Source organism: Streptomyces sp. NBC_01689, from assembly GCF_036250675.1.
Taxonomy (GTDB): Bacteria; Actinomycetota; Actinomycetes; order Streptomycetales; family Streptomycetaceae; genus Streptomyces.
In genome coordinates this window covers 4,085,519-4,313,359 of the sequence record NZ_CP109592.1, presented here as the reverse complement: position 1 = coordinate 4,313,359, position 227,841 = coordinate 4,085,519, and the positions used below count along the sequence as shown (strand labels likewise).

The window sequence follows — 227,841 nt, the reverse complement described above, 5'->3', positions numbered from 1 at the left end:
GGTTCGGGCGGGTGGTTCCGGAAGGTTTGCCCTACGGTCCGTGCCGCGGCGGCGGCCGGACCGATTCACCCCAGAGTCGGTCGGGTCCCCGGCTCCGGTCGCCGCACGGGCGCGCCGGACTCGGCGGAGGCCGCCCGGCCCGGCGACGTTCGCCGGTGGCTGTCGAGCGGCCTGTCCCGCACGCTAGCCAACCCGTAAGTGCTCTGTGAAGGTTGATGTGCGATATGCCCGATACATTTTCGTGACCTCGGCCGTGAGGGTCGTCCGGGGTGGCCGAACGTAGCGGGGCGGCGCCGGAAGGTGAGGGCGGGCGCGCGCCGGTCCCGGCAGGCCGCCGTACGCACCCGGTATCCGCTCCGGTGTCCGCCCCGCACTCGCCCCGCACCCGCCCCGGCTCCGGCCGGGAATTTCGGCCCGGTTTCCGGGGTGGCGGCGGGTTGTCGGTGGGGCCGCCTAGACTCGGAGAGCGATGAGCAGCCTCTTTGATGACAGCTTCCTGGCGGACCTCAAGCCTTCCGGGGCCCATGAGGAAGAGCCCCCGCCGCCGCCCGAGGACGAGGCGGCGGAGCCGCTTCCGGACGACCTGTTCGGCGGCCGCTTCGACGTGCCCCCGGACCGCGACGCGTACTACCGCGACGGCGCCCACCGGCCCGCCGTCGACCCGGCGGCCCTGCTGGACGGACTGAACGAGAACCAGCGCGCGGCCGTGGTGCACTCCGGCTCCCCGCTGCTCATCGTGGCCGGCGCCGGTTCCGGCAAGACCCGGGTGCTGACGCACCGGATCGCCCACCTGCTGGGCGAGCGCCATGTCCACCCCGGCCAGATCCTCGCGATCACCTTCACGAACAAGGCCGCGGGCGAGATGAAGGAGCGCGTCGAGCAGCTCGTGGGCCCGCGCGCCAACGCCATGTGGGTGATGACCTTCCACAGCGCGTGCGTGCGCATCCTGCGCCGCGAGTCGAAGCGGCTCGGCTTCACGTCCTCCTTCTCGATCTACGACGCCGCCGACAGCAAGCGCCTGATGGCCCTGGTCTGCCGGGACCTGGACCTCGACCCGAAGCGTTTCCCGCCGAAGTCGTTCAGCGCGAAGATCTCCAACCTGAAGAACGAGCTGATCGACGAGGAGGACTTCGCCGGCCAGGCCGCGGACGGTTTCGAGAAGACCCTCGCCCAGGCCTACGCGATGTACCAGTCGCGGCTGCGCGAGGCCAACGCCCTCGACTTCGACGACCTGATCATGACGACGGTCAACCTGCTCCGCGCCTTCCCGGACGTCGCCGAGCACTACCGCCGCCGCTTCCGCCATGTCCTGGTCGACGAGTACCAGGACACGAACCACGCGCAGTACGCCCTGGTCAGGGAACTCGTGGGGCCGGCGAGCGGAGACCGCCCCGCGGACGTGCCGCCGGCCGAGGGCGATCTCGGACCCGCCGAGCTGTGCGTGGTGGGTGACGCCGACCAGTCGATCTACGCCTTCCGCGGCGCGACCATCCGCAACATCCTCCAGTTCGAGGAGGACTACCCGGACGCGACGACCATCCTCCTGGAGCAGAACTACCGCTCCACCCAGACGATCCTCAGCGCGGCCAACGCGGTCATCGAGCGCAACGAGTCGCGCCGCCCCAAGAACCTGTGGACCAACGCGGGCGCGGGGTCGAACATCACGGGCTACGTCGCCGACACCGAGCACGACGAGGCGCAGTTCGTCGCCGACGAGATAGACCGTCTCACCGACGCGGGCGAGGCGAAGGCGGGCGACGTCGCGGTCTTCTACCGGACGAACGCCCAGTCCCGTGTCTTCGAGGAGATCTTCATCCGCGTCGGCTTGCCCTACAAGGTCGTCGGCGGTGTCCGCTTCTACGAGCGCAAGGAGGTCCGGGACGTCCTGGCCTACCTGCGTGTCCTGTCCAACCCCGAGGACTCCGTCCCGCTGCGCCGGATCCTGAACGTCCCCAAGCGCGGGATCGGCGACCGCGCCGAGGCGATGATCGACGCCCTCGCGCAGCGGGAGCGGATCAGCTTCCCGCAGGCTCTGCGCCGTGTCGACGAGGCGTACGGCATGGCGGCGCGCTCGACGAACGCCGTGAAGCGCTTCAACACGCTCATGGAGGACCTCCGCACGATCGTCGAGTCCGGCGCCGGCCCGGCCACGGTCCTGGAGGCGGTCCTGGAGCGCACCGGCTATCTCGCGGAGCTCCAGGCCTCGACCGACCCACAGGACGAGACCCGGATCGAGAACCTCCAGGAACTCGCGGCCGTGGCGCTGGAGTTCGAGCAGGAGTCGGGTGCGGGTGCGGGCGAGGACGGCGCCGGTGACGCCGGTGCGGCCGGTGGTGCCGGTACGGCGGGCGGGCTCTCCGAGTTCCTGGAGCGGGTCGCGCTCGTCGCCGACTCCGACCAGATCCCGGACGAGGACGACGGCAACGGCGTCATCACCCTGATGACCTTGCACACCGCCAAGGGCCTGGAGTTCCCGGTCGTGTTCCTGACCGGCATGGAGGACGGCGTCTTCCCGCACATGCGTGCGCTGGGACAGGTCAAGGAGCTGGAGGAGGAGCGGCGGCTCGCGTACGTCGGCATCACGCGCGCGCGGGAGCGGCTCTACCTCACCCGTTCGTCCATGCGCAGCGCGTGGGGCCAGCCCTCGTACAACCCGCCGTCCCGCTTCCTGGAGGAGATCCCGGACGCGCATCTGGAGTGGAAGCGCACGGGCGCGACCGCTCCGGTGCCCTCGGGGCCCGTCTCCGGTGTCGCGGCCTCGCTGTCGTCCTCGCGCTCGCGGTCCGCGGCGTCCGGGGCCTCCGGTTTCGCGACGCGCCGTGGGGCCTCCGAGAAGCCCGTCGTCTCGCTCGCGGTGGGCGACCGGGTCACCCACGACCAGTTCGGGCTGGGCACGGTGGTCGGCGTGAAGGGCACGGGCGCGAACGCGGAGGCCACGGTCGACTTCGGAGAGCCCAAGCCGAAGCGGCTGCTGCTGCGGTACGCGCCGGTGGAGAAGCTCTGACCCGCTGAACCCGGTGACCGGGCGGGACTCCGCGGAGGACCGTCCGGTCCCGGAGCGCCCGTCCGGCCGGGTGGAGCCCGTCCGGCCAGGAAGCCCGCCGGTCCCCGCGGTTCAAGCTGCGTAAGTGGAGTGGGACGAGCGCGTCACGACGAGCGGGTGCCGCCCGCGCTCACGTCGGGTCGAGACCGTGGCTGCGCAGCCACGGCAGGGGGTCGATCGCCGCACCGCCCGCGGGCCTGACCTCGAAGTGCAGATGCGGCCCGGTCGAGTTGCCCGAGTTCCCGGAGAACGCGATCTGGTCGCCGGCCTTCACCACGGTGCCCGACGGCACCTTGTAGCTGGAGAGGTGGCAGTACCAGGTCTCCGTGCCGTCCTTCGCGGTGAGGATCGCCATGTTCCCGTACGCGCTGTTCCACTGCGTCCGTAGGGTCCCGTCCGTCGCGGCCATCACCGTCGTGCCGTACGACACGGGGAAGTCGATGCCCGTGTGCACGGACATCCAGTTGACGCCGGCCTGGCCGAAGTAGGCGCTGAGTCCTTTCTGCGTGACCGGCAGGACGAACTTGGGCCGCAGCCGCTCCTTGCGGGCCGCCTCGGCCGCCGCCTTCTGCTGCTCGGCGGCCTGCTGGGCCTTGAGGTCGATGCGTTCCTGGGTCCGGCTGGCGCGGTCGGCGAAGTCGTCGGCACCCGCGGACAGGCTCTGGAGCTGGGTGTCCAGCTTGTTGTTGGCGGTGGACGGCTTCACCGCGGTCGCGTCGGGCGCGCTGGCCGTCGTGTTCTTCGCGTCGTTCCCGCCCATGGTGCCCACGGAGGCGGCCGCGATCCCCGCGACGCCCATCACGCAGGCCGAGGGAACGGCGACGGTGAGCAGCGCGGAACGCTTGGCCGGGGAGCGGCGACGGGAGCGGGACGCCGGACGGTTCGCGGCACGGGGGGCCGGAACGACCTCTTCCATGTCGTCGAGCAGGGGCGTCTCGTGCCCCGGATCGGCGTCCTCGAAGTCGTACCCGTCGTGCCCGTCGTCGGACCGCTCGTACGGGAGTTCCTCGAAGGTGGCGGTCGCCTGCTGATCGAAGGGTTCGGGTTCACCCGGCTGGTCGTACGGGTCGGCGGAGGTCTGGGGCTCGTACGGGTCGGCGGGGGCGTGCGACTCGTAGGGGTCCGCCGCGAGCTGCTGCTCGTAGACGTCCGCGTGCTGGTGCTCGGGCGACTCGCCGTGCCGGGACCGCTCGTACGCCTCGTACGGGTCCTGCTCGCCGGCGGTGTTCCACTGCGTGGCGTCGTACGCACCCGTCTCCTGGGTGGTCGCGGTCCACTGCTGGGTCTGGCCGGACGGCTCGGCCTGGAGCCAGGCGGACGCGTCCCACTGGCCCGAGGTGTCGGGGCCCGGATGCTGGGCGGGGATGTCGGCCGCCTGCTGGTAGCCGGTCGCCCAGGCGGTGGTGTCGTAGCCGCCCGTGTCGTACGCGGTCTGGTGCTGCGCGGCGTACGGGTCGTAGGCCGGCATCTGATGACCGCCGGTGTTCCACTGCGTCGCGTCGTACGAACCCGTGCCGTCGCCGCCCGACATGTCGCCGAAGAGGGGATCGGTCGCGAAACTCGCGGTCGCGTAGGTGCCGGTTCCGTTGTAGCCGTCGTACGGGGTGAAGTCGCCGTACTGGACTTCCTGTCCGCCGTACGAGGCGTAGTGCGCCGCGGCGGCGTCGGAAGCCGGAGCCGGGGGAGTCACGGTCCCCGACGGGTGACGGTCGTTCACCAACTTCTCTTTCGCCTCGACAACAGGGGCTGGCAGAGCAGTGCGGCGACTGTACCCGGCGGTACGCGGGCGCGACAATCTTCCGCAGGTTTCCTCCGCTCAGGAAACGGGCATTCGGCTGTCTTTCGGGGGAGTGCGGGCACGGGCTTGGCCTGGCGTTCGATGAGTGTTCGAAATTGAGGCGCCGTCCGGCGCCTGTCCGAGCCCTGCCCCACGCCTGTCCGAGCCCTGTCCGGAGCCTCTTCGACGGCTGTCCCGACCCGGTCCGGGCCGCGTCCGGCGGCCTTCCGGGTCCCTTTTCGCGTCGGCCGGAGGGACCCGGAAGGGTGCTGTCCGGCGGACGTCACGCCACGGTGAGGCCCCCGGCCTCGGCCACGGTCTCCGCGCCGGTGCCGCGGACGTCGGTGTCCTCGCTGTCGAGCGCCTGGCGTATCCCGGTGGCGACGGCGGGGTGGACCGGCAGGGCGAGGTGCCCGATGCCGGTCACCTGGACGCTCTGCGCGAGCAGGTCGGGGTGGTCGATGGCGGCCGTCTCCAGCGGGTCCATCAGATGGTCGAGGTCGCTCCAGAAACTCACGAAGCGCGTACGGCAGTCGGGGGCCGGCTCGCGCAGCTCCTCGATCACTTCGGAGTCCGGGCGCATCTGGCGGACGATCGGGTGCGCGTTCATCAGCGGGACGACCCGGGTGCCCGAGTGCGGTGTGCCGAGCGTGACGAGGGTGCGGACCCGCAGATCGCCGCCGAGCCGCTGCACGTAGTACCGGGCGATCAGTCCGCCGAGGCTGTGTCCGACGATGTCCACCTGGTCGCGCCCCGTGCGCTCGCAGATGTCCTCTACGTGCCGGCCCAGCAGCTCCGCCGCGGTGCGGATGTCGTACGTCAGCGGCGAGTAGTTGAGCGACTCGACGTGGTGCCTGCCGTGCTGGGCGAGACTGCGGCGCAGGAGGACGAAGACCGAGCGGTTGTCGATGAAGCCGTGCAGCAGGACGACCGGCGGTTTGGTCCCGGTGGGCAGCCGGGTGGTGTCGGACGCCGGGAGGGCGGGGGCGGCGCGCCGCTCCTGCACGATGCCGGAGGGATAGAGGAGGAGGTGCCCGGCGAGGATCGCGATCTCCAGGGCCGTCGCCTTCAGCAGGGCCACCGAGATCCCGGTCAGCCTGCCCGGCAACAGGCGCCGGTGGAACGGGAGAACGGGCGGCTCTGTCCCGGTGACCTTCATGGCCGACCTCCAGTCGACACGCGAAGGGACCGCTCCGTCCCCCGTGTGCCCTTGGGGAGTGCCGTGGTGGCGGAGGCCGACGGTGCGTTCGCGGCGCGTGGTGCGCCGGTGGCGCGGCGGGAGTCCCTGCCGTCGTGCTCCCGCCGGTGTGCCGCACCGCCGCCACGCCTCGTCGGCGCGGTACCGGTGCCGCCACCTGCTGGCGGCTCTCCTTGCGCAGGCTCCGGTCGCGGCCCGCGCGCCACGGGTGACTGTGGCGCGGGTGCCGCTGAAGCGTGGAGCGATGCGCGGCGAATGTGTCCCACCGTGTGATTTCCCCCTCGCTCTTCAGCGGGAAACTGGGGTTTACACGGATCTGACGATAACGTTCGTTCACTTGCCCGGCCGGTGCGGTGCGGGGCGCCTGTACCGGGGAAGTGCGTCCGGCGCGGTGAGCGGCGGAATGTTGAATATGTGTCGGTACGGGTCGTTGTAGTCGGTTCATGGAGGCAGTGATGGGTGTGGCAGCCGGTCCGATCCGCGTGGTGGTGGCCAAGCCGGGGCTCGACGGCCACGATCGCGGGGCCAAGGTGATCGCGCGGGCGCTGCGCGACGCCGGTATGGAGGTCATCTACACCGGGCTCCACCAGACCCCCGAGCAGATCGTCGACACGGCGATCCAGGAGGACGCCGACGCGATCGGTCTCTCCATCCTCTCCGGTGCGCACAACACGCTGTTCGCCGCCGTGATCGATCTCCTCAAGGAGCGCGACGCGGAGGACATCAAGGTCTTCGGCGGCGGGATCATCCCGGAGGACGACATCGCTCCGCTCAAGGAGAAGGGTGTCGCCGAGATCTTCACGCCGGGTGCGACGACCGGGTCGATCGTGGAGTGGGTACGGGCCAACGTGCGGCAGCCCGCGGGAGCGTAGCGCCCGGTTCGCGGCGGGCGGCGGGTACGGGGTCCGGCCCCGGTCGCGCCCGGCCGGTCCCGGACGAGGACCCGTCCGCGGCGGGAGCGAGTGCCGGGGTCGGTGCCGGTTCGGGTGAGCGGTGGCCGGTCGCGCTGTTCCCCGCGCGCCCGGCGGGATGCCGCGGCCCCGCCGGTGCACGGGGGTGAGGGCGCGGTGTGGAGCGCCGCCCCCGGGGGTCATGGCGTCGTGGATGCCCGCCCGGATTCCGGCGGCGACAGTTCCGCGGTCATGTCCGCGCGCAGCCGCAAGGTGGTGACGAGGCGCTGGAAGGCCTCCGCCCAGTAGCCGCCGGCGCCCGGTGCCGCGTGCTCCGTCTCGTCGGGTATCGCCGTGAGCGCTTCGAGCCGCCCCGCCTCCAGAGGGTCCAGGCACCGTTCGGCCAGCCCCATCACCCCGCTGAAACTCCACGGGTAACTTCCCGCGTTGCGCGCGATGTCGAGCGCGTCGACCACCGCCCGGCCCAGCGGCCCCGCCCACGGCACCGCGCAGACCCCCAGCAGCTGGAACGCCTCGGACAGGCCGTGCGTGGCGATGAACCCCGCCACCCAGTCGGCCCGTTCGGTCGGGGCGAGTGTGGCGAGCAGCTTCGACCGCTCCGCCAGCGACACCGCTCCCGGCCCGCCGGCCTCCGGGGCGGAGGGCGCGCCGAGCAGCGCCCGTGACCATCCGGGGTCCCGCTGCCGCACCGCGGCCCGGCACCACGCGGCGTGCAGCTCGTCCCGCCAGTCGTCCGTCACGGGAAGCGCGACGATCTCCTCCGGTGTACGTCCGCCCAGCCGCCGCGGCCATGTCCCGAGCGGCGCTGCTTCGACCAACTGGCCCAGCCACCACGACCGTTCCCCTCGTCCCGCCGGAGCTTTCGGGACAACACCGTCCCGCTCCATGCTCGCGTCGCACTCGTGCGGCGCCTCGACGACGATCGAGGGCGTCTCCCGGGTGCGGTCGACCGCCACGCACGACCCGGCCCGGGCCGCCATCCGGGCGGCCAGCGCCGAACCGGGCAGCGCGGACAGCAGCTCCGCGGCCGTGGCCCGTACGTTGCGGCTCCGGTCGGTGAGCGCCCGCTCCAGGAACGGCTCGTCGGACGCACCGAGTCCCGAGCGCAGCGAGTCGAGGAACATCAGCCGGTCCTCGGCCCGCTCCGTCCCCCAGGTGGTCGCGAGCAGCTCGCGCGCGGCCGCCGGGCGACGGGCGCGCAGCGCCGTGAGCAGCGCGACCCGCTCGGCGAACAGCCCCTCCTCCCAGACCTGTCGGGTGCGTTCGGGCTCGTCGGGGCCGGGCAGCGCGGCACCGCCGCCCGGCACGGAGCGCAACGCGAACCGCCAGTCCGGGTTCAGACGGGCCAGCCACAGGGCGCGCGGTCCGGCGAAGGCCAGCGCGGCCGGCCGCAGATCCGTGCGGCCGCGGGCCGCGTCGAGGAGCGCGGGGAGTGTCTCGGCGGGGGCGGCGAAACCGCGCGCGCCGGCCAGCGCGAGCCACTGGGGCAGCAGCTCCATCAGGTCGGGGGCGGCGCCCCGGCGGCCGCCTCCGCTGCCCGGCCGGTCGGCCAGCAGCGCGGCGAGCCGGCGGGCCGCGGCGGGCGGCAGCGGGCTTCGGGGGTCCGGCGCCGCGGGCTCGGGCCGGGCGGCCGCCCGGCCCGGCCGCATCCCGGCCCGCCGCCGCAGGGTCGCGACGGCGGCCGCGTCCAGGACTGCCACGGGCACCTCGCGTCCGGCCGCCCAGGCGGGCGGTGTGCGCCGTCCGGTCCCGAGCAGCGCCAGTGTGACGAGCTCTTCCCAGGAGCCCTCGGCGGGCAGGTCCGCCGTGGCGGGGGTCGCGTTCATGAACGTCCTTCCTTTCCGTCTCTCCGTGCGGCGGGGCGGGGGAGCGGGCGGCGTCGGGCGGGAGGGGAAGGGGAGACGGAGGAAATGGAGAGAGGTGAGAGAGGTGAGAGAGGTGAGAGAGGTGAGGCTGCCTGCGGTGTGCGGAGAAGGCAGCCGGCGGAGGGCGCTGTGTCGTCGGTCAGCACAGCGGTACCGCTTCGCCCGCCCCTTCCGGCCAGGCCGTCAGCGGGGTGAAGCCTCGGTGGCCGCACTCGCCGAAGACCGTCACGGGGGCGCCGCCGGAAACGGCGGCCAGCCGCCACAGCCCGGGACCGGCGAGCGCCGCGGCCGTGAGCGGGAGGGCGAAGTCCCCCTCCGCGTCCGCCAGTTGCCACGAATCCCCGTCGGGGGTGGGTATGACGCGGGACAGCGTGACCGGGAAGGAGTCGAGCCAGGGATCGTCGCGCAGCGCCTCGCCGTAGCGCGCCGCCGCGACGGGTGTGCTCACTCCCGGCGGGCGGGTGCGCGTGGGTGCCGGGAGGGTGAACCGCTCGCCGAGGGCCGCCCGGAGCCGGCCCGTGCCCGGATACACCGACATCTCCGCCTCGAAGGCCAGACCCACCGGCAGGGCCAGCTCCGGCGCGCGGCCGGCCGGTCCGTAGGAGAGGAGCCGGACCGTGCGGCCGGATCCCGTGCCGTACAGCCAGATCCTGCGGGTGGTGAGACGGCTGTCCGCCGTGTCGTGCTGGGCGAGGACCAGCCAGCTGTCCCGCAGCGCGGGGCCGCTCGCCGAGCCGGGCAGACCGACCCGGGAGCGGACCGTCGCGGCCAGCCCGTCCGGCAGCGACTCCCGGCGCAGCCAGCCCTGGTCCAGGAGATGGAGCAGCGCGCACTCCTCCAGCAGCCGTACGGGCCAGCCCGCACCGGAGGCCGGAATGGCCCCCAACTCCCGCACCCGCGCGGCCAGTCCGGGCGCCTGGGCGTCGACCATGCGGGCCGCCGTCTCCTCCCACATCCCGTACCCCGCCTGCTCGGCCGCGGCGAGACCGCCCCGCAGCAGATCGGCCAGCCGCCGCTCCAACTCCCCCGCCCCGGCGGTGATCCGCGCGGCCCGGCGCTCCGCCCTGCGCCGGGCCGCCTCGGGATCAGCCGGTGACGCCGTCCCAGATGCCGCGCCCGTCGTCCGACTCGCCGCCGCTCGCTCCCTTCTCCCCTCCCGCCATCGCTCCGCCCAGTCCGGCAGGGGCCCCCGCGGCACCGCGCCGTCCTCGCCCGCCCAGAGCAGCAGCAGTCCCAGCGCGTGCTTGCACGGGAACTTCCGGCTCGGACAACTGCAGGTGCAGGCGGGCCCGGTGGGGTCCGCGATGTCGACGACCGTCTGATAAGGCGTGCTGCCGCTTCCTCTGCACAGTCCCCATAACGTCCCCTCGTCAGAACTGCCTGTGTGCGACCACGAACCGGCGGTGCCGAGCTTGCTGCCCGCTCTGCCTGACGCCGGGTCGGGCGCCAGTGCCAGCACCTGATCCGCCGTCCAGCGCACCCCCTGCTGAGTCATGTCACCGAAGGTAGATCCCCCCACTGACAATCGGCCGTCACACACAAGTCCGCCCAGGTCAGAGCCGATTGTCAGTGGTGTGGTGCACGGTGGGACCAGATCCGAACCGGCCGAGCCGGAGGGGGGACCGAGCCATGACCGTGTCCATCGAGTCCGTGGAACCGACGCCCGCAGTCACACCCGCGGGACAGGCCGGGGCAGCCGCCCCGGCCGACAGCGCCGTCAGCGCCGGTGGTGGCGCCGCGGGCAGCGGGGCGCGCCCCGGCGAGGTGCTGCGGCCGCACGCCGAGCACGCCTTCGCCGCCGAACTCGCCGCACTGGCCGCGCAGGACGACCGGCCCCGCCCCGCCCGCTGGCGGATGTCGCCGTGGGCGGTGGCGACCTATCTGCTGGGCGGCACCCTGCCGGACGGCACGCGGATCACACCGAAGTACGTGGGCCCGCGCCGCGTCGTCGAGGTCGCGGTCACCACCCTCGCCACCGACCGCGCCCTGCTGCTCCTCGGCGTACCCGGCACCGCGAAGACCTGGGTGTCCGAGCATCTGGCCGCGGCGGTCAGCGGCGACTCGACCCTGCTGGTGCAGGGCACCGCCGGCACACCGGAGGAGGCGATCCGGTACGGCTGGAACTACGCCAGGCTGCTCGCGCACGGCCCCAGCCGGGACGCCCTCGTGCCGAGCCCGGTCATGCGTGCCATGGCCGAGGGCATGACGGTCCGCGTCGAGGAGCTGACGCGGGTTCCGGCGGACGTCCAGGACACGCTGATCACGATCCTGTCCGAGAAGACGCTGCCCATACCGGAGTTGGGCGAGGAGACGCAGGCCGTCCGCGGCTTCAACCTGATCGCCACCGCCAACGACCGGGACCGCGGGGTGAACGAGCTGTCCAGCGCCCTGCGCCGCCGCTTCAACACGGTGGTGCTGCCCCTGCCGGAGACCGCCGAGGCCGAGGTGGACATCGTCTCGCGCCGCGTCGACCAGATCGGCCGCTCCCTCGACCTCCCGTCGGTCCCGGACGGCGTCGACGAGATCCGACGCGTCGTCACCGTCTTCCGTGAGCTGCGCGACGGGGTGACCGCCGACGGGCGTACGAAGCTCAAGTCGCCCAGCGGCACGCTGTCCACCGCCGAGGCCATCTCCGTCGTCACCGGCGGCCTCGCGCTGGCCGCCCACTTCGGCGACGGGGTGCTGCGCGCCTCGGACGTGGCAGCGGGCGTGCTCGGCGCGGTCGTCCGCGACCCGGCGGCCGACCGGGTGATCTGGCAGGAGTATCTGGAGGCGGTCGTCCGTGAGCGCGAGGGCTGGAAGGACTTCTACCGGGCCTGCCGGGAGGTGAGCGCGTGACCGGACCGGGGGAGGGCGGACCGCGAGGGGCCGGGCCGCTCCTGCTGGGGGTGCGGCACCACGGGCCCGGCTCGGCGCGTGCCGTGCGCGCCGCACTGGACGCGGCGGCGCCCCGGACCGTCCTGATCGAGGGGCCCCCGGAGGCCGACGCCCTCCTCCCGCTCGCCGCCGACCCGGACATGCGCCCTCCGGTCGCGCTCCTGGCCCATGTGGTGGACGAGCCCGGCCGCTCCGCCTTCTGGCCGCTGGCCGGGTTCTCCCCGGAGTGGGTGGCGATCCGGTGGTCGCTGGACCACGGGGTCCCGGCCCGCTTCATCGACCTGCCCGCGGCGCACACGCTGGCGTGGGAGAAGGAGGAACCGCCGCTCCCGCCCACCGAGCCCGCGGGCGACGCCGTGCGGATCGACCCGCTCGCCGTGCTCGCGCGGACGGCCGGTCACGACGACCCCGAGCGCTGGTGGGAGGACGCGGTCGAGCACCGTGGCGGGACCGGCACCGACCCGTTCGCGCCGTTCACCGTGCTGGAGGAGGCGATGGGAGCACTGCGGGAGACCTACGGGGACGGCGGACACCACCGTGACCCGGAGCGTGAGGCGTACATGCGCCTCCAGGTGCGCGCGGCCCAGCGGGAGTTCGGGGACGACGTCGCCGTGGTGTGCGGGGCCTGGCACGTGCCCGCGCTGCGCCGCAGGACCACGGTCGCCGCCGACCGGGCGCTGCTCAAGGGACTGCCCAGGGCCCGGGCGGACATGACGTGGGTGCCATGGACACACCGCAGACTGTCCCGGGCCGGCGGGTACGGCGCGGGCATCGACTCGCCCGGCTGGTACGGGCACCTCTTCGACGCCCCGGACCGCCCGGTCGAGCGGTGGATGACCAAGGTGGCCCGGCTGCTGCGGGACGAGGACCGGACGGTCTCGCCCGCGCACGTCATCGAGGCGGTGCGGCTGGCGGACACGCTCGCCGCGGTACGAGGCCGCCCGCTGCCCGGACTGACCGAGACCACCGACGCCGTCCGGGCCGTGATGTGCGAGGGCTCCGACGTGCCGCTGCGGCTCGTGCACGACCGGCTGGTGGTCGGCGACGTGCTGGGCGAGGTGCCGCCGTCCGCTCCCGCGGTGCCGCTCCAGCGCGACCTCACCCGGCTCCAGAAGCGGCTGCGGATCAAACCGGAGCCCGCGGAAAGGGAGATGGAGCTCGATCTGCGCGGCGAGACCGACGCGGAGCGCAGCCGGCTCCTGCACCGGCTGCGGCTGCTCGGCGTCGGCTGGGGCGAGCCCGCCGCGTCCCGCGGCAGCACCGGCACCTTCCGGGAGACCTGGCGCCTGCGCTGGGAGCCGGAGCTGTCCGTACGGGTCGCCGAGGCCGGGGTGTGGGGCACGACCGTGCTGTCCGCCGCGACCGCCAGGGCGGAGGCGGACGCCGTCGCCCCGTCCGCGCTGGCCGACGTCACGGCACTGGCCGAACACTGCCTGCTCGCCGGGCTCACCGACGCGCTGCCCGTGGTGATGCGGGCCCTCGCCGACCGGGCGGCACTGGACACGGACGTCGGCCACCTCGCCCAGGCGCTGCCCGCGCTGGTCCGCTCCCTGCGCTACGGCGACGTGCGCGGCACGGACACCCTCGCCCTCACCGGCGTCGCCGCGGGCCTCGCCGAGCGGATCTTCGTCGGTCTCCCGCCGGCCTGCGCGGCACTCGACGCCGAGGCGGCCGAGGAGATGCGCGGCCATGTGGACGCGGTGCACGGCGCGGTGGGCCTGTTGGGAGAGACGGGACCGTCCGGGGGGACGGCCCCGGCCGCCCGGTCCGATGGGCCGCCGCCCGGCCCGGGGATGCGCGGTCGCTGGCACTCCGTGCTGCGGGTACTGACCGGCCGCGACACGGTGCCCGGCCTTCTGCGGGGACGGGCCGTGCGGCTGCTGCTGGACGACGGCGAGCTGGGACAGGAGGAGGCCGCCCGGCTCATGGGCCTCGTGCTGTCACCGGGCACGGAGCCGGGAGACGCGGCCGGGTGGATCGAAGGGTTCGTCGGCGGCGGCGCGGGGGGAGGCATGCTGCTCGTGCACGACGAGCGGCTGCTCGGACTGGTCGACGCGTGGCTGACGGGGGTGCCCGCGGAAGCGTTCACCGACGTGCTCCCGCTGCTGCGGCGCACGTTCTCGGCGTACGAGGCCGGTGTGCGCAGGACGCTGGGGGAGCTGGTCCGGCGCGGCCCGGGGGCGCGGGGGAGCGCCGCGGCCGCCGCCTCCGGCCCACCCGGGTTCGCCCCGGAACCGGACCCCGGACGCGCCGACGCCGTCCTGCCGGTGCTGCGCCTGCTGCTCGGCCCCGGACCGGAGGACCACGACGCGGGCGACCACGACCACGGCACCGGCGACGACCACGGCACCGGCGACGGCACTGGCGACGGGGGTGCGCCCGCCGACACCGCTGCCGACCGGACCGGTCATGTCGGCCGGAGTGCCGGCGTCGGCCGGAGTACCGGCGTCGATCGGGACACCGGCGTCGATCGGCCTGCCGGCGTCGATCGGGGCGCCGACGTCGATCGACGTACCGACGCGGGCGAGACCACCGGCGGGGACGGCACCGCCGACGCCGGCGGGAGCACCGGCACCGACGACCTCGTGGGGGCGGACCGATGACCGCAGGACCGTGGGACCAGGCCGCCGCACCGGGACACGGCGCCGCACCTGGACAGGGCGCCGCGGCGGGGCCGGTCGCCGCGCGCCGTGCGGGAGCCCCGGCCGACGAGCGGCTGCGGCGCTGGCGGCTGGTGCTCGGCGGCGACGACGCGGACGGCACGGGCTATGCGCTCGCCGGGCACGACGCGGCGATGGACGGCGCGCTCACCTCGTTGTACGGGAAGGGGAGCGGGACACGTCCCGGGCGGGACCGCGCGGCGGGGCTCGGGGCGTCCGCGCCGTCGGTCGCGCGCTGGCTCGGGGACATCCGCACGTACTTCCCCTCGTCCGTCGTGCAGATCATGCAGCGGGACGCGATCGAGCGGCTCGGGCTGGCCGCCCTGCTGCTGGAGCCCGAGATGCTGGCGGCGGTGGAGCCCGACGTGCACCTGGTCGGCACCCTCCTCTCCCTCGGCAAGGCCATGCCGGAGACGACGAAGGAGACCGCGCGGGCCGTCGTCCGCACGGTCGTCGAGGATCTGGAGAGGCGGCTCTCCACCCGCACCCGGGCCGCGCTCTCCGGCGCCCTGGACCGCAGCGCCCGCGTCACCCGCCCCCGTCACCACGACATCGACTGGAACCGCACGATCGCGGCCAACCTGAAGCACTACCTCCCCGAACACCGCACGGTCGTTCCCGAACGGCTGATCGGTCACGGGCGCGCCTCGCGGTCCCTGCGGAAGGAGGTCGTCCTCTGCGTCGACCAGTCGGGTTCGATGGCGGCGTCCGTCGTCCACGCGTCCGTCTTCGGAGCCGTCCTCGCGTCCATGCGTTCCATCGCCACCCGGCTCGTCGTCTTCGACACGGCCGTCGTGGACCTCACCGACCAGCTCGACGACCCGGTGGACGTCCTCTTCGGCACCCAGCTCGGCGGCGGTACGGACATCAACCGGGCGCTCGCGTACTGCCAGTCCCGGATCACCCGGCCCGCCGACACGGTGGTCGTCCTCATCAGCGACCTCTACGAAGGGGGCATACGCGACGAGATGCTCAGGCGGGTGGCCGCGATGAAGGCGTCGGGGGTGCAGTTCGTGGCGCTGCTCGCGCTGTCCGACGAGGGGACACCGGCCTACGACCGTGAGCACGCCGCGGCCCTCGCGGCGCTGGGCGCCCCGGCGTTCGCCTGCACACCCGACCTGTTTCCGGACGTGATGGCGGCGGCGATCGAGAAACGTCCGCTTCCCGTGCCCGACACCATGTGAGGGGACACGAAAAAGCGGACATGAGTACCCATCGGTAACAGGGGGCTTGCGCAACCTCGGGAGGTCCGTGCGAGGATCAGCGCCTCCTCGAATCGAACGGTGTGCCGGGTTGTGTCCCGTACCGTCCGGTCCCGTCGCACGGAAGCTCTCCCCGTCTTGATCCCGACCGCCGCACCGCCTCTCGCCGGTGCCGCCCTGCGCCTGCTGCGCACGGCGGCGGGGCGGCGTGCGCTGCAGGCGTCGTTGCTGGTGGGCGGATTGCTCGCGCTCGGCTTCCTCTGCGGGGAGCGGGCGTACGCGTCGGACGGCCGGACCGCCACGGTGACATCGGCACCGGTCGCCTCGACGCCGGCGCGGGCGGCGCGACCGGTGCTCGCCGGTGCCACCAGGGCCTCGGCGGGGCGGTTCACGGGCAACCCGGCCGGGCCCCAGGAGAGTTCGCCGGGGGACCGGAAGCCGCAGCGGCCGCCGGAGCCGGCGCGGAAGCCGGAGCCGCAGCAGTCGTCGGAGCAGCAGCAGCCGCCGGAGCAGCGGCGGCAGCCGAGGCCTCAGCCGTTCCGGGAACCGCGGGAGCCCGGGACAGCGGCCGAGCCGGGGAAGCCGTCGCGGGCGCACCCCACGGCGCCGGCGGGGACGTCCCGGGTGCGGGCGTCGGCCGACCGAACCGTCTCCCTCGTCACCGGGACCGTCGGGGACGTCGTACGACCGGTCGTCGACACCGTCGTACGGCCGGCCACCGGTCTCGTCGAGACGCTCACCGGCGGACTGACCGCGGCCCTCCCGGAGGCACTCCCCTCTCTTCCGGCGATCCCGGCGATCCCGGCGATCCCGGTGGTGCCGGTGGTGCCGGACGGAGCGCCGACCGCCGCCGCACCGTCGCTCCCGGGCCCGCTCACGCCTCCGGGCACACCTCCGGCCACGGGGGACGGCCGCCGGGTGCCGTCAGTGCCGTCCGCGCGGCCGGTTCACCCGCACCGTACGGACCCGGTGGGCGCAGCCGCCCCGGACCCGGTGACGTCCCCCACCGCCGGCCGTGAGCGGGGCACCGCGACCGCGCTCACGTACGGTCCGGCGGGCTCCTCGGCGCTCCGGCCGGCTGTCACCCACCGGGGCCACGACCGCCGGGACCTCCGCGGTCCGGTGGCGGGACCGGCTCCCGCGCGTCAGGGGCCGGCCGGGGACGCGTCGGGCGCGCTGGGCGACCGCTCGGCCGTGGACGGCGCCGGGGCACGGCACGGCGACACGTACGCCGTCGCCCCGGAGCACCGCGTGCCGCCACGGCTCGTGCCCGTGACGTCCGAGGCCGCGACGGCGGGCAGGACCAGGGACCGATACCGGGACGTGCCGCTCTTCCCCGCCTAGGAAGGTCCCTCCGCACCCGTGCAGGCGACCTGCCCGTGCGAGGACGGCGCGCGCGCCCACCGCGGTCCCGGCGAGCGGTGCCCCCGGGACCTGAACGAACCGGTGTGCCCGTCCACCGCGGTCCGCCTCACCCGTACGCGTGCGACTCGTCCGCACCCACCCGAGACTCCGCGGGGCCCAGCCCCGGACGGCCGAAACCCGTCGGATCCGTCCGGCTGTGCCCCGCGGGCGGGACAGGTGGTCCCCATTGGGGTGGGGAACACCGGTCCCCGGGCCCTTCGAGGGCCTGTGCAAGGGGCCTCACCGGGCCAACCCCAGCCCGGTGAGGCCCTGCCCCGCCAAGGCGCCGGCCGGATCTGTGACAGGTATCACCGCTGAGGTGTGATCTGCGATTTAGGGACCCGTGCCCCACGGCGATAACCTGCGAGACGGACATGCCGCGCGCTCGGACATCGTGTGCGCCACCCTTGTGACAAGCGGACGTCACGTTGCCCTTCGCGGCACGCCCACGCATCCAACGAACCGCGAGATCACTGATAGGGACGGACGCGCGTGGACCTGTTCGAGTACCAGGCGAGGGACCTCTTCGCCAAGCACGGTGTACCGGTGCTGGCCGGTGAAGTCATCGACACGCCTGAGGCAGCCCGCGAGGCGACCGAGCGTCTTGGCGGCAAGTCCGTCGTCAAGGCCCAGGTGAAGGTCGGTGGCCGCGGCAAGGCCGGCGGCGTCAAGCTCGCCGCCACCCCGGACGAGGCCGTCGCCCGCGCGACGGACATCCTCGGCATGGATATCAAGGGCCACACGGTCCACAAGGTGATGATCGCCGAGACCGCGCCCGAGATCGTCGAGGAGTACTACGTCTCCTACCTCCTCGACCGCACCAACCGCACCTTCCTCGCCATGGCGTCCGTCCAGGGCGGCGTGGAGATCGAGGTCGTCGCGGAGGAGAACCCCGAGGCCCTCGCGAAGGTCCCGGTCGACGCCAACGAGGGCGTCTCGATCGAGAAGGCCCGCGAGATCGTCGCCCAGGCGAAATTCCCGGCCGAGGTCGCGGAGCAGGTCGCCGAGATCCTGGTGACGCTGTGGGACACCTTCATCAAGGAGGACGCTCTCCTCGTCGAGGTGAACCCGCTCGCCAAGGTCGCCTCCGGCAAGGTCATCGCGCTCGACGGCAAGGTGTCGCTGGACGAGAACGCCGAGTTCCGCCAGCCCGACCACGAGGCGCTCGTCGACCACGCCGCGGCCAACCCGCTCGAGGCCGCCGCGAAGGCGAAGAACCTCAACTACGTCAAGCTCGACGGCGAGGTCGGCATCATCGGCAACGGCGCGGGTCTCGTCATGAGCACCCTGGACGTCGTCGCGTACGCCGGTGAGAACCACGGTGGCGTGAAGCCCGCCAACTTCCTCGACATCGGCGGCGGCGCCTCCGCCGCGGTCATGGCGAACGGCCTGGAGATCATCCTCGGCGACCCGGACGTCAAGTCCGTCTTCGTCAACGTCTTCGGTGGCATCACCGCCTGTGACGAGGTCGCCAACGGCATCGTCCAGGCGCTGCAGCTGCTCGCCGACAAGGGCGAGGAAGTCACCAAGCCGCTGGTCGTGCGTCTCGACGGCAACAACGCCGAACTGGGCCGCAAGATCCTGTCGGACGCCAACCACCCGCTGGTCCAGCGCGTGGACACCATGGACGGCGCGGCCGACAAGGCCGCCGAGCTCGCGGCTGCGAAGTAAGGGACGAGGGACTAAACAGCCATGGCTATCTTCCTCAACAAGGACAGCAAGGTCATCGTCCAGGGCATGACCGGTGCCACGGGCATGAAGCACACCAAGCTCATGCTCGCGGACGGGACGAACATCGTCGGCGGCGTGAACCCGCGCAAGGCGGGCACCTCCGTCGACATCGACGGCACCGAGATCCCCGTATTCGGCACGGTCGCCGAGGCCATGGAGAAGACCGGCGCCAACGTGTCCGTCCTCTTCGTGCCGCCGGCCTTCGCCAAGGCCGCCGTCGTCGAGGCGATCGACGCGGAGATCCCCCTCGCGGTCGTCATCACCGAGGGCATCGCGGTCCACGACTCCGCCGCCTTCTGGGCGTACGCGAAGGCCAAGGGCAACAAGACCCGCATCATCGGCCCGAACTGCCCCGGTCTCATCACCCCGGGCCAGTCCAACGCCGGCATCATCCCGGGCGACATCACGAAGCCGGGCCGTATCGGCCTGGTCTCGAAGTCCGGCACGCTGACGTACCAGATGATGTACGAGCTCCGTGACATCGGCTTCTCGTCCGCCGTCGGCATCGGTGGCGACCCGGTCATCGGCACGACGCACATCGACGCGCTCGCCGCGTTCGAGGCCGACCCCGACACCGACCTGATCGTCATGATCGGCGAGATCGGCGGCGACGCCGAGGAGCGGGCCGCGGACTTCATCGCGAAGAACGTGACCAAGCCGGTCGTCGGTTACGTCGCGGGCTTCACCGCGCCCGAGGGCAAGACCATGGGCCACGCCGGCGCCATCGTCTCCGGCTCCTCCGGCACGGCCGCCGCGAAGAAGGAGGCCCTTGAGGCCGCCGGCGTCAAGGTCGGCAAGACGCCGACCGAGACGGCGAAGCTGGCGCGCGAGCTGCTCGCGGGCTGACGCGGAACAGCGAGACGGGCCCGCACCCTCCGGGGGTGCGGGCCCGTCCGCGTGCTCAGCGCGGGTCCGGGACCAGCCGCTCCGGACCGCTCGCCGTCGCCGCTCTCAGCCGGGCGCGCAGGGCCAGTTCCTCGTGGGACAGCGGCCCGGGAGCGACCTTCGGCGGCAGACCGCTCACCGTCGCTCCCGGGGCGAGCGGTGGTTCGTAGTGGTCGGGCGCGGCCTTGAGCGTCAGTGAGGTGATGCCGATGAAGACGGCGGTGAACGCCATCGCCGCACGGGTCCAGTGCAGGGCGCGGCGCTCGCTGGCCCAGCGGATCAGGAAGGGCTTTCCGGCCCGCAACCGCTCCGTCCCGGCGATCTCGGCGAGCCGCCGGTGCAGCTCCTCGGGCGCCGCGAGCTCCGGAAGCCGCGTGGCCACGGTCTCGCGCGCGTGCAGCAGCCGGTTGGCCGCCGCGGGCGTGCTCGCCTCCGTCTCGGCGGCGGTCTCCGGCAGGTCGAGTCCGACGCCGTCGTAGAGCAGCAGGGTCCGCCGGTGCATCGGCGGCAGGTCCAGCAGTACGGAGAGCAGCGCCCGGTCGGCGGCGTCCGCGGGCGGTGGCTCCGCGTGCCGGTACCGCGGGCGGACGCGGTGCCAGGGCGAGAGCGCGTACTCGTACGCCACCGCCCGCACCCACCCCGCCGGGTCACGGTCCACGGCCACCTCGGGCCACCGCTGCCAGGCCGTCTGGAAGGCCCGCTCCACCGACTCGCGCGCCAGTTCACGGCGCCCGGTCAGCAGATAGGTCTGCCGCAGGAGGGCGGGGGCGCAGAACCCGTAGAGCTCGTCGAAGGCCTCCGCGGGCGTCAGACCGACGGTGGCCGGCTCGTACCCGGGGCCCCACCCGGGGCCGGCCGCCGGCCTCGCCCCGGAACCGGTGGATGTCGCCGGCGGACGCGCCGGCCTGGGCGGCGGCTGTACGGGACCGGTGGCGACGCCGGCCAGGACGGGGGCGGCCTCGTCCCGCGGTCCGCGCGAGCGGGTGTCCCGTCCGGGGGTGCCACGACGTCCGGGGCCCCAGCCTTTCGCGCGCCCGCTCCGGCGGTCGCGGCCCTCCCGGAGGCCAGGGCGGCCCTCATGGTTCTCCCGGTCGGCGGAGGCGCCGGTGGCGCGCTGATCGCCGGGACCGTCAGGACCGGCCGTGCGGTCCGTGCGGTCCGTGGGGTCCGTGCGGTCCGTGGGGTCCGTGCGGCCGGAGTCGGCCAGGTCGGCGGTGCGGCCGGCGCGGCCGGTGCCGGCCGCGGCCGCGGGGGTGTCCTCCCGCTGATCGCCGGGCGACCCTGCGGGGGCCAGCAGCGCCGCGTACGCCTCCCGTTCGCGGCCGTGCGGTGCCGTACGGCCGGACTCCCACGCGCGCACGGTCGCGGCGGTGACGCCCACCCGGGCCGCGATGTCCGCGTGACTCAGCGACTTGGCCTCACGCAGCCGGCGGCGCTCCTCGCGGCCGGGCAGGGGAAGGACGGGGTCCCAGGAGTCCCGTGTCATCGCGAACCCCACAGAACGCCCCTCCGTACGAAAAAGTGCATAGCTGCATATTGGGCGACACATCCGAGCTTTGCCCGTTACGACGAGAAAGCGCGTGTCGTTGGGAGCATGGCGGGGTGACACAAATGACCGACCACAGGCTTTCGTTGTCGCTGCTGATCACCCGGATGCGTCGCCGATCACCCGGACTGGCCGCCGGATTCCTGGGTGGTGCGCTCGCGGCCGGGCTGGGGCTCGGCTCGCTCGCCGTCCTCGTGATGATGCTGTGGATCAGCTCGCCGTACCCGGACAGCGGGCCCGGTGGCGCGCTGCACGTCGCCGCCGCGCTGTGGCTGCTCGCCCACGGGGTCGAACTGGCCCGCACCGACACCCTGTCGGGACTGCCCATGCCGGTGGGGCTCACCCCGCTGCTCCTGTCGGTCTTCCCGGCGTGGCTGCTGCACCGCGCGGCACGTGACGCCGCGGACGCGGACGCGGGGGCCTCGGGGCACGCCGTGTGGGGCGGGACCGTCGCCGGCTATCTGACCCTGAGCGCGGCGGCCGTGCTGTACACCGCGGGTGGCGAGCTGCGGCCGTCCTGGTCGTGGCCGGTGCTGTGCCTTCCCCTGCTGACCGCGAGCGCGGCGGCCGCCGGGGTGTGGACGGCGTACGGACATCCGCGGGGGCCGCTGCCGTTCCGGGTGGGCCGGGCTCTCGCCCGCCGGCCGCTGCCCGCCGGGGTGCGCCGCTGGGCCCTCACCGGTGAGCCGCCGGCGCCGTGGGCCGGCCGGTGGCTCGGTGCCTCGGTGCGGGCGGCGCTCGCCGGGACGGCGGTGCTCGTCGGGGGCGGCGCGCTGCTGGTGGGGGCGTCGCTGGTGTGGCACGGGGATCTGGCGCGGGAGTCCTTCCAGCAGCTCACGGCGGTGTGGTCGGGACGGTTCGCCGTGCTCCTGCTCTGTCTGGCGCTGGTGCCGAACGCGGCGGTGTGGGGGGCCGCGTACGGACTCGGGCCCGGCGTCGTCCTGGGGGCCGGGCAGGTCGCGGGACCGCTCTCCGCGGCGGGGCAGGCACCCGTGCTGCCGCCGTTCCCGCTGCTGGCCGCGGTGCCGGAGGGCGGGGGGCCGTGGAGCTGGGCGGGCGCGGCGGTGCCGGTGGCGGCCGGGGTGACGGTGGTGTGGTTCCTGCGGAAGGCGGCGGGGGCCGCGGAAGGGGGCGAGGACTGGTCGCGGGGGCGGGTCGTCGCCGGGGTGGGGGTCGCCGGTGTGGTGTGCGGGCTGCTGATGGCGCTGCTCGCCGGGCTGGCGGGCGGACCGCTGGGGGTGGGCGCGCTGGCCCACTTCGGGCCGGTGTGGTGGCAGGTGGGGGGCGCGGTGACGGTGTGGACGGTGGGCGTCGGCGTTCCGGTGGGAGCGGCCGTGCCGGGCGTCGGGGGAAGGGGACGGCGCCGGATGTCCTGGGCGTCGGTGGTGTCGGTCCTGTCAGGGCTGCCGGTGTCGGCGGCGTCGGCGGTGTCGGCGGTGTCCGGGTCGAGGTGGTGGTCGTGGTCCTGGTGGCGGGAGCGGAAGGGTGCGGGCGGGTTCGGGAGCGGGGGACGGGTGTCGGCGTCGGTGGCGTCGCCGGGGGTGCTCGTGTCCCAGGGGGGCGGGGAGCCGGACCTCGCGGGGGCGCCGGGGCTCGGGCCGGTGGGGATGGGCGAGGAGGAGTGGGACGACGACCTGGTGCCGTACGACCTGCTGCCGTCCGACGACCTGGGGGTGGCGTGGGACGAGGACGTGGTGCGGGAGGCCCGGTGGGCGGCGTTGCGGGAGGCGGCGGCGTCGGGGGATGCGGGGGAGGTGGATCCGGAGTGAGGTGACGCGCGGGTGTTCTCGCCCCCGCCGCCCCTACCCGACCCATCCCGTACCTGGGGGCTCCGCCACCAGACCCCCACTCAGGGGCGCTGCGCCCCCTGGACCCCCGCCGTCGCCCGAAGGGCTCGTCCTCAAACGCCGGACGGGCTGGAGATGTGCGCCTGCGCCAGCATGGTTCCGGTCGGGGCGCCGCCCCTGGACCCCCGCCGTCGCCCGAAGCTCGTCCTCAAGCGCCGGACGGGCTGATCATGCGCGCCCCCGCTCACAGGTCGCGGACGGGCTGGTGGTGCGGGCCCGCGTCAGGACGGTTCCCCTCAGTTCTGCGTCCCCAGCAGCCCCCGCAGATCCTTCGGCAGAAGCTCGTTGCAGGACTGCTTCGCCGCGTTGGTGAGCGCGTCGTGCGTGCAGGAGTAGTAGTCGCTGTAGACGAGCTGCGCGGAGAACGTCGCGGCGACCATGAGGATGGCGAGGGACGCGGTGACGAGACCGCTGACGGCCGCCGTCGTCTGCGGGCGGCCGCTCGGCTCGGGCGCCGCGGGTGCGTCCGGGGCGGGCTTGCGCGGCTTCGCGCGCAGGGCGCTGACACCCCAGTACAGCGCGAGCGCGCCGAGCAGCAGGGCCACGTACGGCCAGCTGAACAGGGCGAAGAAGAAGGCCCACATGCCGGAGAGCAGCGCGTAGCGCGCCCGGCGCTGGGCGGGGTCCGTCGGGTCCCAGCGCATTCCCGAGCCGGGACCGCCGCCGGGTCCCTCCGGGCCGCCCTGGCCCTGTGGGGCGCCGGGCCGCTCGCCGAAGCCGCCGCCCGACGAACGGCCTGGCTGCCGGTCGCTCCACTGACTGCCCCACGGGGAGTGCTGCCCCGAGCCGCCGTTCTCGTCCGGGCCCTGTCCGCCGGCGGGCCGTCTGGGCTGCCACGGCCGGTCGGGTGTGCCCTCCGGCGGGGGCGCGAACGGGTTGTGGTCGTCGGAGTCGGGGCCGGACCCCGGGCCGCTCCCGTCCGACGAGCCGCCGGAGCCCGAGGAGCCGCGCCCGCCCGAGGAGCCGCCCCTGCCCGAGGGCGCGTCCCCGTTCTCCTGCGGCGGGGTGGGCGAAGGGCGCCGCTCGCGCAGCAGGAGCGGAGGGAGTCGGAGACTGCGGTCCGGCATCAGGTGTGCGTCTTCCCCTTGGTGGTTCTGGCGGGCGGCGTGTCCGCACGGCATCGTGCTCGCTACGCGCACCCCGGGTTTCCTGTCCATGACTCGTACCCGGGGGCTCACGCCCGGGGCCGTGCCCCGGACGTCGGTCCCCGGGGCGTGCCCCGGATGTTCCTGTCCGTCCCTGGTCAACGTCCCGCGGACACGGGGCGTTCCCCGTGCCGAACGGTGTTCCCGGGAGGTTCCTCCCCAGACGCTACCTTCCGGCCACGCCCCCGTCCCGTGGGGGCTGCCCGGTGTGCCGGTATCGTTGCTGACGGTCGGCCGGTTCGTAGACTTCCCCGTATCCCGGGGCGCGAAGCATTCGTACGACCGTACAAACGCTCCCCCGAGAAAGGGCCCCGTCGTGGCCAAGGCCAAGCGCCTCGTCGTGCTGGTCTCCGGATCAGGCACGAATCTGCAGGCACTGCTGGACGCCGTGGCGGAGGCCGGCCCCGAGGGCTACGGGGCCCGGGTCGTGGCGGTCGGCGCCGACCGTGACGGCATCGAGGGGCTCGCGCGCGGCGAGCGGGCGGAGCTGCCCACCTTCGTCCGGCGGGTGAAGGACTACGGCACCCGGGACGAGTGGGACGCGGCGCTCACCGAGGCGGTCGCCGCCCATGAGCCCGACCTCGTGGTCTCCGCCGGGTTCATGAAGATCGTGGGGAAGCGGTTCCTGGCCAGGTTCGGCGGGCGGATCGTCAACACGCACCCCGCCCTGCTGCCGAGTTTCCCGGGGGCCCACGGCGTGCGCGACGCGCTCGCGTACGGCGCGAAGGTCACCGGGTGCACCGTCCACTTCGTCGACGACGGCGTCGACACCGGGCCGATCATCGCCCAGGGCGTGGTCGAGGTCCGGGACGAGGACGACGAGAGCGCTCTGCACGAGCGCATCAAGGAAGTCGAGCGAGAACTGCTCGTCGATGTCGTGGGGCGGCTCGCCCGCAACGGCTATCGCATTGAGGGACGAAAGGTAGTTATCCAGTGACCGCCGACAGCACAGTCACGGCCGAGGGCACCGCGGGCACCAGGCGGGCCGTCCGGCGCGCGCTCGTCAGTGTCTACGACAAGACCGGGCTCGAAGAGCTCGCGCGCGGGCTGCACGCGGCCGGTGTCGAGCTGGTGTCCACCGGCTCCACCGCCGCCCGCATCGCCGCGTCGGGTGTCCCCGTCACCAAGGTCGAGGAACTCACCGGCTTCCCGGAGTGCCTCGACGGCCGCGTCAAGACGCTGCACCCCAGGGTCCACGCGGGCATCCTCGCCGACCTGCGGCTCGAGAGCCACCGCGAGCAGCTCGCCGAGCTCGGCGTCGAGCCGTTCGACCTCGTCGTGGTGAACCTGTACCCGTTCCGTGAGACGGTCGCCTCGGGCGCGACGCCCGACGAGTGCGTCGAGCAGATCGACATCGGCGGCCCCTCGATGGTGCGGGCGGCCGCCAAGAACCACCCGTCCGTCGCCGTCGTCACCAGCCCGGACCGGTACGCCGCCGTCCTGGCCGCCGTCGAGGAGGGCGGCTTCGACCTCACCGCCCGCAAGCGGCTGGCGGCAGAGGCCTTCCAGCACACCGCCTCGTACGACGTCGCCGTCGCCTCCTGGTTCGCCGACGAGTACGCCGCCGCCGACACCAGCGGCTTCCCCGATTTCCTCGGGCACACCTACGAGCGGAAGAACACCCTGCGCTACGGGGAGAACCCGCACCAGGGGGCCGCGCTGTACGTCGACGGCACCGGTGGTCTCGCCGAGGCCGAGCAGCTGCACGGCAAGGAGATGTCGTACAACAACTACACGGACACGGACGCCGCGCGCCGTGCCGCGTACGACCACGAGGACCCCTGCGTCGCGATCATCAAGCACGCCAACCCGTGCGGTATCGCGGTCGCCGCGAACGTCGCCGAGGCGCACCGCAAGGCGCACGCCTGCGACCCGCTGTCCGCGTTCGGCGGCGTGATCGCGGTCAACCGGCCGGTGACGAAGGAGATGGCTGAGCAGGTCGCGGACATCTTCACCGAGGTCATCGTGGCGCCGGAGTACGAGGACGGCGCGCTCGAAGCCCTCACCAAGAAGAAGAACATCCGGGTCCTGCGCGCGCACCGGGCGCCCGCGAACCCGGTCGAGGTCAAGCAGATCGACGGTGGCGCGCTGCTCCAGGTCACCGACCGGCTCCAGGCCGACGGCGACAACCCGGCGAGCTGGACCCTGGCCACCGGCGACGCGCTCGGCCAGGGCGAGCTGGACGAACTGGCCTTCGCCTGGCGGGCCTGCCGCGCGGTGAAGTCCAACGCGATCCTGCTCGCCAAGGACGGCGCCTCGGTCGGCGTCGGCATGGGTCAGGTCAACCGCGTCGACTCCGCGAAGCTCGCGGTCGAGCGGGCGGGCGCCGAGCGGGCCCGTGGTGCGTACGCCGCCTCGGACGCGTTCTTCCCGTTCCCCGACGGCCTGGAGATCCTCGCCGAGGCGGGTGTCAGGGCCGTGGTCCAGCCGGGTGGTTCGGTCCGTGACGAGCTGGTGGTCGAGGCCGCGAAGAAGGCCGGCATCACGATGTACTTCACGGGGACGCGTCACTTCTTCCACTGAGGAGTTCCCCTGGGGACCGGGCCGGACGCCGGTCCCCGGCCGCGGGTCCCGACGGCGGTTTCCGTCCCCCTCCCGGAGGGGGACCGGAAGCCGCCGTCATGTCGTCGGAGCGGCGCAACCGGCCGGACCCGCGGCCGCCACGCGTCGCGCGGGGCTCAGTACTTGGGCCGGCCGAACCAGGCCTCGCCGTCGGACTTGCCGACGAACACCGCGATGAGGATGGCGAGCACGGTGTGCGCCAGGCCGATGACGACGAACGGGTAGATGCCGAGGATCGCCGTCAGGATGCCGAACACCATCGCCGTGATGCGTACGCCGTTGCCGCCGTTCGCGCACTTCACGCCGAGCCAGATCGCGAGGACACCCCAGGCCAGCACGGCGACGGTCACGGCCCACAGGGCGCCCGCCGAGTAGTCGGCGAGCTGCTGGAACCGGACGTCGTCCTTGAGCTCCGCGTTGTTCTTCGCGGCAGCGACGGCCACCGCGGAGAGTCCGATCAGGATGGCGCCCAAGACCTGGAGACCGCCGATGACGAACAGCATCACCCGCGCGGACTTCACCCCGCTGGGCATCACCATCGGGCCGCCGGGATATCCGCCGTACGGCGACTGCTGGACGGGCGGGGCCTGCGGGTAGCCGTAGCCGGGCTGTTGAGGGGCGCCCTGGGGGTAGCCGTAACCGGGCTGGCCCTGGGGCGGATGACCGGACGGCTGACCCTGCGGGGGACCGTACGGGTTGTTCGGGTCGCCGAAACTCATGGCGGGTGTTCCTCCGTTGCCTGGTGCGGGGACGAGGCGCGGCACGGTGCGGAGGAGAGTTCTGCAGAGCGGTCGGTTCCCCCCGGTACTGCCCGCGGCACTGTGTCGTTCATGGTTCTCAATGCCCGGTCAATTTGTCCAGAGCGCTTCCGGTTGCGTTGTGCATGTGTTGCGCAAGTGCAACATCGCTGATCACGGCGTGATCGAGGGAGACGGGAGCGGGCGGGAGGCGCCCGGATTGGTACCGGGAGCGGGTCATCCGCGAGGATGGGTCCATGACCGCCCAGATTCTCGATGGCAAGGCCACCGCAGCCGCGATCAAGTCCGATCTGACCGTCCGCGTGGCGGCCCTGAAGGAGAAGGGCGTCACGCCCGGCCTGGGGACCGTCCTGGTGGGCGACGACCCCGGAAGCCAGAAGTACGTCGCGGGCAAGCACCGCGACTGCGCGCAGGTGGGCATCGCCTCCATCCAGCGTGAACTGCCCGCGACCGCCACGCAGGAGGAGATCGAGGCGGTGGTGCGGGAACTCAACGAGGACCCCTCCTGCACCGGCTACATCGTTCAGCTCCCGCTTCCCAAGGGCATCGACGAGAACCGCATCCTGGAACTGATGGACCCGGACAAGGACGCGGACGGACTGCACCCGATGAACCTCGGCCGCCTGGTGCTGAACGAGCCGGCCCCGCTGCCCTGCACCCCGAACGGTGTCCTCACCCTCCTGCGCCGGTACGGCGTGGAGATCAAGGGCGCGGAGGTCGTGGTCGTCGGCCGCGGGGTGACCATCGGCCGGCCGATGCCGCTGCTGCTGACGCGGCGCAGCGAGAACGCGACGGTGACCCAGTGCCACACCGGTACCCGGGACCTGTCCGCGCACCTGAAGCGCGCCGACATCATCATCGCCGCGGCCGGCTCCGCGCACCTCGTCCGCGCCGAGGACGTGAAGCCGGGCGCCGCCGTCCTCGACGTCGGCGTCTCGCGCAGCGCCGAGGGCAAGATCGTCGGCGATGTCCACCCGGATGTCGCCGAGGTCGCGGCGTGGATCTCCCCGAACCCGGGCGGCGTCGGCCCGATGACCCGTGCCCAGCTGCTCGTCAACGTGGTGGAAGCGGCGGAGCGCAGTGTCGGCTGAGCGCGGCTCGGACACCTCGGACACGGCGGGCAAGGCCGACCCCGCGGTGAACGGGCGGGAACCGGCCTCCGCCGTAGGGGAATCCGCGACGGACGGACGGGAGTCGGTGACGGGCGGAGGCGCATCGGCCTCCGCCGTGGCGAAGTCCGCCGCGGGCGGACGTGAGCCGGCCCTCCGGGTGCGGACGTCCGGCGCGGCCGTGCGGGAGGCCGGGGCGGAGACCGAGGAGGCCGTACGGTCCGGGGGCGAGGTCCCGGAGGGCGCCGGACCCGCGGACGACACCGACGCGGCCGGCGCGGAGGCCGGTGCCGTCTCCGGTGGCGGGGAGGCCGGTGCCGGGGACGGGATCGACGACCCCGTCACGGTCGACGCGGTGAGCGCCCCGGACGCCGAGGGGCGGCCACGGCGTACCACCCGCCGCTTCCCGCTGTTCACCAGGGACACCGCACGGCCCGAGGGGGGCGGCCGGGCCGCCTCGGGCGACGCCCCGGCCCCGGCCCGCCAATGGCCCATCCTGGCCGTGCTGGCGGCCGTCGGACTGGGCCTGCTGCTGGTCGCGCTGGACGCGTTCCGGTTCGGCACGATCCTGATCGGCGCCGCGCTGCTGGCCGGTGCCGTGATGCGCTGGATGCTGCCCGACGTGGGCATGCTCGCGGTCCGTTCCCGCTTCACCGACATGGTCACGTACGGCGTGCTGGGCCTCGCCATCGTGCTGCTCGCGCTGATGGCACAGCCCAGTCCGTGGCTGGTGATCCCGTTCCTGGACGACACGCTGCACTTCACGGTCCGCTGAGGATCCCGCGCCGTCCGCGTACGGCGCCGCGACCCGTCCTCTCCCCCGAGCAAGGACGGGCCGCGGCCCGGGGACAACCCTTCTGCACGGGAGCGGCCCGGACAACAGCGGGCGGTGGGCTGTGGCACGGAAGTGACCGTTCCGCCACCGTGTCCGCGCCGTGTGACGGGAACCGTCCCCCCGCCCGCCGCCGTCCCTCGCTCACAGGGACCGGAGGAGGCGGGTGAACGCCTCCCGGACGCCGCGGGAGGTGGGTGAGCGATGGGTGCCTGGCAGCCACTGCCGGACGAACTTCCCGCGGAGGTACGGCACTTCGTCGAACAGTTGCGCCTCCTCAAGGACGGCACCGGACTGAGCCTGGCCGCGCTGGGCGCGCGCACCGCGTACAGCAAGTCGTCCTGGCAGCGCTATCTCAACGCGACCCAGCCGCCGCCCCGGCAGGCGGTCGCGGCCCTGTGCCGGGTCGCGGGGCTCACCGGCGTCGACGCCGAACGCTTCGGGGTGCGCTGGGAGTTGGCGGTCCGGGTCTGGCCCCGCGAGCCCGCGCCCCCACGTCTTCCGGTGGGCGGCCCCGCCGCTGACGGAGCCGCCGACGCGCACGGCGCGCGCGCCGGACACGGGGCGGCGCCGCGCGGCGCGGGCGGGTACGAGGAGGCGCCCACGCTTCCCTGGTGGGACCTGCTCGACGAGGAACCCCCGTCCGGTCCGCGCTCGGGACGTCTCCTCCTCTGCGCGGCCCTGCTCGTCCTCGCGCTCCTCCTCGCCGCTGTCGCGGGGGCCGTCGCCCTGGGATGACCCGGGGGCTCCACCGGCCGGTGACGGGGTGGGGACATACGTTCCCGCCCGGGCGACGGCCCAGCGGGGCCCCGGGGAGGCGGCCGGGGGCGGGAGGCCGGGGCCTGTCGCGTCCGGCCAGGTCGTCCTGCCGGCGCGCGCGTCCGGGGCCGCCCCGCGGGGCCGGTGCGGCGGCCGTAAGCACATCCGTGCGGAGGTCGCCAGTCCGTTTGTCCGGCGCGGGGGAAATGGGACACTGGGACCCCGGCTCGAAGGGCGCGCGAGCAGTGCGTGCCCCGGCCCGGACGCCTCCGTGCGCCCCCGTCCCGGGAAACCGGGGTCCCGGCCGGACGCATCCCTGTGGGTGACCCGAACGACGATCCGGCGGGCGGCGGTTCGCTCCCTCGCCCGCACCCGACGCGCGTTCGGGGAAGCCCGGGGCCGGGGGCCGCGTGGCGGAGAGCCGGACACGCACCGGGGGAAGGAAGCAGGGGGGAAGAGCAATGCCTCGTTGGAAGGCCTTGCCGGATGAACTCGATCCGCAGGTCAAGGAGTTCGCGGTTCAACTGCGCCGGCTGGTCGACCGGAGCGGGCTCGGCGTCGCCGCCGTGGCCGACCGCACGGGCTACAGCAGGACGTCCTGGGAGCGGTATCTCAACGGACGGCTGCTGGCGCCCAAGGGCGCGGTCGTCGCACTGGCCGAGGTGACCGGGACCAGTCCCGTCCATCTGGCCACCATGTGGGAGCTCGCCGAACGTGCCTGGAGCCGTTCGGAGATGCGCCACGACATGACCATGGAGGCGATCCGGATCTCCCAGGCGCGGGCCGCGCTCGGGGAGTTCGGGCCGCCGCCGGTGAACGGGAGCGACCGCGGACGGGGCCGCGGGGGCCGCGGCGCGACCGCGACGCCAGGGGCGGCCGGGACCGCGGGAGGGGTGCCGTCGGTTCCGCGGCAGCCGACCGCGGCGGACGTCGAGGACTCGGGGTCCGGGGCGTCCGTGGCGTCGTCGCCGGGCTCTCCCTCCGGAGGGGCTTCGCGGCGCGGTGGCGGCCGGGGGACCGCCGCCACGCCGTCGTCCGGTGGCGCGGGACGGTTCGGGGCGGTGACGGCCGGGCCCGCGGCGACCGGGCCCGCGGCGACCGGGCCGGCGCGGCCGGCCCCGGCCGAGGGGAGCGGGGCGGGCGGTTCGGCGGGGAGCCCGGCGGGGGATGCCCGGCCGGCCGCCGGGGTGCCCGATGCGGGCGTGCGGCGCCGGCGGCGGCTGACGACGTTGCTCGCGGGTGTCGGGGGTGTGCTCGTCGTCGCGGCCGCGGCCGTTCTCCTGCTGGGCGGCGGCGGTGACCAGAGGAAACGGGCCACGCCCGAGGCGGCGAAGGGGTCCGCCTCCGTCCGTCCCGACCTGCCGGCCGGGGTGAAGTGCGGCGGCGAGGACTGCACGGGCAAGGACCCGGAGAAGACGGGCTGCGGGGGGCGGTCGGCGACCACTCCCACCAGCATCACGGTCGGTACGACGCTGGTCGAGGTCCGCTACAGCGGGACCTGCGGGGCCGCGTGGGCCCGCATCACGCGGGCCGTGGCCGGGGACTCGGTCGTGGTGTCGGCGGGGGCCGCGGATCAGCGGGCGGGAGTGAAGGGGGACGACACCGACGCGTACACGCCGATGGTCGCCGTCGGGGACGGTGCGGGGGCGAAGGCGTGTGTGACGTTGGGGTCGGGGCAGCGGGGGTGCACACGGTGAGGTGACGCGCGGGTGTGCTCGCCCCCGCCGCCCTTACCCGTCCCGTCCCCGGGGGCTCTGTCCCCGGACCCCCCGCCAGGGGCGCTGCGCCCCCTGGACCCCCGCCTTCGCCCGAAGGGCTCGTCCTCAAGTGCCGGACGGGCTGGGTATGTCAGCCCGTCCGGCACTTGAGGACGAGCCCTTCGGGCCGATACGGGGGTCTGGGGGCGGAGCCCCCGGAACAGGGGCGGGGATTCGGGGGAATGAACGCCCCGCGGCGGGGCAGGCGGACAGACGACCCCCACGGGATCCGGCGACGTCCGGGAGGAACGGGACGTACCCCCGCCCCGGACAAGAACCCGGCACCCCTCGGCGGCCGCCGCCCTCCGGGGTGAGCGGCCGCCCGTTCGGGCCCCCGGACATCTCTGTGGGGTGGGCCACACGGGACCCGGCCGTCGGGGGTGTCGGATGCGCGATAGCCTGACGGCGGATCTCTCTTGACGCCGAGAGATCGATCATCGGCACCTTTGATCGATCATTGCGGTGGACGCAGGGGACGATCCTGCACCCCGGGGCAGGGACGCCCCACCGCCAGCTGTCATACGGAGAACGCCATGACCCGCACTCCCGTGAACGTCACCGTCACCGGCGCGGCCGGCCAGATCGGTTACGCCCTGCTCTTCCGCATCGCCTCCGGCCAGCTGCTCGGCGCGGACGTGCCGGTCAAGCTGCGCCTCCTGGAGATCACGCCCGCGCTGAAGGCCGCCGAGGGCACCGCCATGGAGCTCGACGACTGCGCCTTCCCGCTCCTCGCGGGGATCGACATCACGGACGACCCGTCCGTGGCCTTCGACGGCACGAACGTCGCCCTGCTCGTCGGCGCCCGCCCCCGCACCAAGGGCATGGAGCGCGGCGACCTGCTGTCCGCCAACGGCGGCATCTTCAAGCCGCAGGGCAAGGCCATCAACGACCACGCCGCGGACGACATCAAGGTCCTCGTCGTCGGCAACCCGGCCAACACCAACGCCCTCATCGCCCAGGCCGCCGCCCCGGACGTACCGGCCGAGCGCTTCACCGCGATGACCCGCCTCGACCACAACCGCGCGCTGACCCAGCTCGCGAAGAAGACCGGCTCGACGGTCGCGGACATCAAGCGCCTCACCATCTGGGGCAACCACTCCGCCACCCAGTACCCGGACATCTTCCACGCCACGGTCGCCGGCAAGAACGCCGCCGAGGTCGTGAGCGACGAGAAGTGGCTCGCCGAGGACTTCATCCCGACCGTCGCCAAGCGCGGTGCCGCGATCATCGAGGCCCGTGGCGCCTCCTCCGCGGCCTCCGCCGCCAACGCCGCCATCGACCACGTGCACACCTGGGTCAACGGCACCGCGGACGGCGACTGGACCTCGATGGGCATCCCGTCCGACGGTTCGTACGGCGTCCCGGAGGGGCTCATCTCCTCCTTCCCCGTCACCACCAAGGACGGGCAGTACGAGATCGTCCAGGGCCTGGACATCAACGAGTTCTCCCGCGCCCGTATCGACGCCTCCGTCAAGGAGCTCGAGGAGGAGCGCGACGCGGTCCGCGGTCTCGGCCTCATCTGAGCCCCGTACCCCGCCGTACCTCGGCGTACCCGACGCAGGCCCCGTCCGGAACTCCCGGGCGGGGCCTGCGCCGTCGTGTGCGATAAATGCGGCGGCGCGGACGCGCGCCCCCTATGCTGTGACGCCGGACACACCAACGCGTGTGCGTAACACGGCAGTTCACGCCTCGGGGGAGCAGCGTTGACGCAGACATTCCAGTTACCTCAGCAGCCTCGGCCGCCACGGACCGTGGTGCCCGGTGAACCGGGTGTGCCGCCCGGGGCGAGCGAGGCGACCCGGCTGCTCTGCGCGGGCGCCTATCTGGACGCGGGCTACCGCGACGCGGTGATCGAAGAGCTGTACGTCCACGAGGAGCGGCTCGCGGCCCCCTCGCTCGGACACGACGCGGCACGCGTCCTGGCCCACGCGCTGCGCGCACGCCGGATCGAGCTGGGCTGGGCGGCCCTGATCCTGGGACTGTGGGTGGTGGGTCTCCCGCTCTCCGGCTATCTGCTGATCGCGCTCCTGTTCCCGTGTCTGTCCCTCGCCGCCGCCACCTGGATCCGGGGGTCGCAGGAACGTCCCCCGTGGTACCGGCGGTTCCCCGCGTGGTGGGTGCGGTGGACGGGGCGGATCCTCATGGTCTACGCCTCGATCACGACGGTGCGCGCGGCCTTTGGTTCCGTGGACCAGCAGGAGCTGTACGAGTTCTTCGACCTCATCCTCCCGACCCCGCTGGTGACGGCGCTCTTCGAGAACGGCGGGGTGCACATCCGGCCGGTCAACGCCTGGTGCGCGCTGCTCGTCCTGGCGCTCGTCGCGGTGTGCGTCGCCCTGCAGCGCGGTCAGTTCGCGCGGGCGCTGGCGCACGAGCTGCACCCGGCCCGCTTCGGCGACATGGCCGCCGACCCCGCCGAACTCGCCGAGGGGCGACGGTTCCAGCGGCTGCGGCAGCGCATCCGCGTCGAGCAGCACTCACCCCTGGTGATGTACCACGCGGCACACCCCTTCTGCGGTGCCGGGCGGGCGTACGACACCTGGAGCCTCGCCGTCGAACTGCGGCCGGACCCGGCGCGCGAGACGCCGCCGCTGCCCATCAACAACCGGGTGATCCTCGACCGGATCCACGAGCTGCTGGCGCGGTTGCGGCTGCCCTCGCCGCACGCCGGGGGCGCGGTCCGGGACCGGCTGCGCCGCCTGGAGATCGACGAGTGCGTGTTCCTGCCGGTGGCGGGGCTGCCGCGCCGGGATCTCGCGCCGTACCACCAGGACGCGTTCGTCGCGCACAGCGCCGAGTCGGTCGAGGAGGGCGGGGAGACCCGCCGGCACTTCCTGCGGGTGCGGGTGGGGGGCTGGGAGGAGGAGGTCGTCACCACCGTCTTCGTCCGGGTCCACACCCAGGGCGGCATGCTGATGCTGGAGATCGCCCCGCACGTCCTGCTGCCGGTCCGCGCCGACTTCGAGAACGCGGACCGCGTCGCCCACCAGCACCGTCACAACAGCCCCCTGGGCAAGGCGGTGTGGGCGCTCGTGCGCACCCCTCGCTCGGCGCCCCTGGCCGTCGTGACGGTGGCCCGGGGAGTGGCGCTGAGCTGGCGGATCCTCACCGCCGGCTACGGCGCGGCGATGCCGGACGGACCCGCGCGGTCGGTGCGCGAGCTGGGCTCGGGGGAGGCCGTCTCGCTCTTCCAGGACATGGACGTCGCCCGCTATCTCAAGTCGGTCCAGGACCGGGTCGCGCAGGGCGTGCGCCAGGTACTGAAGGACTCGGGCTACCGGACGGACGAGTTCGCGCAGAAGGTCGTCAACGTGAGCGGCGGCAGCACCCTGATCGAGAACGCGCGGGGGGCGTTCGCCGTGGGGGACAACAACGTCGTCACGAACCGGGCGCCGGATCCGGCGGGTCCGTCGGGCGCGCCCGGCACACCGGACGCGTCGAACGCACCGAGCACACCGAGCACACCGAGCACACCGAGCACACCGAGCACGTCGAACGGGGCGGGAGGGGACGGCAATGGCTGACGAGCAGGCCGCCGGAAGAGGATCCATCCACATCAGCGGTGTCAGCGGGGCCTTCGCGATCGGCGACGGGAACAACGTCGTCAATCAGCCGGGCGCCGGAGCGCCGGAACGCGACCAGGCACACGAGGAGTTGCTGCGCCAGGTGCGTGAACTCCGCGCCGACCTGGGGCGGCTGGTCGCCAGCAGTCAGACGGCCGGGCTGGAGCGTGAACTCGCCGTGGCCCAGGCCGAGATCGAGGAGTCGGGCCGGGCGGGGCAGAGCCGGCTCACCCGGCTCCGGCAGGCCCTCACGGACGCCGGAGCGCTGACCGGGCTGCTGGCCTCGGCGGGCGCGGTGGCCGAGTCCGTCTCCGCGCTGCTGGGGAACTGACCGTGGCGGGCAGGGACGAGGTCCACTGGAACGCCGAGACGCAGAGCTGGGACACGGGCGGCGCGCCGCCGGGCCGCTACACCCCGCCGCCTCCGCCGCGCCCGGGGTTCGAGCCGGTCCACCCGCCGGGCCCCGCGCCCGCCCCCGCCCCCGCCACCCCGCCCGGTCAGGGGCCGGGCGAAGGCCCCGCTGCCGACGCCGGAGCGGGCGCCGGTTCCACCGGCGAGGCCGGCCCCGCCGATGCCGGTCCCGGCGGGGCCGGGTCCGCGGTGGACTCCGGTCCCGGCCGAGGCTCCGGCTCGGCCCCCGCCGCCGCCCACGATCCGGGCGCCGGTCAGCCGAGCGCGTACCCGGCCCCCGTTCTCCACCCCGGCCCCGCCCCGTACTACCCGGGCTACGCGACGCCCGTGCCGCTTCCCGCCCCGGGACCCGGCTCGCGGCCCTCGGTGCGGCGGGTGGTGGCGGTGCTGACCGTGGCCCTCCTGGTCGGCGGGGCCGCGGGGTTCGGCGGCTGGTACGTGTGGAGCCGGGACGGCGGCGGCACGCACAAGGACGACGCCCGTACCAAGGTGTCCACCGCGCCCACGGGTCCGAGCGCCCAGGACACGTCCCTCTCCGGCCCGACCCCCGCGCCGAGCCTGGACGCCACCTCCGCGTCCCCGTCGGTGAGCGCCCTCCCCACCGGATACCACCGGGTGTCCAACGCGGAGTTCGGCACGGCCGTACCGGACGGCTGGCAGGCGGAGACGCAGGGCGGCAAGAACGGCGTCACGATCTACTTCTTCCGGGAATCCGGCGGAGGTCCCCGCTATCTGCAGGTCTTCCGGGTCAGTGAGGACGCCCCCACCCCGCGCGGCACGCTCACGGCGGCCGAGAAGGACCTCAGGAAACAGGTGCCCGGCTACCACCGCAACAGCCTCACCTCCGTGCCCGACGCCCGGGGCGAGGCCGCCGAGCTGGACTACTCCCACCCCAGCCGGAAGTGGGGGGTCGACGTGCGCACGCTGGACCGGGTCATCCCGGCAGGCGGCGGTCAGCTGTACGTCGTCCTCACCTCGGGACCTGCCGGGTCGTGGCCCGAGCAGCGGCAGATCCAGGAGGCCGCGGTGACCTCCTTCTGCCTGGCCGGCGCCTGCTGAACCGAGGTCCCGGCCGGAACCGCGGCGGCTCCGGCGAGCCCGGAGCCGCTTCCCGTCCGGTGAGCGGCCCGGCCGGGCGGTCGTGGCCCGGTGAGCGGCCCCGGCGAGTGATCGCCGTCCGGTGAGCGGCCCGGGAGCCCGGCCTCGCCGACACCCCCGTCCGTGGGGACGGGGGCGGCCGCGCCGCGTCCGGGCGGCCCTTCCGCTCCGGACCTTGTCCCGTCTGGTGGTCTTTCTGTCGATTTTTCAGTGACACGGCGCACTTCCGGTCACCGATCGTGCATGCATCCCGGGTCGGGGGGCATGCGCTCACGGTCCCCGAGAGTGACACGTCTGTGACACAGGGGAATGGATCAGGAACGGAAGGCAGCACCGACCATGGCCGGACACCAGGCTCAGCAGGCAGAACAGACGCTCCATGTGGGCGGGGAGTGGCGCGCGGCCGCGTCCCGCGCGACCCGCGAGATCCTCGATCCCGCCGATGCCAAGCCGTTCGCCGTGGTCGCGGAGGGTGACGAGAGGGACACCGACGCGGCCGTGGCGGCCGCCCGCGCAGCCTTCGACGGGGGTCCGTGGCCGCACACCCCCGTCGCCGAGCGGGCCGCGCTGCTGCGCCGGGTCGCCGACCTCCTGGTCCGCGACCGCGAGGAGCTCGGGCTGCTGGAGAGCCGGGACGCGGGCAAGACGGTCGAGGAGGGGCGCGTCGACATCGACTGTGTCGCGGACGCCTTCCGGTACTTCGCCGATCTGGTCGTGGGGGAGGGCGGCGGCCGGGTCGTCGACGCCGGGTCGAAGGACGTCCACAGTGTCGTCGTGCACGAGCCGGTGGGTGTCTGCGCGCTCATCACCCCCTGGAACTATCCGCTGCTGCAGGCCAGTTGGAAGGTCGCACCGGCGCTGGCCGCCGGGAACACCTTCGTGCTCAAGCCGAGTGAGATCACGCCGCTGACCACGGTCGCGCTGCTGCGGCTGCTCGTCGAGGCCGGTCTGCCCGCCGGGGTCGCCAATCTCGTCACCGGGCCCGGACACACGGTCGGCGCGCGGCTCGCCGAGCACCCGGACGTCGACCTCGTCTCCTTCACCGGTGGCCTGGTCAGCGGGGCGAAGGTGGCCAGGGCCGCGGCCGACACCGTCAAGAAGGTCGCCCTCGAACTCGGCGGCAAGAACCCCAACGTCGTCTTCGCGGACGCCTGCGCGACGGACGAGGACTTCGACACCGCCGTCGACCAGGCGCTCAACGCCGCCTTCATCCACAGCGGCCAGGTCTGCTCGGCGGGCTCCCGCCTCATCGTCGAAGAGTCGGTGCGTGAGCGCTTCGTCGCCGAACTCGCCCGCCGGGCCGGGCGGATCAGGCTGGGACGTGGCACCGAGGAAGGTGTCGAGTGCGGCCCGCTCGTCTCCGAGCAGCAGCGGGAGAAGACCGAGGCGTACGTCGCCTCCGCGCTGGCGGAGGGGGCCGTGCTGCGGGCCGGCGGGCAGCGTCCCGAACCGTCCGACGGCAGGCCCGCCACCGGCTACTTCTACGAGCCGACCGTCCTCGACCAGTGCCACCGCGGGATGAAGGTGGTCCGTGAGGAGGTCTTCGGGCCCGTCCTGACGGTGGAGACCTTCCGCACCGAGGAGGAGGCCGTCGCGCTCGCCAACGACACCGAGTACGGGCTCGCGGGGGCCGTGTGGACCACCGACGCGGGCCGCGCCCGCCGGGTCGCCGGACGGCTGCGGCACGGCACCGTCTGGATCAACGACTTCCACCCCTACCTCCCGCAGGCGGAGTGGGGCGGCTTCGGCAGGAGCGGTGTGGGGCGCGAACTGGGCCCGGCGGGCCTCGCCGAGTACCGCGAGACGAAGCACGTCTACCAGAACCTCGCGCCCAGGCCGGTCCGCTGGTTCGCGGGCTGACCCGCCGAAGCACCCCCCACCGCACACAGCACCTTGGAGCACGACCACATGCACGAGAACACGTACGACTACGTCGTCATCGGAGGCGGGACGGCCGGCTCCGTGATCGCCTCCAGGCTCACCGAGAACCCGGACGTCACCGTCGCCGTCGTCGAGGGCGGTCCCAGCGACGTCGGCCGTGAGGACGTCCTCACCCTGCGCCGCTGGATGGGCCTGCTCGGGGGTGAGCTCGACTACGACTACCCGACCACCGAACAGCCCCGCGGCAACTCGCACATCCGGCACAGCCGTGCCCGGGTGCTGGGCGGCTGCTCCTCGCACAACACGCTCATCGCGTTCAAGCCGCTGCCCTCCGACTGGGACGAGTGGGAGGCGGCGGGCGCCGAGGGCTGGGGCGCGGTGCCGATGGAGGCGTACTTCGCGCGGCTCCTCAACAACATCGTCCCGGTCGACGAGAAGGACCGGAACGCCATCGCCCGCGACTTCGTGGACGCCGCCCGGTCCGCGCTGGGCGTCCCCCGCGTCGAGGGCTTCAACAAGCAGCCGTTCACCGAGGGCGCGGGCTTCTTCGATCTCGCCTACCACCCCGAGAACAACAAGCGGTCCAGCGCGTCCGTCGCCTATCTGCACCCGGTGATGGACGAACGGCCCAACCTCACGCTGATGCTGGAGACCTGGGCGCACCGGCTGGAGCTGGCCGGGACCCGCGCGACGGGCGTGCACGTGCGCACCAAGGACGGCGAGGAGATCCTCGTACGGGCGAAGCGCGAGGTCGTGCTGTGCGCGGGCGCCGTGGACTCGCCGCGGCTGCTGCTGCACTCCGGCATCGGACCCGCCGCCGACCTGGAGGCGCTCGGCATACCCGTCGCCCACGACCTGCCTGGCGTGGGCGAGAACCTGCTCGACCATCCCGAGTCGGTGATCGTGTGGGAGACGGACGGTCCCATCCCCGAGAACTCCGCGATGGACTCCGACGCGGGCCTCTTCGTGCGCCGCGACCCCGGACACGCGGGCCCCGACCTGATGTTCCACTTCTACCAGGTCCCGTTCACCGACAACCCGGAGCGGATCGGGTACGAACGCCCCGCGCACGGCGTCTCGATGACGCCGAACATCCCCAAGCCGCGCAGCCGCGGGCGGCTCTATCTGACGAGCGCCGACCCGGCGGTCAAACCCGCCCTCGACTTCCGCTACTTCACGGACGAGGACGACTACGACGGCCGCACCCTCGTCGACGGGATCCGGATCGCCCGTGAGATCGCCGCGACCGAGCCGCTCGCCGGCTGGCTCAAGCGCGAGGTGTGCCCCGGTCCGGAGGTCACGGACGACGAGGAGCTGAGCGCGTACGCGCGCCAGGTCGCGCACACCGTGTACCACCCGGCGGGCACCTGCCGGATGGGGGCGGCCGCGGACTCCGACGCGGTGGTGGACCCCGAACTCAGGGTGCGCGGACTCGACGGTCTCCGGGTCGCCGACGCGTCCGTCTTCCCGACCATGCCCGCCGTGAACCCGATGATCGGGGTGCTCATGGTCGGCGAGAAATGTGCCGAGCTGATCGGGGGCGGTGCGTGATGAGTACCAGTGCCGGCAGTGCCAGTAACGCCAGCAGTGCCAGTGACGCCAGTGGTGCCGGGAGCGCCGGCGAGTCCGGTGGCGCCGGTACCGCGCACGGCTCCGGTGCGCCCGTCTTCTCCGTGGACGGGCTGTGGAAGGTCTTCGGGCCCCGGCCCGAGCGGGTCCCCGCCGACCCCGGACTGGCCGCCCTCACCCCCGCCGAGCTCCGCTCCCGCACCGGCTGCACGGCGGCCGTCCGGGACGTCGGCTTCGACGTGCGCAAGGGCGAGGTGTTCGTCGTCATGGGCCTGTCCGGCTCGGGCAAGTCCACCCTCGTACGGTGCCTGACCCGGCTCATCGAGCCGACCGCGGGCACGATCGCCATCGACGGCGAGGACGTGCGCGCCATGGACCGGGCCCGGCTGCGCGAACTGCGCCGCCGCCGTGCGGCGATGGTCTTCCAGCACTTCGGCCTGCTCCCGCACCGCTCGGTCCTCGACAACGTCGCCTACGGCCTGGAGATCCAGGGCGTCGGCAAGGCGGAGCGCCGCGAGCGGGCGGCCGCCGTCGTCGCCAAGGTCGGCCTCGAAGGCATGGAGCACCGGAGGCCCGGTCAGCTCTCCGGCGGTCAGCAGCAGCGCGTCGGGCTCGCCCGCGCCCTCGCCGTCGACCCCGAAGTGCTGCTCTTCGACGAGCCGTTCAGCGCGCTCGACCCCCTCATCCGGCGCGACATGCAGGAGGAGGTCGTCCGCCTCCACCACGACGAGGGCCGCACCATGGTCTTCATCACCCACGACCTGAACGAGGCCCTGCGCCTGGGCGACCGCATCGCCCTGATGCGCGACGGCCGTATCGTCCAGCTCGGCACACCCGAGGAGATCGTCGGCTCACCCGCCGACGACTACGTCCGCGAGTTCGTCCGCGACGTGCCCCGCGAACAGGTCATGACGGTCCGTACGGCGATGCGGCCCGCCTCCGCGGCCGAGGCCGTCCGGGGTCCGGCGGTGGCACCCGGGACGACCGTGTCGCAGGCCATCGAGGCGGTGGCCCGCTCCGGCGACACGGCACGGGTCATGGAGAACGGACGCTGCCTCGGCGTCGTGGACCCGGCCGCGCTGCTCGGGGTGGTGGCGGGGACGGACTCCGCGCCCCGCGGCGAGGAGGTGGCCTGATGGCCGCCGTCACCGCGACCGTCGGACACACCGGCGTCTCCGCCCTGCTCAGGAGCGCCGGCCGGCACCGCGCCCTGGCCAAGATCCTGCTGCTCGCCGTCGCCGCGGCCGTCCTCGTCCCGGTTCTCGACTCCCGCTGGGCCAGCGGTACCTGGCCGCACGCGCTCACCGTCGACCTCGCAGGCCCCCTCGGCAGAACCAGCGACTGGATCATCGACAACCGGGACAGCCACCCGCTGTTCCTGTACTTCTTCGGCTACGTCAGCAACGCCGTCGTCCTCTGCGTGCGCGCCGTCTACCTGGCGCTGCTCGCCGCGGGCTGGGCCGGCGTCACGGTGGCCGCGGCTCTGGTCGCCTGGCGGGCCGCCGGCATCCGGCTCGCGCTCGGAACGGCCGCCGCCTTCCTCGCCTGCGGGCTGCTCGGCATGTGGGTGCCCACCCTCCAGACGCTCGCGCTCATGGTGGTCGCCGTCCTCGCGTCCGTCGCCCTCGGCGCGCTGCTCGGCCTCGCCGCCGGTCTCTCCGACCGCACCTACCGCGCGCTGCGTCCGGTCCTCGACACCATGCAGGTGCTCCCGGCGTTCGCGTACCTGCTGCCGGTCGTCCTGGTCTTCGGGATCGGGGTCCCCGCCGCCGTCCTCGCCACCGTCGTGTACGCGGCGCCGCCCATGGCCCGGCTGACCGCGCTCGGCCTGCGCGAGGCCGACACCGGGGTGATGGAGGCCGTCACCTCGCTCGGCGCCACGGCCCGGCAGCGGCTGCTGACCGCCCGTCTCCCGCTGGCCCGCAAGGAACTCCTGCTGGGCCTCAACCAGACCATCATGATGGCGCTGTCGATGGCGGTCATCGCCTCCGTCATCGGGGCGGGCGGCCTCGGCGACCGTGTCTACCAGGCCCTCGCCTCCGTCGACGTCGGTGCCGCGCTCGCTGCCGGCATCCCGATCGTGCTGCTCGCGGTGGTCCTGGACCGGGTGACCGGCGCCGCGGGCGAGCGGCTCGGCACCCGCGCCGGAGGAACCGCCCTCACCTGGGTGTACGCCCTAGCCGCGGCCGTCGCCGCGGCGGTCGCCGGACGCCTCACCGACCGGCTCGACTGGCCCGGCACCTGGACCCTGCACATCGCCGAGCCGGTGAACCGCGTGGTCGGCTGGATGACCGACCACCTCTACTCCGGAGTCCCCTACCTCGGCGGCACCGCCGACTGGGCCGGCCGTTTCACCACCTGGGTCCTGGACCCCCTGCGGGACGGCCTCCAGGCGCTGCCCTGGTGGTCGGTCCTGCTGATCGTCGCCGCCCTCGCCTGGCTGATCGGCACCTGGCGCACCGCGCTCACCGCCGTCCTCGCGATGGCCGCGATCGGGGTGCTGGGCGTGTGGAAGCCCTCCCTCGACACGCTCTCGCAGGTGCTCGCCGCCGTTGCCGTGACCCTCGTGCTCGGCTTCGCGACCGGTGTGGCGGCCGCGCGCAGCGAGCGTGTCGAGCGGCTGCTGCGGCCCGTCCTCGACGTCTTCCAGACGATGCCGCAGTTCGTGTACCTCATCCCCGTGGTGGCGCTGTTCGGCGTCGGCCGCGCGCCCGCCGTCGCCGCGGCCGTCGTCTACGCCCTGCCCGCCGTGGTCCGTATCACCACGCAGGGACTGCGCGCCGTCGACCCGGCCGCGCTGGAGGCGGCCCGTTCGCTCGGCGCCACCGGCGCCCAGCAACTGCGCCAGGTCCAGCTCCCGCTGGCCCGCCCGGCCCTGCTCCTCGCCGTCAACCAGGGGGTCGTGCTGGTCCTCGCGGTCGTCATCATCGGCGGTCTGGTCGGCGGCGGCGCGCTCGGCTACGACGTCGTGTTCGGCCTCGCCCAGGGCGACCTGGCGACCGGCCTGGTGGCCGGAGCGGCGATCGTCTGCCTCGGCCTGATGCTCGACCGGGTGACCCAGCCGACCCGGCGGTCCACGAAGAAGGGAGCGTGACATGCGCGTCCGTACGATTCCGGTGACGGCCGGTGTGTCCGCGCTGCTGCTGCTGACCGGCTGCGGCGCGGCCGACATGACCAAGCAGGCCTCGCCCTTCGCGGGCGCCCAGGGCGCCGGCACGGTCACCCTGTCCGTGCAGTCCTGGGTGGGCGCGCAGGCCAACGTGGGTGTCGCCCAGTACCTCCTGGAGCACGAGCTCGGCTATCGCGTCGACACCGTGCAGGTCGACGAGGTCCCCGCCTGGGACGCGCTCAGCCAGGGCCGGGTCGACGCCATCCTGGAGGACTGGGGCCACCCCGACCAGGAGAAGCGGTACGTCCGGGACAAGAAGACGATCGTCGCGGGCGGCGGGCTGGGGGTCACCGGGCACATCGGCTGGTACGTGCCCACGTACTTCGCCCGGCAGCACCCGGACGTCACCGACTGGAAGAACCTGAACAAGTACGCCGGCCGGCTGCGCACCGCGGAGAGCGGCGGCAAGGGCCAGCTGCTGGACGGCTCCCCGTCGTACGTGACCAACGACAAGGCGCTGGTCGGCAACCTGAAGCTGGACTACCAGGTCGTCTTCGCCGGTTCGGAAGCCGCGCAGATCACCCAGATGAAGCAGTTCGCGAAGGAGCGGAAGCCCTTCCTCACGTACTGGTACTCACCCCAGTGGCTGTTCAAGAAGGTCCCGATGACGGAGGTGAAGCTGCCCGCCTACAAGGAGGGCTGCGACGCGGACACGGCCAAGGTCGCCTGCGCCTATCCGCACACCCCGCTCCAGAAGTACCTCAACACGGACTTCGCGAAGAACGGCGGCAGGGCGGCCGCCTTCCTGAAGAAGTTCAGGTGGACGACCGAGGACCAGAACGAGGTCTCCCTGATGATCGCCAACGACAAGATGTCGGCGCAGGACGCGGCGAAGAAGTGGGTGGACAGCCACCCGTCGACCTGGCGGGCGTGGCTGTCGTGAGCCGGGCCGCCCCGGCACGCCGGGGCGGCACCGCCGTCCTTACTTGTACTGGCCCGGTGTGTAGTGGCCGGGCACGAGCCGGCAGGTCACGCCGAACCGGTTCCACGCGTTGATCACCGCGATGGAGGCGATCAGCTGGGCCAGTTCGGCCTCCTCGAAGTGCCGGGCGGCGCGCGCGTAGACGTCGTCGGGCACGAAGCCGTCGGTCAGCACGGTGACCGCCTCCGTCAGCTCGATCGCCGCGAGCTCCTTCTCGGTGTAGAAGTGCCGGGACTCGTCCCACGCGTCGAGCTGCACGATCCGCTCGACGCTCTCGCCCGCGGCGAGCGCGTCCTTGCTGTGCATGTCGAGACAGAACGCGCAGTGGTTGAGCTGTGACGCGCGGATCCGCACCAGCTCGCCGAGCTTCGGGTCGAGCCCCTGCTGGGCGGCCGTGTCGAGCCGGACCATGGCCTTGTAGACGTCGGGGGCCAGCTTGGCCCAGGCCAGACGGGGGCTGTGCTCGGGGGCGTACTCCTCGGTGGTGGTGCCGGTCGGGAGGTCGGTGGGGGTGTCGTTCGTCGTCATGTCTCGAACCCTACGAAGCAGGCAGCCCAGGAGTATGGTCCATTTCCATGGCGGAATCTTGGGCCACTTTCGGGATCGACCTCCATGTGGAGCCAACCGGCTCCGGTGTGCGCAAGGGGCTGACGGACGCCCTGCGGGAGGCGGTCCGCGGCGGCCGGCTGGCGCCCGGCACCCGGCTGCCCTCCTCACGCTCCCTCGCCGCCGACCTGGGCATCGCCCGCAACACGGTCGCGGACGCGTACACCGACCTGGTGGCCGAGGGCTGGCTCACCGCCCGCCAGGGCTCGGGCACGAGCGTCGCCGAACGTCCGGTGCCCGTGCCGTCGGCCGTCCCGGAACCGGACCGCACCCGCTCCCGGCCCGCGTACGACCTGTCGCCCGGCACCCCCGACCTGTCCTTCTTCCCGCGCGCGGCCTGGCTGAAGGCCTCCCGCCGGGCGCTCGCGGCGGCACCGCACGAAGCCCTCGGCTACGGCGACCCGCGGGGCCGGGTGGAACTGCGCACCGCCCTGGCGGGCTATCTGGCGCGGGCCCGCGGAGTCCGCGCCGACCCGGAACACATCGTGATCTGCTCCGGGTTCGCGCACGGGCTGAGGCTGCTCGGCCAGGTGCTGCGCGCGCGGGGAGCCCGGACGCTGGCCGTCGAGCCGTACGGGCTGGACGTGCACAGGGACCTGGTGGAACGCGCCGGCCTGCGGACGCTGCCGCTCGGCTTCGACGAACGGGGCGTGCGCACCGAGGAGTTGACGGCCGGTGACCTCGCCGGGACACGGGCGGTGCTGCTGACCCCCGCCCACCAGTTCCCGATGGGGCTGCCCCTGGACCCCGAACGGCGGGCCGCGGTGGTGGACTGGGCGCGGCGCCGCGACGGGCTGATCCTGGAGGACGACTACGACGGGGAGTTCCGCTACGACCGCCAGCCGGTCGGCGCGCTCCAGGGCCTCGACCCCGACCACGTGGTCCATCTGGGCACGGTCAGCAAGTCCCTGGCACCGGGGCTGCGGCTGGGCTGGCTGGTGCTGCCGCCGTCGATCGCGCCGGAGGTGGTCGCGGCGAAGGGCGAGGCGGAGTGGTCCTGCGGGGTGCTGGACCAGCTGACCCTGGCCGAGTTCCTCACCTCGGGCGCCTACGACCGGCAGGTCCGCGCGGCCCGTCTGCGGTACCGCCGTCGCCGGGACGCGCTGGTGGCGGAGGTCGCGACGCGGGCCCCGGAGGTCCGGGCGACCGGGATCGCGGCCGGTCTGCACGTGGTGCTGCGGCTCCCGCCGGGCACGGAGCGGGCCGCGCTGCGGGCGGCGGCCTGGCACGGTCTCGCCGTCCACGGACTGGACCGCTACCGCCACCCGGACTGGACGGAGCGGCGGACGGACGCGCTGGTGGTGGGGTACGGGACACCCCCTGACCACGCCTGGTCCGGCGCCCTGGACGCGCTCTGCGCGGCCCTGGCCTCCGTCGGCGGATGATCCATGGGGCTCTCCGGGGCGCCCGCCGCCGGCCTCCCGGAGCCGCGCGCGGGACGGTGTCCCGCGCGGCCACGGCCGGGTGAGGGGGCACGGCTTCCGGGATACGCCGGAGGGGGAGGAGCGCCTTCGAGCGCCTTCGGTGACGCGGCGGTCGTGGTCGCGCCGCCGGTCGTGCCGGGGCGGTGACGCGTCGGTCGTCATCGCTCCGCCGGCCGTGTCGACGCCGGTCGTGTCGACTCCGGTCGTGTCGGCCCGGACCGTCAGGCCCGCTGCCGCGTCGGCGTCCGCGTCTCCACCGGGGCCTCGCCGAACCGGGCCAGGGCCAGTGCTCCGGCGACCGCCACCAGGAAGCCGAGCACGGCCAGCCACTCCAGGCCCTCCCGGGTACGGTCCCCCAGCCAGACCACCCCCACCAGGGCCGGCCCGATGGTCTCGCCGATCACCAGGCCCGCGGTCGCCGTCGTCACCGAGCCGCGCTGCAGTGCCGTGGTCAGCAGCAGGAACGCGGCGCCGCCCCCGACCAGCAGCGCGTACACCGCCGGATTGCGCAGCAGCGTCCCCGGCGCGAGGCCGTCGATCAGCCGCACGGACACCTCGACCACCCCGAACCCGCACCCCGCCCCGAGCCCGAGCACCAGCGCGCGCCCGCGCCCCGACAGCCGGCCGCCCACCAGCCCCAGCAGCAGCACCAGCACCGCCGTCCCCAGCATCGCGTACTTCAGTGTGAGGGAGCCCGCCCGGCCGCCCTCGGCCCCGGACGCCAGCCCGAGCATCCCCAGCCCCGCACACACCACCCCCACCGCGGCCCACTCCGTCCCGCTGAGCCGGGCCCGCAGCAGCCGCGCCGCCACCACCGCGGTCACCGCGAGGCTCGACGCCAGCGCCGCGCCGACCGCGTAGATGGGAAGCGACCGCAGCGCCGCGATCTGGAACACGAACCCGAGGCCGTCCAGCGCCAGCCCGGCGAGATACCGCCACTGCCGCAGCGCCCGCAGCAGCAGCGCCGCGTCCCCGCCCGGCCCTCCGGCGCCGCCGCCGGTGGCCGCCGCCGTCCGCGCGGCGATCGCCTGCAGCACCGTCGCCGTACCGAAACAGACCGCCGCGCCAAGGGCGCACATCATTCCAAAGAGCACGAAGTGACTGTAGGGGAAGGCGAATCGACGGGGGTCACTGCGTAGCGGGCGGAGCCGGTCTCTACGCTGATCGCCGGCACTGAGCCGGACGGACACGATCGGGACCACGGGGGACGGAACATGGCGGACACACGACGGCGACTGCGCTCCGGCACGGTCGTGCTCGGCGGTGTGGGACTGCTCGCGGCGACCCTCACCGCCTGCTCCTCCGAACCCGACAAGCGCTGTGTCGACCGTGACAGCTACCAGGCGCACAAGGGCTACAAGGTCGTCGCCGACAAGAACTGCGCCTCCTCGAAGTCCGCCGTGCCCGGCTCCTGGTACTACGGCGGCACGAAGAAGAGCAGCTGGGTCGACGGCGGTTCGTTCACCAAGCCGGCCAAGGGGTCCGGCGGCAGCCACGGCCACGGCGTGGACCGCGGCGGCATCGGCGGCAAGGGCGGCGGCAAGGGCGGCTCCGGCGGCTGAGCCCACGCCGCCACCGGCCGCGTACCCCGCGGTACCTGACGACCCGGACCCACCCACCTCGCACCGCTCCACCCCGTACCCGATCGGACCCGTCACGCCGTGGAACGCCATTCCCTCGAACCCCGTGCCGACTGGCAGCGGACCGTCGAGCGGCAGGGGCTCGTCTACCCCCTGACCCGCCACCCGGACGGCTCGCTGCGCCCCTACTGGGACGAGAGCGCGTACTACTCCTTCTCGCTGCCCGAGGTCGAGGCCCTGGAGGACACCGTCGGGGAACTGCACCGCATGTGCCTCGCCGCGGCCGCGCACATCGTCGCGGAGAACCGCTTCGCCGATCTCGGCATCACCGACCCGCGGGTCGCCCGGGCGGTCGCCGAGGCCTGGCACCGCCGCGCCGAACTCCCCTCCGTCTACGGCCGCTTCGACCTTCGCTACGACGGCACGGGGCCCGCCAGACTGCTGGAGTACAACGCCGACACCCCGACCTCGCTCGTCGAGGCCGCGAGCCCCCAGTGGTTCTGGATGGAGGAGCGTTTCCCCGGCGCCGACCAGTGGAACTCCCTGCACGAACGCCTCGTCGCCGCCTGGCGCAGGCAGGCCTCCCTCCTCCCGCCGGGCAGCCCCCTCCACTTCGCGCACTCCGCGGAGGACGAGCTCGGCGAGGACCTGATGACCGTCGCCTATCTGAAGGAGACCGCCGAACAGGCGGGCCTCGACACCGACTGGATCACGGTCGAGGAGATCGGCTGGGACTCCCTGTCCGGCCGCTTCGTCGACAACCGGCTCCGGTTCATCCGCAGCTGCTTCAAGCTGTACCCCTGGGAGTGGCTCACCAGCGACCGCTTCGCCGGCCACGTCCTGGACACCCTAGACAACGGCGGCGGTACGGGCTCGACGATGTGGATCGAGCCCGCCTGGAAGATGCTTCTCAGCAACAAGGCGCTTCTGGCGGTCCTCTGGGAGCTGTACCCGGGCCACCCCAACCTGCTGGCCGCCCACCTCGACGGCCCGCGCGAGCTGGCCACGACCACCGGGTACGTCGCCAAGCCCCTGCTCGGCCGCGAGGGCGCCGGCGTCACCGTCCACCCGCCCGGCACGGACCCCGCCGCCCCGGACGAACCCTGCTGCTACCAGGAGCTGGCCCCGCTGCCCGCCTTCGACGGCAACCACGTCGTGCTCGGCGCCTGGGTGGTGGAGGACGAGCCCGCGGGACTCGGCATCCGCGAGTCCACCGGCCTGATCACCGACGAGTACGCCCGGTTCCTGCCCCACGTGATCCTCTGAGGCTCCTCCCCGTCACGAGGAACGCTTCGTGACATCCGGCACGCCACGCGGCCGCGCCGCCCCGCCACTCCGCGTGGCCCGTGATCGGGCCCGGCCGGTAGGCTGGCGCCCGGAGCCGTGACTGGCGCGCTGGGATGGGACCGACCATCGGGGAGCGGCTCCGTGAACTGTGTGCCGTGCGCCTGGGCCGACCCGTGAACGCCGAACGCCACGTCCGGAGGCCGTCATGTCCGAGCCCCTGTCCACCGAGTCCACCGCCTTCCGCAGCGCCCTCGACGTGATCCGGGCCGTGGAGCCCCGCGTCGCGGACGCCATCGGCCAGGAAGTCGCCGACCAGCGCGACATGCTCAAGCTGATCGCGTCGGAGAACTACGCCTCCCCGGCCACCCTGCTGGCCATGGGCAACTGGTTCAGCGACAAGTACGCCGAGGGCACCGTCGGCCGCCGCTTCTACGCCGGCTGCCGCAACGTGGACACCGTCGAGGCCCTCGCCGCCGAGCACGCCCGGGAACTCTTCGGCGCCGAGCACGCCTACGCCCAGCCGCACTCCGGTATCGACGCCAACCTCGTCGCCTTCTGGGCCGTCCTCGCCGCCCGGGTGGAGGCCCCGGCTCTCGCCGAGGCCGGAGTCCGCAACGTCAACGACCTCTCCGAGGCGGACTGGGCCGAACTGCGCCGTGCCTTCGGCAACCAGCGGATGCTCGGCATGTCCCTCGACGCCGGAGGTCACCTCACCCACGGCTTCCGCCCGAACATCTCCGGCAAGATGTTCGACCAGCGTTCCTACGGCACCGACCCCGCCACCGGGCTCATCGACTACGAGGCCCTGCGCGTCTCCGCCCGCGAGTTCAAGCCGCTGATCATCGTCGCCGGCTACTCCGCCTACCCCCGCCTGGTGAACTTCCGGATCATGCGGGAGATCGCCGACGAGGTCGGCGCCACCCTCATGGTCGACATGGCGCACTTCGCCGGCCTGGTCGCGGGCAAGGTCCTCACCGGCGACTTCGACCCGGTCCCGCACGCCCAGATCGTCACCACCACCACCCACAAGTCGTTGCGGGGCCCGCGCGGCGGCATGGTCCTGTGCGACGAGACCCTCGCCGAGCAGGTCGACCGCGGCTGCCCGATGGTCCTCGGCGGCCCGCTCCCGCACGTCATGGCCGCCAAGGCCGTCGCACTCGCCGAGGCCCGCCGCCCCGAGTTCCGCGACTACGCCCAGGCCGTCGTCGACAACTCCCGTGCCCTCGCCGAGGGCCTGATGCGTCGCGGCGCCACCCTGGTCACCGGTGGCACCGACAACCACCTGAACCTGATCGACGTCGCCTCCTCCTACGGCCTCACCGGCCGTCAGGCCGAGTCGGCGCTGCTCGACTCGGGCATCGTCACCAACCGCAACGCCATCCCCGCCGACCCGAACGGCGCCTGGTACACCTCGGGTATCCGCATCGGCACGCCCGCTCTGACCACCCGTGGTCTGGGGACCGGCGAGATGGACGAGATCGCCGGTCTGATCGACCGCGTCCTCACCGCCGCCGAGCCGGGCACCACGGCCAAGGGCAGCCCGTCCAAGGCCCAGCACGTCCTGGACCCGAAGATCTCCGACGAGATCTCGCACCGTGCCACGGACCTGCTGGCCCCCTTCCCGCTCTACCCGGAGATCGACCTCGGCTGAGCCGCCGCGAAGGCCCGAGCCCCGACCCTCCAGGTCCCGAGGCCCGACCGAGCCCCGGCCCTCCAGGTCCCGAGGCCCGACCGAGCCCCCGGACCCCGGCCGGAGGGCAGGGCACGGGCCCGGGACCCGTCGGCCCTACAGATCGATCAGCTCCTGTCGTGGTTCCCGCGGCGGCCCGGCCACCTCGTGCCGGGCCGCCGCGCGGCGTATCAGCACACGGGTACCCGCCGCACCGCCGAGCAGCCCGACCGCCAGTCCGGCCACCGCCCATCTCGCGCGCACGGCCGGACCGGCGGCCTTCGCCGCCGCGCGCACCGCCGTGGTCCCCGGTCCGAACGGTCCCCCGGGCTCCACCAGCCGGTCGAAGACCGAGCGCGGTGCCCGGTGCCAGCGGATGTCGTCGTCCGCCACGTCCGGCGACGGGTCCGACCGCACCCAGGGCGTGCCGTCACGCGCCAGGAACACCTGGTCCTCCCGCTCGACGGCGACGTCCCCGCCGGGTGCCCGGCTGGTCTGCGGCCAGCCTCCGATGCCCGTCATCCCCCAGATCACGGTGGCGCGCGCCGCCGGATAGTCGCCTGCCGCCCAGGCGTCGGGCACTCTCTCCGTGCCCGTGAACCGGGGGGTCAGCAGGCGCCAGAGGAGTGCGAAGTCCCCGTCCCCGGGACGCAGAAGAGTGGTGTGCCCGGTGCCTCCGGCCACGACCAGGGCCAGGTCCGGTGTGTCGGCCCGCGCCCCCGCGCCGGGAGCCGCGGCCAGGGCCACGGGCGCGCCGAGCAGGGCCGTCGCCAGCGACACCAGGACCGGCAGCCACCACCGTGCACCCCCGGCCGACCACCACGTCCGGTCCCGCCGCCCCCATGGCGCCCGGTGCCCGCGCCACCCGGGTGCCGTGCCGCCGTGCCGCCGTCCGCGCCCCTCTCGGCTCTCCCCGTGCAGGACCCGCCACCTCATCCGTCCCCCCGACGCTCGTAGACCCGAACCGCCCCTCATCCCTTCCCCGGACCCGGGCCGATGCGCGCGCCCACCGGCCGGTCCTGGTACTTCTTCCACCGTCACCCGCCCGGCCGGGCCGCCTCTCGGTCCCGGGCCGCGGCACGCCGGCCGTCATCCGGCCGACCGACCCGGCCCCGAGGCGGCGGCGTCACCGCGCACCGCAGGCCATGGGTCACTTCTGGTACACCGCCCGAGCCGCCGGGGTTCCCCTTCCCGGCCGTCTTCCCGGCCGCTCATGTCCGCCGCGCCGGTGACCGCGCGATCCCCACCGCGCGCGCCTTCGACGGGACGCCCTCCAGGCGGAGGGTCACCTCGCCCCCGCGCGTCCACAGCAGCGTGGGGCCCGCGGTCCGCTCCGAGCGGGTGACGCGGTCGCCGGACCCGTCGATCAGCCAGAAGCTGAGCAGATGCGGCCGCGGGAACCACAGCGCCGGACCACCGAAGCCCGCGTCCCCCGGCCCGCTCCCGCCGCCGTCCCCGCCACCTTCGTCCCCGTCCAGCGACACCCACTCCGGCGGTTCCCGCACCGTCTTCGTGAAGCCGATGTCGAGGCCCGCCGGATACTCGTCCAGCCGGACCGTGCGTCCCCGCTCGCGCCAGCACAGGGTCACCAGGAATCCCACCCTCGGCTCCCGCGTGACCGTCACCGCGTCCGGCACCCCCAGGGCCTCCGGCACGAGCGGCGCGAACCCGGCCCGCCGACCCGCCTCGGCCAGCGTCAGCGACGGGCCGCAGCCCGGCACCCCGGCCCCCGGGGACGGCACCGCCGACGGGTCGTACCGCACCTCGACACCGCCGAAGCCGAACCAGTCGACGACCGCGGCCCGCACCGGCGGCGTGAGCACGAGCACCGCCAGCAGGCCGCACAGGCCCGCGGCCAGCACGCGGCCCCGCGCCCGCAGCCGGCGACGCACCGCGCGGACCCGCTCGCCGGGCCCCGGCGGGACCGCCACCGGGACCGGGACGCGCTCGGCGAGCATCCGCTCCAGCACCCGCTCGGCCATCGACTCGCCCCCGGTCCCGCCCGGCCCGTCCAGCGACCGTCCGAGCGCGCGCAGCTCCTCCGCGAGCCGCGGGGTGTCCCCGCGAGCCGCCCGCTCCCGGTCACCCGGGGGCCCCGGGCGCCGCCCCTGCGGCTCAGCCACGTGCGTCACCCCCTTCCCGGGGATCGCCCGGCCCGAAGCCGGGCAGCAGCCGGCCGAGCTTGCGCAGGGCGCGGTTCAGACGGGACTTCACGGTTCCCCGCGGCCAGCCCAGGGCCTGGGCCGTCTCGGGTTCGTCCATCTCCAGGAGATAGCGGTAGGTCACGACGAGCCGGTGCTCCTCGCTCAGCTGATCGAGGGCCGCCAGCAGTGCCGCCCGCCGCTCCGCCCCGAGCGCGGCCGCCGCCGGGTCCACCGATTCCGGTATCCGCGGGTCCGCTTCGGCGAGCGCCGCCTCCCGGCCGGCCAGCGTGCGCTGGCGCACCGCCGTGCGCACCGTGTTCCGCGTCTCATTGGCGACGATCGAGAGCAGCCACGGCTTGAAGGCCGAGCCGTCCCGGAACCGCCCCAGCGCGCAGTACGCCTTGAGGAAGGCCTGCTGGACCACGTCCTCCGCGTCCGCGCCTGCCCCGAGCGCCCGGGCCGCCCTGATCGCGATGCCCGTGTGGGCGCGGACCAGCTGCGCGTACGCCTCCGCCTCCCCGGCGCGTACGCGAGCGATCACCGCGGCCTCGTCGACGACGATGCGGCCCCCCTCCCGCGTCCTCACACTCCTGCTACACCGCCCGGCACGGATCGGTTCCCACCCGCGCCTCCTCAATTCCCCCCGCTCCCCGCCCCTCCCCCCGCTCTCCGCCCCTCCCCCCGTTCCCCTCGCTCTCCTTCCTCCGGCCTCCCCTCCCTCTTCCCTTCCGTCCCCCTCCGTCGCCCTCCGTTCCGCGCCAGTTCCGGACCGGGCGCGGATACCTGAGAGAATGGTCGGCATGGCCTCTGATCGTCCCCGCGTGCTCTCCGGAATCCAGCCCACGGCAGGCTCGTTCCACCTCGGCAACTACCTCGGCGCCGTGCGCCAGTGGGTGGCCCTGCAGGAGTCCCACGACGCGTTCTACATGGTCGTCGACCTGCACGCGATCACCGTCCCGCAGGAGCCGGCGGACCTGCGCGCCAACACCCGGCTCGCCACCGCCCAGCTGCTGGCCGCGGGCCTGGACCCGGAGCGCTGCACGCTCTTCGTCCAGAGCCATGTGCCCGAGCACGCCCAGCTGGCCTGGATCATGAACTGCCTCACCGGTTTCGGCGAGGCGTCCCGCATGACCCAGTTCAAGGACAAGTCCGCCCGGCAGGGGTCCGACCGCGCCTCCGTCGGCCTCTTCACGTACCCGATCCTGCAGGTCGCGGACATCCTGCTGTACCAGGCCAACGAGGTCCCGGTGGGCGAGGACCAGCGCCAGCACATCGAGCTGACCCGCGACCTCGCCGAGCGCTTCAACGGCCGCTTCGGCGAGACCTTCACGGTCCCGAAGCCGTACATCCTCAAGGAGACGGCGAAGATCTTCGATCTCCAGGACCCGTCGATCAAGATGAGCAAGTCGGCCTCCACGCCCAAGGGCCTCATCAACCTTCTCGACGACCCGAAGGCGACCGCCAAGAAGGTCAAGAGCGCGGTCACCGACACGGACACCGTCATCCGGTACGACACCGAGCTCAAGCCGGGCGTCAGCAACCTGCTGACCATCTACTCGACCCTCACCGGAACCGGTATCGCGGAACTGGAGGAGAAGTACGCGGGCAAGGGCTACGGTGCGCTGAAGACGGACCTCGCCGAGGTCATGGTCGACTTCGTGACGCCGTTCCGGGAGCGCACCCAGCAGTATCTGGACGACCCGGAGACGCTCGACTCGATCCTGGCCAAGGGAGCCGAGAAGGCCCGCGCCGTGGCCGCGGAGACGCTCGCGCAGGCGTACGACCGGGTGGGTTTCCTGCCCGCCAAGCACTGAGAGCGCCCGCGCGACACCGTTCGAGAGCCCGTACGAGACGAGAACAACACCGGTACGACGGCCGGTATCGGGCCGTATCGCCGTACAGTCGATAGCCGAGCCGGTAGTCGTTCCCGCGCGCGGGAACACCGGACATCGACCCAACGACAGGAGACGACGTGGGGACCGTAACGATCGGAGTGTCGATCGCGGTCCCGGAGCCTCACGGCAGCCTGCTCCAGGAGCGGCGCGCGGGCTTCGGTGACCCCGCGGCTTGTGGCATTCCCACACACGTCACCCTGCTGCCTCCGACGGAGGTGGACGCCTCGGCGCTGCCGGCGGTCGAGGCGCACCTCCTGGAGGTCGCCGCCGCCGGGCGCCCCTTCCCGATGCGGCTGTGCGGCACGGGCACCTTCCGCCCGCTGTCGCCCGTCGTCTACGTCCGGGTCGTGGAGGGCACCGAGGCGTGCACCTGGCTGCAGAAGCAGGTCAGGGATGCCTCCGGTCCCGTGGCACGCGAACTGAACTTCCCGTACCACCCGCACGTCACCGTGGCGCACGCCATCGACGACGCGGCGATGGACCGGGCCTACGAGGAGCTCGCCGGGTACGAGGCCCAGTGGCCGTGCACCGGCTTCGCCCTCTACGAGCAGGGCCCCGACAGCGTCTGGCGCAAGCTGCGCGAGTACGCGTTCGGGGGCGCGATCGTGCCGCCGCAGGCGAGCGCGCCCGCGGACCAGGACACCACGACGCTGCCGGCCCGCTAGGGCCTTTCTTCCGGATCATGCCGGAGTCGCGGGGTCCGGCGCGTCCGTCCTCCCGCCGTCCGCCGCCCCCGCACGACGGATCCGGCCGGGTCGGGGCGGCGTCCGTCAGATCGGCAGCCGCCGGAACACCGCCCGCGGCACGTGCCGCAGCACCGACATCACCGGCCGCAGCGCCCCCGGTACCCACACCGTCTCCGAGCGCCTCCGCAGCCCCACCTCGATGGCGGTCGCGACGGCCTCCGGAGTGGTGGACAGGGGGACGTCGTCGAGGCCGGCCGTCATCTTCGTACGGACGAAGCCGGGGCGTACGACCATGACGTGGACCCCGGTCCCGTAGAGCGCGTCGCCCAGGCCCTGGGTGAAGGCGTCCAGGCCCGCCTTGCTGGACCCGTAGATGAAGTTGGAGCGCCGGGCGCGTTCGCCCGCCACCGAGGAGAGCACCACCAGCGAACCGTGCCCCTGCGTCTGGAGGGACCGCGCGCACACCAGCCCCGCGGAGACCGCGCCCGTGTAGTTGGTCTGCGCGATCCGCGCCGCGGCCAGCGGCTCCCGCTCGTCGCGCGCCTGGTCGCCGAGGATGCCGAAGGCGAGCAGCACCATGTCGAGGTCGCCCTCGGCGAAGACCTTGCCGAGCACCGTCTCGTGGGACTCGCAGTCGAGGGCGTCGAAGGCGACGGTACGGACGTCCGCGCCGAGTCCGCGCAGCTGCTCGGCCTCGCGTTCCAGAGCCGGCGAGGGGCGTCCGGCGAGCCACACCGTGCGGGTGCGGCGCGCGATCAGACGGCGGGCCGTGGCGAGCGCGATCTCGGAGGTGCCGCCGAGGATCAGCAGGGACTGGGGGGCGCCGAAGGCGTCCTTCATGTCAGCTCCTAGGGGGTGGGGGCGTGGGCGACGTGCCGGTTCTCAGAGTCGGAGCCGGCGGGAGAGGTCCGAGGTGAACACGCCGCGGGGGTCCAACTCGGCGCGCAGGCGCCGGAACTCGTCCAGCCGCGGGTACATCCGGCCGAGCAGTTCGGGCCGCAGCCGCGCGTCCTTGGCGAGGTAGACGCGCCCGTCGGCCCCGGCCACCTCCTCGTCCAGTCCGTCGAGGAAGGTGTCGAGTCCGGGCAGGTCCGCCGGGAGGTCCAGGGCGAGGGTCCAGCCGGGCACCGGGAAGGACAGCCAGCCGGGGTCGGCCGTTCCGAAGCGCTTGAGGACGGCGAGGAAGGAGGGGCAGTGGCGCTCCGAGACGCGCCGCACGATCCGGCGCAGGGTCTCCTCCCGGCCGTGTCCGACGACGAACTGGTACTGCACGAAGCCGGCGCGCCCGTAGATCCGGTTCCAGTGCGGCACCCCGTCGAGGGGGTGGAAGAAGGCAGGGAGGGTCCGCAGTTCACCCGTGCGCGCGCGGGGTGCCCTGCGGTACCAGAGTTCGTTGAAGAGGCCGACCGTGGTCCGGCCGAGCAGCCCCTTCGGCATGAGGGCGGGCGGGGCCGGGAGGCGGCCGGGGCGGAACGCGAGGGGCTGTCGGCGTGCGCGGGCGGGCAGGGCGTCGAGCGGTGCGTGCTCGCCGCGGGTCAGCACCGCGCGTCCTGTCGACCGGCCGCGTGCGAGCAGGTCGATCCAGGCGACCGAGTAGCGGTGGCGGTGGTCGGTGGCGGTGAGACGGGCCATCAGGTCGTCGAGGTCGCTCGCGCGTTCGGTGTCGACGGACATCAGGGAGGTCTCCACCGGCAGGAGCCGGACGGTGGCCGACAGGATCACCCCGGTCAGGCCCATGCCGCCGGTGGTGGCGTCGAAGAGGGGGCTGCCGCGGTCCACGGTCCGGATCGTGCCGTCCGCGGTCAGCAGGTCGAAGGAGAGCACATGGCGGGAGAAGGAGCCCGCGCCGTGGTGGTTCTTGCCGTGGATGTCCGCGCCGATCGCTCCGCCGACCGTGACCCAGCGGGTGCCGGGTGTGACCGGTACGAACCAGCCGAGCGGGAGCAGGACCTCCATCAGGCGGTGCAGGCTCACCCCGGCGTCGCACAGCACGGTGCCGCAGACCGCGTCGACGGTGTGGACGCGGTCCAGGCCGGTCATGTCGAGCACGGCGCCGCCCGCGTTCTGCGCCGCGTCGCCGTAGGCCCTGCCCAGCCCGCGCGCGATGCCTCCGCGTGGCCCGCACATCCGGACCGCGGCCGCCGCCTCCGCGTGGCTGCGCGGGCGCACCAGCTGCGCGGCGCTGGGGGCGGTACGGCCCCAGCCCGAGACGGAGACGGTCTCGGTCGTGACGGCGACGGAGACACGCCGGGGCGCGGGCGGGGGAGCGGAGCCGGTCTGGGAGCCGGAGTTGGAGGCGGTGTCGGCAGGCATGACCGTGACCGTATCGCCGAAAAAGGGGCATAACACCCCGCTCTCGCGGACGCCAACAGCGCCTCACCGAAATAGGTGATTAATGAGATGTCATCACTGATTGCCCGAATTCCGGGGTCGCTCTCCAGGAGAGTGGGACCACATGGACGACCTTGACGACCTGGACCGCCGGCTGCCGTGCGCGTCGGGCGCGTGCGGTACGGATCCACGGGTGGCGGCGGCCGCGCGCGCCCTGTCCCCGTGCGAGGAGCGCGCGGCGCCGGGGCCGGCGGCCGGACTCACCGGCGCGGCCGCCGCCGTGTGCGTCTCGGGGCCGGTCGTCGGCGTCCACCACCCCGCCGGCGCCCTCGGTGGTGTCGCCCTCGGAGCCCTGACGGCCCGGGCCGGCGTCCGGTGCGCGGAGGCCGGTCATGGCTGAGCGCACGGTGCTCCTGGAGCACCACGGCACCCCGTCCCCGCCCGCGCGCACCGGCGGTCTCGCGATCGGTCTGCTGAAGACCGCCCGCCCCCGTCAGTGGGTGAAGAACCTCCTCGTGGCGGCGGCCCCGGCGGCCGCGGGCCGGCTCTTCACCCCGCACGCGCTGACCCGGCTCGCCCTCGTCTTCGTCCTGTTCACCGCGTGCGCCGCCGCCGTCTACCTGATCAACGACGCCCGGGACGCCGTCGCCGACCGCGCCCACCCCGTCAAGCGCCACCGCCCCGTCGCCGCCGGCCAGGTCCCCGTCCGGGTCGCCTACACCGCCGGGGGCGTCCTCGCCGTGCTCGGCCCCGCCCTGGCCGCCTGGCTGTCCTCGCCGGTCACCGCGGCGCTGCTGACCGCCTACCTCGGCATGCAACTGGCCTACTGCGTCAGCCTCAAGCACGTCCTGGTCGTCGACCTCGTCGTCGTGACCACCGGGTTCCTGATGCGCGCGATGATCGGCGGCCTCGCCCTCGGCATCCCGCTCTCCCGCTGGTTCCTGATCACCACGGGCTTCGGCGCGCTCTTCATGGTGGCGGCGAAACGGTACTCCGAGGCCGTCCAGCCGGCCGGGAGGGCCGGGGCCACCCGCGGACTGCTCACCGAGTACACCACCGGCTACCTGCGCTTCGTCTGGCAGCTGGCAGCCGGGGTCGCCGTCCTCGGCTACTGCCTGTGGGCCCTGGAGGGCGGCGGCGCGCCCGGCGCCGGTCTGCTGCCCTGGCGCCAGCTGTCGATGATCGCCTTCATCCTCGCCGTCCTGCGGTACGCGGTCTTCGCCGACCGGGGGACCGCGGGCGAGCCCGAGGATGTCGTCCTGCGCGACCGGCCGCTCGCCCTGATCGCCCTGGTGTGGCTGGCGATGTACGGCCTCGCGGTCGTGAACCGGTGACTCCTGATCCGCTCGCCACGGCCCGCCGGCTCCGCACCGGAGAGCTCCTCGCCCCCGCCACCGCCGGCCTCCCCGCCCGCACCGCCGCACCAGGGCCCTCCGCCCGGACCGTGCGGCGGGACACGGGAACCGGCAGGACGGTCGCCACTGTTCCGCGATTTCGGGGTACCCGGACATCGGTCGTCCGAGGCGAGGGCAGATTCGGATCATGGACTGGCTGAGAAAACTCCCGGGCGTGGGACCTCTGGTCACCCGCCTCATGGCCACGCACGCATGGCGGTCGTACGAGCGGCTCGACCGGGTGAAGTGGACGCGGCTCGCCGCCGCGATGACCTTCGTGAGCTTCGTCGCGCTGTTCCCGCTGCTGACGGTCGCCGCCGCGATCGGCGCCGCCACGCTCAGCGTCCGGCAGCAGAGACAGCTCCAGGACAAGATCGCCGAACAGGTGCCGGGGATCTCCGACCAGCTGGACATCAACACCCTGGTGCAGAACGCGGGCACGATCGGTGTCATCGCCGGCGCCGTCCTGCTGCTCACCGGCATCGGCTGGGTCGGCCAGATGCGGGACTGCCTGCGCGCGGTCTGGGAACTGCCCGACAGCGAGGAGAACCCCCTGCTGCGCAAGCTCGTGGACGGCGGCGTCCTCGTGGGCCTCGGGGGCGCGGTGCTCGTCACCATCGGCGCCTCGGCCGCGGCCTCCACCACGGTCGGCTGGACGGCCCGGCTGTTCAGCGTCGACCAGGACGCGTGGGGCGGGGGGCTGCTGCGGACCGCCGCGTTCGGCGTCGCCGTGCTCGCCGACTTCCTGCTGCTCCTGTACCTGCTCACCCTGCTGCCAGGCGTACAGCCGTCCCGTCACCGGCTCGTCGTCGCCGCCCTCATCGGCGCCGCCGGCTTCGAACTGCTCAAGCTGCTGCTCAGCAGCTATATGCGGGGCATCGCGTCGAAGAGCATGTACGGGGCCTTCGGGGTGCCCGTCGCCCTGCTGCTGTGGATCAACTTCACCGCGAAACTGCTGCTGTTCTGCGCGTCCTGGACGGCGACGGAGCACGAGGACCCGGAGGCCGGGACCGACACGCGGGACGGTCCCGCGCCCGGGACCGACACGCCGTCCGGCCCCGGGCCCGGAGAGGTCAGCGGCGCCGGCGCACCAGGTCCGGCAGCGGCCACCGGCGGTTGACCAGGAAGGCGCCGCCGGCCAGCAGCACGAGGAGCCCGCCGACGACGGCCAGCGCGGTCCCGACCCCGCTCGTACCGTCCTTGGCGCCCGCGGAGGCGGCCACCGGCGACGTCGACCCCTTGCCGGCGGCGGAGGCGGCGGACGAGGGGCCGCCCGACGGGTCCGAACCCGCCTGCGTACTGGTGTCCGCGCTCTTCGGCGGGACCAGTTCACCCACCGGGGTGACCTTGCCCGCGGCCTTGAAGCCCCAGTCGAGCAGCTGCGCGGCCTCCTTGTAGACCTCGTTGTGCTCGTGCTTCTCCGGGTTCATCACGGTGACGAGCAGCACTTTGCCGTTCCGCTCGGCGACACCGGTGAAGGTCGCCCCCGCGTTGGTGGTGTTGCCGTTCTTCACCCCCGCGATGCCCTGGTACGTCGAGATGTCGCTGTCGCCGGTCAGCAGCCGGTTGGTGTTCTGGATCTCGAAGGACTCCCGGCTCACCTTGCCCTTCTTGTCCTTCTTCGTCTCGCCGGGGAACTTGGCCCGCACCGTCGAGCAGTACTCCCGGAAGTCCTTCTTCTGCAGCCCGGACCGGGCGAACAGCGTCAGGTCGTACGCCGAGGACACCTGGCCCTTCTCGTCGTAGCCGTCGGGGGTGACCACGTGCGTGTCCAGGGCCTGCAGGTCCTCGGCGTGCGCCTGCATCTGCCCGACCGTCTGCGCGACGCCGCCGTTCATCGCGGACAGCACGTGCACGGCGTCGTTGCCCGAGCGCAGGAACACCCCGAGCCACAGGTCGTGCACCGTGTAGGTCTCGTCCTCCTTTATCCCCACCAGGCTGGAGCCCTCGCCGAGGTCCGCGAGGTCGGCGACGGCGACCTTGTGCCGTTCGGTGCGCGGGAACTTGGGCAGCAGGGTGTCGGCGAAGAGCATCTTCAGGGTGCTCGCCGGAGGCAGCCGCCAGTGCGCGTTGTGCGCGGCCAGGACGTCACCGGACTCGGCGTCGGTGACGATCCAGGAGCGCGCGGTGACGTCCTTCGGCAGCACCGGGGCGCCGCTGCCCAGGTCGGCCTGGGTCCCGGGCAGACCGAGCCGGGCGCCGCCCACCGTCGACATGTCCGTCGGCGGAGTGGCACTCGGCGTCGTGGACGGGGACGGCTCGTCGTCGGCCACGACCGGCGCGGCCGTCAGCGAAAGGGACAACAAGGCGGCTGAGGTGACCAACAACGATCGCTTGGTGGTCTTCTTGATGGCGGGCACGGTCGAGAAAGTACAGGGCTCCGGCGGTGAAGTCCTCTCACCCTGCCCACCCCGGCGCCGGGTGACGGCCGATGGCGGCGATACTGGACCCATGAAGCTCAGCCGCCCCGTCTCCTGGTTCCTGCTCGCCTTCGGGGTGTGGAGCTGGATCATCTGGATCACTTTCGTCAAGAACCTGTGGAAGGACGGCAGCGGGCTCGCGTTCGACGACGCGGGGGATCCGACGGCGTACTTCTGGGTCCACCTGACGCTCGCCGTGGTCTCCTTTGTCTTGGGGACGGTCGTCGGGGCCATCGGGTTCCGCGGTCTGCGCGCCTTGCGACAGACGTCATAGCGACGGGGGACACCGGGTCGTGGTCATCGTCTTCCTGCTGGTGGGCCTCGCGGCCCTGACCGTCTTCGCGGGCCTGCACCACTATCTGTGGCGCCGTCTGGTGCGCGACACGACGACCGGTCCGGGGCCCGCGCGCCGGGCCGGCACCGCGCTCTTCGTCGCCGGTCCCGTGCTGATGGCCGGCGCGGTCGCCGCGGAGCGCGGGGGCGCGCCCTTCTGGCTCCAGCGGACACTGGCCTGGCCCGGCTTCCTGTGGATGGCGCTGGCCCTCTACCTGCTGCTCGCGGCCGTGGCGGGCGAGGCCGTACGGCCGCTCGTGGCGCGGCTCGTGCGGCGCCGGACCGCCGGCGGCCCGGCGGAGTCCCGTGTCCCCGTGGGCGCGGCGGCGGGCCCCGCCGCCGCTTCCCGCCCGGCCACCGAACCGGTCGTCCCGGTCGTCCCGGGGGAATCCGGTGCCGGCGCCCCCGCCACGGCGTCCGCAGGGTCCGGCGCCCCCGCGCGGCCCGCCGCGGACACGGCCACCGGCACGGGCACTGACACGGACACGGACACGGACACGAGTACGAACCCGGACGGGAACGCGGGGCGCGACGGCGGCCTCGCGGTGGGACCGTCCCGGCGGCTCTTCGTCGCACGGGCCGTGGGCGGTGCCGCGGCCGCCGTCGCCGTGGGAACCGTCGGGTACGGCACGTACGGCGTCCTGCGCGGGCCCCGGGTGAAGCGGGTGACCGTGCCGCTGGCCAGACTGCCCCGGTCCGCGCACGGCTTCCGGATCGCCGTCGTCAGCGACATCCACCTCGGGCCGGTCCTCGGCCGGGACTTCTGCCGACGCGTGGTCGACACGGTCAACTCGACGCAGCCCGACCTGATCGCGGTGGTGGGGGACCTCGTGGACGGCAGCGTGAAGGACCTGGGACCGGCCGCCGCGCCGCTCGCCGGGCTGCGGGCGCGGCACGGCTCGTACTTCGTCACCGGTAACCACGAGTACTACTCGGGCGCCGCCCAGTGGGTCGCGGAGGTACGCGAACTGGGGCTGCGTCCGCTGGAGAACGCCCGGACGGAACTGGCCGGATTCGACCTCGCCGGTGTCAACGACGTGGCCGGCGAGAGCGAGGGACAGGGCCCCGACTTCGGCAGGGCGCTGGGCGGCCGGGACACCTCGCGGGCCGTGGTGCTGCTCGCGCACCAGCCGGTCCAGATCCACGACGCCGTACGCCACGGTGTGGACCTCCAGCTCTCCGGGCACACCCACGGCGGCCAGCTATGGCCGGGCAACTACGTCGCCGAGCTCGCCAATCCCACGGTCGCGGGTCTCGAACGGTACGGGGACACCCAGTTGTACGTCTCCCGGGGTGCCGGAGCCTGGGGGCCGCCGACCCGGGTGGGCGCGCCGTCGGACATCACGGTCGTGGAACTGGCCTCCCGGCAGGCCTGAGCGACGGCGTCCCGGCGACGGAGGAGCTCCGGCGCCGGAGGAGCTCCGGCGCGCCGGGAAGGTCACGAGTCCGGGCGGGTCACGGCGCCGGTGTCGAGCCGTACGCCGTCATGAAGCGGTCGCGGAAGGAACTCATCTTCCAGACCGGGGCGTTGTGCTCCGGCTGCAGACCGTCCGTCCACCCCCAGTCCGCGATCCTGTCCAGGACCTTCGGGTCCTTGGCCACGATCGAGACCGGTACGTCACGGCTGGCGTGGTTGCCGCTGACCCGGGCGATGGGCTGGTGGTCGCCGAGGAAGATCAGCACGGTGTCCTTGTCGCCGTACTTCACCAGGTAGTTGACGAGGCTCGACACCGAGTACTGGATGGACTTGCCGTACTCCTGCTTCGACTGGGTGGAGTCGGTGATGATGTCGGCGGGCTTCTTGCCGGCCTTCTCGATCGAGTCGTAGATCGAGCCGTCGCCGACCTGGTCCTGCGGGACCAGCTTGGGGATCGGAGCCCAGGGCTGGTGGCTGGAGGTCAGGATGATCTCCGACATCAGGGGCTTGTCGTGCTTCTTGCCGTGCACCAGGCGCTCGAACGCGGTCAGGGCGTACTGGTCGGGCATCGTCGACCAGCTGAACTTCGGTCCCTTGTACTGGAGTTTGTGGGAGTCGTAGACCTTGTCGAGTCCGTAGAACTTGGACTCGGGCCAGGCCTTCTGGACGCCCGGCATGACACCGACGGTGTCCCAGCCGCCCGACTTCTTGAAGGCCTTGGTGAGGGTCAGGTGGTCGCCCGCGGTGACGGTGCGGTACCGCTGCTGGTTGCTGATCCACAGGCCCGACAGGAACGTCGAGTGCCCCAGCCAGCTGCTGCCGCCGTACGTCGCCGAGGTCAGCCAGCCGCTCTTCGCCGCGAACCCGGCCTTGACCAGCTTCTGGTTCTCGGCGGTGAGGGTCGCGTCCACCCCCGGCGCCATGACCGGGTCCTCGATCGCGCTGCGGCCGTAGCTCTCGATGAAGGTGATCATCATGTCCTTGCCGCGCAGGTCCGTCAGGAGCTGGTCCGGCGGGGTGTTGGCGAACGCGTCCTTCTTCGCGAACTTCGCGAACGCCGCCTCGTCCCGCAGGGTCGCCTGCACCCGCTTGGTGCGGTCCTCCACGGACTTGGCCGTCGAGGCGGAGGCGACCGGCACGCCGGTGAACTGGACGCCGAGCGCGGAGCAGGCGATCCAGACGGTGCCGACCACCAGGGTCGAGCGGGTGGCCGTCGCGGTGTGCCGGGACATCAGGTCGGCCAGCCGGACGACCGCCAGCGCCATCACGGCGAGCAGGACGACCACGAGCACGACGAGGGCGACGGCGATGCCCAGGGTGGCCTGCTTGCCCATCGTGTCCTGGAGGTAGGAGTACGCGTCCGAGAAGAGCGACCAGTCGAGGACGAGGTTGAACCCCCGTCCGAGGTACTCGGTGAAGCCGATGTCGAGAAGGTTCAGCACGGTCAGCACGCCGAGGACCAGGCCGCCGAGGGCCGCCACCACCAGCCGGGGCCTGCGGGGCAGGACGATCAGCACGGCGGCGCCGAAGACCGCCTCCACCGGGATGCGCACGAACTCGCCGGGGCGGAAACCGGCGCTGCTGTTCGGCATGAGCAGCGCGAACAGTACGAGCGCGGCGGCGAGGACGGTGGTGGTCCAGGTCAGCACCCGGGCGGCGGCCGGGTGCTTCGCCCGCCACCGCCGCCACCGCCCCTTGACCGGCGCCACCCCGGGAGCGCCGTCGCCCCCGGAGCCACCGGGTTCCGCGGGGACACCCGGTCCGCTGGAGGCATCGGGTTCGGCGGAGACCCCGGACTCGGCGGATGCATCGGGTGCGATGGTGGCGTCTGGTTCGGCCGAGACACCCGGTCCGCTGGAGGCATCGGGTTCGGCGGAGGCCTCGGGCCCGGCGGGTGCGCCGGGCTCCGCGGCTTCGGCGGGTCCGGCCGGTTCGGCGGGCCGCGGGGACCCGGCGTCCGCGGGCAGGCCGGCGGCCTCCGTCGCCTCGGAGGAGGAGGCGGGCTCGGAGGCGTCGGTGTCGGCCTTCGCGGACTCGGCGGAGTCCGTGGGGACAGGGGGTCCGGCGGAGGCCTGGGAATCGGTGGGAGCGGCCGGTCCAGCGGAGTCGGCGGCCGCCGCGGCCTTCGCGGGTTCCGGGGAGCCGGGGATCCCGGAGCCGTCGGCGGATTCCGTCGACGTCGGGGACCCGGCCGGCGCCTCGGCTCCGGCGGGTGTCGCGGGGGCCGCGGACTCCGGGGACGTCGGCTCCGCGGGCGCGTCCGGCGTCCGGGTCTCCTGCGGGCGCGCCTCGTCGGGCGTCTCGTCCGTGTCCGGCAGCTGTCGAGAGCTCGTGTTGAACGACAACCCGAAGGTCCTTCCGTGCGAAACCCGGTGATGGCGCGGCGGACCCGGCCGGAAGGGCCGTACCGCCGCTTCTGTGTACGGCACCACGGCGGGACGTGTTCAATGCCCCGGGTCTGCTTATGTTCAAGGGCACCACCGCATATGTTCAAGCAGGTCAGCGCGCGGGCAGCGTCACGGTCACGGCCAGCCCCTCGCCCGGTGACGTCCGTACCGCCACAGCACCCCCGTGAGCCGTCACCACCCCCTGCACGATCGCCATCCCCAGCCCGCTGCCCGCACCGCCGCCCGCCCGGAAGAAGCGGTCGAATATGCGTGCCGCGTCCTCCTCGGTGAGCCCCGGACCCTGGTCCGCGACACACAGCCGTACGACGCCGTCCGCGCGCTCCAGACCCAGCCGCACCGGCACCTCCACGGGCGTGTGCGTACGGACGTTGGCCACCAGGTTGCCCAGCACCTGCCGCAGCCCCGATTCGTCGGCGTGCACCAGCAGGGTGCCGTCGGCGCCCACCGTCACCGGCCGTCCGGGCTGCTGGGCACGGAGGTCCTCGGCGGCGTCCCGTACGAGCCGGCTCAGGTCGACGTTCCTGAAACGCAGTTCGGGCCGCTGGTCGAGCCGGGCCAGCGTGAGCAGCTCGTCCACCAGCCGTCCCATCCGGTCGGCCTCGGCGTTCATCCGGTCCCAGGCCCGCCGGCGTTCGGCCGGCTCGCTCAGCATCCCCTTGTCGTACAGCTGGAGGTAGCCGCGGATCGCGGAGAGCGGGGTGCGCAGTTCGTGCGAGGCGTCCCCGACGAACCGCCGGAGCTGGGCGGCGCTGTGCTCACGCGTCCGGTAGGCCGACTCCACCTGTTGCAGCATCGAGTTGAGGGCCAGCCGCAGCTGCTCGACCTCCTGGGTCGGATGCTGACTGGACGGCACGCGGCGCGTCAGGTCGCCCTCGGCGATCGCCGACGACGTCTCCACCATGTCCTCCAGCGGCCGCAGCCTCCGGCTCACGCTGAGCATGGTCAGTACCGCGAGCAGTGTCAGCAGCAGCGTCCCCACGGCGAGATCGAGCCGGAGGGCCTTGGCTATGCCCTTGTGGAGCGCGTCGGTGGACGCGGCGAGCAGCACACAGGTGCCGTCGCCGAGCCGGGCCCCGGTCGTGCGGTAGGCGGCGCCGTGCACGGTGACGTCGTGCAGCGCCCGGTCGCGGACGAGGGCGCGCGGGTCGTCCACCGCGGAGATCAGCGCGCGCTGGGTGCCGGTCGGCTTGAACCCGCCGATGCTGACCGCCCGCCCCCGGTCGTCCAGCGCCGCGAAGATCGAACCGGGCTGCGGCGAACCGTCCGTGGCGGGCGTCAGATGGTTGCGGACGAAGGCCAGCGTGGTCAGCGAGTCGATCTGGTGGAGCGTGAGCTGTGAACCGTTCAGCGAGTCACGGGTCTTGACGAGCTGTGCGTCGACCTGGTCGAGGAGATAGTGCCGCATGCCCATCAGGCTGACGGCGGTCGCGACGACGATGCCCAGGGCCAGCAGCGCCACGTTGGCGAGCGCCAGCTGGCCGCGCAGCGAGTGGATGCCGTGATGGCGGCGCGGACGCCGGATGCCCACGCGGGAGGGAAGGAGGCGGCCGGGGACCCTCATGCGAGCCCGTACCCGACGCCGCGCCGGGTCTGGATGACCGGCGGTCCGAGCGGTTCGAGCTTGCGCCGCAGATAGCTGATGTAGGTCTCCACGACGGTCGACTCGGCCGGGTGCTCGTACTGCCAGACGTGCCGCAGGAGCTGCTCCTTGGGCACGATCCGGCCGCCGTTGCGCACCAGGAAGCGCAGCAGCGCGTACTCGGTCGGGGTGAGTTCCACGGTCCGCTCGCCGCGGTGCACGGAGTACGTCGTCTCGTCCAGCTCCAGTTCGCCGTAGCGCAGCGGCGGGCGCTGCGGCAGCACGTCCGCGGGCCGGGTGCGGCGCAGCACGGCGGTGATCCGGGCGACGACCTCGTCGATGTTGAACGGCTTGGTGATGTAGTCGTCACCGAAGCCGAGCGCGCCCACGATCTCCGCGGGCGCGTCCCGGGCGGTGAGGAAGACGACCGCGAGATCGGGCTGCCGTACGCGCAGTTCACGGCCGAGGGCCCGGCCGTCGCCGTCCGGCAGCATCACGTCGAGCAGGACCGCGTCGGGCCGGGTGCGCTCGGCGAGCGTGAGCGCCCGGCGGACGGTGCCCGCGGTCATGACCTCGAAGCGGTGGTAGCGCAGGGCGATGGCCAGGACGTCCGCGATGCTCGGCTCGTCCTCGACGACGAGGACGGTGGCCCCCTCATGAGCGGTCATGCCCCCAGTATCGGCACGCCCGTCCCGCCGGGGTGCCGCTTCCCGCCTTGGAGTTCCTTGAGAGTCATGGGCAGGTCGTTCATCGCGCGAGCACGCCGGTCGATGGTTCTCGAAGGACCTGGGGGACCGACCGATCGACTAAGGAGCGTTGAGCGTGGCGACATTGGCACGGTGGTGCTATCGGCATCGGCTGGTGGTCCTGTTGCTGTGGGTGGGGGCACTGCTCGGACTGGGGACCGCGGCGTCCACCGCGGGCACGGACTACGCGAACGTGTTCTCCCTGCCCGACACGGACTCCAAGCGCGCGTACAACCTGCTGGAGAAGGCCTTCCCGGACCGGGCGGGCGACACGGACACGGTGGTGTGGAAGGTCGACACGGGGACGGTCCGCGACCAGGCCGTACGGTCCCGGATGGAGCCGGTGATCGAGCGGATCGCCGGGATGAAGGGGGTCGGCGGCGTCACGAGCCCGTACACGGGCGCGCAGGGCGCGGCGCAGATCAGCGCGGACGGGCGGATCGCCTACGCGCAGGTCACCTTCGGCGAGCAGGCCAACGCCGTGCCCAAGGAGCTGGTGCAGAACGTCGTCGACACGGCGCAGGGCGCGGAACGCGCCGGTCTGCGGGTGGCCCTGGGCGGCCAGGCGATCCAGCGGGTCCAGGAACCGCCCACCGGACTCGCGGAGATGGTCGGCATCCTGGCGGCCGCGATCGTCCTGTTCCTCGCCTTCGGCTCGCTCTTCGCGATGCTGCTCCCGATCGGCATCGCGGTCTTCGGGGTGGGCACCGGACTGTTCTCCACCCAGCTGATCAGCCATGTCGCGGACGTGCCCGACCTGGCTCCGCTGCTCGCCACCCTGATCGGACTGGGCGTCGGCATCGACTACGCGCTGTTCATCGTCACCCGGCACCGGCGCGGCATCCTGCGCGGTGCGGACCCCGAGGAGTCCGCGGTCACCGCGCTCAACACCTCGGGCCGGGCGGTGCTGTTCGCGGGCGGCACGGTGTGCATCGCGCTCGCCGGGATGCTCGTGACCAACCTGCGTTTCCTGGACGGCGTGGTCATCGGCACCTCGCTGACGGTTGTGTTCAGCGTGCTCGCGGCGGTCACGCTGCTGCCCGCGCTGCTCGGCTTCCTCGGCCCCCGGGTGCTCAGCCGCAGGCAGCGGCGCAGGCTGGCCGCCGAGGGAGGACGTGAGCCGGAGTCGGCGAGCGGCCTGGCCGCCCGCTGGTCGGCGGGCGTGCAGAGGCGTCCGCGCACGGTCGCGGCGGTGGCCGTGGTCGTCATGGCGGTGCTCGCGCTGCCCGTGCTGTCGCTGCGGCTCGGTGCCACCGACCAGGGCAACGACGACGCGAGCACGACGACCAGGCAGGCGTACGACCTGCTCGCGGAGGGCTTCGGACCCGGCTTCAACGGCCCCCTGCAGGTGGTCTCGTCCGGCGGCGACACGGACGCGCTCGTGCGGAACATCCGCGCGACCGACGGTGTCGCCCGGGTCGCCGCGCTGCCGCCCTCCGGGGGCGTCACGGTCATCCAGGTCGTACCGGCCACCTCGCCGCAGTCCGAGAAGACCGACCGGCTCATCGACGACCTGCGCGACAAGGCGATCCCGGACGCGGGCGCCCAGGCGCACGTGGGCGGAGTGACGGCGATCTCCAAGGACTTCTCGACCGTGACCGGGGACCGGCTCCCGCTCTTCATCGCCACCATCATCGGCCTCGGCTTCCTGCTCCTGATGGTCGCCTTCCGTTCCGTGGTGGTGCCGCTGACGGCCGCCGTGATGAACCTGATCGCGGCCGCCGCGTCCTTCGGCGTCCTCGTCGCGGTGTTCCAGTGGGGCTGGGGACTGGACCTGCTGGGCCTCGGCAAGGAAGGACCGATCAACGCCTTCCTGCCGGTCATCATGCTCTCGCTGCTCTTCGGCCTGTCGATGGACTACCAGGTGTTCCTGGTGAGCCGGATGCACGAGGAGTGGGTGCACACCAGGGACAACGCGCGGGCGGTCCGGGTCGGCCTCGCGGAGACCAGCCGGGTCATCAACTCGGCCGCCCTGATCATGGTCTGCGTCTTCCTGGCCTTCGTCCTGAGCGGCGACTCGGGGGCGGCGATGGCGGGCGTCGGGCTGGCGGCGGCGGTCGCGCTCGACGCGTTCATCCTCCGTACGGCGCTGGTGCCGGCCGCGATGCATCTGCTCGGCAACTCCAACTGGTGGCTGCCCGCCGGGCTCGACAAGCGGCTGCCGCACCTGGCGGTGGAGCCGGCCGAGGAGACGGGGCCGGTGCCGCTGCCGGTGCCCGCGCAGGCAGGAGGGGCGACGGCCGTCCACGGCTTCGTCCGCGACGCGACGGGCGAACCCCTCGACGGGGCGGTCGTGACGCTGCTCTCGAAGGGCGGGCGCCAGCTGGACCGGGTGACGTCACTGGCCGACGGTTCGTACATCGTGTCGGTCCCGGCCCCGGGCACCTATCTGCTCGCGGCCACCGCGCCCTCGTACACCGCCCGTGCCGGTCATGTGGTCGTGAGCGACGAACCGCTGGTGCACGACGTGGAGTTGACGGAGGACGAGGTCGACGCGGTCAACTAGCCGCGGACGGCCCGGCCTTCAGGATCTCGTCGGCGTCCGGGGGTGTCCTGGGCGCCGGTCGGGCCGGCAGCGCGGCGAGCTCCCCGGGGGGGGCGTGGACGCGGCCACTCGCGTACGCGTTCCCCGCGGGGCTCTTCCCCGCCCCCGGCCGTCGAGGCCGACTCCGCCTTGGAGGCCGACGCGGGCTTCGGGGAGCACCTCGCCGCGCCGCGGTGCGGGACCCCCGGTGTCCGGTCCGGGCCGCCTCACCCGGCGGTCATCAGCCGGTCCGCTCCTTGACCGCCGGATCGGGCAGCAGTCTCGTCATCCCCGGCAGGAAGTCGGTGAACAGCTCGTGCACCTCGTGGACGAGCGGTCGCAGCACCCGGAAGCGGGCCAGCGCGACCCCGCGGGCGGTGAGCCGGGCGCCGCGCTCGGCGAGCCGGTAACTGCGCTCGCGTCCCTCCGTGCGGTCGAAGACCCAGTAGAGGACGAGCCCCATCTGCGACAGCCACATCAGTTCGGGCAGGGCGTCCCGCAGCTCCTCCGGGACCTTCGCCTTCGACCCGGCGAGCACCTTGCGGTGCAGGGCGATCGACTCCTCGCGCGGTCCCGCCGACTCGGGTGAGAAGGGGCTGAGCGGACTCTCGGGATCGGCGGCGTTCTTGAAGAACTGCGCGGCGAACTCGTGATACGGCTCCGCCACGTCGAGCCATGCCTTCAGCACGCCCGCGATCCGCGCCTCCAGATCCTTCTCGCGTTCCAGCACCTGCCGGACCGCCACCTGGTGCTCGGCGCCGATCCGGTCGTAGAAGCCCTGGATCAGGTGCTCCTTGCCGGCGAAGTAGTAGTAGGCGTTGCCGACGGAGACCCCGGCCTCCTGAGCGATGGCCCGCATGGTCGTCTTGTCGTACCCCCGTTCCTGGAACAGCCGGAGGGCCGTCTCCAGGATCAGGGCGCGGGTCTGCTCGCTCTTGGCGGGGCCCTTGTCCGGGCTCCTGTCCGAGCTGGGGTCCGGGCTGGTGTCCGGGCTCTTGTCCGGGAACTCGGGGTCGTCGCCGGGGCCGGGGGAGTCTGTCGGTGCTGGCACGGTCATGAGCCTAACGAGTCGGACAGGTGCCGCCGTCACAGCCGGGAGCGTGGTAGAGCCATCCCGCGGTCGGCTCGTACACCCATCCTTCGCTCGGCGGGCGGGCGTCCGCGTCCCACCGCCCCGAGCGCCGCCGGCCCGCGCGCCACTTGGCGGCGGCCAGCATCGCGCCCCTCGCGAACAGGGCGCCCGCCGGGGTGCTCAGCCGGTGCGCGAGCGCCCGGTACTCGCGCAGCGCCCACAGACAGACGACCCAGGCGGCGGCGCCCCGGTAGACCTGACCGGCGTCGCCCACCACGGTGATCTCGTCGAGGGTGGCCCGGTGGTCGAGCCCGGGAAAGAGCTTCCGGGCCTCGTCGGAGGCGGCCGGCACCAGTGTCAGCGGCACCAGCTGGGACTGCTCGACCAGCCAGTCGCGCAGGAAGGCGCAGAGCGAGCACCGCGCGTCGTAGAGGACGGTGAGCCCGCGGACCGGGACGCGTGCGGCGTCCCGGTGCCGGGTGCCCGTGGGGGCGGCCATCGGGGTCACACCCCGGCCGAGGGCGCGACCCAGTCGGTCGGCCCCACGGGCGGCAGCTGCTCCCGCTCCATCACGCCCCGCCGGCGGATCCGGTTGAGCACGTACACGTTGCCGAGGTGCATGACCCCGAGCACGAGCAGGACGACGCCGAGCTTCGTCGACAGGGCCTCGAAGATCCCGCGGGCGTCGCCGATCTCGTCGTCCCCGTTCAGGTAGAGCGCGACGAAGCCCAGGTTGACCAGGTAGAAGCCCACCACCAGCAGATGGTTGACGGCCTCGGCGAGCTGCTCGTTCCCGTGCAGCACATCGGCGAGGAAGATCCGTCCGTTGTGGCTCAGCGTGCGCGCCACCCAGACCGTCAGCGCGATGCTGACCAGCAGATAGATGACGTACGCGACGACCGTGAGGTCCATGTCCCCACCCCTTCTTGAACGCGTTCAAAACGCTGTCGAACAGGAATGTAGACCTGCTTTTGAACATGTTCAAGTCGAGGGGGAAGATGTGCCGGGCCTCACGTCCCGCGGTGTCGCGCGCTGTCGGAGTTACGGGAGCCGGGCGAGTTCGGGCCGCTTGGTGTAGTCCGTGAAGCCGACGACGTTGCCCCAGGGGTCGGCGATCTCGACGGTCCTGCCGGTGGCGACCGTGAACACGGGGGCGAGCGGCCGGATGCCGGCCGCGGTCAGCGCCTCGGCCGTGGCCCGCGCGTCCCGGACCTCCAGCCACACCCGGGCGGGCGCCCAGACCGGTGGCCGCGGACCGAGCCCGTCCTCCAGCCGCAGCAGCAGTCCCGGGGTCTCCTTGCCCACCTTCAGCAGGGCGATCCCGGCCTCGTCGAGCCGGAACGCCACCGGGAACCCGGCCCGTTCGTAGAAGCTCACCGCCGCGCCGAGGTCACCCACCGGCAGCAGTACGTTGTCGAGGCCGAGCAGCTCATGTGACACGTCATCTGACATGCCGTCAGATTAGGTGTTCGTCCGCCTTCGCCCGCGGGGGCTGACCGCGGGGTCACTCGTTGGGCCGAGACCCGGCCTGCCGTCGGCGGAGCCGCGCCTTCCCTGCGACGGGGGAACGGCGCTCGCGAGAGGGAGGACGACAAGGGCCCCGCTCCCCCCAGGGGGAACGGGGCCCGAGGCGCCGTACGGCCGGCGGCGGGGCCGGCCGGAAGGGACGGAGGCGGATCAGAAGCGACGCGTGATGAGCGCGCGCTTGACCTCCTGGATCGCCTTGGTGACCTCGATACCGCGCGGGCAGGCGTCCGTGCAGTTGAACGTGGTGCGGCAACGCCACACGCCGTCCTTGTCGTTGAGGATCTCCAGGCGCTGCTCGCCCGCTTCGTCACGGCTGTCGAAGATGAAGCGGTGCGCGTTCACGATCGCCGCCGGGCCGAAGTACTGCCCGTCGTTCCAGAACACCGGGCAGGACGACGTGCACGCCGCGCAGAGGATGCACTTGGTGGTGTCGTCGAAGCGCTCGCGGTCCTCGGCGCTCTGCAGACGCTCGCGCGTCGGCTCGTTGGTGTCCTTCGTGATGAGGAAGGGCATCACGTCGCGGTACGCCTGGAAGAACGGGTCCATGTCGACCACGAGGTCCTTCAGCACCGTAAGGCCCTTGATGGCCTCGACCGTGATCGGCTTCTCGGGGTTGATGTCCTTGATCAGCGTCTTGCAGGCGAGACGGTTCTTGCCGTTGATCCGCATGGCGTCCGAGCCACAGATCCCGTGCGCGCAGGAACGGCGGAACGTGAGGGTGCCGTCCTGGTCCCACTTGATCTTGTGCAGCGCGTCAAGGACACGCTCCTTCGGGTCGATCTCCAGCTGGAAGTCTTCCCAGACCGCGTCGGCCGAGACCTCGGGGTTGAAGCGGCGGATGCGGAACGTGGCGGTGATGTACGGCGAGTCGGCGAAGCCCGCCTCGGGCCGGCCGGCGTTGTCCGCCTTGTCGAGAGTCGGGGTAGCCATCAGTACTTTCGCTCCATCGGCTGGTAGCGGGTCTGGACGACCGGCTTGTAGTCGAGACGGATCGACTCGGTGCCGTCGTCGCCGACCTCGCGGTACGCCATGGTGTGGCGCATGAAGTTGACGTCGTCGCGGTTCGGGTAGTCCTCGCGGTAGTGACCGCCGCGGGACTCCTTGCGGGCGAGCGCGGACACGGCCATGACCTCGGCCAGGTCGAGCAGGTTGCCCAGCTCGATGGCCTCCAGGAGGTCCGTGTTGAACCGCTTGCCCTTGTCCTGGATCGCGACGTGCTTGTAGCGCTCGCGCAGCTCCGCGATCTTCTCGACCGCCGTCTTGATCGTCTGCTCGGTGCGGAACACCATCACGTTGGCGTCCATGCACTCCTGCAGTTCGAGGCGGAGAGCCGCGACCCGCTCGGTGCCGGTCGAGTCGCGCAGGTGCTCGACCTGCGCGACGACCTGCGAGGCAGGGTTCTCGGGCAGCTCGACGTGGTCGGCCTTCGCCGCGTACTCGGCCGCGGCGATGCCCGCGCGGCGCCCGAACACGTTGATGTCCAGGAGCGAGTTGGTGCCCAGGCGGTTGGCGCCGTGCACGGACACGCAGGCGACCTCGCCGGCCGCGTAGAGGCCCGGGACGACCGTGGTGTTGTCGCTCAGCACCTCGCCCTGGACGTTCGTCGGGATGCCGCCCATCGCGTAGTGCGCGGTGGGCTGGATCGGGATCGGGTCCGTGTAGGGCTCGATGCCGAGGTACGTCCGGGCGAACTCGGTGATGTCCGGGAGCTTCGCGTCGAGCTGCTCCGGCGGGAGGTGCGTGAGGTCGAGGTAGACGTGGTCGCCCTCGGGACCGCAGCCGCGGCCCTCACGGATCTCCGTGTAGATCGAGCGGGACACGACGTCACGGGACGCGAGGTCCTTCATGACCGGCGCGTACTTCTCCATGAAGCGCTCGCCGTCCTTGTTGCGGAGGATGCCGCCCTCACCGCGGGCGCCCTCCGTCAGCAGGATGCCCATGCGCCAGATGCCGGTCGGGTGGAACTGGAAGAACTCCATGTCCTCCAGCGGCAGCCCGCGACGGTAGACGGCGGCCTGGCCGTCACCCGTCAGGGTGTGCGCGTTGGAGGTCACCTTGAAGAACTTGCCGGTGCCGCCCGAGGCGTAGATCACGGACTTCGCCTGGAAGACGTGGATCTCGCCGGTCGCGAGCTCGTAGGCGACGACGCCCGCCGAGCGCTTGACGCCGTCGACCTCGGTGATGAGCTGGTCGAGGACGTAGAACTCGTTGAAGAACTCCACGCCCTCCTTGACGCAGTTCTGGTACAGCGTCTGGAGGATCATGTGGCCGGTGCGGTCCGCGGCGTAGCAGGACCGGCGGACCGGGGCCTCGCCGTGGTTGCGGGAGTGACCGCCGAACCGGCGCTGGTCGATCCGGCCCTCGGGCGTCCGGTTGAACGGCAGGCCCATCTTCTCCAGGTCGAGGACCGAGTCGATGGCCTCCTTCGCCAGGATCTCGGCGGCGTCCTGGTCGACCAGGTAGTCACCGCCCTTGACGGTGTCGAAGGTGTGCCACTCCCAGTTGTCCTCCTCCACGTTGGCGAGCGCGGCGGCCATGCCGCCCTGCGCCGCGCCCGTGTGGGAGCGGGTGGGGTAGAGCTTCGTCAGCACGGCGGTGCGGCTGCGCTTCGTCGCCTCGATGGCGGCGCGCATGCCGGCGCCGCCGGCGCCGACGATGACGGTGTCGTACTTGTGGATCTGCATGAGTCGGTTACCTCAGCCCCGTGCCTAGCGGATGTTCGGGTCGAAGGTGAAGATCACCAGCGTGCCCAGCAGGATGGTGAACACCGTCGCGGTGTAGAGCAGGCCCTTGAGCCACAGGCGGGTGTTCGCGCGCTCGGCGTAGTCGTTGATGACCGTGCGCAGGCCGTTGGCGCCGTGCAGCATGGCCAGCCACAGCATCGCGAGGTCCCAGGCCTGCCACCAGGGGGACGCCCAGCGGCCCGCGACGAACGCGAAGCCGATCTTGGAGACACCGCCGTCGAGGACGAGCTGGATGAGCAGGTGGCCGAGGACCAGGACGACGAGGACGATGCCGGACAGGCGCATGAAGAGCCAGCCGTACATCTCGAAATTGCCGCGCGTGGACTTCGGGGTCTTCTTGGTGCGCTTGCGGGGGGCCTCGATGAGGGGCGCCGGGTTGTCGACGCCGTACGCCGAGAAGGCGCCCGCGCCCTCGACGGGGCCGATACCGGAAGCGGCGGTCTCTGTGGTGGACATCTGCGTCAGCTCCCGAAGACTTCGCGGAATGCGTGCCCGAGGACGGGGTACAGCGCCCCGGCCATCAGCACGACCCAGATACCGACGACGGACCAGAGCATCTGCTTCTGGTAGCGCGGGCCCTTCGACCAGAAGTCGACGGCGATGACACGCAGGCCGTTGAGCGCGTGGAAGAGGATGGCGGCGACGAGGCCGTACTCCAGCAGCGCGACGATCGGCGTCTTGTACGTGGACACGACCCTGTCGTAGTCCTCGGGGGAGACACGGACGAGAGCGGTGTCCAGCACGTGTACGAACAGGAAGAAGAAGATGAGGACGCCGGTGACTCGATGAGCCACCCAGGACCACATTCCTTCCCGGCCGCGGTACAGCGTTCCAGCCGGCACGGAAGAACCCTCCGGGAGCGGGGATTGGGGCCTGCCGGCTTCTGTGTCGGTCGGCCCGGCCGGGTACGGTCCACCGGCCCCGGCCATCGTAGCGACGACTTGTCGGAACGTTTACAGCGGCCCTATCTATGTGATCAAACTGGCAGACAATCAGGCACGGACGGGCTACTGCGGACGCGGTTCGCATCCGAGGGGCTGCTCCGGGACGGGCGCCGCGCGGAAGGTCCGCACCAGGCGGGCGAGGCGCCCCCGGGCGAGGCGGCGCAGTTCCTCCGCCGTCGTCACCCGCTCCTCCTCCCGATCGTTCGTCAATCGTGACCGGATGGCGCCGAGCACCTGGTCGAGGCTCTCCTCGGGGGCTATGTCGTCCAGACAGATGACGAACACGTGCCCGAAGCGGCTCTCGTAGGCGGCGTGCGCGGCGCTCAGCGCCGTGTGGGCGGCGGAGTAGCCGCCGTCCGGGAGCGGCGTGAGGGACTCGCCGGCGAGCGCCTCGGCGAGATCGCCGGGCGTGAGGTCGTACGCCGCCTCGTCGGCCGCGGCCAGCAGGGCGTCCAGGTCCGGGTAGGGCCGGTGGGCGGCGAGCCGGCGGGCCCAGCGCGGAGTGCGGCAGCAGGTGAGCAGGGCGCGCTCGACCTCGTCGGCGGGCGCGTCGTTGAAGTGCTGCAGGCGCGCCGGGGACGGCGGCACGCTCTTCTGTTCAGGGACGGCGACCTGGCCGGGGAACTGGGGGAGACGGTGCGCGGGCAGCGTGGGTCCTCGGCGATGGGAGGGCGACGGGTGCGTGCCGTGGCGTCCTGTGGACGTCACGTGTGGTGCGGCAGGGGATGAAGTGAGAAGTGTGCCGCCACGGTATCGACGATTGACGAGAGCTGTCCGTCCGATGCCTGAATTTCACCCGGACGGGAGAGTTTCGGAGCCTGCGGTGGACGGTTGTGACACGGAAGGGGACCGTGGTTCACGCGAGGGGTGTACGACGTGAGGTGTACGGGGTGCGGGACGCGTACGGGAAGGTGCGGGCCCCGACGGCCGGGGCGCGAACGTGAGGTGAAAGGCGTGGTGCGGTGAGCACGGGCAGACGGCGGCGGGCGCCGGTACGGAGCGGCAGGCGGCCGGCGCTGATGGCGGCCGGAGCGGTGGCGGCGACGGGCGCGGTGGTCGCGGCCGTGCTGCTGTGGCCCTCCGGCGGCGACGGCCGGACCGGGGCGAACGTGTCCTCGGCGAGTGGGTCGGCCGACGCGGACCGGTCGGCCGCGTCCCCCCCTCCCACCCGGAACTACCCCCTTTCCAAGGCTCCCCTCACGATCCCGGCCGTACGGGAGCACACACCCGCCCGGGGCCCCGGCTGGCGCCCCGCCGCGGGCGGCCGCGTCGTCGTGGACGACCAGGGCCTCGCCGACGAGGGGAAGCTGATAGCGGGGGAACTGAAGCTGTCCTACGCGGGACGGACCGAGGCCCGGGACGGTGACGTCGAGCTCACCCTGGACCACACGGCCGCCGACCCGGAGTCGTACACCCTGACGGTCAGGAACCGCCGGGTCACCATCTCCGCGCCCGGCCAGGCGGGTGTCTTCTACGGCACGCGCACCCTGAAGCAGGAGGTGCACGGCGGCGGCACCGCGCCGGAGGGCGTCGTGCGCGACCGGCCCGCCAAGCCGCGCCGCGGATTCATGCTCGACATCGCCCGCAAGCACTTCACGGCGTCCTGGATCGAGGACCGCGTCCGCGAACTGGGCGACCTGAAGTTCAACGAACTGGGTCTGCACTTCTCCGACGACCAGGGCTTCCGCATCCAGTCGGACACCCATCCGGAGATCGTGTCCAAGCAGCACCTGACCAAGACCGAGGTCAAGGACATCATCGACCTCGCCGAGAGCCGGCACATCCACGTCGTGCCCGAGATCGACTCACCGGGCCACCTCGGCGCGGTGATCGCCGCCCACCCCGACCTCCAGCTCCGCAACGCCTCGGGGGTCCCCACCCGCGGGGCCGTCGACATCTCCAAGCCCGCCTCGGCGGCCATCGTCGACGACCTGCTCAACGAGTACGCGGGACTCTTCCCCGGCCCCTACTGGCACCTCGGGGGCGACGAGTACCAGGCGCTGACCGTGGCGAACCCGGCGTCCTCCTACCCGCAGCTGGCCGCCGCGGCCAGGAAGCTCTTCGGGTCCGGCGGAACCGTCGCCGACCTCGCCACCGGCTGGCTCAACGACCGCGCCGCCGTGGTGCGCGGCCACGACCGGACCGCGCGGGCCTGGAACGACGGGTTCTTCCGCGGGGGCGGTGTCCAGGCGGCCAAGGACATCGAGGTCGCCTACTGGACCGGCAAGGAGATCGGCGCGCGCCCGCCCGCCGAGTACCTGAGCGCCGGACGCGAACTCATCAACTACAACGACGAGTTCCTCTATTACGTGCTCGGCGAACCGCAGACCTTCGTCTATCCCACCGGGCAGCGCATCTACGAGCGGTGGACGCCTCTCGTGCTGCGCGGCACCACACCCGTCCCGTCCCGGTACGACCGTCAGATCCTCGGCGGGACCTTCGCCGTCTGGTGCGATCTGTCGGCCTCGCAGACCCAGGACCAGGTGGCGGCGGGCATCAGGATGCCGCTGCGCGCGACCGTCCAGAAGCTGTGGGACCCGGGCCGCCCGGCGCTGTCCTGGACCGCCTTCAAGAGCCTGGCCGACCGGCTGGGCTGAACCGGCCGGACGGCCGGTGCGCCGGGTTCGGCGCGCCGGCGTCCGACCGGCGGAGGTCACGGTGTTGGCCGAAAATCCGCTGTTCCGCCTCCTGGAGGGGCTGGACGTGGTACCCCTGTGACACTCCAGCTGCTGAACACGCAGTAAGGGAAAGTGCGGGCTCCGTAAGGGGGAGCGCCCTGTCGAGGGGAGGCGTGATGAGTCTGGTGGACCTGATCGCTCAGGCCGACGAGCGTGGTCTGGCAGCCAGCGGGCTGGCTTGTTTGGATCGGTGCGTACCGCTGCTGGGGGGCGACGACGAGGTCCTGCGGCCGCTGTGGTCGAGCCTCGTGGACGGGGGCACCTGGGGCGAGTGTCTCGAACGGGCGCGGACCGAACTGGACGTGCCCGAACCGGAACCGTCGGCCGCCGACGAGGACGAGGCGGCCGTCCTGGTCCGCGGCATGCTCGCCGCCGCTCCCGACGACCCCTCCGCGACCGGCCTGCGGGAGTGGGCCGACACCTGCTCGGTGGCGGCCCTGCGCATCCACCTGCTGCTCGACGCGGCCGCCGGCGACACCGGTACGTATCCGGTCTCGGCGCACCGGGAGGGCCTCACGGACGGCATCTCCCCCCTCGTCGCGGCCGAACTGCGCCGCCAGGTCGCCGTCCTGGAACTGCTGGCGGGCCGCGGCGCGGGCGGGCTGCGCCCCGCGCTGGAGGTGTCCACGGAGGGGCGGCGCGTGCTGCGCGCGGTGGTGTCGCGACGGGCCCGCGGACGTGCGTGAGGCGGGGCTCGGAGACAGGACGCGTGACGGCGGGCGGGAGCCTCCTGGCCGGCCGTAAACCTGATTCCTGCGGGGTTCCTGTGACTGTCCTGCGCGGGTGCATGGGGGTCCTGGGCCGGTGTCGCGGATGTGTCCGGAACCCGTGACGAAACCCGTGCGCCGAGCGCTCCTTGGAGTGTGAACGCACAGCGAGCAACCAGGTCCCAGGCCGCGACGAAGCCCGTGCGCTGGGCGGCGGACGCCGTCGCCACGATGCGCGAGGGCGCCCGGCTGCGGCTCGACTACTCGGCGCAGAGTCTGTGGCGCGTCGACCGGCTGATCGACGAGATACGCCGTGAACGGGCGCCGTACGCCGCCGTGGAGAGCGCGCTGCGCGGCTTCGGCGCGTACGCCGGTGAGGTCGTCGCCCGGTACACCGGCGCGGAGTGGTGGGAGACCGGCGGCGAGCACTGGCTGCGGACCCCGGACGGACGGCTCTGGGACCCGATCGACGAGGCCCGCCGCTGCTACGGCGGCGACGGTTCGCTGCGGCTGCTGTGCCGGGAGGCCGCCGGGGAAGGGGCACGGCGCTGACGGCCCCGCGAGGGCGGGCCCGGCGGCATTACCACCTCTTAAGGTACGCGACCGTTCCCAAACGGTGGCCGCCGGAGGGAACATGAGGACAACCGCCGGACCCGGGAGGCCTCGTGGCCGCGAACCGCCGCTGGTGGGCGCTGGTTGTCATCGCCCTCGCCCAGCTGATGGTCGTCCTCGACATGACCATCGTGAACATCGCCCTGCCGTCCGCCCAGACGGCCCTGCACATGTCGGACGGCAACCGGCAGTGGGTCATCACCGCCTACACGCTGGCCTTCGGGGGGCTGTTGCTGCTCGGCGGCCGGATCGCCGACCTCGCCGGACGCAGACTCGCCTTCATGACCGGCCTGTTGGGCTTCGCCGCCGCGTCCGCGCTGGGCGGCGCCGCGACCGGCTCCGGGATGCTGTTCGGGGCGCGGGCGCTGCAGGGCGTGTTCGCCGCGCTGCTCGCGCCCGCCGCCCTCTCGCTGCTCACCACGACGTTCACGGACCCCAGGGAACGCGGCAAGGCCTTCGGTGTGTTCGGCGCGATCGTCGGCGCGGGCGCGGCGCTCGGACTGCTCGCGGGCGGTCTCCTCACGCAGTACCTCGACTGGCGCTGGTGTCTGTACGTCAACGTGCCCATCGCCCTCGTCGCGTGCGCGGGCGCCCTGGTGCTGCTCGACGGCGGCGGACGCTACGAGGACGCGCGCCTCGACGTGCCGGGCGCGCTGCTCGGCTCCGCCGGCATGCTCTCGCTGGTGTACGGCTTCTCCGAGGCGGAGTCGCGGAGCTGGGGTGACGGACGGGTCCTCGGGCTGCTGGCCGCCGGGGTCGTCCTGCTCGGCCTGTTCGCGCTGTGGCAGACCCGCGCCCGGGTGCCGCTGCTGCCGGTGTCGGTGGTGAAGGACCGGCAGCGGATGGGCGCGTTCCTCACCATTCTGATGGTCACCATCGGGATGTTCGGCGTCTTCCTGTTCCTGACGTACTACTTCCAGCGCGTCCTCGGGTACTCGCCGCTGAAGACCGGGCTCGCCTACCTCCCCATCACCGTCGGCATGATCACCGGCTCCACCCAGGTCGCGGCCAGGCTGCTGAACCGGGTCCCGCCACGCGTCCTGATCGTCCCCGGACTGCTGCTGGCCGCAGGCGCGTTGGCGGTCATCGCGCAGGTCGGAGTGGAGCCCGCGTACGCCTCGCACGTGCTGCCCGGCATGCTGATGCTCGGCCTCGGCATGGGCACGGCGATGATGACCTGTGTCTCGCTGGCCACGTCGAGCGTCGCGCCGCGGGACGCGGGCGCCGCCTCCGCCACCTTCAACACCGCCCAGCAGGTGGGCGGTTCCATCGGTACGGCGCTGCTCAACACGATCGCGGCGAGCGTCACGACCCGCTACGCGGCCGCTCACGCGGGGCCCGGCACCGACCGCCGCGCCCTCGCCTCCCGGGCCGCCGTGCACGGCTTCAACGTCGCGACCTGGTGGGCGATGGGCGCGCTGCTGCTGGCCGCGCTGATCGCCGCGATCGTGGTGGACGCGGACCGGATGCCCGCCTCGCAGGGGCGGCCGGCCCCGGTGCCCGAACCGGTCGACACCGTCGGCTGACGTCACTGGGCACCCGAGCCGCGCCCCGGCCGCGCCGTCGCCCGGGGCGGCGGCACTCCCCGGGCGTAGGGGAGGGCCTGACGGCCTGTGACATTTCCGTGGAGGGCGACGCTGATGACCACGGGGACGTCGACACGGCCGGCCGTGTCGCACGCCGCGCATTCAGGCGAACTCGGTGCGAACGAGGACAGTGTTGGGCCAGGGAGGGGAACCCCGCCGCGTACAGGCGTACGACGGTGAGCTCGGTGCGGCCGTGGCGCGGGCGCAGGAGGGGGACGAGGCCGCCTTCGCGGTCGCCTACCGGATGGTGCAGCCCGGCCTGCTCGGCTATCTGCGGGGGATCGTCGGGGACGACGCCGAGGACGTGGCGTCCGACGCCTGGCTGGAGATCGCCCGTGACCTCGGACGGTTCCGGGGGGACGGTGCCGGGTTCCGGGGCTGGACCGCGACCATCGCCCGGCACCGCGCGCTCGACCATCTGCGGCGTCAGAAGGTACGGCCCCGGGCCACTCCGCTGGAGAACGAGGCGCTGGAGCTGCCCGGCCGTCACAGCACCCACGACCAGGCGTTGGAGACGCTCGGCACCGCGCGCGCCCTGGAACTGGTCGCGCGACTGCCCCGCGACCAGGCCGAGGCCGTGCTGCTGCGCGTCGTCGTGGGCCTGGACGGGCCGGCCGCCGCACGTGTGCTCGGCAAGCGTCCGGGCGCGGTACGCACGGCGGCGCATCGCGGCCTGAGACGGCTGGCCCAGGAGATCGGCGCGGAGGGAGCGGACGGCAGCCTGGACGACTTCCCGGGCGACGGCTCCGACGACGGCGCGACGGGCGGCGGGAGCGGCAGGGACGGAAGGGGCGACAGGGGTGGCAGGGACGGCGGAAGAGGCGACCGTGCGGCGGGTGGCGCGGCGGGCGGTGTGACGCCCGAAGGCCCGCGGACGCTGGGGGAGACGCCGGGGGATGCGGGATGAGCGCCGGGCGCGGTCGGTGAGGGGCGGGCGGGGACATGGGTGAACGGCAGGCGGACGCCGATCTCTTCCTCGGGCGGTGCCCCGGACCGTCCCTCGGCGCGCTGCTCGCCGCCGCACGGACCGTGCCGGTCGATCCCGACGCGGAGAGGCGGGCCCTCGCCGCGTACCGGGCGGCACGCGAGCGCGGGGCGCACGGGGCACGGCCCCGCCGGCGGGACGACTGGACCGACCGGGCCCACGTGTCCGACCGGACCGCCCGGGGTGCCGTGCCCGACCCGACCGACCCGACCGACCCGACCGACGGGTCCGACCTGGACGGGCGGACGGACCGGGCCGGCCTGACCTGACCGGTGGGACCCGGAAACCGGGCGGGAGCCGGGGAGGCCGGGGAGAGCCGCGGCGGGGCCGGAGAGCGTGAAGGTGCGGAAGGACGCGAGAGGCCCCGGAGGGTTCGGGAGCGAGGCGTCCGAGAGGCAGGGGACGTGAACGAGGGACGCGTTCCGGTCCGCGGCGGAGCCGGGCCGTCCCGGGAGCCGATGGCAACGGCCGGGGCCGCCACCCCCCACAGGAGAGGCCCCGGCCGTCGCGCGGCACGGGCCGCGCGGCGGCCCGTACTCTCTACAGCGCCGCGACTGCGTTTTGTGTCACACCTCGCTCCGTCACGACATAGTTGCGAGTTGTACGGACGTGGACGGGGAGCTGTTTCAGGCCGTAACGTGCCATTCGCGCCGGGGCGCGGAGGACAGGCAACCACAACGGCGAGAGCCCGGTCCGCGAGAGCGGCGCCGGTTCAGGCGCAAAGAGGGGCGCGCGGGTGCTGGGGGACGACGCGGAGCTGACCACCGCGGTGCTTGCGGCGCAGGACGGGGACGAGACCGCGTTCCGGACTGTGTACCGCGCGGTGCACCCACGGCTGCTCGGATACGTACGGACGCTGGTCGGCGATCCGGACGCGGAGGACGTGACCTCCGAGGCCTGGCTGCAGATCGCCCGGGACCTGGAGAGGTTCAGCGGCGACGCCGACCGCTTCCGCGGCTGGGCGGCCCGGATCGCCCGCAACCGCGCCCTCGACCACATCCGGATGCGCGGGCGCCGCCCCGCCATCGGTGGTGACGAGACCGAACTGACCGGCAGGGCCGCCGAGTCGGACACCGCCGGCGAGGCCATCGAGGCGCTGAGCACCGGCAGCACCCTCTCGCTGATAGCGCAACTCCCGCAGGACCAGGCGGAGGCCGTCGTGCTGCGGGTCGTCGTCGGCCTCGACGCCAAGTCCGCGGCCGAGACCCTCGGCAAGCGGCCCGGAGCCGTCCGCACCGCGGCGCACCGGGGTCTGAAGCGGCTCGCGGAGCTGATCGGCGGCGATCCGGAATCCGCCGTCGCGCTCGGCGCGGTCCCCCCACCGAGACAGTCGCGCACACGCGCGGTGACGTCCGCCGGTGTGACGCATACGCGTTCGCGGACGCAGAAGGACATGTGATGGCCGACGAGGACTACAGGTGGCTGGACGGCGAGGCCGCGGAGCGTCTGCTGCGCGGTGAGCCGCTGGAGGCCGTCGACGCCGACACCAAGGAACGTGTGGAGCGGCTCGCCGAGGCGCTCGCCTCGCTGGCCGAGGAACCCGCGCCGGACGGTGCCGAACTCCCCGGCGAGGATGCCGCGTTGGCCGCTTTCCGGGCCGCACGCGCCGGTCGCGGCGGAGTCCCGGCCGGGCGGGCGGCGGGCCCGGACGTACGGGCCGCCGCCCGCCCGGCCGACGCCGGTCTGGTCCGGCTGGGCGGCCCCGGAGCGGGTGGTCACCGGGCCCGCTGGGGCCGTCCGGTGCGCTTCGGACTGGCCGCCGCGCTGGCCGTCGGCATGGTCGGCGGGGTCGCCGTCGCGGCCGGTACCGGAGTGCTGCCGACTCCGTTCCGTGACGACAGGCCGCATCCGGCCGCCACGGTCTCCGCGGCGCAGACACCGCGACCGCTGGACTCGCCGTCGCCGGGGGTGTCGCAGGCCGACGGCTCCGAGGTGCCGCTGCCCGGTGCCACGACGAGCGGGCCGGCCGGTTCCGGCTCCTCCGACGATCTGTCGGCCGGCGGCTCCGCGAGCGGCGGGCCCGGCTCGTCCGGGCCGGACCGGCCCTTGCGGTCCCACGAGTGGTGGACCAGGACGCGTTCGTCGTGCCAGGACGTCCTCGGCGGCAAGAACCTGGAAGCCGGACGCAGACGTGTCCTGACGGACGCGGCGGGCGGCGGCGGGCGGGTGAAGACGTTCTGCAGGCGCGTCCTGGGCTGGACGGGAACCCGTTCCGGCCAGGGCGGTGACGACCGGGGCGGCCAGGCGGGCCAGGGTGACGGCCGGAACGGGTCCGGCTCCGGGCACGGTTCCGGACACGGCTCCGGCGGCGGCAACCAGGGTGACGACGGCGGGCACCCGGTCCCGGGCGGCAACGGCCACCACCACAGCGGGGTGTTCGCCCCGGCGGCGCCCTCGGCCCTGGCGACGCTGTCGCCGCGGACGTCGGCTCTGTCGTCGGCGGTGCGGGACGCCGCGCGGGCGGACGGCCCGGGGCCACGACTGTCGGCCGTCTGAGCCGTTTCCCGCCGTCCGGGCCGCTTCCGTACCCGGTGGCGGCCCGTCCGAGCCGCGTACGGTGCCCGGCCGCCCGTGGCCGGTTACCGGCCACACCCGGCGTTCCGCGGTCGGCCCGCGCGCGGCGGGATCTCCGCACGCACCCACTCTGAGCTGCGGTTCCCTGTCTCCTGGAACTTTTTCCCGGGCCGGTGTGACGTTTTCGGCCGCGCCGGCGCAGTACTGGGTGAGCCGACTGGTCATCGGCCGTCGCACCGAGCCGGGGTTCCCCCCGTACCCAGGCTCCGTGCACATCGGCGCGGGCGGGACACGTTCCCCCGGTCCCGCCCGCGCCCCGCATCCGTCGAGCGCCCCGCGCCCGCGGGTCACCAGGAGACGACGACCTTGTCCCCCGTGCGGACCTGCGCGAACAGCGCCGCGATCTTCGCCTCGTCCCGTACGTTGACGCAGCCGTGCGAGGCGCCCGCGTAGCCGCGGGCCGCGAAGTCGGCGGAGTAGTGCACCGCCTGGCCGCCGCTGAAGAACATCGCGTACGGCATGGACGTGTGATAGATCGTCGAGACGTGGTGGCGGGACTTGAAGGCCACGCTGAACACGCCCTCGCGGGTCGGGGTGTACTGGGAGCCGAACCGCACCTCCATCACCGAGACGGTCCGCCCGTCGACCATCCAGCGCAGGGTGCGGCTCGTCTTGCTGACGCACATCACCCGTCCGGTCATGCAGCGCGGGTCGGGCCGCGCGGCGGGCTGGCCGCCGAACGCGTACAGCTCCCACCGGGTCGGCTCGCGCGTCATCGACAGCAGCCGCCGCCAGGTCACGGCGTCCACCTCGCCGGTGCGCGCGAGCCCCCGCTTGCCCTGGAAGCCCCGTACGGCGGCGGCCGTCGCGATGTCGTACGTCCCCGTCGGGCCTTCGAACAGCCACGCGGCCTGGCGCAGCCGGGCCTGGATCTCGCGGACGTCCCGGCCGCGGTCGCCGCGCGACCACAGCACCCGGGGAGGCGGTGTCGTGGAGACGGCCGGGTCCGGTTCCGGTTCCGGAGACGCGGAACCCGGCGCGGGGCTGCCCGTCCCCTCCTTGGCGTCGTCCGGCGCCCTCGTGGAACCGGCCGTCGTCCGCGCCGGTGTCGGCGTCCCGTGCGCGTCGACGACCTGGGCACGGCAGCCGCTCACCGCGACGAGCGCCAGCAGAGCGGCCAGCGATCCTCCCCTGACTGTGGTGCGCATTCCAACCCCCGTCGTCTCACCCGTCCACCGCATGCCGATGTGCCAGGTATACCCCCGCGGGACACCCTGGGGATGTTCCCCGCGCGTGACGGGCCCTGAACCACACGGCAAGGTGGAGAACGAGAGTGTGTGCGAACAGCAGAGGAGCGGGACCGTGCGCCGGTCTGTGAGCAAGGTCCCAGCCCGGTCCACCCCACCGGGCCCGCGGCCACCACTACAGTCCGTCGCGAGGACCGTACCTACCAGTCAGTAACCCAGCGGGAGGCGGAGCGATGTCGCGCGAGTCGGAGTCCGGACTGCCCATCGAAGCGGTCTACGGGCCGGGGGCCCTGAAGGACTGGGACCCGGTGGAGAAACTGGGTGAGCCCGGCGCCTACCCCTTCACCCGCGGGGTGTACCCGTCCATGTACACCGGCCGTCCCTGGACGATGCGTCAGTACGCCGGCTTCGGCACGGCCGTGGAGTCGAACGCGCGGTACAAGCAGCTGATCGCGAACGGCACGACGGGCCTCTCGGTCGCCTTCGACCTGCCCACCCAGATGGGCCACGACTCGGACGCCCCCCTCGCGCACGGCGAGGTCGGCAAGGTCGGCGTCGCGATCGACTCGGTGGAGGACATGCGGGTCCTGTTCGACGGCATCCCGCTCGACAAGGTCTCCACCTCGATGACGATCAACGCGCCCGCGGCGCTGCTGCTGCTCATGTACCAGCTGGTGGGCGAGGAACAGGGCGTCCCGGCCTCCCGGTTGACGGGCACGGTCCAGAACGACGTGCTGAAGGAGTACATCGCGCGCGGCACGTACATCTTCCCGCCCAAGCCCTCCCTGCGTCTGATCGCGGACATCTTCAAGTACTGCGGGACCGAGATCCCGAAGTGGAACACGATCTCGATCTCCGGCTACCACATGGCCGAGGCGGGAGCCACCCCCGCGCAGGAGATCGCGTTCACGCTCGCGGACGGCATCGAGTACGTCCGTACGGCGGTCGCGGCCGGCATGGACGTCGACGACTTCGCCCCCCGTCTGTCCTTCTTCTTCGTCGCCCGTACCACGATCCTGGAGGAGGTCGCCAAGTTCCGCGCCGCGCGCCGCATCTGGGCCCGCGTGATGCGCGAGGAGTTCGGCGCGAGGAACCCCAAGTCGCTGATGCTGCGCTTCCACACGCAGACCGCGGGGGTGCAGCTGACGGCCCAGCAGCCGGAGGTGAACCTGGTCCGGGTCGCCGTCCAGGGGCTGGGCGCGGTCCTCGGCGGGACCCAGTCGCTGCACACCAACTCCTTCGACGAGGCGATCGCGCTGCCGACCGACAAGTCGGCTCGGCTGGCCCTGCGTACACAGCAGGTACTGGCCTACGAGACCGACGTCACGGCGACCGTCGACCCCTTCGCGGGGTCGTACGTCATCGAGAGCATGACCGACGGCGTCGAGGCGGCCGCTGTCGGCCTCATGGAGCGGGTCGAGGAGCTGGGCGGTGCGGTCGAGGCCATCGAGCGCGGCTTCCAGAAGAGCGAGATCGAGCGCAGCGCGTACCGCGTCGCCCAGCAGACCGACTCCGGCGAGCGGGTCGTCGTCGGTGTCAACCGCTTCCGCCTCGACGAGGAGGAGCCCTACGAGCCGCTCCGGGTCGACCCGGCCATCGAGGCCCAGCAGGCCGAACGTCTGGCCAGGCTCCGCGCCGAGCGCGACGGGGCGGCGGTCGAGGCGGCCCTCGCCGCCCTGAAGGAGGCGGCCGGGGGCACGGCCAACGTCCTCCACCCCATGAAGGAAGCCCTGCGCGCCCGTGCCACGGTCGGCGAGGTGTGCGACGCGCTGCGCGAGGTGTGGGGGACCTATGTGCCGACGGACGCCTTCTGAGTTCGGCGACTTCTTGCTCGGTGATTCCGTGCCCGGCGGTTCCTTCGCGCGGGTGAGAACGCCTGGCCCCCGGGAGCTCCGGACGGGGTCCGCGGGTCCCGGTCCCGGAGTCCGGCGGCGTCACCCTCGAACGCCCCGTGGGCACGCTCCTCTGCGGTGACTGAACCGCGAGACGGGGACGCGGAGTGTCGTACCCCCGTGCGAGACTCCTCCTCATGCTTGGTGTCATCGACCTTCCCACCTACCTGGCGGGCCTCGTCCTGATCGTCCTGCTCCCCGGGCCCAACTCGCTCTACGTGCTGTCCGTCGCCGCCCGGCGCGGTGTGCGCGCCGGGTACACGGCCGCCGCGGGCGTGTGGTGCGGGGACACGGTGCTGATGACGCTGTCGGCGGCCGGTGTCGCCTCGCTGCTGCAGGGCAACGCCGTGCTCTTCGGGATCGTGAAGTACGCCGGGGCGGGATACCTGACGTGGCTGGCGTTCGGGATGCTGCGGTCCGCGCGGGCGATGTGGCGCACCCGGCGGCAGCGGGTCGAGGAGGAGGTCCCCGAGGCGTCGGCCGCCGAGGAGCGGCCCTACCGTCGGGCGCTGGTCATCAGCCTCTTCAACCCGAAGGCGATCCTGTTCTTCATCGCCTTCTTCGTGCAGTTCGTGGATCCCGGGTACGCCTACCCGGCCCTGTCCTTCATCGTGCTGGGAGCCTTCGCCCAGCTCGCGAGCTTCCTCTACCTCACGGCGCTGATCTTCAGCGGGACGCGGCTCGCGGAGGCCTTCCGGCGGCGCCGGCGGCTGTCCGCGGGCGCCACCACCGCGGCGGGCGCCCTCTTCCTCGGCTTCGCCGTCAAGCTGACGCTCGCCAGCGCGTAGTGCCGCGGGGCGGCCCCGGCCTCGCCGGGCCGCCACCGCCGTGCCCGCGTCGCGCCGGGGACACGGGAGTGGCGCGCACGTGGCGCACGCCGCTCAGCGGGCGAGGAACGGGACGAGCAGCGCGGTGAGTTCGGCGGGTGCGTCCAGCGCGATGAGGTGAGCCGCGGTGGCGAACTCGACGAGGGTGGCGTCGGGGATCTCGGCCGCGTAGCGGCGGGCGATGTCCTGGAAGTCCTCGATGTCGAGCTTGCCGACGCCGACGAGTGTGGGGACCGGGACGGCCGCGAGGTCGCCGGCGGCGGGGCCCTGGGAGTGCGTTCCCACGACGTCCTGGTTCTCCAGTGACGTCCGGAGCGGGCCGCGGAGGCGGTCGGCCAGTCCGGCGGCGACGTCCTCCCAGGTCCGGGACGGTCCGCGCAGCCACATGTCCAGGTTGACCTGGACGGCGGCGTCGAGGTCACCGGCGGCCAGGGCCGCGGTCTCCTTCTCGTCGTACGCGATCATGTCGGCGGACCAGTCGTACCCGCGCCACGGAGGGGAGAACACCGCCAGCGAGTGCACCCGGTCCGGGTGGGCGAGGACGAAGTCCAGGGCCACCCGGCCGCCCCAGGAGGCGCCGACGAGCCGGACCCGTTCGTGACCGAGGTGGTCGAGGAGGCGGCGGAGGTCGTCCGTCTCCCGGAACGGGCCGGACGGTGGCGCGGACTCGCCGAAGCCGCGCAGGTCGTACCGGATGACGGTGTGCCGTTCCGCCAGGCCGGGCCACACCTCGTCCCACATGCGGTGGTCGGCGACACCGGCGTGCACGAGCACGACGGGTGGTCCGTCTCCGGTGACGAGGTAGGAAAGGCGGCCGAGATCGTCCTCAAGTGTGAGCATCGGTCCGATGATCGCAGCGCGACCACGCGAGAGCCACTGATTTTTGCGGGGGAGGCGGACGGGTACGGAGGAGGACTCCGCGACCCGGCACCGCCACCGTCACCGCCCCCACCGCCCCAGTGCCCCCACCGTCCGCACCGTCTCCGCCGTCACCGCTCCCGGCCGGCCGTCAGCCCCACCCGGTCCGTGTACCGGGACAGGTCCCGCGCGCCGGTGCCCGCCCATCCCACGTAGCCGTCGGGGCGGACGAGGAAGACGCCGGACCCGTACCTGTCGTACGGCGCGATCCTGGCCGTACGGACGCCGGGGAGGGAGGGCGGCCCGTCCGCCGTGCCGACGGCGAGCAGCGTCCAGTGCGGTCCCCTGAACAGGTCGAAGAGCCGGACGCCCGCCACGGTTCCGTCGGGGGCGCGGTCGCCCGCCCGCAGGGCCTTCCCCGGCAGGTCCGCACGGGTCTCCACCGCGAGGGAGGAACCGCGGTAGCCGAGGCCCAGTTGGCGGGTCGCCTCGCCGCGCCGGACCTCGCCGCGGTGCACCCGGGTGGACAGGCCCAGCATGCCGGCGGCGACCGGCAGCCGTTCCTCCTCGTAGGTGTCGAGAAGGGACTCCGGAGCGTCGCCGCCCAGCACGGCGCCGAGCTTCCAGCCCAGGTTGTAGGCGTCCTGGACGCTGGTGTTGAGGCCCTGGCCGCCGGCCGGTGAGTGGACGTGCGCCGCGTCCCCGGCGAGGAAGACCCGTCCGGCGCGGAAGCGGTCCGCCAGCGCGGCGCGCGGCCGGAAGTCGGAGGCCCAGCGCACCTCGGTCACGGCCTCGGCGGGGAGATGGGAGCGCTCGGCGACGGTCCGGCGGACGCCGTCGGGGGAGAGGTCGACGGCGGTGCCCTCCGGGAACTGCGCCGTGAGCTGGAAGTCCTCCGTGCCGGCCAGCGGGCAGATCGCCAGGAAGCCGCCGGTGTCCTCGCGCGGCGGGAAGACGTGCCAGTTGTCGCGGTCGAGCCCGGTGATCCGTACGTCCGCGACCAGCATCGGAGAGGGGTCGACGGTCTCTCCGGTCATGGGGATGCCGAGCGCCCGCCGCACCGCGGAGCGGCCGCCGTCCGCGGCGACGGCGTACCGGGCTCGGACCGGTGCGCCCGAGGCGAACTCCACGGTCACCCCGTCCTCGTCCTGCGCGACCCCGACGACCTCCCGGCCGAAGGCGACCCGCCCCCCGGACTCCTCCAGCCGCGCGAACAGGATCTCCTGCGTACGCCACTGCGGCACCATCCACGGCGCGGTGTACGGCGAGTCCTCCGTCGTCCCGGCCGGGTCGAACATCACGTGTTCACCGGCCCGGCGGCCGTCCTGCCAGATCATGCCCACCGGGTAGTCGCCGCCCGCCGCGCGGATCGCGTCGAGGACGCCGAGGTCGTCGAAGACCTCCATCGTGCGCGGCTGGATGCCCTTGCCGCGCGAGCCGGGGAACAGGCCGTCGGCCCGCTCGACGATCAGCGCGTCCACTCCGCGCCGGGCCAGGTCGATGCCGAGGGCGAGGCCGGTCGGTCCGGCGCCGACGACGAGTACGTCCACCTCGGTCCCGCTGTCCGTGGCCATGTCCCCCGACGTCTCCTTAACGTTGTTAAGTTCCATGCCGCGAGCATGCCCTTAACGGCGTTAAACTGTCAAGCGTGGCTACTCAGAGACCCCAGCGCTCCCCCAAGCTGGACAAGAGGCAGGTCGTCGGGACCGCCCTGCGGCTGCTCAACGAGACGGGCCTGGACGGCCTCACCCTCCGGGCCATCGCCAAGGAGCTGGACGTCCAGGCGCCCGCGCTGTACTGGCACTTCAAGAACAAGCAGGAACTGCTCGACGAGATGGCCACCGAGATGTACCGGCGGATGGCCGAGGACGCGGCGGTGGCTCCGGGCGACGGCTGGCGGGAGCGGCTGCTCGCCACCGGCCGCGGGCTGCGCGCGGCGCTGCTGAGCTACCGCGACGGCGCGAAGGTCTTCTCCGGCTCACGGTTCACCGGCACGCTGCACGCCGTCGAGATGGAGCGGACGCTGACGCTCTTCACCGAGGAGGGATTCACCCTCGCCCAGGCGGTCCGCGCGACGTCCACCACGTACCTCTACACGATCGGCTTCGTCACCGAGGAGCAGGGCGTCCAGCCGCTGCCGGGCGAGCGACGCGAGGGCTACGACGTGCAGGAACGCGCCCGCCGCATGGCCGACTTCCCCCTGTCGGCAGCGGCGGGCGCGGAGATCTTCGAGGACTACGGGCGGCACTTCGAGGAGGGCCTGGCCCTGTTGATCACGGGCATCGCGGCGCGGTACGGCGTCGACTGAGCGGTGCGGGGACCGGCCGCCCCTCGCGGCGGACGGCCGGCGCGGGCCGCGTCAGCCGCGTCAGCGTGCCGCCGCGCGCCGGGCGGTGCGGGCGTTGCGGAGGGCGCGGGTGAGGACGGGCGGCAGCAGGTCGGCGGCGATCCGCCGGGTGCGGGTGCGGGTGCGGGTGCGGCGCGGGCCCGGCCGGGAGTGCGCGGAGGCCGCTCCGGACGGACGCCCCGCGGACTCCTCGGTGTCCGCCGCGCCGAGGTCCTCCCCGGCGTGCCGGGACGGCGGGAAGGGCGGGGCCTGCATGTTCTTGGACTTGAGCCGGACGATGCGGTGGCCGGCCGCGTACTGCACGCTGAGGTGGCAGTCGTCCCGCTCCCGCACCGAGGCCAGCAGCGCCTCCTGGACCTCCTCGGGGTCGTCCCAGGTCCCGTACAGCTTCTGGGTGCTGAGACAGACGGGGCGCAGGCCGCGGTTGAGCACGGCCTCCCAGGCGGCTATCGAGACACCGGGCGTGTGCTCCGAGCGGAAGTCGTCCAGGACGACGACGCCGCCGGGCAGCAGGGCGTCGCGGGCCGCGCCGATGTCCCCGTGGACGTGCTCGTAGAGATGGGAGGCGTCGATGTGGACGAACCGGCAGGACCGGGGGGCCACCTCGGCCGGGACCAGCGAGCTCGGGCCCGGCAGGACGCGCGGCAGCTCGTCGTGGAAGGCGAGGTAGTTCTCCTCGAAGGCCTTCCGTGTGAGCCTGCTGTAGGACTTCGTCGACTCCGCGCGGTTGGCACCGTCCGGGGCGTCGCCCTCGAAGAGGTCGCACACCGTGTACCGCTCGCCCTCGCCCAGGTGGTTCCCGAGGAAGATCGCGCTCTTGCCCATGTACACGCCGACCTCCAGCAGGTCGCCCCGGGTGCCGGCGGACTCCTGCCGGTCCAGGAACCACTCGAAGAGCATCTGGTCGAGAACGGGGAACCACCCGGGGACGTCCTCGAGACGGCGGGGCGGCCTGGTCGTGTTCGGTGCGGCGGTCATGAGAGAAGGCGCTCCCTTGCGCGGACGGGGCGAGCGGGCGCCCCGGAACCTATGAGACGCCCATGACTCGGTCAATGCCTCTGCGGCGCCTGCCCGCGGCCTTTCCGCCGAACCCGCGGGGAGATGAACAGCGGGCGAACTCCCACTGTTCAGGGGGTTCTTTCCGGGGGTCCGGGACGTATTCCTACGGCCGCGGCTTCGCCAGCACCGCGCGGAGCTTCGGGGTGAGCCGGTTCTCCACGTAGCGGTTGAGCAGCCAGGCCAGCAGCAGCATCGTCACGACGGTCAGCGGGAGGGCGCCGTACGCGGGGATGTGCAGGGTGCGGTGGTAGGCCTTGATGACGACCCATCCCAGGTGCTCGTGGACCAGGTAGAAGGGGTACGTCAGGGCGCCGGCGACCGTCAGCCAGCGCCAGTTCGCCCAGTTCAGGTAGCCCAGCGCGATCGCGCCGACGGCGAGGAAGCCGAGGGTGACGACCAGGATGATGCCGAACGAGGTGCGGTAGGAGAAGAACTCGGGGTTGGGCGCGTGCCACAGGCGGTCCACCGCGTAGTGCTGGCCGATCAGCCAGCTCACGCCGACGATGCCCCAGGCGTACGCGTCACGCCGGTCGCGGTGCAGGAGGTACAGGCCGACGCCGCCGATGAAGAACGGGGCGTACTCCGGCATCAGGACGGTGTTGAGGAGCGGTTCGTTCGCCGTCTGGGCGATCGCCGCGGCCAGGGTCCATCCCGCGCAGAAGAGGATGACCCGCCGCCGGTTGGCGCCGGGCAGGACTATGCAGAGCGCGAAGAGCGCGTAGAACCGGACCTCCGCCCACAGCGTCCAGCAGACGCCCAGCACCCGGTCGACCCCCAGCGGCTGCTGGAGCATCGTCATGTTCAGCAGGGCGTCGCTCGGCCCGACCGTCTGGTACGCGACCACCGGCAGCGCGAACACGGCCGTCACGATGATCACCGCGGCCCAGTAGGCGGGCAGCAGCCGGGACGCGCGGGAGGCGAAGAACGACCTGAGCGGCCGGCCCCAGCCGCTCATGCAGATCACGAAGCCACTGATCACGAAGAAGATCTGGACGCCGAGACAGCCGTACGCGAAGTACGAGTGCAGGCTGGGGAACTGGTGCCGCGGGGAGGTGCCCCAGGCCTCGGTGACCTCGCCGTCGCGGCCCCCGTAGTGGTACGCCGCCACCATCAGCGCGGCGATCAGCCGCAGTCCGTCCAGGGCCCGCAGACGGGATTCCCGGGGCTTCGTGCGCGCGGGCGGCCGGGTGTCGGGCGCCGGGAGGACGGCACGGATCGCCGGGCCCTCGGACGTCACGCGCGTGTCCTGGGGGGTGTTGGTCACGGAATTCCTCTTCGCGGGCTTTTCACGCTGGCGGCTTACACACAGCACGCTAGTCCGATTCACAGGATGCATCCGATTGCCCAGGTGACGATTCCCCGTCCGGACTCCATGAGTTCACCCTCCCGTCGCTTCCGGTTCCCCGATTCCCCGGCGGTTCCCGAATTCACCGACAAGGGCCGATACGGGAACGGGGCCGTGGAAGGAGGCGACGGACGCATTCCTCCGGCGCGGGAACGCGGAACGGGCGTGGGGGCCGGTTCGTCGTGAACCGGCCCCCACGCCCGCGGGCACGCTGGAAAGGCGGAGGCTCAGCGCCGTACGGCCCGGCGCAGACTGCGCGCCCTGCGCGCGACCCGGCGGACCGTGGCGTTGCGCGGCAGGAAGGCCAGCTGGGCCGGGACCGCGCCGGGCAGCGCCAGCGAGGTCAGCCGCTTGCGCTTGAAGTACCGCCAGGTGTGGGTGTCCAGGTGCTGCGTCAGATAGCGCTCGGCGGCCGGGCGCAGGTCAGGCAGGATCTTCGGCTGCATCGCGTAGCCCACGGCCCGTACGAGCCCGGACAGGGTCTCCGTGGTCATGCCGACGCGCTGCTCGGTGACCGCCGCCCGGTCGGTCAGCTCCGGCACCAGGGCGTCCACGATCGTGACCGGGACGCGGTTGCTGTTCTCGTAGGGCACCAGGCGGTCCAGCAGCGTGTCGGTGCCGACCCGGGCGACGGGCAGACCGTAGAGCGCGGACGCGGTGAACAGCGCGGTGGAGAAGCAGCCGACGACGAGCGCGGGCCGCATGCGCTGGTACAGCACCTCGGCGAGGACGGGGGTGTCGAGCACCGTCAGCTCGACGTCGAGCTTTCCGGCCTCCTTCTCCAGGACGCGCGACCAGCGGGCCGGCGCCGTGGGGTGCGGCTTGAACACGACCCGGGTGTGACCGAGCGCGACGGCGCCCTTGAGCATCCGTACGTGCAGGTCCTCCTCCTGCTCGGGGGTGAGGATGCCGAGCGCGGAGAGGTACTGGCCGAGCAGCAGCGCCGGCTCGTCCACCGACGGCAGGTCGTCGCCGGTGTCGACGAGTTCGGCGAGCACCTTCGTGAAGGCGTCCGTCGGCACGATCTCGGGTTCGACACCGAACTCGGTCAGCAGCAGCGGGGTCAGACCGGGGACCAGGTCCAGGTGGAGCAGGCGGGTCACCCGGGTGCCGACCAGCGGGTCGATCTTGTTGCGGGTGGGGCCGTAGCTCATCAGGCCGTCCGCGTACACGGTGACGGGCGCGCCGGTGAAGATCTGGGCCAGCCCGAGAGCCGGGTTGACCTGGATCGATTCGACGGCCAGCTCGATATCGTCGTCGCCGAGGTTCCAGGCCAGCCGCAGATGCCGCTCCCACAGGGGGGTGTCGTCGAGGCGCGGGGCCCAGCCCCCGGGGTGGAACGGCGTGATCGTCCCGTTCCACGACAGGACCTCGTCGAAGCGGCCGCGCAGCCGGCCGAAGCCGGGCATCTCGTCCACGGCGGGGGTCGTCTCCGGCGTCGCCGCGTTGTTGGAGACGAGCAGGATGCGCCGGTCGGCGGGGCCGAAGCAGTCGGCGTCCAGGGCCGCGGCGAGCGTCGCGGTCCCGTACAGCGTGGACGCCATGAAGATCTGGGTCGTCACGCCGCCACCCCGGCGCCCGCGGTGGGACGGCGGCGCAGCCGGCGCAGCCTGGTCGCCCGCTCGATGTCCATCGAGTCGAGCGCCTCGTCGAGCACGTCCTGAGGCATGCGCTGCAACGCCGCCGCACTCATCGACTTCAGTTTCCGCGCCACGGGTGGCTCGAACCTTTCCATGGATCCCAGATGGTGGGAAATGATCGCGCAGTACGTGCGCACGGCCTTGGGAAGCAGTCTCGACGCGTCGGGATCCTCGGCGGTCTCCGCGACGACCTGATCGAACGCCCGGATGAAGTCGAGCTGGCGGACGTCCCCGATCTGGGTGAGGGAGGAGGCGACACCACGTCGGTAGAACACGCCCAGCAGGCTCACCGCGGCGAAGGACTCGGCCTCGCGGTGCAGCTTCCAGATCCACGGACGGTCCTCGGCCGTCCGCAGACCGTGGGTGAAGTGCAGCAGCCCGCGGTCGACCAGACGACGGTGGTAGATGCCCGCCCAGGCGTACGCGTAGTCGACGGAGGTGGACCGGTCGGAGGGGAGTATGGCGTCCCGGGGGTTCATCACGACGCCCCGGCGGCCGTGCGGGACCCGGTGGATGGTGCGGGCCCGGGCGGTGCACTGGACATGGTCCGTACGGACGAAGTCGCAGCCCAGATCCTCGATCGCGGTGACGAGTTGCTCGTAGTAGCCGGGGGCGAGCCAGTCGTCCCCGTCGAGGAACGTGAGGTATTCGCCGCGCGCGGCGTCGATGCCCGTGTTGCGCGCGGTCGCCAGCCCTCCGTTCTTCTCATGTCTGACATGCACCGCGCCCGGGAGCTCGCGCTCCGCGCGCGCGAGAATCTCCGGTGTCTCGTCTCTCGAACAGTCGTCGACGAGAATGAATTCGAAGTCCTCGCGCACGTTCGCACGCAGGCTCTTCAGGGTGTCGGGTGCGTATTGCTGCACGTTGTAGAACGGCACGATGACGGAGAGCTTGACCACCCACGTGACGTTAGGGGGCGGTCCGGCATTCGTCTTGGCCGTTGGTGAGATGTCAGGTGAACGACGCGTGGCGAAGCCGTGAACCAGGCTGATTTCTGGATGGTTCACGGCCTGATTCGCCATTCGTCGATGTGCTGTTAACCGTTTGTTGCATTCGGGTTGGGCCGCTACTCGGAATGGCTTCCTAGCGTCTTGGACGTGCCAGCAAGTACCAGGAAGTCCCTACGGGTCGCCGTCCTCGCGGATTCCGATACGCGGTGGAAATGGGGTTCGCTCACCGCGAACCGCATATCGCCGTCCGAATCGTCCAATACGGACATTCGGGAATCGGGTCTCCGCCTCGACGGTTATCTCCTGCGCGGCCGTGCCACCCCCACCGCCCGCCAGCTCGAAGAGGTCGGCGTCCGCGCGGACTCCCTCCGCGAAGTGACCGCCGTCGAATTCCTGCGCGCCATGGAGCGGGAGCGGTACGACGTCCTGGTGCTCGCCCTGGTCGGCGGTGCCGTCCAGGCGGTCCTGCACGGTCTGGCCCGCCTCTGGGACGGGCAGGCGGAGCGGCCCGTGGTCGTCACCGGCTATGTCGGCGTCGTCTACGAGAAGCTCGCCGACGGCCTGCTGCTGCGGCACGGCGCGGACCTGGTTCTCGCCAACTCCCGCCAGGACGCGGACCGTTTCCGGGACGTGTACGAGGGGGTGGGCGCCGACGCCTCGTCCGTGACGGAGGTGGCGCTGCCCTTCCTCGGCGGGGACACCTACCGCAAGAACGACGACCCCTACACCGTCGTGTTCGCCGCCCAGCCCTCCGTACCGGAGAGCCGCAAGGACCGCACGTACCTGCTGGACCGGCTGATCGCCCACGCGCGTCTGCACCCCGACCGCGAGGTACTGCTGAAGCTGCGCTCCAAGCCGGGCGAGCACACCACGCACATCGAGGAACTGCCGTACCAGAAGCTGGCGCAGAAGGCCGATCTGCCCGCCAACTTCCGCCTGGTGTACGGACACATGGGCGAGGTGCTCGACCGCACCGACCTGCTGGTCACCATCAGTTCCACGGCGGCCCTGGAGTCCCTCCACCGCCGGATCCCCACCGTCGTCCTCAGCGACCTCGGGGTGCGCGAGTCGCTCGGCAACCACCACTTCGTGGGCTCCGGCTGCCTCGCCTCCTGGGACCAGCTCGACGCGGGACACCAGCCGGCGCCCGACCCCGCGTGGGTGGCCCGGCAGGGCGTGGCCGCCGACGGCTCCTACGAGACGGCCTTCGACGAGGCACGCGCCCGCATCGCCGGACTGCTCGCGGGCCCCGGGCTGCCGCCCCTGACCCCCTACTACACACCCGTCACCGCGCCCGGCTACCTGCCCGGGATCCTCGCCCGGCACCACCTGGCCCCGGACGGCAGCCCCCTGCCCGGCGCCCCCGCGGCCGACCGGGAGCCCAGCCCCGTACGGCAGATCGTGCGCCGGGCGGCCCGCGGCGCCTACCGCCACGGAGTGCAGCGCGTGGCCCCGGTGATCCGGCGGATGGGGGAGCTGTGACCGCCGCCGACCCCTCCAGCCTTCCTCGTCAAGGAGAACAGCGCATGACCAACTCGGAAGCGGGCCGACCGGCGCCGGTGCCCCGCGTGCTCGCGGTGATCCCCGCGCGTGGCGGCTCCAAGGGCGTCCCCGCGAAGAACCTGCTCCCGGTCGGCGGCATACCGCTGGTGGCCCGCGCGGTCCGCGAGTGCCGCGCCGCCCGTCTCGTGACGGACGTCGTCGTCTCCACGGACGACCAGGCCATCGCGGCCGCCGCCCGCCAGGCCGGCGCCGAGGTCGTGCTGCGGCCCGCCGCCATCGCCGGTGACACCGCCACCTCCGAGGCCGCCGTCCTGCACGCCATGGACGCCCACGAGGCGCTGCACGGCTCCCCGGTCGACGTGGTGCTGCTCGTCCAGTGCACCAGCCCGTTCATCGTCCGCGAGGACGTGGACGGCGTCGTGGACGCGATCATCACGAACGGCGCGGACACCGCGCTGACCGTGGCCGCCTTCCACGGCTTCGTGTGGCGCGACGGGGACGACGAGCCGGCCGTCCCGGTCGCCGCCGACGCGGGGCGCGCCGCCGTCGCGGGCGGCACCGACACCCTGGTCACGGACACCGGCACCAGCGGCGGCTACGGCGTCAACCACGACAAGTCCTTCCGCCCGCGCCGGCAGGACCGTCCCCAGGACCTCCTGGAGACCGGTGCCGTCTACGCGATGGAGGCGGCCGGCTTCCGCGACGCGAAGCACCGCTTCTTCGGCCGCACCGAACTCGTGCGCACCGACCCCGCCCGCGTGCTGGAGATCGACGACCCGCACGACCTCGCCCGCGCCCGTGCCCTCGCGACGCTCTTCGACGCGAACCGGCCCGGCGCCCTCCCGACCGCCGAAGACATCGACGCGGTCGTCCTCGACTTCGACGGCACCCAGACCGACGACAGGGTGCTGATCGACTCCGATGGACGGGAGTTCGTCTCCGTGCACCGCGGGGACGGCCTCGGTATCGCCGCCCTCCGCAAGAGCGGGCTGACGATGCTGATCCTGTCCACGGAACAGAACCCGGTCGTCGCCGCCCGGGCCCGGAAACTCAAGATCCCGGTCCTCCACGGCATCGACCGCAAGGACCTCGCACTGAAGCAGTGGTGCGAGGAGCAGGGCATCGCGCCTGAGCGCGTGCTCTACGTCGGCAACGACGTCAACGACCTCCCGTGCTTCGCCCTCGTGGGCTGGCCCGTGGCGGTCGCGAGCGCCCACGACGTCGTGCGCGGCGCCGCACGCGCGGTCACCACCGTCCCCGGCGGCGACGGCGCGATCCGAGAGATCGCCAGCTGGATCCTCGGCCCTTCTCTCGACTCCCTCGACAAGTAAGGAACGTCTCACCATGAGCAACTCCCGTCTGCGCAGCTTCGGTTCGAAGACCGCCGGCCCCGGCCACCCCGTCTACGTCGTCGGCGAGATCGGCATCAACCACAACGGTGAGCTGGAGAACGCCTTCAAGCTGATCGACGCCGCCGCCGAGGCCGGCTGCGACGCCGTCAAGTTCCAGAAGCGCACCCCGGAGATCTGCACCCCGCGCGACCAGTGGGACATCGAGCGCGACACCCCCTGGGGCCGCATGACCTACATCGACTACCGCCACCGCGTGGAGTTCGGTGAGGACGAGTACCGCCAGATCGACGAGTACGCCAAGAGCAAGAACATCGACTGGTTCGCCTCCCCGTGGGACACCGAGGCCGTCGCCTTCCTGGAGAAGTTCGACGTCCCGGCCCACAAGGTCGCCTCCGCCTCGCTGACCGACGACGAGCTGCTGCGCGCCCTGCGCGCCACCGGCCGCACGGTCATCCTCTCCACCGGCATGTCGACCCCGAAGCAGATCCGCCACGCGGTCGAGGTCCTCGGCAGCGACAACATCCTGATGTGCCACGCCACGTCGACCTACCCGGCGCAGGCCGAGGAGCTCAACCTGCGGGTCATCAACACCCTCCAGGCCGAGTACCCGAACGTGCCGATCGGCTACTCCGGTCACGAGACGGGCCTGCAGACCACGCTCGCCGCGGTCGCCCTCGGCGCCACCTTCGTCGAGCGTCACATCACCCTCGACCGCGCGATGTGGGGCTCCGACCAGGCCGCCTCCGTCGAGCCGCAGGGCCTGACCCGCCTCGTCCGTGACATCCGCACCATCGAGGCCTCCCTCGGTGACGGTGTCAAGAAGGTCTACGAGTCGGAGCTCGGCCCGATGAAGAAGCTGCGCCGCGTCACCGGCGTCGTCGCCGAGGCGGAGATCGCCGCCGCCGCCGGCGAGCCCGTCGCGGTCTGAACTCCCTGATCTCCTTACGACGGGACGGTCGTACGCCGATGAGCCCCCGCGCCGGTACCTCCGGCCCCCACACGCTGGCCTTCGTCGAGAGCCCGGTACAGCTCCTGAACGTGCTGGAGTGGGCGCATGCCCACGTCCCGCACGCGACGGAGGCCGGCGAGCGGGCACCCGGCGCGGGACCGGACGGCGCGTCCGTCCGGTCCGCCGGCGCGGGGCTCACCCTCGTCGTCCTCTCGCCCAACGACCCGATGACCCGCGGCCAGCTGCGCCGCATGGCCGAGCTGGCCCGCGACGAGGGTCACGAGGTCCGCTGGGAGGAGGCGCGCGGCGGCACCACGGCCCCCTTCCACACCATCGGCGGTCTGGCACCACTGCTGCGCAGGGCCCACCGCATCGTCATGGGGGACCCGTTCTCCCGTTACGTGCAGCTCCTGCTGACGATCACCAAGGCCCGCGACCTGGTGGTCGTGGACGACGGCACGGCCACCATGGAGTTCGTCGCGCAGCTGGCCCGCGGTGAACGCCTGGTGCGGTGGCACCGGCGCGGGGGCCGTCCCGGCGCCCGTGACGTGCTCTTCGCCCCGGTGTCGTCCTCGGCCCGCCGCCGGCTCACGCCGAGCGCGGGACGGCGGGTGGAGGTCTTCTCCTCCATGCCGATCGACTCGGCGCCGGACGGTGTCACCATCACCGCCAACGACTTCTCCTGGACCCGCGCCCGGTTCGGGCCGCCCCGGATCACCAAGGGGGCCGACCTGGTCGGCACCTCGCTGGTGGAGACGGGTGTGGTGGACCCGGACCGCTATCTGGAGGCGGTCCGTTCGCTCGCCAAGGCGCACGGCGCGACCCGCTACTTCGCCCACCGCAGGGAGAGCAGCGACAAGCTCCACCGGCTGGCCGTCGAGACGGGGCTGGAGATCGTCCGCCCCGACCTCCCCCTCGAACTCATCGCCCGGCGCGGACCCATCGGCCGCACGATCCTGAGTTTCCCCTCCACCGTCGTGCACACGCTGCCGTTGGCGCTGGTGGGGACCGAGGTCCGGGTCGCCGTCTGTGACATCGACCCGGCGTGGCTGACGGAGACGGCCTCTCCGCGCGCCCAGGGTTTCCTGTCGGGCGTCACCGGCACGGCCCGGGACGTGCACCGGCTGTCCTCCGTCGCGACGGCGTAGGAACCCGCGCCGCCGCGCGCCCGCGACATCCCGCGGACGGCGACGGCCGCCCCCCTTTCACCGACACCCGGCCACTCGCGGCGCAGACCGGATTCCGCCCCGAACGCCCCGCCCAGATCCTGGGCGGGGCGTTTCCGCGTGGGGCGGACGACCGCTTCGACGGCGAGGACATCTACGCCCCCGAGCGCCGCCTGACCGACGCCCGCCGCCGGATCGGCACGGTCTTCCAGAAGCCCAACCCGTTCCCCGCCATGTCGATCTACGACAACGTGGTGGCGGGCCTGCGTCTGACGGGCACCCGCGCCGGCCGCCGCGAGAAGGACGAACTGGTCGAGGAGAGCCTGACCGGGGCAGGCCTGTGGAAGGAGGTACGGGACCGGCTCCGCCAGCCCGGCGGGGCGCTCTCGGGCGGCCGGCAACAGCGACTGTGCATCGCCCGGGCCCTCGCCGTACGCCCCCAGGTGCTGCTGATGGAGGAACCGTGCTCCGCGCTCGATCCCACGTCCACCCGCCGGGTCGAGGAGACCATCCACGAACTCGCGGGCCAGGTGACCGTGGTGATCGTCACCCCCACCATGCAGCAGGCGGCCCGCGTCTCCCAGCAGTGCGCGTTATTCCTCGCCGAGCAGGGCACCCCCGGCGGCATCGTCGAACACGGTGACACCGAACACATCTTCGGCACCCCTGAGGTCCAGCGCGCGGCCGACTATGTGGCGGGCCGCTTCGGCTGACATCCTCGGTCGGCATGGAGACCGGACGCCGAACCGCTCGCACCGCGCCCGCGGTGACCCCCGCACCGAACACGGTGACGGCCGCCGCGGGCGCGACGCCGGCCACGGCACCCCCGCCGACCGCCGAACCGGCCTCGAACACGGCCCTGTACGCCGACCCCGCCTGGACGGAGGGCGTGCACTGGGTCCGCCGCGCCGGACGCCACCCGGCCGACGCCACGGGCCCGACCGGCCGCGCCCCCTCCTTCCGCACCACGGTCATCGCCCCGCACGGCGGCGGCATAGAAGGGGGCACGTCGGAACTCTGCCTGGCGACGGCCGGCTACGACCCCGCCGATCTCCGGCCCACCCCACCCGCCGGACCGCTGTACGACTTCTGGATGTTCGAAGGGCTGATGAGCAGCGGAAACAGCCGCCTGCACGTCACCTCCACCCACTGCGACGACCCGGTCGCCCGCTCGCTGTGCGCGGACAGTCTCACCGTCCTCTCCCTGCACGGCTGCGGGCCGGAGCAGGCGGGCCTGGAGCCGGGCGCCGCGGCCGTCCTCGTGGGCGGCCTCGACCCCGTCTTCCGCCGGTACCTCATGGAGGAGTTCACCGCGGCCGGCATCCGCGCGGTGACGGCCTCGGGCGACGAGGAGATCGCGGGCGTCTTCCCGGACAACATCTGCAACCGCACCCTCCTCGGCATGGGCGCCCAGCTGGAGATCACCACGGCCCTGCGCGCCGCGATGTTCGCCGAGGGCCGCAACACCCTCGCCACCCGCGCGACCAGCCTCCTCCCGCCCTTCTGGACGTTCGTCGGCGCGACCCGCAGGGCGATCGAGCGGGTCCGGACCGTGCGGGCGGGACGGGCGGGGTGGTGAGTCGGGTGGGTCGGGTGGGTCGGAGGGGAGTCGCCAGGGTCACGAGGGCGCACCCGGCCGCCTCCCGCGGCACAGGCGCCTGGCTCGCCCTCGTCGCGGAACGGCCCTGATCGACAGAGCACTCGCGCCCTGGTCGACAAAGAGTGGTGTCCCGGCATCCATGTGCATGATCTCGGTCAGGTCTGTGGGACCGTGGGGTACGGGAATGGGCTCGGACACCCCGAGCGTTCTCCTATGAGTGTCCGCGAGCAGCCCCCCGCGGACTGGATCGAGAGAGGGTCGGCGGCCCGGATCAAGGGTTCGCGCCGTCCCGTGGTCACGGACCGTCACCGCAGTCGGTCACCCGCCCGGACGCGGCAGCGGCCGGGCATCGTCCCGCAGGCGCCGGTCGGCCCTCGGCCGGGATGCGGCCCGCGCAGGGCGCGCATACCGTCTGGCTCACGATCCCCTCGTCCGTAAAGACGGGCGAGCGTACCCATCCCACCTGAAACCTATGCGTCGCGCGGCCAAGTTTCTTCCCCTGACGGGCTGAAGTTTTGTTGATCGTGGGTCAGTCGGCCGCCCCGTCGCCCTACCCTTCAGAGGGTGAACCAATTGATGTCCCGAGAGTACGAGGCCGATGTCCCCGGGGGAGCGGTGCTCCCCGGCACCCTGCCCGACGCCCTGCGTGACGAGCTGATCGCGTTCCGGCGCGACCTGCACATGCACCCGGAACTCGGCAACCAGGAGTTCCGCACCACCGCGGCGCTCAAGGCACGCCTGGAGCAGGCGGGCCTCAGGCCCCGCGTGCTCGACATCGGGACCGGGCTCATCTGTGACATCGGTATCGACGACGAGAGCACCGGAACGGACGAGCGCGGCGGGGCGCTCGACGGCGCACAGGACGGTGTGGTGGACGGCGGACGCGGCATGCTCGCGCTGCGCGCCGACATCGACGCGCTGCCCATCCCGGACGCGAAGAGTGACTGCGCGTACCGCTCGACCGTGCCCGACCGCGCGCACGCCTGCGGCCACGACGTGCACACGACCGTCGTCCTCGGCGCCGGGCTCGTCCTCGCCGACCTGCACCGCCAGGGGCTGCTGCCCCATCCCGTACGGCTGATCTTCCAGCCCGCCGAGGAGGTGCTGCCCGGGGGAGCGCCCGACGCCATCGAGTCCGGTGTGCTGGACGGCGTGGGGCGGATCATCGGCGTGCACTGCGACCCGAAGGTCGACGCCGGGCGGATCGGACTGCGTCACGGTCCCATCACCTCGGCCTGCGACCGGCTGGAGATCGCGCTCGACGGCGCGGGCGGCCACACCGCGCGCCCCCACCTCACCACCGACCTCGTGACCGCCGCCGCGCGGGTCGTGACCGACGTGCCGTCGCTCGTCGCGCGGCGCGTGGACGCCCGCAGCGGCCTCGCGGTGACCTGGGGGCGGATCGAGTCGGGGCACGCCTGCAACGTCATCCCGCAGCACGCCGAGCTCTCCGGAACCGTGCGCTGCCTGGATCTGGAGGCGTGGCGGCAGGCGCCCGACCTGGTGCACGAGGCCATCGACGAGATCGCGAACCTCTACCGCGCCAAGTCCGAGATCAACTACATCCGGGGCGTCCCGCCGGTCGTCAACGACCCGGCGGTCACGGAACTCCTGCACGACGCCATGACCTCGCGGCGCGGCCCGTACTCCGTAGAGGACACCGAGCAGAGCCTCGGTGGCGAGGACTTCTCCTGGTACCTGGAGCACGTGCCCGGCGCCATGGCCCGCCTCGGAGTCCGTACGCCGGGCGAGCGCACCACCCGTGACCTGCACCGCGGCGACTTCGACGCGGACGAGTCGGCCATCACGGTCGGGGTCGAGCTCTTCACCGCGGCCGCTCTGCTGGACGCGATCCGCTAACCGGCGCGACGCCTGTGGGCCCGCCTTCGGTTCACCCGGGGCCCACAGGCCCTTTCACGCCAACTCCGCGCGAGCGCCACCGCGGACGCGCGGTGGCGCGTCCGGTCCGGACATCCGTACCCGCGTTCCGTCCGATGCCCCGATCGGTGCCCCTTCGTCCCCTTGCGTCACCCCGCCGTAACCGGCGACGCGTCCCCGTGACCCGGTGGCGGCACGGTTCGATAACGGCCAGGAGGAATTCCGTTCCCCTGCCCTTCTACGCGCGTTACTGTGCGCCGAAACCGCTGCGGTGCGGCGTGTTGGGGAAGCGGACCGGTGACGGCCGTGGGGATGAAGGGTGCTTGCTGTGCGTCTGATGTCTCGGAGGACCAGGTTCTCCCAAGCAGCGGTGGCCGTCTCGGTCATCGCCCTCGCGGCCGTGGGTTGCGGCAAGTCCAGCACCGACTCGTCCGGTGGTGGCGGTTCGGACAAGAGCTCGTCCGGCTACTCGGGCAAGGGCATAGGCCTCGCCTATGACATCGGCGGCAAGGGCGACCAGTCGTTCAACGACGCCGCCTTCGCCGGTTTCCAGAAGGCCGAGGCCGAGTTCAAGATCGGTGGCCGGGACATCGAACCGCAGGACGGCGAGTCCGACGCCGACAAGGTGCAGCGTCTGGAGCAGCTGGCCAAGTCCGGCTACAACCCGGTGATCGGCGTCGGCTTCGTCTACGCGCCGGCCATCAAGGAAGTCGCCGCCAAGTACCCGAAGACCACCTTCGGCATCATCGACGACGAGCAGGACAAGGCCGCCAACATCGCGGACCTGGTCTTCCACGAGGAGCAGTCCTCCTACCTCGCGGGTGTCGCCGCCGCGAAGGCCACGAAGAAGAACCACATCGGCTTCATCGGCGGCGTGGACATCCCGCTGATCCACAAGTTCGAGGCGGGCTTCGACCAGGGCGCCAAGTCGGTCAACCCGAACATCAAGATCGAGTCGCAGTACCTGACGCAGACGCCCCAGGAGGGTGGCTTCGCCAGCCCCGACAAGGGCAAGGACGCGGCGGCCGGCCAGATCGAGAAGGGCGCCGACGTGCTGTACCACGCGGCCGGCCTGTCCGGTCAGGGCGTGATCTCCCAGGCCGCCGCCAAGAAGGTGTGGGCCATCGGCGTCGACTCCGACCAGTACGCGCAGAGCTCCCTGTCCAAGTACAAGGACTGGATCCTCGGCTCGGCGCTGAAGAACGTCGGCGGCGCCGTGTACGACCTGGCCAAGTCCGTCGTGGACGGCAAGCCGCTGAGCGGCGTCGTCCGCGGTGACCTGAAGTCGGGCGGCGTGGGCTTCGCCGACTCCAACCCGAAGTACAAGGCCCTGCCGGACGTCGTCGCGGCGGTCGACAAGGCCAAGCAGGACATCATCGACGGCAAGGTCACGGTCAAGACGACCCCGTGAGCCGTGTCCGTGGTCGCTGACCACGGTCCGTCTCGAAGGAGCCCCCGGCCCGAGCGCGGCCCGGGGGCTCCTTCGCGCGTGCGGGACGTTCAGGGCGTGCGGGGAGTGCCGGGCGGGTCCGGGCACCCGGGGGTTCCCGTCCTCCGGCCCCGGTCACCGTCCCCGTCCTCCGGCCCCGGCAGGTCCCGCGACGCCCGCCACGCCCGCCGGGCATCCGGCTTCATCGCCGCGTGCGGAGCACCCGCCCGGACTTCACCGCTCCACCCGGGGGCGCGACGCCGTCCGCCGGTTCCGCCGGTCACGTCCGCGACGCTCGAGTCGGTCTCCACGGCCCCGGTGAGGGCTGTCACGCACTCGCAGGGGCTCCATGACCCGTGTCCACCGGCCTCTACAGGCCGCGAGCCGGCACGACCCGCACAGGGGCGCCCTGCACGGCAACGCGCCCCGCGCTTCCTCCCGCGCACACGCCGAAGCCCCCCACCCCACCGACCTCGTTCCGGCGGTTACCTCACGAAAAGGCCACCGCTGCGAAGAATCCTGGTGTGTATGCCGGTCTGGCGCACCGCGTCGGAGGGCCCGCGGCCGGCCCCGGAGACCCCACGGCTTTGCCGAGCGGACGCGTCCCACGTGTTCGGCAGCCGTTCGCCGAGGGTTCAAAACGGTCGCATAACACTCTGGCAAGGTGGGTTCTCTGCTATGTCTACGCGCGTTACGCTGCGGCGGAATCAGCGCCTGGTCTGGGCGCCTGCACAAAAGGAGTCACGTTCATGCGCCGGGTGTCCCGAATCGCGGTTGCGGGCGTTGCAACCGCATCCCTCGCCGTTGCTCTCTCCGCCTGTGGCGGCTCGTCCACCGATGCCTCCAGCGGCGGCTCGGCCAAGGGTAAGGGAATCGGTCTCGCGTACGACATCGGCGGCAAGGGCGACCAGTCGTTCAACGACGCCGCGTACGCCGGTTTCCAGAAGGCCGAGACGGACCTCAAGATCGGCGGCCGGGACATCGAGCCGCAGGACGGCGAGTCCGACGCCGACAAGGTGCAGCGCCTGGAGCAGCTGGCCAAGTCCGGCTACAACCCGGTGATCGGCGTCGGCTTCGTCTACGCCCCCGCGATCAAGGAAGTCGCCGCCAAGTACCCGAAGACCACCTTCGGCATCATCGACGACGAGCAGGACAAGGCCGCCAACGTCGCGGACCTGGTCTTCCACGAGGAGCAGGCCTCCTACCTGGCCGGCGTCGCCGCGGCGAAGGCCACGAAGAAGGACCACATCGGCTTCATCGGTGGCGTGGACGTCCCGCTGATCCACAAGTTCCAGGCTGGTTACGTCCAGGGCGCGAAGTCGGTCAAGCCGAACATCAAGATCGAGTCGCAGTACCTGACGCAGACCGCCCAGGAGGGTGGCTTCGCCAGCCCCGACAAGGGCAAGGACGCCGCCGAGGGCCAGATCGACGCGGGCGCCGACGTGCTGTACGCCGCCGCGGGCCTGTCCGGCCAGGGCGTCATCCAGTCCGCCGCCTCGCACAAGGTGTGGGCGATCGGCGTCGACTCCGACCAGTACAAGCAGGACGCGCTGGCCAAGTACAAGGACTACATCCTGACCTCGGCCACCAAGGACGTCGCGGGCGCGGTCTACAACCTCGCGAAGTCGGTCCAGGACGGCAAGCCCGCCACCGGCGTCGTCCGCGCCAGCCTCGCCACCGGCGGTGTCGGCCTCGCCGACTCGAACCCGGCGTTCAAGAACAACGCCGACCTGCAGGCCGCGCTGAAGAAGGCCGAGGCCGGTATCAAGGACGGCTCGATCAAGGTCAAGACCTCCTGACCCGAGTCCCGATCCCCGCCAGGTCACGACGTCATCACCAGGCGTCGAAACCATGGCCATGGCGACGCTGAAATGGCAGCGTTACGGCCACGGAACGGGGTGTGGGGAGGATGACTCCCCGCGCCCCGTTCGCGCGGCAGAATGCTCGGACCGCATCGGAACTGATCGAAAAAGATCAACTTCGGTCCGTCCGGGCACTATTTAAAGCAGGGGCGCTACGCGCGTAGATGGCCCCTTTTCCAAGGAGAGTGCGCCATCGACGCGTCCAGCAGCCCTCCCCTCACCGCGCAGTCGACCGCGGTCGAGCTGGCGGGGATCACCAAGCGGTTCCCGGGTGTGGTGGCCAACCACGACATCCATCTGAGTGTCCGCAAAGGCACGGTCCACGCCCTCGTCGGCGAGAACGGTGCCGGCAAGTCCACGCTGATGAAGATCCTCTACGGCATGCAGAAGCCGGACGAGGGCACCATCGCCGTCGACGGCGAGCAGGTCAGCTTCTCGTCGCCCGCCGACGCCATCACGCGCGGCATCGGCATGGTCCACCAGCACTTCATGCTCGCCGACAACCTCACCGTCCTGGAGAACGTCGTCCTGGGCAGCGAGAAGCTGTACGGCATCGGCGGCGGCGCCCGCCGGAAGATCAAGGAGATCTCGGACCGGTACGGGCTGAACGTCCGCCCGGACGTGCTCGTCGAGAGCCTCGGCGTCGCCGAGCGCCAGCGCGTCGAGATCCTGAAGGTCCTCTTCCGCGGCGCCCGCACCCTGATCCTGGACGAGCCGACCGCCGTACTCGTGCCCCAGGAGGTCGACGCACTCTTCGACAACCTGCGCGAGCTCAAGTCCGAGGGCCTGGCCGTCATCTTCATCTCGCACAAGCTGGGCGAGGTCCTGTCGGTCGCCGACGAGATCACGGTCATCCGGCGCGGGACGACGGTCGGCACCGCCGTGCCGGCCGAGACCACCCCCCGCCAGCTCGCCGAGATGATGGTCGGCAGCGAGCTGCCGACCCCGGAGACCGCCGAGTCGACCGTCACCGACAAGCCGGTGATCCAGGTCGAGGGCCTCACCGCCTACGCCGAGGGCGGCGCCTCCCTCGGCGAGCTCGCCGAGCCGACGGGCGCCGGTCTGGTCACGGGCGACAAGGCCGAGACCGCCGCCGCGGTGCGCCGCGTGCTGGACGACGTCACCTTCACCATCCACGCGGGCGAGGTCATGGGCATCGCCGGTGTCGAGGGCAACGGCCAGACCGAGCTCATCGACGCGCTGATCGGCCTCAAGCACGCCGACTCCGGCTCCGTCTCCTTCCTCGGCGAGGAGATCACCGGCTGGCCCACCCGCAAGCGCCGCGAGCAGGGCATCGGCTACATCCCCGAGGACCGCCACCGGCACGGCCTCCTGCTGGAGTCGCCGCTCTGGGAGAACCGCATCCTCGGCCATGTCACCGAGCGCCCGAACGCGAAGGGCGTCTGGCTCGACATCAAGGGCGCCCAGGCGGACACCCGGCGGATCGTCGAGGAGTACGACGTCCGTACCCCCGGCATCGACGTCACCGCCGCCTCGCTCTCCGGCGGCAACCAGCAGAAGCTGATCGTCGGCCGCGAGATGAGCCACAAGCCGCGCTTCCTGATCGCCGCCCACCCCACCCGCGGTGTGGACGTCGGCGCGCAGGCCGCGATCTGGGACCAGATCCGCGAGGCGCGCCGCGAAGGCCTGGCCGTACTGCTGATCTCGGCCGACCTGGACGAGCTGATCGGCCTGTCCGACACCCTGAGGGTGATCTACAACGGCAGGCTCGTGGCGGACGCCGACCCGGCGACCATCACCCCGGAGGAACTCGGCTCGGCCATGACCGGCGCCGCCTCCGGACACCTGGAGCACGTAGCGGAAAGCGCCGCCCCGGAGGACGAGGCCCGATGAAGAAGTTCGACAAGGAGCGCGTGCTCCTCGCGGTGGCCGGCCCGGTCATCGCGCTCGTCACGGCGATCGCGCTGACCTCGGTCGTGCTGCTCGCCTCGGGCAAGAGCGCGTTCGAGCCGTACTCCCTGATGCTGCAGCAGGCGACGTACTCCGACACCCAGGTACTGATCGTCAACCAGGCGTCGCTGTACTACATCGCCGCACTCGGCGTGGCCATCGGCTTCCGCATGAACCTGTTCAACATCGGTGTGGACGGCCAGTACCGCCTCGGCGCGATGATGACCGCGGTCGTCGGTGCCCACCTGGCACTGCCGTCCTTCCTGCAGATCCCCGTGCTGATGATCGTCGCCATGTGCACCGGCGCGTTCTGGGCCGGTATCGCGGGCGTCCTGAAGGTCACCCGCGGAGTGAGCGAGGTCGTCGCGACGATCATGCTCAACGCGATCGCCACCAGCCTCATCGGCTACCTCACCGCGGAGAACATCTGGGGTGTGCAGGTCGGCAACAACAACACGACCGGCGTCATGAAGAAGTCCGGCTGGTTCCCCGGCATCGACCTGGGCTCGAATGTCGGCGAGATCTACGGCATGGTCTTCCTCGCCGTCCTCCTGGGCGTCGTGTACTGGCTCGTCCTCAACCGCACCCGCTTCGGCTTCGACCTGCGCGCCACCGGCGCCTCCGAGGAGGCCGCCGCCGCCTCCGGCGTCGACGCCAAGCGCATGGTGCTCACCGCGATGCTGATCTCCGGCGCGGTCGCCGGCATCTCCGGGCTGCCGCTCCTCCTCGGCGACGCCCACACCTACAGCCTGAGCTTCCCCGCCGGCCTCGGCTTCACCGCCATCGGCATCGCGCTGCTCGGCCGCAACAACCCGGGCGGCATCGCCCTCGCCGCACTCCTGTGGGCCTTCCTCGACAAGGCGTCCCCGGCTCTCGACTACGCGACCCCGGTGGCGTACGAGAAGGAGATCGCCACGATCATGCAGGGCCTGATCGTCTTCGCGGTCGTCATCTCGTACGAGGCCGTCCGTGTCTGGGGCCTGCGCCGCCAGCAGAAGCGGGTCGGCGAGGAACTGGCCGCCGCGGCCGCCGCCAACAACAACTCCCCGAAGGAGGTGGCTGCCCGATGAGCACCGCGACCGCCGCCAAGCCGCAGGCGCAGCAGCCCGGCAAGGGCAGCCGCCGTATGTCCCTACCGGTACTCCTGCTCGTCATCGCGGGTGTCCTGATCCTGACCTCCGTCGTGCGTCTGATCACCGGCGCCGACGGCATCACCTCCACCGGACAGATGTCCACGGCGCTGCGGCTCGCGGTGCCGATCGGTCTCGCGGGTCTCGGCGGTCTGTGGGCCGAGCGCGCGGGCGTCGTCAACATCGGCCTCGAAGGCATGATGATCCTCGGCACCTGGTTCGGTGCCTGGGCGGGCTACCAGTGGGGCCCGTGGACCGGTGTCGCCTTCGGCATCATCGGCGGCTGCCTCGGCGGCATCCTGCACGCCATCGCCACCGTGACCTTCAACGTGAACCACATCGTCTCCGGTGTGGCCATCAACATCCTGGCGCTGGGCACCACCCGCTACCTCTCCAAGTTCACCTTCGAGAACGCGCCGCAGGGCTCCTCCAAGCAGTCCCCGCCGATCGACTCGCTCGGCACCTTCGACATCCCGGGGCTGTCCGACTGGCTGTCCACGCTCAACGGGAAGCACTGGTTCCTGGTCTCGGACATCGCCGGCCTGCTCGGCGGCCTGGTCACCGACCTCTCGCCGCTCACCCTGGTCGCGGTCGCCCTCGTCCCCGCCACCTGGTGGGTGCTGTGGCGCACGGCCTTCGGCCTGCGCCTGCGCTCCTGCGGCGAGAACCCGGTGGCCGCCGAGTCCCTGGGCGTCAACGTCTACAAGTACAAGTACATCGCCGTGATCATCTCGGGCGGCTTCGCCGGCCTCGGCGGCGCGTTCCTGTCCATCGTGGCGTCCAACGTCTACCTGGACGGTCAGACGGCCGGCCGCGGCTACATCGGTCTCGCCGCGATGATCTTCGGCAACTGGATGCCGGGCGGGCTCGCCCTCGGCGCGGGCCTGTTCGGCTACACCGACAGCCTCAACCTGCGCGGCGGCGGCACCAACGTGCACGCGCTGATCCTGCTGCTCGCGATCCTGCTGGTGTTCGCCGTGGCCTACCTGGCCTGGAAGAAGCGGGTGGTGCCGGCGGTCGCGACCGCCGCGGTCGCGGTGCTGATGTTCGTCTGGTACCTCGCCACCGACGTGGTCCCGCAGCAGTTCGTGAGCGCCACTCCGTACGTCGTGACCCTGCTCGTGCTCTCGCTGTCCGCGCAGCATCTGCGGATGCCGAAGGCGGACGGCATGCCGTACCGGAGAGGACAGGGCAAGTGACCTCCCCGCGGGGCGGAACCGCGGAGGCCGACTGGGAGGCTCTGCGGGAGCTCGCGCGGGACGCCATGTCCCGGGCCTACGCCCCCTACTCGGGGTTCCCGGTGGGCGCCGCGGCGCTCGTCGACGACGGCCGGACCGTCACCGGCTGCAACGTCGAGAACGCGTCGTACGGACTCGGGCTGTGCGCCGAGTGCGGTCTCGTCTCCCAGCTGCAGAACGGCGGGGGCGGCCGGCTGACGCACTTCACCTGCGTCGACGGGCGGGGCGAGATCCTCGTGCCGTGCGGGCGCTGCCGTCAGCTGCTGTACGAGTTCGGCGGCCCCGGCCTGCTCGTGGAGACGCCGGCCGGGATCCTGCCGCTCTCCGAGATGCTGCCTCAGGCCTTCGGGCCGGAGAATCTCACCAAGTAACGCCTCCACGGCCCCTCCCGACGATCGGACGACCGTCGGGAGGGGCCGTGGATGTTCGGAAGTCTTCGGAAGGAAAGTCATGGCCATGGACGCCGTCTCCGTCATCCGCACCAAGCGGGACCGCGGTGAACTCAGCGACCCGCAGATCGACTGGGTCATCGACGCGTACACCCGCGGCGAGGTCGCGGACTACCAGATGGCCGCCCTCAACATGGCGATCCTGCTCAACGGGATGAACCGCCGCGAGATCGCCCGCTGGACCGCCGCGATGATCGCGTCGGGCGAGCGCATGGAGTTCTCGTCGTTGTCCCGCCCGACCGCCGACAAGCACTCCACGGGCGGCGTCGGCGACAAGATCACGCTGCCGCTCGCCCCGCTGGTCGCGGCCTGCGGTGCCGCGGTGCCGCAGCTGTCCGGCCGCGGCCTCGGCCACACCGGCGGAACGCTCGACAAGCTGGAGTCGATCCCCGGCTGGCGGGCCCTGCTCTCCAACGAGGAGATGCTGCACGTCCTCGACACGACGGGCGCGGTGATCTGTGCGGCGGGTGACGGACTGGCCCCCGCCGACAAGAAGCTGTACGCCCTCCGTGATGTCACCGGCACGGTGGAGGCGATCCCGCTGATCGCGTCCTCGATCATGTCGAAGAAGATCGCCGAGGGTACGGGCTCGCTGGTGCTGGACGTGAAGGTGGGCACCGGCGCCTTCATGAAGACCATCGAGGACGCCCGCGAGCTGGCCTCCACGATGGTCGGCCTGGGTACCGACCACGGCGTGCGCACGGTCGCGCTGCTGACCGACATGTCGACTCCGCTGGGCCTGACGGCGGGCAACGCGCTCGAGGTGCGGGAGTCCGTCGAGGTGCTGGCCGGCGGCGGCCCCGCGGACGTCGTCGAGCTCACCGTCGCCCTGGCCCGCGAGATGCTGGACGCCGCGGGCGTGAAGGACGCGGACCCGGCGAAGGCACTCGCCGACGGTTCCGCGATGGACGTCTGGCGCCGCATGATCGCCGCGCAGGGCGGTGACCCGGACGCGGCGCTCCCCACCTCGCGCGAGCAGCACGTGGTGACGGCGGCGTCCTCGGGCGTGCTGACGCGGCTCGACGCGTACGACATCGGCATCGCCGCCTGGCGGCTGGGTGCGGGGCGTGCGCGCAAGGAGGACCCGGTGCAGGCCGCCGCCGGCGTCGAGCTGCACGCCAAGCCGGGGGACACCGTCACGGCGGGGCAGCCGCTGCTGACCCTTCACACCGACACGCCCGAGCGCTTCGCGTACGCGCTGGAGTCGGTCGAGGGGTCGTACGACATCGCTGCCGCGGGTACGGCGTTCGAGCCGACGCCTATCGTGCTGGACCGGATCGCCTGATTTCACGGGGCGGGTACGGGGAGGGGCCGGGCGCGGGGCGCCCGGCCCCTCTTCGTGTGCGTACGTCGTGGTGCGGGGCGGTGCGTCGGGTGCGGTGCAGGGCGGGGCGGTGCGGTGGGTGCCGGTGCGGTGCGGTGCGGTGCGGTGTGGTGCGGTGCGGGTGGTGGTGGTGGGGCGGGGGTGGGCCGGTACGTCGAGCCTGTCGCCTCTGGATCAGACGTGGGGTGCTCGGGGAGCCGCTGCTCGATCCGGGCGTAAGCGACGGGCTCGACGCACCGACCCGCCCCCTCGCGTGCATCGCCGGGTGCGGGAGGCGGCCGGCCCCTCGCGTGCATCGCCGGGGCGGGGGGCCTCGTGTCAGCCGAGTGTGGCTGCTATGACCACCAGGGCGGGGACGGACAGGATGGTCGACAGGAGGATCGACTCGCGGGCGAGGGTCTCGGCGACGCGGTACCGCGAGGCGTAGGTGAAGAGGTTCTGGGCCGCCGGCAGCGCCGAGGTGACGACGACGTCCAGCAGTGGTGCGCCGTGCAGGCCGAACACGCCCGCCGCCAGCGCCCAGGCCACCGCGGGCTGGCCCACCGCCTTCAGCGCTACGGACAGCAGGACCGGGTGCCGGTCCGCGCCGCGGCCGGGCAGTGTGCTGCCGCACAGCGAGATGCCGAACGCCAGCAGCACGGCGGGCACCGACATGTTGCCGATCAGGGTGAGCGGGTCCACGACCGGGCCCGGCACCCTCAGGCCGCTGGCCGACACGGCGACCCCGGCGAGCGAGCCGACCGCGATGGGGTTGCGCAGGGGGGTGACGAGCCGCAGCCACACGGAACCCTTCTCGCCGGGGCCCGAGAGGTCGAGGACCGTCAGTGCGATCGGGGTGACCACGATCTGCTGGAACAGCAGCACGGGGGCGACGAGCGAGGCGTCACCGAGGACGTAGACCGCGATCGGGATGCCGAGGTTGCCGGAGTTGACGTAGCTGGAGCACAGGGCGCCGATCGTCGTCCGGCCCACGCCCCAGCCGCGGACGGCGCCCACCGCGACGAAGACGCCCGCCGCCGCGGCCGTGCTCATCGCGGTGACCAGCAGCCGGCTGGAGAAGATCACCGACAGGTCGGCGCGGGCGAGCGTGGTGAACAGCAGCGCGGGGGAGGCGACATGGAAGGCGAGCTTGGTCAGCACCTCCCGGCCGTTCTCCCCGAGGTAGCCGCGGCGTCCGATCAGCCAGCCGACGCCGATGACGACGGCGATCACCGCGAACCCCGTCAACACCCCCTGCACGGCACCTCCTTGCGGGACGGGAGGCGGCCTGGCGGGCGGTCGGGCACGGGTTCGTGGGGCATACACCCAACCCTCCGGGGAAGGCCGGGCGACGGTCAATGTGATCCTCACGGCACACGGACATGCGCCGGCGTGCGAGGCCGGGCTCCGGGGGCCGATGAGTTAGGGTCCCCGGCTCGGTCTACTGACCGTGGACGCCATCACACCCGCCGTACTCGTGCTGCCCGGCCCCGTCACCCGCGACGAGGTGCCGCGGCTCTGCGCGGACGTGCGCGCGCGACTGGCGGCGACGGGCGGCGGAGTGGTCGTCTGTGACGTGGCCCGGCTCGGGCAGCCCGGGCTCGCCACCGTCGACGCCCTCGCCCGGATGGAACTCGCCGCCCGCCGGATGGGCGGACGCATACGCCTTCGCGGACCGGCCCCGCCGCTGCGGGCCCTCCTCGATCTAGTGGGCCTCCACTTCGAGCTGGAGGGGCAGTCCGAAGAGCGGGAACCAGCGCGCGGTGTCGAGGAAGCAGTGGAACCCGGTGATCCGGCCGTCTGAGATCTCCAGCGCCTGGATCGCCCAGGCGCTGAAGCCGCCCTTCTCCGGGTCCGGCTTGTAGTGGGCGAAGCCGGGCAGGCCGTTCACCGAGACCGGGAGCAGGCGTGAACCGGCGCAGGAGGCGCCGAGCGTCGTCATGAAGCCCGTGATGTCGCCGGGGCCGCGCAGCCACAGGTCGAACGGCGGCATCGTCATGATGGCGTCCTCGTGGAGCAGCGCGGTCAGGGCCGTCATGTCGTACCCCTCGAACGCGGCGACGTAGCGCTCCAGGAGCTTCTTCTGCTCCTCGTCGAGAGGGTCGGAGACGGCGCCCGGGTCGCTCTCCCGCTCCGCGAGGGTGGCGCGGGCGCGCTGCAGCGCGCTGTTGACGGAGGCGACCGTGGTGCCGAGCAGCTCGGCCACCTCGCTCGCCTTCCAGGCGAGGACCTCGCGCAGGATGAGCACGGCGCGCTGCTTGGGCGGCAGTTGCTGGAGGGCGGCCATGAAGGCGAGCCGCACCGACTCCTTGGCCACCGCCGCCTCGGCCGGGTCGCTGATGGCGGGCAGCACCCGGGCGTCGGGCACCGGCTCCAGCCAGGTGTTGTCCGGGCGCGGGGTGAGGGCCGCCTGGGCGAGCGGGGACGGGCCGGAGAGGTCCATGGGCCGGGCCCTTCTGTTGCCGGCGTTCAGCATGTCCAGGCACACGTTCGTGGCGATCCGGTACAGCCAGGAGCGTATCGACGAGCGGCCCTCGAACTTGTCGAAGCTCCGCCAGGCGCGGACCATGGTGTCCTGCACCGCGTCCTCCGCCTCGAAGGAGGAGCCGAGCATCCGGTAGCAGTAACCGGTCAGCTCGACCCGGTGCTTCTCCAGCCGGACGTCCAGGTCTGTCGTCGTCGCCGTGCCCTCGCTCATGGCCAACCCACCCCTGTGGCTGTTGCCGTCGTGCCGTCGCTTCGCTGCGCCGGCACCTCGGAAGCTACCGCAGCCCACTGACAATGGCCCGCGAAGTGGGGAAAGGTGCAGGTCGGAGGCGTCTTTACGGAGGGGCTTCCGGCGGGAGCGGGTCAGTGGGCGAGGACCGGCTCGCGGGCCGCCCGGGTCCGTGCCGCGTGCGTCCCGAAGAGGGTGATCGTCACGACGCCGAACACCGCGAGCAGGCCGAGCACCACCGTGCCGGCCCAGCCGCCGGCGTGGAAGGCGACGGCGCCGAGGGTGCTGCCGGCGCTGGAGCCGATGTAGTAGGCGGACTGGTAGAGGGCGGACGCCTGGGCCCGGCCCTCCTTGGCGGTGTGGCTCACCGACGAGGAGGCCACCGCGTGGCCCGCGAAGAAGCCCGCGGTGATCAGGACGAGGCCGAGCAGGACCAGTGGCAGGGAGTCGGCCAGCGAGAGGAGCAGCCCGGCGGTGGTGGTGCCGCCCGCCAGGTAGAGCGAGCCGCGCCGGCCCACCCGGTCGACCAGCCTGCCCGCGGTGGAAGCGGACACCGTACCGACCAGGTAGACGAGGAAGACCGAGCCGATGACGCCCTGGGGGAGCAAGAACGGCGCCTCGGTCAGGCGGTAGCCGATCACGGTGTAGACCCCGCCGAAGACCGTCATGAACAGCGCGCCGATCGCGTACAGCCGGCACAGCAGCGGGTTGGAGAGGTGGTCGCGGACCGTGCGGACCAGCGCCCGGGGGCGCGGCGAGCCCGGCGTGAAGTGGCGGGGCGCGGGCAGCAGCGACCGGAAGGCGACCGCGCAGGCCACCGCGATCACGCCGATCGTGGCGACGGCGATCCGCCAGCCCCACTCCTGCGCGACCCAGCCGGTGATGATCCGGCCGCTCATCCCGCCGACGCTGTTGCCCGCCACGAAGAGACCGATCGCCGTGATCAGCGCCTTGGGGCGGACCTCCTCCGCGAGGTAGGCGGTCGCCGACGCGGGCAGTCCCGCCAGTGCCGCGCCCTGCACCGCGCGCAGCGCCACCAGCGCGCCGATGGACGGTGCGAAGGGCACGAGCAGTCCGACCGCCACCGCGACCGCCAGCGACGCCGTCATCAACGTACGCCGTCCGTAGCGCTCCGAGAGCGCGCTCATCGGGATGACGAACAGGGCCAGTCCGCCCGTCGCGGCCGACACCGTCCAGCTCGCCCGGCTCGCGGTCACACCGAGGTCCGTGGAGATGAGCGGGAGGAGTGCCTGCGTGGAGTAGAGGAGCGCGAAGGTCGCGACACCGGCGAGGAAGAGGGCGAAGCTCATCCGGCGGTAGCCGGGACCGCCCGGTGCCAGTCGGGAGTCGGCGGAATCGGGGACGGAGGGCGCGGAGGCGTCCACGGCGGACGCCCCGGTACTGGCGGAAGGCATGCTTCGAAACTAAGGTCCCGCCATTCATCCGTCCAATGCATGGAATCGCCATAATCGTTCCCATGGCGCATCAGCAGAGGTCACAGGGGCACCTGTCACCGTCCAGTGACACAGAAGACATCGTCGCGGTCCTGGCCCCGAGGCTCGCGCACTTCGCCGGGGTGGCCCGCACCGAGCATGTGACGCGGGCGGCGCAGGAGATGCGGGTCCCGCAGTCGACCCTGTCGCGGGCCATGGTCCGGCTCGAACAGGACCTGGGCGTCGACCTGTTCGCGCGCCGCGGCCGGACGGTCTCCCTCACCCCCGCCGGGCGCGCGTTCCTCGCCTCCGTCGAGCGTGCCCTCGCCGAGATCGGGCGCGCCGCCGACGAGGTGCGGGCCGACGCCGACCCGGCCACCGGCAAGGTCGCCTTCGGCTTCCTGCACACGATGGGGTCGGAGACCGTGCCCGGCCTCATCCGCGCGTTCCGCGCCGACCACCCCGGAGTCCGTTTCAGTCTCGTCCAGAACTACGGCGAGGCGATGCTGGAGCGGCTGCGCTCGGGCGAACTGGACCTGTGCCTCACCTCGCCGGTGCCGGACGCGCCGGACCTGGTGGGCCGCCTCCTCGACGAGCAGAAGCTGCGGCTCGTGGTCCCGGCGGACCACCGGCTCGCCTCCCGCAGGCGGGTCCGGCTGGCCGAGGCCGCCGACGAGACCTTCGTGACCCTGGAGCCCGGTTACGGCATGCGGCGCCTGACGGACGACCTCTGCCGGGAGGCGGGATTCCGGCCGCGGATCGCCTTCGAGGGCGAGGAGGCCGAGACGCTGCGCGGGCTCGTCGCCGCCGGTCTGGGCGTCGCCCTGCTGCCCCCGCCGGCCGTGGCCCGCCCGGGAGTCGTCGAGCTGACGGTCACCGCTCCGCGCGCGGTCCGGGAGATCGGGGTGGCGTGGCTGGACGGCCACCCCGACACCCCGCCCGTGGCGGCCTTCAAGAAGTTCCTGCTGTCACGGCGGGGCCGGCTGCTCCCGGACCAGACGGGACCGTCCGCCTCCTGAACGAAGGCCCGGGGAGTTCCTGGAAGGAGGCAACGGGAGGGTCTCTCGCCGAGCTGAGGTGCCGGAGGGGCTCAGTGGCGCAGCGCCTTCCCGAAGCCCGAGGCGAGCGGCATCCGCAGCCCCAGCGGCGGGGGCGCCGCGAGCGCGTCCTCCAACGGGCGGGACAGGCCCCGTCCGAACAGCGCCCCCATCACGAAGTCCTCGGCCAGCGCGTGGACTTCGGCGCGGTGCTGGTGCAACGCATGCCCGTCGGAGTGGACTTCGAAGCGGCACACCTCACGGTTGGACTTCTTGGCGCGCGCCGCGAGCCGGAAGGACAGTTCCGGGTCGGTCCGCTCGTCGTTGGTGCCGTGCACGATGAGCACCCGCCGCCCGGTGAGCTGCTTCACCGGTTCGGGTGGTGCCGCCACATCGTCCTCGGGCAGCCAGGGTGCCAGCGCCAGCACGGAGTTGACGGCGGTGTGACCGGCCGCGCGCAGCGCCGCCCGGCCTCCCATGTCGACCCCGGCGAGGCAGACGGGGACGTCGCCGTACCTGCGTACGACCTCGTCCGCGGCCCAGGACGCGTCCCCCGCGAGATGGGCCTCGCCGCCGTTCCAGCCGCGGAAGCGGTAGTGCACGACATGGGCCGCCAGTCCCAGCGGTCGGCCCGCGCGCGTGAGGCGGCGGCCCAACGCGCGTACGGAGGCGGCCGCCCACATGGGGGAGGGTCTGCGGCCGGAGGTCTCGTCGCCGCCCGGGAGCAGCAGGACCACTCCGCTGACCGCGGTCGGCTCCGGGCCCAGTGCCCTCCCCAGCCGGGCGCTGCGCACCGGCGTCGCTTGCTGTGCCATGACAGAACAGTGTCAGAAGTGACGGTGTACGCCACCCGTCCGCCGGGTCACCGTTACATATCGACGGATCGGGACGCCGACGGATCTACGCGCGTAGGGGCTACAGTGCGCGAATGACGAGCCAGATCCGGAACACCCCGAGCTCGGAACAGATCCGCCGGGCGCCCAAGGTCCTGCTGCACGATCACCTCGACGGAGGCCTGCGCCCCGGGACGATCGTCGAACTCGCCCGCGAGACCGGCTACTCGGGGCTTCCCGAGACCGATCCCGGCAAGCTCGGCGTGTGGTTCAGGGAGGCCGCCGACTCCGGTTCCCTGGAGCGGTACCTGGAGACCTTCGCGCACACCTGTGCCGTCATGCAGACCCGTGAGGCGCTGGTGCGGGTGGCCCGCGAGTGCGCCGAGGACCTCGCCGAGGACGGGGTCGTCTACGCCGAGGTGCGCTACGCCCCCGAGCAGCACCTGGAGCGCGGCCTCACCCTCGAAGAGGTCGTGGAAGCGGTCAACGAGGGCTTCCGGGAGGGCGAGCGGCTGGCGCGGGAGAACGGTCACCGCATCCGGGTGGGCGCCCTGCTCACCGCGATGCGGCACGCGGCCCGTGCCCTGGAGATCGCCGAACTGGCCAACGCCTACCGGGATCTCGGGGTCGTCGGCTTCGACATCGCGGGGGCCGAGGCCGGCTTCCCGCCCACCCGGCACCTGGACGCCTTCGAGTACCTCAAGCGCGAGAACAACCACTTCACCATCCACGCGGGCGAGGCCTTCGGGCTGCCGTCCATCTGGCAGGCGCTCCAGTGGTGCGGCGCCGACCGGCTCGGTCACGGGGTCCGGATCATCGACGACATCGAGGTCGCGCAGGACGGCTCCGTGACGCTGGGGCGCCTCGCGTCGTACGTCCGCGACAAGCGGATCCCGTTGGAGCTGTGCCCCAGCTCCAACCTGCAGACGGGTGCCGCCGACTCCTACGCCGAGCACCCGATCGGGCTGCTGCGACGGCTGCACTTCCGGGCCACGGTGAACACGGACAACCGGCTCATGTCCGGGACGAGCATGAGCCGCGAATTCGAGCACCTTGTCGACGCGTTCGGTTATTCACTCGACGATCTGCAGTGGTTCTCGGTCAATGCTATGAAGTCAGCATTCATTCCTTTCGATGAACGACTCGCGATGATCAATGACGTGATCAAGCCCGGATATGCGGAATTGAAGTCCGAATGGCTGTTCCAGCAGACCGCTTCCACCAGCGGATACGCGGAGAACCAGGTCTGACCGGTGCGACGGGGGACGGTCGGGCCTTCACGTGTTCTCCATGACTCGACCGATGGTCGATGTTTGCGGAGTGCCGCTTCGCGTGTTTACGGTTTTGGACCGCTCACCTCCCCGTCACACGGATCCAAGGACGCATTCCATATGAAGCAGTCTGCTGCCAAGACCCTCGGTGTCGCCGCTCTCGGTGCCGCTTTCGCCGCCGTCGGCGCGGGCGCCGCGAACGCCGCACCGGCCGCGCCGGACGCCTCGTCGGCGCTGGACACGGTCACCCAGGCGCTGCCCGCCCAGAACGTGGCCGGCATGCTGCCGGGCGCGGGCCAGGCGCTGGCCCAGGGGCAGAGCGCGCTCGGTGCGGGTCTGACGGCCGCCCAGCCTGCCGCCGCGAACGTGCTCGCGAGCGGTCCGACCGCGCCGGTGGCCGGTCTGCTCGGCGGTCTGCCGCTGCAGGGTCTGCCGACGCACGGCCTGCCGCTGAACGGTCTGCCGATCGGCTGACGCACGGCGTCCGGGCCCCGGCCCGCACACGTGACAACGCCGGTGGGGCGCACCCGAGTCGGGTGCGCCCCACCGGCGCGCCGTGCCGCACGGCGAGCCTCGTCGCCGGCGGCTGCGTGGCTACCAGGCGGTGCGGACCTTGTCCTCGGACGGGAACAGGATCCACAGCGCTATGTAGAGCAGGAACTGCGGGCCGGGCAGCAGACAGGACAGGACGAACAGGACGCGCATCGTCGTCGCGGAGGTGCCGAAGCGCCGTGCCAGCGCTGCGCACACTCCGCCGATCACGCGGCCGTCGGTGGGGCGGGCAAGGGCGCTCATGGGGACTCCTTCGTGAACCGTGGCTGAGTCTGTGCCGGAGGTCCGGCCTCGATGTCTTCAACGCTACGGTGACGAAGCGGACGAAGCGTCGCTCTACGGTGCGATGCCGACCCTGGGAATCGTCGGGGTCCGACCCTGAGCGGTGTCCTCCCGTGGGAGGGCCGCGCGGCGCCGGTTCTCGGCCCGGCGGCGGAGACCCGCCCGGGCGGCGGGCACGACCGCGGCGTGGGCCAGCGCCACCCCGACGGTGTTGAGCAGCAGCGAGTCGATGTCCACGACCTGCCCGGGAACCCCGGTCTGCAGCAGTTCGATGCCCAGCGAGAGCAGGGCGCCGGCGGCGACCGTGCGGACCAGGGACCCGAGGGGGGAGGCGGACAGCCGGCCGCCCGCCATCGGGAGCAGCACACCGAGCGGGGCGAGCAGCCCCAGCCCCGCGCCGATGCGGCGGGCGGCCAGGGCGGGGCTCAGCGCGAGATCGGCCCTGATGCCGGCGAACGGGCGCAGGTTCGCGGGGCTCACCCAGGGGACGTCCAGCGGGCGCAGCGTGATCCAGGCGACGAGCGCGAGGTGCGCGACGAGGAGGAGACCTCCTGCCGCACGGACGCGGATCACGGCGCTGCCGCCGCCTTGGCCTTGACGTTGCACGCATCCCAAGACGCGGCGGCCGGTCGGATCGGTTCCGGCTCGGCGGCGGGCTCGGCGCGCGGAGGTGAGGCGTGCGCCATACGAGCGGGTCGCCCGGTGCGCCGCGGCGGCCGGGACGCGCCCCGGCGCACCGGTCAGGCGCCGTCGACGACCGTGGACGGCGGCGCCTTCGTGCCGGGATCGGAGCGGACGTCCGACGTGCACTGGTAGCGGCGCAGCGGAGCCGTGTCGGGGCCGCCGAGGATCACCGAGCCGTCGTCCTCCGCCGCCGCGGAGTCGGAGAAGGTGCAGACGATCTGGGCCAGGGCCGCCGGGGTCAGCTCCCGGGGCGGGGCGCTCAGCCGGAGGGCGTCCTCGGGTTCCTTGGGACCCCGCAGGCGGGGGCCGCTCACGGTCATGCCGCCGCGTACGTCCGTCGTGTACCCCGCCTGCTGTTCGGGAGTGGCGGGCGCCTCGGCGAGCTGGTCGAGGAGCCCCTGCGCCACCAGTACGCGCCGCGCGCTCTCCGTCGCGCCGTCGGGCAGCCGCACGGACCGGTCGACCGTCACCAGTTGCCCGGAGCACAGCAGGAACACCTGGACCGGGATGCCGCGGGAGGCCTGGGCGGAGACGTCGGGGCCGGACAGGGTGCACGGGACCCGGGAGGGCGCCGGGCCGAAGTCCGTGGGGACCTGGGTGGAGCGGATGCCACATCCCGCGAGCAGCAGCGCGAGGAGCGGGACGGCCGGCCACCGGCGCGCTCCCCGACGTCGTGCGGTCGTCATCCTGCGCTGCCCTCCGTGCCGTTCGCGCTCCCGGTCCGGGCCCGCTCGCGCTCGTCGTCGGCGAGCAGTTCCGAGGCGTCCTGCGGGAGCCGGAGCGTGAAGACGGCGCCGCCCTCGGGGGCGTTCGCGGCGGTGATCTCGCCGCCGTGGATGTGCGCGTTCTCCAGGGCGATCGACAGCCCCAGGCCGCTGCCCTCGGAGCGCGGGCGGGACGCGCTCGCCTTGTAGAAGCGGTCGAAGACGTGCGGCAGGACGTCCTCGGGGATGCCCGGTCCGTGGTCCTGGACCTCGATCAGCAGGTCGTCCGCCTCCTCCCGGACCGAGACCCGTACCGGACTGCCGCCGTGCTTGAGGGCGTTGCCGATCAGGTTGGCCAGGATCACGTCCAGGCGGCGCGGGTCGAGGCGCGCCATGATGCCGCGTTCGGCGTCCAGGTCCACGGCGTCCAGCCAGGCGCGGGCGTCGATGCAGGCGGTGATCTGGTCGGCGATGTCCACGTCGTCCAGGACGAGCCGGGCGGTGCCCGCGTCGAAGCGGGTGACCTCCATGAGGTTCTCGACCAGGTCGTTCAGCCGGCGGGTCTCACTGACGACCAGACGCACGGCGGGCTCGATCATCGGATCGACGCTGCCGGTCTCCGCGTCCAGCTCCTCCTCCAGGATCTCCGTCACGGCGGTGATCGCGGTCAGCGGCGTACGGAGTTCGTGGGACATGTCCGCCACGAACCGGCGGGACGCCTCGTCACGGGCGCTCATGTCCTCGACACGCTTTTCGAGCGCCTCCGCAGTGTGGTTGAACGTCCTTGACAGATCGGCGAGTTCGTCGGTGCCCGACACGCGCAGCCGGGTGTCGAGCTTGCCCTCGCCGAGGCGGCGGGCGGCGATGCCGAGACGGTGCACCGGCTTGAGGACGGTCGTCGCGGCGGCCTGGGCGAGCAGTGCCGAGCCGACCAGGGCGAGACCGGTGGCGATGCCGAGCGACCAGGCGAGCGAGTTGAGGTCCTTGGCCTCCGGCTCCAGCGACTTGAGCATGTATCCGGTCGTGGTCCCGCCGATCACCCGCGCGCCGGCCACCAGGTACGGCTTGTCGTGGTCGGTGACGCGCTGCCAGTACAGGTGGTAGGCCGCCTTGTTGTTCGAGGAGAGCGACTGTTCCTTGCCGACCGCCTTCTGGAGCGATGCGGGCACGTCCTCCAGGGTGAAGGTGTCCAGTTCCGAATTGCCCATCACGGTACGGCCGGTGCTGTCCCGGGCCACCAGCAGCACGCTGAAGCGCTGGCTGCTGTTCGCCATCTGCCCAGCGGCGCGCTGCAGTTCGTCCTGCGCCGGACGCACCGGCAGCAGGCTCGCGTGGTTGCGCATCTCCTGCTGGAAGTCGCGCAGCACCGCGTCCTGGGTGCGCGTCAGCACGGCCTCACGGTTGAGCCAGTACGCGATGCCGGACGCGGACACGGCGGCGGTGAGCGCGACCAGTCCGAACACGACGACCAGCCGCAGCCGCAGACTGGTGAAGCGCAGACCCGCGAGGATCGCGCGGCGCGCCGCGGCCCAGCCGCGGAGCGCGTCCTGCGGTGGGGTCACTGAGGGTTGTCCAGCCGGTAGCCGACGCCGCGGACGGTACGGATGAGCGTGGGGGAGGACGGGACGTCCTCGACCTTCGCGCGCAGCCGCTGCACACACGCGTCCACCAGACGCGAGTCGCCCAGGTAGTCGTGCTCCCAGACCAGCCGCAGCAACTGCTGGCGGGACAGCGCCTGTCCGGGACGGCGGCTCAGCTCCAGCAGCAGCCGCAGCTCGGTGGGCGTCAGCTGCAGGTCCTCGCCGTTCTTGGTGACCGTCATCGCCGCCCGGTCGATGACGAGCGAGCCGAACGTCGCCGAGTCGTTGGCCTCGCGCTCACCGCGCCGCAGCACCGCCCTGATCCGGGCGTCGAGCACCCGCCCCTGCACCGGCTTGACGACATAGTCGTCGGCGCCGGACTCCAGCCCGACCACCACGTCGATGTCGTCGCTGCGCGCGGTCAGCAGAATGATGGGCAACTGGTCCGTGCGCCGGATGCGCCGGCACACCTCGAACCCGTCGATGCCGGGCAGCATCACATCCAGCACGATCAGGTCCGGCCGCTGCTCACGCAGCAGCTTCAGACCGTCCTCGCCGGTGGCAGCGGTGGCCACACGGTGTCCCTGGCGCGTCAAAGAGAGCTCCAGGGCCGTACGGATGGCGTCGTCGTCCTCGATCAGCAACAGGGAAGGCACAGACGTCATTCTGGCCCATGGTGAGGGGGTCTTTCGACAGTTGGAGCGCTCCCACCCATCTCTCGCACAGAAGGGACGCATCGGAGGCCGTCCGGGCGGCCCCTACCGCTCTTCTCCGTGATCGCGCCGTGACGCGCCCGGGAGGGACCCCTGTGACAGGTCTGTGACAGTCGGCGGACACGGCCATGAAGTGGCCCGGGCAAGCTTTTCGACACGAGCAGGGAAGCACGGAGCGGGCTCGGGGCCGAGGCACGACGGGCACCGGGCGCGCTGAGAAGAAACCGGGACTCCACGACGGGGGGCGCGAGATGAACACGCTGCACAGCACCAGCACGAGCGCAGTTGTCACGCGGCTCCACGACGTCACCAGGAGCACGGAGAAGTCCGGTGCCGTGAGCCCGCGGGGGTGCGCTCGCGGCACCGGGCGTCAGCACACCGCGTACATGACGGTGGTTGACGGTTTCACGGGGGAGAACACCGCGGCGGCCACCGCCGCGGGCACGGCCGGCGGAGCTCACGGGGGAGCCGCGTACGGGGAGGCCACGGGGGAGCGTCGCTCGCTGTCGGAGGCGGAGTTCACCGCCTACGTCCAGGAGCGCCGCGCCTCCCTGTACGCAACCGCCTACCACCTGACGGGGGACCGTTTCGAGGCCGAGGACCTGCTGCAGAGCGCGCTGTTCTCGACGTACCGGGCCTGGGAGCGGATCAGTGACAAGGCCGCGGTCGGGGGCTACCTCCGGCGCACCATGACCAACCTGCACATCAGCGCGTGGCGCCGCCGCAAGCTGAACGAGTACCCGACCGAGGAACTGCCGGAGACCGTCGGTGACACGGACGCGATGCGCGGCACCGAGCTCCGCGCCGTGCTGTGGCAGGCGCTCGCCCGGCTGCCCGAACTCCAGCGCACCATGCTGGTCCTGCGCTACTACGAGGGCCGCACGGACCCGGAGATCGCGGAGATCCTCGACATCAGTGTCGGCACGGTGAAGTCGAGCATCTGGCGGTCGCTGCGCCGGATGCGCGAGGACGAGGTCCTCAGCTTCGGACGTGACGAGGAGGAGTCCTTCGGGGAGCTCGTCGCCTGAAGGTCTACGGGGGAAGCGGTTCGCGCGGTCGACGGTTCCGGGGGGAGCCACGGGGGATCGCGCGCGACCACGGGGGAAGCGGAAAAGGTCCGGGCGGACGGGGGGTCCGCCTGGACCTCTTTTCGTGTGCGGGCTCGGCGTGTCGCCGTGGCCCGCGGTGTATCGCGGCGGCCCGCGGTCACGCCGCCGTCGTGCAGCTCTCCGTGGTTCCGGCCGCCGAGGCCAGCCGGCCCAGGGCCTCGTCCTTGTCGCAGGGGTGCGCGCCCAGCGCGGTCTGGCGCGCCACGATCGAGCGTTCGGCGCGCATCAGGCGCCAGCCCCGGCGGAGCAGGAAGGGGACCGACTTGCGGCCCTCCTTGAGGTCCCGCAGGAAGCGCCGGCGGAACGTCGTCACCGGACCGCGGGACAGGCACAGCGCGTCGCCCAGCAGGCCCAGTTCACGGCAGTGCTCGACGATCTCGGCGGCGAAGATGCCCTCCGCGATGAACAGCGGGGTCCGTTCGATGCGCAGCGCCTCCGTGCCCGTGCGGGCGCTCAGCGAGATGTCGTACACGGGAACGGTCGTACGCCCGGTACGGCACAGTTCCTCGATCGCGTCGACCGCCTTCCGCGCGTCCCACGACCCCGGGTGGTCCCAGTCGATGTCGGAACTCCCGTCCACCAGCGGCAGTGTCGGGTCGTCGCCCTCCTTGTAGAAGTCGTCCAGGCGCAGCACGGGCAGGCCGGAGCGGGCGGCGACGAGGGACTTGCCCGAGCCGGAGGGGCCACAGAGCAGCGCGACACGGGTCGGTATCGGGGGAGGAAGACTCACGAGACACCAGTCTGAGGCATGACGCGAGCGGTGCCGACCCTGCGGGTCGCCGTTGGAGCGCACATCACACCTCAACTACCCTTCGCATCGGAACGATTACTTTGCGCGGCAGAAGGTGGCACCCGTCATGGCACGACACGCTTCAGGCAAGAACCCGACCGTGCGGCGCGCGCTCGTCGCCCTCGCGACCGCGGGCGCGGCACTCGGGGCGGGTGCGGCCACGGCGGCGGCGGACACGGCTCCGGCCGCCGAAGGGGCCCGCACCCGGCCCGAGTCGGCGGGCAGCCTCGACGCGCAGGCGGGCGCGCAGGCGCTGAGCGGCACGCTCGGCTACATCACGGGCCCGCTCGCCGGCCTCAAGCCGAACCCGCTCGCGGGCACCGGCGTCGACCCGCTCGACAACGGGATCGGCGCCCAGCTGGCCGACTTCAAGCCGCTGAGCTCGCAGTCCCTGACGCGACCGCTGGCGCAGGCGCCGTCACTGGGCAGCATGCCGGTGGTGGGGCAGGCGCTGGGCGTGCTCGGCAGCGCGTGAGCCTCCCCGCGCCCCTCGGGGGACGCGGGGAGGTCAGCTCAGTACGACGAGCCCGACGCGCCCAGCGAACCGGTCGGGTGCCAGACGGTCTTGGTCTCCAGGAAGGCCGTCAGGCGCTCGGTGCCGGGAGTCCTGGCGTAGTCCACAGGCTGTGGACGCAGGACCCGCTTCAGGTTGTCGGCCGCGGCGATCTCCAGCTCCTTCGCCAGGACGTCGTCCGCGCCCGCGAGGTCGATCGCGTTGACGTCCTGGTGCGCGGCGAGGGGAGCGGCGATCTCCGCCGTCCTGCCGGAGAGGATGTTGACGACACCGCCCGGGAGGTCGGAGGTCGCCAGCACCTCGCCGAGCGACAGCGCCGGCAGCGGGGACTTCTCGCTCGCGATCACCACGGCCGTGTTGCCGGTCGCGATCACCGGGGCGATCACCGAGACCAGGCCCAGGAACGAGGACTCCTGGGGCGCGAGGACGGTGACGACACCGGTCGGCTCCGGGGTCGACAGGTTGAAGAACGGGCCCGCGACCGGGTTGGCCCCGCCCACGACCTGGGCGATCTTGTCGGTCCAGCCCGCGTACCAGACCCAGCGGTCGACGGCGGCGTCGACCTGGGCGGCGGCCTTCGACTTCGACAGGCCCTCCGCGTCGGCGACCTCGCGCGTGAACTGGTCCCGGCGGCCCTCCAGCATCTCGGCGACGCGGTAGAGGATCTGGCCGCGGTTGTACGCGGTCGCGCCGGACCAGCCGCCGAACGCCTTGCGCGCGGCGACCACCGCGTCGCGGGCGTCCTTGCGGCTCGACTGCGGGGCGTTCGCCAGCCACTTGCCCTTCGAGTCCGTCACCTCGTACACCCGGCCGCTCTCGGAACGCGGGAACTTCCCGCCCACGTACAGCTTGTAGGTCTTGAAGACACTCAGACGCTGCTCTTCGGACTTGTCAGACATCGAGGTACGCCTCCAGGCCGTGGCGACCGCCCTCGCGGCCGAAGCCCGACTCCTTGTATCCGCCGAACGGCGAGGTCGGGTCGAACTTGTTGAACGTGTTGGACCAGATGACGCCCGCGCGCAGCTTGCCCGCGACGGCCAGGATCCGGGACCCCTTCTCCGTCCAGATGCCCGCGGAGAGGCCGTACTGGGAGTTGTTGGCCTTGGCGACGGCCTCGTCCGGGGTGCGGAAGGTGAGAACGGACAGCACCGGGCCGAAGATCTCGTCGCGGGCGATGGTGTGCGCCTGGGTGACGTTGGTGAACAGCGTCGGGGCGAACCAGTATCCGGAGGCCGGCAGTTCGCACGCCGGGGACCAGCGCTCGGCGCCCTCGGCCGCGCCCTGCTCGACGAGCGAGGTGATACGGGCCAGCTGCTCGGCGGAGTTGATCGCGCCGATGTCGGTGTTCTTGTCGAGCGGGTCGCCCAGCCGGAGCGTGGAGAGCCTGCGCTTCAGGGAGTCGAGCAGCTCGTCCTGGACCGACTCCTGGACGAGGAGCCGGCTGCCCGCGCAGCAGACCTGGCCCTGGTTGAAGAAGATCCCGGTGACGATCCCCTCCACCGCCTGGTCGATCGGCGCGTCGTCGAAGACGATGTTCGCGCCCTTGCCGCCCAGTTCGAGGGTGACCTTCTTGTCGGTGCCGGCCACCTGACGGGCGATCGCCTTGCCGACGGCGGTGGAGCCGGTGAACGCGACCTTGTTCACGTCGGGGTGCTCGACGAGCGCGGCGCCCGCGTCGCCGTACCCCGGAAGGATGTTGACGACGCCCTTGGGCAGACCCGCCTGACGGCAGATGTCCGCGAAGAACAGCGCCGACAGGGGGGTGGTCTCGGCGGGCTTGAGGACGACCGTGTTGCCGGTCGCCAGCGCCGGGGCGATCTTCCACGCCAGCATCAGCAGCGGGAAGTTCCAGGGGATGACCTGGCCGGCCACGCCCAGCGGGCGGGGGTTCGCGCCGAAGCCGGCGTGGTCGAGCTTGTCGGCCCAGCCCGCGTAGTAGAAGAAGTGCGCGGCGACCAGCGGGAGGTCGGCGTCGCGGGTCTCCTTGATGGGCTTGCCGTTGTCCAGCGTCTCTAGGACGGCGAGCTCGCGGGAGCGCTCCTGGATGATCCGGGCGATGCGGAAGAGGTACTTGGCGCGCTCGGAGCCGGGCAGCGCCGACCACTTCTCGAAGGCCCTGCGGGCCGCCCGTACGGCACGGTCCACGTCCTCGGCGCCGGCCCGGGCGACCTCGGAGAGGACCTCCTCGGTGCTGGGGCTGACGGTCTTGAAGACCTTGCCGTCCGCCGCCTCGGTGAACTCGCCGTCGATGAAGAGGCCGTACGACGGGGCGATGTCGACGACCGAGCGGGACTCGGGCGCCGGTGCGTACTCGAATGCAGATGCCATGGTGATCAGTCCACCGTCACGTAGTCGGGGCCGGAGTAGCGGCCGGTGGCCAGCTTCTGACGCTGCATCAGCAGGTCGTTCAGGAGCGAGGACGCGCCGAAGCGGAACCAGTGGTTGTCCAGCCAGTCCGCGCCGGCGGTCTCGTTCACCAGGACCAGGAACTTGACGGCGTCCTTGGTGGTGCGGATGCCGCCGGCCGGCTTCACGCCGACCTGGACGCCGGTCTGCGCGCGGAAGTCGCGGACCGCCTCCAGCATGAGCAGGGTGTTCGACGGCGTCGCGTTGACGGCCACCTTGCCGGTGGAGGTCTTGATGAAGTCCGCGCCGGCCAGCATGCCGAGCCACGAGGCCCGCCGGATGTTGTCGTACGTCGACAGCTCGCCGGTCTCGAAGATGACCTTCAGACGGGCGGCGCCCGAGGCCTCCTTCACCGCGACGATCTCGTCGTACACCTTCAGGTAGTGACCCGCGAGGAACGCCCCGCGGTCGATGACCATGTCGATCTCGTCGGCGCCCGCGGCGACGGCGTCCCGCACGTCGGCCAGCTTCACGTCGAGTGCGGCGCGGCCCGCCGGGAAGGCGGTGGCCACCGAGGCGACCTTCACGCCGGAACCGGCCACGGCCTCCTTGGCGGTGGCCACCATGTCGGGATAGACGCAGACCGCGGCCGTGGCGGGCGTCGTGCGGTCGGTCGGGTCCGGGTGGACCGCCTTGACGCCGAGCGCCCGGACCTTGCCCGGGGTGTCCGCGCCTTCCAGCGTCGTCAGGTCGACCATCGAGATGGCGAGGTCGATCGCGTACGCCTTCGCGGTCGTCTTGATGGAACGGGTGCCGAGCGAGGCGGCGCGCGCCTCCAGGCCGACCGCGTCGACGCCGGGCAGCCCGTGCAGGAAGCGGCGCAGGGTGCTGTCGGACGCGGTCACGTCGCCGAGTGCGTGGGTGGGGGCACCACCCTGCTCGAGCGCAGTCGAGTGCTTGGGGGAGGATGCAGTGGTGGGCATGGTCACCACCCGAGCATATCTACGCGCGTAGCGGCTGTACAGCCCCGGGACCGCCTGCGGAAGCGGTGGGGGTGGCGGGAGCGACGGGGCGGCGGGGGCGGAGGAGGCCGCCGCTGACCGTCGGGCAGAATCGGGGGCATGACGACGCCCGATCACCAGCCACCCCCGCCGGACGCCCCGCGCCCCGAGTCGCGGGACCGGATCTACCGGTCGTCCGCCGGCATCGCGGGCGGCGTGCTGCTGCTCGCCATCATGGGCTGGCTCGGCATCGACGCGCTGGTCTCGGGACACGGACGCACGCCGTGGCTGGCGCTCGCCACGATGATCCTGCTGGTCCCGTTGGTGACCGCGTTCACGCTGCGGCCGGCCGTGTACGCGAACGAGGAGCGGTTGCGCATCCGCAACCCGTTCCGTGTCGTCGTGCTGCCCTGGACCACGATCGCGACGCTGCGCTCCGGTTACTCCAACGAGGCCGTCACCGCTGACGGCACCCGCTACCAGCTGTGGGCGATCCCCGTCTCGCTGCGCTCCCGCAAGCGCGCGGCCAAGCGGCAGTCGCGGGGTGCCACGGCCGACAGCAGCGGGCGTGTCTCCCCGGCGGCGCCGGCGCGCGCCCAGACCGACCGGGCGATGGACGACCTCCGCGAACTCGCCGAGGCGCACCCGCACGTCGAAGGGACGCAGGACGCGGTCAGCGTGCGCTGGGCGTACGAGGTGATCGGTCCCGCGGTCGCGGGGGCCGTGGTGCTGGCGATCCTGCTCGCGGTGGGGTGACGACACCGCCGCACGGGTGCGCCGGCCTCTGTCCGTGATCGGGGAGGACCCAGGCGCGGTCGTAGGCCGGGGCCCCGCGGGCGCGATGCTCGCGGCCGGCGGACGACTGACCCGGTGAACGGGGGTTCCGGACAGGGCCGGCGGCCGGGTGCTCCCGCCGCGGCCCCCGGGCGGCCCGGCGCCGTGCTGCCGCCGTGCCCGGGGCCCGGGCGGACGTCAGATGCCGGCCGCCGCCGACAGGTCGCGCTTGATGGCCGTGAGCAGCTCGGCGGCCTCGGCGTGGGCCGCGGCGAGTCCGGCGTGCGAGCCGACCGGGACCACGACCTCCAGGTAGCACTTCAGCTTCGGCTCGGTGCCGCTGGGGCGGACGATGACGCGGGCACCGTCCAGGGTGTAGCGCAGACCGTCCGTGGGCGGGAGCGTGTCCGTGCCGAGGGTGAGGTCCTCGGCCCTGGTGACGGGCAGGCCCCCCAGCGTCGTGGGCGGCCGCTCACGCAGGCTGCGCATGGCGTTCGCGATCACCGAGAGGTCCTCGACCCGGACGGAGAGCTGGTCCGTGGCGTGCAGGCCGTGCTCCACGGCGATGTCGTCGAGCAGGTCCAGCAGGGTGCGGCCGTCCTCCTTGAGGCGGGAGGCGAGCTCCGTGATCAGGAGGGCCGCGGTGATGCCGTCCTTGTCGCGCACGCCCTCGGGGTCGACGCAGTAGCCGAGCGCCTCCTCGTAGCCGTAGCGCAGGCCGTCCACCCGGGCGATCCACTTGAAGCCGGTCAGGGTCTCCTCGTACGGCAGACCCGCCTTCTCCGCGATCCGGCCGAGGAGGGAGGAGGAGACGATGGACTCGGCGAAGGTGCCGCGCGCGCCGCGGTCGACCAGGTGCCGGGCGAGCAGCGCGCCGACCTCGTCGCCGCGCAGCATCCGCCAGTCGGCCCCCTCGCGGCCCTTCACGGCCACCGCGCAGCGGTCCGCGTCGGGGTCGTTCGCGATGATCAGATCGGGACCGGTCTCACGGGCCTTCGCGAAGGCGAGGTCCATCGCGCCGGGCTCCTCCGGATTGGGGAAGGCGACGGTGGGGAAGTCCGGGTCGGGCTCGGCCTGCTCGGCGACCAGTGCGGGGGCGGGGAAGCCTGCGCGGGCGAACGCGGCGAGCAGGACGTCCTTGCCGACGCCGTGCATCGCCGTGTAGACGGTCCGGGCCGTGCGGGGGGAGCCATCGGAGAGCACGGCGTCCGTACGGGCCAGATAGGCGTCCAGGACGCCCTCGTCGAGGATCTCCCAGCCGCCGTCGGGGCGGGGGACGGTGTCGAGGCGGGTGACCGCGTCGATCTCGGCCGCGATCCCGGCGTCCGCCGGGGGGACGATCTGGGAGCCGTCGCCGAGGTACACCTTGTAGCCGTTGTCGCGGGGCGGGTTGTGGCTGGCGGTGACCTCGACGCCCGCCACGGCACCGAGGTGACGGATGGCGTACGCCAGGACGGGCGTGGGCAGGGGGCGGGGGAGCACGGCGGCCCGCAGGCCCGCGCCCGTCATCACCGCGGCGGTGTCGCGGGCGAAGTCGGCGGACTTGTGGCGGGCGTCGTACCCGATGACGACGAGACCGCCGGCCTCGCCCCGGGCCTTGAGGTACGCGGCCAGTCCGGCGGCGGCACGGATGACCACCGCGCGGTTCATGCGCATCGGGCCCGCGCCGAGCTCGCCCCGCAGGCCCGCGGTGCCGAACTGGAGGGTGCCGCTGAAGCGTGCGGTGAGCTCGGCGACGTCCCGGGCCTCGATGAGCTTGGCGAGTTCCTCACGGGTCTCCGCGTCGGGGTCCTCGGCCAGCCACGCCTCGGCCCGTGCGATGAGTTCGTCCTGCACGTCGGGTGTACCTCTCTGTCTGTGGTGCCTTGCTGTGTACCCGGCCACGGAGGGCTTGCCCGCCCCGGCCGCGCCTACCCGTCCCGATCCCCGGGAGTACCGCCTCGTCCCCCGCCCCGGACGCGCCGGACGCGCGCCGCACGGGCCGGTCCGCCGGGAGAGCCGGGCATCGCGTGGCCGCCTCGGCCCGTGCGTCGGTCCCGCTACAGCCGGTCGAGGACCCGCGTGAGCAGCGCGCCCATGCGGGTCGCGGAGTCGCGGCCCGCCTGGAGGACCTCCTCGTGGTTCAGCGGCTCGCCCGTCATGCCGGCGGCGAGGTTGGTGACCAGGGAGATGCCCAGCACCTCCGCACCGGCCTCGCGCGCGGCGATGGCCTCCAGGACCGTCGACATGCCGACGAGGTCGGCGCCGATGGTGCGGGCCATCCGGATCTCGGCGGGCGTCTCGTAGTGCGGTCCGGTGAACTGCGCGTAGACGCCCTCCTCCAGGGTGGGGTCCACCTCCTTGCAGAGGGCGCGCAGCCGCGGGGAGTAGAGGTCGGTGAGGTCGACGAAGTTCGCCCCGACGATCGGGGAGGTCGCCGTCAGGTTGATGTGGTCGCTGATCAGCACCGGCTGGCCGGGGCGCATGTCGCCGCGCAGGCCGCCGCAGCCGTTGGTGAGCACGAGGGTCTTGCAGCCCGCAGCGACCGCCGTACGGACACCGTGCGCGACGGCGGCGACCCCGCGGCCCTCGTAGTAGTGGGTGCGGCCCAGGAAGACCAGGGCCCGCTTGTCGCCGATCAGGTACGAGCGGACCTTGCCGCCGTGCCCCTCGACCGCGGGCGGCGGGAACCCGGGCAGCTCGGTGACCTGGAACTCGGCCTCGGGGGTGCCGAGGGCGTCCGCGGCCGGAGCCCAGCCGGAGCCCATCACGAGCGCGACGTCGTGGGTCTCGGCGCCCGTGAGCTCCCGCAGGCGGGTGGCGGCGGCGTCGGCAGCGGCGTAGGGATCGCCCTGGATGTCGTCCGGAAGAAGAGATGCGTTCACGCGCATGAGGGTAGCCGGTCCGGGCCTACGCGCGTAGATGATGGAGCTCACGGTCTTGCGATCGTTGTCTTGTCGTTTCCGACGAACAGGCGGGAGCTCCTCAGCAGGGGCGCTTGCGCAGCTCCATCACATAGTCGTGCGGCGCTCCGGCGGACTCCGCCGCGTCGGCGATCTCGCCGAGGTAGCGCGCGGAGGGGAGCCCGCCCTCGTACCCGTTCAGCACGTACACCCACGCGGGCTCCTCGCCCTCCAGGGTGTGCACCCGTACCCGCATCCTGCGGTAGATGTCGAGGCCCACGCCCTCCCAGCGGTCCATGGAGTCCTCGTCCAGGGGGGCGATGTCGTACAGCGCCACGAAGACCTGCGAACGGGGCGCCTCGACGAGGGTCACGAGCGCACCCTCCCACCCCATGTGCTCGCCCCCGAAGGTCAGCCGCCAGCCGTTCAGCCAGCCGGTGGCGCGCAGCGGCGAGTGCGGGGCGCGGCGCGTCATGAGCCGCGGGTCGAGATTGCCGGCGTACGCGGCGTAGAGCGACATGTGGTCGAGGGTACGGCAGTGGACACGTGCGCCTCCCGCGTAACAGAAGCGGCTCGAATACGCGCCCGGCGGCCCCCGGGGCGCCGGCACCTTGAAGCGTGCGGGACAATGGAGTACGTGACTCGGATCGTGATCATCGGTGGCGGACCCGGCGGATACGAGGCGGCCCTGGTGGCCGCCCAGCTCGGCGCGGAGGTGACCGTCGTCGACTGCGACGGTCTCGGCGGGGCGTCGGTGCTCACCGACTGCGTGCCGTCGAAGACCCTCATCGCCACCGCCGAGGTGATGACGACCTTCGATTCCTCGTACGAGGAACTCGGGATCATCGTCGCCGACGACACCCCGCCGTCGGAGCGGTCCGCGCGGGTGGTCGGGGTCGACCTGGGCAAGGTCAACCGACGGGTGAAGCGGCTGGCGCTGGCCCAGTCGCACGACATCACGGCCTCCGTCACCCGGGCGGGGGCGCGCGTGCTGCGCGGCCGCGGCCGGCTGGAGGGCATGCAGTCCCTGGACGGCTCGCGCAAGGTCGTGGTGCGCGCGGCGGACGGCACGGAGGAGACGCTCGTCGCCGACGCCGTCCTCATCGCCACCGGCGGACACCCCCGTGAGCTGCCCGACGCCCAGCCGGACGGCGAGCGGATCCTGAACTGGACGCAGGTGTACGACCTGGACGAGCTTCCCGAGGAGCTCATCGTGGTCGGGTCCGGCGTCACCGGCGCCGAGTTCGCCGGCGCGTACCAGGCGCTCGGCTCGCGGGTCACCCTCGTCTCCAGCCGGGACCGCGTGCTGCCGGGCGAGGACCCGGACGCGGCGGCGGTGCTGGAGGACGTCTTCCGGCGCCGCGGCATGAACGTGATGGCCCGTTCGCGCGCCGAGTCCGCCAAGCGGGTCGGTGACCGGGTGGAGGTCACCCTCTCCGACGGCCGTGTGATCAGCGGCTCGCACTGCCTGATGGCCGTCGGCGCCATCCCGAACAGCAGCGGCATGGGCCTGGAGGAGGCCGGGGTCAAGGTCAGGGACTCCGGGCACATCTGGACCGACAAGGTGTCCAGGACCACGGCCCCGGGCGTGTACGCGGCCGGTGACGTGACCGGCATCTTCGCCCTGGCCTCGGTGGCGGCGATGCAGGGACGCATCGCCATGTACCACTTCCTGGGCGACGCGGTCACGCCGCTGAACCTGAAGACGGTCTCCTCCAACGTCTTCACCGACCCCGAGATCGCCACCGTGGGCTACTCGCAGGCGGACGTCGACGCGGGCAAGATCGACGCCCGGGTCGTGAAGCTGCCCCTGCTGCGCAACCCGCGCGCCAAGATGCAGGGCATCCGGGACGGCTTCGTGAAGATCTTCTGCCGTCCGGGCACCGGGATCGTGGTCGGCGGTGTGGTCGTCGCCCCGCGCGCCTCGGAACTGATCCACCCCATCTCGATCGCGGTCGACAACAATCTGACGGTCGAACAGATCGCGAACGCCTTCACCGTCTATCCCTCTCTCTCGGGCTCGATCGCCGAGGTGGCACGGCAGCTGCACACCCGAAAGCTGACCGACGAGGGCTGACAGGAGAAAGCGATTTCCCGCTGGTCACGGGGAGTTGTCGCCCATTCCCGCGGCATAGGCGCCGTGAGTAGACGCGTATACCACTTCGTACCCTGCCATGCGAACAACTTCTGTTATTCGGCGCAAACTGCTGAAAGCAGACGGTCGTTGGGGTTACTGTCAGTTTCGTGTTCGCTGCAGAACGTCGCCAATTGATCCTCGAAATGGTGCGAGCGAACGGGGCCGTGTCGCTCCGTGAGCTCGCCCGCGTCGTCCAGACCTCCGAAGTGACCGTACGGCGGGACGTGCGCGCACTGGAGGCAGAAGGACTCCTCGACCGCCGGCATGGCGGTGCGGTATTGCCGGGCGGGTTCACGCGGGAGTCCGGCTTTCCGCAGAAATCGCATCTCGCGACCGCCGAGAAGACGGCCATCGCCGATCTCGCCGCGGGTCTCGTCGAAGAGGGCGAGGCCATCGTGGTGGGGGCGGGTACCACCACACAGGAGCTGGCCCGCCGGCTCGCACGGGTGCCCGGTCTGACCGTCGTCACCAACTCCCTTCTGGTGGCCCAGGCGTTGGCCCACGCCAACCGTGTCGAGGTCGTCATGACGGGCGGCACCTTGCGCGGCTCCAACTACGCGCTGGTGGGCAGCGGTGCCGAGCAGTCCCTCCAGGGGCTGCGGGTCTCCCGGGCCTTCCTGTCGGGCAGCGGTCTCACCGCCGAGCGCGGCCTGTCCACCTCCAACATGCTGTCGGCGTCCGTCGACCGCGCGCTGGTGCAGGCCGCCGCGGAGGTCGTGGTCCTCGCCGACCACACCAAGCTCGGTACCGACACCATGTTCCAGACGGTGCCGACCGATCTGATCACCCGTCTGGTCACCGACGAGCCACCCGCACACGACGATCGCGCGGTCACCGAACTGCAGGCGCTGGCGGACCAGGGCGTGCAGATCGCGGTGGCGGGCCAGTCGGGTGGTGGTACGGGAGGCGATACGGCCCCGGCGGGGCGTCAGCCGCGCCGGGACGTGCCTGTCCCCGGGCCGCGGCGCGGTCAGGTCCCGGGCACCGGGCCCCAGTTGCGCAGCGCGGTGCCCCTCGGGGAACAGTCCCCCGGGGAGCGGGCGCGGGTGGCGGATTTACGCCGCCGCTGACCGCTACGGAGACCGCCGGACAGCCCCGGGCACGGACCGACGGGCAACCCGGCACACCGACCGGCGGACGGTTCGAGCCGCCGTCCGGGATGTCGTCCGACGCGCACGCCGCGCCACCGCCGCCCGACATCGGGCGCGACACCGGCCACGGTGACCCTGACGATGTGTGACGGACGGTCGGTGACCGACGGTGGTGACCCCTTCGGCGGCATCCGACGGCCAAGTGCTCGGGCGCAGATGACCGCTCAGCCCCGACCGCCGACGAGGCCGCTCGCCCCGTCCGACTTCACCCGAACGGGCGACCACCTTCGTCGCCCACCCGGTCACCCGCACGTCGCCCACCCGGTCACCCGCACGACACCCGTCCACGCGGGGCACACCGGACCGGGACCTTCCTCAGTCACGGGCCGTCTCAGGCGCGGTCTCCCTCAGAGGGCGATCCCCGTACCGAACCCCGTTCCTGCCGCGGGCCTCTCCCCGGATCTGGTCCTGTCCCCGGTCCCGAGCCCTTCCCGGACCCGCCCGCCCCGGGCCGCACCCGCCCCGGGCCGCACCCGCCCTCGTACCGGCACCGGCACGATCACGGGCACCCGTACCCGTCCCGTCCCCGTCCGTACCCGTACGCGTACCCGCATCGGCTCTCGGCCCCGAGCGCGGCGAAGCGCCCGGCGGACCGTTCCGGTCCGCCGGGCGCTTCGTGGGTCGTGCGGACCGGACCCGGTCCGCACGACGGTGTCTCAGTCCTTGATCTCGCAGATCGCGGCGCCCGACGTGATCGACGCGCCGACCTCGGCGGTGAGGCCCTTGACGGTGCCGGAGCGGTGGGCGTTGAGGGGCTGTTCCATCTTCATGGCCTCCAGGACGACGATGAGGTCGCCTTCCTGGACTTCCTGGCCCTCCTCGACCGCGATCTTGACGATCGTGCCCTGCATGGGCGAGGCGAGGGTGTCGCCGGAGGCGACGGGCCCGGACTTCTTGGCGGCGCGGCGCTTGGGCCTGGCGCCCGCGGCGAGTCCGGTGCGGGCCAGTGACATGCCGAGCGAGGACGGCAGCGACACCTCGAGACGCTTGCCGCCCACCTCGACGACCACGGTCTCGCGGCCCGGCTCGTCGTCGGTCTCGCCGTCGGCGGGGGCGGTGAAGGCGGGGATCTCGTTGACGAACTCGGTCTCGATCCACCGGGTGTGGACCGTGAACGGGTCCGCGGAGCCGGTCAGCTCGGGGGCGAACGCGGGGTCGCGGACGACCGCGCGGTGGAACGGGATCGCGGTCGCCATGCCCTCGACGGTGAACTCCTCCAGGGCGCGGGCGGCGCGCTGGAGGGCCTGCTCGCGGGTGGCGCCCGTGACGATCAGCTTGGCGAGCAGGGAGTCCCAGGCGGGGCCGATGACCGAACCGGACTCGACGCCGGCGTCGAGGCGGACGCCGGGGCCGGAGGGCGGGGCGAAGGTGGTGACGGTGCCGGGGGCGGGCAGGAAGCCCCGGCCGGGGTCCTCGCCGTTGATCCGGAACTCGAAGGAGTGACCGCGCAGTTCGGGATCGCCGTAGCCGAGTTCCTCACCGTCCGCGATCCGGAACATCTCCCGGACCAGGTCGATCCCGGCGACCTCCTCGGTGACCGGGTGCTCGACCTGCAGACGGGTGTTGACCTCCAGGAAGGAGATCGTGCCGTCCATCCCGACGAGGAACTCCACGGTGCCCGCGCCGACGTAACCGGCCTCCTTGAGGATGGCCTTCGACGACGCGTACAGCTCCTCGACCTGCGCCCGGGACAGGAACGGCGCGGGCGCCTCCTCCACCAGCTTCTGGTGACGGCGCTGCAGCGAGCAGTCCCGGGTGGAGACCACGACCACGTTGCCGTGCGTGTCGGCCAGGCACTGGGTCTCCACGTGCCGGGGCTTGTCGAGGTAACGCTCGACGAAGCACTCACCACGGCCGAACGCGGCGACCGCCTCACGGACCGCGGAGTCGTACAGCTCCGGGACCTCCTCCAGCGTCCGGGCCACCTTCAGCCCGCGGCCGCCGCCGCCGAACGCCGCCTTGATCGCGATCGGCAGACCGTGTTCCTTCGCGAAGGCCACGACCTCCTCCGCGCCGGAGACCGGGTCCGGGGTGCCCGCGACCAGCGGGGCACCGGCACGCTGCGCGATGTGCCGGGCGGCGACCTTGTCACCCAGGTCCCGGATCGCCTGCGGGGGCGGACCGATCCAGATCAGCCCCGCGTCGAGCACGGCCTGCGCGAACTCGGCGTTCTCGGACAGGAAGCCGTACCCCGGGTGGACCGCGTCCGCTCCCGAGTCCCCGGCGGCCTTCAGGACCTTCGCGATGTCCAGATAACTGGTGACCGGGGTGTCACCGCCCAACGCGAACGCCTCGTCCGCCGCTCGGACATGCACAGCGTCCCGGTCCGGTTCCGCATACACGGCAACGCTCGCGATCCCGGCATCCCGGCACGCCCGGGCCACGCGGACAGCGATTTCGCCACGGTTGGCGATGAGCACCTTGCGCACGATGGCTCCCTCCTTGAAACAAGCCGAGTTTAGGGACTGCCGACACGGCCTTTCGACCCGTCCCCAATGGTGAGCTTGCCCACACGGAGCGTGATTCGAGGCTCGCTCGACCCGCGAGATCCCTTGTCACACCGCGGTACGCAGGAATCCTTGGTTGAACCCTAGCCCTCCTGTGTGGTCAAGGTCTCTGTGCGGCTGTGCCGCGCCGCACATCGTTTCTTTGTGGAGTCCCTACGAATGGCCCAACGATTCTTTGCCCGTGGCAGAACCCTTGTCCCGAGGTTTACCCGTTAGTAGCGTTCGGGATGTCTCGAACGTACTTGGGGTAACAGCACTCGGAAGTGGGTGGGAACCGGTGGTACGCAGACCGGTGGCGTGGGTGGCGGCGATCGTGCTCTTCGTGGAGGCGGTCGGGATCGCGCTGCTGAACTGGTTCCTCGGCGTGGTCGTCGACCGGCAGGACATGTCCCTGGCGGGGCTCGACTCGGACACGATGTCCGTCTCGTCGAAGGTCGGGGGGCTGGTCTTCGGGCTCTACTTCGCGCTGTGCGGGGTCGCCGCGCTGCTCGTCGCGGTGCGCAACCGCGCTCCGGGGGTCTTCGGACGCGTTCTGCTGATCAGCGCCGCCGTGGTGCACGGTCTGCTCGGCGCGTTCACGGTGGGTCTCGCGGGCTGGGGCGCGTTCGCCTTCATGATGGTGGTGCTCGGACTGATCGTCTTCACGCTGCTGGCGTTCGGCCCCGCGACGGGTCCCGCGGGCACCGCGACCGAGGACGGCGACGGCGGCGCGGACGGGGCGAACGGCGGCACCGGGGGAGCCCCGGTCGCGGCCCCTCCGGCACCCAGCGCCTCCTGACCGCGTCCGCGGCCGTCACTTCTCCCGTGGGGTCCACAACTCCGTGATCCCGACGCCCAGTTCGCCCAGCAGCCGGCGGACCAGGGGCAGGGAGATCCCGATGACGTTGCCGTGGTCGCCGTCGATGCCCTCGATGAACGGGGCCGAACGGCCGTCGAGCGTGAAGGCGCCCGCGACGTGGAGCGGCTCGCCCGAGGCGACGTACGCGGCGATCTCGGCGTCGGTCGGCTCACCGAAGCGGACCAGGGTGGACGCGGTCGCCGACGCGTAGCGCTTGGTCGCCGTGTCGTGGACGCAGTGACCCGTCTGGAGGGTCCCGGTCCGGCCGCGCATCGCCTTCCAGCGCGCGGTGGCCTCCGTGGCGTCCGCGGGCTTGCCGAGTGCCTGGCCGTCCAGGTCGAGGACCGAGTCGCAGCCGATCACCAGGGCGCCCTGCACCTCGGGCCGGGCCGCCACGACGGAGGCCTTGGCCTCGGCCAGTGCGAGCGCGAGTTCGGCGGGCGTCGGGGCGGAGACGGCGTCCTCGTCGACCCCGCTCACGATCACCTCGGGAGCGAGTCCGGCCTGGCGCAGCAGGTTGAGCCGGGCGGGGGACTGTGAGGCCAGCACGAGGCGGCGGCGCGGCTGATCGGTCATGCGGTCAGGGTATCGGCGCGGGCGTGTCGCCCGCCGCTCACATCACACCGAGGACGATCATCGCCAGCACCATGGCCAGGGCCATGAGAACGCCGAGCCGCCGCAACATGTCCTGCATGTCGCGCAACTCCTTGGGCGGCTCGTTCTCGGGGTCGGACCACAGCATGTCCCCGATCGTGCGGCGAGCCGGGTGGCGGGCGCCTGAGTACGCGTACTCAACTTGCCCGCGCCCTCGCTAAACGGGTCTGAGGTTTCTTTAACGTCTCCGAGCCTGCTACGGTTCTGCCCACTGTTAATGGGACTATGGTTCCCTTTGAGTGAGGAACTGCCGTGTTCGTCAGCGCCTGGACCGCCTCGCCCCAGCCTCCCAGCGAGGGCTTCACCCCCAACTGGTCGCGGGAGGGTTTCTGGCGTCAGTCCCTGCGTCAGGTCGTCCGGATCGGCGCGGGCGGCGGCCGGGTCCGCATACGGCTCTCGCACGCCTACGGGACCTCACCGCTGCGGATCGCCGGGGCCACGGTGGCGCGCGCGGGCGAGGGTGCCGCCGTCCGGCCCGGCTCGCTGCGCCGCCTCACCTTCGCGGGCGCGGCCGGAGCCCGGATACCGGCGCGCGGACAGATCGTCAGTGACCCGGCCGAACTCGCCCTGGAAGCAATGGAGTCGGTCACGGTCACCCTTCATCTCCACGACGTCACCGGCCCCGCGACCTTCCACGCGCAGGCCTTCACGACGAGCTACCGGGGGGCGGGCGACCGCCTCGGCGACCTCGGCGGGGACGGATTCGGTGAGACGACCGAGTCCTGGTACTTCCTGTCGGCCGTGGAGGTCGGCGCGGACCGCGAGGACGGCGTCGCGCTCTTCGGGGACTCCGTCACCGACGGCTTCGGCTCGACACCGGGCGCGGACCGCCGCTGGTCGGACGCGCTCGCCGAGCGCACGGGACGCAGCGTCCTCAACGCGGGCATCGGGGGAAACCTGCTGCTGAACGACTCGGCCTGGTACGGCGAGAAGGGGATCGCCCGGCTCCGGCGTGACGTCCTCGAACAGCCGGGCGTGCGCACGCTCGTCGTGCTCCACGGTCTCAACGACATCGGGTTCAGCGAGGCCGCCGGACAGCCGACGTGCCGGCCCGCACCGGTACTGGCGGCCGACGACCTGGTCGCCGGACACCGCGAGCTGATCCGGCAGGCGCGCGGCCGGGGGCTGCGGGTGATCGGTGCGACGCTGCTCCCGTTCGCCGGGTCCGACCACTGGGGGGAGCGCGCGGCGAGGGTGAGTCACGAGGTGAACGACTGGATCCGGGGCTCGGGGGAGTGGGACGCGGTGGTGGATCTGCACCGCGCCCTCGCCGGTCCGGCGGACCCCGACCGGCTGCGGGGGGCCTACGACTTCGGTGACCACCTGCATCCGAACGACGCCGGGATCGCGGTGATGGCCGACGAGGTCGCGGACCGTCTGCGGGGCCACGCGTAGGCGCGGCCCCGCAGACGGTCCGGACCGCCGCTCGGGCGGCGGCCCGCGTCCGGGCGTCCTCCCGTCACCCGGGCCAGTAGGTCCGGGCCCAGGTCGACGCTCCGGGCTGCGGCAGCCGACGGGTGGCGATGCGGGACGGGTCCGCCCACGCGTCCCTGGTTCCGGCCGCGCCGGACGGCGTGCCGGCCGCCGCCGCGGCGCGGACCCGGACCACCGCCAGTGCGGCGGCCAGCTCCTCGGGGGTCGGATTGCCCCGTACGACCTTGATGTTCATGTCCGCTCCCAGGGGTCGGGGATCAGGGGCCCAGGGCCTACAGGGGGATGTTGCCGTGCTTCTTCGGAGGGAGTGATTCCCGCTTCGTGCGCAGCTGACGCAGACCCCGTACGAGGTGGGAGCGGGTGTCGGAGGGCATGACGACCGCGTCGATGTAGCCGCGCTCGGCCGCGGTGTAGGGGTTGAGGAGCGCGTCCTCGTACTCCTGGATCAGGCGGGCCCGGGTGGCCTCCGCCTCGGCGGGGTCCGTGACGGCGGCGATGGTGCGGCGGTGCAGGATGTTCACCGCGCCCTGGGCGCCCATGACCGCGATCTGGGCGGTCGGCCAGGCGAGGTTGAGGTCGGCCCCGAGGTGCTTGGAGCCCATGACGTCGTACGCCCCGCCGAAGGCCTTGCGGGTGATGACCGTGATCAGCGGGACGGTGGCCTCGGCGTACGCGTAGATCAGCTTGGCGCCGCGCCGGATGATGCCGGTGTGCTCCTGGCCGACGCCCGGGAGGAAGCCGGGGACGTCCACGAAGGTGATGACCGGGACGTTGAAGGCGTCGCAGGTACGGACGAAGCGGGCCGCCTTCTCCGAGGCGTCGATGTCCAGACAGCCGGCGAACTGCATCGGCTGGTTGGCGACGATGCCCACCGGCCGGCCCTCGATCCGGCCGAAGCCGGTGAGGATGTTCGGCGCGAACAGCGGCTGCGTCTCGAAGAACTCGGCGTCGTCCAGGACGTGTTCGATCACCGTATGCATGTCGTACGGCTGGTTCGCGCTGTCCGGCACGATGGTGTCCAGCTCGCGGTCCTCGTCGGTGATCGCGAGGTCCGCCTCCTCCGCGAACACCGGGGGCTCGCTGAGGTTGTTGGACGGCAGGTACGACAGCAACTGCTTGACGTACTCGATGGCGTCCTTCTCGTCGCCGGCCATGTGATGGGCGACGCCCGAGACGGCGTTGTGCGTGCGGGCGCCGCCGAGCTCCTCGAAGCCGACATCCTCGCCGGTCACCGTCTTGATGACGTCGGGACCCGTGATGAACATGTGCGAGGTCTGGTCGACCATGATCGTGAAGTCGGTGATCGCGGGGGAGTAGACCGCGCCGCCCGCGCAGGGGCCGACGACCAGGCTGATCTGCGGGATCACGCCCGAGGCATGGGTGTTGCGGCGGAAGATCTCGCCGTACATCCCGAGGGCGGACACACCCTCCTGGATGCGGGCGCCGCCGGAGTCGTTGATGCCGATGACCGGACAGCCGGTCTTCAGCGCGAAGTCCATCACCTTCATGATCTTCTGCCCGAACACCTCGCCGAGAGCGCCCCCGAAGACCGTGAAGTCCTGGGAGAAGACGGCGACCGGACGGCCGTCGACCATGCCGTACCCGGTGACGACGCCGTCGCCGTAGGGCCGGTTCTGCTCCATGCCGAAGTCGGTCGAGCGGTGCTGCGCGAACTCGTCGAGCTCCACGAAGGAGCCCTCGTCGATGAGCAGCTCGATGCGCTCACGGGCCGTCAGTTTGCCTTTGGCGTGCTGCTTCTCGACGGCACGCGCCGAGCCGGCGTGCGTCGCCTCCTGGACGCGGCGCCGCAGATCCGCGAGTTTGCCCGCGGTCGTGTGGATGTCGGGGTGGTGCAGCTCTTCCGGCTCGGACATCGGGATGCGGCTCCCTGCCTGCTCAGTGGGACATGAGGGTGATGTGCTCAGGGGGTTGCTACTGACTCGTAGGGTAGTGGTGCCCCTACGGTTCGGCAGTGCGGCGTTTACCACACCTAGGGTGGGTTGCATGACGCCGCGAGATGCCTCAGACGCGAACGACAACCGATGGTCCGACCTCGGCCGCCCACCTCTCAACGCCACCACCCTGCGCCGGGCGCTGGTGCGGGACGGCGCGGACGGCGGGCTCTGGAGCGACCTCCAGGTCGTGGCCGCCACCGGGTCCACCAACAGCGACCTGGTCGAGCTGGCCGTCTCCGGGAAGGCGGACGAGGGCGCCGTCCTGGTCGCCGAGGAGCAGAACTCCGGGCGCGGCCGCCTGGACCGGCGGTGGACGGCACCCGCCCGCTCCGGCCTGTTCTTCTCGGTGCTGCTCAGGCCGGCCGGGATCCCCGTCGAGCGCTGGGGCTGGCTGCCGCTGCTGACCGGGGTCGCGGCGGCGACGGCGCTGTCCCGGGTCGCGGGTGTCGACACGGCACTCAAGTGGCCCAACGACCTGCTGGTGACGGTGGACGGCGAGGAACGCAAGGCGGGCGGCATCCTCGCCGAGCGCGCCGGGACCGACGGGGTCGTGGTCGGCATCGGCATCAACGTCACCCTGCGCGCGGACGAGCTCCCGGTGCCGGGCGCGGGGTCGCTCGCCCTCGCCGGAGCGACGACCACGGACCGCGACACCGTGCTGCGGGCCGTGCTGCGCTCGCTGGAGCAGTGGTACGGGAAGTGGCGCGCCGCGGACGGGGACCCCGCTGCCTCGGGTCTCCAGGAGACATATGCCGCCGGGTGCGCGACGCTCGGACGAGTGGTGCGGGCCGAACTTCCGGGCGGCAGGTCGATCACCGGGGAGGCGGTGGCCGTCGACGGGGACGGCCGTCTGGTCCTGGCCACGGAGGAGGGGGTGCAGCAGCCGGTGGGCGCGGGAGACATCGTCCACCTGCGGCCGGCCTGAGCGATGCAGGCCGGCGGGCCGTACTCAGCGGTGGGCGAGGAGCCGATCGTGGTTCCGCGTCCCGGTCAGGTGTACGAGTCAGGAGTGAGCCAGCGCACACCTGCCGTAGAGTTGAGCGCGGTCGATACCTGACCGTGGCAGATCGGAAAGGCAGCAGGCGTGACCGTCGACGACACGGGCTCCGGCACGGGTGCGCACCCCGCTCCCGGCGGTGAGCCGGGGCGTACCGCCGGGTCGGCCACCGACCCGGCGCCCGCTGCCGGCGAAGCCGGCCTGCGGGGCGACGAGGACGCCGGGGATCCACAGGGCCGGTCGAACGCGAACGCGCGTTCGGATGTGCGTCCGGACAGTACGTTGTCGGCCACGCCCAGCCCGCCGTCGGAGCCGCCTGAGCGGCTGGACGGCCAGAGCCGCCTGGACGCGCAGAACCGGCTGGACGAGCAGATGGCGGACTCCGGGGAGGATCCCCTCGCCCTGCGTCTGGAACAGCTCATCCTGGGCGCCGAGCGCCGCTACACCCCCTTCCAGGCCGCCCGCAGCGCCGGTGTCTCCATGGAGCTGGCCTCGCGCTTCTGGCGGGCCATGGGCTTCGCCGACATAGGCCAGGCCAAGGCGCTCACCGAGGCCGACGTCCTCGCCCTGCGACGGCTGGCGGGTCTCGTCGAGGCGGGCCTGCTCAGCGAGGCGATGGCCGTGCAGGTGGCCCGGTCCACCGGCCAGACCACCGCCCGGCTGGCCGAGTGGCAGATCGACTCGTTCCTGGAGGGGCTGACCGAGCCCCCGGAACCGGGGATGACGCGCACCGAGGTGACGTACCCCCTGATCCAGCTGCTCCTGCCCGAGCTGGAGGAGTTCATCGTCTACGTCTGGCGGCGCCAGCTCGCCGCCGCGACCGGACGGGTCGTCCAGGCCGGCGACGACGAGGAGATGGTCGACCGCCGCCTCGCCGTCGGCTTCGCCGACCTGGTCGGTTTCACCCGGCTGACCCGCCGCATGGAGGAGGAGGAGCTCGGCGAGCTCGTCGAGGCCTTCGAGACCACCGCCGCCGACCTGGTCGCCGCGCACGGAGGACGGCTCATCAAGACCCTCGGTGACGAGGTGCTGTACTCCGCGGACGACGCCGGTGTCGCCGCGGAGATCGCCCTGCGCCTCATCGAGACGATGGCCAACGACGAGACCATGCCGGAACTGCGGGTCGGCATCGCCTTCGGCACCGTCACGACCCGGATGGGCGACGTCTTCGGCACGACGGTGAACCTCGCCTCCCGCCTCACGTCGATAGCGCCGCGGGACGCCGTCCTGGTGGACGGTGCCTTCGCGGAGGAACTGGTGCGGACCCAGGACGCGCCCGCCTCCGAGGCCGAGGCCGCCGAGGCGGCGGCCACCGCGGAGAAGGAGGGCGAGGAGCCGCCCGCCTACCGGTTCGCCCTCCAGCCGATGTGGCAGCGCCCCGTCCGTGGCCTCGGCGTGGTCGAGCCGTGGCTGCTGGCGCGCCGGGACCTTCCCGGCACCCCCTGAGACGCGGGGGCGCGCCCGCGTCTCAGTACGGCGCCCCACCGGGGCCGAGGGGGCGGGGAGGGGCCGCAGGGGCTTACAGCCGTCCCTTCCGGAGCCCGTCGGGCCCGCGGCACGCCCGTCCGGGCGGTCCGGGGGGTGGCGGCGGGGCGAGACGGCACGGTCTCGTCCGTGGCGGGGGTGGGTGGCCGTGGCGATGGGCGTTCCGGCGACGGTGAGGACACCCCGTGCCGGTCGCGTCCGGTCCCGGCTCCGTCGTGGCCGGTCCCTTCCGTGAGCGGGTGGGTGGCCGTGGTGGTGGGCATCCCGGGGGTCGCGGCGTCGTGAGCCTGCGCCGGATGCCGTCGTTATCCGTGGCCCAGGGGGGCCGTCAGGCTGTTCACGCAGATCCCCACGATCGGTACGCAGAGGCCCGGGGAGCCGGGCTTCGGGGCCGGGGTGGTGGCGCTCGGCGTGGGATGCGGCGCGGGCGCGGCCGGCGGCTGTGACGTCACGGGCTCGGTGGGGATGCCGGTCGTGTCCGGCGCGTCGCCCACGGGGGTGTCCGCGCGGCCCGTCGGCCGCGCCCCGCCCGGCACCGCGGCCGAAGGGGCCGTGACCCCGCCGGCCGCTCCGGCCGGTCCCGTCGACGTCGGTGACGCCGTGGCGCCCGGGCTCGGCGCGGCTGTCGGAGTCGCGCCCTGCCCGCCCGCGGCGGCCGGTCCGCCGGCCGAGGCCGGATGCGCGGAGGGCACGGCCCAGACGGTCGGCGAGGCGGCGAGCGGCCCGTCGCCCGCGACGCCCGGCCTCGGCTCGGCCTCCGCGCCCCCGCCGCCCCCGCCGCCCCCCGTCACCCCGTCCGGGGCCAGCCGTGCCAGGCTCAGCGCCCCGGCGGCCAGCGCGAGGCCGCCCACGGCGAAGAGCGCGCGGCGCGGGCGCGGCGGCCTGCGGTGCCGGCCGCGGCCGGTGCGCGGGAACGCGGGAGGCGCGGTCTCGGTGGCGCCGCCCGGCCGGGGCGCGCGCTCGGTGGGCGCCGCGGTGGCCGTCGGCGAGGTGCCCGTGTCCCCGGTCCGACCGGCGACCCGGGCCGCCACACGGACCGGCTCGGGACGGACCGCTCCGGGAAAGGCCGGTCCGGGAAGGGCCGGTCCGGGAAGGGTCGGCCCCGGACGCGCCGGTTGCGTGCCGGGCGCACGGCCCGGTTCCGCGACGCGCGGCCGGGCGGGCGGCGTGACGGCTCCGCCCGGGCGCGCCGCGCCGAGTGCCTGGGAGAGCGTCGCCACCCGCGTGGTGGGGTCCGTGGACCCCGGCGGGGCCGCGGGAACCCGCGCCCTCGGCTGTCTCGTCACGTCCGTCGTCGTGCTGTTCGTCATGGTCATCCCTCCCCGGTGTGCGTACGTCCCCCCGATGCCCTCGGCGGTGCGCAGGTTATGCGTGTTTTGCGGGCGTGGGGCGGGAGTTGGGCGGGATGTCACCCGAACGGGGAGGCGCGGCCGAAGGAACGGGTTTCGCCGGACGGCGTCGGCTGCGATGATCGGGGGAGGCGGAAGTTAACCCGCGTTAACCGTTCACAGGGAGGGTGTCATGGCGGAGCAAGGGGACGAGCGGCGGTCCGAGGACGAGCGCCGGTTCGGGGAGTTCGTCGTCGTGCGCCGGCACGGGTACGTCGCGGAGCTCGCCCTCGACCGGCCGAAGGCCATGAACGCCGTGTCCACGGAGATGGCCCGTTCCCTCGCCGGTGCCTGCGCGGCGCTCGCCGCCGACCCCGGCGCGCGGGTCGTGGTGCTGACCTCCACCCACGAGCGGGCCTTCTGCGTGGGCGCGGACCTGAAGGAGCGCAACTCCTTCAGCGACGCCGACCTGATGCGGCAGCGGCCCGTGGCGCGGGCCGCGTACACCGGTGTCCTGGAGCTGCCGATGCCGACCGTCGCCGCCGTGCACGGCTTCGCGCTCGGCGGCGGGTTCGAGCTCGCGCTCTCCTGCGACCTGATCGTGGCCGACCGTACGGCGGTCGTCGGGCTGCCGGAGGTGTCGGTCGGGGTGATCCCGGGAGGCGGCGGTACGCAGTTGCTGCCGCGCCGGGTCGGCGCGGCCCGCGCGGCCGAGCTCATCTTCTCGGCGCGCCGTCTGGAGGCGTCCGAGGCGCGGGAGTTGGGGCTCGTCGACGATCTCGTGGACGAGGGCCGTGACCGTGCGGAGGCGCTGGCGCTCGCCGCGCGGATCGCGGCCAACTCGCCCGTCGGCCTGCGGGCCGCCAAGCGGGCGCTGCGGCTCGGGCAGGGGCTCGACCTCCGTGCGGGCCTGGAGGTCGAGGACGCGGCCTGGCGATCGGTCGCCTTCTCCGGGGACCGCGCGGAGGGGGTCGCGGCCTTCAACGAGAAGCGCGCGCCCCAGTGGCCCGGCGAGTAGGCGCGGGGCGGGAGCGCGGCGGCGCGGGGGCGCGGGCAGGGGCGTGAAGGCGCGTCCGCCGTGCCCGTACGGGCGGTACGAAGGCGCGTCCGCCGTGCCCGTACGGCCACTCGGGCCCCTGTCCGCCGTACCGATGTCCCACATGGAGGTAAATGTCCCTAGCCTGTAGTGATGGGTGAGGACAGACGGCTGAGGGCCGTGGTGGAGCTGGCGCAGGGGATGGCGGCGGCGCACACCCCACGCGAATCCTGGCGGGCGGCGGCGCTCGGCGCCTGCCACGCGCTCAGCGGGAGCTTCGCCGCGCTCTCCGTGTGGGAGCGCGAACTCGGCCGGCTCCGCGTGCTGGTGAACGTCGGCGAACGCGCGCCGGACGAGGAGGAGTTCCCCGAGCGGGAGGCCTACCCCGTGCACCAGTTCCCGGAGATCGCCGAGTTCCTGCACGAACGCTGGGCCGGCGGCGGCGGTCCGAACGCCTGGGTGGAGACCGCGGACGGCCCGGCGGGCGGCCGGGCCGGCTACTGCCATCAGCGGGTCACCGCCCTGCGCAGGCGCGGACGGGGCTGTTGCGTGGTCGCCCCGGTCGTGCTGCACGGCAGGGCCTGGGGTGAGCTGTATGTCGCCCGCCGCGCCGCGGAGCCCTTCTTCGACCGGGCGGACGCGGACTTCGCGACCGTCCTCGCCTCCGTGGTCGCGGCCGGGATCGCCCAGACCGAACGGCTGGAGGAGGCACGGCGGCTGGCGTTCACGGACGCCCTCACCGGGCTCGCCAACCGCCGGGCCGTCGACGTGCGTCTCGACGAGGCGATCGGACGGCACCGGGCGGAGGACGTCGTGGTCAGTCTGGTCGTCTGCGACCTCAACGGGCTCAAGCGCGTGAACGACACCCAGGGGCACGCCGTCGGCGACCGGCTGCTGGAGCGTTTCGGGTCGGTGCTGTCGCTGTGCGGGGCGATGCTCCCGGGCACCCTCGCCGCGCGCCTCGGCGGCGACGAGTTCTGCCTTCTCGCGGTCGGGCCGCCGGCCGACGAGGTGGTCCGCATCGCCGGTGAACTCTGCCGTCGCGCGGCCGGGTTGGAGCAGGGTGACGGGGTGGCGTGCGGGGTCGCCTCGACCGGGGACGCGATCGGCCCGGTGCGCTCGGCCCGCCGGCTCTTCCGGCTGGCCGACGCCGCCCAGTACCGCGCGAAGGCCGTGCGCGCCGCCCTGCCCGTCGTCGCGGGCCGGGAGGGGCCCGACGATCCGGTCGTGCGCCTCGCCGACGCGCCGCCCCCGGCCGAGGGGGAGCGCCGCCGCTTCCGGGGCCGTCACGAGCGGCGCCGGCCGTGACGCGGCGACCCGCGCCGGAGCGACGCGGTGACGTACACCCGAGCGACGCGGTGACGTACACCGAAGTAAGGGGCGAACCTGCCATCCACTAGTGACACCACTAGTGACATCACGGAATTCACTGCGTACGCTCCTGAATATGGATATGCATACTGTGGTGGTGGGGACGTCCGGCGTGACCGCGTCCGACGTTCTCGCCGTGGCGCGCGGCGGCGCCCGGGTCGAGCTCGCCGACGAGGCGGTGGCGGCCCTGGCCGCGGCCCGCGAGATCGTGGACGCGCTGGCCGCCAAGCCGGAGCCCGTCTACGGCGTCTCCACCGGCTTCGGAGCGCTCGCGAGCCGACACATCAGCCCGGAACTCCGCGCCCAGCTGCAGCGCAACATCGTCCGCTCGCACGCCGCCGGGATGGGCCCCCGCGTCGAGCGCGAGGTCGTGCGCGCGCTGATGTTCCTGCGGCTCAAGACCGTCTGCTCGGGGCACACCGGCGTCCGGCCCGAGGTCGCGCGGACCATGGCCGGCATCCTCAACGCGGGCATCACCCCGGTCGTGCACGAGTACGGCTCGCTGGGCTGCTCCGGCGACCTGGCGCCGCTCTCGCACTGCGCGCTGACGCTGATGGGCGAGGGCGACGCGGAGGGCCCCGACGGCACGGTCCGCCCCGCCCGCGAACTCCTCGCCGAGCACGGCCTCGCCCCCGTCGAACTGCGCGAGAAGGAAGGCCTCGCCCTCCTCAACGGCACCGACGGCATGCTCGGCATGCTGGTCATGGCCCTCGCCGACCTGGACACGCTCTACAAGTCCGCCGACGTCACCGCGGCGCTCTCCCTCGAAGCGCTGCTCGGCACCGACAAGGTCCTCGCCCCCGAGCTGCACGCCATCCGCCCGCACCCCGGACAGGGCGCCTCGGCCGCCAACATGCTGGCCGTGCTCAAGGGTTCGGAGCTCACCGGCCACCACCAGGACGGCGCCCCGCGCGTCCAGGACGCCTACTCCGTGCGCTGCGCCCCGCAGGTCGCGGGCGCCGGCCGCGACACCCTCGCGCACGCCCGGCTCGTCGCGGAGCGGGAACTCGCCGCCGCCGTCGACAACCCGCTCGTGCTGCCCGACGGCCGGGTCGAGTCGAACGGCAACTTCCACGGCGCCCCGGTCGCCTACGTCCTCGACTTCCTGGCCATCGCCGCCGCCGACCTGGGCTCCATCGCCGAGCGCCGCACCGACCGGCTGCTCGACAAGAACCGTTCGCACGGCCTGCCGCCGTTCCTCGCGGACGACGCCGGCGTCGATTCCGGCCTGATGATCGCCCAGTACACGCAGGCCGCCCTGGTCAGCGAGATGAAGCGGCTCGCCGTACCGGCGTCGGTGGACTCCATCCCGTCCTCCGCCATGCAGGAGGACCACGTCTCCATGGGCTGGTCGGCCGCGCGCAAGCTGCGCACCGCGGTGGACAACCTCACCCGCATCGTCGCGATCGAGCTGTACGCCGCCACCCGCGCGATCGAGCTGCGCGAGGGACTGGCCCCCGCCCCGGCCTCGCGGGCCGTGATCGACGCCGTCCGTGCCGCCGGTGTCCAGGGCCCGGGCCCCGACCGCTTCCTCGCGCCGGACCTGGAGGCGGCCGACGCCTTCGTGCGTGCAGGCCGGGTGGTGGCCGCGGTGGAACCCGTCACGGGTCCGCTGCTGTAGACGCCCGCCGCCGTACGCCGTCGAGGGCGCCCGCCGACCGGCCGGCGCCCTCACGGGTCCCAGAGTGTGCTACTGTCTCATTGATACGTTTTTGGTACCCATTTACTTTGTGCGCCTGATCGGAATCCTCCGCAGGCGCGTTTTGTTTTACCGGCATCTCCGGCATTTCCCGGTGCATCTCCGGATTGGGGCCTTACCTGTTCAGGAGAGAAACATGGCAACCGGCACCGTGAAGTGGTTCAACTCGGAAAAGGGCTTCGGCTTCATCGAGCAGGACGGCGGCGGCCCCGACGTCTTCGCCCACTACTCCAACATCGCCAGCTCCGGCTTCCGTGAGCTGCTGGAGGGCCAGAAGGTCTCGTTCGACGTCGCGCAGGGCCAGAAGGGCCTGCAGGCGGAGAACATCATCCCCGCCTGATTTCGGGGACGCGCTTTTCCAGAGCCGGGGCCCGCACCTTCGGGTGCGGGTCCCGGCTCGTGCTGTGAGTGCTCAGAAAGCCGCCGCGAAAGGGCGGCGGGCGCTGTGCGTGCAGTCCGTGGGGCCCAGGAAGGAAATCCAGATCCAGCATGACTCGATCCGAACGTCCCGTCCGTAAGCGGCCGGCGAATGCGCGTGGCGGCGCCCAGACCGGCGGCTCCGCGAGGAACGCGGGCCGCGGGGGCGGCCGGGGCGCCGGCAAGGTCCCCGCCCGCAAGGCGGCGGCACCGCAGGAGTTCTCCCTGCCGGAGACCATCACCCCGGCACTGCCCGCCGTCGACTCCTTCGACGCGCTGGACATGCCGGCCGCCCTGACCAAGACCCTCGCGGCACAGGGCGTCACCGAGCCGTTCCCGATCCAGGGCGCGACCCTGCCCAACTCCCTGGCCGGACGCGACGTCCTCGGCCGGGGCCGGACCGGCTCCGGCAAGACCCTCGCCTTCGGGCTCGCGCTGCTGGCCCGCACCGCCGGCCGGCGCGCCGAACCCCGGGCGCCGCTCGCCCTCGTCCTGGTCCCCACGCGCGAGCTGGCCCAGCAGGTCGACGACGCGTTGACGCCGTACGCGACCGCCGTCAACCTGCGGGTCGCCACCGCGGTCGGCGGCATGTCCATCGGCCGCCAGGCCGGGACGCTGCGCCGCGGCGCCGAGGTGCTGGTGGCCACCCCGGGACGGCTGAAGGACCTCATCGAGCGCGGCGACTGCACGCTCGGCCAGGTCGCGATCACGGTCCTCGACGAGGCCGACCAGATGGCCGACATGGGCTTCATGCCGCAGGTCACCGCGCTGCTCCAGCAGGTCGAGCCGGACGGTCAGCGGCTGCTCTTCTCGGCGACGCTGGACAAGAACATCGACCGGCTCGTCCGGATGTTCCTGACCGACCCCGTGGTGCACTCCGTCGACCCGTCGGCGGGCGCGGTGACGACCATGGAGCACCATGTGCTGCACGTCGCCGACGAGACCGACAAGAAGGCCGTGGCCCTGCGGATCGCCGCGCGCGACGGCCGCGTGATCCTCTTCGTGGACACCAAGCGCGGTGCCGACCGGTTCACCAAGCGGCTGCTGGCCAACGGTGTCCGGGCCTCCGCGCTGCACGGCGGCCGCAGCCAGCCGCAGCGCAACCGGACCCTCGACCAGTTCAAGAACGGCCAGGTCACCGCGCTGGTCGCCACCAACGTGGCCGCACGCGGCATCCACATCGACGACCTCGACCTCGTCGTCAACGTCGACCCGCCGACCGACCACAAGGACTACCTGCACCGGGGCGGGCGTACCGCGCGGGCCGGCGAGTCCGGCAGCGTCGTCACCCTCGTCCTGCCCGAGCAGCGCCGTGAGATGACGCGTCTGATGGCCGACGCCGGCATCACCCCGCGCTCCGCCCGGGTCACGTCGAGCGACGAGGAACTGGCCCGTCTCACCGGCGCCCGCGAGCCCTCCGGGGTCCCGGTCGTCATCGAGGTGCCCCAGCCCGTCGAGCAGCCGAAGCAGCGGGCGGCCCGGTCGCGGCCCCGGACGGGCGGCGGCGCACGGCGCCCCGCGGGTTCGGGCACCGGCGCGGAGTCGGGCGGCGGGCGGCAGGCGCAGGGACGCCAGCCGCAGCGCGGCACGGGCGGCGCCACCGGGGGCGGTGCCACCGGCGGACGCCGTACCGGCGGCGGCAACGGGACCGGCGGCGGCACCCGGGGACGTGCCCCGCAGCGTCGTACGGAGCGTGGCGGACAGGGCGGCGGCGGCCGGCGCGCCGCGTAGGCGCACCCGGGCCGGCCCCGGATCGGGGCCGGGCGCCGCGGCCGCGGACGTTCACGGGCCCGGGCTCCTCACGGAGCCCGGGCCCGTCGGGTCTCCAGGGACGGACGCCGGAACTCGGGGACCGCGGCCGCACCCCAGGGACGGAAGCCGTACAGAGGAAAAGGCCGAGGAAATGGCCGACGAAAAGAAGGACGTGGGCCGGGAGTCCCGGGGACGGCGATCCCCCGGCCGGGGGTCCCTGGGCCGGAAGTCCCTGGGCCGGAAGTCGGCCCTCAGGGGTGGAAGTTGCCGAGGAAGCCCGGGTCGACCTTGTCGAGCTCCAGGCCGACTCCCCGGTGGAGGTCCAGGAGTTCGGTCATGTGCAGGGCGCGGCGGCGGGCCGCGGGCAGGTCGCGCCGGGCGTCGGCCGACCACAGCACCGGATCGAACGTGATGCCCTGGGAGCCCGGCAGCGGCCCCGTCTCGGCCCGCCATCCGGGCCAGCGCAGGTTGTCGTAGAAGTCCTCCGTGCCGCCTTCCAGGAGCCAGCTGAGCCACGCCGCGTGGCCCACGCCGAGGGCCTCCCAGCGCAGGGCGTCGGGCGCGAAGTAGACCACCTCTCCCGGGCCTCCGGGGCGGCCCACCGAGCCCGGCTCGGGACCGTTGAGCACATAGGCCCCACCGAGGACGTCATGGCCGACGACCAGCCCGCCGTCCGGCCGCCACGCCGGATCGAAGCCGGTGGGGAACCCGTTGACGTCGGCGATGCCCGGCGGCCCCCCGGGCGCCCCGTCGCCCGGACTGCCGTAGATGCGCAGCCAGCCGCTGTCGAGCGACACCCCGCCGCAGTTGAGGACGAAGGCGCCGAGCCAGGAGCGCGCGGTGACCTGGAGTTGCAGCAGGGTGGCGCGGGCCCGGGCGGGCTCCACCGGGAGCACCTCCAGCGACACCGTGCTCGTGGAGATCGCCTCGGACAGGAGGGGCCAGGCGGGCTCCTCGACATCGGTCAGCTCGGTCAGGTCTCGCATGGGCATCCCGTGGGTTCCGGGCCGGAGCGCTGCGCTCAGAAGGCCGCCGTGCGTTCCCGGCGCACCGAGTAGGTCACAAAGCCGGCGCCGAGGCCGAGGAAAAGGGTGCCGCCGACGACGTACGGCGTCGTGTCGACGCTTCCGGTGTCGGCCAGCAGGGTCTGGTCGCCGCTCTGCTCCGCGGTGGCCTGTTCGGTTCTGTCCGCCGTCGTGGCCGCCGTGCCGGCGTTCGTCGCGGTGGCGGAAGACCGGTCGGCGGCGGGCGCCGACCCCTGCTGAGCAGGCTGTTCCGGAGTCGCGTTGGCGGACGGGACGAACCACAGGGCTCCCAGGAGGGTCCCGGCTGCGGTGGCGGTCAGCAACGAGCGACGTGCGGCGGACACGTAATATCGATCCCCTTGTGGCGCTGGCGAATTGGCCGTGTGGGCCGATGCTAATGAAAGTCGCGGGTCGTGGGAAAGTCGCGGGGACATCGGGCCGTACGCTCCGTCTCATGAACACTCCTGAGACATCACGGTTTGTCCGGCTTCGTGTGGAGCTGGTCCTGGAAGTCGACGACGCGGACGCCGTCACCAAGGCCGCGCTGCGCCGCATCGCCGACGACTCCGGCATGCAGAGCGACGAGCGGACCCACGCCGAGAACGCAGTGACCGAAGACACTGCCGAAGCCCTCGCCCATCTCGTCGATCCGTTCGACCTGGTCAGCGAGGTGCCCGGGGTCGAGCTCGCGCAGGCGTCCTGGAGCAGCGAACCGATCGACTACGACCCCGATTCGCCGGAATGGGACCTCGACGAGGATGATGTCGACGAGGACGACGACGAAGAAGTCGGAGTCGGCTGACGCCCCTTGGGAAATTCGTGACCCCGGGTGGCAACCGCCGCCCGGGGTTCATTCGTCTCAGGCGACGCACCGGCCACATCCGCACCATCGGTCCGGTCCGGTCGCCGGTCCACCCGGTCGCGGGCCCGGCCGGACCGGCCGGCACCGTCGACCGGGTGGTGTGTCCCACATGCCCGACGGGTGTGGAACGGGATGAACCGGTCGTACGTTGAGGGTTCCCACGGGGATCTTGCGGTATTTGGTGATTCGGCAACGATGGAGAAGCGTGTGATGACGGACAGTAAGCGGGGTCGGGGCCTGATGGCCGCGTCCGCACTGCTCGGCGGAGTGCTGGTGCTCTCTGCGTGCAGCGGAGGCGGCGGCGAGGCCAAGGCCTCGGACGGCGGCCGGTCCTCGCAGGCCCAGGCCGACGAGGCGGCGGCCAAGAAGAGCTCCGAGGCGCAGATCAAGATCACCCCCGCCGACGGCTCCGACAACGCGTCCATCAACAACGCCGCCGCGGTCACTGTGACCAAGGGCACACTCACCTCTGTCTCCATGAAGACGGAGGCCGGCGTGGCCGTGTCCGGCCAGATATCTGCCGACAAGAAGAGCTGGAAGCCGGCCGCCCAGCTCGACCGTGCGACCACGTACAAGGTCGCGGCCGAGGCCACCGACTCCGCGGGCCTGGTGGCCCACGAGAACGCCTCGTTCACCACGGTCTCCCCGGCCAACAGCTTCATCGGCAACTTCACGCCGGAGGACGGTTCCACCGTCGGCGTCGGCATGCCGGTCTCGATCAACTTCAACAAGGCGATCACCGACAAGGCCGCCGTGCAGAAGGGGATCACCGTCACCTCCAGCAGCGGACAGGACGTCGTCGGCCACTGGTTCGGCGCCAACCGCCTCGACTTCCGTCCCGAGAACTACTGGACCGGCGGCTCCACCGTCACCCTCAAGCTGAACCTGGACGGCGTCCAGGGTGCGAGCGGTGTGTACGGCGTGCAGCAGAAGACGGTCACGTTCAAGATCGGCCGCAACCAGGTCTCGGTCGTCGACGCCCAGACCAAGACCATGAAGGTCACCCAGGACGGCAAGACGGTCAAGACGATCCCGATCTCCTCGGGATCGCCGGAGCACAAGACGTACCAGGGCCAGATGGTGATCTCCGAGAAGTTCAAGGAGACCCGGATGAACGGCTCGACGGTCGGCTTCACCAACTCCGACGGCAAGGGCGAGTACGACATCAAGGACGTACCGCACGCCATGCGGCTGTCGAACTCCGGCACCTTCGTGCACGGCAACTACTGGGGTGCCAAGTCCATCTTCGGCTCGGTGAACACCAGCCACGGCTGTGTCGGCCTGTCCGACACCAAGGGTGCCAACGACCCGGACACCCCGGCGGCCTGGTTCTACAACCACTCGCTGATCGGTGACGTGGTGGTCGTCAAGAACACCGGCGACAAGACCATCGCCCCGGACAACGGCCTCAACGGCTGGAACCTGGACTGGGCTTCCTGGAAGGCCGGTTCGGCCGTCTGACGCCGACGCCCGCTCCTTCCGCACCGGAACCCCGCCGACGGCGGCGGCCCGCACGGGCCGCCGCCGTCGGCTTTCGCACAGGCTTCCGAGACCGCGCACGGGTGAACTCCCTCGCCGGTGCGGCGTTCGAAGCGGTCGCGGCCTGCTCGGCGTTCGGAGTCTTCGCGGCCTTCCCGCCTCCTCGCCTTTTCATCGTTCTCTTATTTCGGCCTTATGGCTTCATCACGCGCCGTACCTACCTTGCGACCATGTTCTTCACCTACCTGAGGCGCGAACTGCGCCGCCGCAGGAAGGCGGCGCTCGTCGTCGCCTCCGGGCTCGCCCTGGGCATAGCCCTGGTCATCGTGGTCAGCTCCGTGTCGTCCGGCATGGAGAAGGCCCAGGGCAAGGTCCTCCAGTCGCTGTACGGGCTGGGTACGGACATGACCGTCACCAAGGCCGCGGCACCCCCGTCGAGCACCGGTCAGCGGCCCCGCTTCAACTTCGACGCGAACGACAACGGCTCCGACAAGGAGCAGAGCAGCGACCGCGTCATGGTCCAGGGCTTCCAGACCCTGGCCTCCTCGACGGTCTCCAAGGTCGACGCCCAGCACGGTGTGGCGGACTCGGTCGGGGGCCTCAGCCTCCAGGTCATCCGGGTCAACGGACAGTTCACCCGGGGTCAGTTCCAGCAGAACGGCAACGGCGGCGGCAACCGGAGCCAGGGCGGCCAGCAGCCTCCGCAGGGCCGTGTCGAGGGCGGCGGCGCCAACTTCGACGTCAACAACTACTCCGTCTACGGCACCGACGTCACCAAGCCGGCCCTCGGCCCGCTGACCTCCTCGAAGATCACCAGCGGCCGCACCTTCACGACGTCCGAGACCGACGCCAAGGTGATCGTCGCCGACACGTCGTACGCCAAGGAGAAGAAGCTCTCCGTCGGGTCCACCGTCACCGTCAAGGGCGTCAAGTACAAGGTGATCGGGATCGCGACCCCGGACAGCGGTGACGCGGCGGCCAACCTCTACATGCCGCTGAAGCAGGCGCAGACGCTGGCCGACGCCAAGGACAAGGTCACCACGATCTACGTCAAGGCCTCCGACTCGCAGCAGATCTCCAGCGTCAAGAGCACCATCCAGAAGAACATCTCGGGGACCACGGTCACCACCTCGGCGGACCTCGCGAACACCGTCTCCGGCTCCCTGTCGACCGCCTCCGACCTCGCCTCGAACGTCGGCAAGTGGCTCTCGATCGCGGTGCTCGTGGCCGCGTTCCTGGTCGCGGGACTGCTCACCTCCTCGGCCGTCTCCCGGCGGGTGCGCGAGTTCGGCACCCTCAAGGCGCTCGGCTGGAAGTCGGGCCGGGTGACCCGTCAGGTGGTCGGTGAGGCCGTCGTCAACGGTCTCGTCGGCGGTGTCCTCGGCATCGCGCTGGGCCTGGCGGGCGCGTACGCGGTCACCGAGATCAGCCCCAGCCTGCAGGCGCAGATCGGCGGTTCGGCCGGCGGCGGCGGTGGCGGGCAGGGCGGCTTCGGCGGCTTCGGCGGTCCCGGCCGGCGGGTCGCGTCCAAGGCGCTGGACGTCACGCTCACCGCGCCCGTCAGCCTCTCCACCATCGCCGCCGCGGTCGCCCTCGCCGTCGCCGGCGGCCTGATCGCCGGCGCCTTCGGCGGCTGGCGCGCCTCCCGGCTGCGGCCCGCGGACGCCCTGCGCCGCGTCGAATAGACCGGGCCCCGCACGGACCGTGCGGCCCACACCTTCCGCACGGCCCCCTCACGCACAACCAGGAGCAGCACCATGTACGAACTCAGAGGCGTCATCAAGCGCTACCAGCGGGGCAAGGGCACCGTCGAAGCGCTCGCCGGAATCGATCTGACCATCTCGGACGGGGACCGGCTCGTCATCCAGGGGCCCACGGGCGGCGGGAAGTCCACCCTGCTGCAGATGCTCGGCGGACTCGACCGGCCCACCGCGGGCAGCATCGAACTCGACGGTGTCGACCTCGCGAGACTTTCCGAGGCGAAGCTCACCAAGGTGCGCAGCGAGAACATCGGGTTCGTCTTCCAGAGCTTCAACCTGATCCCCACGCTCACCGCCCAGGAGAACGTGGAGACGGCCCTCGTCCCCCTCGGCGTGAAGGGCAAGGAGCGGCGCGCGCGGGCCGCCGAGGCGCTGGCGTCGGTGGGGCTCGCCGAGCGGCTCGGACATCTGCCCGCCGAGCTCTCCGGAGGTCAGCAGCAGCGCGTCGCCATCGCCCGTGCCCTGGTCAAGCAGCCGAAGGTACTGCTCGCGGACGAGCCCACCGGCAACCTCGACGAGTCCATGCGCGACGAGATCATGGACGTCCTGGAGACCATGTGGAAGGAGCGCGGACTGACGTTCATCATGGTCACCCACGACTCCGCGATCGCGCGGAAGGCCCCCCGCCTCGCGACGATCCGCAGGGGAAAGATCACCGTCAAGGAGAACGCGGGGGCGTGACGGACACGAGCGGACGCCCGCCGGAGGGAGACACGGCCCCGGCGGGCCTCCGTGTCCGCGAGGCGCCCGGGCGCCCGCCGCGAAGCACCCCGCCGTCCCGGGGGCCGGGGCCGCGGCGCGGGTACGACCGCCCGGACGTGCCTACGACTGGGCGCCGGCCCCCGCGCGGGTCGCGTCCGTGCCCCAGCTGGCCAGCAGCCGCAGGGCCTCCGCCGAGGCGGACCCCGGCTCGGCGTGATACGTGATCAGAGCCTGCTCGCTGTCGTCCGTCATCCGGAACGACTCGAACTGCAGAGCCAGGTCGCCGACCAGCGGATGGCGCAGCTCCTTCACGCCGTGGTTCTTCTCCTTCACGTCGTGCGTGGCCCACAGCCGCCGGAAGTCCGGGCTCTTCACGGAGAGCTCGCCGACCAGCGCCGACAGCCTGGGATCGTCCGGATGGCAGCCCGCGTCCATGCGCAGCATGCACACGATGTCGATCGCCTTCTGCTCCCAGTCCACGAACAGTTCGCGGTACTCGGGCCGCAGGAACACCAGCCGTGCCCAGTTCCGCTCGCCGGGCGCGAGCTCGGACCAGTCACCGAACACGGCGGCCGCCATCCGGTTCCAGACCAGGATGTCCGCCCGCCGCCCGGTGACGTACGCGGGCACGCCGTCCAGCATGTCCAGCAGATGCCGCAGCGCCACCCGCACGTGCTGCGGCCGGGCCGTCTGCTTCTTCTTGTGCTGCTTCGGCTTGGCGAGGTGGGTCAGGTGCGCGTGCTCCGCGTCCGACAGGCGCAGGGCGCGGGCGATGGCGTCGAGCACCTCCGCCGACACGTTCCGTCCGTTGCCCTGTTCGAGCCGGGTGTAGTAGGCGACGGAGACCCCGGCCAGCTGCGCCAGCTCCTCCCGCCGCAGCCCCGGCACGCGGCGGTGCCGCCCGAAGTCCGGCAGGCCCACGTCCTCCGGCTTCAGCCGGGCCCGCCGGGTGCGCAGGAACTCGCTGAGCTCGGCCCGCCGGTCCAGCGGCTGCCCGGCGTCCCCGGCGATCTCCTGGAAGGGCTGCTCGTTCATACGTCCAGTATTCATGGTCGTACGTACCGGAGCCTGACCCCGCCAGTAGTAGGACCACCGGTCGTACGCAAAGCCGTGGCCTGGGTGAAGGGCGCGCGAGGGGGCAGGCTGGTGAGCGTGCCCGGCGGATCAAGGAGCCGGGCGCAGACCACTCCTTAGGAGAACCCCCGGCATGACCACTGTTGCTGCGTACGCCGCCCCCGCCTCCAAGGCCCCGCTGGAGCGCACCACCATCGAGCGCCGCCCCGTGGGCGAGTTCGACGTCCTGATCGACATCAAGTTCGCCGGAATCTGCCACTCGGACATCCACCAGGCCCGCGAGGGCTGGGGTGAGGCGATCTTCCCGATGGTTCCCGGCCACGAGATCGCCGGCATCGTCTCCGAGGTCGGCCCCGGCGTCACCCGTTTCGCGGTCGGCGACCGCGTGGGTGTCGGCTGCATGGTCGACTCCTGCCGCGAGTGCGAGAACTGCAAGGCGGGCCTGGAGCAGTACTGCCTCAAGGGCAACGTCGGCACCTACAACGCCCTCGACAAGAACGGCGAGCCCACCTACGGCGGATACTCGGAGAAGATCGTCGTCGACGAGAACTTCACCGTCCGCATCCCTGACGGCCTCTCCCTCGACGTGGCCGCGCCCCTGCTCTGCGCCGGTATCACCACCTACTCGCCGCTCCGGCACTGGAACGCCGGCCCCGGCAAGAAGGTCGCGGTCCTCGGCATGGGCGGCCTCGGCCACATGGGCGTCAAGATCGCCCACGCGCTCGGCGCCGAGGTGACCGTGCTGTCGCAGTCCCTGCGCAAGAAGGACGACGGCCTGAAGCTGGGCGCCGACCACTACTACGCCACCAGTGACCCGAAGACGTTCGAGGAACTGCGCGGCAGCTTCGACATCATCCTGTCCACGGTCTCGGCGCCGCTCGACTTCGGCGCGTTCCTCTCGCTGCTGCGGACGGACGGCGCGCTGGTGAACGTCGGCGCCCCCGAGGAGCCGATCTCCCTCAACCTCTTCTCCGTGATCGGCGGCCGCAAGTCCCTTTCCGGCTCCGGCATCGGCGGCATCCAGGAGACCCAGGAGATGCTCGACTTCTGCGCGGAGCACGGCCTCGGCGCGGAGATCGAACTGATCAGCGCGTCCGAGATCAACGACGCGTACGAGCGGGTGCTGGCGAGCGACGTCCGCTACCGCTTCGTCATCGACACCGCGACGATCTAGCCGAGCGGGCGGACCGACGGGCGCGATCCGCCGGTCCGACGGGCGCGACGAGGGCGCCGACCGGTCACGGGACCGGTCGGCGCCCTCGTCTGTCCGGCCCTCGTCCTTGGCCCTCCCGTCCCGGGTGCGGCCCCGAGGGGCGCGGGATACGCTTTTCGACGGCAAGGTCAGGCTCTCCGGGCCGTTCCCGGGAGGCTTCCCGGGAGGAATTCCGGGCGCCGGAGCCCCTGTCGTGACGGTCAGTTCCTCCCCGTGACGACCAGTTGTCCGACCGAGACCCTCGACGGGCGTGGCACGTCCCGCGCGTACGCGGTGGCCATCGCCGTACCTCTTCTTGGAAGGCATGACTCTCGCTTCAGGGCGCCGTGGTGGTGCCGCGTGGGCGACCCGAAGGGCGCGCCCGGGTCCCGCCGCCGTGCGGCCCTGTGAAATGGAGGCCGGGATGAGAGTTGTCGTCGATCTTTCCCGGTGCCAGGGGTACGCCCAGTGCGCGTTCCTGGCCCCGGACGCGTTCCGGATGCACGGCGAGGAAGCGCTGATGTACGCCCCGAACCCCGACGACGCCCAGCGCGGGCAGGTCCTGCGCGCCGCGGCGGCCTGCCCGCTCCAGGCCATCCTGGTCGACCGGCTGGAGGAGCGGGACGCGCCGGTGGGGACGTCGCCGTCATGAGCAGCGCCCACACGCTGCAGCGGTTCAAGCGGGACGGCCGGGTGGTGATCGTCGGCGCGTCCCTGGCGGGGCTGCGCGCCGCGGAGGCCCTGCGCGGCGAGGGCTTCACCGGCTCGCTGACCATGATCGGTGACGAACTGGGAGAGCCCTACGACCGTCCTCCGCTGTCCAAACAGGTCCTCACCGGGTGGGTGCCGGCCGGGGGTACGACCCTGCCGCGGCGGTGCGACATCGACGCCGAGTGGCTCCTGGGCGTACCGGCCGACGGACTGGACCTGGCGGCCGACCAGGTACGGCTGGCCGACGGCCGCAGGATCCCCTTCGACCGCATGCTCATCGCCACCGGGGTACGGGCCCGGCCCTGGCCCGTCGAGGAGGAAGCGGCCCTGGACGGCGTGTTCGTCGTCCGTACCCGGGAGGACGCGGACGGTCTCCAGCGGGCGATCGCCGCCGGGCCCTCCCGCGTCCTGATCATCGGCGCGGGCTTCACCGGTTCCGAGATCGCCTCCGTCTGCCGCGAACGCGGTCTCCCCGTGACCGTCGCCGAACTCGGTCCCGCCCCGCTGGTCGGAGGACTCGGCGCGATGATCGGCGAGGTCGCCGCCGACATGCAGCGCGCCCACGGGGTCGACCTGCGCTGCGGGGTCAGGGTCACCCGGCTGGAGGGCGACGCCCACGGGCGGCTGCGGCGCGCCCACTTCTCCGACGGCGGCACCGTCGACGCGGAGGTCGCGGTGGTGGCGCTCGGCGGCATCCGCAACACCGAGTGGCTGCGGGACTCGGGACTGGCGGTGGGCGTGTGGGGAGTCGCCTGCGACGCGGGCTGCCGTGCCTTCGACCTCAACGGCCTGGTCACCGACGACATCTTCGTCGCCGGGGACGTCGCACGCAGCCCCAACCCGGTCTACGAGTACCGGTTCATCTCCCTGGAGCACTGGGCCAACGCCGTGGAACAGGCGGAGATCGCGGCCCACAACATGGTCAGCACCCAGGCCGACCGGTGGCCGCACCTGTCGATCCCGGCGTTCTGGTCGATCCAGTTCGGCGTCAACATCAAGTCCGTCGGGGTGCCGACGTACGCCGACGAGGTCGTCGTCGCCCAGGGGTCCGTGTCCGACCGCCGCTTCGTCGCGGCCTACGGATACCAGGGCCGGGTCACCGCGGCGGTCAGCTTCAACAACGCCAAGTGGCTCGACCACTATCGGCGGTTGATCGAGACGGCGGCGCCGTTCCCGCCGCCCTGCCCGACCCCCGACCAGCCCGTCGACGCGAAGCCGGTGCCGGTCGACTTCCCCGGACCCACCCTGCTCGCGCAGGGCGCCACCGTCGTCGTCACCGGACACGACCCGGGCGGACGACGGGTCACCGCCGTGCGGCAAGGGAGGTAGCGGGACGACGCCCCGGGCGGGACGAACGGGGAGGCACACACGAGGGACGGACGGACCGGGGACGCAGGAACGAGGGAGGCACGCGCCGGCGACGCGGGAACCAGGGACGTACGAAGGCGGGACGCAGGAACGAGGGACGCAGGAGGGAAGCGACATGACCACGACCGAGACGCCCGACACGCTGCGCCGGATCCTCGACCACTCCTCCCGGGCCGACCCCTACCCCCTCTACGCCGAACTGCGCCGGACCCCGGTGGCCCTGCAGGAGGACGGCAGTTACGTCATCAGTACCTACCGGGAGCTCACCGGCATCCTCCACGACCCGCGCCTGAGCTCCGACGTACGCAACCTGTCGCGGCCGATGGCGGCGGTCGAGGGACGCGCCACCCCGTCGTTCATCAACCTCGACCCGCCGGAGCACGACCGCCTGCGCCGGCTGGCGATGCGTCACTTCGGGCCGCCGCACACCCCGGGACTGGTCACCGGTCTGGAACCCGACCTGGCCGCCGTCGTCGGCGGCCTGATCGACGGCTTCGCGGACCAGGAACGCATCGATGTCGTCGACGACTTCGCCTACCCGTTCCCGGTCACCGTGATCTGCCGCCTGCTCGGTGTGCCGCGTGAGGACGAACCCCGGTTCCACGTCTGGGTGAACGCCATCATCGAGTCGATCGACTACGACCCCGGGACCGATCCGCCGGAGAAACTGGACAACGGCGTGCAGGCCACCAAGGACCTGCGCGAGTACCTCGGCGGACTGCTGGAGGGGCGCCACGGCCGCCCCGGTGACGACCTGCTGACCCGGCTGGCCAACGACGACGGCCCCGACGGGCGGATGACGGACGAGGAGATCATCAGCACCGCCAACCTGCTGCTCATCGCCGGCCACGAGACCACCGTCAACCTCATCGCCAACGGCGTGCTGACGCTGCTGCGCCACCCCGAGGTGCTGAACCGGCTGCGCGGCGAACCGGACCTGGTCGTACCACTGGTGGAGGAACTGCTGCGCTACGAGCCGCCGGTGCACATCATTCCCTGGCGGGCGGCGTACAGCGACATCACGGTCGGCGACACGGTCATCCCCAAGGGCTCGCAGATCATGCTCATGCTCGCGTCGGGCAGCCGCGACCCGGACCGCTTCGAGGACCCCGACCGCTTCACGCCCGACCGGCGGGACAACCAGCACCTGGGGTTCGGCAGCGGCATCCATCTGTGCTTCGGCGGACCGCTGGCCCGACTGGAGACCCAGATCGCGCTGACCGAGCTGGTACGCCGCCTGGAACGGCCGGGGCTGGTCGTCGACCCGCCGCCGTACCGGCCCAGCCCCGTCCTGCGGGGCCCTCTGCACCTGTACGTGGAGCAGGGCTGAGCGGTGCCCGTACGCCGGCCCGGCCGTGCGGCGCGCGGCCGGCTGCCGTGACGTCAGCGGGGCCCCGGAGCCTGATCGCTCCGGGGCCCCGCTGACGGTGTGCGGCTCAGCGGCGCGTCAGCGCCTCACGCAGCACGTCGTACACGTGGGTGTTGGCGTGCTTGCCGGTGAAACGGTCGGACAGCGGGCCGGCCGCGGTCACGGGCACGTCCACGCCGGTGTGGCCGGACGTGGTCCAGTCGACGTAGAAGCTCTTGTCGCTGCCGCGGATGCTGAACGGACCGTCCTCGGCGGAGATGCCGGTGCCGGACTCGTCGGCGGCGTCCGACTCCTCGACGGCCAGGCCGCCGGTCTCGTGGTCGCCGGTGATGACCAGCAGGGTGTCGGAGTGGGTGGCGACGTACGCGCGGGCGACCGCCACGGCCTTCTCCAGCTCCTGCATGGACTGCAGGGTGCGGGTGGCGTTGTTGGAGTGCGCGAACTCGTCGGTGCCCTCCTCCTCGACCATGAGGAAGAAGCCCTTCTTGTTCTTGTCCAGCGTGCTCAGGGCCTTGCTGGTCATGGTGGAGAGACCGACGACCGGGCTGTACACGTCGCCCTGGCCCTCGGGACGCTGCTGGAACATCTCCTCGTTGGCGAAGAGACCGAGGAGCTTGCCGTCCTTGGCGCGGCTGAGCTGGTCCGCGCTGTTGACGTAGGAGTAACCGGCCTTCTTGGCCTTCTTGATGAGGTCGCCCTTGGTGCCCTTGCTCGCCTCGGACGGGTCCTCGGCGGGCTGGTCCTTGAACGCGCCGGCGCTGCCCGCGGGCAGCCACCAGTCCTCGCCACCGCCCAGGATGACGTCGGGCTTGCTGACCTCGATGTACTGGCGCGCGATCTCGTCCTGCGCCGAACGGTTGGCGGTGTTCGAGAAGAACGCCGCCGGCGAGGCGTCGGTGACCTGCGCGGTGGTGACCAGGCCGGTCGCCTTCCCGGCCGCCTTGGCCTGCTGGCCGAGGGTGGCCAGCGGGTTGCCGTCCACGTCGACGCTGATCGCGCCGTTGTAGGTCTTCTCACCGGTGGCCCACGCGGTCGCCGCGGCGGCCGAGTCGGTGACGACGGCCTTCGGGTCGTCCGGCTCGGTGGTGAGCTGGCCCGAGACGGGGAGCTTGTCCATCGCGAGCTGGCCGTTCAGGCCGGCCAGGTGCAGACGGGCGGCCTGACGCATGGCGGCGCCCATGCCGTCGCCGTTGATGAAGATGACGTTCTTGGCGGTCGGGGCCTTGGCCTTGGCCGCGGCCTGCGGAGCCGAGGCCGAAGCGCCCAGCGTCGGGTTGACCACCATCGTGACGACGGCGGCCGCGACTGCGGCGGCTGCGGGGGCGGCGAACCGCCGGGCCCTACGGGCATCCAGGGACACAACGTCCTCCATTGCTGTTCTTGCCCATCACTTGACCGCGAACATAAAGTTCTTTGGGGGGAGGACGGCCAAGAACAGATGTCCAGTGCACGACGAGATCATCAGCGCCAGGTAAACGCGCAGGTCCCGCACCCACACCACTTGTCCGGACAGGTCGCGCGAGCGGGGACGTCGTCGACTCGGGAGCGGATATCCGGCCGTGGGCGGAAGATGACGATGGCCACCACCATGAGGACGGCGCCCACCGTGCCGATCGGAGCCACGGCTCAGGCTTCTTCAGCCGACGGAAGCTGAGGGCGGAACGCCGCGTTCCCCGGGCCCGTTCCGCGAGTTCCCAGCCGCACCCTTCCACACGGACTCCCGAAGATCTCGTCACAGTCTGATGCGCAATCCTCGGATTCCGTGCGCGGACGGCCACCGTGCAGCAACACGACTCCCTGAAAGTGACGTCGAGAGCATCCTGATACGGACTGGTTGGGAGGGTCTGTGCCGCCGTCATCCGCACTCAACGACCGATATCATCGCGACCTCGCGCGGGTGGTCGTACTGCGCTGGTTCGGGATTCGCGCAGACAACAGGGCGCGCAAGAACATCTGGAGCCCGCGGGGCAGCACGCTCTACTTCGCGGTGATCCTCGCACCCCCGGTGATCGCGGCCGCGCATCAGTTCTGGGGGCACCCGACCTCACGAGGCCGGAACGCCTATCTCTTCTGGATCTGCTACTACGTGCCCCTCGACCTCATTCTGGTGCTTGCCGCATGGTCCGGGTGCCGAGCGTTCCACCGAGCGCTGCCGAGTGTCGACAGGATGCTGACTCCTCGTGGAGCCAGGGAAGTGCACGCCTGGATCAGCCGAGGCCTGCGTCCGTGGCGCCAGGAGCGCTGGATGCTGACGGGCTCGGCAGTGGCGTGCCTGATGCTCTGGGCGCTGTCCGACGTCGAGCAGGTCGTCCAGCACATGTACATCGACGCGGCGTCGTACGTGTCGGTCACCGTGTCGGGCGCTGGTGGTGCGAACGGCCTGTACTGGTTGTTCCGGGCGTCGCGACTGTCGAGGATCATCACCAAGACCGGTCACCTCAGGCTGACATGGTCGGCACCCGCCCGCACACCGGGCATCGAAGCCCTCTCACGCTGGTACCGCATAGTGACGCTGTGGTGCGTGTTCGGAGCCGCCCTCGCGTTCGCGCCATGGGTGTGGCTCTCGCCGTTCGTGGCACAGAACGGCGCCTATCTCACGACGAAATGGGTGGTGGCCGCCATCATCCTGCTCTCCATCCTCCTCTACGGCTTCTACTCGCAATGGCGTCTGTCTCAGGCCGTCCTCGAGAAACGCATGGCCGTCCTGCGGGTCATGGAGCGTCGGCTCCCCAAGCAGCCGCCCGGGACGCGCCCCTTCACCGAGCACGAGAAGCAGTTGGTGGAGTTGTTCACCAAGGTCTCCGAAAGCCCGTCAGGTGTGGTGAACGCGCAGACCCTGGCCTCCACGCTCGTCTCGGTCGCCGCCGTCCTCGTGCCGCTGGCCGTGGCCGCCCTGGTGCGCTGAACCGTCGACGCGTTCCATCCGCGTCCGTGGCCCAGTTGCCTGCGGTCGGTGGACCGATGTCCCCTGCCTCCCCGAGAACCCGGCCACCCGGCCGACACGACGGAGCTATGACGGAAACAGCCACCCCATCGCGGCGAGGCTCTTGTCGACGTACGTGTTCTGGTCCGTCTCGATGCCGTGGGCGAGGTCCTCGAAGACGCCGCACCTCGCGTAGAACACGGCGCGTTCGCGGAGCGCCGTGAGGTCGTCGGCGCCGGGGCGGTAGCCGGCGAGGGCGGCGCGGGTGGCGGCCGGGCCGAGATCGCGGTGGAGCAGCCCGAAGTCGTGGGCCGGGTCGACGACGGCCGCGTCGCTCCAGTCGATGACGCCGGTCACCGCCCAGGTCACCGGGTCGACGAGAACGTGTTCGATCCCCAGGTCGTTGTGGGAGAACACCACGGTGCGGCCGGCGGGCGGCGGCGCGGTCTCCAGGAAGGACTCGACGGCGCGTCGGTGCGACGCGGGTATCCGCCCGGCCACCGTCGCGTGGGTCTCCGCGGCCTGCCGCAGCCACTCGGTGGGCGACGGGTGGTCCGTGTCCACCAGTCCGGCCGCCCGATCGACCGGTACGGCGTGCAGCGCGGCGAGGAACGCGCCGAGCGTGGCGGCGATCGACGTGACATGGTCCGCTCGCCGGTGCCGGGGCATGTCCAGCAGCGGGACGCCGGGGAGTTTGCGGTAGGCCAGACATCCCCGCTCCTCGACCGTGAACAGCGGTTCGGGGACGGGCAGCGGCGAGATGCCCGCCACGGCGGAGAGCACGCGGGCCTCATGGCGTACCAGGGCGGCCCGCCGTACCGGGTCGGGCTCCTTGCGGAAGCGCACGACCAGTTCACCGTCGACCTCGTACGCCACGTTGTCCAGGCCCTCGCCGAGCCGCACCACGGACCCGGTCCGACGGCCGGGCAGGTGCGTGGCGACGATCTCGCGGACGTCCGCCGGGCCGTCGTGGCCGCGACCGGTCATGTGCCGCCCCCTGGTGGTCGATCAGACGCGCAGACCCTGAAGCCCCTCGTAGGCGGCCATCACCATCTCCAGCCCCCGGTGGTCGGCCGACGGCTCGCGCATCTGATGGGTCACGTAGGCCACCGTCATACGGCTCGCGGGGTCGATGACGACCAGGGAACCGCCCCAGCCGCCCCACCCGTAGAGGCTGTCGAACAGTCCGTAGCCCAGGCCCCACCGCATGGGCGTGCCCAGGATGCGGTCCTCGCCGCTGAACTGCTCCTGGCGCGCGAGGTCACAGCCCGCCCGCGACAGCAGTCGTGTCCCGTGCAGCGTTCCGCCGCAGGCCAGCACCGACTGCACGAGGGCGACCGAGCGGGCGTTGCCGAATCCGTTCCCCGCGGGGATCTCCGCACGGCGCCAGGCCACGCTGTTGCCGTCGCGGACCCGAATGGGGGTCGCGGCGCCGGGGGACGCCTTGCCGCCGGCCGCGCCCGCGGTGTAGTTCTCGTCGTGCGAGGGCGGCGGGACCGAGAGCGCCACCCGGTGGTCGTGCTCGGCGGCCAGCCCGATACGGAAGTCGGCGCCCAGCGGTCCGGCCACCTCCTCCGCGAAGAACTCGCCCAGGCCTCGGCCGGTGATCCGGCGGACGACCTCGCCGACGAGGAACCCCTGGGTGAGCGAGTGGTATCCGGCCGCGGTACCCGGCTCCCACTGCGGAGCCTGCGCGGCCAGCCGTGCCGTGGCGGACGGCCAGTCGTAAAGCTCCTCGACGGGACCCTCCCAGTCGGGCAGGCCCGCGGTGTGCGAGAGCAGATGCCGCACCAGCACCTTCTCCTTGCCCGCGGCGGCGAACTCGGGCCAGTACCGTCCGACCGGCGCGTCCAGGTCGAGGTCGCCGCGGTCGGCGAGGAGCAGCGCGCACAGCGCCGTCATCGTCTTGGTGACGGACCAGACGTTGGTGATCGTGTCCCGCCGCCACGGGAGGGTGCGGTCCGCGTCGACGAACCCGCCCCAGACGTCCACCACCGGCTCGCCGTCGACGAAGACGGCCACCGAGGCACCGGCGTCCCCCTCGTCCAGCAACGCGGACAGCGCACCGGGCACGGCGGTGAACAGGTCGTCGTACGAGCCCTGGATGTCGGCCATGGCTGGCTTTCTAGCCCGCGGCGCCGACGCACCGCAACCGAATTCCGGACGGGCGCCGGTCGCCGGACGGTGTGGGAGGGGGAGGGGCACAGCCGGGGGACGGACCCGGAGCGGGACACGCGGAACCGGGGCCCCGCCCGGCCCCCTTCGGCATGCGGCGCCTTCACCCGGCTCCCGGCCGCGCCGCCTCCGTACACTGGCGGGCATGGCATGCCGCATCAGCGAACTGGTCATCGACGTCGCCGACCCCGAGCGGCTCGCCGCGTTCTGGAGCGAGGTCCTCGGTTACGTCGAACTCGCCCGCGAGGCCGACGGAAGCATCGAGATCGGCCCGCCCGACGCCGGGTTCGGCGGCCCGCAGCCCACCCTCGTCCTCAGCCCCGGCAACGAGCCGCGCAACGGCAAGCTCCGGCTGCACATCGACGTCAACGCCACCGACCGCGACCAGGACGCCGAGCTGGAACGACTGCTCGCCCTCGGCGCCAGGCCCGTCGACATCGGCCAGACCGGCGACGAGAGCTGGCACGTCCTGGCCGACCCGGAAGGCAACGAATTCTGCCTCCTGCACCGCCGCCTCCAGCCGCTCTGACCGGCGGCGACGGTCATGTGTGCGGCAGGCTCTGTTCCGTCCAGACGGTCTTGCCGTCGTGGGTGTAGCGGGTTCCCCACCGCTCCGTGAGCTGCGCGACGAGGAAGAGCCCTCGTCCGCCCTCGTCCGTGCTGAGGGCCCGTCGCAGATGAGGGGAGGTGTGGCTGGTGTCCGACACCTCGCAGATCAGGCAGTGCGTACGGATCAGACGGAGGGTGACGGGGCCCTCCGCGTACCGGTAGGTGTTGGTGACGAGCTCGCTGGCGACCAGTTCGGTGGTGAAGGCCAGTTCCTCCAGACCCCATTCCGTCAGTTTCGCCGTGGCCAGCTCCCTGGCGCGGGCGGCGGCGGTCGCCTCCAGGGGAAGTTCCCAGATGGCGACGTCCTGCGGCGGAAGCACCCTGGTACGGGCGATGAGCAGCGCGACGTCGTCGGTGGGCAGGTGCTCCTTCGGCAGCAGCGCCTCGACCACGGCGCGGCAGGTGCTCTCCAGGGGATCGACGGCGTGGGTGAGACACGCCTGCAGGCGTTCCAGCGCGGCGTCGACGTCGCCGTTGCGCGCCTCCAGAAGACCGTTGGTGTAGAGCGTGAGCAGGCTGCCCTCGGGGAGATCGAGGTCGTACGTCTCGAACGGCAGTCCGCCGAGCCCCAGCGGCGGCCCCGCGGGCAGGTCGAGCACGGTCACCTCGCCGTCCGGGGTGGACACCACCGGGGCCGGGTGTCCGGCACGGGCCAGGGAGCAGTGCCGGGAGACGGGGTCGTAGACCGCGTACACGCAGGTCGCCCCGAGCATCTGCTCCACCGCGGACCCGCTGCCGCCGGCGTTCGCCTCCAGTTCGGCGGCGAGCAGGCTGACCAGGTCGTCGAGGCGCGCCACCACCTCGTCCGGTTCCAGATCGAGGCTGGCCAGGGTGCGTACGGCGGCGCGCAGGCGGCCCATCGAGGCCGCGGCGTGGATCCCGTGGCCGACCACGTCCCCGACGACGAGCGCGACCCGGGCCCCGGACAGCGGGATCACGTCGAACCAGTCACCGCCGATGCCCGGTTCACCGCTCGCCGGGAGGTAGCGGCAGGCCACCTCGACCGCGGGCAGGTCGGACGCCGCGCTCGGCAGCAGACTGCGCTGGAGCGTCAGCGCGGCGCTCTGCTGCTGGGTGAAGCGGCGCGCGTTGTCGATGCAGACGGCCGCACGCGAGGAGAGCTCGTGGGCCACCGCGGCATCGTCGTCCTCGAAGGGCTCCGAGTGACCCACACGCCACAGACTCACCACGCCCAGGACGAGACCGCGCGCGACCAGGGGCACCACGATCAGCGAGTGGACGCCCAGGCCCATGGCGATCTCGATGCGCCGCCGGTCCATGGCGTACCACTCGGGCCGGAGGGCCAGCAGCCGGTCGAGGATCGGGCGCCGCTCGGCCAGACAGCGCGCCTGCGGGGAGTCCGGAAGGAGCGGGACGACCTCGCCCTCCTGGTACGGGACCCGCCGTTCCGCGGGCGAGAGGGCCACCCGCAGCAGCGGGCCGGTCACGGCGGGATGCGGCTCGTCGCCGACCGTCACCGGCTGCAGGAGGTCCACCGAGCAGTAGTCGGCCAGGCCGTCCGCGGCCACCTCGGCCAGCTCCCGGGCCGTCTGCGTCACGTCGAGCGAGGTTCCGATCCGGGCGCTCGCCTCGTTCATCAGGGCGAGCCTGCGGCGGGCGCGGTGGCGGTCGGTCACGTCCTCGATCGTCTCGGCCACGCCGAGGATCCGGCCGGAGGGATCCTCCATCCGGAACGCCGAGACGGACACGATCCGCTCCCGGCCCGGATCGTGGCGGGCCCGCGCCGACTGTTCCGTGAAGATCAGCGGTTCGCCGGTCTCCAGGACGTGCCGCACCCGCTCCTCGGCCGGTCCCGCGTCCTCGTCGACCATGAACTCGCGGGGGCGGTGACCCACCGGTGCCTCGGCCGGCACACCGCTCGCCTTCTCGACCGCTCGGTTGACCCGGATCACCTTCCTGTCCGGGCCGTGGATCACCAGACCGATCGGGGACCGGTGGTACAGGCCGTCCAGCAGCGCACGGTCGCGCTGCCAGGCGAAGACCTCGGCGGCGGGGGCTCCGACCAGGACCCATTCCCGACGGTCGCCGTCCCTGATGACCGCGCGGGCCCGGAAGCCCATCTCCACGGTCCGTCCGTCGCGGTGCCGGACGGGCAGGACCCCGAACCAGCCTCCCGTCCGCAGCGCCTCCACGACGACGGGCCGTACGACGGGCAGGTCACGGGCGTCCACCAGGAGGTCCTGCCACGCCCGTCCGATCACCTCACCGGCCGGATAGCCCAGCAGCTCCTGCGCCCGTGCGCTCCAGCCGACCACGGCGCCCCGGTCGTCCAGTACGGCCGAGGCACCGCGGCCGAGGGCGAACGGGTCCTCGGGGCTCTCGCTGAAATGCATCGACGGCATCCCCATAGCCACCACCTTGCCTACATGCCTCCGATGTTCCTCCCCGAGGTCCGCGTCCGCGACTCTCCGGTTTCGCCCCGCTCCGTCCGTTCCGCGGGCCGGGAGGTCAGGAGCCGGATGTACGTATTCCACGGTGCGTACGTCGGCCGGTGGGATGCGGTGGCTCGGCCGTGCAACTGTTCGGGGGCGGCAGGAGTCTAGCGAGGGCAGTGGTGTTCTCCCGGAGGACACCTCCCGTTCGCCCGCGCTCCGACAGAGGTCCTCTCCATGCCGATGCTCCCGCACCACCGTCGCGCCTCCCGTGCCGCTGTTGCCGCCCTCGGCGCCGCCGGCCTGATCGCGCTGGCCGCGGCTCCCGCCGCCTTCGCCGACGACACCGCACCCGAACTGACCGTCGGAGGTGTCGAGCCGATCAGCGGGGTGAAACCGGGGAGCACCTTCGACGTGTCGGCCGCCGTGTCGAACAAGGGCACCGGAGCCGCCGAGAAGGTCTGGGTCACCTATGCCGTCACCCGGGGGCTCGACGTCGCGGAGATTCCCTCCAACTGCTGGAGCCAGCGTGTCCGGCCCTACGACGAGATGCCCGAGAGGCTGACCGTGGTGTGCGGGTTCGACCAGGCGGTGGAGCCGGGCGTCGTCTATACGACCGACAGGCCGTTCCGGGTCACCGCCCTGGACCGCGCGTTCCACGACGAGCTGCGCCTGCGCGTCGGGGCGGACGAGCCGGGGCCGGACGACAACGGCTCCGAGCCGGTGACGGGAACCGCGCCCGCGCTGGAACTGGTCGAGAGGCAGGCCGGGGGTGAGGGGACCCGGCAGGTCGTCGACGTGCCCGTCACCGCCGTCAACACGGCCGACTACCAGGTGACGGGTGCCGCGCTGAAGGGGCGCGTCGGGGACACCGTTCCGATGAAGGTGGAGTTCCACAACGCCGGGCCCGCCTGGATCATGCCCCGGCCCGGGGACAAGGCCGTGAGCGTCGTGATCACGCCGCCCGCCGGGACGTCGGTCGTCAAGACCGCCATGTTCTGCCGGGCCGAGGGGAAGGCCTACCGCTGCGGCATGAGGGCGCCGGCGCTCAACGAGGACGGCCAGGAGACCTACACCTTCCAGCTGAAGATCGACAAGCGCGCGGCGCACGCCAAGGGCTCCGTCGCCCTGAGCACCGAGGCACGGCCGTTCGACCCCGACAAGACCAACGACAGGGCCGACATCACCCTGGACGTCACGGGCGGCGGGCCGACGGGCTCGACGGGCGGGTCGACCGGCGGATCGGCCGGCTCGGGCGGTGGGTCGGCCGGCGGGACCGGTGGGTCGTCCAGTGGTGGTTCGGGCGGGTCGGCCGGTGGTTCGGGCGGCGGGTCGGTCGGCGGGTCGTCGTCGACCGGCGGTGACGGGACGGCGACGAACGGCGGCGCTCTGGCGGCGACCGGGTCCTCGGCGCTGCCGATCGCCGGTGTGGCCGCCGCGGCGATGGTCACGGGTGCGGGCACGCTCGTCGTCGTACGCCGCCGACGGGCCCAGAACCCGAGCTGACGCCCGTTCGAACTGCTTGCCGATCGACGTCCCGCGGTCCCCCTTCCACAGGGTGGGGAAAAGTCCGCTCCGGACGGCGGGCAGTCCGCGCTGCACAGCGGACGGCCACCACCGGCACGCGGATCGCCGGGTGCGCATGGAGGGCGTCGAAAATCGGTGGTCGCGAGGCCGGGCCGGGCCCACGCTGTACGCCATCGAGGGCAGTCACCGTCCGAGGCTGCTCCACTCCACGTCGATGCCGTCTCGTGGAGACATGCGCGGGGTCGTGTGCCCGGGCCGGCGGCCGCCGTTCGGATCGCCCGAGGCGGCCCTTCAGGTGACTGCCGGACGCCTCGTGAGCCAGGCGGTCGTCGCAGGGGTACGTCGTCTCAGTAGGGACGAACCCAGAACGCCGCGAGGAGTTTGGCGATGTACGCAGCAGTCCGGCGGTACGAAGGGGTGACCGATTCGGCCGAGGCGGCACGTCTCGTGAACGATGGGTTCGTGGCACTCATGCGCCAGGTCTCCGGCTTCGTGGCCTACTACTGGATCGATACCGGGGGCGGAGTGATGGTCTCGACCAGCGTCTTCCAGGACCAGGCCGGTGCCGAGGAATCGATCTCGAGGGCCGCGGACTTCGTGCGGGACAACCTTGCGGCACTGTTGCCCAACCCTCCCCAGGTCATGGCGGGCGAGGTGGTGGCTTCCGCATGACAGCGTGCACACCGGCCGCATCAAGCCTCCAGGGCGGCCCGTACCGGCCCGCAGTGCCCACGCGGTCGCCCAGCACATCATTGATCCCGCGAGGCCGCCCGTGGGTGGCCCCGGCGGTTTTGCCCCTGTCGCCCGTCAGGAACCCAGGTGGGCCAGGAGCTCCTCGCCGGCGGGGTACTCCTGCTCCTGGGGGAGCAGTCGGGTCGCTGCGTCCGGGTCGCCGTCCCTGACGAGCGCGTGGATCTCGTGGGCGAGCGGGGTCACGTCGCTGATGGACACGATCCACTCGTCCGCGTAGCGCGCCGACGCCTCGCCCGAGAGCCCCAGTTGGAGCGAGCGGTGCGGCAGGGGACGCAGGTGCAGATCGCGTTCGGGATCCCACTGGACACGGGCCGGTGCGCGCTTGAGGTCACGCTGCCAGGTGACCCGATCGGGGTGCAGTCCACGGACGTAGTGCGAAAGGCACGCGTTGCGCAGCGCCCAGTCGAAGCCGTCGCGAGTGATCTCGACGGCGAGGACGGTCTCCTGACCCTCCTTCGTGCCCCAGCCGGAGCGGTACATCATCCACAGGAAACTGGGCTTGATCCACGTCATGCGGTCAGGCTTCCACGCGGCGGGGAAACGACCCTTGCGAGCGGCGGGTCCGCCGATCTCGGGGCGGTATGCCTGATAGGCGGTGATCGTGGACGCCGTGTGGAGCGCGCGGATCCTGCGGAGCGGTTCTTCCATGGCCTACAGAGTGGGCCCGGTCAGCTCAGATGACCATCGATTTTCGACCCGCTGCCCGATCCAGCGACCAAGCAAGCCGGCCGTGGAATGGAACTGTTCTCGCCGCGGGGCGCGCTGATGAACACCGGTGCGCCGACGCACCCTTGCGGCAGGCCCCCGATCCACTGGATACGGCCGTCGTCTTCGCGGATGATCCGCCCGATCACGACAGCCTGCTCTCGGGGCCCGTCCCCGTCGTTGACGTGCCCGAGCAGCCAGGCCTGGACGGGGGACTCACCGAGACTGGCGATGTCCTGCTCGGTGGCCGCGATGCCGTCGGTGATCTCGTCGGTCGTCCACGCGATCGCTACAAGGCGTCGAACGGGGGCACGATGCGGACGACGATGATGAGTGGGGCGCGCGGGGCGACGAGGAAGTAGAACCATCCGCCTGCCGCGTCCATACGACGCAGACCGCCCGGTCTTGGGCCGTTGCCGAGATCACTGACGTCGATTCCCGTACGGGCGAGCTCGACGAGCTGGTCGGCGAGACGTTCGACTTCCGCGACGACGTGGGCCGGGAGGCCGCCTGCCACGTGGTCGTGATCAGGGTCGTACTCCCAGAGCCAGTCCGGACTCACCGGACCGGGAGACCGAGGGCCGTGTGGGCTTCGTCGAGCAGCCGTCCGATCTCGGCGGCGGCCTGTCGTGCCTGCGCGGCGTCGCCCGCTCCGGCGGCGTCCTCCCAGCGGCGGAAATCCGCGGCCAAGCCGGGCTGGCGCTGGATGTGGACATAGATGGCCCACTGGGTGATGAACCGCCGGAGAGGGGCAAGATCGGAACCCAGCCGGGACTGGTCCGCGGCCAGGTCCAGCTCCCGGGTGAAGGCGGGGAGTGAGGCGGGCGCGATCTGACTGACGGCCTGCCGCAGCGTGGCGACCGTTGCGGGCGGCTGGGGGATGAGGGGTTGCTCAGCGGCTGGGGTGGTCATGGATGCTCCCACGGGCGCGATTCTGTCCCACGCCTCAGCCTAACGGGCACGAGCACGTCCGCTCCGCTCGAACGAGTGAGGCGGCGGCGATTCGGTTGTCGCACGGACCGGCCCGATGGCGGGAGGCCGGGTGAGCCCACTCGTCATCCCTGCGAGGGGGCGATGGGCTCGATCGGGACGGAGCGAAGATCTCCGCACGGACGTCCATGCCATGAGCCTGTTCATCGTCCGGGACTGATCAGGGTCACCGTGCCAGGACTACTTCCCGGAGGCCCCCGGCGCCGGTGCGATGCCCGTCGGGCAGGACGCCCCCCACGCCCCCCGGTCCGTCCCGGACGGGGCGCTCAGCTTGACCCCCGTCCCGCCGATCCCGCAGTAGCCGTCCACGTTGCGGTGGAGGTACTGCTGGTGGTAGCCCTCCGCCGGATAGAAGGGGCGGCCCTCCGCCGGGAGGAGTTCCGTGGTGATCGTGCCGTGGCCCGAGCGGGTGAGGACCTTCTGGTAGGCCTCGCGGGACGCGAGCACCGCGGCTGACTGGGCCGCGCTGTGGGTGTGGACCGCGGAGCGGTACTGCGTGCCCACGTCGTTGCCCTGGCGGAAGCCCTGCGTCGGGTCGTGGGACTCCCAGAAGACCCTCAGAAGCTCCTCGTACGGGATCTCCGCCGGGTCGTGGACCACGCGGACGGCCTCCGTGTGGCCGGTCAGGCCCGAGCAGACCTCCTCGTACGTGGGGTTCTCGGTGAATCCGCCCTGGTAGCCGACGAGGGTCGTGTAGACGCCCTTCGGCAGCCTCCAGAACGCGCGCTCGGCACCCCAGAAACAGCCCATGGCGAAGTCGGCGATCTCCAGGCCCTCGGGGTAGGGGCCGAGGAGCGGGGTGCTGAGGACCGTGTGCCGTTCGGGGACCCTGAAGACCGGCGCGGACCGGCCGGTCAGGGCCTGTTCGGCGGTCGGGAGTCGCGGGGTGCGGCTGTCATGGAACATACGGGTCTCCACGGGGTCACGGGACACGGAGCCGGGGTGGGGTCCGGTGGCTGCAACCCGTGAGCCCCGGCCGGCATTCCGGCCGGGCCCCCGCCCCGGTGCCCGTACGGCGCGTCAGCGGGAGAGGGACGCCGGAGTGCCCCCGTTCGCCTCGTACCCGGCCACCGCCAGCGCGCGGTAGACCGCGTAGTCGGCCGCCGGATCGGCGGTGAGGGTCCAGGGAAGCGCGCCGACGTGACCGTCGACGTGCACCAACTGGTTCATCGCCTCCGCCCACCGCTCGCCCCGGACCAGGAAGAACACCAGGAGATGGCGGACGTGCGCCAGCATCGGGTCGTCCGGACGGGCCGCGTGCACCGCGAAGAGCGCGCCGTGGACCGCCTTCGTGACGACCTCGCTCTGGTAGAAGCTGCGGACCAGGTTCACCTCGGGCAGGTGCTCGAAGACCGCGAAGAGGGGCATCGCCGCCAGCAGCGACCCCTGCGGGGCCCGCGCGGCCGCGGCCTCCGCGAACGAGTACGCGATCTCACGGGAGCCGTGCCACTTCTCGCACCAGTAGTGCAGGGCCGCCAGATGCGCTCCCATGTGGGAGGGCGCGCGGTCCAGGATCTTCAGCCACAGCTTCTCGAACTCCGCCTGCGGATAGGCGAGCCCGCGGGCCACCGACAGCTCGACGATGTACGGGATCGGGTCACCGGGGGAGAGCAGCGCCGCCTCGCCACAGGCCGACCTCGCCTCCTCCATGATGATCCGGAACTCGTCCGTCCCCGGCGTCGACGTCCGCCACGCCTGCTGCACCAGGAACTCCGCGTGCACCGCCGCGCCGCCCGCGTCCTTGGGTGCCTCGGCGCGCCACACCCGGAGCCACTGCCCGCCCGGCGTCTCGCTGACCCCGCCGGGGCGCTGCCGCAGCTCCAGCGACGCGGCGCCCGCGAACGCCTGCACCCGCTGCCACCGGGTCTCGCCCGTGATCTCGGTGCCCGCCAGCAGCTGCGCGGCGGCGCGGTAGTCCTGCGTGCGCTGCACCACGTCCAGGACGTCGAGGAGGTCCGTGTCCGGGCCCGGCATGCGGATGTCCAGCTGCTCCTGCCGCAGGAATCCGTAGTTCGCCGGGTCCGCGGCGTCCGGGTCGCCGGGCGAGACCAGCTGAATACCGGCGCGCCGACGCCGGAGAACCGGCAGCAGGACCAGGCTGAACAGGGCCAGCGCCATCAGGACCCAGAGAATTTGCATGCCTCAAGCGAACCAGACGGGTCCGACAATTGGCCAACCCGGCCGGAGCGGGACGGTCCGGCGGCGCTCGCGGGTCCGTCCGGATGCCCTGCGGGGCCGTTCGGGCCTCCTGATCCGCGTGCCCCCCGAGCCGGAACCCGACGCCGATCCTGAGGCCGACCACGGCCCCCGACCCCGACCCGCCGGTCAGCCCACGGCGGTGCGCGCGAGACGCCGCAAGGCAGGCAGGCCCCAACGACCCCCACGGCGTAACCCGAGACGCGCCACGAACCCACACAATCCAACACGACCCCACATCGCCGACCCCGCGGCGCCACTCCGCACCGCACCCGGGCCCGTGGGCCGTCACCAGCCCCGCGGGCCCACTACGCTCGGGACCCATGAGCGACAGGCACATCAGTCAGCACTTCGAGACCCTCGCGATCCACGCGGGCAACACCGCCGATCCCCTGACCGGCGCGGTCGTCCCCCCGATCTACCAGGTCTCGACCTACAAGCAGGACGGCGTCGGCGGACTGCGCGGCGGCTACGAGTACAGCCGCAGCGCCAACCCCACCAGGACCGCCCTGGAAGAGAACCTCGCCGCCCTGGAGGGCGGTCGCCGCGGCCTCGCGTTCGCGTCCGGACTGGCGGCCGAGGACTGCCTGTTGCGTACGCTGCTCAGCCCGGGCGACCACGTGGTGATCCCCGACGACGCCTACGGAGGGACGTTCCGCCTCTTCGCCAAGGTCGTCTCGCGCTGGGGCGTGGAGTGGTCCGTGGCCGACACGAGCGACCCCGACTCCGTACGGGCCGCCCTCACCCCGAAGACCAAGGTCATCTGGGTCGAGACGCCCAGCAACCCCCTCCTGGGCATCACCGACATCACCGCGGTGGCGCAGATCGCGCGCGAGGCCGGCGCCCGGCTCGTCGTCGACAACACCTTCGCCACCCCGTACCTCCAGCAGCCGCTCGCGCTCGGCGCGGACGTCGTGGTGCACTCCCTCACCAAGTACATGGGCGGCCACTCGGACGTCGTCGGCGGTGCCCTGATCACCGGCGACCAGGCGCTCGGCGAGGAACTGGCGTACCACCAGAACGCGATGGGCGCGGTCGCCGGGCCCTTCGACTCCTGGCTGGTGCTGCGCGGCGCCAAGACGCTCTCGGTGCGCATGGACCGGCACAGCGAGAACGCCACGAAGGTCGCCGACATGCTCACCCGGCACGCGCGCGTGACGCGGGTGCTGTACCCGGGCCTGCCCGACCACCCCGGTCACGAGATCGCGGCCAAGCAGATGCGGGCTTTCGGCGGGATGGTCTCCTTCCAGGTCGAGGGCGGCGAGGAGGCGGCCGTCGAGGTCTGCAACCGCGCCAAGGTGTTCACGCTCGGCGAGTCCCTCGGCGGTGTCGAATCCCTGATCGAGCACCCGGGTCGTATGACGCACGCGTCCGTCGTGGGCTCGGCCCTCGAGGTACCGGGCGACCTCGTCCGGCTCTCCGTGGGCATCGAGAACATCGACGACCTGCTCCAGGACCTGCAGCAGGCCCTCGGCTAGCGGTACCGGCCCCTTCGGCCGACCGCCCCCGGGAGGGCTCCTCGGGAAGGCCGCCCAGGAGGGGCCTTCCCGCGGCGGAGGCCGCCTCCCGGCGGCGGGGGGTCACCAGCCCGTCAGCGGTGGAGTCGTCTGGGACGGCGGCTCCACCCACGGCCGGGCCGTCGCCGCCCAGACGAAGAAGGCCACCGTCGCCGCGAGCAGCAGCAGCCACATCAGGCGCCGGGCCAGCGTCCTGCGGCGCAGCATGTGGCCGCCGAGGCGTACGGCGTCCGCGTAGAGCTCGGGCGGCACCTTGGGCGGGGTGCGCTCCAGCAGGCGCCGTACGGTCGTCTCGCGCTCGTGCAGGGTCACGAGGGGGCCACCTCCACCACCACCGGGGCCGGCCCGCGCGGCGGGTGGAGCAGGGTCACCGTCGCACGGGCGCAGATCGCTCGGACACGTTCCGTGGGCAGCCCGAGCAGGGCGGCCGCCTGCTCCTCGGCGACCCCCTCGTACAGGCGCAGGACCAGGATCAGCCGCTCCTGGGGGGTCAGCAGGGCCAGCGCGCCGCCGGGGGCGGGCCGGGCGCGCCCGAAGCCTCCGTGCTGATGCCAGGCACCGCGCGCGAAGCGGACGGCCAGATGCTGACGGGCCCGGTCGTACGGGTCCTCGCCGCGCAGCCGGTCCCAGGAGGCGTACGTGTGTGCCAGGGCCAGCGTCAGCAGGCGCCGCGCGCGCGGGTTGGCGTCCGGCGGTTCCGCGGTGAGCAGTGTGGCGGCATGCAGCAGCCGCCCTGCCGCGCCCGCGACGAATGCCTCGAACTCCCGGGCCCGGCGGGCACCTTGGGACGCACGCCGTTCTCGCAACACGCCTCCCGCCCGAGGGCGACCCTGAGGGGAACGAGGCCCCGGCCGCGTACGACGGACCGCACCGTGTGCGACAGGAGCCCGGTCTCATATGAGGCCAGACGTGGCCTTCCGGTCAAGAGCCCGGCGCACATCACGCGCGCGTGCCCGGCGCGCACCGCGCGCGTGGGGGCCGGCGCGCGTCGGGGGCACGGGTGCGGCGCGGGTCGGGGCACGGGTGCCCGCGCGGCTCCGGAGGGTTCCCGGAGTCCCGGGAGGCGGGGACGCGGCGCGGCGGGCCGGGTAGGTGACGCGCGGGGGAGAAGGGAGGTGACGCGCGGGCCTCAGGTCGCCGGACGGTCCGACGACGCCACTCCCGTGGTCGTCATCCGGGCCGAGAGCGCGCCATTGAAGCGCATGAGGAGCGCACAGAAGACCTCGCGCTCCTGCGGCTCCCAGTCGTCCGTCAGTTCGGCCATCAACTGGCGCCTGGAGGAGCGGACTTCCTCCAGACGGGCGTGGCCGCGCGGCGAGAGCTGCAGCACCACGGCGCGCCCGTCCTCGGGGTGCGAGGTGCGCTTGACGAGGCCGGTGTCGACCAGCGGCGCCACCTGCCGGGTGACCGTCGAGGAGTCGATGCCCATGCTCGCGGCGAGCGCCTTGACGCCCATCGGGCCTTCCTTGTCCAGGCGGTTGAGCAGCAGGTACGCGGCACGGTCCATGGAGTTGCGCACCTGCCCCACCCCGCCGAGCCGGGTCTGTTCGGCACGGCGCGCGAAGACCGCGACCTCGTGCTGCAGCGTTTCGAGAAGACCGGTGTCACCGACGGTCGTCATGTCCATCGACATCTCTGGTGTTGTGGGCATGGCCGGGGGCTCAATTCATGCGTGGGGAGCTGGGTTGGGGGACAGGGTACGCGGCTGGGGGGCGGGTCGTACCGGCGCTGCGGAAACCAGTCTCGGAGGGTGGTCGCACAAGGAGCGCGCAGGCGTGAACTGCGAGACTGGTGGTCATGAGCTACAGCACGGCTGACTCCTTGCCCAGGGTGACGTCGGACGACGTACGAGGCGCCCAGAAGATGCTGTCGGGCGTGGCGCGGATGACCGCGATGGAGGGCAGCAGGTACCTGTCGCAGCTGGTGGGCGCGCCGGTGCACCTCAAGTGCGAGAACCTCCAGCGCACCGGTTCGTTCAAACTGCGCGGCGCGTACGTGCGGATCGCGGGGCTCCTGCCGGAGGAGCGGGCGGCCGGTGTGGTCGCGGCGAGTGCCGGGAATCACGCGCAGGGGGTGGCCCTCGCGTCCTCGCTGCTGGGCGTCCGCTCCACCGTCTTCATGCCGACCGGGGCCCCGCTGCCGAAGGTCGCGGCCACCCGTGACTACGGCGCGGAGGTGAGGCTGCACGGTCAGGTGGTCGACGAGACGCTGGCCGCCGCCCAGGAGTACGCGGCCGCCACGGGAGCGGTGTTCATCCACCCGTTCGACCACCCCGACATCATCGCCGGTCAGGGCACGGTCGGGCTGGAGATCCTGGAGCAGTGCCCCGAGGTGCGCACGATCGTGGTCGGGATCGGCGGCGGCGGGCTGGCCGCGGGTGTCGCGGTCGCGGTGAAGTCGATCCGGCCCGAGGTGCGGATCGTCGGCGTGCAGGCGGCCGGCGCCGCAGCGTACCCGCTCTCGCTGGCGGCCGGCCGGCCGGTGCCGGTCGCGAACCCGGCGACGATGGCCGACGGCATCAGGGTCGGACGGCCGGGGGACGTGCCGTTCGAGATCGTCCGCGACCTCGTCGACGAGGTGCGCACGGTCTCCGAGAACAGCCTGTCCAGCGCGCTGCTGCTCTGTCTGGAACGGGCGAAGCTGGTCGTCGAACCGGCCGGCGCGAGCCCGGTGGCGGCGCTGCTGCAGGAGCCGGACACCTTCGAGGGACCGGTCGTCGCGCTGCTGTCGGGGGGCAACGTGGACCCGCTGCTGATGCAGCGCATCCTGCGGCACGGCATGGCGGCGAGCGGCCGCTACCTCGCGGTGACGCTGCGGCTGACGGACCGTCCCGGCGCCCTGGCCACACTTCTCGGGGTGTTGTCAGTGGCGGACGCTAACGTCCTCGACGTGAGCCATGTACGGACCGATCCCCGGCTCGGGCTCACGGAGGTGGAGGTCGAACTGCATCTGGAGACGAAGGGTCCGGAGCACTGCGCCGAGGTCGGCCGCGCCCTGCGCGAGGCGGGCTACACGGTCATCGACTGAGGCATCGCCGGCGACGGTGACATCGACGAAGACATCGGCGGAGACATCGACGGAGACATCGTCCGGGGCGTCGGCGCGCCGCGGGCCGCGAGGGGCTGATCGCGGGTCCGGGCGGGCTCTCCGACGGGTCGGGTCCCTCCCGTCCTCCAGTGGAAAATTCTGTTGAGCAACGCGATACATCGCGTTACGGTGTGCCTTCCGCGCACCCTGCGTGGCGGAGCGGGCGCGGCCACCGTCCGGTCCGTACAGGCGACCACACATCCACCGGGCTCACCGGAGAACCCGTGAAGATCCCCGAGCCAAGAACCCAAAGACGTGGAGAACTCCCATGCCAGGCGCCATCCATGCCGAAGGTCTGGTCAAGACCTTCGGTGACGTAAAGGCTCTGGACGGTGTCGACCTCGATGTACCCGAGGGCACCGTCCTGGGCCTCCTGGGACCGAACGGAGCGGGCAAGACCACCGCCGTCCGCTGCCTGACGACCCTGTTGCGGCCCGACAGCGGAAAGGTGGTCGTCGCCGGTGTCGACGTCCTCAAGCACCCCGACGAGGTACGGCGCAGGGTCGGCCTGTCCGGACAGTTCGCCGCGGTCGACGAGTACCTGACCGGCCGCGAGAACCTCCAGATGGTCGGCAGGCTCTACCAGATGCGGCCGAAGGCCGCGAAGGAGCGGGCCGTCGAGCTGCTCGACCAGTTCCATCTGACCGACGCGGCCGACCGTCCCGCGAAGACGTACTCCGGCGGCATGCGCCGCCGGCTGGACCTGGCCGCCGCACTGGTCGTCTCGCCCCCGGTGATGTTCATGGACGAGCCGACGACGGGCCTCGACCCGCGCAACCGCCAGCAGCTCTGGGAGGTCATCAAGCAGCTGGTCTCCGGCGGTACGACGCTCCTGCTGACCACCCAGTACCTGGAGGAGGCCGACCACCTGGCGCACGACATCTGCGTGGTCGACCAAGGCCGCGTCATCGCGCGCGGCACCGCCGACGAGCTCAAGGCGCGGACCGGCGGCGAGCGCGTCGAGGTCGTGGTGCACGAGCGCGCCCACATGACGACCGCCGCCGACGTGCTGCGCGGCTTCGGCAAGGGCGAGAGCACCGTCGAGGAGCACACCCGCAAGCTGACCGTGCCCGTCACCGGCGGCGCGAAGCTCCTCGCGGAGGTCATCCGCGAGCTGGACTCGCGCGGGATCGAGATCGACGACATCGGTCTGCGCAGGCCCACGCTCGACGACGTCTTCCTCTCCCTCACGGGCCATGTGGCCGAGGTGAAGGAAGAAGAAGAGGAGGCGCAGGAGGAGGCCCCCGCGGACGCGAAGGGCCGCAAGGCGAAGAAGGAGTCCGCGAAGTGAGTGCCATGAGTGATTCCCTGGTCATCGCCCACCGGAACCTGATCCGTATGGGCCGGATCCCCGAGATGCTCATCTTCGGGCTGATCCAGCCCATCATGTTCGTGGTGCTGTTCACCTACGTGTTCGGCGGTTCCATCCAGATCGGTTCGTCCAGCACCACCCAGGCCTACCGTGAGTTCCTGATGGCCGGGATCTTCGCCCAGACGGTCACGTTCGCGACGGCGGGCGCGGGCGCCGGCATCGCGGACGACATGCACAAGGGCCTCATCGACCGCTTCCGCTCGCTGCCGATGGCGCGTGGCGCGGTGCTCACCGGCCGCACCCTCGCCGACCTGGTGCAGACCGCGCTCACCCTCGTCGTCCTCGCCGTCGTCGCGGTGATCGTCGGCTGGCGCACGCACGAGAACCTCGGGAAGGTGCTCGCCGGATTCGGTCTGCTCCTGCTCCTCGGATACGCCTTCTCGTGGATCGGCGCGCTCATCGGCCTGTCGGTCCGTACGCCCGAGGCGGCCACCTCGGGCGGCCTGATCTGGCTGTTCCCGCTGACGTTCATCTCGAACGCGTTCGTCGACGCGAACCAGATGCCGGCCTTCCTGCGGCACATCGCGGAGTGGAACCCGTTCAGCGCCACCGTCCAGGCGTGCCGCGAGCTGTTCGGCAACCTTCCCCCCGGCTTCCGGACGCCCGACGCGTGGCCCATGCAGCATCCCGTGTGGGCCTCGCTGATCTGGTCGTTCGTGATCATCGTGGTCTTCCGCACCCTCGCGGTCCGCAAGTACCGCCGGGCGGCCGGATGAGGGCTGGTCCGGCTGGACCGGCACGGACCCGCCGGCGGCCGGGACCCCGGACATGACGGTGCCCCCGGCGTGGGCCGGGGGCACCGTCGGAGCGGAGGGGCCGGGAACGGGTTCGGCCGTGCCCGGTCGGGGGGCTCAGCCCTGGTAGGGCTCGGCCTTGAGGATCTTCACCGAGGCGAGCTTGCCGTTCGGCAGCTCGTACTGGGCGTCCTCGCCGACCTTCTTGCCGTTCACGCCGGAGCCCAGGGGGGACTGCGGCGAGTACGTCTCGATGTCGGCGCTGGCGTACTCGCGCGAGGCGAGCAGGAAGTCCAGCGTGTCGTCCTCGTCACCGTCGAAGGCGATGGTCACGACCATGCCGGGGGCGACCGCGCCGTCCGCCGCGGGAGCCTCGCCCACCTTGGCGTTCTCCAGGAGCTGGGTCAGCTGGCGCACACGGAGCTCCTGCTTGCCCTGCTCTTCCTTGGCCGCGTGGTACCCGCCGTTCTCCCGCAGGTCGCCCTCCTCGCGCGCGGCCGCGATCTTGGCGGCGATCTCCGTGCGCGCGGGACCAGACAGGTACTCCAGCTCGGCCCTGAGCTGGTTGTACGCCTCCTGGGTCAGCCAGGTGACGTTCTCGCTGGTCTGGGTCACAGGTGCTCCTCGTAGGTACTGGGAATACAAAGCATCGCCCTACCCAGAAGCATGTTCTTTCACGGGTGGGCGAAACCACGAGCCTAACAATTCAGCGGCTCAAGGGGGAGGACATAAGACATCAGAATTACGTCAACCCAGGTCAGGGGCGGTATCCCGGCTGAGCTGACCGGCGATGTCAGTCGGCGTGGCAGCCGAGCAGCTCCGCCGTGGTGCCGCGGGAGGTCGTACGGAGCGTGACGACCTTGTCGATACGGGAGGCGTTCTGGTCGAAGCGGAAGTCCGCGCGGCCCACCTCCGCGCCGTCGGCGCTCTGCGAGCGGAGGGTGCAGTAACCGTGGGCGTCCGCGTCCTTGTGCACCTCCAGGTGCACCTGGACCGTGTCGGCCGAGGCGTCGAAGGTGATCACCTGGGCGCTGATCTTGTTCTCGCCGACGTAGTAGTACGCGAACCAGCCGATCAGGGCGAGCAGGACGACGCCCAGGACGCCGCCCAGGATCCGGAGCTTCCGGTCGGCGCGCTCGTCCGCGGAGCGGCCGTAGCGGCCCTCGGGCAGCTGCGTGGGCGCCGTGCTCATGATCGTCCTCTCGGCCGGGCCGGGACCGAGGTGCGGCCAGGGTCCTGGCGGGGGCCCGGGGACCGGGCCCCCGGAATTATTCGCCCCGCGATTCCGTCACTATAGAAGCCGCCCATCGCGCCGATTCACGCCGGGCGCCGACAGCCGACCTACCCGGGCGACAGCCGACTGACCGAGGATTGAGTCTTGACTGACCAGCTGCGACTGATGGCCGTGCACGCCCACCCCGACGACGAGTCGAGCAAGGGCGCGGCCACCATGGCGAAGTACGTGTCCGAGGGGGTGGACGTGCTGGTCGTGACCTGCACGGGCGGGGAGCGCGGCTCCATCCTCAACCCCAAGCTCCAGGGGGACACGTACATCGAGGAACACATCCACGAGGTGCGCAAGAAGGAGATGGACGAGGCCCGCGAGATCCTCGGCGTCAAGCAGGAGTGGCTCGGCTTCGTCGACTCGGGCCTGCCCGAGGGGGACCCGCTGCCGCCGCTGCCCGAGGGCTGCTTCGCTCTCGAGGACGTGGACAAGGCGGCCGGTGAGCTGGTCAAGCAGATCCGCTCCTTCCGTCCCCAGGTGATCACCACCTACGACGAGAACGGCGGCTATCCGCACCCCGACCACATCATGACCCACAAGATCTCGATGGTGGCCTTCGAGGGCGCGGCCGACACCGAGAAGTACCCGGAGTCCGAGTACGGCACGGCCTTCCAGCCGGAGAAGCTCTACTACAACCAGGGCTTCAACCGGCCGCGCACCGAGGCGCTGCACAACGCGCTGCTGGACCGCGGTCTGGAGTCGCCGTACGGGGACTGGCTGAAGCGCTGGACCGAGTTCGAGCGCGCCGAGCGCACGCTGACCACGCACGTTCCGTGTGCCGAGTTCTTCGAGATCCGGGACAAGGCGCTGATCGCGCACGCCACCCAGATCGACCCGGACGGCGGCTGGTTCAAGGTCCCCATGGAGATCCAGAAGGAGGTCTGGCCGACGGAGGAGTACGAGCTCGCGAAGTCCCTCGTCGATACCTCCCTCCCCGAGGACGACCTCTTTGCGGGCATCCGCGACAATGCCTGACATGAGCGCAAGCCTGGCACTGACGCACCTCGTCCCCCTCGCCAAGGAGGTCGACGAGAACAAGGTCACCCCCGGCGTCCTCGGCTTCATCGTCTTCGCGGTGATGGCCCTGGCCGTGTGGGGTCTGATGAAGTCCATGAACCGCCGCCTGGGCAAGGTCACCTTCGAGGAGGACCCGGCGAAGGACACCGCGGCCACCGGCAAGGGGGCCGGCGGCCCGGCGGGCGGGAAGGCCTCCCCCGCGAAGGGCTGAGCCCCCGGCCCCGGGCGACCGGGGCAGGCCCCGGCGACCCGGTCGCTCCCGCGGGGAAGGACGTCCGCGTACGGGCGCCGTGCCCGTGTACGGACGCACGCCCGCGTACGGACGGACACCGGTGGGACGACGGCCGGGGCGGCTCGACCGTACGGCCCGGCGCCGTGCCGCGCGGCGATGGGGCGACCCGCCGCGCCGTGGCCGTCACGCGGTCCCGTGACGCTCTGCCGCGCCGTGGCCGTCACGCGGCCCCGTCATGCTCCGGCCCCGTGCGCGCGCGGCGTCCCGGCGCGCGATACGCCACGCCTGTCCGACGCCTGGGCGTCGGACGCCCGCCGCCATGCCACGACGCCCCCGGGCCGACCCGCCCAGGGACCCCATGGCCTCCCGGGGTCTAAGGGGCCGTCGTGACCGGTACCCCCATGACCTCCCGGGCGTGCCGGTTCGGCACCATGCGCAGGCGCCACGCCTGCCAGCCCGCGTCGAGGTCGGCCCCCCGTTCCAGCAGCAGCTGGTACGCCTCGACGTAGTCGTCGAGCTTTCCGTCCCGGAAGGGGTGGCCGGAACGGGCGAGCTGGGCCAGTTCCTCCAGGGCGACGGCGCTGCCCACCTCCAGGCCGCCCGCGGACGCGTACGGCAGCAGGGTGCACCGCAGGAACCTCGCCCAGTCCTCGCCCCGCCGGTCGCCGTACGAGGCGAAGAGGCCGGCCGCCTCGTCGCACAGCGCGAGGGCCTGGGGCGTACGGGCGTTGCCGGCGTCGACCACCGCGAGTTCCAGGCACGTCCACGCCTCGCCGTGCGCCACGCCGATGCGCTGGAAGTCGGCCCGCGCGTCCACCAGCAGCTGGCGCGCGAAACCCGAGTTGCGCAGGGAACCGGTCTGCGCGGCACGCTGGTCGCGGGTGACCCGGGCCGAGTGGTGGCGCGCGCACGCGAGCCCGTATACGTCCCGCATCCGGGAGAACATCGAGCGGGAGCGCTCCAGTTCACGGACCGCCCGGTCGAGATCGCCGGTCTCCTCCAGGGCCTGGCCCAGGTAGTACACCGTCCAGGCCTCCCCGCGCGCGTCCTCGTTCTCCCGGTGCCGGGAAGCCGCCTGGCGCAGCCCGGTGACCGCCGTGGACGGGTCGCCGTCGACGAGACGGGCACGGGCCAGCTGCGTCATCGCCCACGCCTCGCCACGGGCGTCGCGGGTACGCCCGTACAGGTCGAGAGCCTCGCGCAGCTCCCGTTCCGCGCGCGGTACGTCGCCCATGCGCAGGCCCAGCTGGCCGAGCTGGAAGTGGGCCCAGGCCTCGCCGTGCACGGACTCGCCCTCGCGGTGCAGGACGAGGGCCTCGGTGAGCAGGGCCAGTGACGTGGCGATCCGGCCGCGGTCGCGTTCGACCGCCGCCAGCGCGTGCATCGTCCAGGCGCGGTCCGCCGCGAGATCGGGCGAGATCTGCAGGTCCATCGCCTCCTGGAGCCGGGCGGCGGCCTCCGTGAGGTTGCCCTGGTGGTGCAGGGTGATGCCGAGCGAGCACAGGGCGCGGGCCGCGCCGGCGTCGTGGTGCGCCTCGAAGTACAGGTTCACCACCGACGACAGGGTCGTGTGGGCCTTGTCCAGTTCGCCGAGCTGACGGGCCGCGATGCCGGTGCGCCACTGGACCGAGCGGACCAGCAGCCCCTGGTCGACCGCCTGCGTCAGCTCGCTGATCTCGCCCAGGCGGTAGAGGTCGCCGCGCAGCAGGCAGTAGTCGCACAGGGCACCCAGCAGATGCAGTACGGCTGCCTGGTCCACGCCCTCCGCGTGGCGCAGCGCCGCCGTGATGAAGCTGGACTCGTCGTCCAGCCAGCGCAGCGCCGCGTCGAGGGAGGTGAAGCCGTGCGGGCCGAACTGGTCGGCCCGCGTGGAGGTCTTGCCGTCGACCAGCCGGATCACCGAGTCCGCCAGCTCCGCGTAGTTCACGATCAGGCGTTCCTGCGCCGCCGTCCGCTCCGACGGGTCCTCCTCGTCCAGCAGCCGCGCCTGGGCGAAGGCCCGGACGAGGTCGTGCAGGCGGTAGCGGCTGCCGCGGACGTGGTCGATCAGCCCCGCCCGCGCCAGTTCCGTCAGATGCCGGGTGGCGTCCGGCTCGTCCGTCGCCAGCAGGGAGGCCGCCGCGGCGGTGCCCAGCGAGGCCCGGCCCGCCAGCGCGAGACGGCGCAGCAGCCGCCGGGCCGCGTCGGTCTGGTCGGTGTAGCGCACCCACAGCGCCCGCTCGACCGGTTCCACGGGACCGTACGCCCCGAGGTCGGTGGCGAGTTGGCGCGCGGTGCGCCGCCCGAGCGAGGAACCCGCGAGGCGCAGGGCCAGCGGGAGCCCGCCGCACAGTTCCCGCACCCGGTCGGAGGCCTCCGCGTCGTACGGGTCCGAGGCGTCCCGGGCCGCCGCGTTCAGCAGTTCCTCGGCGCCCGCCGCGTCGAGCGCGTCGACCGGGAGGTGGTGCACCCGGGCCGGGAGGTCGGCGGGCAGGTCGAGCGCGGTGCGGGCGGTGACCAGGACCAGGCTCTCGGAGCGCTCCGGGACCAGGGTGCGCACCTGCTCGGCGTCGGAGGCGTCGTCGAGCACGATCGTGACCGGCAGACCCGTCAGATGCTGGTGGTACAGCTCGGCGAGCCGCCTGACCTGCTGGTCGGGTGAGGAGCGCTCACGGAAGAGGAGCTGCTCGCGGGGGGCGCCGAGCCGGTTGAGGAGATGCAGGAGGGCGTCGCGGGTGGTCAGGGGCGCCTCGTCGGCGCTGTCGCCGCGCAGGTCGACCACGCACGCGCCGCGGAACTGGTCCCGGAGGCTGTGCGCGGCCCGGACGGCGAGGGTGCTGCGGCCGGAGCCGGGCGCGCCGTGCAGGACCACCACCGTCGGTTTCGACTCCGTGCCGGCGCGCGCCGCGTGCACCCAGTGCGCGATCCGCGTCAGCTCGGTACGGCGCCCCGCGAAGGGACCGGCCGGTTCGGGCAGTTGTCCGAACGACTGCTCCAGCACGCTGCGGCGGCGCGCGGCGGCGCTCTTGTCGGTGCGGCGCAGCTGCGGCGCGCCCTGTTTCGCGCCCGCGGAGGCGCTGACCACCCGCTGCTGGTCGAGGAAGGGGCGGATGCCGCGGACCTCCAGGGCGGTCAGCCACTGCAGACGCAGCTGCTCGGGACCGCCGGGGCGGCCCAGCGCGTCGGCCCGATGGCTCGCGGCCGGCAGATGGGCGGCCGTGACCTTGAGCACGGTGGCCGCCGCGGCCGCCGCCGCGACCGTCGCTCCCGCGCCGACCGCGGTGCCCGCGCCGGTGCCGAGCGCAAGGTCCGCCGCGCAGGCCGCGACGGCGGCAACGGCCGCCACCAGCAGCGGAGTTCCGGCGCCCTCCCGGGCGTAGCGCTGTGCGAACGTGAGCCGGCCGGCGTCCGCCGCGTCGAGGGCGCGGGTGTAGGCCTCGTACTCCTCGGTGGCGGCCTGGCCGAGGGTGCCGAGCTCGGCGCGGGCCCGTGACAGGAGCACGGCCCCGTCCGTCCGCCCGCCCGAGCGCCGTACCTCTTCCTCGACGGCCCGGGCCAGCAGCCGTTCGGCCTCCGCCCGGTGACTGTCCCGCATGTCACGTCCCCCTCCGGCGCCAACTCCAGTGTGGCCAAGTGTCCTTGGTGGGCGGCGCGAGCGCGAGAGGGCGACGATCACCGCCCCGCGGAGCACCGCTTCGCCGGCGCGGCGGCCGCCCCGGGACCGGCGTCCCCCGGCCGATGGCCGCGCGCCGGTCCCACGCCATGGGCGCGGGGCGGCCCGGCGGGCCGGAGCCCGTGCGGTCCCCGCGAACGGGCCGGGCAGGGGGCGAGGCTGCGGGCGCTGACGGTCAAGCGTCGGTGGCGGGGCTGCTTCTCGGTGCCCTACAAGAGCCCAAGGTCCACCGTGATGGGGAAAGGTGCGGTGGCCCGCACCGTTCCGGTGAACATCTCGCCGTCCCTGTAGGTCCTGTCGGCGGGGTCGAGGATGGAGGTGTAGACGATCGGAACGCCGGTGGCGGCCTGCTCGACCCGCCAGTAGAAGGGGATGCCGGCCTTGGCGTACTGGTCCACCTTCACGACCCGGTCGGTTGTCTCCGAACCGGGCGACACGACCTCGACGACCAGGAGCACGTGCTCGGGGCGGGTGGGCGTGAGGTCGATGGTCTCCGCCCGGTAGACGATCACGTCCGGCCGGCGGTTGGTGAGCGGCACGTCCTGCAGGCGGACGTCGAAGTCCGTGTCCGCGTTCCAGTCCGGGCCCGCGGCGGTGTCCAGGGCGTTGGCCAGGATGCGGGCCAGCCGGTTGTGGCGCTTGGAGGCGCTCGGGCTCACGACGACCATTCCGTCCACGATCTCGATGCCGGCGCACTGCTCCTCGGACCAGGAGTCGTACTGCTCCGCGCTGATCTGCGAATGCATCCACGCGGGCGCCACCATCTCGGCGGTCATCGTGTACCTCCTTCGAGGAGCCTCGGCAGGTCCGGTTCTGCTGCGCCCAGCCTACTGTTCCGAGGTGCCGGGTCGCCCGGCTCGGGAGGGGCTGGAGTCGCCCGCCGCGTGAGGGCGCACCAGTGCGATGCGGCCGGGCGGGCCCGGCTCGTCAGGGTTTCACCGGCCGCGCCGGGCGTTGTGAGAGGCTGGGCCGTATGAACCGGTTGGCTGGTGTGACCTCGCCGTATCTGCTGCAGCACGCGGACAATCCGGTCCACTGGTGGCCCTGGGAGCCGGAGGCTTTCGAGGAGGCGCGACGTCGTGACGTACCCGTTCTGCTGTCGGTGGGCTACTCGGCGTGCCACTGGTGTCACGTCATGGCGCACGAGTCCTTCGAGGACGAGGCGACGGCCGCGTACCTGAACGAGCACTTCGTGAGCATCAAGGTGGACCGCGAGGAACGCCCGGACGTCGACGCGGTCTACATGGAGGCCGTGCAGGCGGCCACCGGCCAGGGCGGCTGGCCCATGACCGTGTTCCTGACGCCCGAGGCCGAACCCTTCTACTTCGGGACCTACTTCCCGCCAGCCCCCCGCCACGGCATGCCCGGCTTCCGGCAGATCCTGGAGGGTGTGCACGGCGCCTGGAGCGAGCGGCGCGACGAGGTCGCCGAGGTCGCGGAGAAGATCGCGCGGGACCTCGCCGGACGCGAGATGGGCTTCGGGGACGACCGGGTGCCCGGTGAGGAGGAGCTCGCCGGGGCGCTGCTCGGTCTCACCCGGGAGTACGACGCCACCCGCGGCGGCTTCGGCGGGGCGCCCAAGTTCCCGCCGTCCATGGTCGTCGAGTTCCTGCTCCGCCACCATGCCCGCACCGGCTCCGAAGGCGCCCTCCAGATGGCGCGGGACACCTGCGAGCGGATGGCGCGTGGCGGGATCTACGACCAGCTCGGCGGAGGGTTCGCCCGGTACTCGGTCGACCGCGAATGGGTGGTGCCGCACTTCGAGAAGATGCTGTACGACAACGCGCTGCTCTGCCGCGTCTACGCGCACCTGTGGCGGGCCACCGGCTCCGAGCTCGCCCGTCGTGTCGCGCTGGAGACCGCCGACTTCATGGTCCGTGAACTGCGCACCGCCGAGGGGGGTTTCGCCTCCGCGCTGGACGCCGACAGCGACGACGGGAGCGGCCGGCACGTCGAGGGCGCGTACTACGTGTGGACACCCGCGCAACTGCGCGAGTTCCTGGGGGACGACGCCGGACTCGCCGCCCGCTACTTCGGGGTGACCGAGGAAGGCACCTTCGAGGAGGGTTCCTCGGTGCTGCAACTCCCGCAACAGGAGGGCGTGTTCGACGGGGAGAAGATGGCCGCCGCGCGCCGCCTGCTGCTGGCCGCCCGGTCGGAGCGTCCGGCGCCCGGCCGGGACGACAAGGTCGTCGCCGCCTGGAACGGGCTGGCCGTCGCCGCGCTCGCGGAGACCGGCGCGTACTTCGACCGCCCCGACCTGGTGGAGGCCGCGATCGGCGCCGCCGACCTCCTCGTCCGGCTGCACATGGACGACCGGGCACGGCTGACCCGTACCAGCCGGGACGGCCGGGCCGGCGCGAACGCGGGGGTGCTGGAGGACTACGCGGACGTCGCCGAGGGGTTCCTCGCGCTGGCCTCCGTGACCGGTGAGGGCGTCTGGCTGGAGTTCGCCGGGTTCCTCCTCGACCATGTGCTCGCGCAGTTCACCGACCCGGAGTCGGGCGCCCTGTACGACACCGCGTCCGACGCGGAGCAGCTCATCCGCCGCCCCCAGGACCCGACGGACAACGCCACGCCCTCCGGCTGGAACGCGGCGGCCGGTGCGCTGCTGTCGTACGCCGCGCACACCGGTTCGGAACCTCACCGGGCCGCCGCCGAGCGGGCGTTGGGGGTCGTGAAGGCGCTCGGGCCGCGCGCTCCGCGCTTCGTCGGCTGGGGGCTGGCGGTCGCGGAGGCGCTGCTCGACGGGCCGCGCGAGGTGGCCGTGGTGGGTCCGGCGGACCACTCCATGACGGGGACGCTGCACCGGACGGCGCTGCTGGGGACCGCGCCGGGCGCGGTCGTCGCCGTGGGCGATGCGGGCAGCGACGAACTGCCGCTGCTCGCGGACCGTCCGCTGGTGGACGGGGAACCCGCCGCGTACGTCTGCCGCAACTTCACCTGTGACGCCCCGACGACCGATCCGGGCCGTCTGCGGACGGCTCTGGGCGGCTGAGGGGCCTCCTTCAGCTCCCGACCTGTCCGAACTCGGCGAGGGCGCGCCCCACGATGGCCTCCAGGTTCTCGTGGTGGGCGCCCCGCCAGTAGGCGCGCCCGCACTCCCGGCACTGCGCGAACACGTCGTAGGACCGCTCGGTGCCGCCTTGCAACTGGGCGGAGACCTGTTCCTTGGCGGCCTCACGGAGCAGACCGTTGCAGGCGGTGCAGCGTGTCCAGGGCCGCAGCTCGGGGGTGAACCGGCCGAGGATGTCCCGGAGTTGGTCGTCGGGCCGGGTGCTGTAGACGTACGCGCCGGCCCACAGCTCGCGGCGGCGCAGCAGCCCCCGGTCGCGGCTGAGCATCACGCGCCGCTCGGCCGCGGAGCGGCCGGCGAGGGCCGGGTCGCCGATGTCGGTGGACTCGTACGCCGTGTCGACGCCGAGGAGGCGCAGCCGGCGGGCGAGGGTGCCGAGGTGGACGTCGAGGAGGAAGCGGAGCGGGGCGCCGGGGACCTGCTGGGGGCGCTCGACCGGCCGTACCCGCACCGACTCGCCGGCGGTCGGGACGTGCGCGACCGGGACCTCCCGGCCGTCCACGACCAGGGCGCCGACCTCGGTCAGCGGGACACCGAGCGACTCGACGACATGACCGAGGGTCGAGGAGCCGTCGGTGGTGACGGCGGTGGCGCCCGAGCGTCGGGAGTGCGGGACGAACAGGCCCAGCTCCGGGGCGAAGGCGACGAGGATCTCCGGTCCGTTCACCCGGTCAGGATGTCATGAGCGCTTCGCCACCGGCAGGCCGTGCTCCAGGACGTCCACCGCCCGCTCGACGACCTCGGCGAAGTCCTCCTGGTGGCCGCCCTCGGCCCAGTACAGCGAGGTCTCCAGCAGGCCACCGATCAGCGACATCGCGAAGACGCGCACTTCGAGGCTGTCGGGGTCCCGGCCGACGCGTTCGCCGATCGCCCGGCACAGCAGGCGGCCCGTGACGGACATGCTCTCCATCATCCGGGAGCGGACCGCGGGGATCTCGACCATCAACCGGGTCCGCAACCGGGTCACCTCGGGCTCCTCGGCGGTCCCGAGGCCGATGGCCTTCGTCAGCACGTGGCGAAGGGAGTCGAACCACGGCTCGTCGAGGGGCCGGGCCCGCAGTTCCTCCTCGAGGAGCGCGTCGTACTCGTCCGTGAGGACGATGTCCTCCTTGGCCGGGAAGTAGCGAAAGACCGTGGACGGGGAGACCTCGGCCGCCTCCGCGATCTGCTCTACGGTCGTCGCGTCGTACCCCTGCTCCCGGATCAGCCGGTACGTCGCTTCGCGGATCGCGATCCTGGTCTTCATCTTCTTCCGCTCCCGGAGCCCCGGCTGGGGGCCCGGGGCGGTCGGGGAACTGTGTGCGGTGGCGGCCATGACGCTCATTGTCGGGCATCGGCGGGCGACGCAGCCATGCCGGTCTCCTCCTCGGGGGCACGGCCGGGGACCGGGTCGGGGTGCGACAGCAGCGCCGCGGCGAGCAGCGCGGTGACGAGTGCCGCGATACCGCTGACCAGCAGGACCAGGTCCATGCCGTGCAGATAGGAGGCGTCGGCGGAGGCGGCGAGCGCGTGGTCGCCGAGCCGGGCCGCCACCACATGGGCGCCGACCACCGAGTCCGTCGCGGTGTGCGCGGCGGCGGACGGCAGACCGGAGGTGTCGAGCCGGTCGGCGTAGGTGCTCGCCAGCAGGGAGCCGAGCAGCGCGATGCCCACGGCGCTGCCCACCTGGCGCACGGTCATGAGGAGCCCCGAGCCGCTGCCCGCCCGGTCGCGGGGCAGGGCGCCGAGGGCGGCGGACATCGCGGGCACGACGGCGAAGCCGAAGCCGAGTCCGGCGACCGACAGCCACAGGGCGGTGAAGCCGTAGCCGTCGCCGACGGTCGTGCGGCTCCCGAGGATCGCGGCGAAGGCGAGGGTGACCAGGCCCCCGCTGATCACGGCCCTCGCCCCGAACCTGGCCAGCAGCGGCTGGGCGCCCCGTGAGGCGATCAGCAGTCCGCCCATCATCGGCAGCATCCGCACCCCGGTGGCGAGCGCGTCGTGTCCGAGCACCGCCTGCAGATACTGCGGCAGCACGAACATCAGCCCGGACAGCACGAACATCACGAGGGTCGCCGCGAGCGTGTTGAGCAGGAAGCCGCGCCGGGCGAGCAGGGAGAGATCGAGCATCGGGCGGGGACTGCGGCGCTCGCGGACGACGAGCATCGTGATCAGGGCGAGGGAGGCGGCGAAGAGGCCGAGGATCAGCGGATCGCCCCAGCCGCGCTCCGGGGCCTCGATGATCGCGTAGATGAGAAGGCTGAGGCCGGCCGCGGTGAGCGCCGTGGAGAAGATGTCGACCCTCGGCGAGGCCGGGTCGCGGGTCTCGGGGAGCAGGAAGACGCAGGCGGCGATGCCGATCGCGGCCATGGGCACGTTGACCAGGAAGACCGAGCCCCACCAGAAGTGGTCGAGCAGCCAGCCGCCGATGATCGGGCCGAGCGGCAGGCCCAGCGCGGAGGCGGCGGAGACCGCGCCGACGGCCTTGGTGCGTTCCTCGGGTCCGAACAGGGACGGCAGGACGGCCATCGCGAGCGGCATCACCAGCGCGCCGCCGACGCCCATCAGCGCGCGGGCGGCGATCAGCGGCGTGACGTCGTCGGCCAGCGCGCCCACCAGGGAGCCCGCCAGGAAGACGCCGAGGCCGGTGATGAGCATCCGGCGTCGCCCGAAGCGGTCGCCGAGCAGGCCCGCCGGCAGCATCAGCGCGGCGAAGACCACGACGTAGGCGTCCGCCATCCACTGCTGTTCGCCCGTGCTCGCCCCCAGGTCGCGGGCCATCGTCGGCAGCGCCACGTTGAGGATCGTCAGGTCGAAGCCGAGTACGAGCATGCTCGCGACCAGAGCCCCCAGGGCCCACCAGCGGCGGGGGTCGTGCCCCACGGCGTCCTTCTGAGCGAGAGTCACCATGAAATGAAAGTAACTCTCAAAAGATGGCTAGTGTCAATGGGGGTTGTCTGTCATGACGTTCGGGAGGGGTGATGGGGGTCTTAGGGGTCTTTCGGGGGCCTCTGGGGGCCTCTGGGGTGGAGTGGGGGCCGGTGGAGTGGGCGCCGGGGGGCGGGTCGGGGTGCCCCGCCCAGGTGTTCAGGCGTGGCGTGGTGGCGCGGTGTCCGGTGTTCCGGGCACGACAAAGGGCCGCGGCTGGTGAGCCGCGGCCCTGAGGTGGCCGGAAAGGGGTGCCGGGAACGGGCCGGCCGGTGGGTCAGCCGTGCTGGTAGGCCACCAGCGAGATGCCCACGTAGTGCACGACGAACGCCGCGAGGGTGAGGGAGTGGAAGACCTCGTGGAAGCCGAACCAGCGGGGGGAGGGGTTCGGGCGCTTGATCCCGTAGATCACCCCGCCCGCGCTGTAGAGCAGGCCCCCGACGATCACCAGGACGAGGACGGCGATCCCGCCCGTGCGCATGAAGTCCGGGAGGAAGAAGACGGCGGCCCAGCCCATCGCGATGTAGCAGGGGGTGTAGAGCCAGCGTGGGGCGCCGACCCAGAACACCCGGAAGACGATGCCAGCCGCCGCGGCGCCCCAGATGCCCCACAGGAGCCACTGCCCCTTGGCCTCCGGGAGCAGCAGCATCGTCAGCGGCGTGTAGGTGCCCGCGATGATCAGGAAGATGTTGGCGTGGTCGAGTCTGCGCAGCACGCCGTCCATCCGCGGGCTCCAGTCGCCCCGGTGGTAGAGCGCGCTGACCCCGAAGAGCAGGCAGGCGGTCAGGACGAAGATCCCGCAGGCGATGCGGCCGCGGGTCGAGCTCGCGAGGGCGGTGAGTACGAGGCCGGAGATCAGCACGGCCGGGAACATGCCGAGGTGCAGCCAGCCGCGGAGCTTGGGCTTGACCGGATGTGATTCCGGCTGCGACGAGGAGGGCGTCAGAGGACCGTGGCCTGTGGCCGGCGAGTCCGTGGGCGCGTCGGGGACGGGCGCAGTCATACGGTGAATCGTACCTACGGAACCGTAAGTTACGTATCAGTACGCCCCGCCGACCGGTCAAGAACCGCCATCTTCTCACGCATCTGACACGTCACGGCTCCCCGGCAAAAAATCCTTCAGCTGAACCCCACATGGACGCAAAGAAGCGCGGGTACACGTGGCGATGCTCACTCCGCTCAGGTGTGAGGCCCTCTGGACATATGGGCGGAGGAGTCGGATGATCAAATGAGTGCGGTCGGCACCGGATGAGCGCCAGGGTTTCCTCACCGTGAAGCATCCGGGTCGCAGCCCCCAAGGGGCACAACAAACAAAACCCCTCATCTAGGAGCAATCGTGGCGCGCGACATCGCGGCTCCCTCCACCGTTCCCACCCAGCACAAGGACCTGATCTCGTGGGTCAACGAGATCGCCGAACTGACGCAGCCGGACAGCGTGGTCTGGTGTGACGGATCCGAGGCCGAGTACGAGCGTCTGAGCGAGGAGCTCGTGCGGAAGGGCACCTTCAAGAAGCTCGATCCGATCAAGCGCCCCAATTCCTACTACGCCGCTTCCGACCCGACCGATGTCGCACGGGTCGAGGACCGGACGTTCATCTGCTCCGAGAAGGAGGAGGACGCGGGCCCGACCAACCACTGGAAGGCTCCCGCGGAGATGCGCGAGATCTTCACCGGCGAGCAGGGAGTCTTCCGCGGCTCGATGAAGGGCCGGACGATGTACGTCGTCCCGTTCTGCATGGGCCCCCTCGGCTCCGACCTCTCCGCGATCGGCGTCGAGATCACCGACTCCGCCTACGTCGCCGTCTCCATGCGCACCATGACCCGCATGGGACAGCCCGTCCTGGACGAGCTCGGCACCGACGGCTTCTTCGTGCGTGCCGTGCACACGCTCGGGGCGCCGCTCGCCGAGGGCGAGGCCGACGTACCGTGGCCGTGCAACTCCACCAAGTACATCTCGCACTTCCCGGAGAGCCGCGAGATCTGGTCGTACGGCTCGGGCTACGGCGGCAACGCGCTGCTCGGCAAGAAGTGCTACGCCCTGCGGATAGCCTCCGTCATGGCGCGGGACGAGGGCTGGCTCGCCGAGCACATGCTCATCCTGAAGCTCACCCCGCCGCAGGGCGGCTCCAAGTACGTCGCCGCGGCCTTCCCGAGCGCGTGCGGCAAGACCAACCTCGCCATGCTGGAGCCCACCGTCTCCGGGTGGACGGTCGAGACCATCGGTGACGACATCGCCTGGATGCGGTTCGGCGCGGACGGCCGGCTGTACGCGATCAACCCCGAGGCGGGCTTCTTCGGCGTCGCGCCCGGCACGGGCGAGCACACCAACGCCAACGCGATGAAGACGCTCTGGGGCAACTCGGTCTTCACCAACGTCGCGCTGACCGATGACAACGACATCTGGTGGGAGGGGATGACGGAGGAGACTCCGGCCCACCTCACCGACTGGAAGGGCAACGACTGGACGCCGGAGTCCGGCACCCCGGCCGCCCACCCCAACGCCCGCTTCACCGTCCCCGCCGACCAGTGCCCGATCATCGCGCCCGAGTGGGAGGACCCCCGGGGCGTGCCGATCTCGGCGATCCTCTTCGGCGGCCGCCGTGCCACGGCCGTCCCACTGGTGACGGAGTCCTTCGACTGGAACCACGGTGTCTTCCTCGGCGCGAACGTCGCCTCCGAGAAGACCGCCGCCGCCGAGGGCAAGGTCGGTGAACTGCGCCGCGACCCGTTCGCGATGCTGCCGTTCTGCGGCTACAACATGGGCGACTACATGGGGCACTGGATCGATGTCGCCAAGGACAAGGACCAGGCGAAGCTCCCGAAGATCTACTACGTGAACTGGTTCCGCAAGAACGACGCGGGCCAGTTCGTGTGGCCGGGCTTCGGCGAGAACAGCCGCGTCCTGAAGTGGATCGTGGACCGTCTCGACGGCCGCGCGGAGGGCGTCGAGACCCCCATCGGCGTCCTGCCGGCCAAGGGCGCCCTGGACACCAAGGGCCTCGACCTGTCCGAGTCGGACCTCGACTTCCTGCTCACCGTCGACAACGAGGTGTGGCGCGAGGAGGCCGCGCTCGTGCCCGAGCACCTCAACACCTTCGGCGAGCACACGCCGAAGGAACTGTGGGACGAGTACCGGGCGCTGGTGAAGCGCCTCGGCTAGTCCGGGTCCGCCGCCCTCCCGCCGGGCCGACGTTGTCCGGCGGGAGGGCGCGGCGCGCTCTCCCGCCCCACCCGCTCCGCGGCCGGTCCGACCCGCCCTGACCTGCGACGTCGCCAGGGCCGGCCGCGGTGACAGCACCCCGCCGGGGCTCCGCACGACGCGTGCGGAGCCCCGGCCCCGTCGAGCCTGTGACCGCCCCGCTTCGGTTCCGCGGCCCCCTGGCCTCGGCTCCGCGGCCCGAGGTTCCCGCTTCGGCTTCGCGGCCCCCCGGCCTCCGCCCCGGCTTCGCGGCCCCCGGCCTCCGGCCTCCGCCCCGGCTACGCGGCCCGCGGCCCCGCTCCGGGCCGTGGTCCGGTCACTGGGAGCGGCCGCGGTCCTCCAGATAGCGCGTGTGCGTCTCCTGGCGCCGCGCCTCGGCCTCCCGCAGGGCCGTCGCCAGCCGGTCCGCCTCCTCGTGCAGCAGGGTGAGCTGCCGCTCCAGGTGGCGTTCCGGCGGCTCCGTGCCGGGCGCCAGCCGGGTCCACCACCGGGTCCGTACGAAGGTGTCGACGGCCTCCGGGATGTCCTGCCGGACGGCGCGGGAGAGCGCGTGCACACCCTCCGGGTCGCGCGCGAGGACCTCGGCGACCCAGCCGGGATCCAGCAGGGCGGCCAGGAGTTCGCCCAGCTCGGTGAGCCGTCCGGCGGCCGCCGGGGGCAGCTCGACACCGTCCAGGTACGCGCGCAGGGTGGCGAAGTCCCGCCGCAGTTCCTCCAGTTGCACGGAGGGGTCGGGGAAGTCCGGGAGCGGGGGCCGCTCCGGCGGCGCGATCAGCGCGCCCGCGCCGTACAGGCCCGCGACGACCACGGGCCAGTACGCGCCCGCGAGCCCCGTGAAGGTCAGCACGAGCCCGCCGATCCCGCAGGCGCTGCCCGCCAGGTTCTTCCGGGACTCCAGATAGCCCACGAACCTATTGGTAGCCACGGATCTCCTCGAAGGCGCCGTCGAGCGAACCCTTGCGGGCGTCGAAGAGCCGGCCGCCGGTCAGGTCGGCGATGTGCCCCAGCTCGTTCCGGTCGGAGTCGCCGAAGAGGATCGGGAAGACGGGGATCTCCCGCTGCGCGCCGGACAGTTCGCGGTAGAAGACGTCGAAGTGCCCGGCCTTCGCCCCCGTCGTGTTCTCGCCGTCGGTCATCAGCACGATCGACGTGAACGTGTCGTCGTCGGTCCCCAGATGCTCGTACGCCTTCTCCAGCGAGGTGTAGATCGCGGTGTCGCCGGAGGCGCTGAGCGCCCGGGTGTCCGCCCGGATGCCGTCGAGCCCGGCGGCCGGGTCGGCGGGCCGCACCAGATGCGTGCGGACGCTCTTGACCCGTGATCCGAACGGCATCAGCGTCACCTCCTCGCGTTCGCGGAAGTCGCCGGTCAGCGAGGTGAGCGCCTTCTTCAGCCGGTCGAGCCGGCTGCCGCGCATCGAGCCGGAGGTGTCGAGGACGTACACCGTCCGGGAGGGCCGGCGGAGCTGGTTCTCGTAGGCGTCGAGGAGCCGGTCGGCGACGGACCGGCTGCCGGGGAAGGGGAGTTCGCGCCGCCTGCTGGTGTCCAGACCGGCCGCCGGGGCGACGGAGGCGACCACCGGGCGGCGCAGGGTGCGCTCGGTGATGACCCGCTGGACGGCCGGGGTGCGCAGCTCCTCGGTGAGGCGGCGGACGGTCTCCCGGGTGTCCTTGTCCGTGGCGGCGAGCGAGGAGACGGGATAGTCCGCGGTCACCACGCCGTCGCGCGGCCGGATGACCGTCAGGTCCTTCATCCCCTTGAGGACGGACTCGTAGTTGAGCAGGGCGTCCACGGTGCCGCGGCGCCGGTACGCGCTCGCCAGCCAGCCGGAGGACCCCGAGGTGAGCTTCTGGCCCTTGAAGAACTCCTTGAGGCGGGGAGTCGCCCGGTCCACGTCCGCCCCGGTGAGCGCGGACTGCGCGCCGGACAGCCCCGACGCGACCGAGATCAGGGTGGAGAAACCGGAGTTGGAGCGTGCCGGGTCCGTCATGCCGTAGGTCAGCCGGCCCTCCGCGACCGCCTTCTCCACCTGCGGCCAGGTGACGTCGTCCGGCTTCCAGCCCAGGGCCCGCACGGTCGCGGGCTTCACCCCGATGGCCACCGGGCTCGACATGACCGGCGTCTCCGAGACGACCTTCCGCGCCGCCTCGGGGCGCAGCCGCAGATAGTCGTTGGAGGACAGCCACAGCGCGTCGTAGGAGCCGTCCACCTTGCCGCGCGCGAGGAGGTCCACGGCGGCGAGGGTGCCCAGGTAGGTGGGGCGGACCGTGATGCCGGTGTCCTTGCGGACCTGGTCCAGCACCGGCTGCATGTCACCGAGTTCGCTGGAGGCGAGGACGCGCAGGGTGCCCGGCCGGGGCGCGTCCGTCCCGGCCGGTCGTTCCCCCGGCGGGTGCGACGTGCACGCGGTCAGCAGCGCGAGTACGGCGAGAGCGGTCAGCCGCGGTCTCATACGGACCCTCCGTCCAGTGCGCCCCGCGACCTGCTGCGCTCCAGGTGGACACTCGCCTGCTGGAGTTCCGAGGTCAGGGACTCCACCGTCGCCGCCATCGACTCGGTGGCCTGCACCTTGTAGGTGTCGATGGCGTCGAGCGTGCGGTAGATCTGCTGGAAGGCGGTGCGCAGGGTCTCCGCGCCGACGGCCGGGTCGGCGGCGATGCGCTGGATCTCGCCGCTCTGCGTGGCGAGCATCTCGGCGTTGCCGCGGATCAGTTCCTCCGTGGTGCCGCGCAGGGCGTTGACCTGGTCGACGACCTTGCGCTGGTTGTCGAGGGCGGAGGCGAGCATCACGGAGATGCGGAGGGCGGAGACCGTGGTGGTGGCGGCGCGGTCGACCCCCTTGATGAGTTCGTCGTTGTTGCGCCGGACCACGTCCATGGCCAGATAGCCCTGCGCGCACACCGCGAGCTGGGTCAGCAGGTCCTGGTGCTTCTGGCGGACCGGGAAGAGGACGTCGGAGCGGAGGGTGTCGGCCTGCGCCGGGTCGGCGGTGCCGACGCCCGCGATGTGCTCCTCGACGGCCGTGTCGAGCGCCTGGGTCAGCACCACGTACTCCTGGAGCTTGCCCATCGTCTCCCAGAGCCGGACCCGTTCGGTCTGCAACGCGGCGTTGTCACGGCGCAGTTCGTCCTGGCCGCCGCGCAGGGAGCCCACGATCTTGTTCAGGGTGGCCTGCGAGGAGGCGTACTTGGCGACGTGGTCGCGCAGCCTGTTGCCGCCCGGCAGCCGCGACAGGAGCTTGCGCCCCTTGCCCGCGGGCAGCTCGCGCGGGTCCAGGTCCTCGACCACGCGCCGGAGTTCGACGAGCGAGCCCGCGACGTGCGACTGGGCGTCCTCGCCCTTGGAGGGCAGGCTGCGCAGGGTGCGCTCCAGCATGCGGTTGGACTGGGCGGCGGCGGACCGCATCTCGCTCGCGCCGAGACCCGCGATCTCCCCGACCTTGCCCGCGAACTCGGGCGAGCGGGCGTCCAGCGAGGCGAGTCCGCCGATGTACTCGGTGGCCCGGCGCGCCATCTCGTCCTGCACGGACGGGTCGACGGGCACCAGCCCGCCGGCCTTCTCGCGCGGCACGGGCGCGACGGCCTCCGGCGGCGTGAGGGTGAACGTGTCCTCGGTGCTCATGATGTGCTTCCCCCCTGGCCCTTCGCCCGGCGTGCCATCTCGTGCAGTACCGCCGAGGCGGGCACGGGCGCCTGCCGGACGCCGGTCAGACTCTGGTTGATGTAGGTGGCGTGGGCGGCGGTCGCCGCCGTGAACTCGGCGCTCGCGCCCTGCGGCCGGAACCCGTGCCGGACGGCCAGCCGGCGCAGAACCGGGTCGCTGCTGAGGAGTTCACCGAGCGCGCGGCCCGCCTCCGTCAGCGGCACGACGGTGTGGTCGCTGTTCGCGGTGGTGTCCGGGTAGAGGACGGTGAGGTCACCGGCCTCCTGGCCCTGGGCGAGGAGCGAGGCGACCTGTGACTCGTACACGAGCACGAGCGGGTTTCCGGCCCCGCTGACGAAGTCCCGGAACGCGGCGTCCGTGCTGGTCTGCTGGGCGCCCTGGACGCTGATGAGCTTGCGCATCAGGGGCGCGGTGCGGTCGACGGCGGCGGTGTCCGCGGCGACCCGGCCGCCGTCGGCGACGTACGAGGCGGCGGCGAGGTAGAGCGCGCCCGAGTTGGAGCTGGCGGGGTCGGTGGTGGCGATGTAGAGCGTGCCGGTCAGTTCGCCGTGCGCGGATGCCCCCTTGAGCTGCTGCCAGGTCCGGTCGTGCCGGGCGGCGTCGAGGTACGCGGCCATCTTGAGCGTGCCCGAGCCCTTGCCGAGGGTCGCGAGCCCGTTCGCCGCGAGCACCTCGGCGGCGCTGCGGTGGGCGACGACCACGAGGGGCGAGTAGAACGGGCGCGGCAGCGGCTGGCGCGCGTGGTACTTGGCGGCGAGCTCGTCGGCCGGGGCCTGGCTCGAGGGGAAGGCGAAGTCGTACCCCTTGAGGTCCAGGCCTTCCATGGCCCAGGACCCGGAGGTCTCCGTCCTCACGGTGTAGCCCTTGGCGGCGAGGGCCTTCACCACGTCGGGGTCGGCGAAGAACTCCGCCTTCTCCGAACCGATCACTCCATGCACGGTCTTCGTTGCCGTGCCCGTGTCCTGGCCTTCGCGGCCCGCTACGACGGCTGCTGCCACGCCGCCGATCAGCAGGACCGCCAGGACGATTCCCACGATGCGTCTCACATCGAGGAGAGTGCTCCCGGAATGCAACGTTCCCGGAGGTGCCGGGTGAACGGGGAGTGACCGACCTATCCCGGTATGCAACCGGAACGGGTGCCTCCCGCGGGCGGGGCCCGGGGCCCGGGAGTGCCGCCGGTCAGGGGGCCGGCGAGGGGAGGGCTGGGCGGCGCCGGCCGCCGGAGGGGGTGTGTGGCGCCCGGTCCGCGCGTCGCTGCGGGTGCACGCGGACCGGGGCCGTAGGGGGGAGCGCCGGGCTCAGCGGGAGGCGAGGGCGCGGGGGTCGCCGGCCAGGGCGTGGGCGTCCATGCGCTCGGCGGCCAGGATCGCGGCCGCCGTGTCCGCGCGGGAGGCGGCGACGACCAGGGCGCGGCCGGCCAGGGCGTGGGCGCGCTGGTGGAGCGCGGTGGCGCGGGGGCCGGGGGCGGCGGCGGGCGCGCGCACCGGCGCCACGCCGCCCCGGAGCCGCGCCACCTGGTCGGCGAGCCGCACGGCCGCGGTGTCCAGGTCGGCGGAGGGCGCGAGCGCGCGGATCTCGTCCGTGACCGCGAGGAGGGCCGCGAGATGCCCGGCGAGCTGGATGTCCAGCTCCTCCTCGCGTGACCGGTGCGGGAAGTCCGAGGGCGTGCCGGTCGCCGTGTGGACCGACGGGGTGCGGATCGGTTCGTACATGGGACGGCCTCCTGTGCGCTCGCAGGAAACCATCCTAGCTTGGATTTCGTCTAAAGTTGAGCCAGGTCGCGGATCTGGGCCCGGCGGGACACGCAGGGTGAGGGTCAGGGCTGGCTGTAGCCGTCCAGGAAGCTGCCGATCCGGGTCACCGCGTCGGTCAGGTCGCCGACGGTGGGCAGCGTGACCACCCGGAAGTGGTCGGGCTCCGGCCAGTTGAAGCCCGTCCCCTGGACGACCATGATCTTCTCGCGGCGCAGCAGGTCGAGCACCATCTGCCGGTCGTCCTTGATCTTGAAGACCTTCGGGTCGAGCCGGGGGAAGAGGTACAGCGCGCCCTTCGGCTTCACGCAGCTCACCCCCGGGATCCGGGTCAGCAGTTCGTAGGCGACGTCGCGCTGCTCCTTCAGGCGCCCGCCCGGCAGGACGAGCTCGCCGATGGTCTGCCGGCCGCTCAGCGCGGCGACCACGCCGTGCTGGCCCGGCATGTTCGCGCACAGCCGCATGTTCGCGAGGATCGTCAGGCCCTCGATGTAGGAGTCGGCGTGGGCGCGGGGCCCCGAGATCGACATCCAGCCGACGCGGTAGCCGGCCACCCGGTAGGCCTTCGACATGCCGTTGAAGGTGAGGGTGAGCAGGTCGGGGGCGACCGCGGCGGTGGGGGTGTGCGTCGCGTCGTCGTACAGGATCTTGTCGTAGATCTCGTCCGAGCAGACCAGCAGGTTGTGGCGGCGGGCGATGTCGGTGAGCCCGCGCAGCATCGCCTCGTCGTACACCGCGCCCGTCGGGTTGTTCGGGTTGATGATGACGATCGCCTTGGTGCGGTCGGTGACCTTCCGCTCCACGTCCGCGAGGTCGGGCATCCAGTCGGACTGCTCGTCGCAGCGGTAGTGGACCGCGGTGCCGCCGGACAGGGACACGGCCGCGGTCCACAGCGGGTAGTCCGGCGCCGGTACGAGCACCTCGTCGCCGTCGTCGAGCAGGCCCTGCATCGCCATCACGATCAGCTCGGAGACGCCGTTGCCGATGAAGACGTGCTCGACGTCCGTCTCGATGCCGAGGGTCTGGTTGTGCATGACGACGGCCCGGCGGGCGGCCAGCAGGCCCTTCGCGTCGCCGTAGCCGTGCGCCGAGGAGACGTTGCGGAGGATGTCCTCCAGGATCTCCGGCGGGCACTCGAACCCGAAGGCGGCCGGATTGCCGGTGTTCAGCTTGAGGATCCGGTGCCCCGCTGCTTCCAGCCGCATCGCCTCCTCGAGCACCGGGCCCCGGATCTCGTAACAGACGTTGGCGAGCTTGGTCGACTGGATCACCTGCATGTCCGTGAGCTTACGGCCGCGTAACGCCCGGTGGGGCGTGTTTTCCACCACGTGAGACGTGGTGTTTTGGGTGCCTTTCGTCCCGCGTCGCGCCGTGCCGGCACCTCGTGGCCCCCCGGGGCGCCCGCTCCCGTCCTGGTGGAACGGCCGACCGGTGCCCCGGGCCGGGGCACGGCCCGGAGCTCGGGCGCGGGCGCCCGGGGGCCGGTCCCGGCCGCGGGGCGATTCCTCCGAACGGGTCGGTGAGCGCACCCGCGCGGCTTCCCCGGTGCCCGCCCGAGGCCGGAAACGCCTTCTTGTCCGTCCCGTCCCCTCGCTTCACAATGCACATGACAAAACTGGCCGTGGCCGGAAGACCTCCGGCCGCCCAAGTCGCAAGAGGGGACCCCCACATGAGAAAGCCTCTCGTCGCCGCGTTCTTCGCCCTGGTGATCGCCGGGGCGGGCGTGGCACCCGCGGTCGCCGCCGCCCCCGCCCACGCCTCCGCACCGGCCGCGCAGGCGCCCGCCGCGCAGGCCTCGGCCGCCCGGCCGACGGCCGGGCGGGCGCCCGCCGTCCAGGCCGTGACCTACGCCGGCACGGTCGCGCTCAGCAACTGCTCGGGCTCCGTGATCCGCATGCCCGGCTCCGCCGACAGCGATCCGGCGCTCGTGCTGTCCAACGGCCACTGCCTGGAGACGGGCTTCCCGGATCCGGGCGAGGTCGTCGTCGGCCAGTCCTCCACGCGTTCCTTCACCCTGCTGAACTCGGCGGGGACGGGCGTCGCGACGCTGCGCGCGAGCAAGGTCGCGTACTCGACGATGACCGACACCGACATCACGATCTACCAGCTCACCCGCACCTACGCGCAGATCAGGAGCTCGTACGGGATCAGCGCGCTCACCCTCAGCGACACGCACCCCACCGCGGGCACGGCCATCAAGGTCGTCTCCGGCTACTGGAAGCGCACCTACAGCTGCAACGTCGACGGGTTCGTGTACCGCCTCAAGGAGGGCGGGTGGACCTGGAAGGACTCGGTCCGTTACACCTCCGCCTGCAACACCATCGGCGGCACCTCGGGCTCGCCCGTCATCGACAACGCCACCGGCAAGGTCGTCGCCGTCAACAACACCGGCAACGAGGACGGCGGGCGCTGCACGGTGAACAACCCGTGCGAGGTCGACGCGAGCGGCAACGTCACCGTCCGCCAGGGCATCAACTACGCCGAGGAGACGTACCAGATCGTGCCGTGCTTCGGGACGGGCAACCAGCTCGACCTGAACGCCCCCGGGTGTGTCCTGCCCAAGCCGTGAGTCCCGCGGGGCGGGCGGTCAGGCCGTACGGCGGACCGACCGCCCCGCCAGGACGCCGGTGCGCCGCCCGTCCTCGATCACGAAGCGCCCGTCGACCAGCACGTGCGGGATGCCGGCGGGGAGGGTGCGCGGCGCCTCGAACGTCGACCCGGCCGCGACCGTGGCCGGGTCGAACAGGACGAGGTCGGCGCGGTAGCCCTCGCGGACCAGACCGCGGTCCGGCAGCCGCAGCCGGGCGGCCGGGCGGCCGGTGAGGTGGGCGACGCACTCCTCCAGCGAGAGGACGCCCAACTCCCGCACGTACCGGCCGAGATACTGCGGGAACGTGCCGTAGGCGCGCGGGTGCGGCTTGTCGCCGCGCAGGATGCCGTCGGAGCCGCCGGTGTGCACGCGGTGCCGCATGATGGCGCGGACGTTCTCCTCGTGACCGACGTGCTGGAGGATCGTGGCGCCGAGCCGGTCGTCGAGGAGGAGGCGGCGGGCGGTGGTCCAGGGCTCCTCGCCGAGCCGGTCGGCGGACTGCCGGACCGTGCTGCCGACGTACTCCGCGAGCGCCGGGTCGGTGACGCCGGAGATCTCGATGGTGTCCCACTCGATGGGGACGCCGTGGCAGCCGTCCGCGCCGACGACCTCCATGTGGTGCCGGATGCGCTCGGCGGTCGCGTCGTCCGCGAGACGCGCGAGGACCGCCTCGGGACCGCCCTCGCCCGCCCAGCTCGGCAGCATCGCCACGAGCGTGGTGCAGCCGGGGGTGTACGGATACGTGTCGAGGCTGATGTCCGCGCCCTCGGCGAGCGCGCGGTCCAGGAGGGCCAGCAGCTCGGGGGCCCGGCCCTCGTTCACCCCGAAGTTCATGGTGGCGTGGGCGAGATGGAGCGGGCAGCCGGCCGCACGGGTGAGGGCCACCATCTCCTCGTAGGCCTCCAGGGCGCCCGCGCCGTACGAGCGGTGGTGCGGGCAGTAGTAGCCGCCGTGCGCGGCGACCACCCGGCACAGCTCGGTGAGTTCGGCGTCCGGGGCGTACATGCCGGGGGTGTAGGTGAGGCCGGAGGACATGCCGACGGCGCCCTCCCGCAGGCCGTCGGCGACCAGCCGCCGCATGCGGTCCAGCTCCCGGTCCGTCGCCGGGCGGTCCTCCCAGCCGACGGCGAGCATGCGGACGGTGCCCTGCGGGATCAGGTACGCGGCGTTCACCGCGATGCCCTCGCCGCCGAAGCCGTGGTCGAGGCGGTCGAGGTACTCGCCGACCGAGCGCCAGTCGAAGTCGATGTCCTCGCCGTACCCGTTCCAGCCGGTGATCGCCCTGCGGACCTCGGCGAGCGTGCGGTCGTCCACCGGCGCGTACGACAGCCCGTCCTGGCCGATGACTTCGAGGGTCACGCCCTGGGCCGCCTTCGCCGTGTGCTCCGGGTCGCGGAGCAGGGCCAGGTCGCTGTGGGCGTGCATGTCGATGAAGCCGGGCGCCAGGACCAGGCCCTCGGCGTCCAGCACCCGGCGGGCCACCGGCCGCAGACAGCCGGCCGCCGCGCCCTCCTTCAGCACGGTGGTGATCCTGCCGCCCTCGATCCCCACGTCGGCGCGGTACGAGGGGCCCGCGGTGCCGTCGACGACCTCCGCGTCACGGATGACGAGATCCATCATGATGTGCGTCCTTTCCCGTGCCGGTCCTAGGTCGTGTCCGCAAAGTCTCGTCCGCCGGGTCCGCCCTCCGGGCGGACGACGCGACTTTGCCGACACGACCTAGAAGAACGTCCGTACGTAGTCCACGACCGTGCCGTCCGCCTCCACCACGGGGATCAGCTGCCACTTGTCGAAGGACGTGCACGGGTGCGACAGCCCCAGCCCCACCCAGTCCCCGACCTCCAGGTCCGCCTCGGCGGACGTGGTCAGCCACCCGTGCTGGTCCGAGAGACCGGTGACGGCGATCCCCTCGGCCGGGCGTTCACGGCCGTCGCGCCGGACCACCTGGGCCTCGGGCAGGTCGAGGTCGTAGGCCGCGTCCCGCTTGCCCGCGTTGACGAAGGCCTGCCCGGCGGAGGGGCGGGAGACGACCTGGGACCAGAGGCGGAACGCCGGGTGCAGGGCGCCCTCCTCGGGGACCCGGGTGAACGGCGTCAGCCGGCGGTAGTGGCCGTCGTCGTGCGACACGTACGCGCCCGAGCGCAGCAGCTTCAGGACGGGAGCGGAGAGGGCGGGGATCTCCGCGAAGACGTCCGCCACCGCGTCGAACCACGCGCTTCCGCCCGCGCTGACGACGATCTCCCCGGCCCCGGCGAACCGGCCCGCCTTGTCGAAGTCCACCGCGAGCGCGGTCAGCCTGCGCAGCCACGCGTGCACCCGGCCGGGATCGGCCTCCGGCACCTCGCCCTCGTACCCCGCCACGCCGACCAGCCGCAGCGTGGCCGTCGCGGCCACCGCGTCGGCGACCGCCGCGCACTCCGCCTCGGTGCGCACCCCGGTACGGGCGCCCTCGCCGGCGGCGAGCTCGACGACCACGTCCACCGGACGGGCACAGCCGTGCAGCGCCGCGTCCATCAGCTCGACCCCGCGCACCGAGTCGACGTAGCAGACGAAGCGGAAGTCCGGGTCGGCGGCGAGCTCGGCCGCGATCCGGCGCAGGGCCGCCGCGTCGACGAGCTCGTTGGCGAGGAAGACCCGCTGGACGCCGAACTCCCGTGCCACCCAGACCTGGTGGGGTACGGCGAGGGTGATGCCCCAGGCGCCGTGCCCGATCTGCCGGTGGAAGAGCTGCGGGGCCATCGAGGTCTTGCCGTGCGGGGCGAAGGCGAGGCCGTGCCGGGCGGCGTAGGACTCCATCAGGGCGAGGTTGTGGGTGAGGCGCTCGGCGGAGAGGGCGAGCACGGGGGTGGTGAAGCCGTCGTCGAAGAGATTGCGGCGCTGGGCGGTCAGCTCACCGACGGTCAGACCCCGGGCGTCCGGCGGCAGCCCCTTGAAGCGGTGGTCCACCCGGTCCGCCGCGAGGGCGGCGAGGCGTGCTGCGGCGGTGTCGGCGCCCATGGGGTCTCCCTGATGAGGTGTGTTGCAGATTGTGCAACGGTCATTGCGTATATCGCTCACTGCTGTCTAACATCCCAGCCGACGCAGGGTCAACGGTGCCGCCGGGCGCCGTCGGCCGCGAGAGCCGTGCGAGCAAGGAGCCCCCGCCATCGTGACCCCCACCGGACCCGCGGCTGCCGAGTCCCGTCCCGTCGACGGCACCCGTCCCGTCGACGTGGTCGCGCTCGGCGAGTCCATGGTCACGTTCCTGCCCTCCCGGCCGGGGCGGCTCGCCGACGTACCCTCCTTCGACCGGGGGATCGGCGGCGCCGAGTCCAACGTGGCGTGCGTGCTCGCGGCCGCGGGGCACCGCGTGAAATGGGTCGGCAGGGTCGGGGACGACGGGTTCGGCGACCACCTCGTCGAGGCGATCACCGCCTACGGCGTCGACACCTCCGCCGTCCGCCGCGACCCGCACCGCCCCACCGGGATCTACTTCCGCACCGCCGGCGACCGGGCCACGGACGCGCACGAGGTGCTCTACTACCGGGCCGGATCCGCGGCCTCCGCGATGTCCCCGGAGAACACACCCCGCGCCGAACTGGACTCCGGACGCGTCCTGCACCTCTCCGGCATCACCGCCGCGCTCTCCACCGACTGCCTGGCCCTGCTCCGCGGGCTGACCGCCCCGCGCCCCGGCCGCCCCCTCGTCTCGTTCGACGTCAACCACCGGGCCCATCTCTGGCGCGACCCCGAGACGGGCCGGACCGTCCTGCTCGAACTGGCCCGCCGCAGCGACCTCGTCTTCGTCGGCGAGGACGAGGCGGAGGAGGCGTGGGGCGTCACCGGCGGCCCCGACGCCGTCCGCGCCGCGCTCCCCGGACCCCGGACCCTGGTCGTCAAGCAGGGAGCGGGCGGCGCGACGCTGTTCGAACGCGGGGACGGCGCCGCGAGGGACGGCGCCGAAGGCGCGCGCGGCACGGGAACGGGCCGTCCGCACGGTGCCGGGCCCGGCGGCGACCACGACGACGAACCCCGCGCGGACACCGTCACCCGCGTCCCCGCCCCGCGGGTCGACGTCGTGGCGTCCACCGGAGCCGGGGACGCCTTCGCCGCCGGCTACCTGTCCGCCACCCTGCGCGGACTTCCCGCCCGGGACCGGCTGCGCCACGGCCACCTCGCGGCCGCCGCCGCCCTCACCGTCCCCGGCGATCTCGCCGCGCCAGCCTCCCGCGGCCACGCCGACCGGCTGGCCGCCCTGGACGACCGGACGTGGGGGACACTTCGACTCGGCCCCGGCTGGACCGCAGCCGCGACGCGGGCCGACGAGGAGGTACGTACCCCATGAGCCAGACCGTCGACCGGGCGCTGAGCATCCTGCCGCTGCTCGCCGAGGGACCCGCCGACCTCGGACAGGTCGCCGACCGGCTCGGCGTCCACAAGTCCACGGCGCTCCGGCTCCTGCGCACCCTGCACGAACACGGCCTCGTCCACCGCCAGTCCGACCAGCGCTACCGCCTGGGCGCCCGCCTCTTCGCCCTCGCCCAGGAGGCCGTCGAGAACCTCGACATCCGCGAGATCGCCCACCCCCACCTCGTACGCCTCAACGAGCAGTGCGGGCACACCGTCCACCTCGCGGTGTACGAGGACGACGAGGTCCTCTACATCGACAAGGTGGAGTCCCGTTACCCCGTGCGCATGTACTCGCGGATCGGCAAGCCCGTCGCCATCACCGTCGCCGCGGTCGCCAAACTCCTCCTCGCCGACCTCCCCGAGGCCGAGCGCCGCGCCCTCACGGACAAGCTCGACTACCCCCTGTACACGGCCCGTTCGACCCCCAACGCCGCCGCCTTCCGCAAGGAACTGGCCACGGTGCGCGAACAGGGCTGGGCCACCGACCTCGGTGGCCACGAGGAGTCCATCAACTGCGTCGCCGCGCCCGTCCGGGGAGCGGACGGGCGGGTCTCCGCCGCGATGTCGGTCTCCGCGCCCAACGTCGTGGTCACCGCCGAGGAACTCCTCACCCTGCTCCCGCTGGTGCGCCGTACGGCGGACGCCATCAGCCGCGACTACTCCGGAAAGCCCCCGAAGGACCCCAGCTAAGGACCCCCATGACCGAGAAGACCGCCCTCACCCCCAAGACGCACACCACCCCGCCCGCCAAGTTCTCCCACGGCGTCAGGAAGGGGAACATCCTCCAGGTCGCCGGACAGGTCGGCTTCCTGCCCGCGGTCGAGGGCGAGCCCCCCACACCCGCGGGACCGACCCTGCGCGAGCAGACCCTCCAGACCCTCGCCAACGTCCGCGCCATCCTCGAGGAGGGCGGCGCCACCTGGGACGACGCGATGATGATCCGCGTCTACCTCACCGACGTCGACCACTTCGCCGAGATGAACCAGATCTACAACGCGTACTTCGAGGAGCAGGGCCTCACCGCGCCCCCCGCCGCCCGCACGACCGTCTACGTCGGTCTGCCCGCGGGCCTCCTCGTCGAGATCGACGCGCTGGCCGTCCTCGGCTGACGCCGGGCCCCGCCCGCTCCCGCTCCACCCGCACCCCGCACGTCGTCACGGTGCGGCGCCCGTCCCCGGGGCGCCGCACCGCGATACCCCCTGCCCCGAAAGCCCCATGGAATTACGAGGTCCCCCTTGATGTCCCTGCTCGCCGCCGCCGCTCCCGAGACCCCACCCCACACCGGTGGACTCATCGCCCTCATCCACGGCACCGCCGGACTGCTCACGGTCGCCGCGCTCGGCATCCTGCTTCTCCTCTTCCTGATCATCAAGGTCAGACTGCAGCCGTTCGTCGCGTTGCTCGCGGTCTCCATAGCCGTCGGCCTCGCGGCCGGTCTCTCGGTCACCGAACTCTTCGGCACCGTCCAGCGTTCCGACGCCGTCTCGCTCATCGAGTCCGGCATGGGCGGCACCCTCGGCCACATCGCGATCATCATCGGGCTCGGCACCATGCTCGGCGCCGTGCTCGAAGTCTCCGGCGGGGCCGAGGTACTGGCCTCCCGGCTGCTCCAGATCTTCGGCGAGAAGCGCGCCCCGCTCGCCATGGGACTCACCGGTCTCATCTTCGGCATCCCGGTCTTCTTCGACGTCGGCATCTTCGTCCTCGCGCCGATCGTGTACGCGGCCGCCAAGCGCGGCGGCAAGTCGATCCTCCTGTACTGCCTGCCGCTGCTCGCCGGCCTGTCCATGACCCACGCGTTCCTGCCGCCGCACCCGGGTCCGGTGGCCGCCGCCGGTCTGCTCCACGTCGACCTCGGCTGGGTCATCCTGATGGGCATCGTCTGCGGCGTCCCCGCCGTGCTCGCGGCCTGGGCCTGGGCGGCCTGGATCGGCAAGCGGATCTTCGTCCCCGTGCCCCAGGACATGGTCGAGGCCGCCGACGAGGCGAAGGCCGCGCTGGCCGAGGAGCAGCGGACCGCGGGCGTCACGCCGCGCGAGGCGCCGGTGCCGCTCGGTACGGTGCTGGGCATCATCGGTACGCCCCTCGTGCTGATCCTGCTCGCGACCTTCTCCTCGATCGCCTTCGACCCCTCCACCGGCCGCTCGGTCATCGAGTTCTTCGGTCACCCCTTCGTCGCGCTGACGATCGCGCTGCTGCTCGCGTACTACCTGCTCGGCATCCGTCGCGGCTGGTCCCGGAAGTCGCTGGAGACGGTGTCCACCGCCTCCCTCAAGCCGGTCGGCAACATCCTGCTGGTGGTCGGCGCGGGCGGGGTCTTCGGCGCGGTCCTCAAGGGCAGCGGCGTCGCGCAGGCGCTCTCCGACACCTTCAACGACGTCGGTCTGCCGGTGGTCGTCCTCGCCTACCTGATCTCGCTGGTCCTGCGGGTCGCCCAGGGCTCGGCCACGGTCGCGATCGTGACCACGGCCGGCATCGTGGCCCCGCTGCTGACCGAGGGCGACCACTCCCAGGCGTTCGTCGCGCTGGTCATCATGGCCATTTCGGCGGGCTCGATCTTCGCCTCGCACGTCAACGACGGCGGCTTCTGGATGGTCGCCAAGTACTTCGGCATCAGCGAGCGGGACACCCTGAAGACCTGGACCGTCCTGGAGTCGGTGCTGTCCGTCGCCGGGTTCGCCGTGGCCGCCGTGGTGAGCGTGTTCGTATAACAGCCGCGCAGCGATCAGGGGCTGGCTGTGCCCGGCACAGGATCTTCGACCATACTGCCCGCTGTGGAGCAGCGCATAGGTTCGAAGAGCCAGCCCCTGGACGCCGCCGCGGTGAACCCGGCGTACATCCCCGGGCTCACGTCACCCGCCCCGGCGGAGCCGAAGGAGACGGTCGCCGAGGAGGCCGGGTCCGACACGGCGGCTGTCGCGGACGTCGCCCCCGACGCGGAGGTCCCGGCCGAGGCCTCCGTCAAGTCCGAGGAGGAGAAGGCCGATCCGGAGCCCGACCCCGAACCCGACCCGGACGGACCGGTCTTCGAGGCCTCCGACCGGCGCGCCTCGATCAGGGCCGACCACCGGGGCGTACTCCTCCGGCTGGACGACCAGGAGGCGGAGTTCCGCTGGGACGAGATCGGGGCCGTGGAGACGGAGTCGCCGCGCTTCGGGAAGCGGTTCACCGTCACGGTGCACACGCCCGACCGCCGTTGGTACCCGATCGAGATCGAGGCGACCGCCCGGGCACGCTTCAAGGAGTGGGAGGACCAGCTCGACGCGGTGCTGGACGCCTACTTCGAGGAGGGCGCCCCGGAGGCGGACGCCTCGGACGCGGACACCGTCGACGGGGACGTCACGGACGGGGAAGCCTCGGACGTGCGCGTCCTGGAAGAGGACGCCGCCGACGCGGACGCCGACGATGCCGCGACCGAGGACGTCCTCCGCAAGGACACCCCGGGCAAGGGCACTTCGGACGGGACCGCCCCCGGCAAGGACACCCCGTAGGCACGCGGTGAACCGCGCGGGCCGCCGTACGCGGCCGCGCGGTTCACCCGTGCCCGGCCGGCCCGGTCAGGCGCAGTACTGCGCCTCCTTGCCGATCGACCGGTACATGCAGTCCGCGTTCTCCAGGAGTTGGAGCACCGCGTCCCGGTTGCGCGAGGTCTCCCGCTCGATCACCTCGTCGGGCGGGTAGAACCCGCCGCCCGAACTGGACCCCGGGTACATCTCGAAGGTGAAGTCGAAGATCTTCTGGGTGCCCCAGAGGTAGTCGTCGATCGAGCCGTCGGTGATGTACAGGTCGCTCGACTGCTCCGGTGTGTAGCCGTTGCTCGCGGCCATCTTCCGTCCGACGGCCTTGAACGCCGCGGCGTCGTCCGCGGTCATGCCGGTCGTGGTGTCGGCCGTGGTGAACCCGAAGGGCCACAGCACGAGTTCGCTGTACGTGTGGAAGTCGATCCCCGCCCTGATCTGCTGCCTGCCGCCGACGACCCGGCCGCGCACGAAGTCGGCGACCACCTTCACCTCGGGCGCCGACTCGGCGGACGCGCCCCGGTAGGTCTCGGAGGACGTGGAGCCGGACGAGCCGCCGCAGCAGCCCCACCGGTGGTTCCAGTTGCGGTTGAGGTCGGTGCCGACGTACGAACTCCCGCTGTTGGGCTGCCGGTTCTTGCGCCACGAGCGGTACGAACCGGTGGCGATGTCGTACTCGCCGCCGTCCGGGTTGAGGTCCGGGACGATCCAGATCTCCCGGTTGTTCACCATGCTGGTGACCCGGGAGTCGCCGCCGTACCCGGTTCCCAGCTCGCGCAGCAGGTAGAGCGCCATCTCGACGGTCAGGTGCTCACGGGCGTGCTGGTGGAAGGTGAGGAGGACCTCGGGCTCGTTCTCGTCGGTCGCGACGTTGTCGCTGATCTTGACGGCGACGATGTCCCGGCCCTGGTAGGACTTCCCGATCACCCGCTTGCTCATGATGCCGGGGTACGCGGCGATCCGCTGGTCGATCTCCGCGTTCGCCTCGGCGTAGTTGTGGTACCTCGAGTCGGCCGAGGGGAAGTCCAGGAGGCGGAGGTCGCCGGGGCCGTTCGAGCGCTCGGGCGCGGAGCCCAGCGGCGAGACCTCGTAGCCGAGCCGGCGCAGCTCCCTGGCCTGGTCCGCGCGGCCGGAGACGACGACGGTCTCCTCGTCGGCCTCGTCCACGGTGACGCCGGTGCGCTGGATGGCCGTACGGGTCACCGGGGTGGTGCTCCGGTGGATCTCGTACTGGCGGATGTCGTCGGCCGAGGGCGCGGGGGCCTTGGCCCCGGTCGCGGTGGCGCTGGTGACCGATCCGGTGACGGGTGCGGCGAGGGCGAGGGCCAGCAGTGGGGCGAGGACGGCGGCCCGTCTGCCGCGCGTGCGAAGTCGCATGAAGTCTCCTTGTTTCTCCGGGAATCCGGGGGACCGGATGCGGGGGGACGGAGCTGGGGGGTGGGATCAGTGCGACGTGCGGGGTGCGGATGTGGCGCTCATGGTGAAGGTATGACATGAGCGGGTCAAGACTGCACAAAGGGTGGGCGCGCGGAATCGGCCGGAATCCGGCCGGCGGGGCGGGCCCGGAGCGGGCCGGGAAAGCCAGAAGGGGCGACCTCGTGGGAGGTCGCCCCTTCGGCCGGCCCCGTGGGGCCGTCCCGCCGGCCGCACCGGGCCGGCGGGTTCAGCCGAGCGCGTGCACGTGAGCGCCCACCGAGTTGGACCACGCGTTGCCCGCGGAGGCGTCCCAGTTCGTCGACCAGGTCATCGCGCCGCGCAGGTCCGGGTAGGTCCTGGAGGGCCTGAAGGAACCGCAGTTGGTGGTCTTCGTCAGACAGTCCAGGGCGTTGTTGACGACCGTCGGGGAGACGTAACCGCTGCCCGCGCCGCTCGTCGAGGCCGGCAGGCCGAGGCCGACCTGGGACGGGGCGAGGCCGCCCTCCAGCTGGATGCAGGCGAGGGCGGTCAGGAAGTCGACCGAGCCCTGCGAGTACACCCTGCCGTCGCAGCCCAGCATCGAACCGCTGTTGTAGTACTGCATGTTGACGACCGTGAGGATGTCCTTGATGTTCAGGGCCGTCTGGAAGTAGGAGTTCGAGGTCGACTGCATGTCGATCGTCTGCGGGGCCATCGTGATGATCAGGGACGAGCCCGCCTTGGACGAGAGCGACCGCAGGGCCTGTGTCATGTACGTCGCGTTGAGGCCGTTCTCCAGATCGATGTCGACGCCGTCGAAGCCGTACGTCTGCATCAGGGAGTAGACGGAGTTGGCGAAGTTCGCGGCGGATGTCGAGTCGTTGATCGACACCGTGCCGTTCTGGCCGCCGATGGAGATGACGACCTTCTTGCCCGCGGCCTGCTTGGCCTTGATGTCGGCCTTGAACTGGTCGACGGTGTAACCGCCGAACCCGGCGGAGTCCAGGTTGAAGGTCACCGCGCCCGGACTGCCGGTCGCGTCCGCGAAGGCCACCGCGATGATGTCGTACTGGGACTGGACGGCCGAGATCTTCTGCACCGTCGCGCCGTTGTTGAAGTTCTGCCAGTAGCCCGTGACGGCGTGCTTCGGCAGTCCGGTGCCGCCGCCGCCCGAGGTCGCGCTCGTCGTGCCCGTGACCGACGTCGACTTCGCCGACTCGCCGGCCGAGTTGGTCGCCGTGACCTGGAAGGAGTACGAGGTGGACGCTGTCAGCCCGGTCACCGTCGCCGAGGTCCCGGTCACCGCCGTCACCTTGGTCCCGGACCGGTAGACGTTGTAACCCGTGGCGCCCGAGACGGTGTTCCAGGTCAGGGAGACGGACGAGGAGGTGGTCGAGGAGACGGCCAGGCCGGCCGGGGTCGCGGGGACCGTGGGGGCCGGGTCACCGCCTCCTCCGCCGTCGGGGCCGAAGACCGAGAGGTCGTCGGCGTAGTACGCGGCCTGGCCGTACCACCCGTGCGTGTAGACCGTCACCGAGCTGGTCGACGCACCGGTGGTGAAGGTGGTGGACAGCTGCTTCCAGGAGGCGGAGTCCGGGGTCCAGGTCGACACGTCCGTGGTGCCCGTGCCGGTCACCCCGAGGTAGGAGTAACCGCCCTGCACCCAGGCGCTCAGTGTGTAGGTCGAGTTGGGCTTGACCTTGACGGACTGGGTGCACTGGGCGTTGTCCTGCCCGGCGGGCGTCGCCTTGAGCGCCGCCGAGCCGCCGTGCACGGGCGAGGACACCGTCGTGCCGCTGCCGGCGGAACAGGTCCAGCTGCTCAGGCCCGACTCGTACCCGCCGTTCTTGGCGTTGTTGACGTCGGCGGCCTGGGCCTGGCCGGCCAGGCCGGTGAGGGAGAGGACGGAGGCGGTGACTGCGGTGGCGAGGCCGACCGCCCATCTCCGTGCGGGCATGCGTGGGACGCGGTCCACTGGGTCCTCCGGGGAGGTGGGGAGGGATGGGGGGAGGTGAGGAACGGGGTGAGCCGGGAAGGGCTGGGGGAGCTGGGGAACGGGGTGAGCCGGAAGGGTTGGGGGGGAGCTGGGAAGAGCCGGGGAGCTGGGGGAGCGGGGAACCGGGAAGGGACGGCGGCGGACGGCCGGGATACGGAACGGCGGCCACCGTGGGATACAAGTTGGTCCAGACCAATCCCGTTGTCAAGACCTCGGGGAACGGCCGGAAATCCCAACACCCGTGCGACAGCGGTGACTTGTCGCGTATGCGCCTCACTCTCCGTTGATCATGCCCGCACCTTCCGTGAGATGATCTGGCTGATTCGGTGTTGAGCGGGCCATGCCGTGGATATGGTGCTGATGCAAGAGGACGTCACAGTGACGATCCGCGGCCGACTGTGGCCGTCCATGGCGAAACAGGGGCGATCCGTGGCGGTGGTTGACCACCTCGCCGCGGCGAACGGGGTGTGTGCAGCGTGCCGACCGCGATAGCCGTCACCAGTCCTGACCTGGTGCTGCCGCCGCACGACCGGCAGACCCCGCCGGCGGTCGTCCAGCCCCTCGACACCCTCGAAGCCTCCCTCACGGGAATGCACACGCTCATCGAGCAGCACGGATACGTGATCGCGCTCCTCCCGGCCTCCGTCGACACGGCCGTGACCCACCGTCTGCACACCGTGCGCTCCGTCCTGGAGAGCGACCGGATCGCACTGCTCGCCGTCGACCTGCCGCCGCTCGGACTCGCCCTGCTCGCCCAGCAGTTGCGGCAGCTGTCGGTCTGCGACTTCAGTCCGGGGGTGCTCGCCTCCGCCGCCCGGCTGCTCGCCCACTACATCTACGCCGGTGCCCTCCTCGGCTCGGTCGCCAAGCTCGACCGGGTGCCGGTGACCCTGAAGTCGCACGCCAAGTCATGGGTGCCGGGCGCCCAGTTCGCCGTACTGGCCACACCGCGGCCCCAGCTCGCGCGGATCGGCCAGGAGGAGATCGCGGGCCCGGAGTTCGGCACCCGGCTGCTGGTGGCCGCCGGCCAGCCGCCCTCGGACTGGGTCACGGCCACCCTCGCGCCCGCCTGGCGTGTGCAGAGCGTCGCCACCGTGCCGCTGCCCGAGGAGTCGGGGCGCTGGTGGGGCACCACCAAGCTCGCCGAGTTCGCCGCGGGCCTGTACGACGTCTCCGTGCTCTACCAACTCGTGTCGTCCGTCCGGCGGGAGGAGTGCCACTGGTGCGGACTCGAACTCATCGGTGACCGCTGCGGGTTCTGCGCCGCACCGCTGGCACCGCCACCGGAGCTTCCGACCGCCGCCGTGCGGGCATCCTCTCCAGTGCGTGCCCTGCCCCGGGGCATGACATAAGCCGCACAGGTCACATCGGGCGCGTCGTCTCCCCGGATCCCGGCACCACGGCTCCGTGGCACCACGACCCCCCAGCGACTCCCGACAGCACCCGCGCCACCCCACAGCACCCGCGCCACCCGACAGCACCACCACCGCACCGGAACAGCACCAGGCACGACCGCTCGACCCCGCCGTCCCCGCCCCACGATCGAGGTTGTCCGCGTCATGAACTCACGCCAGCGCCGCGGCGTCATCCTGCTGGTCCTCTCGGTCCTGTGCGCCCTCGGCGCCTTCGCCGGAGTGCTCTCGGTGATCCGTGACGTGAACTCCAAGGTCGGCCCGGAGGTCCCGGCGTACCGCCTGAAGGACGACATCGCGCCCTACAAGGAACTGTCGGCCGACCAGTTCCAGAAGGTCACGATGCCCGAACGCTGGCTCTCCTCCACGGCCGTCACGGACCTCTCCCGGATCCGCGGCAAGATCGCCGTCACCCAGCTGCGCAAGGGCTCCCTGCTGCAGAGCGACATGATCGTGGACCGGCCCGCACTGGAGGCCGGCCAGCAGGAGATCGCCATCATGATCGACGCGGCGACCGGCGTGGCCGGGAAGATCGACCCGGGAGCGCGGGTCAACATCTACGCCACCTTCAAGGCCGAGAACGACAAGCAGAAGGACCAGTCCAAGGTCATCGTGGCGAACGCCCGCGTCATCGACGTCGGCAAGCTCACCGCCCTCGACCCCGGCCAGTCCACCGCCGAACGCAGCCGCACCGCCACCCAGGCCGTCCCCATCACCTTCGCGCTCGACACCGCCGACGCCCAACGCGTCGCGTACGCCGAGTCCTTCGCCACCCACGTCCGGCTCGCCCTGATCGCGGGCGGTTCCGACACCACCGTCGCCCCCGGCGAGCGTACGTACACCCTCGACCAGGACAAGTAGGAGGCCGCGCATGAGGTCCACGCCCACGGGGCCGTGCCGATGACCATCCGTATCCTCCCGGCCGTCGGCGACATCGACTCGGCCCGAGCCCTCACCACCCTGCTCAGCCAGCTCGCCGACGCCGAACCCGCCCCGCCCGTCGCCGACTCCACCGCGCTCCTCGACAC

The 227,841-nt window shown here is 72.4% G+C and carries 197 protein-coding genes and 2 riboswitches (2 of these 199 only partly in view); of the genes, 108 read left to right on the top strand and 89 right to left on the bottom strand.

The window, feature by feature from the left end:
* Positions 1 to 136, bottom strand: a riboswitch (cyclic di-AMP (ydaO/yuaA leader); it reaches 36 nt to the left of the window's first position.
* Between the two features lie 333 nt (positions 137 to 469).
* Positions 470 to 3,004, top strand: a complete 2,535-nt coding sequence (gene pcrA / locus OG776_RS18200; protein WP_329321677.1) for a DNA helicase PcrA — start codon at positions 470 to 472, stop codon at positions 3,002 to 3,004.
* A 169-nt stretch (positions 3,005 to 3,173) separates the two neighbouring features.
* Here the strand turns inward: pcrA and OG776_RS18195 are convergent, their stop codons facing one another.
* Positions 3,174 to 4,760: a peptidoglycan DD-metalloendopeptidase family protein gene (locus tag OG776_RS18195; RefSeq protein ID WP_329321675.1), complete on the bottom strand. Its 1,587-nt coding sequence runs from the start codon at positions 4,758 to 4,760 to the stop codon at positions 3,174 to 3,176.
* 343 nt (positions 4,761 to 5,103) lie between these two features.
* Positions 5,104 to 5,979, bottom strand: coding sequence for an esterase/lipase family protein (locus OG776_RS18190; protein WP_329321673.1), 876 nt, complete (start codon positions 5,977 to 5,979; stop codon positions 5,104 to 5,106).
* A 494-nt stretch (positions 5,980 to 6,473) separates the two neighbouring features.
* On the opposite strand from OG776_RS18190, the gene OG776_RS18185 reads away from it, so the two are divergent.
* Positions 6,474 to 6,890 (top strand): cobalamin B12-binding domain-containing protein, encoded by a 417-nt coding sequence (locus OG776_RS18185; protein ID WP_148010093.1) that lies wholly within the window; start codon positions 6,474 to 6,476, stop codon positions 6,888 to 6,890.
* Positions 6,891 to 7,108: 218 nt separating this feature from the next.
* On the opposite strand, the gene OG776_RS18180 is transcribed toward OG776_RS18185, so the two are convergent.
* Together OG776_RS18180 and OG776_RS18175 are read right to left on the bottom strand one after the other, a co-directional pair.
* Entirely contained in the window at positions 7,109 to 8,755 is a 1,647-nt protein-coding gene (locus OG776_RS18180; RefSeq protein ID WP_329321670.1) for a DUF5691 domain-containing protein, read from the bottom strand.
* A gap of 178 nt (positions 8,756 to 8,933) precedes the next feature.
* Positions 8,934 to 10,289, bottom strand: a complete 1,356-nt coding sequence (locus OG776_RS18175; RefSeq protein WP_148010095.1) for an SWIM zinc finger family protein — start codon at positions 10,287 to 10,289, stop codon at positions 8,934 to 8,936.
* Positions 10,290 to 10,423: 134 nt separating this feature from the next.
* Between OG776_RS18175 and OG776_RS18170 the strand changes: the two genes are divergently transcribed.
* From OG776_RS18170 to sucD, 6 genes are all read left to right on the top strand, one after another.
* On the top strand, positions 10,424 to 11,632 hold the full coding sequence (locus tag OG776_RS18170; RefSeq protein WP_329321666.1) for an ATP-binding protein: 1,209 nt from the start codon (positions 10,424 to 10,426) through the stop codon (positions 11,630 to 11,632).
* A complete protein-coding gene (locus OG776_RS18165; protein ID WP_329321664.1) occupies positions 11,629 to 14,274 on the top strand; it encodes a DUF5682 family protein in 2,646 nt (881 codons plus the stop codon). Before OG776_RS18170 ends, OG776_RS18165 begins: the two co-directional genes overlap by 4 nt.
* Positions 14,271 to 15,515: a VWA domain-containing protein gene (locus OG776_RS18160; RefSeq protein ID WP_329321662.1), complete on the top strand. Its 1,245-nt coding sequence runs from the start codon at positions 14,271 to 14,273 to the stop codon at positions 15,513 to 15,515. The genes OG776_RS18165 and OG776_RS18160 overlap by 4 nt, the downstream gene beginning before the upstream one ends.
* 156 nt (positions 15,516 to 15,671) lie before the next feature.
* Positions 15,672 to 16,877, top strand: a complete 1,206-nt coding sequence (locus OG776_RS18155) for a hypothetical protein (RefSeq protein ID WP_329321660.1) — start codon at positions 15,672 to 15,674, stop codon at positions 16,875 to 16,877.
* A 552-nt stretch (positions 16,878 to 17,429) separates the two neighbouring features.
* Entirely contained in the window at positions 17,430 to 18,608 is a 1,179-nt protein-coding gene (sucC, locus tag OG776_RS18150; protein WP_148010098.1) for an ADP-forming succinate--CoA ligase subunit beta, read from the top strand.
* Positions 18,609 to 18,629: 21 nt separating this feature from the next.
* Positions 18,630 to 19,514 carry a succinate--CoA ligase subunit alpha gene (gene sucD / locus OG776_RS18145; protein ID WP_148010099.1) on the top strand — a complete coding sequence of 295 codons (885 nt, stop codon included), beginning with the start codon at positions 18,630 to 18,632 and terminating at the stop codon, positions 19,512 to 19,514.
* A gap of 55 nt (positions 19,515 to 19,569) precedes the next feature.
* Here the strand turns inward: sucD and OG776_RS18140 are convergent, their stop codons facing one another.
* Positions 19,570 to 21,039 (bottom strand): helix-turn-helix domain-containing protein, encoded by a 1,470-nt coding sequence (locus OG776_RS18140; protein WP_329321657.1) that lies wholly within the window; start codon positions 21,037 to 21,039, stop codon positions 19,570 to 19,572.
* A 125-nt stretch (positions 21,040 to 21,164) separates the two neighbouring features.
* Here OG776_RS18140 and OG776_RS18135 point away from each other — a divergent pair, with 125 nt between their 5' ends.
* Positions 21,165 to 22,868, top strand: a complete 1,704-nt coding sequence (locus OG776_RS18135) for a cell division protein PerM (RefSeq protein WP_329321655.1) — start codon at positions 21,165 to 21,167, stop codon at positions 22,866 to 22,868.
* Between the two features lie 314 nt (positions 22,869 to 23,182).
* On the opposite strand, the gene OG776_RS18130 is transcribed toward OG776_RS18135, so the two are convergent.
* Positions 23,183 to 24,013: a hypothetical protein gene (locus OG776_RS18130; protein WP_148010102.1), complete on the bottom strand. Its 831-nt coding sequence runs from the start codon at positions 24,011 to 24,013 to the stop codon at positions 23,183 to 23,185.
* A gap of 394 nt (positions 24,014 to 24,407) precedes the next feature.
* On the opposite strand from OG776_RS18130, the gene purN reads away from it, so the two are divergent.
* Both purN and purH read left to right on the top strand, forming a co-directional pair.
* Positions 24,408 to 25,028, top strand: coding sequence for a phosphoribosylglycinamide formyltransferase (gene purN, locus OG776_RS18125; protein ID WP_148010103.1), 621 nt, complete (start codon positions 24,408 to 24,410; stop codon positions 25,026 to 25,028).
* Positions 25,025 to 26,614 carry a bifunctional phosphoribosylaminoimidazolecarboxamide formyltransferase/IMP cyclohydrolase gene (gene purH / locus OG776_RS18120; protein ID WP_148010104.1) on the top strand — a complete coding sequence of 530 codons (1,590 nt, stop codon included), beginning with the start codon at positions 25,025 to 25,027 and terminating at the stop codon, positions 26,612 to 26,614. The genes purN and purH overlap by 4 nt, the downstream gene beginning before the upstream one ends.
* Positions 26,615 to 26,769: 155 nt before the next feature.
* On the opposite strand, the gene OG776_RS18115 is transcribed toward purH, so the two are convergent.
* Positions 26,770 to 27,372: a proline-rich domain-containing protein gene (locus tag OG776_RS18115; protein WP_148010105.1), complete on the bottom strand. Its 603-nt coding sequence runs from the start codon at positions 27,370 to 27,372 to the stop codon at positions 26,770 to 26,772.
* 275 nt (positions 27,373 to 27,647) lie between these two features.
* Here OG776_RS18115 and OG776_RS18110 point away from each other — a divergent pair, with 275 nt between their 5' ends.
* The 13 genes from OG776_RS18110 (at position 27,648) to OG776_RS18050 (ending at position 44,442) form a co-directional block, all read left to right on the top strand.
* Positions 27,648 to 28,502, top strand: coding sequence for a bifunctional methylenetetrahydrofolate dehydrogenase/methenyltetrahydrofolate cyclohydrolase (locus OG776_RS18110; protein ID WP_148010106.1), 855 nt, complete (start codon positions 27,648 to 27,650; stop codon positions 28,500 to 28,502).
* Positions 28,503 to 28,680: 178 nt separating this feature from the next.
* Positions 28,681 to 29,295 carry a DUF3017 domain-containing protein gene (locus tag OG776_RS18105; RefSeq protein ID WP_410093229.1) on the top strand — a complete coding sequence of 205 codons (615 nt, stop codon included), beginning with the start codon at positions 28,681 to 28,683 and terminating at the stop codon, positions 29,293 to 29,295.
* 261 nt (positions 29,296 to 29,556) lie between these two features.
* The gene (locus OG776_RS18100; protein ID WP_148010107.1) at positions 29,557 to 30,090 is read left to right on the top strand and encodes a helix-turn-helix domain-containing protein; all 534 of its coding nucleotides are present in this window, start codon (positions 29,557 to 29,559) and stop codon (positions 30,088 to 30,090) included.
* A gap of 482 nt (positions 30,091 to 30,572) precedes the next feature.
* Complete coding sequence (locus tag OG776_RS18095; protein WP_329321650.1) at positions 30,573 to 31,808, top strand: helix-turn-helix domain-containing protein; 1,236 nt, start codon at positions 30,573 to 30,575, stop codon at positions 31,806 to 31,808.
* 593 nt (positions 31,809 to 32,401) lie between these two features.
* Entirely contained in the window at positions 32,402 to 33,391 is a 990-nt protein-coding gene (locus OG776_RS18090; RefSeq protein WP_148010108.1) for a malate dehydrogenase, read from the top strand.
* A gap of 231 nt (positions 33,392 to 33,622) precedes the next feature.
* The gene (locus OG776_RS18085) at positions 33,623 to 35,392 is read left to right on the top strand and encodes a hypothetical protein (RefSeq protein ID WP_329321648.1); all 1,770 of its coding nucleotides are present in this window, start codon (positions 33,623 to 33,625) and stop codon (positions 35,390 to 35,392) included.
* Positions 35,385 to 35,762 (top strand): hypothetical protein, encoded by a 378-nt coding sequence (locus OG776_RS18080; protein ID WP_148014719.1) that lies wholly within the window; start codon positions 35,385 to 35,387, stop codon positions 35,760 to 35,762. The genes OG776_RS18085 and OG776_RS18080 overlap by 8 nt, the downstream gene beginning before the upstream one ends.
* A 2-nt stretch (positions 35,763 to 35,764) precedes the next feature.
* Entirely contained in the window at positions 35,765 to 36,901 is a 1,137-nt protein-coding gene (locus tag OG776_RS18075; protein WP_329321646.1) for a hypothetical protein, read from the top strand.
* A 378-nt stretch (positions 36,902 to 37,279) separates the two neighbouring features.
* On the top strand, positions 37,280 to 38,800 hold the full coding sequence (locus OG776_RS18070) for an aldehyde dehydrogenase family protein (protein WP_148010111.1): 1,521 nt from the start codon (positions 37,280 to 37,282) through the stop codon (positions 38,798 to 38,800).
* A 48-nt stretch (positions 38,801 to 38,848) separates the two neighbouring features.
* Positions 38,849 to 40,372, top strand: coding sequence for a GMC family oxidoreductase (locus tag OG776_RS18065; RefSeq protein WP_148010112.1), 1,524 nt, complete (start codon positions 38,849 to 38,851; stop codon positions 40,370 to 40,372).
* Positions 40,372 to 41,526 carry a quaternary amine ABC transporter ATP-binding protein gene (locus OG776_RS18060; RefSeq protein WP_148010113.1) on the top strand — a complete coding sequence of 385 codons (1,155 nt, stop codon included), beginning with the start codon at positions 40,372 to 40,374 and terminating at the stop codon, positions 41,524 to 41,526. The genes OG776_RS18065 and OG776_RS18060 overlap by 1 nt, the downstream gene beginning before the upstream one ends.
* Entirely contained in the window at positions 41,526 to 43,484 is a 1,959-nt protein-coding gene (locus tag OG776_RS18055; protein ID WP_329321642.1) for an ABC transporter permease, read from the top strand. Before OG776_RS18060 ends, OG776_RS18055 begins: the two co-directional genes overlap by 1 nt.
* A 1-nt stretch (position 43,485) precedes the next feature.
* Entirely contained in the window at positions 43,486 to 44,442 is a 957-nt protein-coding gene (locus OG776_RS18050; protein ID WP_329321640.1) for an ABC transporter substrate-binding protein, read from the top strand.
* A gap of 39 nt (positions 44,443 to 44,481) precedes the next feature.
* Here OG776_RS18050 and OG776_RS18045 read toward each other — a convergent pair whose 3' ends face one another.
* The gene (locus OG776_RS18045; protein WP_329321638.1) at positions 44,482 to 45,009 is read right to left on the bottom strand and encodes a carboxymuconolactone decarboxylase family protein; all 528 of its coding nucleotides are present in this window, start codon (positions 45,007 to 45,009) and stop codon (positions 44,482 to 44,484) included.
* A 47-nt stretch (positions 45,010 to 45,056) separates the two neighbouring features.
* On the opposite strand from OG776_RS18045, the gene pdxR reads away from it, so the two are divergent.
* Complete coding sequence (pdxR, locus tag OG776_RS18040; protein WP_329321636.1) at positions 45,057 to 46,472, top strand: MocR-like pyridoxine biosynthesis transcription factor PdxR; 1,416 nt, start codon at positions 45,057 to 45,059, stop codon at positions 46,470 to 46,472.
* A gap of 260 nt (positions 46,473 to 46,732) precedes the next feature.
* Here pdxR and OG776_RS18035 read toward each other — a convergent pair whose 3' ends face one another.
* A complete protein-coding gene (locus OG776_RS18035) occupies positions 46,733 to 47,593 on the bottom strand; it encodes a hypothetical protein (protein ID WP_329323723.1) in 861 nt (286 codons plus the stop codon).
* A gap of 132 nt (positions 47,594 to 47,725) precedes the next feature.
* Here OG776_RS18035 and OG776_RS18030 point away from each other — a divergent pair, with 132 nt between their 5' ends.
* The 3 genes from OG776_RS18030 (at position 47,726) to OG776_RS18020 (ending at position 51,029) form a co-directional block, all read left to right on the top strand.
* Entirely contained in the window at positions 47,726 to 48,073 is a 348-nt protein-coding gene (locus OG776_RS18030; protein ID WP_148010118.1) for a hypothetical protein, read from the top strand.
* 99 nt (positions 48,074 to 48,172) lie between these two features.
* Complete coding sequence (locus tag OG776_RS18025; RefSeq protein WP_148010119.1) at positions 48,173 to 49,357, top strand: glutathionylspermidine synthase family protein; 1,185 nt, start codon at positions 48,173 to 48,175, stop codon at positions 49,355 to 49,357.
* Between the two features lie 107 nt (positions 49,358 to 49,464).
* A riboswitch (ZMP/ZTP riboswitch) is annotated at positions 49,465 to 49,552 on the top strand.
* Positions 49,553 to 49,583: 31 nt separating this feature from the next.
* Positions 49,584 to 51,029, top strand: a complete 1,446-nt coding sequence (locus OG776_RS18020) for a glycine hydroxymethyltransferase (protein ID WP_148010120.1) — start codon at positions 49,584 to 49,586, stop codon at positions 51,027 to 51,029.
* 135 nt (positions 51,030 to 51,164) lie between these two features.
* Here OG776_RS18020 and OG776_RS18015 read toward each other — a convergent pair whose 3' ends face one another.
* The 3 genes from OG776_RS18015 to OG776_RS18005 form a co-directional block, all read right to left on the bottom strand.
* The gene (locus tag OG776_RS18015; protein ID WP_410093197.1) at positions 51,165 to 51,827 is read right to left on the bottom strand and encodes a hypothetical protein; all 663 of its coding nucleotides are present in this window, start codon (positions 51,825 to 51,827) and stop codon (positions 51,165 to 51,167) included.
* Positions 51,828 to 52,258: 431 nt separating this feature from the next.
* Positions 52,259 to 53,170: a hypothetical protein gene (locus tag OG776_RS18010; protein WP_148010121.1), complete on the bottom strand. Its 912-nt coding sequence runs from the start codon at positions 53,168 to 53,170 to the stop codon at positions 52,259 to 52,261.
* Positions 53,163 to 53,777 (bottom strand): RNA polymerase sigma factor, encoded by a 615-nt coding sequence (locus OG776_RS18005; protein ID WP_187285679.1) that lies wholly within the window; start codon positions 53,775 to 53,777, stop codon positions 53,163 to 53,165. Before OG776_RS18005 ends, OG776_RS18010 begins: the two co-directional genes overlap by 8 nt.
* A 214-nt stretch (positions 53,778 to 53,991) precedes the next feature.
* On the opposite strand from OG776_RS18005, the gene trpS reads away from it, so the two are divergent.
* Positions 53,992 to 55,005, top strand: a complete 1,014-nt coding sequence (trpS, locus tag OG776_RS18000) for a tryptophan--tRNA ligase (protein ID WP_148010122.1) — start codon at positions 53,992 to 53,994, stop codon at positions 55,003 to 55,005.
* A gap of 158 nt (positions 55,006 to 55,163) precedes the next feature.
* Entirely contained in the window at positions 55,164 to 55,751 is a 588-nt protein-coding gene (locus OG776_RS17995; protein ID WP_329321632.1) for a 2'-5' RNA ligase family protein, read from the top strand.
* A 105-nt stretch (positions 55,752 to 55,856) separates the two neighbouring features.
* Here the strand turns inward: OG776_RS17995 and OG776_RS17990 are convergent, their stop codons facing one another.
* Entirely contained in the window at positions 55,857 to 56,612 is a 756-nt protein-coding gene (locus OG776_RS17990) for a decaprenylphospho-beta-D-erythro-pentofuranosid-2-ulose 2-reductase (protein WP_148010124.1), read from the bottom strand.
* 42 nt (positions 56,613 to 56,654) lie between these two features.
* Complete coding sequence (locus OG776_RS17985) at positions 56,655 to 58,085, bottom strand: FAD-binding oxidoreductase (protein ID WP_148010125.1); 1,431 nt, start codon at positions 58,083 to 58,085, stop codon at positions 56,655 to 56,657.
* A 142-nt stretch (positions 58,086 to 58,227) separates the two neighbouring features.
* On the opposite strand from OG776_RS17985, the gene OG776_RS17980 reads away from it, so the two are divergent.
* From OG776_RS17980 to OG776_RS17970, 3 genes are all read left to right on the top strand, one after another.
* Positions 58,228 to 58,503 carry a hypothetical protein gene (locus OG776_RS17980; protein WP_148010126.1) on the top strand — a complete coding sequence of 92 codons (276 nt, stop codon included), beginning with the start codon at positions 58,228 to 58,230 and terminating at the stop codon, positions 58,501 to 58,503.
* Complete coding sequence (locus tag OG776_RS17975; RefSeq protein ID WP_329321629.1) at positions 58,496 to 59,437, top strand: decaprenyl-phosphate phosphoribosyltransferase; 942 nt, start codon at positions 58,496 to 58,498, stop codon at positions 59,435 to 59,437. Before OG776_RS17980 ends, OG776_RS17975 begins: the two co-directional genes overlap by 8 nt.
* 208 nt (positions 59,438 to 59,645) lie before the next feature.
* Positions 59,646 to 60,617 (top strand): YihY/virulence factor BrkB family protein, encoded by a 972-nt coding sequence (locus OG776_RS17970; RefSeq protein ID WP_148010128.1) that lies wholly within the window; start codon positions 59,646 to 59,648, stop codon positions 60,615 to 60,617.
* On the opposite strand, the gene OG776_RS17965 is transcribed toward OG776_RS17970, so the two are convergent.
* The gene (locus tag OG776_RS17965; RefSeq protein WP_329321627.1) at positions 60,571 to 61,857 is read right to left on the bottom strand and encodes a D-alanyl-D-alanine carboxypeptidase family protein; all 1,287 of its coding nucleotides are present in this window, start codon (positions 61,855 to 61,857) and stop codon (positions 60,571 to 60,573) included. The two genes, OG776_RS17970 and OG776_RS17965, sit on opposite strands and share 47 nt — an antisense overlap.
* A 91-nt stretch (positions 61,858 to 61,948) precedes the next feature.
* On the opposite strand from OG776_RS17965, the gene OG776_RS17960 reads away from it, so the two are divergent.
* Positions 61,949 to 62,191 (top strand): SCO4848 family membrane protein, encoded by a 243-nt coding sequence (locus OG776_RS17960; protein ID WP_261994617.1) that lies wholly within the window; start codon positions 61,949 to 61,951, stop codon positions 62,189 to 62,191.
* A 19-nt stretch (positions 62,192 to 62,210) separates the two neighbouring features.
* Entirely contained in the window at positions 62,211 to 63,626 is a 1,416-nt protein-coding gene (locus OG776_RS17955; protein WP_329321625.1) for a metallophosphoesterase, read from the top strand.
* Positions 63,627 to 63,705: 79 nt separating this feature from the next.
* On the opposite strand, the gene OG776_RS17950 is transcribed toward OG776_RS17955, so the two are convergent.
* From OG776_RS17950 to OG776_RS17940, 3 genes are all read right to left on the bottom strand, one after another.
* Positions 63,706 to 66,012, bottom strand: a complete 2,307-nt coding sequence (locus OG776_RS17950) for a sulfatase-like hydrolase/transferase (protein WP_329321623.1) — start codon at positions 66,010 to 66,012, stop codon at positions 63,706 to 63,708.
* A gap of 154 nt (positions 66,013 to 66,166) precedes the next feature.
* Positions 66,167 to 67,636: a sensor histidine kinase gene (locus tag OG776_RS17945; protein ID WP_148010131.1), complete on the bottom strand. Its 1,470-nt coding sequence runs from the start codon at positions 67,634 to 67,636 to the stop codon at positions 66,167 to 66,169.
* Positions 67,633 to 68,322: a response regulator transcription factor gene (locus OG776_RS17940; RefSeq protein WP_148010132.1), complete on the bottom strand. Its 690-nt coding sequence runs from the start codon at positions 68,320 to 68,322 to the stop codon at positions 67,633 to 67,635. Before OG776_RS17940 ends, OG776_RS17945 begins: the two co-directional genes overlap by 4 nt.
* 163 nt (positions 68,323 to 68,485) lie before the next feature.
* On the opposite strand from OG776_RS17940, the gene OG776_RS17935 reads away from it, so the two are divergent.
* Positions 68,486 to 70,906, top strand: coding sequence for an MMPL family transporter (locus OG776_RS17935; RefSeq protein WP_329323722.1), 2,421 nt, complete (start codon positions 68,486 to 68,488; stop codon positions 70,904 to 70,906).
* Positions 70,907 to 71,165: 259 nt separating this feature from the next.
* On the opposite strand, the gene OG776_RS17930 is transcribed toward OG776_RS17935, so the two are convergent.
* From OG776_RS17930 to OG776_RS17890, 9 genes are all read right to left on the bottom strand, one after another.
* Positions 71,166 to 71,975: a TetR/AcrR family transcriptional regulator gene (locus tag OG776_RS17930; RefSeq protein ID WP_410093198.1), complete on the bottom strand. Its 810-nt coding sequence runs from the start codon at positions 71,973 to 71,975 to the stop codon at positions 71,166 to 71,168.
* A gap of 10 nt (positions 71,976 to 71,985) precedes the next feature.
* Positions 71,986 to 72,495 carry a thiol-disulfide oxidoreductase DCC family protein gene (locus OG776_RS17925; protein WP_148010133.1) on the bottom strand — a complete coding sequence of 170 codons (510 nt, stop codon included), beginning with the start codon at positions 72,493 to 72,495 and terminating at the stop codon, positions 71,986 to 71,988.
* A gap of 5 nt (positions 72,496 to 72,500) precedes the next feature.
* The gene (locus OG776_RS17920) at positions 72,501 to 72,908 is read right to left on the bottom strand and encodes a hypothetical protein (protein ID WP_148010134.1); all 408 of its coding nucleotides are present in this window, start codon (positions 72,906 to 72,908) and stop codon (positions 72,501 to 72,503) included.
* Between the two features lie 129 nt (positions 72,909 to 73,037).
* Entirely contained in the window at positions 73,038 to 73,448 is a 411-nt protein-coding gene (locus OG776_RS17915; protein WP_148010135.1) for a VOC family protein, read from the bottom strand.
* A gap of 225 nt (positions 73,449 to 73,673) precedes the next feature.
* Entirely contained in the window at positions 73,674 to 74,453 is a 780-nt protein-coding gene (locus OG776_RS17910) for a succinate dehydrogenase iron-sulfur subunit (RefSeq protein WP_148010136.1), read from the bottom strand.
* Entirely contained in the window at positions 74,453 to 76,207 is a 1,755-nt protein-coding gene (gene sdhA, locus OG776_RS17905) for a succinate dehydrogenase flavoprotein subunit (RefSeq protein WP_148010137.1), read from the bottom strand. Before sdhA ends, OG776_RS17910 begins: the two co-directional genes overlap by 1 nt.
* A 24-nt stretch (positions 76,208 to 76,231) precedes the next feature.
* On the bottom strand, positions 76,232 to 76,723 hold the full coding sequence (locus OG776_RS17900; RefSeq protein WP_148010138.1) for a succinate dehydrogenase hydrophobic membrane anchor subunit: 492 nt from the start codon (positions 76,721 to 76,723) through the stop codon (positions 76,232 to 76,234).
* A gap of 5 nt (positions 76,724 to 76,728) precedes the next feature.
* Positions 76,729 to 77,109, bottom strand: a complete 381-nt coding sequence (gene sdhC / locus OG776_RS17895) for a succinate dehydrogenase, cytochrome b556 subunit (protein ID WP_148010139.1) — start codon at positions 77,107 to 77,109, stop codon at positions 76,729 to 76,731.
* Between the two features lie 165 nt (positions 77,110 to 77,274).
* Complete coding sequence (locus OG776_RS17890; protein WP_329321617.1) at positions 77,275 to 77,919, bottom strand: 2-oxo-4-hydroxy-4-carboxy-5-ureidoimidazoline decarboxylase; 645 nt, start codon at positions 77,917 to 77,919, stop codon at positions 77,275 to 77,277.
* A 311-nt stretch (positions 77,920 to 78,230) separates the two neighbouring features.
* On the opposite strand from OG776_RS17890, the gene OG776_RS17885 reads away from it, so the two are divergent.
* The 8 genes from OG776_RS17885 (at position 78,231) to OG776_RS17850 (ending at position 86,275) form a co-directional block, all read left to right on the top strand.
* Positions 78,231 to 79,808 (top strand): beta-N-acetylhexosaminidase, encoded by a 1,578-nt coding sequence (locus OG776_RS17885; protein ID WP_148011006.1) that lies wholly within the window; start codon positions 78,231 to 78,233, stop codon positions 79,806 to 79,808.
* Positions 79,809 to 80,005: 197 nt separating this feature from the next.
* Entirely contained in the window at positions 80,006 to 80,575 is a 570-nt protein-coding gene (locus OG776_RS17880) for a hypothetical protein (RefSeq protein WP_329321615.1), read from the top strand.
* A 177-nt stretch (positions 80,576 to 80,752) separates the two neighbouring features.
* Positions 80,753 to 81,148 carry a hypothetical protein gene (locus tag OG776_RS17875; RefSeq protein WP_148010141.1) on the top strand — a complete coding sequence of 132 codons (396 nt, stop codon included), beginning with the start codon at positions 80,753 to 80,755 and terminating at the stop codon, positions 81,146 to 81,148.
* Positions 81,149 to 81,261: 113 nt separating this feature from the next.
* The gene (locus OG776_RS17870; RefSeq protein ID WP_148010142.1) at positions 81,262 to 82,734 is read left to right on the top strand and encodes a DHA2 family efflux MFS transporter permease subunit; all 1,473 of its coding nucleotides are present in this window, start codon (positions 81,262 to 81,264) and stop codon (positions 82,732 to 82,734) included.
* Positions 82,735 to 82,927: 193 nt separating this feature from the next.
* Positions 82,928 to 83,701 (top strand): RNA polymerase sigma factor, encoded by a 774-nt coding sequence (locus OG776_RS17865; protein ID WP_148010143.1) that lies wholly within the window; start codon positions 82,928 to 82,930, stop codon positions 83,699 to 83,701.
* Positions 83,702 to 83,736: 35 nt separating this feature from the next.
* Positions 83,737 to 84,048 carry a hypothetical protein gene (locus OG776_RS17860; RefSeq protein ID WP_329321611.1) on the top strand — a complete coding sequence of 104 codons (312 nt, stop codon included), beginning with the start codon at positions 83,737 to 83,739 and terminating at the stop codon, positions 84,046 to 84,048.
* Positions 84,049 to 84,515: 467 nt separating this feature from the next.
* The gene (locus OG776_RS17855) at positions 84,516 to 85,178 is read left to right on the top strand and encodes an RNA polymerase sigma factor (RefSeq protein WP_148010145.1); all 663 of its coding nucleotides are present in this window, start codon (positions 84,516 to 84,518) and stop codon (positions 85,176 to 85,178) included.
* A complete protein-coding gene (locus OG776_RS17850; protein WP_329321608.1) occupies positions 85,178 to 86,275 on the top strand; it encodes a hypothetical protein in 1,098 nt (365 codons plus the stop codon). The genes OG776_RS17855 and OG776_RS17850 overlap by 1 nt, the downstream gene beginning before the upstream one ends.
* A gap of 365 nt (positions 86,276 to 86,640) precedes the next feature.
* Here the strand turns inward: OG776_RS17850 and OG776_RS17845 are convergent, their stop codons facing one another.
* The gene (locus tag OG776_RS17845) at positions 86,641 to 87,501 is read right to left on the bottom strand and encodes a L,D-transpeptidase family protein (RefSeq protein WP_148010147.1); all 861 of its coding nucleotides are present in this window, start codon (positions 87,499 to 87,501) and stop codon (positions 86,641 to 86,643) included.
* Between the two features lie 272 nt (positions 87,502 to 87,773).
* Between OG776_RS17845 and OG776_RS17840 the strand changes: the two genes are divergently transcribed.
* Positions 87,774 to 89,354, top strand: coding sequence for an acyl-CoA mutase large subunit family protein (locus OG776_RS17840; protein ID WP_148010148.1), 1,581 nt, complete (start codon positions 87,774 to 87,776; stop codon positions 89,352 to 89,354).
* A 215-nt stretch (positions 89,355 to 89,569) separates the two neighbouring features.
* A complete protein-coding gene (gene leuE / locus OG776_RS17835; protein WP_148010149.1) occupies positions 89,570 to 90,220 on the top strand; it encodes a leucine efflux protein LeuE in 651 nt (216 codons plus the stop codon).
* A 93-nt stretch (positions 90,221 to 90,313) separates the two neighbouring features.
* Here the strand turns inward: leuE and OG776_RS17830 are convergent, their stop codons facing one another.
* Both OG776_RS17830 and OG776_RS17825 read right to left on the bottom strand, forming a co-directional pair.
* A complete protein-coding gene (locus tag OG776_RS17830) occupies positions 90,314 to 91,099 on the bottom strand; it encodes an alpha/beta fold hydrolase (protein WP_329321604.1) in 786 nt (261 codons plus the stop codon).
* Positions 91,100 to 91,248: 149 nt separating this feature from the next.
* A complete protein-coding gene (locus OG776_RS17825) occupies positions 91,249 to 92,691 on the bottom strand; it encodes an FAD-dependent oxidoreductase (protein WP_329321602.1) in 1,443 nt (480 codons plus the stop codon).
* Positions 92,692 to 92,765: 74 nt separating this feature from the next.
* Here OG776_RS17825 and OG776_RS17820 point away from each other — a divergent pair, with 74 nt between their 5' ends.
* A complete protein-coding gene (locus OG776_RS17820; RefSeq protein ID WP_329321600.1) occupies positions 92,766 to 93,425 on the top strand; it encodes a TetR/AcrR family transcriptional regulator C-terminal domain-containing protein in 660 nt (219 codons plus the stop codon).
* A gap of 60 nt (positions 93,426 to 93,485) precedes the next feature.
* Here OG776_RS17820 and OG776_RS17815 read toward each other — a convergent pair whose 3' ends face one another.
* The 4 genes from OG776_RS17815 to OG776_RS17800 form a co-directional block, all read right to left on the bottom strand.
* Complete coding sequence (locus OG776_RS17815; protein ID WP_329321598.1) at positions 93,486 to 94,442, bottom strand: class I SAM-dependent methyltransferase; 957 nt, start codon at positions 94,440 to 94,442, stop codon at positions 93,486 to 93,488.
* Between the two features lie 184 nt (positions 94,443 to 94,626).
* Entirely contained in the window at positions 94,627 to 95,787 is a 1,161-nt protein-coding gene (locus OG776_RS17810) for an acyltransferase family protein (protein ID WP_443077273.1), read from the bottom strand.
* 308 nt (positions 95,788 to 96,095) lie between these two features.
* Positions 96,096 to 97,430, bottom strand: coding sequence for a polysialyltransferase family glycosyltransferase (locus OG776_RS17805; RefSeq protein ID WP_329321596.1), 1,335 nt, complete (start codon positions 97,428 to 97,430; stop codon positions 96,096 to 96,098).
* A complete protein-coding gene (locus tag OG776_RS17800) occupies positions 97,427 to 98,407 on the bottom strand; it encodes a glycosyltransferase family 2 protein (protein ID WP_148010152.1) in 981 nt (326 codons plus the stop codon). Before OG776_RS17800 ends, OG776_RS17805 begins: the two co-directional genes overlap by 4 nt.
* A 198-nt stretch (positions 98,408 to 98,605) precedes the next feature.
* Between OG776_RS17800 and OG776_RS17795 the strand changes: the two genes are divergently transcribed.
* The 14 genes from OG776_RS17795 to OG776_RS17730 all read left to right on the top strand — a co-directional run bounded on the left by OG776_RS17795 (position 98,606) and on the right by OG776_RS17730 (position 116,210).
* Positions 98,606 to 99,940, top strand: coding sequence for a DUF6716 putative glycosyltransferase (locus OG776_RS17795; RefSeq protein ID WP_329321593.1), 1,335 nt, complete (start codon positions 98,606 to 98,608; stop codon positions 99,938 to 99,940).
* 44 nt (positions 99,941 to 99,984) lie between these two features.
* The gene (locus tag OG776_RS17790; RefSeq protein ID WP_148010154.1) at positions 99,985 to 101,292 is read left to right on the top strand and encodes an N-acylneuraminate cytidylyltransferase; all 1,308 of its coding nucleotides are present in this window, start codon (positions 99,985 to 99,987) and stop codon (positions 101,290 to 101,292) included.
* Positions 101,293 to 101,305: 13 nt separating this feature from the next.
* Complete coding sequence (locus OG776_RS17785; RefSeq protein ID WP_329321590.1) at positions 101,306 to 102,241, top strand: N-acetylneuraminate synthase family protein; 936 nt, start codon at positions 101,306 to 101,308, stop codon at positions 102,239 to 102,241.
* A 38-nt stretch (positions 102,242 to 102,279) separates the two neighbouring features.
* Positions 102,280 to 103,410: a hypothetical protein gene (locus tag OG776_RS17780; RefSeq protein ID WP_148010156.1), complete on the top strand. Its 1,131-nt coding sequence runs from the start codon at positions 102,280 to 102,282 to the stop codon at positions 103,408 to 103,410.
* Positions 103,308 to 104,141, top strand: a complete 834-nt coding sequence (locus tag OG776_RS17775; RefSeq protein ID WP_329321588.1) for a phosphate ABC transporter ATP-binding protein — start codon at positions 103,308 to 103,310, stop codon at positions 104,139 to 104,141. Before OG776_RS17780 ends, OG776_RS17775 begins: the two co-directional genes overlap by 103 nt.
* A 14-nt stretch (positions 104,142 to 104,155) precedes the next feature.
* On the top strand, positions 104,156 to 105,007 hold the full coding sequence (locus OG776_RS17770) for a poly-gamma-glutamate hydrolase family protein (RefSeq protein ID WP_329321586.1): 852 nt from the start codon (positions 104,156 to 104,158) through the stop codon (positions 105,005 to 105,007).
* Between the two features lie 597 nt (positions 105,008 to 105,604).
* The gene (locus OG776_RS17765; protein WP_148010158.1) at positions 105,605 to 106,888 is read left to right on the top strand and encodes an amidohydrolase; all 1,284 of its coding nucleotides are present in this window, start codon (positions 105,605 to 105,607) and stop codon (positions 106,886 to 106,888) included.
* Positions 106,889 to 107,243: 355 nt separating this feature from the next.
* Complete coding sequence (locus OG776_RS17760) at positions 107,244 to 108,317, top strand: BMP family lipoprotein (RefSeq protein WP_329321583.1); 1,074 nt, start codon at positions 107,244 to 107,246, stop codon at positions 108,315 to 108,317.
* Positions 108,318 to 109,084: 767 nt separating this feature from the next.
* On the top strand, positions 109,085 to 110,134 hold the full coding sequence (locus OG776_RS17755) for a BMP family lipoprotein (RefSeq protein ID WP_148010159.1): 1,050 nt from the start codon (positions 109,085 to 109,087) through the stop codon (positions 110,132 to 110,134).
* A gap of 255 nt (positions 110,135 to 110,389) precedes the next feature.
* Entirely contained in the window at positions 110,390 to 112,051 is a 1,662-nt protein-coding gene (locus tag OG776_RS17750) for an ABC transporter ATP-binding protein (protein WP_148010160.1), read from the top strand.
* The gene (locus tag OG776_RS17745) at positions 112,048 to 113,178 is read left to right on the top strand and encodes an ABC transporter permease (protein WP_148010161.1); all 1,131 of its coding nucleotides are present in this window, start codon (positions 112,048 to 112,050) and stop codon (positions 113,176 to 113,178) included. Before OG776_RS17750 ends, OG776_RS17745 begins: the two co-directional genes overlap by 4 nt.
* Complete coding sequence (locus OG776_RS17740; protein ID WP_148010162.1) at positions 113,175 to 114,437, top strand: ABC transporter permease; 1,263 nt, start codon at positions 113,175 to 113,177, stop codon at positions 114,435 to 114,437. The genes OG776_RS17745 and OG776_RS17740 overlap by 4 nt, the downstream gene beginning before the upstream one ends.
* Positions 114,434 to 114,847, top strand: a complete 414-nt coding sequence (locus OG776_RS17735; protein ID WP_148010163.1) for a cytidine deaminase — start codon at positions 114,434 to 114,436, stop codon at positions 114,845 to 114,847. Before OG776_RS17740 ends, OG776_RS17735 begins: the two co-directional genes overlap by 4 nt.
* Before the next feature lie 79 nt (positions 114,848 to 114,926).
* On the top strand, positions 114,927 to 116,210 hold the full coding sequence (locus OG776_RS17730) for a thymidine phosphorylase (RefSeq protein ID WP_148010164.1): 1,284 nt from the start codon (positions 114,927 to 114,929) through the stop codon (positions 116,208 to 116,210).
* A 357-nt stretch (positions 116,211 to 116,567) separates the two neighbouring features.
* On the opposite strand, the gene OG776_RS17725 is transcribed toward OG776_RS17730, so the two are convergent.
* Positions 116,568 to 117,488 carry an AEC family transporter gene (locus OG776_RS17725; protein ID WP_148010870.1) on the bottom strand — a complete coding sequence of 307 codons (921 nt, stop codon included), beginning with the start codon at positions 117,486 to 117,488 and terminating at the stop codon, positions 116,568 to 116,570.
* A gap of 190 nt (positions 117,489 to 117,678) precedes the next feature.
* On the opposite strand from OG776_RS17725, the gene OG776_RS17720 reads away from it, so the two are divergent.
* Positions 117,679 to 118,032 (top strand): STAS domain-containing protein, encoded by a 354-nt coding sequence (locus OG776_RS17720; protein WP_148010869.1) that lies wholly within the window; start codon positions 117,679 to 117,681, stop codon positions 118,030 to 118,032.
* On the opposite strand, the gene OG776_RS17715 is transcribed toward OG776_RS17720, so the two are convergent.
* Together OG776_RS17715 and OG776_RS17710 are read right to left on the bottom strand one after the other, a co-directional pair.
* Positions 117,934 to 118,926, bottom strand: a complete 993-nt coding sequence (locus tag OG776_RS17715) for a sigma-70 family RNA polymerase sigma factor (RefSeq protein WP_148010868.1) — start codon at positions 118,924 to 118,926, stop codon at positions 117,934 to 117,936. The genes OG776_RS17720 and OG776_RS17715 overlap by 99 nt on opposite strands.
* 152 nt (positions 118,927 to 119,078) lie before the next feature.
* Positions 119,079 to 120,359, bottom strand: a complete 1,281-nt coding sequence (locus tag OG776_RS17710) for an MFS transporter (RefSeq protein WP_329321577.1) — start codon at positions 120,357 to 120,359, stop codon at positions 119,079 to 119,081.
* 62 nt (positions 120,360 to 120,421) lie between these two features.
* Between OG776_RS17710 and OG776_RS17705 the strand changes: the two genes are divergently transcribed.
* Positions 120,422 to 121,396, top strand: a complete 975-nt coding sequence (locus OG776_RS17705) for a LysR family transcriptional regulator (RefSeq protein ID WP_148010866.1) — start codon at positions 120,422 to 120,424, stop codon at positions 121,394 to 121,396.
* 71 nt (positions 121,397 to 121,467) lie between these two features.
* Here OG776_RS17705 and OG776_RS17700 read toward each other — a convergent pair whose 3' ends face one another.
* Complete coding sequence (locus OG776_RS17700; RefSeq protein WP_148010865.1) at positions 121,468 to 122,229, bottom strand: alpha/beta hydrolase; 762 nt, start codon at positions 122,227 to 122,229, stop codon at positions 121,468 to 121,470.
* Positions 122,230 to 122,342: 113 nt separating this feature from the next.
* Here OG776_RS17700 and OG776_RS17695 point away from each other — a divergent pair, with 113 nt between their 5' ends.
* A complete protein-coding gene (locus OG776_RS17695; RefSeq protein WP_329321575.1) occupies positions 122,343 to 123,497 on the top strand; it encodes an adenosine deaminase in 1,155 nt (384 codons plus the stop codon).
* Positions 123,498 to 123,638: 141 nt separating this feature from the next.
* Positions 123,639 to 123,992: an ATP-binding protein gene (locus OG776_RS17690; RefSeq protein WP_148010863.1), complete on the top strand. Its 354-nt coding sequence runs from the start codon at positions 123,639 to 123,641 to the stop codon at positions 123,990 to 123,992.
* 120 nt (positions 123,993 to 124,112) lie between these two features.
* On the opposite strand, the gene OG776_RS17685 is transcribed toward OG776_RS17690, so the two are convergent.
* The 5 genes from OG776_RS17685 to afsQ1 all read right to left on the bottom strand — a co-directional run bounded on the left by OG776_RS17685 (position 124,113) and on the right by afsQ1 (position 127,976).
* Complete coding sequence (locus OG776_RS17685) at positions 124,113 to 124,313, bottom strand: PspC domain-containing protein (RefSeq protein WP_148010862.1); 201 nt, start codon at positions 124,311 to 124,313, stop codon at positions 124,113 to 124,115.
* A 93-nt stretch (positions 124,314 to 124,406) separates the two neighbouring features.
* On the bottom strand, positions 124,407 to 124,958 hold the full coding sequence (locus tag OG776_RS17680; protein ID WP_148010861.1) for a VanZ family protein: 552 nt from the start codon (positions 124,956 to 124,958) through the stop codon (positions 124,407 to 124,409).
* 134 nt (positions 124,959 to 125,092) lie between these two features.
* Positions 125,093 to 125,722 (bottom strand): hypothetical protein, encoded by a 630-nt coding sequence (locus OG776_RS17675; RefSeq protein ID WP_148010860.1) that lies wholly within the window; start codon positions 125,720 to 125,722, stop codon positions 125,093 to 125,095.
* A complete protein-coding gene (locus OG776_RS17670) occupies positions 125,719 to 127,302 on the bottom strand; it encodes a sensor histidine kinase (protein ID WP_148010859.1) in 1,584 nt (527 codons plus the stop codon). The genes OG776_RS17675 and OG776_RS17670 overlap by 4 nt, the downstream gene beginning before the upstream one ends.
* The gene (gene afsQ1 / locus OG776_RS17665) at positions 127,299 to 127,976 is read right to left on the bottom strand and encodes a two-component system response regulator AfsQ1 (RefSeq protein ID WP_099505496.1); all 678 of its coding nucleotides are present in this window, start codon (positions 127,974 to 127,976) and stop codon (positions 127,299 to 127,301) included. Before afsQ1 ends, OG776_RS17670 begins: the two co-directional genes overlap by 4 nt.
* Before the next feature lie 308 nt (positions 127,977 to 128,284).
* On the opposite strand from afsQ1, the gene OG776_RS17660 reads away from it, so the two are divergent.
* Complete coding sequence (locus tag OG776_RS17660) at positions 128,285 to 129,061, top strand: SigE family RNA polymerase sigma factor (protein WP_148010858.1); 777 nt, start codon at positions 128,285 to 128,287, stop codon at positions 129,059 to 129,061.
* A gap of 178 nt (positions 129,062 to 129,239) precedes the next feature.
* On the opposite strand, the gene OG776_RS17655 is transcribed toward OG776_RS17660, so the two are convergent.
* Positions 129,240 to 129,872, bottom strand: coding sequence for a uridine kinase family protein (locus tag OG776_RS17655; RefSeq protein ID WP_261994667.1), 633 nt, complete (start codon positions 129,870 to 129,872; stop codon positions 129,240 to 129,242).
* A gap of 127 nt (positions 129,873 to 129,999) precedes the next feature.
* Here OG776_RS17655 and OG776_RS17650 point away from each other — a divergent pair, with 127 nt between their 5' ends.
* The gene (locus tag OG776_RS17650; RefSeq protein WP_329321571.1) at positions 130,000 to 130,407 is read left to right on the top strand and encodes a hypothetical protein; all 408 of its coding nucleotides are present in this window, start codon (positions 130,000 to 130,002) and stop codon (positions 130,405 to 130,407) included.
* Positions 130,408 to 130,445: 38 nt separating this feature from the next.
* Here the strand turns inward: OG776_RS17650 and OG776_RS17645 are convergent, their stop codons facing one another.
* From OG776_RS17645 to deoC, 3 genes are read right to left on the bottom strand one after another with little or no spacing between them, the layout of a single operon-like run.
* The gene (locus OG776_RS17645) at positions 130,446 to 131,345 is read right to left on the bottom strand and encodes an aldehyde dehydrogenase family protein (protein WP_329321569.1); all 900 of its coding nucleotides are present in this window, start codon (positions 131,343 to 131,345) and stop codon (positions 130,446 to 130,448) included.
* Positions 131,338 to 132,774, bottom strand: coding sequence for an aldehyde dehydrogenase family protein (locus tag OG776_RS17640; RefSeq protein WP_329321567.1), 1,437 nt, complete (start codon positions 132,772 to 132,774; stop codon positions 131,338 to 131,340). The genes OG776_RS17645 and OG776_RS17640 overlap by 8 nt, the downstream gene beginning before the upstream one ends.
* Positions 132,775 to 132,779: 5 nt before the next feature.
* Positions 132,780 to 133,775 (bottom strand): deoxyribose-phosphate aldolase, encoded by a 996-nt coding sequence (gene deoC / locus OG776_RS17635; protein ID WP_187285716.1) that lies wholly within the window; start codon positions 133,773 to 133,775, stop codon positions 132,780 to 132,782.
* Between the two features lie 138 nt (positions 133,776 to 133,913).
* Between deoC and OG776_RS17630 the strand changes: the two genes are divergently transcribed.
* The gene (locus tag OG776_RS17630) at positions 133,914 to 134,549 is read left to right on the top strand and encodes a PH domain-containing protein (RefSeq protein WP_329321565.1); all 636 of its coding nucleotides are present in this window, start codon (positions 133,914 to 133,916) and stop codon (positions 134,547 to 134,549) included.
* A gap of 216 nt (positions 134,550 to 134,765) precedes the next feature.
* Here the strand turns inward: OG776_RS17630 and OG776_RS17625 are convergent, their stop codons facing one another.
* The 3 genes from OG776_RS17625 to OG776_RS17615 form a co-directional block, all read right to left on the bottom strand.
* Positions 134,766 to 136,403, bottom strand: a complete 1,638-nt coding sequence (locus OG776_RS17625) for a phospho-sugar mutase (protein ID WP_329321563.1) — start codon at positions 136,401 to 136,403, stop codon at positions 134,766 to 134,768.
* A gap of 203 nt (positions 136,404 to 136,606) precedes the next feature.
* Positions 136,607 to 137,431 (bottom strand): purine-nucleoside phosphorylase, encoded by an 825-nt coding sequence (locus OG776_RS17620; RefSeq protein ID WP_148010166.1) that lies wholly within the window; start codon positions 137,429 to 137,431, stop codon positions 136,607 to 136,609.
* Positions 137,432 to 137,531: 100 nt separating this feature from the next.
* A complete protein-coding gene (locus OG776_RS17615; protein ID WP_054233631.1) occupies positions 137,532 to 137,969 on the bottom strand; it encodes a gamma-glutamylcyclotransferase in 438 nt (145 codons plus the stop codon).
* Here OG776_RS17615 and OG776_RS17610 point away from each other — a divergent pair.
* The gene (locus tag OG776_RS17610; protein WP_329321560.1) at positions 137,904 to 139,526 is read left to right on the top strand and encodes an NAD(P)H-quinone dehydrogenase; all 1,623 of its coding nucleotides are present in this window, start codon (positions 137,904 to 137,906) and stop codon (positions 139,524 to 139,526) included. The two genes, OG776_RS17615 and OG776_RS17610, sit on opposite strands and share 66 nt — an antisense overlap.
* A 167-nt stretch (positions 139,527 to 139,693) precedes the next feature.
* Positions 139,694 to 140,656: a DeoR/GlpR family DNA-binding transcription regulator gene (locus tag OG776_RS17605; protein WP_148010168.1), complete on the top strand. Its 963-nt coding sequence runs from the start codon at positions 139,694 to 139,696 to the stop codon at positions 140,654 to 140,656.
* 737 nt (positions 140,657 to 141,393) lie between these two features.
* Here OG776_RS17605 and OG776_RS17600 read toward each other — a convergent pair.
* Positions 141,394 to 143,166: an acetyl/propionyl/methylcrotonyl-CoA carboxylase subunit alpha gene (locus OG776_RS17600; protein WP_329321557.1), complete on the bottom strand. Its 1,773-nt coding sequence runs from the start codon at positions 143,164 to 143,166 to the stop codon at positions 141,394 to 141,396.
* 355 nt (positions 143,167 to 143,521) lie between these two features.
* Here OG776_RS17600 and OG776_RS17595 point away from each other — a divergent pair, with 355 nt between their 5' ends.
* Positions 143,522 to 144,022 carry a hypothetical protein gene (locus OG776_RS17595; RefSeq protein ID WP_148010174.1) on the top strand — a complete coding sequence of 167 codons (501 nt, stop codon included), beginning with the start codon at positions 143,522 to 143,524 and terminating at the stop codon, positions 144,020 to 144,022.
* 15 nt (positions 144,023 to 144,037) lie between these two features.
* Here the strand turns inward: OG776_RS17595 and OG776_RS17590 are convergent, their stop codons facing one another.
* Both OG776_RS17590 and mmpB read right to left on the bottom strand, forming a co-directional pair.
* Complete coding sequence (locus OG776_RS17590) at positions 144,038 to 144,658, bottom strand: Maf family protein (protein ID WP_329321555.1); 621 nt, start codon at positions 144,656 to 144,658, stop codon at positions 144,038 to 144,040.
* A 37-nt stretch (positions 144,659 to 144,695) separates the two neighbouring features.
* Positions 144,696 to 144,824: a morphogenic membrane protein MmpB gene (mmpB, locus tag OG776_RS17585; protein WP_148010176.1), complete on the bottom strand. Its 129-nt coding sequence runs from the start codon at positions 144,822 to 144,824 to the stop codon at positions 144,696 to 144,698.
* Between the two features lie 164 nt (positions 144,825 to 144,988).
* Between mmpB and OG776_RS17580 the strand changes: the two genes are divergently transcribed.
* Positions 144,989 to 146,131, top strand: coding sequence for an SGNH/GDSL hydrolase family protein (locus OG776_RS17580; RefSeq protein WP_329326457.1), 1,143 nt, complete (start codon positions 144,989 to 144,991; stop codon positions 146,129 to 146,131).
* Between the two features lie 64 nt (positions 146,132 to 146,195).
* On the opposite strand, the gene OG776_RS17575 is transcribed toward OG776_RS17580, so the two are convergent.
* Positions 146,196 to 146,405 (bottom strand): acyl-CoA carboxylase epsilon subunit, encoded by a 210-nt coding sequence (locus OG776_RS17575; protein ID WP_148010178.1) that lies wholly within the window; start codon positions 146,403 to 146,405, stop codon positions 146,196 to 146,198.
* Positions 146,406 to 146,442: 37 nt separating this feature from the next.
* Complete coding sequence (locus OG776_RS17570) at positions 146,443 to 148,044, bottom strand: acyl-CoA carboxylase subunit beta (RefSeq protein WP_148010179.1); 1,602 nt, start codon at positions 148,042 to 148,044, stop codon at positions 146,443 to 146,445.
* 130 nt (positions 148,045 to 148,174) lie between these two features.
* Between OG776_RS17570 and OG776_RS17565 the strand changes: the two genes are divergently transcribed.
* Together OG776_RS17565 and OG776_RS17560 are read left to right on the top strand one after the other, a co-directional pair.
* Positions 148,175 to 149,050 (top strand): biotin--[acetyl-CoA-carboxylase] ligase, encoded by an 876-nt coding sequence (locus OG776_RS17565; RefSeq protein ID WP_329321550.1) that lies wholly within the window; start codon positions 148,175 to 148,177, stop codon positions 149,048 to 149,050.
* 159 nt (positions 149,051 to 149,209) lie between these two features.
* Entirely contained in the window at positions 149,210 to 150,568 is a 1,359-nt protein-coding gene (locus tag OG776_RS17560) for an adenylate/guanylate cyclase domain-containing protein (protein ID WP_329321548.1), read from the top strand.
* 344 nt (positions 150,569 to 150,912) lie between these two features.
* Here OG776_RS17560 and OG776_RS17555 read toward each other — a convergent pair whose 3' ends face one another.
* On the bottom strand, positions 150,913 to 151,917 hold the full coding sequence (locus OG776_RS17555) for a hypothetical protein (protein ID WP_329321546.1): 1,005 nt from the start codon (positions 151,915 to 151,917) through the stop codon (positions 150,913 to 150,915).
* A gap of 211 nt (positions 151,918 to 152,128) precedes the next feature.
* On the opposite strand from OG776_RS17555, the gene OG776_RS17550 reads away from it, so the two are divergent.
* The 5 genes from OG776_RS17550 to OG776_RS17530 all read left to right on the top strand — a co-directional run bounded on the left by OG776_RS17550 (position 152,129) and on the right by OG776_RS17530 (position 158,189).
* Entirely contained in the window at positions 152,129 to 152,953 is an 825-nt protein-coding gene (locus OG776_RS17550) for an enoyl-CoA hydratase/isomerase family protein (protein WP_148010181.1), read from the top strand.
* A gap of 171 nt (positions 152,954 to 153,124) precedes the next feature.
* Positions 153,125 to 154,279 (top strand): GGDEF domain-containing protein, encoded by a 1,155-nt coding sequence (locus OG776_RS17545; protein WP_148010182.1) that lies wholly within the window; start codon positions 153,125 to 153,127, stop codon positions 154,277 to 154,279.
* Positions 154,280 to 154,424: 145 nt separating this feature from the next.
* Positions 154,425 to 155,963 (top strand): histidine ammonia-lyase, encoded by a 1,539-nt coding sequence (gene hutH, locus OG776_RS17540; protein ID WP_148011012.1) that lies wholly within the window; start codon positions 154,425 to 154,427, stop codon positions 155,961 to 155,963.
* 214 nt (positions 155,964 to 156,177) lie between these two features.
* Positions 156,178 to 156,381: a cold-shock protein gene (locus OG776_RS17535; RefSeq protein WP_028803001.1), complete on the top strand. Its 204-nt coding sequence runs from the start codon at positions 156,178 to 156,180 to the stop codon at positions 156,379 to 156,381.
* A gap of 149 nt (positions 156,382 to 156,530) precedes the next feature.
* Positions 156,531 to 158,189 (top strand): DEAD/DEAH box helicase, encoded by a 1,659-nt coding sequence (locus OG776_RS17530; protein WP_148010183.1) that lies wholly within the window; start codon positions 156,531 to 156,533, stop codon positions 158,187 to 158,189.
* Positions 158,190 to 158,461: 272 nt separating this feature from the next.
* On the opposite strand, the gene OG776_RS17525 is transcribed toward OG776_RS17530, so the two are convergent.
* Both OG776_RS17525 and OG776_RS17520 read right to left on the bottom strand, forming a co-directional pair.
* Positions 158,462 to 159,202 carry a DUF2625 family protein gene (locus OG776_RS17525; RefSeq protein ID WP_329321542.1) on the bottom strand — a complete coding sequence of 247 codons (741 nt, stop codon included), beginning with the start codon at positions 159,200 to 159,202 and terminating at the stop codon, positions 158,462 to 158,464.
* Positions 159,203 to 159,231: 29 nt separating this feature from the next.
* Positions 159,232 to 159,579, bottom strand: coding sequence for a hypothetical protein (locus tag OG776_RS17520; protein ID WP_148010184.1), 348 nt, complete (start codon positions 159,577 to 159,579; stop codon positions 159,232 to 159,234).
* Positions 159,580 to 159,689: 110 nt separating this feature from the next.
* Here OG776_RS17520 and OG776_RS17515 point away from each other — a divergent pair, with 110 nt between their 5' ends.
* From OG776_RS17515 to OG776_RS17500, 4 genes are all read left to right on the top strand, one after another.
* The gene (locus OG776_RS17515) at positions 159,690 to 160,037 is read left to right on the top strand and encodes a hypothetical protein (protein ID WP_148010185.1); all 348 of its coding nucleotides are present in this window, start codon (positions 159,690 to 159,692) and stop codon (positions 160,035 to 160,037) included.
* Between the two features lie 270 nt (positions 160,038 to 160,307).
* Positions 160,308 to 161,558: a L,D-transpeptidase gene (locus OG776_RS17510; protein ID WP_148010186.1), complete on the top strand. Its 1,251-nt coding sequence runs from the start codon at positions 160,308 to 160,310 to the stop codon at positions 161,556 to 161,558.
* Between the two features lie 248 nt (positions 161,559 to 161,806).
* Entirely contained in the window at positions 161,807 to 163,261 is a 1,455-nt protein-coding gene (locus OG776_RS17505) for an ABC transporter permease (RefSeq protein WP_329321539.1), read from the top strand.
* A gap of 72 nt (positions 163,262 to 163,333) precedes the next feature.
* On the top strand, positions 163,334 to 164,017 hold the full coding sequence (locus OG776_RS17500; RefSeq protein ID WP_329321537.1) for an ABC transporter ATP-binding protein: 684 nt from the start codon (positions 163,334 to 163,336) through the stop codon (positions 164,015 to 164,017).
* A 141-nt stretch (positions 164,018 to 164,158) separates the two neighbouring features.
* Here the strand turns inward: OG776_RS17500 and OG776_RS17495 are convergent, their stop codons facing one another.
* Positions 164,159 to 165,073, bottom strand: a complete 915-nt coding sequence (locus OG776_RS17495; RefSeq protein ID WP_148010188.1) for a helix-turn-helix domain-containing protein — start codon at positions 165,071 to 165,073, stop codon at positions 164,159 to 164,161.
* A gap of 172 nt (positions 165,074 to 165,245) precedes the next feature.
* Between OG776_RS17495 and OG776_RS17490 the strand changes: the two genes are divergently transcribed.
* The 4 genes from OG776_RS17490 (at position 165,246) to OG776_RS17475 (ending at position 169,713) form a co-directional block, all read left to right on the top strand.
* Complete coding sequence (locus OG776_RS17490; protein ID WP_148010189.1) at positions 165,246 to 166,286, top strand: NAD(P)-dependent alcohol dehydrogenase; 1,041 nt, start codon at positions 165,246 to 165,248, stop codon at positions 166,284 to 166,286.
* Positions 166,287 to 166,728: 442 nt separating this feature from the next.
* Positions 166,729 to 166,956, top strand: a complete 228-nt coding sequence (locus tag OG776_RS17485; protein ID WP_148010190.1) for a ferredoxin — start codon at positions 166,729 to 166,731, stop codon at positions 166,954 to 166,956.
* On the top strand, positions 166,953 to 168,344 hold the full coding sequence (locus tag OG776_RS17480) for an NAD(P)/FAD-dependent oxidoreductase (RefSeq protein WP_148010191.1): 1,392 nt from the start codon (positions 166,953 to 166,955) through the stop codon (positions 168,342 to 168,344). Before OG776_RS17485 ends, OG776_RS17480 begins: the two co-directional genes overlap by 4 nt.
* 154 nt (positions 168,345 to 168,498) lie before the next feature.
* The gene (locus OG776_RS17475; RefSeq protein WP_148010192.1) at positions 168,499 to 169,713 is read left to right on the top strand and encodes a cytochrome P450; all 1,215 of its coding nucleotides are present in this window, start codon (positions 168,499 to 168,501) and stop codon (positions 169,711 to 169,713) included.
* Positions 169,714 to 169,819: 106 nt separating this feature from the next.
* Here the strand turns inward: OG776_RS17475 and OG776_RS17470 are convergent, their stop codons facing one another.
* Entirely contained in the window at positions 169,820 to 171,124 is a 1,305-nt protein-coding gene (locus OG776_RS17470) for an alkaline phosphatase (RefSeq protein WP_261994622.1), read from the bottom strand.
* Positions 171,125 to 171,598: 474 nt separating this feature from the next.
* On the opposite strand from OG776_RS17470, the gene OG776_RS17465 reads away from it, so the two are divergent.
* A complete protein-coding gene (locus tag OG776_RS17465) occupies positions 171,599 to 172,657 on the top strand; it encodes a hypothetical protein (RefSeq protein ID WP_329321532.1) in 1,059 nt (352 codons plus the stop codon).
* A gap of 105 nt (positions 172,658 to 172,762) precedes the next feature.
* On the opposite strand, the gene OG776_RS17460 is transcribed toward OG776_RS17465, so the two are convergent.
* Positions 172,763 to 173,662: a phosphotransferase family protein gene (locus OG776_RS17460; protein ID WP_148010194.1), complete on the bottom strand. Its 900-nt coding sequence runs from the start codon at positions 173,660 to 173,662 to the stop codon at positions 172,763 to 172,765.
* Between the two features lie 21 nt (positions 173,663 to 173,683).
* Complete coding sequence (locus OG776_RS17455; RefSeq protein WP_329321530.1) at positions 173,684 to 174,790, bottom strand: serine hydrolase domain-containing protein; 1,107 nt, start codon at positions 174,788 to 174,790, stop codon at positions 173,684 to 173,686.
* 205 nt (positions 174,791 to 174,995) lie between these two features.
* On the opposite strand from OG776_RS17455, the gene OG776_RS17450 reads away from it, so the two are divergent.
* Positions 174,996 to 175,379 (top strand): VOC family protein, encoded by a 384-nt coding sequence (locus tag OG776_RS17450; RefSeq protein ID WP_148012691.1) that lies wholly within the window; start codon positions 174,996 to 174,998, stop codon positions 175,377 to 175,379.
* Positions 175,380 to 175,392: 13 nt separating this feature from the next.
* On the opposite strand, the gene OG776_RS17445 is transcribed toward OG776_RS17450, so the two are convergent.
* Positions 175,393 to 177,828 (bottom strand): SpoIIE family protein phosphatase, encoded by a 2,436-nt coding sequence (locus tag OG776_RS17445; protein ID WP_148012692.1) that lies wholly within the window; start codon positions 177,826 to 177,828, stop codon positions 175,393 to 175,395.
* 261 nt (positions 177,829 to 178,089) lie between these two features.
* Between OG776_RS17445 and OG776_RS17440 the strand changes: the two genes are divergently transcribed.
* Both OG776_RS17440 and OG776_RS17435 read left to right on the top strand, forming a co-directional pair.
* Complete coding sequence (locus tag OG776_RS17440; RefSeq protein ID WP_148012693.1) at positions 178,090 to 179,358, top strand: hypothetical protein; 1,269 nt, start codon at positions 178,090 to 178,092, stop codon at positions 179,356 to 179,358.
* A gap of 408 nt (positions 179,359 to 179,766) precedes the next feature.
* Positions 179,767 to 180,051 (top strand): hypothetical protein, encoded by a 285-nt coding sequence (locus OG776_RS17435; protein WP_329321527.1) that lies wholly within the window; start codon positions 179,767 to 179,769, stop codon positions 180,049 to 180,051.
* A 135-nt stretch (positions 180,052 to 180,186) separates the two neighbouring features.
* Here the strand turns inward: OG776_RS17435 and OG776_RS17430 are convergent, their stop codons facing one another.
* The 5 genes from OG776_RS17430 to OG776_RS17410 all read right to left on the bottom strand — a co-directional run bounded on the left by OG776_RS17430 (position 180,187) and on the right by OG776_RS17410 (position 183,966).
* Positions 180,187 to 180,780 (bottom strand): DUF4291 domain-containing protein, encoded by a 594-nt coding sequence (locus OG776_RS17430; RefSeq protein WP_329321525.1) that lies wholly within the window; start codon positions 180,778 to 180,780, stop codon positions 180,187 to 180,189.
* A gap of 346 nt (positions 180,781 to 181,126) precedes the next feature.
* Complete coding sequence (locus tag OG776_RS17425) at positions 181,127 to 181,399, bottom strand: hypothetical protein (RefSeq protein WP_148012696.1); 273 nt, start codon at positions 181,397 to 181,399, stop codon at positions 181,127 to 181,129.
* Positions 181,396 to 181,749: a hypothetical protein gene (locus OG776_RS17420; RefSeq protein ID WP_148012697.1), complete on the bottom strand. Its 354-nt coding sequence runs from the start codon at positions 181,747 to 181,749 to the stop codon at positions 181,396 to 181,398. Before OG776_RS17420 ends, OG776_RS17425 begins: the two co-directional genes overlap by 4 nt.
* 258 nt (positions 181,750 to 182,007) lie before the next feature.
* Positions 182,008 to 182,733, bottom strand: a complete 726-nt coding sequence (gene msrA, locus OG776_RS17415; protein WP_329321521.1) for a peptide-methionine (S)-S-oxide reductase MsrA — start codon at positions 182,731 to 182,733, stop codon at positions 182,008 to 182,010.
* Positions 182,734 to 182,847: 114 nt separating this feature from the next.
* Complete coding sequence (locus OG776_RS17410) at positions 182,848 to 183,966, bottom strand: hypothetical protein (protein ID WP_148010196.1); 1,119 nt, start codon at positions 183,964 to 183,966, stop codon at positions 182,848 to 182,850.
* A 380-nt stretch (positions 183,967 to 184,346) separates the two neighbouring features.
* On the opposite strand from OG776_RS17410, the gene OG776_RS17405 reads away from it, so the two are divergent.
* Positions 184,347 to 185,501, top strand: coding sequence for a cystathionine gamma-synthase (locus OG776_RS17405; RefSeq protein ID WP_148010197.1), 1,155 nt, complete (start codon positions 184,347 to 184,349; stop codon positions 185,499 to 185,501).
* Between the two features lie 102 nt (positions 185,502 to 185,603).
* Here the strand turns inward: OG776_RS17405 and OG776_RS17400 are convergent, their stop codons facing one another.
* The 3 genes from OG776_RS17400 to OG776_RS17390 form a co-directional block, all read right to left on the bottom strand.
* Positions 185,604 to 185,852, bottom strand: coding sequence for a hypothetical protein (locus tag OG776_RS17400; protein ID WP_148010198.1), 249 nt, complete (start codon positions 185,850 to 185,852; stop codon positions 185,604 to 185,606).
* On the bottom strand, positions 185,849 to 186,346 hold the full coding sequence (locus OG776_RS17395) for a sigma factor-like helix-turn-helix DNA-binding protein (protein ID WP_187285681.1): 498 nt from the start codon (positions 186,344 to 186,346) through the stop codon (positions 185,849 to 185,851). Before OG776_RS17395 ends, OG776_RS17400 begins: the two co-directional genes overlap by 4 nt.
* A 323-nt stretch (positions 186,347 to 186,669) precedes the next feature.
* A complete protein-coding gene (locus tag OG776_RS17390) occupies positions 186,670 to 187,167 on the bottom strand; it encodes a MarR family winged helix-turn-helix transcriptional regulator (RefSeq protein ID WP_148011018.1) in 498 nt (165 codons plus the stop codon).
* Positions 187,168 to 187,337: 170 nt separating this feature from the next.
* On the opposite strand from OG776_RS17390, the gene ilvA reads away from it, so the two are divergent.
* From ilvA to OG776_RS17375, 3 genes are all read left to right on the top strand, one after another.
* Positions 187,338 to 188,567 carry a threonine ammonia-lyase gene (ilvA, locus tag OG776_RS17385; protein ID WP_148010199.1) on the top strand — a complete coding sequence of 410 codons (1,230 nt, stop codon included), beginning with the start codon at positions 187,338 to 187,340 and terminating at the stop codon, positions 188,565 to 188,567.
* Between the two features lie 328 nt (positions 188,568 to 188,895).
* Entirely contained in the window at positions 188,896 to 189,918 is a 1,023-nt protein-coding gene (locus OG776_RS17380) for an ATP-binding cassette domain-containing protein (protein ID WP_148010200.1), read from the top strand.
* A gap of 5 nt (positions 189,919 to 189,923) precedes the next feature.
* On the top strand, positions 189,924 to 190,715 hold the full coding sequence (locus OG776_RS17375; protein ID WP_148010201.1) for an ABC transporter permease: 792 nt from the start codon (positions 189,924 to 189,926) through the stop codon (positions 190,713 to 190,715).
* A 135-nt stretch (positions 190,716 to 190,850) separates the two neighbouring features.
* On the opposite strand, the gene greA is transcribed toward OG776_RS17375, so the two are convergent.
* Positions 190,851 to 191,348, bottom strand: a complete 498-nt coding sequence (gene greA, locus OG776_RS17370; protein WP_148010202.1) for a transcription elongation factor GreA — start codon at positions 191,346 to 191,348, stop codon at positions 190,851 to 190,853.
* Positions 191,349 to 191,526: 178 nt separating this feature from the next.
* Positions 191,527 to 191,925 (bottom strand): DUF4307 domain-containing protein, encoded by a 399-nt coding sequence (locus OG776_RS17365; RefSeq protein WP_148010203.1) that lies wholly within the window; start codon positions 191,923 to 191,925, stop codon positions 191,527 to 191,529.
* Positions 191,926 to 192,132: 207 nt separating this feature from the next.
* Here OG776_RS17365 and mca point away from each other — a divergent pair, with 207 nt between their 5' ends.
* Both mca and OG776_RS17355 read left to right on the top strand, forming a co-directional pair.
* Positions 192,133 to 192,993 (top strand): mycothiol conjugate amidase Mca, encoded by an 861-nt coding sequence (mca, locus tag OG776_RS17360; protein ID WP_187285733.1) that lies wholly within the window; start codon positions 192,133 to 192,135, stop codon positions 192,991 to 192,993.
* Complete coding sequence (locus OG776_RS17355) at positions 192,986 to 193,246, top strand: hypothetical protein (RefSeq protein WP_187285682.1); 261 nt, start codon at positions 192,986 to 192,988, stop codon at positions 193,244 to 193,246. The genes mca and OG776_RS17355 overlap by 8 nt, the downstream gene beginning before the upstream one ends.
* A gap of 394 nt (positions 193,247 to 193,640) precedes the next feature.
* On the opposite strand, the gene OG776_RS17350 is transcribed toward OG776_RS17355, so the two are convergent.
* Both OG776_RS17350 and OG776_RS17345 read right to left on the bottom strand, forming a co-directional pair.
* On the bottom strand, positions 193,641 to 196,841 hold the full coding sequence (locus OG776_RS17350) for a tetratricopeptide repeat protein (protein WP_329321514.1): 3,201 nt from the start codon (positions 196,839 to 196,841) through the stop codon (positions 193,641 to 193,643).
* 287 nt (positions 196,842 to 197,128) lie between these two features.
* On the bottom strand, positions 197,129 to 197,695 hold the full coding sequence (locus OG776_RS17345) for a Uma2 family endonuclease (protein WP_148010208.1): 567 nt from the start codon (positions 197,693 to 197,695) through the stop codon (positions 197,129 to 197,131).
* Between the two features lie 197 nt (positions 197,696 to 197,892).
* Between OG776_RS17345 and OG776_RS17340 the strand changes: the two genes are divergently transcribed.
* Positions 197,893 to 199,917 (top strand): thioredoxin domain-containing protein, encoded by a 2,025-nt coding sequence (locus OG776_RS17340; protein WP_329321511.1) that lies wholly within the window; start codon positions 197,893 to 197,895, stop codon positions 199,915 to 199,917.
* 10 nt (positions 199,918 to 199,927) lie between these two features.
* Here the strand turns inward: OG776_RS17340 and OG776_RS17335 are convergent, their stop codons facing one another.
* From OG776_RS17335 to trhA, 4 genes are all read right to left on the bottom strand, one after another.
* On the bottom strand, positions 199,928 to 200,662 hold the full coding sequence (locus OG776_RS17335) for a Mut7-C RNAse domain-containing protein (protein WP_148010210.1): 735 nt from the start codon (positions 200,660 to 200,662) through the stop codon (positions 199,928 to 199,930).
* A 12-nt stretch (positions 200,663 to 200,674) separates the two neighbouring features.
* A complete protein-coding gene (locus OG776_RS17330; RefSeq protein ID WP_410093200.1) occupies positions 200,675 to 201,310 on the bottom strand; it encodes a TetR/AcrR family transcriptional regulator in 636 nt (211 codons plus the stop codon).
* 5 nt (positions 201,311 to 201,315) lie between these two features.
* Positions 201,316 to 202,884, bottom strand: coding sequence for an MFS transporter (locus OG776_RS17325; RefSeq protein WP_148010212.1), 1,569 nt, complete (start codon positions 202,882 to 202,884; stop codon positions 201,316 to 201,318).
* 295 nt (positions 202,885 to 203,179) lie between these two features.
* Positions 203,180 to 203,905, bottom strand: coding sequence for a PAQR family membrane homeostasis protein TrhA (trhA, locus tag OG776_RS17320; protein ID WP_148010213.1), 726 nt, complete (start codon positions 203,903 to 203,905; stop codon positions 203,180 to 203,182).
* A gap of 333 nt (positions 203,906 to 204,238) precedes the next feature.
* Here trhA and OG776_RS17315 point away from each other — a divergent pair, with 333 nt between their 5' ends.
* Positions 204,239 to 206,062, top strand: a complete 1,824-nt coding sequence (locus OG776_RS17315) for a phosphoenolpyruvate carboxykinase (GTP) (protein WP_148010214.1) — start codon at positions 204,239 to 204,241, stop codon at positions 206,060 to 206,062.
* Between the two features lie 355 nt (positions 206,063 to 206,417).
* On the opposite strand, the gene OG776_RS17310 is transcribed toward OG776_RS17315, so the two are convergent.
* The 6 genes from OG776_RS17310 to OG776_RS17285 all read right to left on the bottom strand — a co-directional run bounded on the left by OG776_RS17310 (position 206,418) and on the right by OG776_RS17285 (position 212,790).
* Positions 206,418 to 207,026, bottom strand: a complete 609-nt coding sequence (locus tag OG776_RS17310) for a hypothetical protein (protein ID WP_187285683.1) — start codon at positions 207,024 to 207,026, stop codon at positions 206,418 to 206,420.
* Positions 207,013 to 208,551, bottom strand: a complete 1,539-nt coding sequence (locus OG776_RS17305) for a vWA domain-containing protein (protein ID WP_148010215.1) — start codon at positions 208,549 to 208,551, stop codon at positions 207,013 to 207,015. Before OG776_RS17305 ends, OG776_RS17310 begins: the two co-directional genes overlap by 14 nt.
* Positions 208,548 to 209,720 carry a toxic anion resistance protein gene (locus OG776_RS17300; protein ID WP_148010216.1) on the bottom strand — a complete coding sequence of 391 codons (1,173 nt, stop codon included), beginning with the start codon at positions 209,718 to 209,720 and terminating at the stop codon, positions 208,548 to 208,550. The genes OG776_RS17305 and OG776_RS17300 overlap by 4 nt, the downstream gene beginning before the upstream one ends.
* Positions 209,717 to 210,808 (bottom strand): substrate-binding domain-containing protein, encoded by a 1,092-nt coding sequence (locus tag OG776_RS17295; protein WP_329321506.1) that lies wholly within the window; start codon positions 210,806 to 210,808, stop codon positions 209,717 to 209,719. Before OG776_RS17295 ends, OG776_RS17300 begins: the two co-directional genes overlap by 4 nt.
* Before the next feature lie 252 nt (positions 210,809 to 211,060).
* Positions 211,061 to 211,474, bottom strand: a complete 414-nt coding sequence (locus tag OG776_RS17290; protein WP_148010218.1) for an SCO4983 family protein — start codon at positions 211,472 to 211,474, stop codon at positions 211,061 to 211,063.
* Between the two features lie 104 nt (positions 211,475 to 211,578).
* A complete protein-coding gene (locus OG776_RS17285) occupies positions 211,579 to 212,790 on the bottom strand; it encodes a pyridoxal phosphate-dependent aminotransferase (RefSeq protein WP_148010219.1) in 1,212 nt (403 codons plus the stop codon).
* A gap of 392 nt (positions 212,791 to 213,182) precedes the next feature.
* Here OG776_RS17285 and OG776_RS17280 point away from each other — a divergent pair, with 392 nt between their 5' ends.
* Positions 213,183 to 214,082 (top strand): S1 family peptidase, encoded by a 900-nt coding sequence (locus OG776_RS17280; RefSeq protein WP_329321503.1) that lies wholly within the window; start codon positions 213,183 to 213,185, stop codon positions 214,080 to 214,082.
* 18 nt (positions 214,083 to 214,100) lie between these two features.
* Here OG776_RS17280 and OG776_RS17275 read toward each other — a convergent pair whose 3' ends face one another.
* Positions 214,101 to 215,723: an N-acyl-D-amino-acid deacylase family protein gene (locus tag OG776_RS17275; RefSeq protein WP_329321500.1), complete on the bottom strand. Its 1,623-nt coding sequence runs from the start codon at positions 215,721 to 215,723 to the stop codon at positions 214,101 to 214,103.
* A gap of 99 nt (positions 215,724 to 215,822) precedes the next feature.
* Positions 215,823 to 217,100 (bottom strand): amino acid deaminase, encoded by a 1,278-nt coding sequence (locus tag OG776_RS17270; protein ID WP_329321499.1) that lies wholly within the window; start codon positions 217,098 to 217,100, stop codon positions 215,823 to 215,825.
* Between the two features lie 151 nt (positions 217,101 to 217,251).
* On the opposite strand from OG776_RS17270, the gene OG776_RS17265 reads away from it, so the two are divergent.
* The 5 genes from OG776_RS17265 (at position 217,252) to OG776_RS17245 (ending at position 221,983) form a co-directional block, all read left to right on the top strand.
* Complete coding sequence (locus OG776_RS17265) at positions 217,252 to 218,427, top strand: sugar kinase (protein ID WP_329321498.1); 1,176 nt, start codon at positions 217,252 to 217,254, stop codon at positions 218,425 to 218,427.
* Entirely contained in the window at positions 218,424 to 219,182 is a 759-nt protein-coding gene (locus tag OG776_RS17260) for an IclR family transcriptional regulator (RefSeq protein ID WP_148010222.1), read from the top strand. The genes OG776_RS17265 and OG776_RS17260 overlap by 4 nt, the downstream gene beginning before the upstream one ends.
* An 8-nt stretch (positions 219,183 to 219,190) precedes the next feature.
* Positions 219,191 to 219,601, top strand: a complete 411-nt coding sequence (locus tag OG776_RS17255; protein ID WP_329321497.1) for a RidA family protein — start codon at positions 219,191 to 219,193, stop codon at positions 219,599 to 219,601.
* Between the two features lie 129 nt (positions 219,602 to 219,730).
* Positions 219,731 to 221,203, top strand: a complete 1,473-nt coding sequence (locus OG776_RS17250) for a GntP family permease (protein WP_329321495.1) — start codon at positions 219,731 to 219,733, stop codon at positions 221,201 to 221,203.
* A gap of 63 nt (positions 221,204 to 221,266) precedes the next feature.
* Positions 221,267 to 221,983, top strand: a complete 717-nt coding sequence (locus OG776_RS17245) for a hypothetical protein (RefSeq protein WP_329321493.1) — start codon at positions 221,267 to 221,269, stop codon at positions 221,981 to 221,983.
* A 66-nt stretch (positions 221,984 to 222,049) separates the two neighbouring features.
* On the opposite strand, the gene OG776_RS17240 is transcribed toward OG776_RS17245, so the two are convergent.
* The gene (locus tag OG776_RS17240; RefSeq protein WP_329321491.1) at positions 222,050 to 223,387 is read right to left on the bottom strand and encodes a M14 family metallopeptidase; all 1,338 of its coding nucleotides are present in this window, start codon (positions 223,385 to 223,387) and stop codon (positions 222,050 to 222,052) included.
* A gap of 286 nt (positions 223,388 to 223,673) precedes the next feature.
* On the bottom strand, positions 223,674 to 225,362 hold the full coding sequence (locus OG776_RS17235; protein ID WP_329321489.1) for a chitinase: 1,689 nt from the start codon (positions 225,360 to 225,362) through the stop codon (positions 223,674 to 223,676).
* Between the two features lie 515 nt (positions 225,363 to 225,877).
* On the opposite strand from OG776_RS17235, the gene OG776_RS17230 reads away from it, so the two are divergent.
* The 3 genes from OG776_RS17230 to OG776_RS17220 all read left to right on the top strand — a co-directional run.
* Positions 225,878 to 226,753: a hypothetical protein gene (locus OG776_RS17230; RefSeq protein ID WP_148010227.1), complete on the top strand. Its 876-nt coding sequence runs from the start codon at positions 225,878 to 225,880 to the stop codon at positions 226,751 to 226,753.
* 207 nt (positions 226,754 to 226,960) lie between these two features.
* A complete protein-coding gene (gene cpaB / locus OG776_RS17225) occupies positions 226,961 to 227,674 on the top strand; it encodes a Flp pilus assembly protein CpaB (RefSeq protein ID WP_148010228.1) in 714 nt (237 codons plus the stop codon).
* A gap of 39 nt (positions 227,675 to 227,713) precedes the next feature.
* Positions 227,714 to 227,841 carry the beginning of an AAA family ATPase gene (locus OG776_RS17220; RefSeq protein ID WP_329321485.1) on the top strand. 1,489 nt of this gene lie beyond the right edge of the window, so only the first 128 of its 1,617 coding nucleotides appear in the window; its start codon is at positions 227,714 to 227,716; its stop codon lies beyond the right edge, outside the window.

What these genes read in the sequence shown, in the direction of transcription:
- OG776_RS18065 (WP_148010112.1), top strand. Translation starts at nt 38,849, where the DNA reads ATGCACGAGAACACGTACGACTACGTCGTCATCGGAGGCGGGACGGCC.
- sdhA (WP_148010137.1), bottom strand. Translation starts at nt 76,207, where the DNA reads ATGCAGATCCACAAGTACGACACCGTCATCGTCGGCGCCGGCGGCGCC.
- sucD (WP_148010099.1), top strand. Translation starts at nt 18,630, where the DNA reads ATGGCTATCTTCCTCAACAAGGACAGCAAGGTCATCGTCCAGGGCATG.
- mmpB (WP_148010176.1), bottom strand. Translation starts at nt 144,824, where the DNA reads ATGCTGTGGTCCGACCCCGAGAACGAGCCGCCCAAGGAGTTGCGCGAC.
- OG776_RS17530 (WP_148010183.1), top strand. Translation starts at nt 156,531, where the DNA reads ATGACTCGATCCGAACGTCCCGTCCGTAAGCGGCCGGCGAATGCGCGT.
- OG776_RS17565 (WP_329321550.1), top strand. Translation starts at nt 148,175, where the DNA reads ATGACGCCGCGAGATGCCTCAGACGCGAACGACAACCGATGGTCCGAC.
- OG776_RS17380 (WP_148010200.1), top strand. Translation starts at nt 188,896, where the DNA reads ATGCCAGGCGCCATCCATGCCGAAGGTCTGGTCAAGACCTTCGGTGAC.
- OG776_RS17985 (WP_148010125.1), bottom strand. Translation starts at nt 58,085, where the DNA reads ATGCCTGCCGACACCGCCTCCAACTCCGGCTCCCAGACCGGCTCCGCT.
- OG776_RS18050 (WP_329321640.1), top strand. Translation starts at nt 43,486, where the DNA reads ATGCGCGTCCGTACGATTCCGGTGACGGCCGGTGTGTCCGCGCTGCTG.
- OG776_RS17330 (WP_410093200.1), bottom strand. Translation starts at nt 201,310, where the DNA reads ATGGCCGCCACCGCACACAGTTCCCCGACCGCCCCGGGCCCCCAGCCG.
- OG776_RS17825 (WP_329321602.1), bottom strand. Translation starts at nt 92,691, where the DNA reads ATGGCCACGGACAGCGGGACCGAGGTGGACGTACTCGTCGTCGGCGCC.
- OG776_RS17780 (WP_148010156.1), top strand. Translation starts at nt 102,280, where the DNA reads ATGAGCCCCCGCGCCGGTACCTCCGGCCCCCACACGCTGGCCTTCGTC.
- pcrA (WP_329321677.1), top strand. Translation starts at nt 470, where the DNA reads ATGAGCAGCCTCTTTGATGACAGCTTCCTGGCGGACCTCAAGCCTTCC.
- OG776_RS17480 (WP_148010191.1), top strand. Translation starts at nt 166,953, where the DNA reads ATGAGCAGCGCCCACACGCTGCAGCGGTTCAAGCGGGACGGCCGGGTG.
- OG776_RS17840 (WP_148010148.1), top strand. Translation starts at nt 87,774, where the DNA reads ATGTCGCGCGAGTCGGAGTCCGGACTGCCCATCGAAGCGGTCTACGGG.
- OG776_RS17640 (WP_329321567.1), bottom strand. Translation starts at nt 132,774, where the DNA reads ATGGCATCTGCATTCGAGTACGCACCGGCGCCCGAGTCCCGCTCGGTC.
- OG776_RS17440 (WP_148012693.1), top strand. Translation starts at nt 178,090, where the DNA reads ATGCCGATGCTCCCGCACCACCGTCGCGCCTCCCGTGCCGCTGTTGCC.
- OG776_RS18185 (WP_148010093.1), top strand. Translation starts at nt 6,474, where the DNA reads ATGGGTGTGGCAGCCGGTCCGATCCGCGTGGTGGTGGCCAAGCCGGGG.
- OG776_RS18045 (WP_329321638.1), bottom strand. Translation starts at nt 45,009, where the DNA reads ATGACGACGAACGACACCCCCACCGACCTCCCGACCGGCACCACCACC.
- OG776_RS17705 (WP_148010866.1), top strand. Translation starts at nt 120,422, where the DNA reads ATGGCGCATCAGCAGAGGTCACAGGGGCACCTGTCACCGTCCAGTGAC.
- OG776_RS18030 (WP_148010118.1), top strand. Translation starts at nt 47,726, where the DNA reads ATGGCGGACACACGACGGCGACTGCGCTCCGGCACGGTCGTGCTCGGC.
- OG776_RS17355 (WP_187285682.1), top strand. Translation starts at nt 192,986, where the DNA reads ATGCCTGACATGAGCGCAAGCCTGGCACTGACGCACCTCGTCCCCCTC.
- OG776_RS17740 (WP_148010162.1), top strand. Translation starts at nt 113,175, where the DNA reads ATGAGCACCGCGACCGCCGCCAAGCCGCAGGCGCAGCAGCCCGGCAAG.
- OG776_RS17510 (WP_148010186.1), top strand. Translation starts at nt 160,308, where the DNA reads ATGACGGACAGTAAGCGGGGTCGGGGCCTGATGGCCGCGTCCGCACTG.
- OG776_RS17260 (WP_148010222.1), top strand. Translation starts at nt 218,424, where the DNA reads ATGAGCCAGACCGTCGACCGGGCGCTGAGCATCCTGCCGCTGCTCGCC.
- OG776_RS18140 (WP_329321657.1), bottom strand. Translation starts at nt 21,039, where the DNA reads ATGACACGGGACTCCTGGGACCCCGTCCTTCCCCTGCCCGGCCGCGAG.
- OG776_RS17830 (WP_329321604.1), bottom strand. Translation starts at nt 91,099, where the DNA reads ATGCTCACACTTGAGGACGATCTCGGCCGCCTTTCCTACCTCGTCACC.
- OG776_RS17940 (WP_148010132.1), bottom strand. Translation starts at nt 68,322, where the DNA reads ATGACCGCTCATGAGGGGGCCACCGTCCTCGTCGTCGAGGACGAGCCG.
- OG776_RS18115 (WP_148010105.1), bottom strand. Translation starts at nt 27,372, where the DNA reads ATGAGTTTCGGCGACCCGAACAACCCGTACGGTCCCCCGCAGGGTCAG.
- OG776_RS17615 (WP_054233631.1), bottom strand. Translation starts at nt 137,969, where the DNA reads ATGTCGCTCTACGCCGCGTACGCCGGCAATCTCGACCCGCGGCTCATG.
- OG776_RS17300 (WP_148010216.1), bottom strand. Translation starts at nt 209,720, where the DNA reads ATGAGCACCGAGGACACGTTCACCCTCACGCCGCCGGAGGCCGTCGCG.
- OG776_RS17690 (WP_148010863.1), top strand. Translation starts at nt 123,639, where the DNA reads ATGAAGCAGTCTGCTGCCAAGACCCTCGGTGTCGCCGCTCTCGGTGCC.
- OG776_RS17845 (WP_148010147.1), bottom strand. Translation starts at nt 87,501, where the DNA reads ATGCGCACCACAGTCAGGGGAGGATCGCTGGCCGCTCTGCTGGCGCTC.
- OG776_RS17270 (WP_329321499.1), bottom strand. Translation starts at nt 217,100, where the DNA reads ATGGGCGCCGACACCGCCGCAGCACGCCTCGCCGCCCTCGCGGCGGAC.
- OG776_RS17920 (WP_148010134.1), bottom strand. Translation starts at nt 72,908, where the DNA reads ATGGACCTCACGGTCGTCGCGTACGTCATCTATCTGCTGGTCAGCATC.
- OG776_RS17695 (WP_329321575.1), top strand. Translation starts at nt 122,343, where the DNA reads ATGACGAGCCAGATCCGGAACACCCCGAGCTCGGAACAGATCCGCCGG.
- OG776_RS18160 (WP_329321662.1), top strand. Translation starts at nt 14,271, where the DNA reads ATGACCGCAGGACCGTGGGACCAGGCCGCCGCACCGGGACACGGCGCC.
- OG776_RS18095 (WP_329321650.1), top strand. Translation starts at nt 30,573, where the DNA reads ATGCCTCGTTGGAAGGCCTTGCCGGATGAACTCGATCCGCAGGTCAAG.
- OG776_RS17785 (WP_329321590.1), top strand. Translation starts at nt 101,306, where the DNA reads ATGAGCAACTCCCGTCTGCGCAGCTTCGGTTCGAAGACCGCCGGCCCC.
- OG776_RS17290 (WP_148010218.1), bottom strand. Translation starts at nt 211,474, where the DNA reads ATGTACGAACCGATCCGCACCCCGTCGGTCCACACGGCGACCGGCACG.
- OG776_RS17960 (WP_261994617.1), top strand. Translation starts at nt 61,949, where the DNA reads ATGAAGCTCAGCCGCCCCGTCTCCTGGTTCCTGCTCGCCTTCGGGGTG.
- OG776_RS17250 (WP_329321495.1), top strand. Translation starts at nt 219,731, where the DNA reads ATGTCCCTGCTCGCCGCCGCCGCTCCCGAGACCCCACCCCACACCGGT.
- OG776_RS18035 (WP_329323723.1), bottom strand. Translation starts at nt 47,593, where the DNA reads ATGATGTGCGCCCTTGGCGCGGCGGTCTGTTTCGGTACGGCGACGGTG.
- OG776_RS17460 (WP_148010194.1), bottom strand. Translation starts at nt 173,662, where the DNA reads ATGACCGGTCGCGGCCACGACGGCCCGGCGGACGTCCGCGAGATCGTC.
- OG776_RS18060 (WP_148010113.1), top strand. Translation starts at nt 40,372, where the DNA reads ATGAGTACCAGTGCCGGCAGTGCCAGTAACGCCAGCAGTGCCAGTGAC.
- OG776_RS18110 (WP_148010106.1), top strand. Translation starts at nt 27,648, where the DNA reads ATGACCGCCCAGATTCTCGATGGCAAGGCCACCGCAGCCGCGATCAAG.
- OG776_RS17240 (WP_329321491.1), bottom strand. Translation starts at nt 223,387, where the DNA reads ATGCGACTTCGCACGCGCGGCAGACGGGCCGCCGTCCTCGCCCCACTG.
- OG776_RS17975 (WP_329321629.1), top strand. Translation starts at nt 58,496, where the DNA reads ATGGCTGAGCGCACGGTGCTCCTGGAGCACCACGGCACCCCGTCCCCG.
- hutH (WP_148011012.1), top strand. Translation starts at nt 154,425, where the DNA reads ATGCATACTGTGGTGGTGGGGACGTCCGGCGTGACCGCGTCCGACGTT.
- OG776_RS17490 (WP_148010189.1), top strand. Translation starts at nt 165,246, where the DNA reads ATGACCACTGTTGCTGCGTACGCCGCCCCCGCCTCCAAGGCCCCGCTG.
- OG776_RS18175 (WP_148010095.1), bottom strand. Translation starts at nt 10,289, where the DNA reads ATGACTCAGCAGGGGGTGCGCTGGACGGCGGATCAGGTGCTGGCACTG.
- OG776_RS17545 (WP_148010182.1), top strand. Translation starts at nt 153,125, where the DNA reads ATGGGTGAGGACAGACGGCTGAGGGCCGTGGTGGAGCTGGCGCAGGGG.
- OG776_RS17445 (WP_148012692.1), bottom strand. Translation starts at nt 177,828, where the DNA reads ATGGGGATGCCGTCGATGCATTTCAGCGAGAGCCCCGAGGACCCGTTC.
- OG776_RS17990 (WP_148010124.1), bottom strand. Translation starts at nt 56,612, where the DNA reads ATGAAGGACGCCTTCGGCGCCCCCCAGTCCCTGCTGATCCTCGGCGGC.
- OG776_RS18070 (WP_148010111.1), top strand. Translation starts at nt 37,280, where the DNA reads ATGGCCGGACACCAGGCTCAGCAGGCAGAACAGACGCTCCATGTGGGC.
- OG776_RS17790 (WP_148010154.1), top strand. Translation starts at nt 99,985, where the DNA reads ATGACCAACTCGGAAGCGGGCCGACCGGCGCCGGTGCCCCGCGTGCTC.
- OG776_RS18080 (WP_148014719.1), top strand. Translation starts at nt 35,385, where the DNA reads ATGGCTGACGAGCAGGCCGCCGGAAGAGGATCCATCCACATCAGCGGT.
- OG776_RS17285 (WP_148010219.1), bottom strand. Translation starts at nt 212,790, where the DNA reads ATGCAGGTGATCCAGTCGACCAAGCTCGCCAACGTCTGTTACGAGATC.
- OG776_RS17650 (WP_329321571.1), top strand. Translation starts at nt 130,000, where the DNA reads ATGGCACGACACGCTTCAGGCAAGAACCCGACCGTGCGGCGCGCGCTC.
- OG776_RS17345 (WP_148010208.1), bottom strand. Translation starts at nt 197,695, where the DNA reads ATGACCGCCGAGATGGTGGCGCCCGCGTGGATGCATTCGCAGATCAGC.
- OG776_RS17485 (WP_148010190.1), top strand. Translation starts at nt 166,729, where the DNA reads ATGAGAGTTGTCGTCGATCTTTCCCGGTGCCAGGGGTACGCCCAGTGC.
- trhA (WP_148010213.1), bottom strand. Translation starts at nt 203,905, where the DNA reads ATGACTGCGCCCGTCCCCGACGCGCCCACGGACTCGCCGGCCACAGGC.
- OG776_RS17570 (WP_148010179.1), bottom strand. Translation starts at nt 148,044, where the DNA reads ATGTCCGAGCCGGAAGAGCTGCACCACCCCGACATCCACACGACCGCG.
- OG776_RS17755 (WP_148010159.1), top strand. Translation starts at nt 109,085, where the DNA reads ATGCGCCGGGTGTCCCGAATCGCGGTTGCGGGCGTTGCAACCGCATCC.
- OG776_RS17910 (WP_148010136.1), bottom strand. Translation starts at nt 74,453, where the DNA reads ATGGCTACCCCGACTCTCGACAAGGCGGACAACGCCGGCCGGCCCGAG.
- OG776_RS17555 (WP_329321546.1), bottom strand. Translation starts at nt 151,917, where the DNA reads ATGACGAACAGCACGACGACGGACGTGACGAGACAGCCGAGGGCGCGG.
- OG776_RS17630 (WP_329321565.1), top strand. Translation starts at nt 133,914, where the DNA reads ATGACGACGCCCGATCACCAGCCACCCCCGCCGGACGCCCCGCGCCCC.
- OG776_RS17660 (WP_148010858.1), top strand. Translation starts at nt 128,285, where the DNA reads ATGAACACGCTGCACAGCACCAGCACGAGCGCAGTTGTCACGCGGCTC.
- OG776_RS18190 (WP_329321673.1), bottom strand. Translation starts at nt 5,979, where the DNA reads ATGAAGGTCACCGGGACAGAGCCGCCCGTTCTCCCGTTCCACCGGCGC.
- OG776_RS17305 (WP_148010215.1), bottom strand. Translation starts at nt 208,551, where the DNA reads ATGAGACCGCGGCTGACCGCTCTCGCCGTACTCGCGCTGCTGACCGCG.
- OG776_RS17235 (WP_329321489.1), bottom strand. Translation starts at nt 225,362, where the DNA reads ATGCCCGCACGGAGATGGGCGGTCGGCCTCGCCACCGCAGTCACCGCC.
- OG776_RS17980 (WP_148010126.1), top strand. Translation starts at nt 58,228, where the DNA reads ATGGACGACCTTGACGACCTGGACCGCCGGCTGCCGTGCGCGTCGGGC.
- msrA (WP_329321521.1), bottom strand. Translation starts at nt 182,733, where the DNA reads ATGTTCCATGACAGCCGCACCCCGCGACTCCCGACCGCCGAACAGGCC.
- OG776_RS17455 (WP_329321530.1), bottom strand. Translation starts at nt 174,790, where the DNA reads ATGGCCGACATCCAGGGCTCGTACGACGACCTGTTCACCGCCGTGCCC.
- OG776_RS17590 (WP_329321555.1), bottom strand. Translation starts at nt 144,658, where the DNA reads ATGACCGATCAGCCGCGCCGCCGCCTCGTGCTGGCCTCACAGTCCCCC.
- OG776_RS17700 (WP_148010865.1), bottom strand. Translation starts at nt 122,229, where the DNA reads ATGGCACAGCAAGCGACGCCGGTGCGCAGCGCCCGGCTGGGGAGGGCA.
- OG776_RS17730 (WP_148010164.1), top strand. Translation starts at nt 114,927, where the DNA reads ATGGCCATGGACGCCGTCTCCGTCATCCGCACCAAGCGGGACCGCGGT.
- OG776_RS17405 (WP_148010197.1), top strand. Translation starts at nt 184,347, where the DNA reads ATGAGCGACAGGCACATCAGTCAGCACTTCGAGACCCTCGCGATCCAC.
- OG776_RS18100 (WP_148010107.1), top strand. Translation starts at nt 29,557, where the DNA reads ATGGGTGCCTGGCAGCCACTGCCGGACGAACTTCCCGCGGAGGTACGG.
- OG776_RS17575 (WP_148010178.1), bottom strand. Translation starts at nt 146,405, where the DNA reads ATGAACATCAAGGTCGTACGGGGCAATCCGACCCCCGAGGAGCTGGCC.
- OG776_RS17390 (WP_148011018.1), bottom strand. Translation starts at nt 187,167, where the DNA reads ATGGACATGACGACCGTCGGTGACACCGGTCTTCTCGAAACGCTGCAG.
- OG776_RS17430 (WP_329321525.1), bottom strand. Translation starts at nt 180,780, where the DNA reads ATGGAAGAACCGCTCCGCAGGATCCGCGCGCTCCACACGGCGTCCACG.
- OG776_RS17885 (WP_148011006.1), top strand. Translation starts at nt 78,231, where the DNA reads ATGGCGGCCGGAGCGGTGGCGGCGACGGGCGCGGTGGTCGCGGCCGTG.
- pdxR (WP_329321636.1), top strand. Translation starts at nt 45,057, where the DNA reads ATGGCGGAATCTTGGGCCACTTTCGGGATCGACCTCCATGTGGAGCCA.
- OG776_RS17495 (WP_148010188.1), bottom strand. Translation starts at nt 165,073, where the DNA reads ATGAACGAGCAGCCCTTCCAGGAGATCGCCGGGGACGCCGGGCAGCCG.
- OG776_RS18055 (WP_329321642.1), top strand. Translation starts at nt 41,526, where the DNA reads ATGGCCGCCGTCACCGCGACCGTCGGACACACCGGCGTCTCCGCCCTG.
- OG776_RS18135 (WP_329321655.1), top strand. Translation starts at nt 21,165, where the DNA reads ATGACCGACCACAGGCTTTCGTTGTCGCTGCTGATCACCCGGATGCGT.
- leuE (WP_148010149.1), top strand. Translation starts at nt 89,570, where the DNA reads ATGCTTGGTGTCATCGACCTTCCCACCTACCTGGCGGGCCTCGTCCTG.
- OG776_RS17675 (WP_148010860.1), bottom strand. Translation starts at nt 125,722, where the DNA reads ATGACGACCGCACGACGTCGGGGAGCGCGCCGGTGGCCGGCCGTCCCG.
- OG776_RS17970 (WP_148010128.1), top strand. Translation starts at nt 59,646, where the DNA reads ATGGACTGGCTGAGAAAACTCCCGGGCGTGGGACCTCTGGTCACCCGC.
- OG776_RS17925 (WP_148010133.1), bottom strand. Translation starts at nt 72,495, where the DNA reads ATGGCCGCCCCCACGGGCACCCGGCACCGGGACGCCGCACGCGTCCCG.
- OG776_RS17410 (WP_148010196.1), bottom strand. Translation starts at nt 183,966, where the DNA reads ATGCAAATTCTCTGGGTCCTGATGGCGCTGGCCCTGTTCAGCCTGGTC.
- OG776_RS17420 (WP_148012697.1), bottom strand. Translation starts at nt 181,749, where the DNA reads ATGACCACCCCAGCCGCTGAGCAACCCCTCATCCCCCAGCCGCCCGCA.
- mca (WP_187285733.1), top strand. Translation starts at nt 192,133, where the DNA reads ATGGCCGTGCACGCCCACCCCGACGACGAGTCGAGCAAGGGCGCGGCC.
- OG776_RS17280 (WP_329321503.1), top strand. Translation starts at nt 213,183, where the DNA reads ATGAGAAAGCCTCTCGTCGCCGCGTTCTTCGCCCTGGTGATCGCCGGG.
- OG776_RS17535 (WP_028803001.1), top strand. Translation starts at nt 156,178, where the DNA reads ATGGCAACCGGCACCGTGAAGTGGTTCAACTCGGAAAAGGGCTTCGGC.
- OG776_RS17900 (WP_148010138.1), bottom strand. Translation starts at nt 76,723, where the DNA reads ATGTCCACCACAGAGACCGCCGCTTCCGGTATCGGCCCCGTCGAGGGC.
- OG776_RS17375 (WP_148010201.1), top strand. Translation starts at nt 189,924, where the DNA reads ATGAGTGATTCCCTGGTCATCGCCCACCGGAACCTGATCCGTATGGGC.
- OG776_RS17350 (WP_329321514.1), bottom strand. Translation starts at nt 196,841, where the DNA reads ATGCGGGACAGTCACCGGGCGGAGGCCGAACGGCTGCTGGCCCGGGCC.
- OG776_RS17255 (WP_329321497.1), top strand. Translation starts at nt 219,191, where the DNA reads ATGACCGAGAAGACCGCCCTCACCCCCAAGACGCACACCACCCCGCCC.
- cpaB (WP_148010228.1), top strand. Translation starts at nt 226,961, where the DNA reads ATGAACTCACGCCAGCGCCGCGGCGTCATCCTGCTGGTCCTCTCGGTC.
- OG776_RS17685 (WP_148010862.1), bottom strand. Translation starts at nt 124,313, where the DNA reads ATGAGCGCCCTTGCCCGCCCCACCGACGGCCGCGTGATCGGCGGAGTG.
- OG776_RS17860 (WP_329321611.1), top strand. Translation starts at nt 83,737, where the DNA reads ATGGGTGAACGGCAGGCGGACGCCGATCTCTTCCTCGGGCGGTGCCCC.
- OG776_RS18170 (WP_329321666.1), top strand. Translation starts at nt 10,424, where the DNA reads ATGACCGTGTCCATCGAGTCCGTGGAACCGACGCCCGCAGTCACACCC.
- OG776_RS17765 (WP_148010158.1), top strand. Translation starts at nt 105,605, where the DNA reads ATGTCCCGAGAGTACGAGGCCGATGTCCCCGGGGGAGCGGTGCTCCCC.
- OG776_RS17815 (WP_329321598.1), bottom strand. Translation starts at nt 94,442, where the DNA reads ATGACCGCCGCACCGAACACGACCAGGCCGCCCCGCCGTCTCGAGGAC.
- OG776_RS17450 (WP_148012691.1), top strand. Translation starts at nt 174,996, where the DNA reads ATGGCATGCCGCATCAGCGAACTGGTCATCGACGTCGCCGACCCCGAG.
- OG776_RS18090 (WP_148010108.1), top strand. Translation starts at nt 32,402, where the DNA reads ATGACCCGCACTCCCGTGAACGTCACCGTCACCGGCGCGGCCGGCCAG.
- ilvA (WP_148010199.1), top strand. Translation starts at nt 187,338, where the DNA reads ATGAGCTACAGCACGGCTGACTCCTTGCCCAGGGTGACGTCGGACGAC.
- OG776_RS17275 (WP_329321500.1), bottom strand. Translation starts at nt 215,723, where the DNA reads ATGATGGATCTCGTCATCCGTGACGCGGAGGTCGTCGACGGCACCGCG.
- OG776_RS18130 (WP_148010102.1), bottom strand. Translation starts at nt 24,013, where the DNA reads ATGCCGGACCGCAGTCTCCGACTCCCTCCGCTCCTGCTGCGCGAGCGG.
- OG776_RS17515 (WP_148010185.1), top strand. Translation starts at nt 159,690, where the DNA reads ATGAACACTCCTGAGACATCACGGTTTGTCCGGCTTCGTGTGGAGCTG.
- OG776_RS17435 (WP_329321527.1), top strand. Translation starts at nt 179,767, where the DNA reads ATGTACGCAGCAGTCCGGCGGTACGAAGGGGTGACCGATTCGGCCGAG.
- trpS (WP_148010122.1), top strand. Translation starts at nt 53,992, where the DNA reads ATGGCCTCTGATCGTCCCCGCGTGCTCTCCGGAATCCAGCCCACGGCA.
- OG776_RS17505 (WP_329321539.1), top strand. Translation starts at nt 161,807, where the DNA reads ATGTTCTTCACCTACCTGAGGCGCGAACTGCGCCGCCGCAGGAAGGCG.
- OG776_RS17880 (WP_329321615.1), top strand. Translation starts at nt 80,006, where the DNA reads ATGAGTCTGGTGGACCTGATCGCTCAGGCCGACGAGCGTGGTCTGGCA.
- OG776_RS17710 (WP_329321577.1), bottom strand. Translation starts at nt 120,359, where the DNA reads ATGCCTTCCGCCAGTACCGGGGCGTCCGCCGTGGACGCCTCCGCGCCC.
- OG776_RS17850 (WP_329321608.1), top strand. Translation starts at nt 85,178, where the DNA reads ATGGCCGACGAGGACTACAGGTGGCTGGACGGCGAGGCCGCGGAGCGT.
- OG776_RS17365 (WP_148010203.1), bottom strand. Translation starts at nt 191,925, where the DNA reads ATGAGCACGGCGCCCACGCAGCTGCCCGAGGGCCGCTACGGCCGCTCC.
- OG776_RS17475 (WP_148010192.1), top strand. Translation starts at nt 168,499, where the DNA reads ATGACCACGACCGAGACGCCCGACACGCTGCGCCGGATCCTCGACCAC.
- OG776_RS17745 (WP_148010161.1), top strand. Translation starts at nt 112,048, where the DNA reads ATGAAGAAGTTCGACAAGGAGCGCGTGCTCCTCGCGGTGGCCGGCCCG.
- OG776_RS17645 (WP_329321569.1), bottom strand. Translation starts at nt 131,345, where the DNA reads ATGTCTGACAAGTCCGAAGAGCAGCGTCTGAGTGTCTTCAAGACCTAC.
- OG776_RS18020 (WP_148010120.1), top strand. Translation starts at nt 49,584, where the DNA reads ATGTCCGAGCCCCTGTCCACCGAGTCCACCGCCTTCCGCAGCGCCCTC.
- OG776_RS17945 (WP_148010131.1), bottom strand. Translation starts at nt 67,636, where the DNA reads ATGAGGGTCCCCGGCCGCCTCCTTCCCTCCCGCGTGGGCATCCGGCGT.
- OG776_RS17715 (WP_148010868.1), bottom strand. Translation starts at nt 118,926, where the DNA reads ATGAGCGAGGGCACGGCGACGACGACAGACCTGGACGTCCGGCTGGAG.
- OG776_RS17550 (WP_148010181.1), top strand. Translation starts at nt 152,129, where the DNA reads ATGGCGGAGCAAGGGGACGAGCGGCGGTCCGAGGACGAGCGCCGGTTC.
- OG776_RS17325 (WP_148010212.1), bottom strand. Translation starts at nt 202,884, where the DNA reads ATGGTGACTCTCGCTCAGAAGGACGCCGTGGGGCACGACCCCCGCCGC.
- OG776_RS17915 (WP_148010135.1), bottom strand. Translation starts at nt 73,448, where the DNA reads ATGTCAGATGACGTGTCACATGAGCTGCTCGGCCTCGACAACGTACTG.
- OG776_RS17525 (WP_329321542.1), bottom strand. Translation starts at nt 159,202, where the DNA reads ATGCCCATGCGAGACCTGACCGAGCTGACCGATGTCGAGGAGCCCGCC.
- OG776_RS18180 (WP_329321670.1), bottom strand. Translation starts at nt 8,755, where the DNA reads ATGAACGCGACCCCCGCCACGGCGGACCTGCCCGCCGAGGGCTCCTGG.
- OG776_RS17770 (WP_329321586.1), top strand. Translation starts at nt 104,156, where the DNA reads ATGGAGACCGGACGCCGAACCGCTCGCACCGCGCCCGCGGTGACCCCC.
- OG776_RS17340 (WP_329321511.1), top strand. Translation starts at nt 197,893, where the DNA reads ATGAACCGGTTGGCTGGTGTGACCTCGCCGTATCTGCTGCAGCACGCG.
- OG776_RS17500 (WP_329321537.1), top strand. Translation starts at nt 163,334, where the DNA reads ATGTACGAACTCAGAGGCGTCATCAAGCGCTACCAGCGGGGCAAGGGC.
- OG776_RS17470 (WP_261994622.1), bottom strand. Translation starts at nt 171,124, where the DNA reads ATGGAGGACGTTGTGTCCCTGGATGCCCGTAGGGCCCGGCGGTTCGCC.
- deoC (WP_187285716.1), bottom strand. Translation starts at nt 133,775, where the DNA reads ATGCCCACCACTGCATCCTCCCCCAAGCACTCGACTGCGCTCGAGCAG.
- OG776_RS17760 (WP_329321583.1), top strand. Translation starts at nt 107,244, where the DNA reads ATGTCTCGGAGGACCAGGTTCTCCCAAGCAGCGGTGGCCGTCTCGGTC.